This window comes from Pseudomonas sp. NPDC089758 (genome assembly GCF_044748705.1).
Lineage (GTDB): Bacteria > Pseudomonadota > Gammaproteobacteria > Pseudomonadales > Pseudomonadaceae > Aquipseudomonas > Aquipseudomonas putida_X.
In genome coordinates, this window is sequence record NZ_JBIVGN010000002.1 from 117,029 (window position 1) to 345,405 (window position 228,377).

General features: G+C 61.6%; 196 protein-coding genes, 10 tRNA genes and 5 pseudogenes (1 of these 211 cut by a window edge). 96 read left to right on the plus strand and 115 right to left on the minus strand.

Annotated features, from left to right (window positions below):
• The first annotated feature begins 363 nt into the window (after positions 1-363).
• The 5 genes from ACIPZH_RS03245 to ACIPZH_RS03265 all read left to right on the plus strand — a co-directional run bounded on the left by ACIPZH_RS03245 (position 364) and on the right by ACIPZH_RS03265 (position 11,608).
• Complete coding sequence (locus ACIPZH_RS03245; protein ID WP_400635103.1) at positions 364-1,347, plus strand: hypothetical protein; 984 nt, start codon at positions 364-366, stop codon at positions 1,345-1,347.
• Positions 1,348-1,666: 319 nt separating this feature from the next.
• Positions 1,667-2,659, plus strand: coding sequence for a hypothetical protein (locus ACIPZH_RS03250; protein ID WP_400635104.1), 993 nt, complete (start codon positions 1,667-1,669; stop codon positions 2,657-2,659).
• Positions 2,660-2,691: 32 nt separating this feature from the next.
• Positions 2,692-7,740: an RHS repeat-associated core domain-containing protein gene (locus ACIPZH_RS03255; RefSeq protein WP_400635106.1), complete on the plus strand. Its 5,049-nt coding sequence runs from the start codon at positions 2,692-2,694 to the stop codon at positions 7,738-7,740.
• 257 nt (positions 7,741-7,997) lie between these two features.
• On the plus strand, positions 7,998-10,517 hold the full coding sequence (locus ACIPZH_RS03260) for a fimbria/pilus outer membrane usher protein (protein WP_400635108.1): 2,520 nt from the start codon (positions 7,998-8,000) through the stop codon (positions 10,515-10,517).
• A 506-nt stretch (positions 10,518-11,023) separates the two neighbouring features.
• Entirely contained in the window at positions 11,024-11,608 is a 585-nt protein-coding gene (locus ACIPZH_RS03265; RefSeq protein ID WP_400635110.1) for a fimbrial protein, read from the plus strand.
• Positions 11,609-11,989: 381 nt separating this feature from the next.
• Here the strand turns inward: ACIPZH_RS03265 and ACIPZH_RS03270 are convergent.
• From ACIPZH_RS03270 to ACIPZH_RS03290, 5 genes are all read right to left on the minus strand, one after another.
• Positions 11,990-12,065: transfer RNA gene (locus ACIPZH_RS03270), tRNA-Gly, on the minus strand.
• A gap of 86 nt (positions 12,066-12,151) precedes the next feature.
• Positions 12,152-12,227 (minus strand) — tRNA-Gly (locus ACIPZH_RS03275).
• Between the two features lie 3 nt (positions 12,228-12,230).
• Positions 12,231-12,306, minus strand: a tRNA-Glu gene (locus ACIPZH_RS03280).
• 91 nt (positions 12,307-12,397) lie between these two features.
• Positions 12,398-12,473, minus strand: a tRNA-Gly gene (locus ACIPZH_RS03285).
• A gap of 2 nt (positions 12,474-12,475) precedes the next feature.
• Positions 12,476-12,551, minus strand: a tRNA-Glu gene (locus ACIPZH_RS03290).
• A 318-nt stretch (positions 12,552-12,869) separates the two neighbouring features.
• Here ACIPZH_RS03290 and ACIPZH_RS03295 point away from each other — a divergent pair.
• The gene (locus ACIPZH_RS03295) at positions 12,870-13,637 is read left to right on the plus strand and encodes a hypothetical protein (RefSeq protein ID WP_241802996.1); all 768 of its coding nucleotides are present in this window, start codon (positions 12,870-12,872) and stop codon (positions 13,635-13,637) included.
• A gap of 65 nt (positions 13,638-13,702) precedes the next feature.
• Here the strand turns inward: ACIPZH_RS03295 and ACIPZH_RS03300 are convergent, their stop codons facing one another.
• Both ACIPZH_RS03300 and ACIPZH_RS03305 read right to left on the minus strand, forming a co-directional pair.
• Complete coding sequence (locus ACIPZH_RS03300; RefSeq protein WP_400635112.1) at positions 13,703-14,185, minus strand: GAF domain-containing protein; 483 nt, start codon at positions 14,183-14,185, stop codon at positions 13,703-13,705.
• Positions 14,186-15,073 carry an ATP-binding protein gene (locus ACIPZH_RS03305; protein ID WP_400635114.1) on the minus strand — a complete coding sequence of 296 codons (888 nt, stop codon included), beginning with the start codon at positions 15,071-15,073 and terminating at the stop codon, positions 14,186-14,188. It abuts the gene before it with no gap.
• A gap of 76 nt (positions 15,074-15,149) precedes the next feature.
• Here ACIPZH_RS03305 and ACIPZH_RS03310 point away from each other — a divergent pair, with 76 nt between their 5' ends.
• Positions 15,150-17,507, plus strand: coding sequence for a response regulator (locus ACIPZH_RS03310; RefSeq protein WP_400635115.1), 2,358 nt, complete (start codon positions 15,150-15,152; stop codon positions 17,505-17,507).
• On the opposite strand, the gene ACIPZH_RS03315 is transcribed toward ACIPZH_RS03310, so the two are convergent.
• Together ACIPZH_RS03315 and msrB are read right to left on the minus strand one after the other, a co-directional pair.
• Positions 17,497-17,985: a glutathione peroxidase gene (locus ACIPZH_RS03315; RefSeq protein WP_241802992.1), complete on the minus strand. Its 489-nt coding sequence runs from the start codon at positions 17,983-17,985 to the stop codon at positions 17,497-17,499. The two genes, ACIPZH_RS03310 and ACIPZH_RS03315, sit on opposite strands and share 11 nt — an antisense overlap.
• Positions 17,986-17,987: 2 nt before the next feature.
• Positions 17,988-18,389 (minus strand): peptide-methionine (R)-S-oxide reductase MsrB, encoded by a 402-nt coding sequence (msrB, locus tag ACIPZH_RS03320; protein ID WP_267821998.1) that lies wholly within the window; start codon positions 18,387-18,389, stop codon positions 17,988-17,990.
• Positions 18,390-18,557: 168 nt separating this feature from the next.
• Between msrB and ACIPZH_RS03325 the strand changes: the two genes are divergently transcribed.
• Both ACIPZH_RS03325 and htpX read left to right on the plus strand, forming a co-directional pair.
• Positions 18,558-19,769 (plus strand): pyridoxal phosphate-dependent aminotransferase, encoded by a 1,212-nt coding sequence (locus tag ACIPZH_RS03325; RefSeq protein ID WP_085675507.1) that lies wholly within the window; start codon positions 18,558-18,560, stop codon positions 19,767-19,769.
• Positions 19,770-20,182: 413 nt separating this feature from the next.
• Complete coding sequence (gene htpX / locus ACIPZH_RS03330; protein WP_012313391.1) at positions 20,183-21,070, plus strand: protease HtpX; 888 nt, start codon at positions 20,183-20,185, stop codon at positions 21,068-21,070.
• Positions 21,071-21,214: 144 nt separating this feature from the next.
• On the opposite strand, the gene ACIPZH_RS03335 is transcribed toward htpX, so the two are convergent.
• Complete coding sequence (locus ACIPZH_RS03335) at positions 21,215-21,862, minus strand: thiopurine S-methyltransferase (RefSeq protein ID WP_400635117.1); 648 nt, start codon at positions 21,860-21,862, stop codon at positions 21,215-21,217.
• A 101-nt stretch (positions 21,863-21,963) separates the two neighbouring features.
• Here ACIPZH_RS03335 and ACIPZH_RS03340 point away from each other — a divergent pair, with 101 nt between their 5' ends.
• Positions 21,964-22,731 (plus strand): DODA-type extradiol aromatic ring-opening family dioxygenase, encoded by a 768-nt coding sequence (locus tag ACIPZH_RS03340; RefSeq protein ID WP_400635119.1) that lies wholly within the window; start codon positions 21,964-21,966, stop codon positions 22,729-22,731.
• A gap of 109 nt (positions 22,732-22,840) precedes the next feature.
• On the opposite strand, the pseudogene ACIPZH_RS03345 reads toward ACIPZH_RS03340, so the two are convergent.
• Positions 22,841-24,554 (minus strand): annotated as a pseudogene (locus ACIPZH_RS03345) (DEAD/DEAH box helicase).
• Positions 24,555-24,851: 297 nt separating this feature from the next.
• Positions 24,852-25,607, minus strand: a complete 756-nt coding sequence (locus tag ACIPZH_RS03350) for a spermidine synthase (RefSeq protein WP_400635121.1) — start codon at positions 25,605-25,607, stop codon at positions 24,852-24,854.
• Positions 25,608-25,725: 118 nt separating this feature from the next.
• Here ACIPZH_RS03350 and ACIPZH_RS03355 point away from each other — a divergent pair, with 118 nt between their 5' ends.
• Positions 25,726-27,072: a class II 3-deoxy-7-phosphoheptulonate synthase gene (locus ACIPZH_RS03355; protein WP_267821987.1), complete on the plus strand. Its 1,347-nt coding sequence runs from the start codon at positions 25,726-25,728 to the stop codon at positions 27,070-27,072.
• A gap of 69 nt (positions 27,073-27,141) precedes the next feature.
• Here ACIPZH_RS03355 and ACIPZH_RS03360 read toward each other — a convergent pair whose 3' ends face one another.
• Complete coding sequence (locus ACIPZH_RS03360; protein ID WP_241802986.1) at positions 27,142-27,360, minus strand: DUF1127 domain-containing protein; 219 nt, start codon at positions 27,358-27,360, stop codon at positions 27,142-27,144.
• Positions 27,361-27,456: 96 nt separating this feature from the next.
• Here ACIPZH_RS03360 and ACIPZH_RS03365 point away from each other — a divergent pair, with 96 nt between their 5' ends.
• On the plus strand, positions 27,457-28,308 hold the full coding sequence (locus ACIPZH_RS03365) for a LysR substrate-binding domain-containing protein (protein WP_400635123.1): 852 nt from the start codon (positions 27,457-27,459) through the stop codon (positions 28,306-28,308).
• Between the two features lie 22 nt (positions 28,309-28,330).
• On the opposite strand, the gene ACIPZH_RS03370 is transcribed toward ACIPZH_RS03365, so the two are convergent.
• Positions 28,331-29,080, minus strand: a complete 750-nt coding sequence (locus ACIPZH_RS03370) for a sulfite exporter TauE/SafE family protein (RefSeq protein ID WP_400635125.1) — start codon at positions 29,078-29,080, stop codon at positions 28,331-28,333.
• 113 nt (positions 29,081-29,193) lie between these two features.
• Here ACIPZH_RS03370 and ACIPZH_RS03375 point away from each other — a divergent pair, with 113 nt between their 5' ends.
• From ACIPZH_RS03375 to ACIPZH_RS03385, 3 genes are all read left to right on the plus strand, one after another.
• A complete protein-coding gene (locus ACIPZH_RS03375) occupies positions 29,194-30,150 on the plus strand; it encodes a LysR family transcriptional regulator (protein WP_400635127.1) in 957 nt (318 codons plus the stop codon).
• Positions 30,151-30,205: 55 nt separating this feature from the next.
• Positions 30,206-30,661: a MarR family winged helix-turn-helix transcriptional regulator gene (locus ACIPZH_RS03380; protein ID WP_012313381.1), complete on the plus strand. Its 456-nt coding sequence runs from the start codon at positions 30,206-30,208 to the stop codon at positions 30,659-30,661.
• 141 nt (positions 30,662-30,802) lie between these two features.
• Positions 30,803-31,231 (plus strand): organic hydroperoxide resistance protein, encoded by a 429-nt coding sequence (locus ACIPZH_RS03385; protein ID WP_241802981.1) that lies wholly within the window; start codon positions 30,803-30,805, stop codon positions 31,229-31,231.
• Between the two features lie 58 nt (positions 31,232-31,289).
• On the opposite strand, the gene efp is transcribed toward ACIPZH_RS03385, so the two are convergent.
• Together efp and earP are read right to left on the minus strand one after the other, a co-directional pair.
• Complete coding sequence (gene efp, locus ACIPZH_RS03390) at positions 31,290-31,859, minus strand: elongation factor P (RefSeq protein ID WP_012271109.1); 570 nt, start codon at positions 31,857-31,859, stop codon at positions 31,290-31,292.
• Positions 31,860-31,907: 48 nt separating this feature from the next.
• Positions 31,908-33,041 (minus strand): elongation factor P maturation arginine rhamnosyltransferase EarP, encoded by a 1,134-nt coding sequence (gene earP / locus ACIPZH_RS03395; RefSeq protein WP_400635130.1) that lies wholly within the window; start codon positions 33,039-33,041, stop codon positions 31,908-31,910.
• A gap of 130 nt (positions 33,042-33,171) precedes the next feature.
• Between earP and ACIPZH_RS03400 the strand changes: the two genes are divergently transcribed.
• Positions 33,172-33,564: a hypothetical protein gene (locus ACIPZH_RS03400; protein WP_241802979.1), complete on the plus strand. Its 393-nt coding sequence runs from the start codon at positions 33,172-33,174 to the stop codon at positions 33,562-33,564.
• Between the two features lie 2 nt (positions 33,565-33,566).
• A complete protein-coding gene (locus ACIPZH_RS03405; RefSeq protein WP_400630120.1) occupies positions 33,567-34,037 on the plus strand; it encodes a GreA/GreB family elongation factor in 471 nt (156 codons plus the stop codon).
• A 163-nt stretch (positions 34,038-34,200) separates the two neighbouring features.
• Here ACIPZH_RS03405 and ACIPZH_RS03410 read toward each other — a convergent pair whose 3' ends face one another.
• On the minus strand, positions 34,201-35,136 hold the full coding sequence (locus ACIPZH_RS03410; protein ID WP_400630122.1) for a LysR family transcriptional regulator: 936 nt from the start codon (positions 35,134-35,136) through the stop codon (positions 34,201-34,203).
• 117 nt (positions 35,137-35,253) lie between these two features.
• Between ACIPZH_RS03410 and ACIPZH_RS03415 the strand changes: the two genes are divergently transcribed.
• The 4 genes from ACIPZH_RS03415 (at position 35,254) to ACIPZH_RS03430 (ending at position 40,016) form a co-directional block, all read left to right on the plus strand.
• Positions 35,254-36,003 (plus strand): 3-oxoacyl-ACP reductase family protein, encoded by a 750-nt coding sequence (locus ACIPZH_RS03415; RefSeq protein ID WP_241802976.1) that lies wholly within the window; start codon positions 35,254-35,256, stop codon positions 36,001-36,003.
• 81 nt (positions 36,004-36,084) lie between these two features.
• On the plus strand, positions 36,085-37,278 hold the full coding sequence (locus ACIPZH_RS03420) for an MFS transporter (RefSeq protein WP_400635132.1): 1,194 nt from the start codon (positions 36,085-36,087) through the stop codon (positions 37,276-37,278).
• Between the two features lie 96 nt (positions 37,279-37,374).
• The gene (locus ACIPZH_RS03425; protein ID WP_241802974.1) at positions 37,375-37,755 is read left to right on the plus strand and encodes a hypothetical protein; all 381 of its coding nucleotides are present in this window, start codon (positions 37,375-37,377) and stop codon (positions 37,753-37,755) included.
• A 122-nt stretch (positions 37,756-37,877) separates the two neighbouring features.
• Entirely contained in the window at positions 37,878-40,016 is a 2,139-nt protein-coding gene (locus ACIPZH_RS03430) for a TonB-dependent siderophore receptor (RefSeq protein ID WP_400635133.1), read from the plus strand.
• Between the two features lie 122 nt (positions 40,017-40,138).
• On the opposite strand, the gene ACIPZH_RS03435 is transcribed toward ACIPZH_RS03430, so the two are convergent.
• A tRNA-Ser gene (locus tag ACIPZH_RS03435) sits at positions 40,139-40,228 on the minus strand.
• A 290-nt stretch (positions 40,229-40,518) separates the two neighbouring features.
• On the opposite strand from ACIPZH_RS03435, the gene ACIPZH_RS03440 reads away from it, so the two are divergent.
• The 3 genes from ACIPZH_RS03440 to ACIPZH_RS03450 all read left to right on the plus strand — a co-directional run bounded on the left by ACIPZH_RS03440 (position 40,519) and on the right by ACIPZH_RS03450 (position 43,079).
• Entirely contained in the window at positions 40,519-41,208 is a 690-nt protein-coding gene (locus ACIPZH_RS03440; RefSeq protein WP_400635134.1) for a crotonase/enoyl-CoA hydratase family protein, read from the plus strand.
• Between the two features lie 116 nt (positions 41,209-41,324).
• Positions 41,325-42,044 (plus strand): 1-acyl-sn-glycerol-3-phosphate acyltransferase, encoded by a 720-nt coding sequence (locus ACIPZH_RS03445; RefSeq protein WP_267821961.1) that lies wholly within the window; start codon positions 41,325-41,327, stop codon positions 42,042-42,044.
• A 63-nt stretch (positions 42,045-42,107) separates the two neighbouring features.
• Positions 42,108-43,079 (plus strand): magnesium and cobalt transport protein CorA, encoded by a 972-nt coding sequence (locus tag ACIPZH_RS03450; RefSeq protein WP_241802970.1) that lies wholly within the window; start codon positions 42,108-42,110, stop codon positions 43,077-43,079.
• Between the two features lie 32 nt (positions 43,080-43,111).
• On the opposite strand, the gene ACIPZH_RS03455 is transcribed toward ACIPZH_RS03450, so the two are convergent.
• Positions 43,112-43,846 (minus strand): amidotransferase, encoded by a 735-nt coding sequence (locus tag ACIPZH_RS03455; protein ID WP_400630129.1) that lies wholly within the window; start codon positions 43,844-43,846, stop codon positions 43,112-43,114.
• A 526-nt stretch (positions 43,847-44,372) separates the two neighbouring features.
• Between ACIPZH_RS03455 and ACIPZH_RS03460 the strand changes: the two genes are divergently transcribed.
• Positions 44,373-45,173: a c-type cytochrome gene (locus ACIPZH_RS03460; protein ID WP_400635136.1), complete on the plus strand. Its 801-nt coding sequence runs from the start codon at positions 44,373-44,375 to the stop codon at positions 45,171-45,173.
• A 58-nt stretch (positions 45,174-45,231) separates the two neighbouring features.
• On the opposite strand, the gene ACIPZH_RS03465 is transcribed toward ACIPZH_RS03460, so the two are convergent.
• From ACIPZH_RS03465 to ACIPZH_RS03480, 4 genes are all read right to left on the minus strand, one after another.
• Complete coding sequence (locus ACIPZH_RS03465; protein WP_241802967.1) at positions 45,232-45,564, minus strand: ribonuclease E inhibitor RraB; 333 nt, start codon at positions 45,562-45,564, stop codon at positions 45,232-45,234.
• A gap of 175 nt (positions 45,565-45,739) precedes the next feature.
• Positions 45,740-45,976: a hypothetical protein gene (locus ACIPZH_RS03470; protein WP_241802966.1), complete on the minus strand. Its 237-nt coding sequence runs from the start codon at positions 45,974-45,976 to the stop codon at positions 45,740-45,742.
• A gap of 384 nt (positions 45,977-46,360) precedes the next feature.
• Complete coding sequence (locus ACIPZH_RS03475; protein ID WP_400635138.1) at positions 46,361-48,433, minus strand: LTA synthase family protein; 2,073 nt, start codon at positions 48,431-48,433, stop codon at positions 46,361-46,363.
• Between the two features lie 148 nt (positions 48,434-48,581).
• Positions 48,582-48,776, minus strand: coding sequence for a PLDc N-terminal domain-containing protein (locus tag ACIPZH_RS03480; RefSeq protein ID WP_400635140.1), 195 nt, complete (start codon positions 48,774-48,776; stop codon positions 48,582-48,584).
• Positions 48,777-48,903: 127 nt separating this feature from the next.
• Here ACIPZH_RS03480 and ACIPZH_RS03485 point away from each other — a divergent pair, with 127 nt between their 5' ends.
• Complete coding sequence (locus ACIPZH_RS03485; protein WP_400635142.1) at positions 48,904-49,842, plus strand: ZIP family metal transporter; 939 nt, start codon at positions 48,904-48,906, stop codon at positions 49,840-49,842.
• Positions 49,843-50,029: 187 nt separating this feature from the next.
• Here the strand turns inward: ACIPZH_RS03485 and ACIPZH_RS03490 are convergent, their stop codons facing one another.
• Both ACIPZH_RS03490 and ACIPZH_RS03495 read right to left on the minus strand, forming a co-directional pair.
• On the minus strand, positions 50,030-50,560 hold the full coding sequence (locus ACIPZH_RS03490) for a hypothetical protein (RefSeq protein ID WP_400635143.1): 531 nt from the start codon (positions 50,558-50,560) through the stop codon (positions 50,030-50,032).
• Between the two features lie 59 nt (positions 50,561-50,619).
• The gene (locus ACIPZH_RS03495) at positions 50,620-51,144 is read right to left on the minus strand and encodes an ankyrin repeat domain-containing protein (RefSeq protein WP_400635145.1); all 525 of its coding nucleotides are present in this window, start codon (positions 51,142-51,144) and stop codon (positions 50,620-50,622) included.
• A gap of 268 nt (positions 51,145-51,412) precedes the next feature.
• On the opposite strand from ACIPZH_RS03495, the gene ACIPZH_RS03500 reads away from it, so the two are divergent.
• Positions 51,413-51,685: a DUF3509 domain-containing protein gene (locus tag ACIPZH_RS03500; RefSeq protein ID WP_349976092.1), complete on the plus strand. Its 273-nt coding sequence runs from the start codon at positions 51,413-51,415 to the stop codon at positions 51,683-51,685.
• Between the two features lie 116 nt (positions 51,686-51,801).
• Here the strand turns inward: ACIPZH_RS03500 and ACIPZH_RS03505 are convergent, their stop codons facing one another.
• The 3 genes from ACIPZH_RS03505 to aroC form a co-directional block, all read right to left on the minus strand.
• The gene (locus ACIPZH_RS03505; protein WP_400635147.1) at positions 51,802-52,338 is read right to left on the minus strand and encodes an oxidase; all 537 of its coding nucleotides are present in this window, start codon (positions 52,336-52,338) and stop codon (positions 51,802-51,804) included.
• 5 nt (positions 52,339-52,343) lie between these two features.
• Positions 52,344-53,495 (minus strand): MFS transporter, encoded by a 1,152-nt coding sequence (locus ACIPZH_RS03510; protein WP_241803395.1) that lies wholly within the window; start codon positions 53,493-53,495, stop codon positions 52,344-52,346.
• Positions 53,496-53,683: 188 nt separating this feature from the next.
• Positions 53,684-54,775: a chorismate synthase gene (gene aroC, locus ACIPZH_RS03515; RefSeq protein WP_241802959.1), complete on the minus strand. Its 1,092-nt coding sequence runs from the start codon at positions 54,773-54,775 to the stop codon at positions 53,684-53,686.
• A 172-nt stretch (positions 54,776-54,947) separates the two neighbouring features.
• Between aroC and ACIPZH_RS03520 the strand changes: the two genes are divergently transcribed.
• Together ACIPZH_RS03520 and ACIPZH_RS03525 are read left to right on the plus strand one after the other, a co-directional pair.
• Positions 54,948-55,910 carry an alpha/beta hydrolase gene (locus ACIPZH_RS03520; RefSeq protein ID WP_241802958.1) on the plus strand — a complete coding sequence of 321 codons (963 nt, stop codon included), beginning with the start codon at positions 54,948-54,950 and terminating at the stop codon, positions 55,908-55,910.
• Between the two features lie 81 nt (positions 55,911-55,991).
• Positions 55,992-56,780, plus strand: a complete 789-nt coding sequence (locus ACIPZH_RS03525) for a hypothetical protein (protein WP_400630146.1) — start codon at positions 55,992-55,994, stop codon at positions 56,778-56,780.
• A gap of 80 nt (positions 56,781-56,860) precedes the next feature.
• Here the strand turns inward: ACIPZH_RS03525 and prmB are convergent, their stop codons facing one another.
• A complete protein-coding gene (gene prmB, locus ACIPZH_RS03530; protein ID WP_241802956.1) occupies positions 56,861-57,769 on the minus strand; it encodes a 50S ribosomal protein L3 N(5)-glutamine methyltransferase in 909 nt (302 codons plus the stop codon).
• 179 nt (positions 57,770-57,948) lie between these two features.
• Between prmB and ACIPZH_RS03535 the strand changes: the two genes are divergently transcribed.
• The 5 genes from ACIPZH_RS03535 to ACIPZH_RS03555 all read left to right on the plus strand — a co-directional run bounded on the left by ACIPZH_RS03535 (position 57,949) and on the right by ACIPZH_RS03555 (position 60,651).
• Positions 57,949-58,539: a cysteine hydrolase family protein gene (locus ACIPZH_RS03535; RefSeq protein WP_400635149.1), complete on the plus strand. Its 591-nt coding sequence runs from the start codon at positions 57,949-57,951 to the stop codon at positions 58,537-58,539.
• Positions 58,540-58,628: 89 nt separating this feature from the next.
• Positions 58,629-58,949, plus strand: coding sequence for a hypothetical protein (locus tag ACIPZH_RS03540; protein ID WP_400630148.1), 321 nt, complete (start codon positions 58,629-58,631; stop codon positions 58,947-58,949).
• A gap of 96 nt (positions 58,950-59,045) precedes the next feature.
• A complete protein-coding gene (locus ACIPZH_RS03545) occupies positions 59,046-59,606 on the plus strand; it encodes a Smr/MutS family protein (protein WP_400635150.1) in 561 nt (186 codons plus the stop codon).
• A 70-nt stretch (positions 59,607-59,676) separates the two neighbouring features.
• The gene (folE, locus tag ACIPZH_RS03550; RefSeq protein WP_241802953.1) at positions 59,677-60,222 is read left to right on the plus strand and encodes a GTP cyclohydrolase I FolE; all 546 of its coding nucleotides are present in this window, start codon (positions 59,677-59,679) and stop codon (positions 60,220-60,222) included.
• A 57-nt stretch (positions 60,223-60,279) separates the two neighbouring features.
• Positions 60,280-60,651, plus strand: coding sequence for a glutaredoxin (locus tag ACIPZH_RS03555; protein ID WP_241802952.1), 372 nt, complete (start codon positions 60,280-60,282; stop codon positions 60,649-60,651).
• Between the two features lie 204 nt (positions 60,652-60,855).
• Here the strand turns inward: ACIPZH_RS03555 and ACIPZH_RS03560 are convergent, their stop codons facing one another.
• Positions 60,856-61,458 carry a glutathione S-transferase family protein gene (locus ACIPZH_RS03560; RefSeq protein WP_267821935.1) on the minus strand — a complete coding sequence of 201 codons (603 nt, stop codon included), beginning with the start codon at positions 61,456-61,458 and terminating at the stop codon, positions 60,856-60,858.
• A gap of 145 nt (positions 61,459-61,603) precedes the next feature.
• Here ACIPZH_RS03560 and ACIPZH_RS03565 point away from each other — a divergent pair, with 145 nt between their 5' ends.
• Positions 61,604-62,794 (plus strand): benzoate/H(+) symporter BenE family transporter, encoded by a 1,191-nt coding sequence (locus ACIPZH_RS03565; protein ID WP_400635152.1) that lies wholly within the window; start codon positions 61,604-61,606, stop codon positions 62,792-62,794.
• A gap of 60 nt (positions 62,795-62,854) precedes the next feature.
• Here ACIPZH_RS03565 and ACIPZH_RS03570 read toward each other — a convergent pair whose 3' ends face one another.
• The 4 genes and pseudogenes from ACIPZH_RS03570 to ACIPZH_RS03585 all read right to left on the minus strand — a co-directional run bounded on the left by ACIPZH_RS03570 (position 62,855) and on the right by ACIPZH_RS03585 (position 66,249).
• Entirely contained in the window at positions 62,855-63,736 is an 882-nt protein-coding gene (locus tag ACIPZH_RS03570) for a methyl-accepting chemotaxis protein (protein ID WP_400630164.1), read from the minus strand.
• Positions 63,716-64,795 (minus strand): annotated as a pseudogene (locus ACIPZH_RS03575) (HAMP domain-containing protein); the annotation flags it as partial. The pseudogene ACIPZH_RS03575 and the gene ACIPZH_RS03570, both read right to left, overlap by 21 nt.
• A gap of 290 nt (positions 64,796-65,085) precedes the next feature.
• On the minus strand, positions 65,086-65,367 hold the full coding sequence (locus ACIPZH_RS03580) for a hypothetical protein (RefSeq protein ID WP_241802948.1): 282 nt from the start codon (positions 65,365-65,367) through the stop codon (positions 65,086-65,088).
• 120 nt (positions 65,368-65,487) lie between these two features.
• A complete protein-coding gene (locus tag ACIPZH_RS03585) occupies positions 65,488-66,249 on the minus strand; it encodes an SDR family oxidoreductase (RefSeq protein WP_400635154.1) in 762 nt (253 codons plus the stop codon).
• 281 nt (positions 66,250-66,530) lie between these two features.
• On the opposite strand from ACIPZH_RS03585, the gene ACIPZH_RS03590 reads away from it, so the two are divergent.
• The 4 genes from ACIPZH_RS03590 to ACIPZH_RS03605 all read left to right on the plus strand — a co-directional run bounded on the left by ACIPZH_RS03590 (position 66,531) and on the right by ACIPZH_RS03605 (position 70,339).
• Positions 66,531-67,532, plus strand: coding sequence for an NADP-dependent oxidoreductase (locus ACIPZH_RS03590; protein ID WP_400635156.1), 1,002 nt, complete (start codon positions 66,531-66,533; stop codon positions 67,530-67,532).
• A 137-nt stretch (positions 67,533-67,669) separates the two neighbouring features.
• The gene (locus tag ACIPZH_RS03595; protein WP_400635158.1) at positions 67,670-68,512 is read left to right on the plus strand and encodes a lipopolysaccharide kinase InaA family protein; all 843 of its coding nucleotides are present in this window, start codon (positions 67,670-67,672) and stop codon (positions 68,510-68,512) included.
• 36 nt (positions 68,513-68,548) lie between these two features.
• Positions 68,549-69,391 carry a 3-deoxy-8-phosphooctulonate synthase gene (kdsA, locus tag ACIPZH_RS03600; protein ID WP_400635160.1) on the plus strand — a complete coding sequence of 281 codons (843 nt, stop codon included), beginning with the start codon at positions 68,549-68,551 and terminating at the stop codon, positions 69,389-69,391.
• A 294-nt stretch (positions 69,392-69,685) separates the two neighbouring features.
• Positions 69,686-70,339: a glycosyltransferase family 25 protein gene (locus ACIPZH_RS03605; RefSeq protein ID WP_400635333.1), complete on the plus strand. Its 654-nt coding sequence runs from the start codon at positions 69,686-69,688 to the stop codon at positions 70,337-70,339.
• Positions 70,340-70,719: 380 nt separating this feature from the next.
• On the opposite strand, the pseudogene ACIPZH_RS03610 reads toward ACIPZH_RS03605, so the two are convergent.
• Together ACIPZH_RS03610 and ACIPZH_RS03615 are read right to left on the minus strand one after the other, a co-directional pair.
• A pseudogene (locus ACIPZH_RS03610) lies at positions 70,720-70,982 on the minus strand (DUF3077 domain-containing protein).
• A 13-nt stretch (positions 70,983-70,995) separates the two neighbouring features.
• On the minus strand, positions 70,996-71,277 hold the full coding sequence (locus ACIPZH_RS03615; protein WP_400635162.1) for a hypothetical protein: 282 nt from the start codon (positions 71,275-71,277) through the stop codon (positions 70,996-70,998).
• Between the two features lie 498 nt (positions 71,278-71,775).
• On the opposite strand from ACIPZH_RS03615, the gene ACIPZH_RS03620 reads away from it, so the two are divergent.
• On the plus strand, positions 71,776-72,666 hold the full coding sequence (locus tag ACIPZH_RS03620) for a glycosyltransferase (protein WP_241802941.1): 891 nt from the start codon (positions 71,776-71,778) through the stop codon (positions 72,664-72,666).
• On the opposite strand, the gene ACIPZH_RS03625 is transcribed toward ACIPZH_RS03620, so the two are convergent.
• Complete coding sequence (locus ACIPZH_RS03625) at positions 72,663-73,856, minus strand: O-antigen ligase (RefSeq protein ID WP_267821919.1); 1,194 nt, start codon at positions 73,854-73,856, stop codon at positions 72,663-72,665. The genes ACIPZH_RS03620 and ACIPZH_RS03625 overlap by 4 nt on opposite strands.
• A 118-nt stretch (positions 73,857-73,974) precedes the next feature.
• The gene (gene pyrF / locus ACIPZH_RS03630) at positions 73,975-74,676 is read right to left on the minus strand and encodes an orotidine-5'-phosphate decarboxylase (protein ID WP_012313329.1); all 702 of its coding nucleotides are present in this window, start codon (positions 74,674-74,676) and stop codon (positions 73,975-73,977) included.
• A 183-nt stretch (positions 74,677-74,859) separates the two neighbouring features.
• On the opposite strand from pyrF, the gene ACIPZH_RS03635 reads away from it, so the two are divergent.
• Positions 74,860-75,027, plus strand: coding sequence for a DUF2897 family protein (locus ACIPZH_RS03635; protein ID WP_241802938.1), 168 nt, complete (start codon positions 74,860-74,862; stop codon positions 75,025-75,027).
• 125 nt (positions 75,028-75,152) lie between these two features.
• On the opposite strand, the gene ACIPZH_RS03640 is transcribed toward ACIPZH_RS03635, so the two are convergent.
• The 11 genes from ACIPZH_RS03640 to ACIPZH_RS03690 all read right to left on the minus strand — a co-directional run bounded on the left by ACIPZH_RS03640 (position 75,153) and on the right by ACIPZH_RS03690 (position 88,819).
• Positions 75,153-75,485 carry a ComEA family DNA-binding protein gene (locus tag ACIPZH_RS03640; protein WP_400635166.1) on the minus strand — a complete coding sequence of 111 codons (333 nt, stop codon included), beginning with the start codon at positions 75,483-75,485 and terminating at the stop codon, positions 75,153-75,155.
• A gap of 186 nt (positions 75,486-75,671) precedes the next feature.
• Positions 75,672-77,681 (minus strand): nucleoside-diphosphate sugar epimerase/dehydratase, encoded by a 2,010-nt coding sequence (locus ACIPZH_RS03645; protein ID WP_241802936.1) that lies wholly within the window; start codon positions 77,679-77,681, stop codon positions 75,672-75,674.
• Positions 77,682-77,725: 44 nt separating this feature from the next.
• Positions 77,726-78,730 carry a glycosyltransferase family 4 protein gene (locus ACIPZH_RS03650; RefSeq protein WP_267821914.1) on the minus strand — a complete coding sequence of 335 codons (1,005 nt, stop codon included), beginning with the start codon at positions 78,728-78,730 and terminating at the stop codon, positions 77,726-77,728.
• Positions 78,727-79,695 carry a UDP-glucose 4-epimerase family protein gene (locus tag ACIPZH_RS03655; RefSeq protein WP_400635169.1) on the minus strand — a complete coding sequence of 323 codons (969 nt, stop codon included), beginning with the start codon at positions 79,693-79,695 and terminating at the stop codon, positions 78,727-78,729. Before ACIPZH_RS03655 ends, ACIPZH_RS03650 begins: the two co-directional genes overlap by 4 nt.
• A 58-nt stretch (positions 79,696-79,753) precedes the next feature.
• A complete protein-coding gene (locus tag ACIPZH_RS03660) occupies positions 79,754-80,884 on the minus strand; it encodes a glycosyltransferase family 4 protein (protein WP_400635171.1) in 1,131 nt (376 codons plus the stop codon).
• Positions 80,881-82,026 (minus strand): glycosyltransferase family 1 protein, encoded by a 1,146-nt coding sequence (locus ACIPZH_RS03665; RefSeq protein ID WP_349976079.1) that lies wholly within the window; start codon positions 82,024-82,026, stop codon positions 80,881-80,883. The genes ACIPZH_RS03660 and ACIPZH_RS03665 overlap by 4 nt, the downstream gene beginning before the upstream one ends.
• Positions 82,023-82,919: a GDP-mannose 4,6-dehydratase gene (locus ACIPZH_RS03670; protein ID WP_267821909.1), complete on the minus strand. Its 897-nt coding sequence runs from the start codon at positions 82,917-82,919 to the stop codon at positions 82,023-82,025. The genes ACIPZH_RS03665 and ACIPZH_RS03670 overlap by 4 nt, the downstream gene beginning before the upstream one ends.
• Positions 82,919-83,950 carry a GDP-mannose 4,6-dehydratase gene (gmd, locus tag ACIPZH_RS03675; RefSeq protein WP_241802931.1) on the minus strand — a complete coding sequence of 344 codons (1,032 nt, stop codon included), beginning with the start codon at positions 83,948-83,950 and terminating at the stop codon, positions 82,919-82,921. The genes ACIPZH_RS03670 and gmd overlap by 1 nt, the downstream gene beginning before the upstream one ends.
• Positions 83,951-84,215: 265 nt before the next feature.
• Positions 84,216-85,673, minus strand: a complete 1,458-nt coding sequence (locus ACIPZH_RS03680; RefSeq protein ID WP_400635174.1) for a TolC family outer membrane protein — start codon at positions 85,671-85,673, stop codon at positions 84,216-84,218.
• Positions 85,670-86,995 carry an HlyD family type I secretion periplasmic adaptor subunit gene (locus ACIPZH_RS03685; protein ID WP_400635176.1) on the minus strand — a complete coding sequence of 442 codons (1,326 nt, stop codon included), beginning with the start codon at positions 86,993-86,995 and terminating at the stop codon, positions 85,670-85,672. Before ACIPZH_RS03685 ends, ACIPZH_RS03680 begins: the two co-directional genes overlap by 4 nt.
• Positions 86,996-87,007: 12 nt before the next feature.
• Positions 87,008-88,819 (minus strand): type I secretion system permease/ATPase, encoded by a 1,812-nt coding sequence (locus ACIPZH_RS03690; RefSeq protein WP_400635178.1) that lies wholly within the window; start codon positions 88,817-88,819, stop codon positions 87,008-87,010.
• A 565-nt stretch (positions 88,820-89,384) separates the two neighbouring features.
• On the opposite strand from ACIPZH_RS03690, the gene ACIPZH_RS03695 reads away from it, so the two are divergent.
• From ACIPZH_RS03695 to ACIPZH_RS03770, 16 genes are all read left to right on the plus strand, one after another.
• Positions 89,385-90,266 carry a hypothetical protein gene (locus tag ACIPZH_RS03695; protein WP_267823909.1) on the plus strand — a complete coding sequence of 294 codons (882 nt, stop codon included), beginning with the start codon at positions 89,385-89,387 and terminating at the stop codon, positions 90,264-90,266.
• A 17-nt stretch (positions 90,267-90,283) separates the two neighbouring features.
• Positions 90,284-91,732: a DUF4214 domain-containing protein gene (locus ACIPZH_RS03700; RefSeq protein WP_400635180.1), complete on the plus strand. Its 1,449-nt coding sequence runs from the start codon at positions 90,284-90,286 to the stop codon at positions 91,730-91,732.
• A 145-nt stretch (positions 91,733-91,877) separates the two neighbouring features.
• A complete protein-coding gene (locus tag ACIPZH_RS03705; protein ID WP_400635335.1) occupies positions 91,878-94,436 on the plus strand; it encodes a glycosyltransferase in 2,559 nt (852 codons plus the stop codon).
• On the plus strand, positions 94,436-96,829 hold the full coding sequence (locus ACIPZH_RS03710; protein WP_400635181.1) for a glycosyltransferase: 2,394 nt from the start codon (positions 94,436-94,438) through the stop codon (positions 96,827-96,829). The genes ACIPZH_RS03705 and ACIPZH_RS03710 overlap by 1 nt, the downstream gene beginning before the upstream one ends.
• Positions 96,830-96,932: 103 nt before the next feature.
• Positions 96,933-97,976 (plus strand): UDP-glucose 4-epimerase GalE, encoded by a 1,044-nt coding sequence (gene galE, locus ACIPZH_RS03715; RefSeq protein WP_400635183.1) that lies wholly within the window; start codon positions 96,933-96,935, stop codon positions 97,974-97,976.
• Between the two features lie 23 nt (positions 97,977-97,999).
• Complete coding sequence (locus ACIPZH_RS03720) at positions 98,000-99,781, plus strand: glycosyltransferase (protein ID WP_400635185.1); 1,782 nt, start codon at positions 98,000-98,002, stop codon at positions 99,779-99,781.
• Positions 99,782-99,785: 4 nt separating this feature from the next.
• Positions 99,786-101,066 carry a glycosyltransferase gene (locus ACIPZH_RS03725; protein WP_400635187.1) on the plus strand — a complete coding sequence of 427 codons (1,281 nt, stop codon included), beginning with the start codon at positions 99,786-99,788 and terminating at the stop codon, positions 101,064-101,066.
• Positions 101,067-101,172: 106 nt separating this feature from the next.
• On the plus strand, positions 101,173-102,291 hold the full coding sequence (locus ACIPZH_RS03730; RefSeq protein WP_400635188.1) for a polysaccharide pyruvyl transferase family protein: 1,119 nt from the start codon (positions 101,173-101,175) through the stop codon (positions 102,289-102,291).
• 143 nt (positions 102,292-102,434) lie between these two features.
• Positions 102,435-103,607, plus strand: a complete 1,173-nt coding sequence (locus ACIPZH_RS03735) for a hypothetical protein (RefSeq protein WP_400635190.1) — start codon at positions 102,435-102,437, stop codon at positions 103,605-103,607.
• A gap of 45 nt (positions 103,608-103,652) precedes the next feature.
• Entirely contained in the window at positions 103,653-104,753 is a 1,101-nt protein-coding gene (gene rfbB, locus ACIPZH_RS03740) for a dTDP-glucose 4,6-dehydratase (protein ID WP_400635192.1), read from the plus strand.
• The gene (gene rfbD / locus ACIPZH_RS03745; RefSeq protein ID WP_400635194.1) at positions 104,750-105,652 is read left to right on the plus strand and encodes a dTDP-4-dehydrorhamnose reductase; all 903 of its coding nucleotides are present in this window, start codon (positions 104,750-104,752) and stop codon (positions 105,650-105,652) included. Before rfbB ends, rfbD begins: the two co-directional genes overlap by 4 nt.
• Before the next feature lie 11 nt (positions 105,653-105,663).
• Positions 105,664-106,545, plus strand: a complete 882-nt coding sequence (rfbA, locus tag ACIPZH_RS03750) for a glucose-1-phosphate thymidylyltransferase RfbA (RefSeq protein ID WP_400635196.1) — start codon at positions 105,664-105,666, stop codon at positions 106,543-106,545.
• Positions 106,545-107,093, plus strand: a complete 549-nt coding sequence (gene rfbC / locus ACIPZH_RS03755; RefSeq protein ID WP_400635198.1) for a dTDP-4-dehydrorhamnose 3,5-epimerase — start codon at positions 106,545-106,547, stop codon at positions 107,091-107,093. Before rfbA ends, rfbC begins: the two co-directional genes overlap by 1 nt.
• 87 nt (positions 107,094-107,180) lie before the next feature.
• Entirely contained in the window at positions 107,181-108,113 is a 933-nt protein-coding gene (locus ACIPZH_RS03760; protein WP_400635200.1) for a GSCFA domain-containing protein, read from the plus strand.
• A gap of 401 nt (positions 108,114-108,514) precedes the next feature.
• A complete protein-coding gene (locus ACIPZH_RS03765) occupies positions 108,515-109,624 on the plus strand; it encodes an acyltransferase (protein WP_349976063.1) in 1,110 nt (369 codons plus the stop codon).
• A 52-nt stretch (positions 109,625-109,676) separates the two neighbouring features.
• Positions 109,677-110,621 carry an NAD-dependent epimerase/dehydratase family protein gene (locus ACIPZH_RS03770; RefSeq protein WP_400635202.1) on the plus strand — a complete coding sequence of 315 codons (945 nt, stop codon included), beginning with the start codon at positions 109,677-109,679 and terminating at the stop codon, positions 110,619-110,621.
• A 43-nt stretch (positions 110,622-110,664) separates the two neighbouring features.
• Here ACIPZH_RS03770 and ACIPZH_RS03775 read toward each other — a convergent pair whose 3' ends face one another.
• From ACIPZH_RS03775 to mtnA, 18 genes are all read right to left on the minus strand, one after another.
• On the minus strand, positions 110,665-112,284 hold the full coding sequence (locus tag ACIPZH_RS03775; RefSeq protein WP_400635204.1) for a glycosyltransferase family 4 protein: 1,620 nt from the start codon (positions 112,282-112,284) through the stop codon (positions 110,665-110,667).
• Positions 112,281-115,166 (minus strand): glycosyltransferase family 4 protein, encoded by a 2,886-nt coding sequence (locus tag ACIPZH_RS03780; RefSeq protein WP_400635206.1) that lies wholly within the window; start codon positions 115,164-115,166, stop codon positions 112,281-112,283. The genes ACIPZH_RS03775 and ACIPZH_RS03780 overlap by 4 nt, the downstream gene beginning before the upstream one ends.
• 18 nt (positions 115,167-115,184) lie before the next feature.
• Positions 115,185-116,570 carry a class I SAM-dependent methyltransferase gene (locus tag ACIPZH_RS03785; protein ID WP_241802916.1) on the minus strand — a complete coding sequence of 462 codons (1,386 nt, stop codon included), beginning with the start codon at positions 116,568-116,570 and terminating at the stop codon, positions 115,185-115,187.
• Positions 116,571-116,736: 166 nt separating this feature from the next.
• A complete protein-coding gene (locus ACIPZH_RS03790) occupies positions 116,737-117,945 on the minus strand; it encodes an ABC transporter ATP-binding protein (RefSeq protein ID WP_400635208.1) in 1,209 nt (402 codons plus the stop codon).
• A gap of 1 nt (position 117,946) precedes the next feature.
• The gene (locus tag ACIPZH_RS03795) at positions 117,947-118,747 is read right to left on the minus strand and encodes an ABC transporter permease (RefSeq protein WP_012313298.1); all 801 of its coding nucleotides are present in this window, start codon (positions 118,745-118,747) and stop codon (positions 117,947-117,949) included.
• 112 nt (positions 118,748-118,859) lie between these two features.
• Complete coding sequence (locus tag ACIPZH_RS03800) at positions 118,860-120,056, minus strand: glycosyltransferase family 1 protein (RefSeq protein ID WP_241802914.1); 1,197 nt, start codon at positions 120,054-120,056, stop codon at positions 118,860-118,862.
• Between the two features lie 125 nt (positions 120,057-120,181).
• Positions 120,182-121,543 carry a phosphomannomutase gene (locus tag ACIPZH_RS03805; protein ID WP_400635210.1) on the minus strand — a complete coding sequence of 454 codons (1,362 nt, stop codon included), beginning with the start codon at positions 121,541-121,543 and terminating at the stop codon, positions 120,182-120,184.
• Between the two features lie 130 nt (positions 121,544-121,673).
• Complete coding sequence (locus ACIPZH_RS03810; RefSeq protein ID WP_267821874.1) at positions 121,674-123,116, minus strand: mannose-1-phosphate guanylyltransferase/mannose-6-phosphate isomerase; 1,443 nt, start codon at positions 123,114-123,116, stop codon at positions 121,674-121,676.
• 310 nt (positions 123,117-123,426) lie between these two features.
• Complete coding sequence (locus ACIPZH_RS03815; RefSeq protein ID WP_241802911.1) at positions 123,427-124,875, minus strand: MBL fold metallo-hydrolase RNA specificity domain-containing protein; 1,449 nt, start codon at positions 124,873-124,875, stop codon at positions 123,427-123,429.
• A gap of 101 nt (positions 124,876-124,976) precedes the next feature.
• Positions 124,977-125,240, minus strand: a complete 264-nt coding sequence (locus tag ACIPZH_RS03820; RefSeq protein ID WP_241802910.1) for a lipopolysaccharide assembly protein LapA domain-containing protein — start codon at positions 125,238-125,240, stop codon at positions 124,977-124,979.
• 20 nt (positions 125,241-125,260) lie between these two features.
• Complete coding sequence (gene ihfB, locus ACIPZH_RS03825; protein ID WP_012313292.1) at positions 125,261-125,557, minus strand: integration host factor subunit beta; 297 nt, start codon at positions 125,555-125,557, stop codon at positions 125,261-125,263.
• A gap of 427 nt (positions 125,558-125,984) precedes the next feature.
• Positions 125,985-127,661: a 30S ribosomal protein S1 gene (gene rpsA, locus ACIPZH_RS03830; protein WP_012313291.1), complete on the minus strand. Its 1,677-nt coding sequence runs from the start codon at positions 127,659-127,661 to the stop codon at positions 125,985-125,987.
• Positions 127,662-127,784: 123 nt separating this feature from the next.
• Positions 127,785-128,471, minus strand: a complete 687-nt coding sequence (cmk, locus tag ACIPZH_RS03835) for a (d)CMP kinase (RefSeq protein ID WP_267821866.1) — start codon at positions 128,469-128,471, stop codon at positions 127,785-127,787.
• Positions 128,468-130,708, minus strand: coding sequence for a bifunctional prephenate dehydrogenase/3-phosphoshikimate 1-carboxyvinyltransferase (locus tag ACIPZH_RS03840; protein WP_400635213.1), 2,241 nt, complete (start codon positions 130,706-130,708; stop codon positions 128,468-128,470). Before ACIPZH_RS03840 ends, cmk begins: the two co-directional genes overlap by 4 nt.
• A 253-nt stretch (positions 130,709-130,961) precedes the next feature.
• Positions 130,962-132,056: a prephenate dehydratase gene (gene pheA / locus ACIPZH_RS03845; RefSeq protein ID WP_012313288.1), complete on the minus strand. Its 1,095-nt coding sequence runs from the start codon at positions 132,054-132,056 to the stop codon at positions 130,962-130,964.
• Positions 132,056-133,141 (minus strand): 3-phosphoserine/phosphohydroxythreonine transaminase, encoded by a 1,086-nt coding sequence (serC, locus tag ACIPZH_RS03850; protein WP_241802904.1) that lies wholly within the window; start codon positions 133,139-133,141, stop codon positions 132,056-132,058. The genes pheA and serC overlap by 1 nt, the downstream gene beginning before the upstream one ends.
• A 174-nt stretch (positions 133,142-133,315) precedes the next feature.
• Entirely contained in the window at positions 133,316-136,087 is a 2,772-nt protein-coding gene (gene gyrA, locus ACIPZH_RS03855) for a DNA gyrase subunit A (protein WP_241802903.1), read from the minus strand.
• A gap of 315 nt (positions 136,088-136,402) precedes the next feature.
• Entirely contained in the window at positions 136,403-137,479 is a 1,077-nt protein-coding gene (mtnA, locus tag ACIPZH_RS03860; RefSeq protein ID WP_400635215.1) for an S-methyl-5-thioribose-1-phosphate isomerase, read from the minus strand.
• A gap of 110 nt (positions 137,480-137,589) precedes the next feature.
• Here mtnA and ubiG point away from each other — a divergent pair, with 110 nt between their 5' ends.
• The 3 genes from ubiG (at position 137,590) to ACIPZH_RS03875 (ending at position 139,852) form a co-directional block, all read left to right on the plus strand.
• On the plus strand, positions 137,590-138,288 hold the full coding sequence (gene ubiG / locus ACIPZH_RS03865) for a bifunctional 2-polyprenyl-6-hydroxyphenol methylase/3-demethylubiquinol 3-O-methyltransferase UbiG (RefSeq protein WP_241802900.1): 699 nt from the start codon (positions 137,590-137,592) through the stop codon (positions 138,286-138,288).
• A gap of 2 nt (positions 138,289-138,290) precedes the next feature.
• Positions 138,291-138,962, plus strand: coding sequence for an N-acetylmuramic acid 6-phosphate phosphatase MupP (mupP, locus tag ACIPZH_RS03870; protein WP_241802891.1), 672 nt, complete (start codon positions 138,291-138,293; stop codon positions 138,960-138,962).
• Positions 138,963-139,111: 149 nt separating this feature from the next.
• Positions 139,112-139,852 carry a YciK family oxidoreductase gene (locus ACIPZH_RS03875; protein WP_241802887.1) on the plus strand — a complete coding sequence of 247 codons (741 nt, stop codon included), beginning with the start codon at positions 139,112-139,114 and terminating at the stop codon, positions 139,850-139,852.
• Between the two features lie 40 nt (positions 139,853-139,892).
• Here ACIPZH_RS03875 and ACIPZH_RS03880 read toward each other — a convergent pair whose 3' ends face one another.
• The 7 genes from ACIPZH_RS03880 to ACIPZH_RS03910 form a co-directional block, all read right to left on the minus strand.
• The gene (locus tag ACIPZH_RS03880; protein WP_241802884.1) at positions 139,893-140,678 is read right to left on the minus strand and encodes a TenA family transcriptional regulator; all 786 of its coding nucleotides are present in this window, start codon (positions 140,676-140,678) and stop codon (positions 139,893-139,895) included.
• Positions 140,679-140,717: 39 nt separating this feature from the next.
• The gene (locus ACIPZH_RS03885; RefSeq protein ID WP_400635217.1) at positions 140,718-143,174 is read right to left on the minus strand and encodes an EAL domain-containing protein; all 2,457 of its coding nucleotides are present in this window, start codon (positions 143,172-143,174) and stop codon (positions 140,718-140,720) included.
• A 310-nt stretch (positions 143,175-143,484) separates the two neighbouring features.
• Entirely contained in the window at positions 143,485-145,317 is a 1,833-nt protein-coding gene (locus ACIPZH_RS03890; protein WP_241802876.1) for an ABC transporter ATP-binding protein, read from the minus strand.
• Positions 145,310-145,942, minus strand: a complete 633-nt coding sequence (locus tag ACIPZH_RS03895) for a DsbA family protein (protein ID WP_400635219.1) — start codon at positions 145,940-145,942, stop codon at positions 145,310-145,312. The genes ACIPZH_RS03890 and ACIPZH_RS03895 overlap by 8 nt, the downstream gene beginning before the upstream one ends.
• A gap of 4 nt (positions 145,943-145,946) precedes the next feature.
• A complete protein-coding gene (locus ACIPZH_RS03900; RefSeq protein WP_267821850.1) occupies positions 145,947-146,879 on the minus strand; it encodes a rhodanese-related sulfurtransferase in 933 nt (310 codons plus the stop codon).
• Positions 146,880-147,280: 401 nt separating this feature from the next.
• On the minus strand, positions 147,281-147,580 hold the full coding sequence (locus ACIPZH_RS03905; RefSeq protein WP_241802871.1) for a BolA family transcriptional regulator: 300 nt from the start codon (positions 147,578-147,580) through the stop codon (positions 147,281-147,283).
• 10 nt (positions 147,581-147,590) lie between these two features.
• Entirely contained in the window at positions 147,591-148,115 is a 525-nt protein-coding gene (locus ACIPZH_RS03910) for a DUF2059 domain-containing protein (protein WP_241802870.1), read from the minus strand.
• 155 nt (positions 148,116-148,270) lie between these two features.
• On the opposite strand from ACIPZH_RS03910, the gene ACIPZH_RS03915 reads away from it, so the two are divergent.
• Positions 148,271-149,665, plus strand: a complete 1,395-nt coding sequence (locus ACIPZH_RS03915) for a class II fumarate hydratase (protein WP_400635221.1) — start codon at positions 148,271-148,273, stop codon at positions 149,663-149,665.
• Between the two features lie 168 nt (positions 149,666-149,833).
• Here the strand turns inward: ACIPZH_RS03915 and ACIPZH_RS03920 are convergent, their stop codons facing one another.
• Both ACIPZH_RS03920 and pap read right to left on the minus strand, forming a co-directional pair.
• Complete coding sequence (locus ACIPZH_RS03920) at positions 149,834-150,796, minus strand: DMT family transporter (RefSeq protein WP_400635223.1); 963 nt, start codon at positions 150,794-150,796, stop codon at positions 149,834-149,836.
• A gap of 119 nt (positions 150,797-150,915) precedes the next feature.
• Positions 150,916-152,409 carry a polyphosphate:AMP phosphotransferase gene (gene pap, locus ACIPZH_RS03925; RefSeq protein WP_400635225.1) on the minus strand — a complete coding sequence of 498 codons (1,494 nt, stop codon included), beginning with the start codon at positions 152,407-152,409 and terminating at the stop codon, positions 150,916-150,918.
• Between pap and ACIPZH_RS03930 the strand changes: the two genes are divergently transcribed.
• The 6 genes from ACIPZH_RS03930 (at position 152,408) to ACIPZH_RS03955 (ending at position 160,023) form a co-directional block, all read left to right on the plus strand.
• A complete protein-coding gene (locus ACIPZH_RS03930) occupies positions 152,408-152,692 on the plus strand; it encodes a hypothetical protein (protein WP_400635227.1) in 285 nt (94 codons plus the stop codon). The genes pap and ACIPZH_RS03930 overlap by 2 nt on opposite strands.
• Before the next feature lie 34 nt (positions 152,693-152,726).
• Positions 152,727-154,700 carry a bifunctional tRNA (5-methylaminomethyl-2-thiouridine)(34)-methyltransferase MnmD/FAD-dependent 5-carboxymethylaminomethyl-2-thiouridine(34) oxidoreductase MnmC gene (mnmC, locus tag ACIPZH_RS03935; RefSeq protein ID WP_400635229.1) on the plus strand — a complete coding sequence of 658 codons (1,974 nt, stop codon included), beginning with the start codon at positions 152,727-152,729 and terminating at the stop codon, positions 154,698-154,700.
• A gap of 168 nt (positions 154,701-154,868) precedes the next feature.
• The gene (locus ACIPZH_RS03940; protein WP_349976050.1) at positions 154,869-156,656 is read left to right on the plus strand and encodes an N-acetylglutaminylglutamine amidotransferase; all 1,788 of its coding nucleotides are present in this window, start codon (positions 154,869-154,871) and stop codon (positions 156,654-156,656) included.
• Positions 156,657-156,659: 3 nt separating this feature from the next.
• Positions 156,660-158,405: an N-acetylglutaminylglutamine synthetase gene (ngg, locus tag ACIPZH_RS03945; RefSeq protein ID WP_400635231.1), complete on the plus strand. Its 1,746-nt coding sequence runs from the start codon at positions 156,660-156,662 to the stop codon at positions 158,403-158,405.
• Positions 158,406-158,549: 144 nt separating this feature from the next.
• On the plus strand, positions 158,550-159,734 hold the full coding sequence (locus ACIPZH_RS03950; RefSeq protein ID WP_241802857.1) for an osmoprotectant NAGGN system M42 family peptidase: 1,185 nt from the start codon (positions 158,550-158,552) through the stop codon (positions 159,732-159,734).
• A 61-nt stretch (positions 159,735-159,795) separates the two neighbouring features.
• Positions 159,796-160,023 (plus strand): YheU family protein, encoded by a 228-nt coding sequence (locus ACIPZH_RS03955; protein WP_039603187.1) that lies wholly within the window; start codon positions 159,796-159,798, stop codon positions 160,021-160,023.
• Positions 160,024-160,077: 54 nt separating this feature from the next.
• Here the strand turns inward: ACIPZH_RS03955 and csrA are convergent, their stop codons facing one another.
• Together csrA and ACIPZH_RS03965 are read right to left on the minus strand one after the other, a co-directional pair.
• Positions 160,078-160,266 (minus strand): carbon storage regulator CsrA, encoded by a 189-nt coding sequence (csrA, locus tag ACIPZH_RS03960; RefSeq protein ID WP_241802856.1) that lies wholly within the window; start codon positions 160,264-160,266, stop codon positions 160,078-160,080.
• A gap of 120 nt (positions 160,267-160,386) precedes the next feature.
• A complete protein-coding gene (locus ACIPZH_RS03965; protein WP_349976048.1) occupies positions 160,387-161,202 on the minus strand; it encodes an SDR family oxidoreductase in 816 nt (271 codons plus the stop codon).
• Between the two features lie 205 nt (positions 161,203-161,407).
• On the opposite strand from ACIPZH_RS03965, the gene ACIPZH_RS03970 reads away from it, so the two are divergent.
• Positions 161,408-161,560 carry a DUF3309 family protein gene (locus tag ACIPZH_RS03970; protein ID WP_003252624.1) on the plus strand — a complete coding sequence of 51 codons (153 nt, stop codon included), beginning with the start codon at positions 161,408-161,410 and terminating at the stop codon, positions 161,558-161,560.
• Between the two features lie 72 nt (positions 161,561-161,632).
• Here the strand turns inward: ACIPZH_RS03970 and ACIPZH_RS03975 are convergent, their stop codons facing one another.
• From ACIPZH_RS03975 to ACIPZH_RS03985, 3 genes are all read right to left on the minus strand, one after another.
• Positions 161,633-163,297 (minus strand): cation acetate symporter, encoded by a 1,665-nt coding sequence (locus tag ACIPZH_RS03975; protein WP_241802854.1) that lies wholly within the window; start codon positions 163,295-163,297, stop codon positions 161,633-161,635.
• Entirely contained in the window at positions 163,294-163,605 is a 312-nt protein-coding gene (locus ACIPZH_RS03980) for a DUF485 domain-containing protein (protein ID WP_176517221.1), read from the minus strand. Before ACIPZH_RS03980 ends, ACIPZH_RS03975 begins: the two co-directional genes overlap by 4 nt.
• A gap of 164 nt (positions 163,606-163,769) precedes the next feature.
• On the minus strand, positions 163,770-164,630 hold the full coding sequence (locus ACIPZH_RS03985) for a glycine betaine ABC transporter substrate-binding protein (protein ID WP_400628605.1): 861 nt from the start codon (positions 164,628-164,630) through the stop codon (positions 163,770-163,772).
• A gap of 197 nt (positions 164,631-164,827) precedes the next feature.
• Here ACIPZH_RS03985 and ACIPZH_RS03990 point away from each other — a divergent pair, with 197 nt between their 5' ends.
• Entirely contained in the window at positions 164,828-166,393 is a 1,566-nt protein-coding gene (locus tag ACIPZH_RS03990; RefSeq protein WP_400635234.1) for a beta (1-6) glucans synthase, read from the plus strand.
• Between the two features lie 51 nt (positions 166,394-166,444).
• Here ACIPZH_RS03990 and ACIPZH_RS03995 read toward each other — a convergent pair whose 3' ends face one another.
• On the minus strand, positions 166,445-166,813 hold the full coding sequence (locus tag ACIPZH_RS03995; RefSeq protein WP_400635236.1) for a hypothetical protein: 369 nt from the start codon (positions 166,811-166,813) through the stop codon (positions 166,445-166,447).
• 195 nt (positions 166,814-167,008) lie between these two features.
• On the opposite strand from ACIPZH_RS03995, the gene ACIPZH_RS04000 reads away from it, so the two are divergent.
• On the plus strand, positions 167,009-168,307 hold the full coding sequence (locus tag ACIPZH_RS04000) for a serine/threonine protein kinase (RefSeq protein WP_241802847.1): 1,299 nt from the start codon (positions 167,009-167,011) through the stop codon (positions 168,305-168,307).
• On the plus strand, positions 168,300-169,124 hold the full coding sequence (locus ACIPZH_RS04005; RefSeq protein ID WP_267821821.1) for a VacJ family lipoprotein: 825 nt from the start codon (positions 168,300-168,302) through the stop codon (positions 169,122-169,124). The genes ACIPZH_RS04000 and ACIPZH_RS04005 overlap by 8 nt, the downstream gene beginning before the upstream one ends.
• A 56-nt stretch (positions 169,125-169,180) precedes the next feature.
• Here the strand turns inward: ACIPZH_RS04005 and ACIPZH_RS04010 are convergent, their stop codons facing one another.
• Both ACIPZH_RS04010 and ACIPZH_RS04015 read right to left on the minus strand, forming a co-directional pair.
• The gene (locus tag ACIPZH_RS04010; RefSeq protein ID WP_400635237.1) at positions 169,181-170,329 is read right to left on the minus strand and encodes a patatin-like phospholipase family protein; all 1,149 of its coding nucleotides are present in this window, start codon (positions 170,327-170,329) and stop codon (positions 169,181-169,183) included.
• A 66-nt stretch (positions 170,330-170,395) separates the two neighbouring features.
• On the minus strand, positions 170,396-171,331 hold the full coding sequence (locus ACIPZH_RS04015) for a lipid A biosynthesis lauroyl acyltransferase (RefSeq protein WP_241802836.1): 936 nt from the start codon (positions 171,329-171,331) through the stop codon (positions 170,396-170,398).
• A gap of 111 nt (positions 171,332-171,442) precedes the next feature.
• Here ACIPZH_RS04015 and minC point away from each other — a divergent pair, with 111 nt between their 5' ends.
• The 5 genes from minC to ACIPZH_RS04040 all read left to right on the plus strand — a co-directional run bounded on the left by minC (position 171,443) and on the right by ACIPZH_RS04040 (position 175,888).
• On the plus strand, positions 171,443-172,195 hold the full coding sequence (gene minC, locus ACIPZH_RS04020) for a septum site-determining protein MinC (RefSeq protein ID WP_349976044.1): 753 nt from the start codon (positions 171,443-171,445) through the stop codon (positions 172,193-172,195).
• Positions 172,196-172,295: 100 nt separating this feature from the next.
• Positions 172,296-173,108: a septum site-determining protein MinD gene (gene minD, locus ACIPZH_RS04025; protein WP_012313198.1), complete on the plus strand. Its 813-nt coding sequence runs from the start codon at positions 172,296-172,298 to the stop codon at positions 173,106-173,108.
• Positions 173,109-173,111: 3 nt separating this feature from the next.
• Complete coding sequence (minE, locus tag ACIPZH_RS04030) at positions 173,112-173,366, plus strand: cell division topological specificity factor MinE (RefSeq protein ID WP_241802832.1); 255 nt, start codon at positions 173,112-173,114, stop codon at positions 173,364-173,366.
• Positions 173,367-173,566: 200 nt separating this feature from the next.
• Entirely contained in the window at positions 173,567-174,202 is a 636-nt protein-coding gene (locus ACIPZH_RS04035) for an RluA family pseudouridine synthase (protein WP_400628595.1), read from the plus strand.
• Between the two features lie 396 nt (positions 174,203-174,598).
• On the plus strand, positions 174,599-175,888 hold the full coding sequence (locus ACIPZH_RS04040) for a M18 family aminopeptidase (protein WP_241802829.1): 1,290 nt from the start codon (positions 174,599-174,601) through the stop codon (positions 175,886-175,888).
• Here ACIPZH_RS04040 and ACIPZH_RS04045 read toward each other — a convergent pair.
• Together ACIPZH_RS04045 and ACIPZH_RS04050 are read right to left on the minus strand one after the other, a co-directional pair.
• Positions 175,864-176,652: a hypothetical protein gene (locus ACIPZH_RS04045; protein ID WP_400635239.1), complete on the minus strand. Its 789-nt coding sequence runs from the start codon at positions 176,650-176,652 to the stop codon at positions 175,864-175,866. The genes ACIPZH_RS04040 and ACIPZH_RS04045 overlap by 25 nt on opposite strands.
• A 287-nt stretch (positions 176,653-176,939) precedes the next feature.
• On the minus strand, positions 176,940-177,134 hold the full coding sequence (locus ACIPZH_RS04050; RefSeq protein WP_400635241.1) for a hypothetical protein: 195 nt from the start codon (positions 177,132-177,134) through the stop codon (positions 176,940-176,942).
• 216 nt (positions 177,135-177,350) lie between these two features.
• On the opposite strand from ACIPZH_RS04050, the gene ACIPZH_RS04055 reads away from it, so the two are divergent.
• A complete protein-coding gene (locus ACIPZH_RS04055) occupies positions 177,351-177,518 on the plus strand; it encodes a hypothetical protein (protein WP_012313193.1) in 168 nt (55 codons plus the stop codon).
• Between the two features lie 44 nt (positions 177,519-177,562).
• Positions 177,563-179,719, plus strand: a complete 2,157-nt coding sequence (locus ACIPZH_RS04060) for a mechanosensitive ion channel family protein (protein ID WP_400628589.1) — start codon at positions 177,563-177,565, stop codon at positions 179,717-179,719.
• Positions 179,720-179,746: 27 nt separating this feature from the next.
• Here the strand turns inward: ACIPZH_RS04060 and ACIPZH_RS04065 are convergent, their stop codons facing one another.
• Positions 179,747-180,460 (minus strand): UTRA domain-containing protein, encoded by a 714-nt coding sequence (locus tag ACIPZH_RS04065; protein ID WP_241802823.1) that lies wholly within the window; start codon positions 180,458-180,460, stop codon positions 179,747-179,749.
• 341 nt (positions 180,461-180,801) lie between these two features.
• On the opposite strand from ACIPZH_RS04065, the gene ACIPZH_RS04070 reads away from it, so the two are divergent.
• The 6 genes from ACIPZH_RS04070 (at position 180,802) to ACIPZH_RS04095 (ending at position 186,072) form a co-directional block, all read left to right on the plus strand.
• Positions 180,802-181,866, plus strand: a complete 1,065-nt coding sequence (locus ACIPZH_RS04070; protein WP_400635243.1) for an ABC transporter substrate-binding protein — start codon at positions 180,802-180,804, stop codon at positions 181,864-181,866.
• Positions 181,867-181,975: 109 nt separating this feature from the next.
• Entirely contained in the window at positions 181,976-182,782 is an 807-nt protein-coding gene (locus tag ACIPZH_RS04075) for an alkaline phosphatase family protein (protein ID WP_400628586.1), read from the plus strand.
• Positions 182,779-183,618 carry an ABC transporter permease subunit gene (locus tag ACIPZH_RS04080; protein ID WP_267821799.1) on the plus strand — a complete coding sequence of 280 codons (840 nt, stop codon included), beginning with the start codon at positions 182,779-182,781 and terminating at the stop codon, positions 183,616-183,618. The genes ACIPZH_RS04075 and ACIPZH_RS04080 overlap by 4 nt, the downstream gene beginning before the upstream one ends.
• Positions 183,608-184,414, plus strand: coding sequence for an ABC transporter permease (locus ACIPZH_RS04085; RefSeq protein WP_267821797.1), 807 nt, complete (start codon positions 183,608-183,610; stop codon positions 184,412-184,414). The genes ACIPZH_RS04080 and ACIPZH_RS04085 overlap by 11 nt, the downstream gene beginning before the upstream one ends.
• A gap of 1 nt (position 184,415) precedes the next feature.
• On the plus strand, positions 184,416-185,405 hold the full coding sequence (locus tag ACIPZH_RS04090; RefSeq protein ID WP_241802817.1) for an ABC transporter ATP-binding protein: 990 nt from the start codon (positions 184,416-184,418) through the stop codon (positions 185,403-185,405).
• A 13-nt stretch (positions 185,406-185,418) separates the two neighbouring features.
• Positions 185,419-186,072, plus strand: a complete 654-nt coding sequence (locus ACIPZH_RS04095; protein WP_400635245.1) for an HAD family hydrolase — start codon at positions 185,419-185,421, stop codon at positions 186,070-186,072.
• A 115-nt stretch (positions 186,073-186,187) separates the two neighbouring features.
• Here the strand turns inward: ACIPZH_RS04095 and ACIPZH_RS04100 are convergent, their stop codons facing one another.
• A complete protein-coding gene (locus tag ACIPZH_RS04100) occupies positions 186,188-187,150 on the minus strand; it encodes an NAD(P)H-quinone oxidoreductase (protein ID WP_241802815.1) in 963 nt (320 codons plus the stop codon).
• Positions 187,151-187,292: 142 nt separating this feature from the next.
• On the opposite strand from ACIPZH_RS04100, the gene ACIPZH_RS04105 reads away from it, so the two are divergent.
• Positions 187,293-189,374, plus strand: coding sequence for a carboxy terminal-processing peptidase (locus ACIPZH_RS04105; protein ID WP_267821788.1), 2,082 nt, complete (start codon positions 187,293-187,295; stop codon positions 189,372-189,374).
• A gap of 144 nt (positions 189,375-189,518) precedes the next feature.
• Here the strand turns inward: ACIPZH_RS04105 and ACIPZH_RS04110 are convergent, their stop codons facing one another.
• From ACIPZH_RS04110 to ACIPZH_RS04135, 6 genes are all read right to left on the minus strand, one after another.
• Positions 189,519-189,887, minus strand: a complete 369-nt coding sequence (locus ACIPZH_RS04110; RefSeq protein ID WP_012313182.1) for a hypothetical protein — start codon at positions 189,885-189,887, stop codon at positions 189,519-189,521.
• A complete protein-coding gene (locus ACIPZH_RS04115) occupies positions 189,884-190,222 on the minus strand; it encodes a helix-turn-helix transcriptional regulator (RefSeq protein ID WP_241802810.1) in 339 nt (112 codons plus the stop codon). The genes ACIPZH_RS04110 and ACIPZH_RS04115 overlap by 4 nt, the downstream gene beginning before the upstream one ends.
• Positions 190,223-190,466: 244 nt before the next feature.
• The gene (locus tag ACIPZH_RS04120; protein WP_400635248.1) at positions 190,467-191,075 is read right to left on the minus strand and encodes a Fic/DOC family protein; all 609 of its coding nucleotides are present in this window, start codon (positions 191,073-191,075) and stop codon (positions 190,467-190,469) included.
• Positions 191,072-191,242: a YhfG family protein gene (locus tag ACIPZH_RS04125; protein ID WP_241802805.1), complete on the minus strand. Its 171-nt coding sequence runs from the start codon at positions 191,240-191,242 to the stop codon at positions 191,072-191,074. The genes ACIPZH_RS04120 and ACIPZH_RS04125 overlap by 4 nt, the downstream gene beginning before the upstream one ends.
• Before the next feature lie 73 nt (positions 191,243-191,315).
• Positions 191,316-191,756, minus strand: coding sequence for a YkvA family protein (locus ACIPZH_RS04130; RefSeq protein ID WP_400635250.1), 441 nt, complete (start codon positions 191,754-191,756; stop codon positions 191,316-191,318).
• A gap of 280 nt (positions 191,757-192,036) precedes the next feature.
• On the minus strand, positions 192,037-192,789 hold the full coding sequence (locus ACIPZH_RS04135; RefSeq protein ID WP_241802803.1) for an FKBP-type peptidyl-prolyl cis-trans isomerase: 753 nt from the start codon (positions 192,787-192,789) through the stop codon (positions 192,037-192,039).
• A 345-nt stretch (positions 192,790-193,134) separates the two neighbouring features.
• Here ACIPZH_RS04135 and ACIPZH_RS04140 point away from each other — a divergent pair, with 345 nt between their 5' ends.
• Positions 193,135-194,439 carry a hypothetical protein gene (locus ACIPZH_RS04140; protein WP_400628574.1) on the plus strand — a complete coding sequence of 435 codons (1,305 nt, stop codon included), beginning with the start codon at positions 193,135-193,137 and terminating at the stop codon, positions 194,437-194,439.
• Between the two features lie 62 nt (positions 194,440-194,501).
• Here ACIPZH_RS04140 and pcaQ read toward each other — a convergent pair whose 3' ends face one another.
• The 4 genes from pcaQ to ACIPZH_RS04160 all read right to left on the minus strand — a co-directional run bounded on the left by pcaQ (position 194,502) and on the right by ACIPZH_RS04160 (position 202,766).
• Positions 194,502-195,434: a pca operon transcription factor PcaQ gene (gene pcaQ, locus ACIPZH_RS04145; RefSeq protein ID WP_241802801.1), complete on the minus strand. Its 933-nt coding sequence runs from the start codon at positions 195,432-195,434 to the stop codon at positions 194,502-194,504.
• A gap of 126 nt (positions 195,435-195,560) precedes the next feature.
• Positions 195,561-195,923: a nitrite reductase small subunit NirD gene (gene nirD / locus ACIPZH_RS04150; RefSeq protein ID WP_349976033.1), complete on the minus strand. Its 363-nt coding sequence runs from the start codon at positions 195,921-195,923 to the stop codon at positions 195,561-195,563.
• Positions 195,923-198,475, minus strand: coding sequence for a nitrite reductase large subunit NirB (gene nirB / locus ACIPZH_RS04155; protein WP_400635252.1), 2,553 nt, complete (start codon positions 198,473-198,475; stop codon positions 195,923-195,925). Before nirB ends, nirD begins: the two co-directional genes overlap by 1 nt.
• Before the next feature lie 301 nt (positions 198,476-198,776).
• Positions 198,777-202,766: a molybdopterin-dependent oxidoreductase gene (locus tag ACIPZH_RS04160; RefSeq protein WP_400635254.1), complete on the minus strand. Its 3,990-nt coding sequence runs from the start codon at positions 202,764-202,766 to the stop codon at positions 198,777-198,779.
• Between the two features lie 313 nt (positions 202,767-203,079).
• Here ACIPZH_RS04160 and map point away from each other — a divergent pair, with 313 nt between their 5' ends.
• Positions 203,080-203,856: a type I methionyl aminopeptidase gene (gene map / locus ACIPZH_RS04165; RefSeq protein WP_400628566.1), complete on the plus strand. Its 777-nt coding sequence runs from the start codon at positions 203,080-203,082 to the stop codon at positions 203,854-203,856.
• Between the two features lie 88 nt (positions 203,857-203,944).
• Here map and ACIPZH_RS04170 read toward each other — a convergent pair.
• The 4 genes from ACIPZH_RS04170 to ACIPZH_RS04185 all read right to left on the minus strand — a co-directional run bounded on the left by ACIPZH_RS04170 (position 203,945) and on the right by ACIPZH_RS04185 (position 204,445).
• A tRNA-Asp gene (locus ACIPZH_RS04170) sits at positions 203,945-204,021 on the minus strand.
• A 13-nt stretch (positions 204,022-204,034) separates the two neighbouring features.
• Positions 204,035-204,110, minus strand: a tRNA-Val gene (locus tag ACIPZH_RS04175).
• A 169-nt stretch (positions 204,111-204,279) separates the two neighbouring features.
• Positions 204,280-204,356: transfer RNA gene (locus ACIPZH_RS04180), tRNA-Asp, on the minus strand.
• Between the two features lie 13 nt (positions 204,357-204,369).
• Positions 204,370-204,445: transfer RNA gene (locus ACIPZH_RS04185), tRNA-Val, on the minus strand.
• A 216-nt stretch (positions 204,446-204,661) separates the two neighbouring features.
• On the opposite strand from ACIPZH_RS04185, the gene rdgC reads away from it, so the two are divergent.
• Positions 204,662-205,582, plus strand: coding sequence for a recombination-associated protein RdgC (gene rdgC, locus ACIPZH_RS04190; protein ID WP_008098477.1), 921 nt, complete (start codon positions 204,662-204,664; stop codon positions 205,580-205,582).
• Between the two features lie 222 nt (positions 205,583-205,804).
• Positions 205,805-206,122 (plus strand): quaternary ammonium compound efflux SMR transporter SugE, encoded by a 318-nt coding sequence (sugE, locus tag ACIPZH_RS04195; RefSeq protein ID WP_012313171.1) that lies wholly within the window; start codon positions 205,805-205,807, stop codon positions 206,120-206,122.
• 10 nt (positions 206,123-206,132) lie between these two features.
• Here sugE and ACIPZH_RS04200 read toward each other — a convergent pair whose 3' ends face one another.
• Positions 206,133-208,010, minus strand: a complete 1,878-nt coding sequence (locus ACIPZH_RS04200; RefSeq protein WP_400635256.1) for an MFS transporter — start codon at positions 208,008-208,010, stop codon at positions 206,133-206,135.
• Between the two features lie 372 nt (positions 208,011-208,382).
• On the opposite strand from ACIPZH_RS04200, the pseudogene ACIPZH_RS04205 reads away from it, so the two are divergent.
• Together ACIPZH_RS04205 and ACIPZH_RS04210 are read left to right on the plus strand one after the other, a co-directional pair.
• Positions 208,383-209,342 (plus strand): annotated as a pseudogene (locus ACIPZH_RS04205) (methyl-accepting chemotaxis protein); the annotation flags it as partial.
• Positions 209,343-209,483: 141 nt separating this feature from the next.
• Entirely contained in the window at positions 209,484-210,197 is a 714-nt protein-coding gene (locus tag ACIPZH_RS04210; RefSeq protein WP_400635337.1) for a methyl-accepting chemotaxis protein, read from the plus strand.
• Positions 210,198-210,262: 65 nt separating this feature from the next.
• Here the strand turns inward: ACIPZH_RS04210 and ACIPZH_RS04215 are convergent, their stop codons facing one another.
• Positions 210,263-211,564 carry an SLC13 family permease gene (locus tag ACIPZH_RS04215; RefSeq protein ID WP_241802794.1) on the minus strand — a complete coding sequence of 434 codons (1,302 nt, stop codon included), beginning with the start codon at positions 211,562-211,564 and terminating at the stop codon, positions 210,263-210,265.
• Positions 211,565-211,596: 32 nt separating this feature from the next.
• Entirely contained in the window at positions 211,597-212,430 is an 834-nt protein-coding gene (locus ACIPZH_RS04220) for an amidohydrolase family protein (protein WP_400635258.1), read from the minus strand.
• A gap of 167 nt (positions 212,431-212,597) precedes the next feature.
• On the opposite strand from ACIPZH_RS04220, the gene ACIPZH_RS04225 reads away from it, so the two are divergent.
• Together ACIPZH_RS04225 and ACIPZH_RS04230 are read left to right on the plus strand one after the other, a co-directional pair.
• Positions 212,598-213,335, plus strand: a complete 738-nt coding sequence (locus tag ACIPZH_RS04225) for a GntR family transcriptional regulator (RefSeq protein ID WP_267821758.1) — start codon at positions 212,598-212,600, stop codon at positions 213,333-213,335.
• 144 nt (positions 213,336-213,479) lie between these two features.
• Positions 213,480-216,956, plus strand: a complete 3,477-nt coding sequence (locus ACIPZH_RS04230; RefSeq protein WP_400635259.1) for a NahK/ErcS family hybrid sensor histidine kinase/response regulator — start codon at positions 213,480-213,482, stop codon at positions 216,954-216,956.
• Here ACIPZH_RS04230 and rmuC read toward each other — a convergent pair.
• Positions 216,928-218,301, minus strand: coding sequence for a DNA recombination protein RmuC (rmuC, locus tag ACIPZH_RS04235; RefSeq protein WP_241803389.1), 1,374 nt, complete (start codon positions 218,299-218,301; stop codon positions 216,928-216,930). The genes ACIPZH_RS04230 and rmuC overlap by 29 nt on opposite strands.
• 169 nt (positions 218,302-218,470) lie before the next feature.
• Positions 218,471-218,815 (minus strand): annotated as a pseudogene (locus tag ACIPZH_RS04240) (sel1 repeat family protein); the annotation flags it as partial.
• Positions 218,816-219,768: 953 nt separating this feature from the next.
• On the opposite strand from ACIPZH_RS04240, the gene ACIPZH_RS04245 reads away from it, so the two are divergent.
• The 3 genes from ACIPZH_RS04245 to ACIPZH_RS04255 all read left to right on the plus strand — a co-directional run bounded on the left by ACIPZH_RS04245 (position 219,769) and on the right by ACIPZH_RS04255 (position 222,133).
• Positions 219,769-219,990: a hypothetical protein gene (locus ACIPZH_RS04245; protein WP_241802790.1), complete on the plus strand. Its 222-nt coding sequence runs from the start codon at positions 219,769-219,771 to the stop codon at positions 219,988-219,990.
• A gap of 248 nt (positions 219,991-220,238) precedes the next feature.
• A complete protein-coding gene (locus ACIPZH_RS04250; RefSeq protein WP_349976565.1) occupies positions 220,239-220,721 on the plus strand; it encodes a hypothetical protein in 483 nt (160 codons plus the stop codon).
• Positions 220,722-220,867: 146 nt separating this feature from the next.
• A complete protein-coding gene (locus ACIPZH_RS04255) occupies positions 220,868-222,133 on the plus strand; it encodes an OmpP1/FadL family transporter (protein WP_400628558.1) in 1,266 nt (421 codons plus the stop codon).
• A 204-nt stretch (positions 222,134-222,337) separates the two neighbouring features.
• Here ACIPZH_RS04255 and ACIPZH_RS04260 read toward each other — a convergent pair whose 3' ends face one another.
• The 8 genes from ACIPZH_RS04260 to cobT all read right to left on the minus strand — a co-directional run.
• The gene (locus ACIPZH_RS04260) at positions 222,338-222,889 is read right to left on the minus strand and encodes a glutathione peroxidase (RefSeq protein ID WP_400635260.1); all 552 of its coding nucleotides are present in this window, start codon (positions 222,887-222,889) and stop codon (positions 222,338-222,340) included.
• Between the two features lie 46 nt (positions 222,890-222,935).
• Positions 222,936-223,058 (minus strand): hypothetical protein, encoded by a 123-nt coding sequence (locus ACIPZH_RS04265; RefSeq protein WP_267821751.1) that lies wholly within the window; start codon positions 223,056-223,058, stop codon positions 222,936-222,938.
• Positions 223,055-224,257 (minus strand): MFS transporter, encoded by a 1,203-nt coding sequence (locus tag ACIPZH_RS04270; protein ID WP_241802780.1) that lies wholly within the window; start codon positions 224,255-224,257, stop codon positions 223,055-223,057. The genes ACIPZH_RS04265 and ACIPZH_RS04270 overlap by 4 nt, the downstream gene beginning before the upstream one ends.
• A 63-nt stretch (positions 224,258-224,320) precedes the next feature.
• Positions 224,321-224,725, minus strand: a complete 405-nt coding sequence (locus ACIPZH_RS04275; protein WP_400628555.1) for a MarR family winged helix-turn-helix transcriptional regulator — start codon at positions 224,723-224,725, stop codon at positions 224,321-224,323.
• 42 nt (positions 224,726-224,767) lie between these two features.
• Complete coding sequence (locus ACIPZH_RS04280; RefSeq protein WP_400635262.1) at positions 224,768-225,955, minus strand: glycoside hydrolase family 5 protein; 1,188 nt, start codon at positions 225,953-225,955, stop codon at positions 224,768-224,770.
• A 97-nt stretch (positions 225,956-226,052) separates the two neighbouring features.
• Positions 226,053-226,787 carry an adenosylcobinamide-GDP ribazoletransferase gene (locus ACIPZH_RS04285; RefSeq protein ID WP_400628553.1) on the minus strand — a complete coding sequence of 245 codons (735 nt, stop codon included), beginning with the start codon at positions 226,785-226,787 and terminating at the stop codon, positions 226,053-226,055.
• Position 226,788: 1 nt separating this feature from the next.
• Positions 226,789-227,358, minus strand: a complete 570-nt coding sequence (gene cobC, locus ACIPZH_RS04290) for an alpha-ribazole phosphatase family protein (RefSeq protein WP_400635264.1) — start codon at positions 227,356-227,358, stop codon at positions 226,789-226,791.
• Positions 227,355-228,377, minus strand: the 3' portion of a protein-coding gene (cobT, locus tag ACIPZH_RS04295; RefSeq protein WP_400635266.1) for a nicotinate-nucleotide--dimethylbenzimidazole phosphoribosyltransferase. It continues 33 nt past the right edge of the window; the window shows 1,023 of its 1,056 coding nt (coding positions 34-1,056); its start codon lies beyond the right edge, outside the window; the stop codon is at positions 227,355-227,357. Before cobT ends, cobC begins: the two co-directional genes overlap by 4 nt.

A 228,377-nucleotide genomic window follows, 5' to 3' on the forward strand; every position in this document is an offset into this window, starting at 1 on the left:
ACCCCCCCCCCCCCCCCCCCCCCCCCCCCCCCCCCCCCCCCCCCCCCCCCCCCCCCGCCCCCCCCCCCCCCCCCCCCCCCCCCCCCCCCCCCCCCCCCCCCCCCCCGAACTTCTTTATAACTGAGCCCCCGCCATCCGCCTACTAGCAAAATTATCAGGTCCTCGGTATTCACCGGGGCTACGTAGCCTGAAACGCTACCAGACAATTTGGACCCCTCTATGCGCCCCGCCGGACCTGGCAGTTTTGCCAGGTGCCTCACCGGCGCCATTAGGTTAGCTTCTTTAACACTAACGAAAGCCGGGGCCTGTTAAGCACCGCTTCAACCATCGGCCTATTAATCGATCTGACGTGAGGCAGCCACCATGGCTAAACATAAGCTACTGTGCAGTTTATTGACTCTACTGCTGCTTTCAGTGAACCACGCCGCAGTTGCGCAAGGCGGCGGGACTATCACGCTGCTGGATCCGGATAAAGAAAAATGCATTTTTGATATTCCCGGCCCCGGTACAGGGGTGACCCAGCAATTCAACCTGACCGCCTATGGCTCGTCCCTGCAATGTAAGGACTGGAAGGTCAGAAGCCTCGTGTTGACGGATCTTCCCTCGTCCGCGACTATCTACATGACTGATGACCCTTGGTGTACCCCTGAAGAGGGCAAACACGAAATTACATTACGCACCTCAGTGGCCTCAACTTCTACAGACCCGCGGACCCCCTGGGAAATCGCCAACCTCTATACGTTTCTGCCTAAACAGATGATTACCCGCGGCGTACAACTGGAGACGGTGAGATTGAATCCTGGGGCTGACCCACGGGATTCGGTCAAGTGCGTTCAAGTTAAAACCTCCGCAGATATCGATACACCAAAGCTGAAACCCACGAGCGTTTACGATTTTGAAGAATTGTCAAAAGGCGAAAGTGATTCTGTGTTCGATTGCCCGCCAAACATGGTGATTACTGGTAGAGAACACGACCACGACGAGAACGGCCTTACCACTTATACGTGCGCACGCCTAAAGCAAGGCGACAGCCATGTCGTATTAAGTGAGCAAAGCCAATCCCGTCCCTTCAATGAGGAGGGCGGACACTTCTTTTCTTGCCCACCTAATCAGGTCATGACCGGCCGAGATCACGTCAAGGACGAAAATGGCGACACAGTCTATCGGTGCAAGACACCCAAGACAGAAAGCGGCCATAGACTTACCGTTACGCCTGGGCCGTGGAGCGAAGAGCAAAGCGAGGATGGGAGTAACTTCCAATGCGCGCCTGGCGAGGTCATGATTGGTCGCTGGCATGATGGCGACGAAAATGGCGATACCCGTGTGCGCTGCGCACTCGTGCAATGATTTTTATCCATTCGCGCTATAGGTCTCCCCGTCATGAGCAGTTCATCCATTGTCAGCGCCGAGGCTTTCAATTTCCGCAGGCCCACTCGCCAACTAGCGAGATTAACGGCACCCCATAGTCATCTTGGCAATAACTACATTTTTTTAGGCTACCCGTGGCGCTTGGACCAGCCTGTGCGCCCTTGAAGGACCTATCATTTTTGCCAGGTGCCTCACCGCCCCGATTGGATTAGTTTCTTTAAGAGTAACAACGGCTGGAGCACGTCAAGCACGGCTACAAACACCGGCCTATTAATCGACCCGACGCGAGGTAGCCACCATGGCTAAACATACCCTACTGTGCAGTTTGCTAGCCTTACTGCTCATCTCATTCAATCACGCCGCAAATGCACAGGTCGGCGGTACTATTACGCTGCTGGACAAAGAAGGAGACAAATGTGCTCTCAGTGTGCCAGGCCCCGGTACAGGGGTCACTCAACAATTCAACCTGACCGCCCATGGTTCAGTCACGAAATGCAAGGACTGGAAAGTCAGAAGCATCGTACTGACGGATCTCCCCTCAGCCGCGAGGATTTACATCACCGATGACCCTTGGTGCACCCCCGGTAAGGGCGAACACGCAATTACAGTACGCACTACAATAAATCCAACAACTTCTACAAACCCGTCAACACCCTGGGAAATTATTGACCTTTACGCGGTTGCGCCGGGACAAATTATTACGCCCGGCTTACAACTGATCAACAAAAGAATGGAACAAGGCGCCAACACAAGAGACTCGGTCAAATGCATTGAAGTTACTACATCAGGAAACATCGATACACCGGAGCTAACGCCCACAACACATGGCAGCATTAGCCAATATGAAGTAGCTACCGAATACGACTCGACGTTCAGTTGCGAGAAAGACGAGGTAATTATTGTAAGGATACGCAATGAACGGGATCACGGCGATAAGACTTTTTATTGGTGCGCCCCTCTTCGACGGGATGGCAACGCGGTCACGTTAAGCGACGAAATTGAATCGGCCTCATTCAGCGAATCGGGCGGGCACTACTTTTCTTGCCCACCTAATACGGTCATGACCGGTCGCGATCATGAAGGCCGCGCAGGTGGCAACACAAGCTATCGCTGTGCGACACCCAAGGTAAATGGCCATGCACTTACCGTAACGCCTTTGCCGTGGAGCGCCACACAACCAGAGAACCAAAGCGTGTTTACTTGCCAGCCTGGCGGCAGGGTCATGATCGGTCGCTGGCATGATGACGGCGAACGAGGACCTTCCCGTGTGCGCTGCGCCATCGTGCAGTGATTTCCACCCATCCTCACTACAGGTTTTCCGTCATGAGCAACTCATCCATCGCCAGCTCCAACGCCTTCAACTTCATGAGCTTCGTGCAAAACAGCGTGGACCCGCGCACCGGCCAGTACACCCTGGCCATCGAACTGCCCGAACTGGTCGGTAACGACCTCAGCGGCCCGTCATTGCCGCTGCGCCTGGCCTACAACCCACTCAACAACCAGGATTCGGGCTTCGGTGTCGGCTGGACGTTGAACCTTACCGAATACGTGCCGGCGAGCAACATGCTCACCTTGCACAGCGGCGAGCGCTACAAGGTCGTCGGCGACAGCGACGACTACGCCATTCCCGAACGCAAGCTGGAAAGCTTCCATTTCCATGTCGATGATGCCGAGCACTTTCGCGTGGTGCATAAAACCGGCCTGGTCGAATTCCTCGAGCTCCACGGCCCGCAAAGCAACCGCGTGGCCCTGCCGGTGCGGGTCGAAGCCGCCTCCGGCCATGCCATCACCCTTGAGCACACGCAAAACCCCTACGCCGAAAATGCCCCCTGCCTCAACCATATCAAGCAGGCCGGGCCGCCTCTGCTCAAGCTGACCTACGAGAGCGCCAGGGTACTGATCGACCTGCATCCGGGGGCCGGCCCGGGGGGCGCGCCCCTGGCGCGCTACGAACTCAAGCTCAGCAGCCAGGGCTCGCCGGCCAGGCGCCGTATCGACGCCGTGGTGCTGCCCACCGACGACAAGGCCAGCTGGCGCTTCGACTACCGTGATAAGCGTGGCCTGTTCCTCCTGAGCGAGGTAACCACCCCCAGCGGCGCCGTGGAGACCATCGCCTACGATGACGACGGCCATACCTTCCCCGGCGGTGGCCAGCTGCCCGACCCCCTGCCTCGGGTGACCCGCCACCAGATCGACCCCGGGGCCGACCAGCCACCGATGATCACCACCTACGACTACACCAGCAACAACTTCCTGGGCTATGGCAGCGGGATCCAGTGGAAGGACGATGGCGAGGATCATCTCTACGACTCCACCGACCAGTATTTCACCTACGGCTCCACCGCCACACAGTGGGTGCTCGACGCTGAGGGCGAGGAGCAGCCGCTGCGCACCATCACCCGTACATTCAACCGCTTCCACCTGCTGAGCAAGCAGGTCACCAACCAGGATGAACACATCCAGGAGATCGAGACCGCCTACCATGAGGTCCCGGGGCTGAACTTCGCCCGGCAACCGAACAACTTCCAGCTCCCTTACAGCACGACCCGTCGCTGGAAACGCGGCAACCAGCTGCGCGAAGAAGTGCTGATCACCCGCTACGACGAGCATGGCAACCTGACCCTCAAGTCCGAAGTGGCCGTGCCCCGCTACGATGCCCAGGGCAAACTGCTGGAAGCGCCAACCCTGGCCGGAACGATATACACCCGCCACAGTTACTACCCGGCCCAAGGCGATGGCGACGATTGCCCGCCCGACCCGTACGGTTTCGTGCGCACAACCAAGGAAGAGACCCGGTACCCGGCCACCGACGCCGAGGGCCAGGCGCAAACCTTGTCTAACCGCTACTACTACAGGAAGTTCGACACCCTTGGCGGCAGCCAGTCGGCCGAGTATTGGCTGCTGTCCAACCGCGAAGAACGCGTGCAACAGGGGGATGAGCCAATACGCCTGCAGCACAGCGAGCGTAAATACCTTCACCACCCCGACAACCCCTTGCTTCACGGGCGCCTCGACTACCAGGAGGACACACTCTACTGCGGCGAAACGCAAAAAACCTCGACCACCCGCTATTTCCATAGCCTGGTCAACGATGACCAAGGCGCCGCAAACCTGCTGCGCACCAAACGCACCTTCCAGGGGCATGACCGCCTCGAGCAAGTGACCGAAGTGGATGTATCCCGCCATACCGGCTCGGTCATGCGCCAGAAAAACCAACACAAGGTAGAAGTCCTTTTCCGCTACGATGCACTCGACCGTTTACTGAGCGAGACCCTCCCAGCCGATGGGACCACGCGCCAGTACAGCTATACCTCGCCGGGCGTCGCCGGGCAGGCCTGTAAATCTGTCACCGATGCACAGGGGGTGGTCACGCGAACCTGGTTCGATGGTGCTAACCGCACCTTGTGGGAAGAACTGGAAGTCGAGCATCCAACCCGTAACACCCGTGCCTGGCACAAGGTGTACGCATGCGACTATGACGGCGTAGGCAACCTACTGAAGGAAAGCCGCTTCGACCTGCTCGAAGACGACGAGCTTGGTGAGTTGCCACTCGCGCTGACCACGCATTTCGAGTATGACGCCTGGAATGACCGCAGCAAGACCATAGGCCCGGACGGTGTTGCATTTTGCCAGGAGCGCTCGCCGTTTGGCGCCACGGGTGACATCATCACCACCTGGCAAGAGCGCCAGAGCGCCCCGGGCGAGCGCCGTGGGGTGCAAGTCAGCGAGCTGAACGTGCACGGCAAGCCGATCAGCGACAGCCGCCTGGACAAGGACGGCAAAACGGTGGGCAAACAGACCTACCTGTATGACGGCCTGGCGCGAAGCGTGGAGCAGACCCAGACCCTGCGCGACCCCCTGGACGATGATAAGCAGCTTGCGCTTACCCAGCGTCATGAATACGACGCGTGGGATCGCATTTTCGCGACCGAGCGGCCCAACCGCTCGGTGCTGACGCGCACCTTCGCCAGCCACAGCCAGGCAGAGCTGACCGAAGCGTTGCATCTGCTGGAAAGACGCGACGCGCCGCCGCAGGCAATCTGCAAGCGTGTTTTCGATGGGCTGGAGCGCATGACGCAGTTCACCGTGGGCACCCGTGTCGAGAAATACCACTATCGCCCCGACCAGGTGCTGGTGCACAAGCACGAGCGCGCCAGCGGCAAGACCGCCACCTTCGCCTATCGCCCGGAGCTGACGCTTCAACCTACCGGCATCAGCACCGGTGAGGAGGCCCAGCCGTCCTACAATTTCGCCTACGATCGCAAGGACGCCGCCATTACCAAGGCCAACGCACCTACCGGCGAACGGGCATACAGCTACACCGACCAGGGTTTTTTGCTCAAGGAGAGCTGGGCCGGGCAGAACGAGGGCGAAAACTACGCGCTCGAGTACACCACTTCGTTGCAAGGCCTGCCGCTGCTGCGCAGTGGCGGCGGCGAGTTGCCGACCCGCAGCCGCTACGATGACAAAGGCCGGCTGAGGGAAACCCATCAAGGCCAGCTCAAGGCCACGTTCAGCTACGATGAAGACGGCCGCCTGCAAAAGACCGTCACCACCCATGAAGGCAACCAGCGTAGCGTCACCTGCGACGTGCTCTACGACGAGCATGGCCGGGAAAAGACGCGCACACTGACACTGGACGACGGCACGGTCGATACCCTCGAGTTGGTGTGGCGCGACGATGACAGTTTGCACCAGCGCATCCGCAAGCGTGGCGATGCCCTGCTGCTGCAAGAGACATTCAGCTACGACGCGCTCAGCCGGTTGACCATGGTCGAATACGACGGCAGCGATTTGCCTGCCAATAGCGTACGTCGGCGGATCAAGAAGCAGGTGTTTGGTTTTGACCAGCTGGACAACCTCACCCGCTGCCAGACACGTTTCGCTGACGGTAACACCGACAATGCCACGTTCGCCCTCGATGAGCTCAACCCCTTCCAGCTGAAGTCGGTGAGTCACACGCTGCAACCTGACTATCCGCAAACCCAGGCCTTCAGCTATGACGCTGATGGCAACCTGAACAACGACGAATGGGGCAACCTGCTCAGTTACGATGACCGCAGCCGCTTGTGCGAAGTGCGCAGCGCCGACGGTAAGCAGTCGCTGGCCAGCTACCGTTACGACGGCCACGACCACTTGGTGGGGGTGCGCCATGGCAGCGCCAGCGAAGTGATACGGCGCTTCCAAGGCTACCGGCTCAGCGGCACCGTGCAGGACGACGTGCTGGTGCAGTACCTGTGCAACGGCGAAACCTCACTTGGCCTGCAACACGCGCAAAGCGGCTCGGGACGCCTGTTGCTGAGCGACAACAGCGGCAGCGTGCTGGGCGAATACGCCGACGGCCAACTGCACGCTGCAAATCAAAGCGTTTACGGTGAGCGCGCCGAAGACGAGGAATTGCAAAGCCTGCTGGCGTTCAACGGCGAAGTGCGCGAGCCAGGCTTTGGCTGGTACCTGCTAGGGCGGGGCTACCGTGCCTACAACCCAGGGCTGATGCGCTTCCATAGCCCGGACGCTCTGGCACCGGAGGAAGCGGGCATCAACCCTTACCTGTACGCGTTGGGCAACCCCATATCCTGGCGCGACCCCACCGGCCATCGCGGCCAATCCGCGCTCGGGCGTGGCCCCATGCCAGGTTACGAGGACCCTTACGAGGCACCGGAGCAACCGGGGTCAGCCGCGATGGGGTGGATCTTTTTCGGCATCGCGGCGCTGGCATTGGTGGCATCGGTAGTGGTCCCCGTTGCCGGAGCGCTGGCTGCCGGCACGGCGATTGCTGCCGCCTTTTCGGCCACCACCATTGTCGGCATCGCCGTGCAGACGGCCGGGGTGATAATGATGGGGGTGTCACTGCTAGCGGACGTCGAAGACGGCGTAAGAGAGGGGTTGATGTGGGGCGGTTCTGCCGTCGCGGGCATTGGGTCGATGATGTCGATGTCGGCGTTGATGGGCGGCGTTCAACAGATAGCCAAGAAGGTGTCATCGAGCCTGGCCGGATTATGGGCAAATATCAAAGGGTTTTTCGGTGCCCCGGCGCGCGCGATACAGACCGTGGCTCCATTGACGACGGCAGATGGTGTCCCGCTGCGACCTACAAAACGCTATCAACTCCCTAGGGCAAGCCTCGACCGCCCTGATACGAGTGGTGTACGTACAACAACTTTGGCATCTCCATCAGCGGGCAATAACTCGGAACAACCGACGCCCGCGCGCCAACCACCTTCAGGAGAGCTGCCAGGTAACGGATCGTTGGCGCCACCCCACCCGCCTGTGCAACCTGTTCCGAGTACTTCTGCCGGGGACGGTGCAACATGGATGAACATGAATCGCCTTGTTGGGGGCTACGCCGGAGATAACGCGCCTATACCTTAGACTACGCACAACCGCTACCCGAGAGCCGATGGGTAGCCTGACTAATCTAATTGGGTCCCGCAGCAATGCGGGACCCGTTTCGTCCAGATATCAACATTTCCTTGCAGAATCCCCTTACATCCCCCGTCGACCCCGCCTCATAACCTGTTGCGTCATATATCGGCTTGCTTGGCTTTCTGCCTGGTCGCAAGTCGGATACGACCACGCCGGGCACTTCCATGCTTCAGGGAAGCCTGGCCTCGCACCAGGACCACCCAATGCTTCTCTCGATATTTTATCGGCGGCGAACAGCTACGCCTTCAGCCAGCCGGTTACTTGCCATTGCCTGTGGCACCCTGTTGCTTCCCACAGCGCGGGTGGCATGGTCAACCGCTGAGCCGCTGGGCTTCGACCCCGCCTTCATTCACCAAACCGACGGCCAGCTCGCCGGCACGGCTGCCCTGCACGGCCTGGCCAGCCAGACCCGCCTCGCCCCGGGGCGCTACCGCATCGACGTCAGCGTCAACTTCGACTACCTCGGCCCACGCGACCTGGAACTGCGCAATAGCGAAGACGGCAAGGGCTTGCAAGCCTGCATGACCGCCGCCCTGCTGCGCGAAGCAGGTTTGCGTGAAGAGGCACTGCCCACGCCACTCCCCGAAGCCGACCCTTGCCTGAACCTGGCGCACTGGGTGCCCGATGCCTCGGCCCAGCTCGACACGGCCAGCTTGAGCCTGGCCCTGACATTGCCGCAGTTGCTATTGCGCCGCGAGGTCACGGGGGCGATTGCCAGCGACCTCTGGGACGCCGGGATCCCGGCCGCATTCGCCAACTATCAGGTGGCCACCCAGGTGCGCAACCTGCGCAACGGGCGCAACGAAACCAACCACGACCTGCTGGTGCACAGCGGCCTCAACGTTGCCGGATGGCGCCTGCGCAGCAGCCAGTCGATGCGCGACGATGCACACGGCGGCCGGCAGTGGTCACACACCAACACCTATGCCCAGCACGACTTGCCAGATAGCCATGGCACCTTCACCCTGGGCCAGACCTTCAGCAACGGTGACATTTTCCGCGGCCTGCCGTTCAAGGGCATGCAGGTAGCATCAGACCCGGGCATGCTGCCGGATATCATGCAGCAGTATGCACCTGTCATCAGCGGCGTGGCGCAAACCCGCGCCAGGCTCGAAGTGCTGCAAAACGGTTACCCGATCTACACCACCTACGTTGCCCCTGGGCCTTACCTTATCGACGACCTGGGCGTGGGTGCCAGCAGTGGCGAGCTGGAGGTGGTCCTCACCGAAGCCGACGGCAGCGTACGGCGCTCCAGCGTGCCCTACTCCACCCTGAACAACCTGCTGCGCCAAGGGGTGTGGCGTTACAGCGCCACCCTTGGCCGGTATGCCGGCGCGGAGAAACTCGATAACCCGCTGCTCTGGCAAGCCACCCTGGCCAGGGGGGGCGCCTGGGGCACTACCGTTTACGGCGGCGTACAAGGTGGCGACTACTACCGCGCAGGCACCCTGGGCGTCGCACGGGACTGGGGGCAGTTCGGTGCAACGGCATTTGATGTCACCCAGGCGAACAGCGACCTAGGGAGCACGCTCGGTCAGGTCCAGGGCCACAGCTACGCCGCCCGGTATGGCAAGGCGTTCTCCAGCGGCACAAACCTGCGTTTTGCCGGCTACCGTTATTCCACCGAAGGCTATCGCGATTACGACGAAGCCGTGCGCGAACGCAACGCCTATTCCGCCTGGCTCGGCAACCGCCGCAGCCGCCTCGAAGCCTCCGCTTACCAGCGCCTGGGGCAGAGCAGCTCGCTGAACCTTTTGTTGACCCAGGATGATTACTGGAATACAGGCTTGCGGCGGCGCCAGTACGAAATTCAGTTCAATACCCTGCATCGCGGCGTCAGCTACAACCTGTTCGTCTCGCAGGCCTTGAATGAACGAAGCCGCAACACGCGGCTATTCGGCTTGACCCTCTCCATGCCGCTGGACTTCATGGGCCGCTCCAGCGCCAGTTTCGATGTGCAAACGAGCGATGGCCGACATAGCCAGCGCGCGAGCTTCTCCGGGAGCGCACTCGACAACCGCGTCAACTATACGGTCTCAGGCAGCCGTGACGAACAGAGCAGGCATTCGGCAGCCCTGTCAGGCAATTATCAGGGCAACGTCGCCAGCTACGGTGCGGGCATCACCCAAAGCAGCGGCTATCAATCGCTGTCGCTCAATGCCACAGGCAGCATGCTGCTGCATCAAGACGGGCTGACGTTCGGCCCCTATCTTGGCGACACCAATGCGTTGGTACGGGTTGCGCAAACCCCAGGGGTTGGCGTGCGCAATGCCCCCAGAGCGAACACCGATTCCAATGGCTTTGCCTTGGTGCCGAACCTGCGGCCTTATCGGCGCAATCAGGTGATTCTCGAAACCGACATGCTGGGGCCCGAAACCGTCATCGACAACGGCAGCCTGCAGGTGGTGCCCAGGCGTGGCGCCATCGTCAGGGCCGACTTCGCCGCACGCAAGGTTGCTCGCCTGGTGCTCACGCTGCTCCAAGCCGAAGGCCAGCCGCTGCCCTTCGGTGCACAGGTCAGCACCCAGGATGGTCAACAGATTGCGGTAGTAGGCCAGGCCGGCCAGGCCTTGGTCGCGGTCGATGCCAGCCCGCAGACCTTGCACGTGCGCTGGGGTGAGCAGCCACAACGGCATTGCGAGCTGCAGATAGACCCTGCACAGATGCCAGCCGAACAGGGATACCGAATGAAGACGCTGCACTGCCCTGACGTTAATTCTTGATGATACTTGGGAAAACTTGCATGAAATACGGGCTCATTTCTGGAGTCGGCACACTTTTGCTAGCGCTCTGCTACAGCAGCAGCGCCCATGCCGCTTGCTACTTCAGAAGCGGTGGTACCGGCGTGTTGGAGTACTCGCTGGATGTCGGCACGTTGTGGATCCCCCGGGATGCCCCGATAGGCACGCCCATTGGCGCGGTCGATCGAAACGTCCAACTGGCTAACGCAGCAAATTTGGAGTTGGCTTGCTACAGCGACGGAACATCAACCTTGGAGGTATCATTGAGACCGAGCGTACCGATATTCCCAGGGGCGCTGCCACCGGTGAACGGCGAAGACCTCACAGGGCGTGTACTGCAAATCGGTGTGCCCGGCGTAGGTATTCACGTACGGCTGGACCGCCCCTACGCCAATTCCACCGCGCCGAATTTTTGGCGGCCCAGGATCTGGACATCAGTGCCCTACGAGGGGTACTCCGACGGTCACACCGGGGGGGCGGGCATCATCATGAATATGATGCGCACCCACACCACCCTGGTTAAAACAGGAACGATCCCGTCCACACCCACCCCGTTCAGCGTACAGTTGTTCACCGGGCATTACAGCGATGTGGGCATGGCCTTGCGCTTCAGCCTCAGTGGCACGGTGAGGCAGGAACAATGCACCCTCCTGCCCGACCCATTCATCGCCGACCCGGTTCAACTGGGCGAATATCCCGTGCAGGACTTCACCGGCGTAGGCTACACCACGCCTGCAAAGCCGTTCCAGATTACCCTGAGCGACTGCGAAATTGACCCTGCCGCAAGCACCGCCCAAGCCTACCTGCGGTTCGAGGGCGTGCGCGGCTCGCTACCGATCGATGCAGACCAGGGCCTGTTCAGCCTGACGACGGACTCGACCGCGAGCGGCCTCGGCATACAGTTGCTGCATGATGACGGGCGCCCATTCGAGCTCAATGTGGATGTGCCAGTCAAACCCCTGCAGGTCGGCGTGACCCAGCTCGACTTCCGTGCACGCTACCTGCAAACCCATGCCGATGTGTCGCCTGGCCGGGCGGATGGCGCACTGAAGTTCACCGTCAGCTATCGGTAGCGGGCAGGCGCAAGGTTGAAACGAGTGGAAGGGTGGCCCTGTAGCCGCCTTTCCGGGCCCAGGGCGATGGGGGAACTGGAAGGCTGGTCCAAAGGTGCCATGGCCGGATCGCCGAGTTGCGCGGGACTGAGCCGGGGCGACAGCGCCTGACTGCCCATTGATAAACGTCGCGCCCCGGCGGCCAATGGCCCTGGTGGGCCCAAGGCCCAGCTCAGCCATCAATCCGCTACGCCAACTACCCGGAATCGCTGTACTTGAAAATGTACTTAAATTTCGTGGCTGCTGGTGGATTCAGGGAGACTGCGCTGAAACGAAAAAAGACGCCGAAGCGTCTATTTTCAAGGACTTACAGATTTCAATGGAACTCTGTAAACCAATATTTGGAGCGGGAAACGAGACTCGAACTCGCGACCCCGACCTTGGCAAGGTCGTGCTCTACCAACTGAGCTATTCCCGCATTTTGAAGCTGTTACCGCTATCGGCGTGAAGCGCCACTAAGACCTTCACCACCACTGCACCGCATAGACGCCACAGTATTTAAACTGGAGCGGGAAACGAGACTCGAACTCGCGACCCCGACCTTGGCAAGGTCGTGCTCTACCAACTGAGCTATTCCCGCAAATGGCGTCCCCTAGGGGACTCGAACCCCTGTTACCGCCGTGAAAGGGCGGTGTCCTAGGCCACTAGACGAAGGGGACACACAACACTTTTCAGTGCACCAGGTTTGAACCTCACGATTCAGCCTGGGTTTTCTTTTCCTGCCCCGCCTTTAAGCAGTGCCGGAGAAACTGGAGCGGGAAACGAGACTCGAACTCGCGACCCCGACCTTGGCAAGGTCGTGCTCTACCAACTGAGCTATTCCCGCATTGGCGTCCCCTAGGGGACTCGAACCCCTGTTACCGCCGTGAAAGGGCGGTGTCCTAGGCCACTAGACGAAGGGGACACGCTACAAGCATTGCTGCTTGCTTTCACTCCCTGCCGCGTTTCGCTGTGAGCTTTACGCTGCAAGTGGCGCGCATTCTATGGATGCCTTGAAAGGTCGTCAACCCTTTTCTATAAATTTATTTAAATCAATGACTTCGCTCTCTATATAGGCTGCTTGTGCAGGGTGCCCGAGGATTGGCGTTGATTTTCTGGCGGGCTGAACGCAAAGTGCCATCACTGGAGAAATCCGGCGACGAGCCGACACAGAGTCACGTGGCGCCCTGGCTGGCCTGTTCGCTACACTCTCAATGTAAAACTTCCTGATGAGGCGTTAACGGTGACACCACTTCTGATCACACTGCTCATCGTTGCGGGTATCGCGTTGCTGATCGTGATCGGCTACCTCAACAACGTGGTCGAGAACAGCAAACTGGAGCGCGCGCGGCTGAAGATCGAACTCGCCGACCGCGTACGCCGCTGTGGCGAAATCACCGAGACCTTCCCCGGCCAGTTCATGACCCCGGCGCTCAAACTGTTGCTCACGCGTCTGGAGCTCAATCTCACTCAGCGGCAATTGGCGCTGGACAAGAACAATGCCGAACTCAAGGCACGCATTGCCGAACTGGACGGCCTGGTTGCCCAAGGCGAGCGAATCCCGGTGAACAACCCGCCCAGCCCGATCCATACCGAGGCCAAGGCCAAGGATGTGCGCTTCTTGCTCGAGGCTTTGCACACACAGATCGTCAAGGCTACTCAGGAAAATGTCCTGCAAACCACCGAGGGCAAGCACTGGGTAAAGGAAATTCGCCACCTGCTGGTACTGCTGCACATCGAGTTCTTCAACAACCTGGGCCAGCAAGCGCTGCAACAGGAACAACCGGGCCAGGCTCGCCTGGCGTTCGAGCGCGGCGTGCAGTACCTGCGCAAGCAGCCTGAACCGAAGGTGTATGAAGAGCAACTGACCTATCTGGAGAAACTGCTGGCCCGGGCCAATGCCCAGGTGCTGGACCAGATGGAACCGGCGGAGAATGACGAAAACGCACTGACCCAGGGGCTCAAGACCGACCAGGAAGAAACCTGGAAAAAGCGGGTCATCTACGATTGATGTGAAAAACGAGCCCATCGCCGGCATGTCGGCGATGGGCTGCGCAGCAGCCCTGATAACGCTAATCAGCAGTCGGTCAACTCCAGAAAGACTGCCGCCAACCGCTCCAGCCCGCGCTGGTCCGCCTCACTGAAACGCGCCAGCTTCGGGCTGTCCAGGTCGAGCACACCAATCAGCCTGCCCTCCTTCACCAGCGGGATGACCAACTCGCTATTGGAGGCGCTGTCGCAGGCAATATGCCCCGGGAAGGCGTGCACGTCATCCACCCGCTGGGTCTGCCGGGTGGCCGCTGCTGCACCGCACACGCCGCGGCTGAACGGAATGCGCACACAGGCCACTTGCCCCTGGAACGGGCCCAGTACCAGCTCTTCATTACGGTTGAGGTAAAACCCGGCCCAGTTCAGGTCATCCACCTGGTGGTACAAGAACGCCGAAAACTGCGCGGCATTGGCGATGAAGTCACGCTCGTCAGCGAACAGTGCCTGCACTTGCGCAGCCAGCAGGTCGTAGCCGTCGAGGCCGGCGCCACTGGCATTGAGGTCGATCATTTATTTCTGCTCCAACAATTGCAGCCCTACCCAATAACGGGCGAACTGGTAGGCACAACGGCCATTACGGTTGCCGCGGCCGGTGGCCCAGCGCACGGCGAGTATGTCGAGCGCTTCGTCACGCTGCCAGGCCAAGCCGGCAGAGGCCGCCAGCTGGCCTACCCAGTGCTCGACCACATCGAGGAAATGCTCCTGGGTGAACGGGTAGAACGACAGCCACAGGCCAAAACGGTCGGACAAGGCGATCTTGTCCTCCACCGCCTCGCTGGGGTGCAGTTCGCCGTCGACGCGCTTCCAGTTTTCGTTGTCGCTCTCTTTCTCCGGCACCAGGTGACGACGGTTGGAAGTGGCGTACAACAGCACGTTGTCCGGCGCCTGCTCCAGCGAGCCGTCGAGCACGCTCTTGAGCACCCGGTAGTCGCCCTCCCCGGCTTCGAACGACAGGTCGTCGCAGAACAGGACGAAACGTTGCGGCAGTTTCTGCAGTTGCTCGACCACACGCGGCAAATCAGCCAGGTGGTCACGCTCGATCTCGATCAGGCGCAGGCCGGCAGCGGCGTGTTCGGCCAGCAGCGCGCGTACCAGCGACGACTTGCCGGTACCACGCGAGCCCCACAGCAGCGCGTGGTTGGCAGGCAGACCGTTGATGAACTGATGGGTATTGCGGCCCAGTTGGTCGCGTTGCTTGTCCACGCCGATCAGGTCGGTCAGGCGGATGTCCAGGCTGACGTGCAACGGCATCAAGTAGCCGGTACGGCCATCGCGCTGCCAGCGCGCAGCCAACGTGGTGTTCCAGTCGATGTCCGGACGCGGTGCCGGCAGCAGCGGCTCAAGGCGCGCCAGCACGGACTCTGCGCGTTCCAGAAAAGCATTCAAGCGGGCGTCCATGACGACTCCTAGCAAGACAGGTGAAGTTTGAAGCTGAATGTGCGACAGGCCCACCAGCAGCCGTGGCTGATCGGCTATGCTTGCGCAGCGCAAGGGACGTGAAACCGGCTCGGGACTCATGGATATCAAGTTCACCAATCGCCTGTCATACAAGCAAGCCCGGTTGACAGTCCTGGTGGGCTTCATCCTGGGAACATTGCTCAGTCTCATCCAGATCGGCATCGATTATGCCAGCGAAGACGCATCCATCAACCGAGAAGTGGAAGCGTTGCTGCAAATCAGCCACAACCCGGCCTCGCGCATCGCCTACAACATCGACTCGGAGCTGGCGCTCGAGCTGACCCGGGGCCTGCTGCAGTCACCGGCCGTGTTCCGCGCGCGCCTGATCGACAACAACGAAACCGTATTGGCTGATGTCGAACGCATCCGGCTGCAGGACAGCTACCGGCCGGTGAGCGATTTTCTGTTCGGTGAACAGCGCCAGTTCCAAGAGCGCCTGTTCCTCACCCATATGCCCGAAGAGTATCTCGGCACGTTGTACCTGGACGTCGACACCTTCGCCTTCGGCAGCCGTTTTTTGGACCGCGCCGGGGTCACCCTGCTCAATGGCTTCGCCCGCAGCCTGGTCCTCACCGGCATTCTCCTGGCCCTGTTCTACATGATGCTGACCAAACCGCTGGTCAAGGTGATCGGTGCACTCAGCGGCCGCGACCCCCGCCACCCCGGGCAAACCCGCCTCGATTGCCCTCCCGGGCATGAACTCGATGAGATCGGCGTGCTGGTGAAGGTCGCCAACCAGCAACTGGTCAGCATGGCCACCGAGATCCAGCAACGGCGCACTGCCGAAAACCGACTGACCCAGTACCTCAACGAGCTGGAAGACATCGTTTCGGCCCGCACCGAAGAGCTCAAGGCCAGCAACAGCCGCCTGAGCCAGTCCAACCAAGAGCTGGAGCATGCCCGCCAGCGCGCTCTGGACATGGCCCAGGCCCGTGCAGCGTTTCTGGCCAACATGAGCCACGAAATCCGCACCCCGCTCAATGGCATGCTCGGCATGATCGCCCTGGCCCTGGACAGCCCGCTGGAGAGTGAGCAGCGCCAGCAGCTGTCGATCGCCCACGACTCGGGCAAGGTGCTGGTGGAACTGCTCAACGATATCCTCGACCTGTCCAAGTTCGATGCAGGGCAGCTGGAACTCGAACGCATCCCCTTCGACCTGGGCGCGATGGTGGAGGACACGGCCAACCTTTTATCGCAGAACGTCGCGCAAAACGTCGAGCTGACCTGCCTGATCGCCAGTGACTTTCCAAGTTCGGTACTCGGCGATCCGACCCGGGTACGCCAGGTAGTGAGCAATTTGCTGTCCAATGCCCTGAAGTTCACACGCTTCGGCCGCGTCGACGTGTGCCTGAGCACCCTCGTCGGCGGCATACGCCTGGAGGTACGCGACACCGGCATCGGCATTCCCGAAGATGCGCAGGCACGCATCTTCCAGCCGTTCACCCAGGCCGGTGCCGGCATTACCCGGCAATATGGCGGCACGGGCCTGGGCCTGGCACTGACCCGCAACCTGTGCAAAGCCATGCACGGCCACCTGCACATACGCTCCGAGCCAGGGGTGGGTAGCTGCTTCAGCGCCGAATTACCCCTGCCCACCCACACCGAGGCCATCGCCCCTGCGCCGCTGCAGGGCCACGTCGTGGCGCTGAGCGATGCCGGCAGTGGCCTTGCCGAATTGCTGCAGGACGTGCTGCCGCGCTGGGGCCTGAGCTACGCGAGGCATGACAGTGCCCAGGCACTGGCGGGCGGTGCCATCGACCTGTTGATCACTGACGATTTGGACCATTTGTTCCAGCTACGCCCTGCGCTGAAAGCGCCGATCCTGCTGGTGACGGCCTACGGCAACTTCCTGTCGCCAGAACAGTCGGCGCAACTGGCCCCGCTGCACCAGCTGGCCCGCCCCCTGGCGCGCAATGCCTTGTATCAGACCCTGCGCCGCACCCTGCAGGGCCAGGCTCCGGAACACCCGCTGGCCATCCCGACGCTTACCGCTACCGACGGCCGGGCGCGCATTCTGCTGGTGGAGGACAACCCGGTTAACCAACTGGTGGCCAAGGGCATGCTGGCCAAGCTCGGCTGCCGGATACAGGTGGCCACCCAGGGCGTCGAGGCGCTGGAGTGGCTGGAGCAGGAAGACTTCGACCTGGTGCTGATGGACTGCAACATGCCGGTGATGGACGGCTATGAGGCCAGCCGACGCATCCGCCAGAGTGGCCGCTGGCCTGAGCTGCCGATCGTCGCCCTGACTGCCAACGCCATGCCCGAGGAGCGCGAACGCTGCCGGGCGGCGGGCATGAACGACTACCTGGCCAAGCCGTTCCGGCGTGAAGAGCTACTGGCGCTGATCGACCATTGGGTGCCCCTTAGCGGCTGAGCACACGTTCGATATCAGCCTCCAGTGCCTGCGGCTTGGTGGTGGGCGCATAACGCGTGACCTTGCCGCTGGCCGGCTCCAGCAGAAACTTGGTGAAGTTCCACTTGATCTTCTGCGACCCGAGCAGGCCGGGCGCACGCTGCTTGAGCTCGACGAACAGCGGGTGGGCACCAGGGCCGTTGACCTCCACCTTGCGAAACAGCGGGAAGCTCACGCCGAAATTACGCTCGCAGAACTGCGCGATTTCCCGCGCTTCCCCCGGCTCCTGCTTGCCGAACTGGTTACAGGGGAACCCCAGTACAACCAGGCCGCGCTCGCGGTAATGTTGCCAGAGTTGCTCCAGCCCCTTGTACTGCGGGGTGAAACCGCACTGGCTGGCGGTATTGACCACCAGCACCGCTTTGCCGGCAAAGTCGCCCAGCAGCTTGCGTTCACCGGCCAGGGTCACACAGGGGATGTCGAGTATCGATTCAGCCATGGTCAGGCTCCGTCACGCGGTTTGAAGTCCAGGCACACCGAATTGATGCAGTAACGCAGGCCGGTCGGTGGCGGCCCGTCGGGGAATACATGGCCCAGGTGAGCATCACATTGCGCGCAGGTCACCTCGGTGCGGATCATGCCGTGGGAGGTGTCGCGCGTCTCGATCATCGCGCTGTCTTCGATCGGCGCGTAAAAACTCGGCCAGCCACAGCCAGAGTCGAATTTGGTGGTCGAATCGAACAGCGCCAGGCCGCAGCAGATGCACTGGTAGGTACCCGCACGCTTTTCGCTGTTGTACTTGCCAGAGAACGGCCGTTCGGTGCCCTTCAGGCGGCACACCTGGTACTGCTCCGGGTCAAGCATCGCACGCCATTGTTCCAGGGTTTTGTCGATCTTTTGCATGTGTGGACCTCGGCAGGCTGAATTTCACCTCGCGCCGTCTTTTCCGTAGCGCGGGTGGCACGTATATTAGTTGGCTTCGTGTGCAAGGCCTCAAGTCTGGCACCCGCGCCCCGCCCTTTCAAACCTTTCGACGGCGGCGCACCGCGTATTCTCAATCGGGATCACATCATGCAGTTCAGCAAATCGAACAAGCTCGCCAATGTCTGCTACGACATTCGCGGCCCGGTGCTCAAGCACGCCAAACGTCTGGAAGAGGAAGGCCATCGCATCCTCAAGCTGAACATCGGCAACCCGGCGCCGTTTGGCTTCGAGGCGCCGGACGAAATTCTCCAGGATGTGATCCGCAACCTGCCCACTGCCCAGGGCTACAGCGACTCCAAAGGCCTGTTCAGCGCGCGCAAGGCGGTGATGCAGTACTGCCAGCAGAAGGAAATCGAAGGCGTCACCATCGAGGACATCTACCTGGGCAATGGTGTGTCCGAGCTGATCGTGATGTCGATGCAGGCGCTGCTCAACAACGGCGACGAAGTGCTGATCCCGGCGCCCGACTACCCGCTGTGGACTGCTGCAGTGAGCCTGGCTGGCGGCAAGCCGGTGCATTACCTGTGCGACGAGCAGGCCGACTGGTTCCCTGACCTTGAAGACATCAAGGCCAAGATCACCCCGAACACCAAGGCCCTGGTCATCATCAACCCGAACAACCCGACCGGCGCCGTCTATTCCAAAGAGTTGCTGCTGGGCATGCTGGAGCTGGCCCGCCAGCACAACCTGGTGGTGTTCTCTGACGAGATCTACGACAAGATCCTCTATGACGAAGCCGTGCACATCAGCACCGCGTCACTGGCCCCGGACTTGCTGTGCCTGACCTTCAACGGCCTGTCCAAGTCGTACCGGGTGGCGGGCTTCCGCTCCGGCTGGCTGATCATCTCCGGGCCCAAGCATCACGCCCAGAGCTACATCGAAGGCATCGACATGCTGGCCAACATGCGCCTGTGCGCCAACGTGCCGGCTCAGCACGCCATCCAGACTGCGCTGGGCGGTTACCAGAGCATCAATGACCTGGTGCTGCCGCCGGGCCGGCTGCTGGAGCAGCGCAACCGCACCTATGAATTGCTCAATGAGATCCCCGGGGTCAGCTGCGTCAAGCCGATGGGTGCGCTGTATGCCTTCCCGCGGATCGATCCGAAGGTTTGCCCGATCCTGAATGACGAGAAGTTCGCGCTGGACCTGCTGCTGTCGGAAAAGCTGCTGATCGTGCAGGGTACGGCGTTCAACTGGCCGTGGCCGGACCACTTCCGCGTGGTGACATTGCCGCGGGTGGATGATCTGGAAGCGGCGATTGGCCGGATTGGCAACTTCCTGCGCACTTATTCGCAGTAAGTACCGGCCTCATCGCCGGCAAGCCGGCTCCCACAAGTACAGCGCACGCCTTAAGAACTGCGGGGTATCTGTGGCAGCCAGCTTGGCCCTCACAGGCACAGCACCATTCTTCAGCATTGCGGGGTATCCGTGGGAGCCAGCTTGCTGGCCCTCACAGGCACAGCACAATTCTTCAGCATTACGGGGTACTTGTGGGAGCCGGCTTGCCGGCGATTGGGCTGCAAAGCAGCCCCCTACAACCCCCAAATACCTTTCTTACATCCTGCAACGCTCTAGCTCACAGCCCCAACCGGATCCTCTGCCATACTCCGCCGTACACAGTTTGAAATAGTCCCCCGATTGAATCGGCGCGCCCGGCCCCTTATATACCCCGCATACGCAACACACTCATCCGTCAGGAGAACGTAACAACCATGATGCGCATTCTGTTGTTTGTAGCCACCAACCTTGCGGTGGTGCTGGTTGCAAGCATTACCCTGAGCCTGTTCGGCTTCAACGGGTTCATGGCCGCCAACGGGGTTGACCTCAACCTCAGCAGCCTGCTGGTCTTCTGCGCCGTGTTCGGCTTCGCCGGCTCCCTCGTTTCGCTGTTCATCTCCAAGTGGATGGCGAAGATGAGCACCGGCACCCAGATCATCTCCCAGCCGCGTACCCGCCACGAGCAGTGGCTGCTGCAGACGGTCGAAGAGCTGTCCCGCGAAGCCGGCATCAAGATGCCCGAGGTGGGTATCTTCCCCGCCTACGAGGCCAACGCCTTCGCCACCGGCTGGAACCGCAACGACGCTTTGGTAGCCGTATCCCAAGGCCTGCTGGAACGCTTCTCGCCTGATGAAGTTCGCGCCGTGCTGGCCCACGAGATTGGCCACGTGGCCAACGGGGACATGGTCACCCTGGCGCTGGTACAAGGCGTGGTGAACACCTTCGTGATGTTCTTCGCCCGCATCATCGGCAACTTCGTCGACAAGGTGATATTCAAGAACGAAGAGGGCCAAGGCATTGCCTACTACGTGGCGACCATCGTCGCCGAGTTGGTCCTGGGCATCCTCGCCAGCATGATCGTCATGTGGTTCTCGCGCCGCCGTGAATACCGCGCCGACGAAGCCGGCGCACAACTGGCCGGCACCGCCGCGATGATCGGCGCCCTGCAGCGCCTGCGCGTAGAGCAGGGCCTGCCAGTGCACATGCCCGACACCATGAAGGCATTCGGCATCAATGGCGGCCTCAAGCATGGCCTGGCCGGCCTGCTGATGAGCCACCCGCCGCTGGAAGAGCGCATCGAGGCGCTGCGCCGCCGGGGTTGATTGTTCAGGCACCAATCAAGGGCGACTACGGTCGCCCTTTTTCATGCAGCCGGCCTGCATATTTGAGACGGTAATCTTCAGCGCTGTAGGGGTGGTGGGAGCAACTGGCTTGCCGACGATAGGGCCAGCACAGGCAAACCCACATCAGAACCGTACGCGATAGGCCCGCTCAACAAGGCACTTCACCCCCGCCTGCAAGAACTTAGGGCTTTCCCCGATCACGTCTTGCGCCTCCAGCTCCTCCACCTGCCACCCGGCAAACCCACGCCGCACTTCCTCGTCGGCGACCGAAAACGGCGGCCCCGCCAGCAGACGCTGCTCGTAATCCAAGGTCACCACAAGCCCACGGCCCGCAGGCAGCAGCCGCGAAAGCAAACCCATGTACCGCTCACGCATTGCCGGAGGCAGGGCAATCAACGCAGCTCGGTCATACAGCCCCACGCAATCGGCCACATCCTCGGCGCGCAAGGCGAAGAAATCACCACACCACAGCTCCACCTCACCACTGCTCCACACTTCGAACGCACCCTGTTGCCGAACCTGCGCCTGCAGCCCCTGCTCCTGGAAGAAGTCCTCCACGGCCCGGCGCGACAGCTCCACACCCCGCACGCGATAGCCCTGCCCCGCCAGCCAGGCCAGGTCCAGGCTCTTGCCGCACAACGGCACCAGCACCCGGCTGCCGGCAGCCAGGCCAAGCCCCGGCCAGTAGCGTTGCAGGTAGGGGTTTGCCTGGGCCTGGTGAAAACCGATCTGGTTATCGGCCCACTTTTGGTGCCAGAACGCCTGCTCCATAGTTCCTCCAGGTTTTTAGATTATTTGGGCAAAAATCTTATATTGGAAATCGATCGGTGACTGATCGAAGATGACTGCATCTTACCCCTCAGGACCCTACCATGCTGCCCAGCCTGTTCATTTCCCACGGCTCTCCGATGCTCGCCCTGCAACCCGGCGCCAGCGGGCCAGCGCTGGCCCAGCTGGCCAATGCCCTGCCACGCCCGAAGGCGATCGTGGTGGTGTCGGCGCACTGGGAAAGCCACGAACTGCTGGTGACCGCCAACCCACAGCCGCAGACCTGGCATGACTTCTACGGCTTTCCCGCAGCGCTTTATGCCGTTCAGTACCCTGCGCCTGGCCAACCGCAACTGGCGGCGAACGTCAGCGCGCGGCTCAACGCCGCTGGCCTGCCGGCTCGCCTGGATGTCCAGCGGCCCTTCGACCATGGGGCCTGGGTGCCGCTGTCGTTGATGTATCCCGATGCAAGCATTGCGCTGATTCAGGTGTCGCTCCCGAGCCACATGGGGCCGGCGCAGCAAATCAAGGTCGGCCGAGCGTTGGCCGGGCTGCGCAGCGAGGGTGTGTTGCTGGTCGGCTCTGGGAGCATCACCCATAACCTGGGCGAGCTGGACTGGCATGCAGGGCCGGACGTGATCGAGCCTTGGGCGCTGGCATTTCGCGATTGGGTGGTGGAAAAGCTGGGCGAAGACGACCAGGCCGCGCTGCTGGACTTCAAGCAACAAGCGCCGTTTGCGTCGCGTAACCATCCCAGTGATGAGCATTTCTTGCCGTTGTTCTTCGCCCTCGGGGCCGGTGGCAGGTTTGGCATCGTGCACCAAGGGTTTACCCTCGGCGCGCTGGGGATGGACATTTACCGCTTCGACTGAAAAGCGGCAGCGTTGTGCCGCAACAGGCCTGCATGCAATGGCAGCCCCAAAGAAGCACAAGCAAAAAAAATCCCCGACCTAAGCCGGGGATTTTTTCATTACGCCAGGATCAATCTTCGCGGTAGCGACGCAGCTTCAACTGCTTGCCAGCCACGCGGGTGTCCTTGAGCTTGGTCAGCAGGCGCTCGAGGCCGTCTTCCGGCAGCTCGATCAGGCTGAAGCTGTCACGCACCTGGATGCGACCGATCGCATCACGGGCCAGGCCACCTTCGTTGAGGATCGCACCCAGCAGGTTCTTGGCAGCGATACCATCACGGGCACCCAGCGCGGTACGGCAACGCACGCGACCTTCGGCCAGCGGCAGTGGCGCACGACGCTCGCGCTCACCACGGTCGCTACGCTCGGCACGGTCACCACGCTCCGAGCGCTCACCGCGCGGTGCGAAGCTTGGTACCAGCGGCTGTTCGCGTTCTACCGCTGCCAGGTCCAGCGCCTGGCCATTGGTGGCCTTGCGCAGCAGGGCTGCGGACAGGGCACGCGGGCTGCAACCCAGGGCTTCGGTCAGGCGGTCGAACAGCTCACCGTGGGTGGCTTCTGCTTCGGCCACCAGCGGCGCCAGGCTCGAGGTCAGCTTCTTGATACGCGCATCCAGCACGGCCTGAGCGTTCGGCAGGCGCGCCTCGGCAACCTTCTGCCCGGTAACGCGCTCGATGACCTGCAGCATGCGGCGTTCACGCGGGGTGACCAGCAGCAGTGCACGGCCTTCGCGACCGGCACGGCCGGTACGGCCGATACGGTGCACGTAGGACTCTGGGTCGTACGGCATGTCCACGTTGAACACGTGGGTGATGCGCGGTACGTCCAGACCACGGGCAGCGACGTCAGTGGCGACGACGATGTCCAGGCGGCCGTCCTTGAGCGAGTCGATAACGCGCTCACGCTGGTTCTGGGCGATGTCGCCGTTCAGCGCAGCAGCCTTGTAGCCTTTGGCTTCCAGCGCGGCGGCCAGGTCCAGGGTGGCTTGCTTGGTACGCACGAAGGCGATCAGTGCGTCGAACTCTTCCACTTCCAGCAAACGCAGAACAGCCGGGATCTTCTGGTCGGCGTGGACCATCAGGTGAGCCTGGTCGATCGCGGTGACGGTCTGGGTCTTGCTCTGGATCTTGACGTGCTTGGGCTCACGCAGGTGACGTTCGGCGATCGAGCGGATCGACGACGGCAGGGTCGCGGAGAACAAAACGGTCTGACGGCTGGCAGGGATGGCATCGAAGATCACTTCGAGGTCATCCATGAAGCCCAGCTTGAGCATTTCGTCGGCTTCGTCCAGTACCAGGTACTGCACGGTGGACAGGACTTTCTCGTCGCGACGCAGGTGGTCGCACAGACGGCCCGGGGTGGCCACGACGATTTGCGCGCCGTTGCGAATGGCACGCAGTTGTGGGCCCATCGGGGCACCACCGTATACAGCCACCACGTTAACGCCCGGCATCTGCTTGGCGTAGGTTTCGAAAGCGGTAGCTACTTGCAGCGCCAACTCACGGGTTGGCGCCAGGATCAGGGCTTGCGGTTCGCGCTTGCTCACGTCGATCTTGTTGAGGATCGGCAGGGCGAAGGCAGCGGTCTTGCCGGTGCCAGTCTGCGCCTGGCCGATCATGTCGTGACCGGCGAGGATGATCGGGATCGATTGATGCTGAATAGCCGAAGGCTCTTCGTAGCCAGTGGCTACAACAGCAGCGACGATATTCGGATTGAGATCGAGAGCGGCGAATCCGCCGGTTTCCTGGGTCATGGGTCTGCCTCTATGTGCATCCGCAAAGACCCATGCTCCAAAGCTGCACATGCCTTGAAAGACCAAATGGTCACCCAGGCAGCTCTGGCGGCGGGGATTTGCGAAAACGATTGAAAAAGAAATACTTGGGAAGGTCCGCCTAGCGGACGTGCAGCCGAAGCTGGACTCGGAGGATTTGCACCACCTGATTTTGAGGTCCGCTAAAAGACCGGCGCGTACTATACCCGAATTAATGGAGGGAAGTGTGGAAAATTTTCACGGGCAAGGGGCCAGTACCCGGCCATCAGCGACCAGCGGCTGAAACGTTTATCTCAACCCCCTGGCACGCCCTTCACGTGGCGGGGCGAATTTCCTTGATCAACCCCTCCAGGCTGTACCCCAGCTGTGGCGCCAAGGCTGCAGCCCGGCCCCTGAGGCCATCCAGGTCCAACGTTTGCTCCAGGTCCGCCGGCACCAGCAGGATCACATTGCCCTCCTTCACCGGCAGCTCCCAGTAATGCCGGTGGTACAAGCCGCGCAACAGCGCCGCGCCGAGCGGCCTGCCGTCATCACTGGCCCACTGGTTGATCACCAGCCAACCACCGGGGTTGAGCTGCTTCTGGCAATTTTCCAGAAAGGTCCAGGCCAGATGGCCGACACCCGGGCCGTGGTCGGTGTACAGGTCGACGAACAACAGGTCGGTTTTCTCTGCCGTGGGCAGCAGCTCCAGGGCATCGCCCACCCGCACATACAGGCGCGGGTCGTCGTCCAGGCCCAGGTACTCCATGGCCAGGCGCGGCACATCCGGGCGCAGCTCGATGGCCTCGATGTCTTCCAGCGGCAAGAACTTCATGCAGGCCTGGGTCAGGGTGCCGGCGCCCAGGCCAAGGAACAGTGCGCTTTCAGGCTGCTCGTGGCACAGCGCCCCCACCAGCATGGCGCGGGTGTAGTCGTACTCGAGCCAGCTGGGGTCAGCTGTGAACACGCAGCTTTGCTCGATGGCATCGCCAAATTCGAGGAAGCGGTAATCCTCCACCTCATACACACTGATGACCCCGAAGGCATCCTCGACCCGAGCCAACAGCCGCTCTTCCCGCTCCGTCGCCATGAACCTGCCACCCGCCCGCGCAAAAACGCGCATTGTCCGCCAACGTCCCGGATGCAACAAGCTCAGCGCCAACTGTTACCATGGCAGGCAGCCTATAACCGACAAGACCGAGCCTGTGATGAACCGACCGTGGAGCCCTGACAGCTGGCGTGCCCTGCCGATCCAGCAGCAACCGACCTACCCCGATGCCGCGCATCTGCTCAAGGTCGAGCAGACCTTGGCCAGCTACCCGCCGCTGGTGTTCGCCGGGGAGGCGCGCGAGCTGCGCCGGCAGTTCGCCGAGGTCACCGAAGGCCGTGCCTTCCTGCTGCAGGGCGGCGACTGTGCCGAGAGCTTCGCCGAGTTCTCTGCCGCGAAGATCCGTGACACCTTCAAGGTGTTGCTGCAGATGGCCATCGTCATGACCTTCGCCGCCGGCTGCCCGGTGGTCAAAGTCGGGCGCATGGCCGGGCAGTTCGCCAAGCCACGTTCATCGGGCGACGAAACCATCGGCAACCTGACCTTGCCGGCCTACCGCGGCGACATCGTCAACGGCATCGGCTTCGACGAAAAAAGCCGTGTACCCGACCCAGACCGCCTGCTGCAGGCCTACCACCAGGCCACCGCCAGCCTCAACCTGCTGCGCGCCTTCGCCCAAGGCGGTTTCGCCGACTTGCACCAGGTGCACAAGTGGAACCTGGACTTCATCGCCAACTCGGCGCTGGCCGACAAATACCACCAGTTGGCCAACCGCATCGACGAGACCCTGGCCTTCATGCGCGCCTGCGGCCTGGACAGCGCCCCGCAATTGCGCGAAACCAGCTTTTTCACCGCCCACGAGGCACTGCTGCTGAACTACGAAGAAGCCTTCGTGCGCCAGGACAGCCTGACCGGCGACTACTACGATTGCTCGGCGCACATGCTGTGGATCGGCGACCGCACCCGCCAGCTCGACGGCGCGCATGTGGAATTCCTGCGTGGGGTGCATAACCCTATCGGGGTCAAGGTTGGCCCGAGCATGAACCCCGAAGAGCTGATCCGCCTGATCGACACGCTCAACCCGGCCAACGACCCGGGGCGCCTCAACCTCATCGTGCGCATGGGCGCCGGCAAGGTCGGTGAGCACCTGCCCGGGCTGATCCGCACCGTCGAGCGCGAGGGGCGCAAGGTGCTGTGGAGTTCGGACCCGATGCACGGCAATACCATCAAGGCCAGCAGCGGCTACAAGACCCGTGACTTCGCGCAGATTCTCGATGAGGTGAAGCAGTTCTTCCAGGTGCACCAGGCCGAAGGCAGCCATGCCGGTGGCATCCACATCGAGATGACCGGGCAGAACGTCACCGAGTGCATCGGTGGCGCACGCCCGATCACCGAAGATGGGCTGTCGGATCGTTACCATACGCATTGCGACCCACGCATGAATGCCGACCAGTCGCTGGAGCTGGCGTTTCTGATTGCCGAAACCCTCAAGCAGGTGCGCCGTTGAGGCAGGTGCCGGCCAAAGCCTCTTCAGCACCCGCATGACCGAGCGCCGCATGTGCGGCGCATCGCCCCCTCACCTGCGCAGCGGATCATCCCAGAATGGCCGCTCTGCCTCCTGCTGGATATCGGCCCGGCTCAACCCCAGATCCTGCAACGTCGCATCGCTGAGACTGGCCAGTTCCCGGCGCTGGCGGTACAGCTCCAGCCAGCGAGCCGGACGCTGCAAGGCAGCATGCCACAGGTGCTTGAAGGAGAAGGCAGGGTGTTGAATGCTGCTGACATGACCTTTCATCGTGAAGCCCTCCGTGTTGATGGCTTCAGTCTCGCGCCAGGCTTAAGATCAATCCAACGAATGTTTCTTATGCAATGCATCTAGGAGATTGATGCAATGTCCCACTACCAGAGCCTCGATGCTGACGTGCTACGCACCTTCGTCGCCATTGCCGAGCAAGGGGGGTTCACCCGTGCTGGCGAAGTGGTCAACCGCACCCAGTCGGCCGTCAGCATGCAGATGAAACGCCTGGAGGAGGACGTGCTGCAGCGCCAGTTGTTCGAGCGCGACGGCCGCCAGGTGCGCCTGACCGCCGAGGGCCAGATACTGCTGGGCTACGCACGGCGTATCCTCAAGCTGCATGGCGAAGTGTTCAACACCCTACGTATGCCGCACATGGTCGGGCTGGTGCGCATCGGTACACCCGACGACTACGCCATGCGGTTCTTGCCAACCATCCTGTCGAGTTTCGCCCAGGCCTACCCGCTGGTGCAGGTAGAGGTGCATTGTGATTCGTCGAAACACCTGATGCTGCGCCAGGACCTGGACCTGACCATCGTCACCCGGGAGCCCGGCAACGAGGTTGGCCAGTTGCTGCGCCAGGAACGCCTGGTGTGGGCCGCCGCCGACAGCTTCTGCCCACAGGAGCAACGGCCCATACCGCTGGCGCTGTTCAACACCGACTGCTTCTGCCGCGCCTGGACCTGCAATGCCCTGGAGGCCCAGGGCATCGACTACCGTATTGCCTACACCAGCCCCAGCCTGGCGGCGATCTTCGCCATCGTCACGGCAGGGCTGGCAGTGACCGCGCAGTTGCAGAGCCTGATCGGCGGCAATATCCGCATCCTGGGCGAGCAGGACGGCTTGCCTGAGCTGCCCATGGCCAACGTGATGCTGCTGCGCAATGCACAAAACCAGTCACCGATCACCGATTGCATGGCTGACTACATCATCGAGGGCTTTCAGTGATGGCCAGTGCACACGCCAACCGCTAAAGCTCGAAGCCCAGCATCACCGCACACACCACCAAAAACGCACAAAACATCGCCCGCAGCACCTTCTCCGGCAACGCATGGGCCAGCCGCACTCCCCAGCTGATACTGAGCAGGCCGCCTACCGCCAACGGTAACCCCACGCCCCAGTCGACACTGTGATGCACGCCATAGGTAAGCAAGGTGACCATGGTGCTCGGCGCTGCCAGTGCCAGGGACAGCCCTTGCGCCACCACCTGTGTGGCGCCGAACACACTGGTCAGAATCGGCGTGGCCACCACCGCCCCGCCCACCCCGAACAAGCCGCCCATGGTGCCGCTGAAGCAGCCCAGCACACCCAGCCAGGGCCAGGGATGGCGCAGCTCGGCGCTTGCCGGAGCGGATTTGAGGAACATGCGCACCACGTTCCACAGGGCCAGCGCCACCAGAAAGCCGACAAAGCCCAAGCGCATGGCCTGCGCATCGATACCCACGGCCCAGATCGAGCCCAACCAGGCGAACACCAAGCTGCACACCGACAGCGGCACGGCATGGCGCAACTCGATGCGGTTACGCTGGTGATAGCGCCACAGCGCCAGCAGCACGTTCGGTACCACCATCACCAAGGCCGTGCCCTGGGCCAGTTGCTGATCGAGCCCGAACAGCACACCCAACGCCGGGATGGCGATCAACCCGCCGCCAATACCGAACAACCCACCCATGGTGCCCAAGGCTGCGCCCAGCACGATATACAACAACCACTCGATCATCAGGGCCTCATCCGCCTGCGTTGACAATACGGGCATGCTAACGATTGCGCTCTGGCGGGGAAACGCACAGCAACGCACAATGGCTGTGCGATTTATGCAAAAGCAAGGCAGCCATGAGCCCAGATATCCTTACCGACCAACTGAGCCTGTTTCTCGATGTGCTGGAGACCGGCAGCTTTTCCGCGGCCGCCCGGCGCCACCCACTCACCCCCTCCGCCGTCGCCCGGCGCATCGACAGCCTCGAGAGCGCGGTGGGCAGCCGCCTGTTCACCCGCAGCACCCATGCGGTGCGCGCCACGCCTGCTGGCAACGCCTTCGCCGAACGCGCCCGGCGCATCATCGAGGAGCTGCGCCTGGCGCGGGCCGAGGCCGTGTCACTGAGCAGCGCTCCGGAGGGGTTGATCCGTATCGACGCCCCTGCAGCTTTCGGCCGCCGCCACCTGGCGCCGGCCATTGCCGACTTCCTGGTGGCCTACCCCGGCCTGGATGTTCACCTGCGCCTGATCGACAGCTTCGTCGACCTGCACGGCAGCCACCTGGGCGAAGTCGACCTGGTGCTGCGTGCAGGCCCACTGGCCGATACCCGCCTGGTCGCCACACCGCTGGCCTACATGGTCCGCGTCGCCTGCGCCAGCCCCGCCTACCTGGCCAGCCGCGGCATACCCGCCTGCCCCAGCGCACTGCCCAATCACGATGGGCTGGACTGGGACGGCCTGGCCCCACCCTTCGCCTGGCGCTTCGAGGTCGATGGGCAATCACGGCTGTACCGGCCCGCGCGGATGCGCATGGCCGCCAACAATGCCGAAACGCTGCTGTTCGGCGCGCTTGCCGGGCTGGGCATTGCCCACCTGCCTACCTGGCTCATCAGCGACTACCTGCTACGTGGCGAACTGGTGCCCCTTTTTTGCGACAACGGCCTGCCTGCGGCAGAGACCAGCGGTATTTATGCGCTGCGCCTGGCACATGAAACGAACTCTCGCAGCCGCTTGCTGCTCGAATTCCTCAAGAGCCGCTTCAGCCCGATCCCCCCATGGGACCTTGCATTACGAAGCGAGCTGCGATGGCAATGAGCGCGCAAACCTTCAGCGTGCTAGATTTCTCCATTGATCACATTCAAGGACCTGCATGAACGCCGACACCCAAGCTTCTTGCGACGAGCTGCTGCTGGACAACCAGGTCTGCTTCGCCCTGCACTCCACCTCGTTGCTGATGACCAAAGTCTACAAGCCACTGCTGCAGGCCTTGGGCCTGACTTACCCGCAGTACCTGGCCATGCTGGTGCTGTGGGAACAGGACGGCCTGACCGTGGGCGAGATCAGCCAGCACCTGCTCACCGACCCCGGCTCGCTCACGCCATTGCTCAAGCGCCTGGAAAGCGAAGGCCTGCTCAAGCGGACCCGTAGCCGCGAGGATGAACGGGTGGTGCTGGTGCAACTGACCGACAAGGGGCGCGCGCTGCAGCAGCAGGCCAAAGAGGTGCCGCAATGCATTCTCAAGGCCAGCGGCCGCAGCCTGGAGCGCCTGCAACAACTGCAGGCCGACCTGCTGGAGTTGCGCGACAGCCTGCAAAAGAACCTCTGACGGCTATGCTGTGCAATGCCCGTTCGGACGAGCGGTGAAGATTTATCTTGCGCGCAAACTAATTGCGCGCTAACTTAAATCCCGTACCCACCCGATGCCCCCGCCTGATGCGGGGCGCACAGCACACTAGCGAGGCTCAAAATGCACAAGGTCACTCCGCTGTACATCGCAGAAGCCACCTCCACTGGCGGTCGCGACGGTAAATCCCGCTCCAGCGACGGCAAGCTGGAAGTCAAGCTGAGCACCCCCAAGGAACTGGGCGGCGCGGGCGGTGACGGCACCAACCCCGAGCAGATGTTCGCCGCCGGCTATTCGGCCTGCTTCATCGGCGCACTGAAGTTCGTCGCCGGCCAGGAGAAACAGCAACTACCTGGCGACGCTTCGATCACCGCCAAGGTGGGCATTGGCCAGATTCCTGGTGGCTTCGGCCTGGATATCGACCTGCACATCAACCTGCCAGGCCTGTCCCAGGCTGACGCAGAAGGCCTGGTGGAGAAGGCGCACCAGGTGTGCCCTTACTCCAATGCCACCCGCGGCAATGTGGATGTCAGGCTGCATGTAACGGTCTGAATACAGGTATAAAAAAACCCGGCCGAGGCCGGGTTTTTTGTGCACATCACAAGAAGGATTACTTCTTGGAACGGCCCTTGAAGCTGTTGTCGCGAGTGTCGATGTCGATCCACTCGTCGATCTGGATGAAGTCGGCAACCTGGATCTCGGTACCGTTCTTCAGCTTGGCAGGCTTCATGACCTTGCCCGAGGTATCGCCACGCGCAGCGTTCTCGGTGTAGACAACCTGACGGCTGATGGTGGTCGGCAGCTCTACCGACACCAGACGGCCTTCGAAGAACACGGCTTCGCAGATGTCTTCCATGCCTTCTTCGATGTACGGCAGAACGGCGTCGATGTCTTCGGCGTTCAGTTCGTACATGGTGTAGTCGGTGGTGTCCATGAAGGTGTACGAGTCACCGCTGATGAACGACAGGGTCGCTTCTTTGCGATCCAGGATCACGTCGTCCAGCTTGTCGTCCGCACCGTAAACGGTTTCGGTCTTGTAGCCGGTCAGCAGGTTTTTCAGTTTGGTCTTCATGATCGCGCTGTTGCGACCCGATTTGGTGAACTCGGCTTTCTGAACCAGCCACGGGTCGTTGTCGATCCGCAGTACGGTACCGGGTTTCAGTTCTTTACCAGTTTTCATTACGAAGTATCCGAATCTGGATGGATTTATAAAAATCGAGGCCGCATATCATAGCCAATTTCGGTAAAACTGTACCAGCGCCTTGGCGAGGTCCGGCCGAGCGGCTTGGCGTGCCGCCCATTCACGGGCATGCCGCTGCAGTTCCGCCCAGTGTTTACGGGCCCCTTGCCAGGCCTGGTGCATGTCGTAGTTCATGTTCCAGGCGCGCCACAAGGCCACCATCGCCTCGCCGGCAGCATCCGACAGGCCCTGTCGATAAAGCCCGAGGAACGCGTCGAGCTTTTCCCAGTGGGCGTTTTCCTCTTGCACGTAGATGTGCCATAGCATCGGCCGGCCGGCCCATTGCGCGCGCACGAACGAGTCCTCGCCACGCACGGCATTGAAGTCGCAGCACCACAGCAGGCGGTCATAGTCGTCCTGGCTGACGAACGGCAGGATCTGCACCGTCAGCGCCCCCCGCTGGAACACATCACCGACCTTGAGCCCCGACTCGCCCAGCCAATTGGCCAGGTCCGGAAGAATCCGGCCTTGCGGTACCAACAGATGGGTGGCACAGGTGTCCGTGGCCAATGCATCGAGCCAGCTGCCCAGTTGCGGGTTTTCATAGGCGAACAGCGAGGCCAGTTGCGCGCCGGCCTGCACGTCCACACCCAAGCCCTGCAGGAAGGCGGCTCGCGCCTGTGGCGATTGCTCGAAGGCCTGGCGCTGCGCCAGCAACGCAGCCTCGCGTAGCAGCCCGCCAGTTTTCTCGGTAAAGCCTGGGAAGAAAAACACCTTGCGCAGGCCATTGGGCTGCGGCGACGGCAAGCCGTGGCAGCCCTCCACCCAGTCCTCGGCACTGAGGTAATCGAGGTTAAGCCAAAGGATCGGCTTGGCACGTGCGCGCATCGCTTCGACGTACTGTACGGGCAACTGGCAGGCAAAGGCACCGATCACCACATCGGCGGGCGCTACCGGCTGCCACTCGCCAGGCCAGGCGCGCACCTCCACACCCTGCTGCCATTGCTGTGCGGCGCTGGCGTCGGCGCCTGGGCACAGGGGCACGAAAGCGCCCAGGTCGTCTACCCACAGCCGCACCGCCAGCCCATGCTCGGCCACCAGCTGCCGGGCCAGGCGCCAGGTCACGCCGATATCACCGTAGTTGTCCACGACACTGCAGAAAATGTCCCAGGTGACCTTCATGTGCCCTGCCCTCGCCCTGCGCAAAATCACGAATTCTGCGGTTAAATTGTCGCTGACAAAAGCACCAACGCTGAAAAAGCGCCCGACGCCATGCCACAATGCCCCTCATAACGCCTGCCAGGAGGCCGCCATGCCCCGCCATCGTGAACTGCAAATAACCCTCAAGCCTGTGCAACTGACCCTGTGCGTGGCGCTGGGCCTATGGCTTGGGGCCGTGGCCATCGCGCTGAGCCTGTGGCTGGCCGTGCACCTGTGGCCCGAGCAGGTGCAGCCGGTGGCACAGGCCGTCGCCCCGGCCCTGGCCCGGCCAGCGGCCCCACCTGCGCAACCGGCGGATGCGCAAAGCGAGATGTTCGAGCGTTACAAGGCCATCCTGCACAAGCAGGAACTGCAACAGGCGGCCGAGGCCGCACAAGGCAACCCGCGCAACCTCAACAGCCCCAAGTGCCAGTTCTGGCTGTCGCAAAACCGCACTGCGCCGACCGACAAGAGCCAGGCCAACGTGCTGGAGTTCTGTTACTGATCATGAACAAGGCCACCCTGCTCACGCGTATCGTTGCAGCCCTGGAAAGCGACATGGACGTATTGCGCCGCGCAGCGCAAACCGCCTACGAAACCGCCACTGCCGAAGAAAACATAGCTGAAAACAAATACGACACCCTTGGCCTTGAGGCCTCCTACCTGGCCACTGGCCAGGCGCGGCGCACGGCCGAGATTCGCCAGGCGCTGCTGATTTACCAGCAGTTGGTGCTGCGCGACTATGACCCGGCGCGGGGGGTACAGATCGGCAGCCTGGTGACCTTGGAAGATGAAGCGGGGGCTCAGCGGCAAGTGTTCCTGGGGCCGGAGGCGGCCGGGTTGAAGATTGGCGAGGGGGACGCCCTGGTGACGGTCATTACCCCCCGCTCACCGCTAGGCCAACAGTTAATCGGTAAAAAGGTCGATGACGAGGTTGGCCTTGGAGCGCAACTGTTCTTCATCGTCGAGGTTGCCTGAACCGGCCCCATCGCCGGCAAGCCGGCTCCCACAATGACCGCGCAGCCCGCGAGTTCCGGCGCTGTACCTGTGAGAGCAACTGTCCTGCTCAACGTCCAAATGCTGGCACGCTCCAGGTGGGAGCCGGCTTGCCGGCGATGGGGCCGGCCCTGCCAACGGCCACCTAACCGGCAAGGGCATCGAATGTGCGGGCCAACCCAGCATCAGCGAACTGCTCTTGCACAAATTCGATGAACGCCCGGGTCTTGCCGGGCAGTAGCTTGTGCTCGGCGTAATACAGGCTGATGTACCCATCATCCACATACCAATCCGGCAACACCCTCTGCAGCTGGCCCGCCTGCAGGTAAGGCACGGCGAACGGCAGGCTGACCAATGCAATACCCAAGCCCTGCTGGGCTACGGCGCACGCTGCATCAGAGTCACTCATGGTCATCGCCTGGCGCAACAGCAGCGGCTGCTGCGCTTGCCAACGGCTGGTCAGCGGCCACGATCGCACGCGGCCGGTCTGCGGTGAGCGAATCAAGATGCCGGCATGGCGCTCCAGCACCTGCGGGTCGTCAATAACCGGATGCTGGCTCAAGTACCCAGGGGCTGCCACCAACACACGATGGGCAGGGGTCAGCCGACGCGCCACGACCCCCAGCGGTAACTCGAAACCGCCACCAATCGCAGCGTCGAAACCTTGGCCGATCAGGTCTACCTGACGGTTGTCGAAATGCCAGTCCGGGGTGATCGCCGGGTAGCGCCGCAAGAATTCACCCAGCAGCGGCAATACATACAGCCTGCCGAATACCGTCCCCATGCTCACCCGCAACAGCCCCGCCGGCTGGCCTTCAGCGCTGGCCAGGTTGGCCACGGCGTACTGGATGGTACGAAAACTGTCACTGACTTCCCCTAAAAACCGCTGCCCGGCTTCGGTCAAGGTCAGCTTGCGGGTACTACGCTGGAACAGCCGCACACCGAGGCGTGCTTCCAGTTGGGCGACCTGCTTGCCCACCGCCGCGGGGGTGATGCTCAAACGGCGCGCCGCCTCGGCGAAGCTGCCCACCTCGGCGCTGCGGATGAAACACTCAAGGGCGTTGAACGACTCCAGTGCCATGATTACCAACCAAAGGTTTACTCTGACAATAGTGATTGCCATCTTATCAGCAGGTAATCATCGGTCGATACTGCACCCATCCAAGGCAATCGGCCTTGCTTCCAGCAGGAGATCAGCATGTCCAAGCAACTCACTCTCGAAGGCAAAGCAGCCCTGGTGCAGGGCGGCTCACGCGGTATCGGCGCTGCCATCGTCCGCCGCCTGGCCCGTGAAGGCGCGCAGGTCGCCTTCACGTACGCAAGCTCCGAAGGCCCGGCCAACGACCTGGTAGCCGAAGTCATAGCAGCAGGCGGCCAGGCACTGGCGCTGCGCGCAGACAGCGCAGACGCCGCCGCAGTGCAGCTGGCAGTGGACGACACGGTAAAAGCCTTCGGCCGCCTCGATATCCTGGTCAACAATGCAGGCGTACTGGCCGTGGCGCCGCTGACCGAATTCGACTTGGCAGACTTCGACCGCACGCTGGCCATCAACGTGCGCAGTGTGTTCGTCGCCAGCCAGGCCGCCGCCCGCTACATGGGCCAGGGCGGGCGCATCATCAACATTGGCAGCACCAATGCCGAACGCATGCCGTTCGCTGGCGGGGCACCCTATGCCATGAGCAAGTCGGCATTGGTCGGCCTTACCAAAGGCATGGCACGCGACCTGGGGCCACAGGGCATCACCGTGAACAACGTACAACCCGGGCCGGTGGATACCGACATGAACCCGGCCAGCGGCGAGTTTGCCGAAAGCCTGATCCCTTTGATGGCGATCGGCCGTTATGGGCAGGTGGATGAAATTGCCAGCTTCGTGGCCTACCTGGCGGGGCCTGAGGCGGGTTACATCACCGGAGCGAGCCTTACAGCCGATGGCGGCTTTGCGGCCTGATCGAATGCCTCGCCCGCTGGCGTCCAGCCTGAACCGCCCAGATACTGGACGCCACATACCCTTGTCCGCTCCGAGATTTTCATGCCCTCCCCAACCTTGAGCCGCGCCCTGATCCTGCTGATGGCCACCGCCACCGGCCTGGCCGTGGCCAGCAACTATTACGCGCAGCCGCTGCTGCACAGCATCGCCGAACAGTTCGGCCTGAGCACCGCCAGCGCCGGCAGCATCGTCATCGCCGCCCAACTCAGCTACGGTGCGGGCCTACTGCTGCTGGCGCCTTTGGGCGACCTATTCGAGCAGCGCCGCCTGATCGTGATCATGGCGGTGATTTCCACCCTGGGCCTGGTGATCAGCGCCTGCGCCCCCAACCTGCCCTGGCTGCTGCTGGGGACGGCGCTCACCGGGCTGTTCTCGGTGGTGGCGCAGATCCTCGTGCCCATGGCCGCAACCCTGAGCGAGCCGCATCAACGTGGGCGCGCGGTGGGCACGCTGATGAGCGGCCTGCTGCTGGGCATCCTGCTCGCGCGCACCGCTGCCGGCTTCATGGCCGAACTGGGTGGCTGGCGCAGCATCTATGTGCTGGCCGCAGTGCTGATGGCCGTCACTGCCTTTGCCCTGTACCGCAGCCTGCCGCAACACCACAGCCATGCAGGGCTTAAGTACCCGGCACTGATCGGCTCGGTATTCCGCCTGTTCATCGAGGAGCCGTTACTGCGCCTGCGCTCGCTGCTGGGGTTGCTGGCCTTCAGCCTGTTCGGGCTGTTCTGGACGCCGCTGGCGTTTCTGCTGGCGCGTGAGCCTTATCATTATTCCGATGCGGTGATCGGCCTGTTTGGCCTTGCCGGCGCGGCGGGTGCGCTTTCGGCCAACTGGGCCGGCCGCCTGGCTGACCGTGGCAAAGGCTCGCTGGGCACCACCGTGGGCCTGGTAGCGCTGTTGTTGGCGTGGATACCGCTGGGCTTCGCGCAAAGCTCGCTACTGGCCTTGCTGCTCGGCGTACTGCTGCTGGACCTGGCCGTGCAACTGGTGCATGTGAGCAACCAGAATGCGGTCATCGCCTTGCGTCCCGAAGCACGCACCCGGCTCAATGCCGGTTACATCACCTGTTATTTCATCGGTGGCGCGCTAGGCTCCTTGCTGGGCACACAGCTGTTCCAGTACCAGGGCTGGATGGGCATCGTGACGGCGGGGCTTGCGATCGGGGCACTGGCACTGCTGGTGTGGGGGTGGGCCGAACGCACGCGCAAGCGCGCCGCGAACGCCGGTGCGGCATGACACCGCAACCCTCCGTCGCCTGCCCGTTGACTTGCCCGCCGCCCCGGCGCTTCAGTAGGTGTTGATCAAAACCCCTTTCACTGACAGGACGACTCAATGACAAGACTCACGGTGCAATCCGGCGATTTCTTGCAAGGTGAAGGCGAGTATCGCAATGGATCGCTCACACTCAAGACACCGCGCAGCCCCTCGCCTGGCGAGCGGATTTCCCTTACCCGCATCAGCGACCTGCGCCTGGCCAGCCTGGAATCCAATCGCAACCTGGGGACCGCCCTCGGCTGGGGCATGGCCGGCGCCCTGGTGGCTGGCCCAGTGGGCCTGCTGGCCGGGCTATGGCTGGGCGGCAAGGAGGAAGAAGCCACCTTCCTGGCGACCTTCAAGGACGGCCGCAAGCTGATGGCCAGTACCGATGGCAAGACCTGGTCCAAGATCGACGACAGCTGGCGCCAGCATCGGCGCCCGCCCGCGGGGGATTGAACAACTTCAGGCGTACGGGCTGATACGCGCCTGATAACATGAGCGTTTTTTGACTGCACGGGCCCATTCGCGGGCTTACCCGCGAGTGGGCCTGTGCGTGCTCACCGCTCAAGGACCCCAGCATGCCCCTGCCCCACCCCCGCCTGCCCCTGAGCCTGCTCAGCCTGGGCCTGGCCCTGCACAGCCCCCAAGGCCTGGCCCAGGACAGTGTCACACTCGCCCCGGTGCAGGTATCCGACACCTACGGCAACGACGGCTATCAAGTAACCGACGCTGCGGTAGGCGGGTTTCAGGCAGCCCCCCTGCTCGACACCCCGGCATCGGTCAGTGTTTTCAGCCAGCAACTGATCGAAGACCGCCAGGTACGCACACTCAGCGAAGTGCTGCACAGCGATGCCTCGGTCGGCGAAAGCTACGCCCCGATCGGCTATTACGAAAACTTCAACGTGCGCGGCTTCGAGCTCAATGCCGCCAGCAGCTACCGCATCAATGGCCAGACCATCGCCGGCGAACAGAACGTGGCGCTGGAGAACAAGCAGCAAGTCGAACTGCTCAAGGGCCTGTCGGGCCTGCACAGTGGCGTGTCGGCGCCCGGCGGGCTGATCAATTACGTGACCAAGCGCGCCGAGGATGTGCGCAGCGTAACGGTATCGACCAACGAACAGGGCGAGCGCTACCTGGCCACCGACCTGGGCGGCTGGTTTGGCAGTGAGCGGCAGTTCGGGCTGCGCGCCAACCTCGCCCACGAAGACATCCGCTCCTACGTCGACCATGCCGACGGCAAGCGCGACTTTGCTTCGCTGGCGTTCGATTGGCAGATCAACCCTGATGCCACCTTGCAGCTCGATGCCGAGTACCAGCACCGCGAACAGCGCTCGGTACCGGGTTATCAACTGCTTGGCGGCAGCGAAGTCCCCCATGGGATCGACCCGGACGACCGCCTGGCCTACCAGCACTGGGCCAAGCCGGTACAGAACGACTCACTGAACCTGGGCGGGCGTTTCCAGTACCGTTTCAACGATACCTGGAGCGGCACACTGAGCGCCTCGCGCAGCAAAGTGGTCATCGATGACTACAGCGCGTTCGCCTGGGGCAGCGAAGACGGCTGGCAGTCGCACTTCAGCCCAGAGGGCGACTACGACATCTACGACTTCCGCAGCCCTGACGACACCCGCCGCACCGACGAAGCGCAAGCGATGCTCGACGGCCGCTTCGACGCGCTCGGCGTGAGTCATGAACTGACGGTGGGCGCCAGCGCTCAACGCCGCACGCTGGATCAACGCCCCTACTACAACCAGCTGGTCGGCAGCGGCAACATCTACACCGGCGCGCCCGCCGTAGCGCCCTCGGACCTGCCGGTCGGTGCCAGCGAGCGGCGCCTGGACAGCCGCCAGTACGGCCTGTTCATCAACGACCGCATCACCTTCAGCGAACAGTGGCAGGCCGTGCTCGGCGCCCGTGAAGTGCGCCTGGACGAAAAGACCTGGGACGAAACGGGCCTGGCCGGGCGCCATACCCGGCAATACCAGTTGCTGCCCAATGCCGCGCTGATCTACAAGCCGCGCCAGGACACCACCGTGTATGCCAGCTACTCCAAGGGCCTGTCCGCAGGGGGCACCGCGCCTTGGTATGCCAGCAATGCGGCAGAAATCCTTGCCCCTACCCTCTCGCATCAGCTTGAGCTGGGCATCAAGCGCGACTGGCAGGGCATGAGTTTCAACGCCGCGCTGTTCCAGATCCGCCAGGCCTATCAATACGCCCGCCCTGAAGGCGACGGCAGCTTCACCTACGTACAGCAGGGCCAGCAGAAGAACATCGGCCTGGAGCTGGGCGCCAGCGGCTGGGTGACCTCGAACCTGCAGGTCCAGGCCAGCGCCGCAGCGATTCGCGCCCGGGTGAAAAACAGCGGTACCGATGCCTACGAAGACCATCAGGCGATCAACGTGCCGCGCCTGCGTGCCGCCCTGCAAGCCGACTACAGCCTGCCGGTCCCGGGCCTGGCGCTGCTGGGCGGGGCGCGATACAGCGCCAGCAAGTATGCGAGCCAGGCGGGGAATGTACAGGTAGGGGGCTATACCGTGTTCGATGTGGGAAGCCGCTATCGCACGCGTATCGGGGGCTATGACACCGTGCTGCGCCTGACCGTGGACAACGTGTTCGACAAGCGCTACTGGCGGGATGTGGGGGACTACCTGGGGGACAACTACCTTTTCCAGGGCGCGCCCAGGACCGCACGCGTGTCGGCCGTGGTGAGCTTCTAGGGCAGCTGGTCGCAATGGGGTGCTGGCAGGGGCGCATATGCCCCTGCGCGCCCCGCTGAGGCAAAAACCCCAGCAAACAAAAAGCCCCCAGGCTTTTCAGCGTGGGGGCTCTTCGTAGAATGTGGCGGTGAAGAAGGGATTTGAACCCTTGATACGATTTCTCGTATACACACTTTCCAGGCGTGCTCCTTCGACCACTCGGACACTTCACCGTTTCTCTTCAAGCCATTCAGCCTGTCGAGGCGCGCTAATTTAGTAGAAGACCTTTTCTTTGGCAAGCATTTTTTTCAGTTTTTTCATGCATTTAAGCCAAACCACGGAAAACCCCAGCCTGCCAGGGCAAAGCTGCCAATCTCGCCAGCGCTTTTACCGCAACCGCACGCCCTGCCCTGATTGCGCAAGGCATCAAGGCCGGTCGCTGACTGGCTGGTCAGCCTTGCTGCTTTACCTGGCCCGCAGCGCTGGGTAACGTCGTCGCCACGCCCCCTAAAGGACTCTAGCCATGAGCGAGCTGATTACCTACCACGCCGAAGACGGCATCGCCACCCTGACCCTCAACAACGGCAAGGTCAACGCTATCTCGCCGGATGTCATCACGGCCTTCAACGCGGCCCTGGACCGGGCCAAGGAAGATCGCGCCGTGGTCATCATCACCGGCCAGCCGGGCATTCTGTCTGGCGGCTACGACCTTAAAGTGATGACCGCAGGCCCCAAGGAAGCCATCAGCCTGGTCACCGCCGGCTCCACCCTGGCCCGTCGCCTGCTCTCTCACCCGTTCCCGGTGATCGTCGCCTGCCCCGGCAACGCCGTGGCCAAGGGTGCCTTCCTGTTGTTGACCGCCGACTACCGCATCGGTGTCGAGGGGCCGTACAAGATCTGCCTGAACGAAGTGCAGATCGGCATGACCATGCACCACGCCGGCATCGAACTGGCCCGCGACCGCCTGAGCCGCGCAGCCTTCCAGCGCTCGGTGAACAATGCCGAAATCTTCGACCCGCATGGCGCGATGCAAGCAGGCTTTCTCGACAAGGTGGTGCCGGCCGAGCAGCTGCATGACACCGCGCTGGCCGCTGCGCGTGAATTGAAGAAGCTGAACATGCTGGCGCACAAGAACACCAAGCTGAAGGTGCGCAAGGGCCTGCTGGACGCCCTGGATGAGGCCATCCAGCTGGACCAGCAGCCAGTGGGTTGACCCTCAGGCCCTCTGGCCGACACGCCGCCCAGAGGGCCATTGGCGCGAACCCAAGGTTTGCCCAACCCAGTGCACAGCCGTACACTGCACCGCGACTGTCTGGTGTGAGCCAAACCATGCTTTATTGCCTTCGCATGCTCCTGCTGGCGCTGCACTTCCTGCTGGTCGGGGCCATTGGCCTGCTGATCGGCGTGCTGCGCCCCTTCAACCGCGACAACAGCCGCATTTTCGCCCGCCTTTACAGCCTGCCGGCCACCCGGCTGCTGGGCATCGAGGTCAAGGCCGAAGTCGGCCCGCTGGCTGACCAGCCACCCGGCTGTGTGATCATCGCCAACCACCAGTCCAACTTCGACCTGTTCATCCTCGGCCATGTGGTGCCCCGGCGCACGGTCGCCATCGGCAAGAAAAGCCTCGGCTGGATCCCACTGTTCGGGCAGTTGTTCTGGTTGGGCGGCAATGTGCTGGTGGACCGCAAGAATGCTTACCAGGCGCGCAAGGCCATGCAGGTGACCACGCGTATCCTGCGCGACGACACGTCGATCTGGATCTTCCCTGAGGGCACGCGCAACCCGTCAGACCAGTTGCTGGCGTTCAAGAAAGGCGCCTTCCACATGGCGCTCGAGGCGGGCGTACCGATCGTGCCGGTGTGCGTCAGCCGCTATGCGCGCCGTTTGGGGCTCAACAGCTGGCGACGCCGCACGGTGATCGTGCGCTCACTGCCGCCGATCGCTACTGAAGGGCTGACCCAGCAAGACCTCCCGGCCTTGATCGAGCAGTGCCGTGGGCAGATGCAGCAGTGCATCGACCACATGGAAGGCGAGTTGGCCAAGCGCTAGGTTGCCCTCAGCGCCCCTACGGCCCAAGCTGTACATCGTGTGCAACCAAACAAGTGGATAACCATGGGTCGAGTCGTGGCATCGGCGGTGTACAGCGCCGGCAGAAAAGTCACCAACATCAGCATCGACGAGGGCAGCGAGTGGGCACGCAAGCCCGGGCATTTCGTCTGGATCGGCCTGGAAGAGCCCAATGCCGAGGAACTGGCCAACCTGCAGTGCCAGTTCAACCTGCACGAACTGGCCATCGAGGACGCGCTGGAGAAACACAGCCGGCCCAAGCTCGAAACCTTCGGCGACGCGCTGTTCATCGTCACCTATTCGCCCGTGCGCCATGAGGGCAAGCTGGAGTTCATCGAAACCCACATCTTCGCCGGCAACGGCTACGTCATCACCTGCCGCAATGGCCACTCCAAATCCTATGCCCTGGTGCGCCAACGCTGCGAGGCGCGCCCCTTGCTGTTGGAGCACGGCGAAGATTTCGTGCTTTACGCACTGCTGGACTTCGTCACCGAAAACTACCAACCGGTCAGCGAAGCCATCCATGACGAGATCGAAGAGCTGGAGCAAAGCGTGCTCACCGGCTCGTTGCTCGAAGACGACATCCGCCGCCTGCACAGCCTGCGCCGCGACATCCTGCGCCTGCGCCGCTATGTGGCGCCCATGGTGGAGGTAAGCGAGGAACTGCAGCGCCTGAGCTTCCCGTTCATCGACAAGAACATGCGCCCCTACTTTCGCGACGTGCAGATCCACGTGACGCGGCAGATGGAAGATTTGGTCGGGATCCGCGACATCGCCAGCCAGACCATCGAGATCGGCATGCTGCTGGAGTCACGGCGGCAAAGCATCGTGCAGCGCAAATTCGCAGCGTGGGCGGCGATTCTGGCATTCCCCACGGCGATTGCCGGGATCTACGGGATGAACTTCCAGAACATGCCGGAGCTTGGCTGGCATTACGGGTATTTTGCGGTGCTGGGGGTGATCGGGCTGGGATGCGCCGGGCTGTTCGCCAGCTTCAAGCGCTCCGGCTGGCTGTAGCGTGTCGGGGCTGCGTTCGCAGCCCCTGTGCATCAGGCAGCGCTGTCGCTGGCCTTGGTTGGCTGCTGGATGAAGCGCATCATCCACTCACCGACCAGGTCGCCCTGGTGTTCAGTGGCCAGGCTAGCCACGGCCTTGTGGTAAACCTCATCCCCCAGGTATTCCTGACGCGCATCGAGCAAGGCCCGCGAATAGTCGTGGACGAACTCCGGATGCCCCTGGAAGCACAGCACCTGATCGCGGATGTGATACGCCGCGTTCGGGCAGAAATCGCTGGAGGCGATTACCGTAGCGCCTTCAGGCAGTTCGGTGACCTGGTCCTGGTGGCTGATCAGCAGGGTCAGCTCGGACACCTCAGGGTCCATCCACGGCGCATGTGCCGCCAGCGAATAGCGGTGGATGCCCACGCCCCAGCCCTTGTCAGCCCGCTCGGCCTTGCCACCCAGGGTCAACGCCAGCAGCTGATGGCCGAAGCACACACCCAGCAGCTTTTCGCCGCGCTGGTACAGCTTGAGCAGATACGCCTTGAGGGTCTGGATCCATGGATCTGAACCGAACGAGTCCGCCTTGCTGCCTGTCACAAGGTAGGCATCGAAACGTTCGTCGTCGGCGGGGTAGTCGCCGTTCATCACGTTGTACACACAAAACTCGGCTGCAATCGGCTGCCGCGAGAAGAGCTGCTCGAACATCCTGCCGTAGCCCTGGTACTGCGCGGTCAACTCCGGTCGCAGGACATCGGTCTCAAGGATGCAGATGCGTAACGACATAGGGATAGTCCTGAACGACATGGGTGGGAATCAGCTGTAGAGACTGCCGTGAAAGGCACGTACAAGCAAGTAGGCTGCACTGACGAACGGTCACATTTTGTCGGATAGGCGCCGGGTATTGCGCCCCTGTCTAGCCAGAGCGTGTCAGAGGGCTGGCTTTTTGCCTCATGCCATCCGGCAATCAGTATGCAAGGTCGATAGAACAAAGGGTTCTTAAACATGGATGACGTTCACCCTACTGTTGGTTGTATATCGATTCAAAGAGGTCAGTGGTAAAGCGTGCAGGCACGCTGCGGTGATCGACCCGAAACGCGACAGGGAAGCCAACGGGTATTCAGGAATAACAACAAGAAGGCGGTCCGCCATGTTCAGACAATCGAAAATTCGCCAAGCTGGGCTCATCTTATTCGCCACGACGTTGCTGTTGATCTTGCCGAACCTGACACGTTTGTTCGGATGACGATGGCTGTGGCCTCAAGGGGCAACGCACAGGTAACCTGCCGGCCATGACGGTCGGAGCCTCCCTATGCGCCTGTTTTTTGCCCTGCTAGCCCTTTTCCTCAGCCTGCCCCTGCAGGCGGCACAACTGCACCTGGAACTCGATGGCACATCGCGCACTCTGGACAGCGCCGAGTTGCTGCGCATGCCGCAAGCACGCGACATAAACATCGAACAGGACGTGTCCTACAAACGGCCCATGCGTTACCGCGCTGTGCCGCTGGCCACGCTGTTGCAAGGCGTCGAGGCAGATGATCACCTGCAAGCCGTGGCGCTGGACGGTTTCGCGGCCGAGATGCCGGCCGCGCCGTTGCTGCAGAAGGGCCCGGCACGCGCCTGGCTCGCCATCGAGGACCCCGCCGCGCCGTGGCCGGCACTGGGCAAGGGCAAACCCAGCGCCGGGCCATTCTACCTGGTGTGGACCGCACCACAGGCAAGCGGCATCCGCCCTGAGCAATGGCCGTTCCAGATTGCCACGATCCGCCGCCTGGCGACGGTGGAGCAACGCTTCCCGGCACTGCTGCCTGACCCCAAGCTGCCGGCCGAAGACCCGGTGCGCCAGGGCTTTGCCCTGTTCCAGCAAAACTGCCTGGCCTGCCATCGGCTCAATGGTGCGGGGGATGCCCAGTTCGGCCCGGACCTGAACGTGCCGCATAACCCGACCGAGTATTTCCAGCCGGGGTTCCTGCGCCAGTACATTCGCGACCCGCAAAGCCTGAGGCAGTGGCCCCAGGCGCGGATGCCGGGGTTTGCCGAAAGTGTGTTGAGTGAAAAGGAACTGGATGCCCTGCTGGCTTACCTGGGGCATATGGCCAAGCGCAGGCCTTGAAGGCCAATCGCCGGCAGGCCGGCGACTGGGTCGGGCTGCAAACGCAGCCCGGTGGGTTTCAGGCTATCGGCCGTTCTTGCTTGACGCCCCACCCCTCGACCTCGCCGCCGTAGGGTGACACGACCTGCTCGAAGGCCTCTTCGAAGTCGCCGATACCGCCATAGGTGGCATACATGATCTTGCTCAATTCCAGGTGCCACACACCATCATCCCGTTCTCGCACCTGAGCATTGAGCGACTCACCACGAAATTGCCCGGCCGCACGTCGCGCGCCGGCTTCATCTGGAAATACCGCGTAGAACTCGATGGGGTGGATACGGCTGAAGTCGAAACCGCCAGCTTTCATCTGACGCAGGACATTGCTGCTGATATCGTCGTTCTGGCTGCTCATGAATCGTCCTCCTGAATAAAGCAATGGATAGACTTTCCGTGCACTACGCACCTGCCGGCATTGCCGTGCAGTTCGAGCTGATGCAAGACGCGAATTGACAGGTGCAGCCCCGCAGAACAGGCCAACACCTCCCACTAGCGTAGTGCCTGGTGCGGCACCACGCCAACCGTGCGGGTCAGGAAGATTCCTGGATACGGGTGATGACCACGCCGTTCTGCTCCTTGAGCCAACGTGCGGTGGGGGATGGGGCACGGTCCTGGAAGTCGTTGAGGTCCAGCTCATCCATGACCGGGAAAAGATGCGAACGTATGGCACGGGCTGCCTCTTCCTCGCTGGGGCACTGTTCGCCGTGCATCAGCAATGTGGTTGGCTCGCCTTTCTGGTCGGCAAAGATGACTTCCCACTCTTTCATTGAATAGCCCTCTCAAGCAGAGAACATCGGGGGTGACGCCTGTTAATGCTTGACCATGGGCCCGGGGAATTGTTCAGTCATTTGCAGCTAGTGGTGGGCGCAGCCTGGCGGACCGGCAATGCAGATACAGCGGTGCATGGCACCGGCTTCGCCGATGATCGCCGGCAAGCCGGCACACACAGGGATCTGCGCCAGCTTTGGAAGTTGAGTAAGGCAGGTGCTTCACAGGTGAAGCGCAGGCCTGAAGGACTGCGCGGTCGCGCCAGCTTTTGGAAGGTGAGCTAGACAGTTGCTTTCACAGGTGAAGCGCAGACCTGAAGGACTGCGCGGTCGTGGTGGGAGCCGGCTTGCCGGCGATGGGCCGCAGAGCGGCCCCTTGGCAGGTTACTTCGGTGTGCCGTGCACCACACCAGCCGTGTTGTCGAGCAAGCTCTTGGTCGCGGTCTGGATAAACGCTTCGAGCTGCTTGAGCATCTGTGGCTGGTCCGGGCTTTCGATCAGCTCGGCCTTGAACTCGCTGCCCAGCTGGTAGCGGTACAGGCGCGGTGTCATGTCCTTGGACTCGATCAGGATGCGGTCACCCTGCACCAGGCCAACGATCTGCTCACTGCCCGACGGCTTGATCATGCCAATGCCCTGGTCGCCCTCAGGCAGGTTGAGCAGGTCGCGGCCCCAGCACTGGTGCCGTGCCTTGCCACCCAGGCGGCCCATGATGGTCGGCACGATGTCGACCTGGGTGCCCACGGTGTGGTTGACCGCACCGAACTTCTCCTGGATACCCGGCGCGATCAGCAGCAGCGGCACGTTGAAGCGGCCCAGGTCCAGCTCGGTGACCTGCTGGTGGTTGCCGAAACCATGGTCGCCAACGATGACGAACAGGGTGTCCTTGAAGTACGGCTCTTTGCGCGCCTTCTCGAAGAACTGGCCCAGCGCCCAGTCGGAGTAGCGCATGGCTGTCAGGTGCTCGTCCAGGCGGCCCTGGCCTGTGACCCTCTCCACCGGCAGGTCCTTGGGCAAGGCATACGGCGTGTGATTGGACAGCGTCTGCAGCAGCGCGTAGATCGGCTTGCTGCCATCACGCTTGGCCAGTTCTTCGTGGCCCCGGTCGAACATGTCCTGGTCGGAAACGCCCCAGGTCGGGTCGGAGAACACCGGGTCGACGAAGTCGTTGCGGCCGATGAAGGTGGTCATGCCCTGGTTGCCAAAGAAACCGGACTGGTTGTCCCAGGCGAAGTCACCGTTGTAGACGTACACATCGTCGTAGTCACGAGGGCTCAGCAGCGCCGGCAGGCCCGACAGCTTGTGCCCGCCTTCCGGAGTCTGCATCAGGTATTCGAAGCCCGGCAGGTTGGGGAAGCAGGCCATGGTCGCGAACATGCCCTGATGGGTATGGGTACCGTTGGAGAAGAAGCGGTCGAACAACAACCCCTCCTTGGCCAGCTTGTCGAAGTACGGGGTGATGTTGTTCGGGCTGCCCAGAGCGCCTACCGAATGGCCGGCGAAGCTCTCCATGAGGATCACCACCACGTTCTTGATCGGCAAGGTGCCTTCGGCCGGCGGCACGAAGTCCCGGCGCACGGGAGCCTCGTCGGTATCGACCAGCGTGTCGTAGGGGGTCAGCAGCTGTTCACGTACCGTCTGCGTAGCCAGGTCTTGCTCCAGCACCGGCTTCCAGATGTTGGCACGGTCTTCACCGAAACGGCTCTTGGCAGCGTCGATCAGGGTCAGGGTACCGTTGAGGCCCAACTGGTTGACGAAGTTGGAGTCGGTAGTGAAGGCATCGCCCCAGCGCATCGGCGGGCCCTGGCGCAGGGTGCCACGGGCGGCAGCCACTGCCACCAGCAGGATGACCATGAACACGGCCAGGCGGTGATACCACGGTGCAACACTGCGCTGCAGCGCAACACCATCACCACCGACACCACGGGTCAGGCGGTCGATACCCTTGAACACCAGGCTCAGCAGCCAGGTGCCCAACAGCCAGGCCAGCAGGTAGCGGACCACTGGGAAACCGTACCAGAGCATGCTCATGACGGTTTTCGGGTCTTCCTGGATGTACTGGAAGACCAGGCCGTTGAGGCGCTGGTGGAACTCGCGGTAGAAGTCCAGCTCCATCAGGCCGAGGAACATCACCACGCTCGCGGTGATGGTCAGCCAGAGGCGGAACAGGCCACGCCGGGCCATGGCCCATGGGCTCAGGATTGCCAGCAACAACGGGATGCTCAGGTACACCACCACGCGCAGGTCGAAGCGCAAACCGTTGAAGAAGCCTTCGGCAACGGTGGAGTAAGGGGTGTCGCCGATCATGTCACTGTTGTAGACCAGCAGCGCCAGGCGCACCAGGCTGAGCATCAGCATGATCACCAGGGCACACAACAGCGTATAGGCCAAGTGCGATTTCAAGGTCGGCGAAAAGGCTCGCGCGCCCTGTTGGTTCAAGGCATCCGTGTTAGCCATGAATGGGGAGATCCTAGGATTGCGTGTTTGCGGGATGGCGCCGGCGTTAGACCAACGCAGCATTGTGCGGGTGCGGATTCTCTTTAAACCAATGTGAAAATTTTGTCACGAGGCTGTTGCTGGTTTTGTCTGCGCCAGCAAAATGCCCCTATCCAAGGCGGACACTGCCCCTGGGGCCGGCAATGGCCCAGATCACCAGGCCGATCACCGGCAGCAAGGCGATGAGCAGGATCCACAGCAGTTTGACCCCCACCTTGGTGCCGCTCTTGATCACATTGAGGATTGCCCAGATATCCAGCGCCAGAATGATCAGGCCAACCAGCCCGTTGAACGTCGAACCCATGGCAAAAACTCCGTTGTAACGTCACTGTGGCCGAGCATAGTCAGCTATCAGGTCGATAGAAGGGAATCCTTGGCCTGCCCTGCCTGTCACTGGATAGACTGCAAGCATTCACAGATTCGAGGTTCGCATGCCCCCAGCACAGACCCAAACCCCCGCCTCGCACTCCTTGTTGAGTGCCTGGCGCCAGCAGGCAGCCAACACGCCGTGGCTCAGCGCGGGCCTGGGCGTGAGCTTGCTGGCGATCATCGTGCTGCTGGCGGCGAGTTTCTGGAACGCCGTCAACGGCGAACATGCCGACAACCTGCACCTGGCGCTGCTCGGCGGGCTGTCCGGCTTCGGTGCCACGGCGCTGGGCGCTGTACTGGCCGTGGTGCTGCGCGATGTCAGCGCACGCAGCCAGGACGTGATGCTCGGCTTTGCGGCGGGCATGATGCTGGCCGCCAGTTCGTTTTCACTGATTTTGCCGGGGTTAGAGGCTGCCCGCGAAATTACCGGCAACGGCCCGGCCGCTGCGTTTACCGTGGTGCTAGGCATGGGCCTGGGTGTGCTGCTGATGCTCGGGCTCGACCGCTTCACCCCACACGAACACGAAAGCACAGGCCCCTGCGGGCCCCAGGCTGAGCGCGTCAGCCGGGTGTGGTTATTCGTGCTGGCGATCACCCTGCACAACCTGCCCGAGGGCATGGCCATTGGCGTGAGCTTCACCAATGGCGACATGACGGTCGGCCTGCCACTGACCAGCGCCATCGCCATTCAGGACATCCCCGAGGGCCTGGCCGTGGCGCTTGCCTTGCGCGCGACCGGGTTGTCCAACTTCAAGGCCGCGCTGGTGGCGATTGGCTCGGGCCTGATGGAGCCCTTGGGCGCGGTGATCGGGCTGGGGATCTCCACCGGTTTCGCCCTCGCCTACCCCATCAGCATGGGGCTGGCGGCAGGGGCGATGCTGTTCGTGGTGTCTCACGAGGTGATACCCGAGACTCACCGCAATGGGCATCAGACGGCGGCCACGCTGGGGCTGATGGGCGGGTTTGCGGTGATGATGTTTCTGGATACTGCGCTGGGTTGAACCGCGCTGGATGGCACCGGCTTCGCCGGTGATCGCCGGCAAGCCGGCTCCCACATGGATTTGCGCTGGTTTTCAGGAATTGGGCAAGACGGTTGCATCCACAGGTGAAGCGCTGGCCGTAAGAACTGCGCGGTCGTGGTGGGAGCCGGCTTGCCGGCGATAGGGCCGGTGGCCACAGCCCTGAACGTCAGACGTGAACAGCGACCTTCAACGCCTCCAAGGCAGGCTCTACCTTGATCCCCAGCTCAGCCCCCAGTTCCAGCACCCGCGCCAGGTCATTCTGGCCAACCATCACCACCTGCAGCTCATCATCGAGCAACTGGCTGAAGTTGAGCAGCACATAACCACCAGCCTCTTTGTTCAACGCGGCCATCTGCACCTGGATGCGATTGAGCGCCGTCAACGGCTCGGTACGCGCAAGCTGCTTGGGCTTGAGGGTGAACGGTACGCTCTTGTCGAACGAACCACAGATGTGCTGGAACAGCTCCTGATAGCTGTCGGCCTGGAACACCACGGTGTCCGGCAGGCTGCCGAGCACTACCCACTCGCCCAGCGGGATCGGGAAGCTGTCGTCGTAATTGATGTCCGGGTTGGCGGCGAGGAAGGCAGCGGGGTCGGCGTAGGCCTGCGCGGCCTCGTCGGCGATGCGCTCGATGTCTTCATCGCGCATGCAGCCGGCGCCGATCAGGCTGATGAATTCGAGCAACTGGTTTTTCATGAAGGGGGCCTGCGACGGGTGAAAAGTCGCCAAGGATAGCCGCAAACGCCCCCAGGCCGTTAGCCGGCTAGCGCCTGCAAGCGCGCAGCGGTGTCGACTGCGCCCATGGTATTCGCCGCCATCAGCGCAGTGGCACCGCGCGCATCCTGGCGTGCCGGGTCGGCCCCCTGGGCCAGCAGGTGGTCAAGAATCTCTACACGGTTGAACATCGCCGCCAGCATCAGCGCGGTACGCCCATCCTGCGCAGCGGCGTCGACCGGCACGCCGTGCTCCAGCAAAAGCTGGATCATGGCCAGGTCACCCTTGAACGCAGCACCCGCGATCGGAAGCTGGCCGTTGTCGTTGGCAACCAGCGGGTCGGCGCCATGGCTCAGCAAAACACGAACCGCATCATGGTGGCCATGGTAGCTGGCCAACATCAGCAGCGTGTCGCCTTTATGGTTGCGCAGATTGGCCGGCAAGCCACTGGCCAGAAGACGCTCGAGCATCTCGGCATCCCCCTGGCGGGCACGCTCGAAGACCTGCTCGGCGAACGCTGCGGTCTCGTCATCGGTCATGGCGGCGGGTGCTTGTTGTTCAGACATCTGGAACCTCCTGGCAGAAAAGATTGCCCAAGTGTTTGTCAGGCAAGCCAAGCAGGTCAAAGGTTCAGAATCTATAGCGCCGATAGCCATCGACCACCTCGTGCAAAATGCACTGTGCAAAATGCACGACCATGCAGCCTGCACGGAACCGCCTCTCGGTAGATTACCCTAAGCCGCTGAAAATAAAGGATTTTTACGAAGCACGAGGTTTGGCACGGTCACTGCAATGATCAACTCACGTCTGCCCACACATCAGTCAGGAGTTGATATGGACCTCATTCAGGAAAAGTTCGTCTCGGTGTTCTCGGCCTACCAGGTCACCACCCAGCCTCGCCCCGATGGCGGCATCCTGCTGACGCTGCGCGCCACTGATGGCCGGGTTACCCGTCGCGTGCTGACCTACGCCCAACTGCACAGCGCCGAACAGCTGTCCTGGGCGATCAGCGCCATCCGCCGCGACCTGGCCGAGCAAGCCAGTGAATTGCCGGTGATCTCGATGCTGCAAAGCCAGCAGCGTTTCGCGCTGCCGACCTATCGTTGAGTTTTGTCTGCACCGGCCGCTCGCGGGTAAACCTGCGCCCTCAGAAACTGCATTGCCCATAGGGATGGCGGGGTTTCTGTAGGCACAGGCTTGCCCACGAGGGGCCGGAGCGGACACTAGAACTCGTCGATGCCTGCGTAGGCCCGCGCTGTTTCATCCCCGGTAAAGCGTGGCTGCAAGCCCTGCTCACTGGTGTACAAACGCAGTGCCAGGCAAAACGGATTGTCCCCCAGCTCCACCCAGCGCCGGCTCCCTGCCGGGATCACCAGCTGGTCGCCTTTCTCACACACCAGCGCATACACATAGTCACCCAGGCGCAGCCCGATTTGGGCGCGGCCTGTAATCAAGGCAAACACTTCGTCCACGTCATGCGCATGCTCATCGCGCAAGTCGACCTGCGCCGGGTCGGCACCGTCGCGGTTGAGCACACTGAAGGCTGTGCAGCCTTGGGCGGTCATCAGCCGGTCAAGGTGTTCGCGGCAGGTGCTCATCACCTCATCCTCGCTGCTGCCTGGCCGAATGCGCAGCGCCAGCGCAGCGTGGTCAAAACGCACGCCCTGCTCTGCCAACGTTGCAGCGATGTCGTCGTGGTGGGTCAATACCTTGTTCGGCAAGGCCGGGCTGGACGGGTGGAATACACAGAGGATGCTCATCAGCGTCAGGTCCTGGTCGATTTCGAACGAGTGGCAATGATAACGGCTGCCGCAAGCGCTGCGGCGCTGGCCATACCAAAGGTGAACGTGGGGCCCAGCAGCTTCCAGCTGTAGCCCGAATACAATGCCCCCAGCGCACCGCCGGTGCCCGACAGCGCCGCATACAATGCCTGGCCCTGGCCTTGCTGACGGGCGCCGAAGCTGGCCTGGACGAACGCGATGGAGGCGGCATGGAAGCAGCCGAACGTGGCCGCGTGCAGCACCTGGGCGAAAACCAACACACCCGGCTCGCCCGCCAGGTTACCCAGCAGCAGCCAGCGCAGGGCGGCCAACAGGAAGCTGGCCAGCAGCACTTGCTGCACACTGAAGCGCGTGAAGATGCGGCTCATGGCCATGAAGACAAGTACTTCAGCCACCACCCCCAGCGCCCAGAGCAGGCCGATGGCACTGCGGCTGTAGCCCAGGTGTTCCAGGTGCAACGTGAGGAAGGTGTAGTAAGGCCCATGGCTGAGCTGCATCAATGCCACGCACAGGTAGAAGGCAACCACACCAGGCGCCCGCAACTGGCGCAGAAAGCCGCCCGCGCCGCGCCGCTCGCCCTGCTCCACCGGCTGGGCATTGGGCACCCACAGGCTGGCCGCGACGATGCCCGCCATGATGGTCACCAGGGCGACCGGGTAGATATCGAGGCTCAGCCATTCGAACAATCGCCCAAGCCCGACCACGGTGAGGATGAAACCGATCGAACCCCACAGGCGCACCTGGCTGTAGCGCGCGGTCTGCCCGTGCAGATGGGCCAGGGTGATCACCTCGAACTGCGGCAGCACCGCATGCCAGAAGAACGCGTGCAGGGCCATGACCATCGCCAGCCAGGCGTAGCTTTTGCCGAAGAAGATCAGTGCAAAGGTGGCCAGGGTACACAGCGCGCCGAGGCGCACGATCAGCAGCCGCTGGCCGCTGCGATCACCCAACCAGCCCCACAGGTTGGGCGCGACGCAGCGCATCAGCATGGGGATGGCCACCAGCTCGCCGATACGTGCCGGGGGGAAGCCGAGGTGGTCGAAGTACAGGGCCAGGAATGGGGCCGTCGAACCCAGGAGAGCGAAGTAGAAGAGGTAGAAGCTGGACAGGCGCCAGTAGGGGATTGCAGTCATCAGGGCTCAGCCAGAAAGGGATATTGCCTGTACCGGCCCTATCGCCGGCAAGCCGGCTCCCACTGGGGCAGCACGTGAAATCAGAGCTGGCCCCGCTGGACATTGCGGGGCAGCTGTTTTGCTCAACACCTAAAAGCTGGCGCGATCCCGGTGGGAGCCGGCTTGCCGGCGATGAGGCCGGTACTGTCGAATCAGAGCTGGCGCAGAACCGGAGTAGCGACCTTCACTTCAGCATTCTGCGCCCGGTGACGCAGCAGGTGATCCATCAGCACGATGGCCATCATCGCCTCGGCGATCGGCGTTGCGCGAATGCCAACGCACGGGTCATGACGGCCTTTGGTGACGACATCGACCGGGTTGCCGTCCACGTCGATCGAGCGGCCCGGCACGGTGATGCTGGAGGTCGGCTTGAGCGCCAGGTGGGCGACGATCGGCTGGCCCGAGCTGATACCGCCCAGAATCCCCCCCGCATTATTGCTGAGGAAGCCTTCAGGGGTCAGCTCATCGCGGTGCTCGGTGCCGCGCTGGGCGATGCTGGCGAAGCCGGCACCGATTTCAACGCCCTTCACCGCGTTGATGCTCATCAGCGCATGGGCCAGCTCCGCGTCCAGGCGATCGAAAATCGGCTCACCCAGGCCCGGCATCACGCCTTCGGCCACCACGGTGATTTTCGCCCCGACCGAGTCCTGGTCGCGGCGCAGCTGGTCCATGTAAGCCTCCAGCTCTGGCACCTTGTCCGGGTCGGGGCTGAAGAATGCGTTGTCCTGCACCGAATCCCAGGTCTTGAAGGGGATTTCGATCGGCCCCAGCTGGCTCATGTAGCCGCGCACCTGAATGCCCTGGGTGGCCAGGTACTTCTTGGCGATGGCACCGGCCGCTACGCGCATGGCAGTTTCACGGGCCGAGCTGCGGCCACCGCCGCGGTAGTCGCGCAGGCCATACTTGTGGTGGTAGGTGTAGTCCGCGTGGGCCGGGCGGAACAGGTCCTTGATCGTCGAGTAGTCCTTGGACTTCTGATCGGTGTTGCGGATCAGCAGGCCGATCGAGCAACCGGTGGTACGGCCCTCGAACACGCCGGAGAGTATCTCCACTTCGTCCGGTTCCTGGCGCTGGGTGGTGTGCCGGCTGGTACCGGGCTTACGCCGGTCGAGGTCATGCTGCAGGTCGGCGAGGGAGAGTTCCAGGCCCGGAGGGCAGCCATCGACAATGGCGACCAACGCCGGGCCATGGCTTTCGCCAGCGGTGGTGACAGTGAACAGCTTGCCGTAGGTATTGCCGGACATGGACGCTCCGCGAGTCTGCCTGAAATTGACGAGAGCAGCAGTATACAGATGGAACGCCGCTCTGTGAGCGCCCTGTCACCAGCTGCCGGCGAGAAGCGATCATCGCCATGCCATCTGCCGAACCTTCCCACGAACATTGGGTCAAACGCCACATCTCCCCATGTAGTACCGCATGATGCCGCGCTTCGTCGCCCTGTTCCTCCTGCTGTGCACCGGCCTTGCCCAGGCAGCCTCACCCACCGTCCTGCAACGCCCTATCGACCTGGACACAGGCCAGGGCGTGCTGCATGGCAGCCTGCTGTTGCCGCAGCAGGCCACCCCACCCCCTGTGGTGTTGATCATCGCCGGCTCCGGCCCCACCGACCGCGACGGCAACAACCCGGCCTCGGGGCGTATCGACAACCTCAAGCGCCTGGCGCTGCTGCTGGCCAATGAGCACATTGCCAGCGTGCGTTACGACAAGCGCGGCGTCGCCGCCAGCCTGCCGGCCACCCCCGATGAGCGCAACCTCAGTGTCGAGCGTTACGTTGCCGACGTGGTGGCCTGGAGCCGCAAGCTCAAGGCTGACCCGCGCTTCGGCCCGCTGATACTGGTCGGCCACAGCGAAGGCGCACTGATCGCCAGCCTGGCCGCCGAGCAGGCCGGCGCCAGCGCGGTAATCACCCTGGCCGGCAGCGGCCGGCCCATTGCCGATGTGCTGCGCGAGCAACTGGCGCAGCGCATGCCACCCGCGCAACTGGCCCGCACCAGCGCCCTGCTCGACCGCCTGCAGGCCGGGCAGACCAGCCTGGATGTACCCGCGCCCCTGCGTCAGGTTTTCCGCCCCAGCGTGCAGCCCTACCTGATCTCACTGTTCCGGCAGGACCCGGCCAAGGCCTTCGCCCGCCTGCCGATGCCGGCGCTGATCATCCAGGGACGCAACGACGTGCAGGTCGATGTGGCCGATGCCGAACGCCTGAAGGCGGCCAAACCCGATGCCCAGCTGGTACTGATCGACGGCATGAACCACATGCTGCGCATCAGCCCCAAAGCCATGAGCGAACAGCGCGACAGCTATCTGAACCCTGAACTGCCGCTGGCCCGTGAGCTGGGTCAGCGGGTGGTGACGTTCATTCATCAGTTGCCCTCAGCCTGAGGAGATCGCTGCACAATGGCCTCAGGTCCTGGGCGATACGGCCGATAAGCTCGGTATTGGCTTGCATGTGAGAACGCCCTGATGACCGACGCCCCCGCCGCCGTAGAGCCGGCCGAAGAGCCGCAAGCCCCGGACAGCCCCGTGCTGCCCTGGGCTGACCTGGCAGTAGAACACTTTCAGCTGCTGCGCCTGGCGCCGCTGCCCACCGACCGCAACAGCGGCGCACGGCCGTTGCGTTTCGTCGAGTTCGGCCACGCCGAGCGCCACGACAAGGCGCACAGCCTGCTGCGTATGGAAATCCGCCTGCCCGGGCAGAAGGTGCGCAAGGAGCAGAACCAACTGGATGTGCGGGTCGACCACCTTGAGCGGCGGGTGAGCCTCGGCAGCGACAGCGGCCTGCAGCTGGAGCCACTGAACCGCGGCCTGGGGCGCTTCATGCTGGCCCAGGCGGTGCAGTGGTTGCAGCGCAAGTGGCCGCATTACCACATTGAAGGCGTGGCGCTGCCGAACAAGGACGCGCTGAACGAGGACACACGCCTGCGCCGCGACCGCTTCCTGACCGCGACCGGCCTTGAGGTCGAGTACACCGACGGGCAGCACCTCAAAGGCCGCACGGTGGAGGCCACGGTGGGCCAACTCAAGGGCGGCTGGAACAGTGAGAAAGTGCAGCGGGTGACCATGCTCGAAGCGGCCGGGATGCTGCAGCAGGCCGAGCAGAACCTTTTGGAAAAGGAAGCGCAACTGCGCGAGCGTGATGAGCGGGTGGCCAAGTACCGCCGCGAGGATAGCGGGCTGCGCTTTACCATTACCTGCCTGGTGGCGTTCGCGGTGTTCCAGGCAGGGTTGCTGATCTGGATTGCCACCCGCTAGCGCGGGCGGGTGCATGCCACGGGTGCTGCAGCGGTTGAGACCGTGCAACCTGGGCATGCCCCTATCCCGTCAAGCCCCGATCAGAGGCGGGCCTTGAACAGTTCCTGATGCTGCCGGCACTGCTCTGCCGTCAGCATGAACACCCCATGCCCACCGCGCTCGAAGTCCAGCCAGGCGAAGTCGACCTCCGGGTACAGTTGCTCGACATGCACCTGGCTATTGCCCACCTCGACAATCAGCAGGCCCTTCTCAGTCAGGTGCTCGGCCGCCTCGGCCAGCATGCGCCGCACCAGGTCCAGGCCATCGTTGCCGCAGGCCAGGCCCATCTTCGGCTCGTGGTGATACTCGGCCGGCATGTCGCCGAAGTCCTCGGCATCGACATACGGCGGGTTGGACAGGATCAGGTCGAAGCGCTGCCCCGGCAGGCCCGCAAAGCCGTCGCCCTGCACCGTGTACACACGCTCGTCCAGGCCGTGGCGTTCGATGTTCTGGTTGGCCACTTCAAGCGCTTCGAAGGACAGGTCGGCCAACACCACCTCGGCCTCGGGGAACACTTCGGCCGCCACGATACCGATGCAACCCGAGCCGGTGCACAGGTCGAGAATGCGCGCAGGCTCGCTGGCCAGCCACGGCTCGAAGCGATTTTCGATCAGCTCGCCGATCGGCGAACGCGGTACCAGCACACGCTCGTCCACGATGAATGACATACCGCAGAACCACGCCTCACCCAACAGGTATGCCGTGGGTACACGGTCTTCGATACGGCGCTTGAGCAGGTGCTGCAGGCGTACACGCTCGTCGTCCTCAAGCTGGCAATCCAGGTAGCTGTCGGCGATTTCCCACGGCAGGTGCACGGCGCCCAGCACCAGCAGGCGGGCTTCATCCCAGGCGTTGTCGGCACCATGGCCGAAAAACAGCTCGTGCTCGTGGAAGCGGCTGACTGCCCAGCGGATATGGTCGCGCAAGGTGCGCAGACGAGATGTGATCACGGGGTACTCCTATTGATATCTGGATAAAAGTCTAACAGCCCGCACCGCACAAATGTTCCTGCGGATCGCCCAGTGGGTAGCCACAGGCCAGTAACTGCGCAGGTTTGGTTGTCAACCATTCCCATTGGCGCCAAGGCAAGGGAGAATAGCGATACAAAAGCCCTTCCAAGGAGCCCTTGATGTCCGTTCCAACCACGATGTTCCGCCTCACTGGTCGCGATTACCCGCCGGCCAAGCTGAGCCAAGCCAGCCTGATCGTCATCGATGCGCAAAAAGAGTACCTCAGTGGTCCGCTCGCGCTGTCGGGCATGGACGAGGCCGTGGCCAACATCGCCAGGTTGCTCGACGCCGCCCGCAAGGCTGGCCGTCCGATCATCCACGTCCGCCACCTCGGTACCGTCGGCGGTCGCTTCGACCCACAAGGCCCTGCCGGTGAATTCATCCCGGGGCTGGAGCCACGCGACGGTGAAATAATCATCGAAAAGCGCATGCCAAATGCCTTCAAGAACACCAAGCTGCACGAAACCCTGCAGGAGCTGGGGCACCTGGACCTGATCGTCTGCGGCTTCATGAGCCATTCCAGCGTCAGCACCACCGTACGCCGGGCCAAGGACTATGGTTATCGTTGCACCCTGGTGCAAGACGCTTCGGCGACCCGCGACCTGGCCTTGAAAGACCACGTGATTCCCGCTGCGCAGATTCACGAGTGCGAAATGGCCGTCATGGCCGACAACTTCGCCTGCGTCGCCCCCACCGCCAGCCTGATCTGAGCCCGGCGAGCTGACCACCGCCCGGCAGCCGGGCGGAACCAGGGGGCCGGTTGCGGGTCGAATTCCGGATATCCACAGAGGAAATCGGAATGAAACTCAAAGGCAGTTTCGACGCCAAACGCCTGCGCCAGCGCCAACCAAGCAACTGGGGCGCCCGCCTGGCCGCCGGCCTGTCGGCGCTGCTAGCCACCTTCGGTGTGCTGCTGGCCATGGCCGGCATCGCTGGGCTGCTGGGTAATTACCCAGCCTTTGCCGAGTTCAATGCCAACCGCCCGCTTTCGATTACCCTGAGCGTGGCCGGGCTGTTGCTGCTGTACCTGGGCGTGCGCTTCTGGCGGCGCAGCCGCATTCGCCTGCGCCGCGGGCGGGAGCTGAACATGTCGCCGCACCTGATGAAGAAGCACGACTGAACGCTTTGCCCAAGCGCCCCTGCCCGGCCGAGGGCAGGGGCATTGCTGACGCCACAGGGTTGATCGCGTAAACTACGCCGCCCACGTGGAGGCACCATGCAAGACGACGATTTTTCCCTGTTCAGCGCCGAGGTGCGCGGCGTCAAGCCGATCAAGCACGACCGTGCCGAGGTCGGCAAACCCAAGGCTGACCGCAAGCAGCTGGCTGGCCTGCGCCAGGCGGCGACCGTGCGCAGTGACCAGCCGTTGGTGATCGACGGGCTGTCCGACCAGTTTGTGATCGACGTGGGTGCCGAAGACGAGTTGATGTGGCGCCGCGACGGCGTGCAGGAAACCCAGCTGCGCAAGCTCAAACTCGGCCAGATCGCCTTCGAGGGTAGCCTCGACCTGCACGGCATGACGGTCGAGAAGGCCCGCGAAACCCTGTGGGCGTTCATTGCCGAGGCTACCAAGCTGGAAGTACGCTGCGTGCGCGTGACCCACGGCAAGGCCGCACGCCTGGATGGCAAGCGCCCAATGATCAAGAGCCACGTCAACACCTGGCTGCGCCAGCACCCGCAGGTGCTCGGTTTCACCTCCTGCCAGGCTCGCCATGGCGGCACCGGTGCCGTGTACGTAATGCTCAAACGAACCATGATGGAAGGCCGCGACGAGTAACGCCGCGCTTGCAGCGCAGGCTTTGCCGCCGTAACCTTCGTTTTTGCGATTTTTTCCCACAGGTAGATACATGTCCCTGGAACAGAACTACACCGAGATCCTCAGCCAGATCGGCGAGGACGTCTCCCGTGAGGGCCTGCTCGACACGCCCAAGCGGGCTGCAAAGGCCATGAAGTACCTTTGCCGCGGTTATGAGCAGACGCTGGAAGAAGTGACCAACGGCGCACTGTTCACCTCCGACAACAGCGAAATGGTGCTGGTCCGGGACATCGAGCTGTATTCGATGTGCGAACACCACATGCTGCCGTTCATTGGCAAGGCGCACGTGGCCTACCTGCCCAAGGGCAAGGTACTGGGCCTGTCCAAGGTCGCGCGGATCGTCGACATGTACGCCCGGCGCCTGCAGATCCAGGAAAACCTCAGCCGTCAGATCGCCGATGCCGTGCAGCAGGTGACCGGCGCTGCGGGTGTGGCGGTGGTTATCGAAGCCAAGCATATGTGCATGATGATGCGCGGTGTGGAGAAGCAGAACTCGACCATGCTCACTTCGGTGATGCTTGGCGAATTCCGCGACAACCCGGCCACGCGCATGGAGTTCCTCGGCCTGATCAAATGATCGGCGCGTGACCCGAGCCGGCCCTGTGGGTCGGCTTTTTCTTTTCAGGAGTTGCAGATGATCGTCAAAGCCTTGCGGGTCGGCCTCGGCCAGCTCATCGTGTTCGGCGACCTGATCAGCCGCCCGGCCAAGCGCAAGCGTGATGCCGCGGCCCAGGCGCAGGTCGAGCAACAGGCCAAGGGCCTTGCGCTGTACCAGTTCCATGCGTGCCCGTTCTGCGTGAAAACCCGCCGCACCCTGCACCGCCTGAATGTGCCAGTGGCGTTGCGCGATGCCAAGAACGACCCGGAGCACCGCCAGGCGCTGCTCGAAGGTGGCGGCCGGGTGAAAGTGCCGTGCTTGCGCATCGAAGAGCAAGGCAATGTGACCTGGATGTATGAGTCCAAGGCAATCATTGCCTACCTGGACAAGCGCTTCGCGTCGGCCTGATACACCGTATTGGCCCGATCGCCGGCAAGCCGGCTCCCACAAGGATGGTGTTGGCTTCCAGGATAAGGTAAGACGTTGCTCGCACCGCTGCCGCGCAGTGCTCAAGGCCTGCGCTTTACCTGTGCAAGCAACCGTCTTGTCCACTCTCTAAAAGCCGGCGCAAATCCATGTGGCCGGCTTGCCGGCGATAGGGCCGGTAATGCCTCAACCTACCATCGGCACATGCCGAGGATGCGCTGCCACCCGGTCCAACCAGGCCCGCACCCCCGGGTACTCTGCCAGGTCAAACCCACCCTGATGCGCCACATGGGTGTAGGCATACAACGCCACATCGGCAATCGAATACTGCTCGCCCACCAGATACGGCGTCATCTGCAACTGCCGCTCCATCACCTTCAATGCCTTGTAGCCGCCCTTGTGCAGCTTGCGGTATTCGTCCACGCGCTCATCAGGCAACCCCAGGTAGAACTGGATGAACCGCGCCACGGCTATGTACGGCTCATGGCTGTACTGCTCGAAAAACTGCCACTGCAGTACCTGGGTACGCAAGCGCGGCTCGCTGGGCAGGTACTCGCTGCCATCTGCCAGGAAATTGAGAATGGCGTTGGACTCCCACAGGCAGGTGCCGTCCTCCAGCTGCAGCACCGGCACCTTGCCATTGGGGTTCATCGCCAGAAATTCAGGCGTTTGGGTCTCGCCCTTGAGGATATCCACCGGATGCCATTCATAAGGGCTGTCCAGCAGGCTGAGCATCAGCTTGACCTTGTAACAGTTGCCCGACTGGTAGTCGCCATAGACCTTGTACATCGCCCCTTCCCTCCCATGCAGTTGCGCAATCGTGCCCAATAGTTGGCGACTGTACGGCTAAAAGCAATGCCCGCTGTATCGCAAGGATCAATCCAGCGCGCGTTAGTCTGCAAAAACTGCTTACACATGGACAAGGACTCACCCCATGACCGATGCCACCTCCGCACGCCTGCGGCCCCTGGCAGACAGCTCACCGTCGGCCGTCGTCGCCGGCTTCATCGCCATGCTCACCGGCTACACCAGCTCGCTGGTGCTGATGTTCCAGGCTGGCCAGGCCGCGGACCTTTCGACGGCGCAGATCTCGTCGTGGATCTGGGCCCTGTCCATCGGCATGGCGGTCTGCAGCATCGGCCTGTCACTGCGCTACCGCACCCCGATCACCGTAGCCTGGTCGACGCCCGGCGCTGCGCTGTTGATCACCAGTCTGGGCGGGGTCAGCTACGGTGAAGCCATCGGTGCCTACATCACCTGTGCCGTGCTGGTGCTCGTCTGCGGCCTGACCGGCAGCTTCGAACGCCTGGTCAAACGTATCCCGGCATCACTGGCCTCGGCCTTACTGGCCGGCATCCTGTTCAAGATCGGCAGTGAAATCTTCGTCGCCGCGCAGCACCGCACGCTGCTGGTGCTGGGCATGTTCTTCAGTTACCTGCTGGTCAAACGCCTGTCGCCCCGCTACTGCGTGCTGGCAGCGTTACTGGTGGGCACGGCGCTGTCCGGCGCACTGGGCTTGCTGGACTTCAGCGGCTTCCAGCTGGAAGTGGCCACCCCGGTGTGGACCACACCCAGCTTCTCGCTGGCCGCGACCATCAGCATCGGCATCCCACTGTTCGTGGTGGCCATGACCTCGCAAAACATGCCGGGCGTTGCCGTGTTGCGTGCCGATGGTTATCAGGTACCGGCCTCGCCATTGATCTCAGCCACGGGCTTGGCCTCACTGCTGCTGGCGCCGTTCGGCTCGCACGGGGTCAACCTGGCGGCCATCAGCGCGGCGATCTGCACTGGGCCGCATGCTCATGAAGACCCTGCCAAGCGCTATACAGCAGCAGTGTGGTGCGGGATTTTCTACGGCATTGCCGGGGTGTTCGGCGCCACCCTGGCGGCGTTGTTCGCTGCATTGCCGAAGGAGCTGGTGCTGTCCATTGCGGCATTGGCGCTGTTCGGCTCGATCATGAACGGCCTGACGGTGGCGATGGGTGAGGCGCGCGAGCGAGAGGCCGCGCTGATCACCTTCATGGTCACGGCTTCGGGGTTGACCCTGTTTTCGATTGGCTCGGCATTCTGGGGGATTGTGGCGGGGGTGCTGACCCTGCTGATTCTCAGCCCGCGCAGGGGGTGATCGAAGGGGGCTGTGCCAGCCCCATCGCCGGCTTGCTGGCGATAGGGCCGGTACAGACGATCACAAACGGAAATGCCCCACCATCCCCTTCAGGTCACTGCCCAACTGCGCCAACTCGATACTTGACCGGGCGTTGCCCTGCATGGCCAACGCCGCCTGATCGGCACTCCCACGGATCTGGGTAACGCTGCGACTGATCTCTTCAGCCACCGAGCTCTGCTGCTCTGCCGCCGCAGCAATCTGCTGGTTCATCTGCTGAATCAAAGACACCGCCGCCGCAATACTGCCCAAGGCGCTTTCGGTTTGCAGCGCATCGGCCACCGCCAGGCGTACCAGGTCGGTACTGCCACGGATCTGCGCCACCGACTGCTGGGCATTGCCGCGCAGGCTGGCAACCAACCGCTCGATCTCCTCGGTGGACTGCCGGGTACGCCGCGCCAGCGCCCGCACCTCATCGGCCACCACAGCAAAACCACGCCCCTGCTCGCCCGCCCGCGCCGCTTCGATGGCGGCATTGAGCGCCAGCAGGTTGGTCTGCTCGGCGACACTCTTGATCACTTCCAGCACATCGCCAATGGTGTGGATCTCGGCGCTCAGGCTGTCGATACCAGCGCTGGCCGCCTCCGCCGCCGCCGCCAGTTGCTCGATCCGCTGCATGCTCTGGCGCACCACCACCTGGCCCGAATCAACCTTCTCGTCAGCAGCCTGCGCCGCCAGTGCTGCCTCTTCAGCATTGCGCGCCACATCGTGCACGGTGGCGGTCATCTGCTGCATGGCGGTAGCCACTTGCTCGGTCTCTTCCTTCTGGCTGCCCACTTCGCGATTGGTCTGCTCCGTCACCGCAGACAGCGCCTGGGCACTGCCAGCCAGTTGCTCGATGCCTTGCTGCAAGCCGCTGACGATGCCCGACAGCCCGGCAGCCATCTGCTGCATCGCCTGCATCAACTGGCCCACTTCATCGTTGCGCGCAGCTTCCGCGTCCAGGCTCAACTCCCCGGCAGCGATGCGCTGGGCACGGCCAATCACCCGTTTGAGCGGGCCGACCACCGCCCGCGTGATCAACCACCCCGCCAGTACACCCACCAGCAGCGCCAGCCCGGTAGCCAAGGCAATGGCCACAGCATTGCGCGTCAGCTCACCCTGCATCGCTTGCTCGTCCGCCGCATAAGCCCGGTCGACCCGCTGCGTGGCCTGCTCGGCACTCGCCTGCAGTTGCGCCTTGATACCCTGCTCTTTAGCGAGCAGGTCGGTGTATTCATTGAGTTTGTCCGAGAAGCCGGCGATGTGCCCCTGCACCTCGCCCAGCACACTCTGGTAGCCCGCATCGCCAACTGCCGCCTTGAGCTGCTCGACCAGCCCTGCCGCTTCAACGGTCTGGGCGATGCGCCCTGCGCCTGCACCTTCCTCGCCCTTGCGGCTCTGGTCCAGGCGCACGCGCGCCTCGTCCATGGCCTGCAGCATCAAGCGAGATACCTGGGCCACCTGCGCGGCCTGCTCCAGAAACTCCCCGCCTTGCTGGCCTTGTGATTGTTTGAGCGTGTAGGTGCCGTCATCGGCCAGGCCGGCCTGCAATACATCAAGGTTGTTGGCCACGCTGGAGACCGACCAACTGGCCGTGTCCAGCGCCAGCTCCTTGGCCTGCACCGCTTCGACAAAGGCTTCGAAAGCCTGGCCATACGCCGCCAGGTCCGCTTCGGCCGCCGCCAGTGCCGGCAGGCTGCGGGCACGTTCGCTGAGGTTGTGCAGGCCGCTGCGCAAAGCCTCTGCCTCCTTGATATCGGAGCGCAGGGCAAAGGCCTGTTCATGCTGGCGCAACTTGAGCAGGTCGGTATTGAACTGGCCCAGCTGGCGCAGGCCGCCGAAATGCTGGCCGACGCTGTACAGCGCGGCAATGCCGATAGCCGCCACCGCCAACGTCAGCAGCAGTACCAAGGCAAAGCCCAGGCCCAGCTTGCGGGCCATACCCAGGTTGGCCAGAAAACCCCGCCTGCTCGTCTCCATATGCCGCCCCCTGCTCTGAGGATTAGCCAAAGGCCAAGCGTGGCAATGATTGCGCTGGACTCACAAGGGCTGAAGTGGCCAATAGTGTCAAATAGCTATGAGCGTGTCGCAATCAGCGTGCTGAGGGTCGCCACAGATGCGAAAACAAGGCACCAGCGCGGGAACCCTGCCCATGAGCGACATCGATGCGCAGACCAGTTGCGCCCTGACAAATATGTTTGTAGACAGAACGCACTGCCGCACGATCAGCCTGGGGTGAGCACGACATCGTAAAGTGACTTAAAAGGGCATCATTTGCAGATGACAATCATGCTACGGCTGGTATAACCCGCAGGGTTGATGCCGAACAGGAAATCACCTTCCTCTTCGTCGTCACTGGTCGAGCGAGCGACAACTTTGTAACCCCGCGCCCCACAGGACTGCGCCGCCTTGCTATAGCACTTGTCCCACGATGACGATAAGCCTGAGCAATTGATATGCAAGCCCTTACGACCTTTTCTAACCTCGGTCTTAGCAGTTGCCACGCACCCTGCAATCGCGAGAATGGCCAAGAACAAAACTACGTGTTTCATTGCTGTCCTTAGATGATGTGACGTCATCGTAAGACCGATCACCTACGATCCAGTTCTTGCCTCTACCCTATCACAGAGAATCAAACTCAGTACCATCGCCCTGTCGGCGCAGCTGCCTTTTCAAATAGCCGTAGCCCCGCCATCCACCGTCAGGCTGTGCCCGGTCGTGAACGCCGCCCCATCACTGCACAGGTACAACACGGCACTGGCGATTTCCTCGACCTTGCCGATGCGCCCCACCGGGTGCATTGCGGCCGCGAACTCGGCCTTGCGCGGGCCCGCCTCGTAGGCGCGGCGGAACATGTCGGTATCGATCACCGCCGGGCACACCGCATTCACCCGGATGCCCTTCTTGGCATATTCGATGGCGGCCGATTTGGTCAGGCCGATCACCGCATGCTTGGACGCGCTATAGATACTCATCTTAGGCGCCGCACCCAAGCCTGCCACCGAGGCGGTGTTGACGATCGCCCCGCCACCCTGGGCCAGCAACAGCGGCAGCTGGTACTTCATGCACAGCCACACCCCCTTGACGTTGACGCCCATGATTGCATCGAACTCTGCCTCGCTGCCCTCGGCCAGGCGCCCATGCTCGATCTCGATACCGGCATTGTTGTAGGCGTAGTCCAGCCGACCGTAGGCCTGAATGACCTGCTCATGCAGCCGGCGCACATCGGCGTCACGGGTCACGTCACAGGCCACGAACATGGCCTGCCCACCGGCCTCGTTGATCAACGCCACGGTGCCCTCACCACCGACCGGGTCGAGGTCGGCCACCACCACCTTGAGGCCCTCCCCTGCAAATGCCAGCGCCGTCGCCCGGCCGATACCCGCCGCACCGCCAGTGACCAGTGCTACCTGGCCGGAAAAGGTCATGCTCATCGAGTGCTCCAATAATGGGTGCGATTTTCAATGTGATGTGAGGTAGATGTGGGAGCCGCGCTTGCCGGCGATCGAGCGCGCAGCGCTCGCCAGCAAAGCCCCCACAAGGCCCTGCAACAGCCCCACACTTCTGCAGTCGAAGTCTAGTCAGCCTTCTCCCTCACTGGGCAGCATCATCAAGCCAGCGGTTGAGCTACCATGCTTACCAGTGATTTTGCAGACCTGTTGACATCACCACGTTAAATTGACCCCTCTGCTTCCTGCCCACAAGGACCCCCGCCATGACCCAGACCAACCGCCGTTTCCTGCTGGCCAAACGCCCCACTGGCGCCGTGCGCCGTGACGATTTCACCTTCGAGACGGCCCCTGCCGATGCACCCGGCGAAGGTCAAATCCAGGTACGCAACCTGTATCTGTCGCTGGACCCGGCCATGCGCGGCTGGATGAATGAAGGTAAATCGTACATCCCGCCCGTGGCACTCGGCCAGGTCATGCGCGCCCTGGGCGTAGGCGAAGTGGTGGCCTCCAACCACCCCGACTTCAAACCCGGCGACCATGTCAGCGGCGCCCTCGGCGTGCAGGACTACTTCACCGGCGAGCCCCAGGGCCTGCACAAGATCGACCCCAACCTTGCCCCCCTGCCCCGCTACCTCTCAGCCCTGGGCATGACCGGCATGACCGCCTACTTCGCCCTGCTCGACGTCGGCCAGCCCAAGACCGGTGACACCGTGGTCATCTCCGGTGCCGCCGGCGCCGTAGGCAGCATCGTCGGCCAGATAGCCAAGATCAAAGGCTGCCGCGTGGTGGGCATTGCCGGCGGCGCGCAGAAATGCCAGTACCTCAAGGATGAACTGGGGTTCGACGGCGTCATCGACTACAAGGCCGAAGACGTGCTGGCCGGCCTGAAGCGCGAATGCCCCAAGGGCGTTGACGTGTACTTCGACAACGTCGGCGGCGAGATCCTCGACGCTGTGCTTACCCGCATCAACTTCAAGGCGCGCATCGTGATCTGCGGCGCGATCAGCCAATACAACAACAAAGAAGCCGTCAAAGGCCCGGCCAACTACCTGGCGCTGCTGGTGAACCGTGCGCGCATGGAGGGGTTCGTGGTGATGGACCATGCCAAGGAGTACGGCAAGGCCGCCCAGGAAATCGCCGGCTGGCTGGCCACGGGCAAGCTCAAGAGCAAGGAGGATGTGGTCGAGGGGCTGGAGACCTTCCCAGAAACCCTGCTCAAGCTGTTCAGCGGCGAAAACTTCGGCAAGCTGGTGTTGAAGGTTTGAACTACAAGGGGCCGCTCACGCGGCCCCTTAGCACAGTTCCAGTTTAAGTATCGTTAAGAACCTGTACGAAAAATGTGAAAAAACTGTAGTATTGGATCCACTATCCATGGCTATTTGATACTACGAGGAATGAAGGTGTGGTTGGCGATTCACAGATCTGGCAACATGAATACCCTCACACTCTGCGCCATCGCGACACCACGTTGCACCTTCAGGCCCCTATTGCCCCGCATACCCGGCAAGCCTTCGAACGCCTGATCGACCAGAGCGCCAGTGCCAAGCGAGTCAGCGCCCCTCTTGACTGCTCCCGAAGCATGTTGTTCACCAAGCGTGAAAAGCTCGATTCGCTGAAAAAAAAGCTGCGTATGCAGCGTGGCCGGCCCAAGCGCAACGGCATGTATGACTGGTCCCTCGAAGAACTGATCAACACCCGCGAAGCGGCTCGGCGCGGTGCGCGGGTGCCAAAGCTGGTCGGGTATGGCTACAGCCGCTCCCGCTTCGGCGTGATGCAGGATTTTTTCCTCATCACAGAATTACTGAGCGGGCACCAAGATGGCCTGGCAAAAGTGCGCCAAAGGCCGGAAGCAGTCCAGCAGATGATCGAGGCAGCCTTCGAACTGCTGCATGCCCTGCACTGCCAGGGTGTCACGCACATGGACCTGTGGGCGGCCAATGTCATGCTTCCTCCGGATGAAGGCAAAGCGCTGGCTATCGACCTGGAGAACAGCTTTTCCGTGCCCACGGCCTACATGAGCGAAACCTTGGGCTTTCAGTTCGGCTTTTTCTACTACCGAGAAATTTACCGCTATATAACCGAAGCGGACTATGATGCTGCGGTAGAATGCGCACTGGCCGAGTACTTCCCTGATGTGCAACGCGCAGCCTTCAACCGGGTGTACGCGCTTGCCAAGCATGAGGAAATCGGGCGCCTGAAGCGCCGCGAAATCTTCACCAGTGGTGTACTCGAAAGTCGTTGGTAGAGCGCCATGGCTACCCCAGACTTCATAGAGTAGAAAATGATCAAGATCACCCAGAACATCGAATGTTCCAATACCGCCCCGTTCGTGCTGTTCGGCGGTATCAACGTCCTTGAGTCCGAGGACCTGGCCCTTACCGCCTGCGCCGAATACGTGCGGGTTACCGAAAAGCTGGGCATTCCTTACGTGTTCAAGGCCAGCTTCGACAAGGCCAACCGTTCCTCGATCCACTCCTACCGTGGCCCGGGCATGGAAGAAGGCCTGCGCATCTTCGAGAAGGTCAAGGCCGAGTTCGGCGTACCGATCATCACCGACGTGCATGAAATCTACCAGTGCGCGCCAGTGGCCGAAGTGGTCGACGTGCTGCAGCTGCCTGCCTTCCTGGCCCGCCAGACCGACCTGGTGGTGGCGCTGGCCAAGACCGGCAAGCCGGTGAACATCAAGAAGCCACAGTTCCTGAGCCCTTCGCAGATGCAGAACATCGTGCAGAAGTTCAAGGAAGCGGGTAACGACCAGTTGATCCTGTGCGACCGCGGTACCTGCATGGGCTACGACAACCTGGTTGTGGACATGCTGGGCTTTGGTGTGATGAAGCGCACCTGCGATGACCTGCCAATCATTTTCGACGTGACCCACGCCCTGCAGAACCGCGACCCTTCGGGTGCTGCTTCGGGTGGCCGCCGCGAACAGGTGGTTGACCTGGCCCGTGCCGGCATGGGCATTGGCCTGGCTGGCCTGTTCCTGGAAGCCCACCCGAACCCGGACCAAGCCAAGTGCGACGGCCCGAGCGCATTGCCGCTGGATAAGCTGGAGCCGTTCCTGGCGCAGATCAAGGCGCTGGATGACCTGGTGAAGTCGTTCCCGCCGCTGGTTATTGGTTGAGTCGCTTTGGCGTGATGTGAAAGGGCCGGTACGCGCGTACCGGCCTTTTTTATTAGACTTAGTGGTTTGCCTCGGGTATTGCGGCGTTGCGCAAGCCGAGCGCCGCCAGCGGGGCGCATCGCGAAGCGCTTTCCCCAACGTAGCCGCCAAGATATCTAACAATTACAGAGATTGACATCACCCCGCCATCATGGACAATTAATACCATGTTGCCGAGCAGTAATGGCGCGTAACCGGGACGCTGGCAGGTAGCCGTCCCATCAGTGAAAATAGCATACCGGACCGATGAGTTACTTGAAAAGAATAACTTTTGATGTAGATGAGGTGCTGTGCATTTCCATCGACACACGCGAAGACCGCCGCAAGCTATTTAGTGAAAGCATTGGCCGGATGTTGGGCAATACAATTTCATTTCATGTCGTTGAGAAAAACAGTGACCCTAAGCGCGGGTGTTATGAGTCTCATCAACAACTTGCCCAACGTGCGCTAGACCTTGGCTACGAGCGCATAATGATCTTCGAGGATGATGCGAAGTCGTATCAAATCAAGGCGTCCCATGTCCGCTGGGTCAACCGCTTCATGCGTAATCAACGCTTCGAAGCCTTGCACTTGGGTTACTCGATGGGCCGAACCTGGCTGACCTGGTTCCCCTTCATTGCCCGAGGGCGCGTCGTTGCTCTGCACGCTTATGTGCTCTCGCGCGAAGGCTGCAAAATTTTGGCGCAAACGCCCTACGACGGGACACCTGTCGATGTCATGTTCAAGCACAAAATTCGACAGCATTGCGTATTTCCCATGATGTTCCGTCAACACGCCGCCGCCGTGACAGGCAGCGATTTGGAGCACACCGTTCAGAATGAAGACGAGTGGTGGTCACGCAATTGGCGTAAGCACTGGAAGTCTCCACTGAAGAATTTTTGGCGCACGGCCCTGCGCCTGGACTTTTAAATCACAGGGATTGTTGATGAAAGAACATCACGCGTCTAATACACGCCATAAACTCAAGCGCATTGTGTGCCTAATACTAAAACATAAACCCCTAGAGTATGAGCGCACTTTTACCGGGGAAATTGTGGTATCCAAAAGACGGTGCAGCCGTTGCGGCGAACGACTTCGAGATTATGCTGAATATCAGTGACACCCCGCTCAGTGACTACTTGTGGGGTGGGCAATCCTAGCAAAGGTTAAAGGCTATAACTGCAGCCTTTAACCTTTGTGCCTATCCCGAAGAAGCGCCATATCCACCCGGTGCTCAGTGCATCAGTCCGGGCTTATCATCAGCGTTTCATACACCAACAGAACGCACGAAACGCTCGCCCAAGCCAACTTCATCCTTTCATCCCCAACTCGGCATCATCCATTAGGGCCTTGGCCATGGCGCTCAGGTAATGCGAAGCCCAGACCATCATCGGCTTTTCATCCATCAGCCCGATGATGGTCAACACCCGCACATACCCCATCAGCTCCGAAGCCTGCTCACGGGCATCCTGGCAAGGTATTCCCGGCTCGATCCGGAACAAGGATGAGTCTGGTGTTCACCCTGGAAGAACGTGGTCACACCTGCTGTGACATGGGTCAAGTCTTTAGTCATTGCTCTACCCCCCTCAATGCAGGCTGCTGGTACGTTCCAAGGCCAGCGACAGCGCATCCGACTGACCCCAGGCAATCTGCATGGCCCGCAGGCCGTTTACCATCAACTCCCGGGTGGCTTCGTCTTCTACCGCGTAAAGGACCATGTGGCAGTGGTTGTAGGCAAGCATCAAATAGTGGGTGACGTTCATGACTACGTGATCGATCGGCACGATGCGCTCGCTAATGGCGCTGGAGAGGGTTTTGTCGGAAGGAAGATCGAAATGATGGGGTGGATCGGGGACGATTTTTTTCATAGCAATTCCTTGAAGATTAAAGGAGTTGCCACCGACGTTTCCACACGAAGGGCGACAACTGTACACGGGGTGGAAAACCGAGTCTTCAAGGAACCCCGGCAGGCCTGACGGCCTCCCGTATACAGCTGTCATTACGACAGGCACTTGAAGATTGTCCGGGTTTCCACGCCCGCATCGCTGAAAATCGGCGACCCAAGAAGCCTAAAGTGCAGTGTTTCCAGGAACAATCAGACGCGTGTCGACAGAACGTGTAGGGTATTTCCTCAGGCTAAGCATCACCAGTCCTGATACGTAGGAAATTTCTCAATCAACGAGTGGATAGATGCCTCACCGCCTCCATCGCGCCCCGCTCAAGCATGGCTGACGTATCCCTAGCATTCCCCATGCTTTAGAATGACGAAGACCTACATAAGATGCTGAATTGGCACCATTTTGGAAAACGAGCAGCTAGTCTGCATAGAAGCGTCACACGACATGGATCAAAGCTAGGGGTTTGCAATGGTTTCTCAGAATCACGACGTTACTGACACACCGTTGGTGACAGTGATCATCGCGTCCTATAACCACGCGCGTTACATCGAAGCCAGCATCAACAGCGTCGTCAACCAGACGTACAAGAACATCGAGCTTCTAGTGGTGGACGATGGCTCCAAGGACGACAGCCCTGAGGTACTCAAGCGGCTGCAGGCGCAACACGGCTTCGACCTGCGCTTCCAGGCCAACCAAGGCCTGGCGCGAACCCTCAACGACGCCATTGCGCGCGCCAAGGGCGACCTGATCGTGCCTTTCGGCTCCGACGACATCATGCTGCCGCACCGTATCGCCACCCAGGTGGAGTACATGCATGGCAAGCCTGAAGTGGGCATCTGCTCGGCCAACATCGAAACCATCGACCATAACGGCCAGGTGATGGGCGCGCGCGAACAGCGCAAACGCAACCTGCCCTTCCGCCGCCTGGACTTTGACGACCTGTGGCTGGACCGCAAGCCAGGCCCCATGGCTGCCACGTTGATGCTGCGCCGCGAAGCCCTGGAGAAGGTCGGCGGCTTCAGTGCCGATATCCGCCTGGAAGACGTATACATCGAACTGTCGATCGCGCGGGCCGGTTATTACATCGACGTGCTGGGCGAGGTGCTGGCGCAGTACCGCGACCACCCGACCAACACCTTCAAGAACGGCCGCTTCATGGTCGATAACGTGCTCAAGACATACGCACACTTCAAAGACCACCCGCAGTACGAGCAGGTGTGCATGAAGTTCCGCAACTCCATGGTGCTCAAGTACGCCAACCGCGACAAGCAACTGACGCGGGAAATCCTGGCTGATATCCCGCTCAAGTACTGGAACAGAAAGACTTTGCGTGGCCTGTGGCGCCTGCTCTGGTCTTAAGCGAGCTTTTTACCGCCCCGGTGTATCAGCCACTGGGCGTAGACCACAGCCATTGGCATCCAGATCAGAAACCAATGCTCTTTCGGGCGTGACATGAACGCACTGCCTTCTGTCAGCCCTGAAGCAAAGCCGAATATCAGCCAGGTCGCCGCAAGCGTAACCCCGGGGTGCTTGCGGTAAGCCCAGCAAAAGCGCATGGCCAGGCCGTAGAGCACCAACCAGAGCACCAAGCCCACGACCCCACCGGCATACAGCACGCCCAGCTCGATGTTGTGCGGGTCGGCCAGCGTCTGTTCAAGGCCTGGAATGATCACGGTCATCGGGGCATCGTAACCATGGCCAAGCCAGGGGTGCTCACCGATTTGGCGCAGCGATTCCATCCAGATTTCGGGGCGGTAGGACACGCCACGTTGAGTGATCGCTTCAGGGTAGAACACCGCAACCCCAACCAAAGCCAGGGCCACGGCCGCCATTGCGATCAAGCCGTGGCGCCGGTCACCCACGATCAGCAACCAACCCAGTGCAGCCGCCAACCCGATCAACGGCGTACGCGAGCCCGTCGCAAGAATGGCCATGCCCAGTACCGCCAGGCAGGCCAGAGCCAGAATGTTGAGCGCGCCGCGCGTCTGGAACCAGGTTGCCAACCAGATAGCAGCGAAAGCGCCGAACACATGGGCAGTCAGCAAGGGGTTGTAGAGCGCGCCGTAGCCGTCGAGGCGCCCGCCCTCACCCGCCGCCAGACCCAAGAAGTAGATCAGCGAAACACCAGCGGCGACTGCGGCAAACAGGGCAGCCAGGCGCACACACTGATGCAGCTGTGCCGGTGACTGCAAGCTGATGAGGCCGGCCGACAGCAACACCATGGCAATGTACAAGGGCCGCTTGAGCAAACTGCCTACCGAGTTCTCGGTATCGGACCAGGCAATGCTCAGCAGGGTGTAGGCAGAGAACACCAGGAAGGCAATGAACAGCGGGTTGCCAAACAACGCCTTGGCCTGCCGTGGCTGCAGGATCAAGACGATCAACGTGGGCGCGGCAAGCAGCAGGTAAAAGAGCTTGTGGTACAGCGAGCGGTCCCACGCCCAGAACATCCCCGTCAGCAGGGCCAGCCAGCCCAGCGGCAACACGTAGCGCGTCACCATGCCTGCCCAGCGTTGAGCCGGCGACTGTATCGACACATCAATTGACATCTAGCATCCTCTGGCAAACGGGAATGTTCAGTGTGAGCCCTGCATTCCAATGTAAGGATCGAAGGGCTCGCTGAACGCCACCCATGTTGAAAAGGTTGCTGTGAAACGCCTGCAGGTGTCAGCTACGGATCTCGGCGACCACCGCTGCCAAGGCCTGGGCCGGGTCTGCCGCCTGGCTGATCGGGCGGCCGATCACCAGGTAATCCGAGCCGGCATCCAACGCCTGGCGCGGGGTCAGAATGCGGCGCTGATCATCTTGCGCGCTGCCAGCAGGGCGAATGCCCGGTGTTACCAACTGCAGGGACGGGTGCGCAGCCTTGAGCGCCGGCGCTTCAAGTGCCGAGCACACCAGCCCGTCCATGCCGGCTTTCTCGGCCAGTGCCGCCAGGCGCAGCACCTGCTCTTGCGGTTCGATGTCCAGACCGATGCCGGCCAGGTCTTCACGTTCCATGCTGGTCAGCACGGTCACGCCGATGAGCAGTGGCTGCGGGCCGCTGCGCTTGGCCAGCACTTCGCGGCAGGCCGACATCATGCGCAGGCCGCCGGAGCAGTGCACGTTTACCATCCACACGCCCATTTCGGCGGCAGCCTTCACGGCCATGGCGGTGGTGTTGGGGATGTCATGAAACTTGAGGTCCAGGAACACCTCGAAGCCCTTCGCGCACAGCGACTCGACAATGCCGGACGCGCTGCTGGTGAACAGCTCCTTGCCAACTTTCACCCGGCACAGGGCAGGGTCGAGCTGGTCGGCCAGTTTCAGGGCGGCGTCACGGGTGGGGAAATCCAGGGCGACGATCAGGGGCGTCTGGCAGGCGGACATGGTCGGGGTCTCTTGGCAAGTCGTAAACGGCGCGCATTGTAAACGAAGTGGCCCAGGCTTTGGGGGCCGCGGATCACCAGATTTGGCCAGGCCGTGCCCGGCTCCTATAATTGAACCAATGAATACGGCCATTGCTCAACATGCATACACGCCACGTTGTGTGCGATCACAGGAGATAACCCCATGCCTTGGTATGCCTGGCTGATACTGATCTTAGCCCTTGGCTCGATCGTGGGCGGGTTGATGATGTTGCGCGATACGGCGAAGAAACTGCCCTTGACCGACGAGCAGTTGAAGAAGGTACACGAGCGCAATGCCGAGGCGGATGCCAAGGATGCGCGGGATCGGTAGGCCTAGGGTACGGTGTTTTGAATGCCCTGCGTATTTGGGGTTGCGTAGCTCGAGTGCCGCGCGGGCGGCGCTCGAACTCAAGGGCGCTAGTACAAGCAAGACGGGCTAGCGGATGACAGTGCCCCCTACTCCACCGTCAACTTGTCACGATTGCGTTCGAGCAGCGCCTTGCCGATGCCCTTGATCTCCAGTAACTCGTCCACCGACGCAAATGGCCCGTGCGCCTCCCGGTATGCGACGATCGCTTCAGCCTTGGCCTTGCCGATGCCGTTGAGGCCCTGCTGTAACGTGATTGCATCTGCACTGTTCAAGTTCAGCCGGCCAGCCGAGGCAGCCGCTTGAGCCACCACAGGTGCCGGCTCGGCCATCATTGCGCTGGCTGCCGGCGCGGCGCTGGTCGCCATGGACAGGCCAGCGAACAGTGGCAGGAACAGGTAGGAAAGAACGATATTACGCATTGTGGACACTCCTTCGAGAAAGTTTACGAGGCAGCGTTTCCTTGGCTGCCCGGTAAAACTAACGGCTCGAAGGCCCCTGAGAAAGCCCGCGGATCAAGGGATTGGTTACCAAATTCAACAGCTGACAGCACACAATGGCGTCAGCTGTAGGAAGGTGCCCAGCGCATTGAAAGAGCAAGGGCAGTGCTAACGGTCCCGGCGCTGCTGCTGGTAAACCCAGTCGACGATGTCACCCTCTGGCGAGTAGCCGCTGACCAGTTCGCGCAGCAGTTGCCGCACGCGGGTAAAGTCATCTTCGGCCACTGCCTTGAACAGCACGGCCAAGCGCTCGCGCAATACTTCCCAGGCGATGAAGTCTTCGTTGGCCGCCATGATCATCGGGTGGGCCGTAGGGGAAACGTCATCGCCAATCAGCAGCTCTTCATAAAGCTTCTCGCCGGGCCGTAGCCCACTGAACTCGATGGCGATGTCACCGTGCGGGTTATCCGGGCTGCGCACACTGAAGCCCGACAGGTGGACCATCTTTTCTGCCAGTTCGACGATTTTCACCGGCTCGCCCATGTCCAGCACGAACACATCGCCCCCCTGCCCCATCGCGCCCGCCTGCACCACCAGCTGCGCAGCCTCGGGAATGGTCATGAAATAGCGGGTTATCTTCGGGTGGGTCACCGTCAGCGGCCCCCCGGCTTTGATCTGCTGGTGGAACAACGGAATCACAGAACCGGAAGAACCCAGCACATTGCCGAAGCGCACCATGGTGAAGCGGGTTTTGTTCACCCGGGAAATCTTGCTGCTGTCGCCGTACATCACCGGCGCCGCTTCGCGGCTCAGCGCCTGCAGGATCAGCTCGGCCAGCCGCTTGGAGCTGCCCATCACGTTGGTCGGGCGCACGGCCTTGTCGGTGGAGATCAGCACAAAGTTGGCCACGCCCGTCTGCAGCGCGGCCTGCGCCGTGCACAACGTGCCAAACACATTGTTGAGAATGCCTTCGGCCACGTTGTGCTCGACCATGGGTACGTGCTTGTAGGCCGCAGCGTGATACACGGTGTCCACCCGCCAGGTGCTCATCACATCGGCCAGGTGCTGCTGGTTACGCACCGAGCCCAGGATCGGCAGCAACTGCACCGCCAGAGACTCGCGCGTAATGCGCTGCTCAAGCTCGGTGAGGATGCTGTACAGGTTGAATTCGCTGTGGTCGAACAGCAGCAGGGTCTTGGGTTCCAGCCCGATGATCTGCCGGCACAGCTCGGAGCCGATCGAGCCGCCCGCGCCAGTCACCAGCACGGTACGCTTCTTGTTGCACCGCCAAAGCAGTTCATCCTGCGCCGGCACCGGGTCGCGCCCCAGCAGGTCGGCAATGTCGACGTCCTGGATGTCATCGACTTTTACCCGGCCACTGGCCAGGTCGGCAAACGCCGGCACACTGCGCACATGCAAGGGGTAAGGCTCGAGGAAGGCGAGAATCTCTTTACGCCGCGCGCGTGAAGCGGTTGGCAGCGCCAGGAGTATTTCCTGGGCGCCGGTTTCTTTGATCATCTGGTCAAGGTGCTTGGGCTTGTACACCTGCAGGCCGGAGATGACCCGGTTGGCCAGGTCGCCGTCATCGTCGATGAAGGCCACAGGACGCATCACACGCCCCATGCGCAATGCCGCCAGCAACTGGTTGCCGGCCGTGCCAGCGCCGTAAATGGCGACTTTGACCTGGCCATCGTCACGGTTGGTAAAAGGGATTTGATGAGCACCGCTGAACCAGTCGCCGAGGAAATACTGGCGCATGATCAGGCGCAAGCCGCCCATGATGACCAGGCTCAGCCACCAGTAATTGAAAATGATCGAACGCGGCACGATGACCTGATGGTTGCTGTACCAGTAGACCACCACAGCGAGTATCAAGGAGGACAAGGTGACCGCCTTGATGATGGCAACCAGCGCATCATTGCCAAAGTAGCGCATCACCGCGCGGTACATGCCAAAGCGGATGAACAGCGGAATAGCCACGATCGGCGCAGCCAGGAACAGCCAGGTGTGTTCGATGATGGGGTTGTACATTTCATCGATGCCCAGGCGCACGATGAACGACAGCCACAGGGCAAACCAGATAAGCACGACGTCGGTGCACACCTGTATCAGGCGCTTCTGACGCCGGGACAGGTTCACCAGGTACTGGCGCACCCTGTCTTTATTCGCGTCACTCATCCGGTTCTCCTAAGCCACATATGCCCCAGCCCACTCTGGCCATGTTATTCGCGTTCGCCTGCGCGATACTTGATCGCCAGCAGTGTAAGAGGCGCGTAGGCAATCAAGGTTCCCGCTGCGCCATCAAGCTTGAACAGCAGCACGGCTGCAGCCACGGGCAGCAACCAGCCGATATTGATGGCCGCCACCGCCAGGCTGACGGGTAGATGGCTGCCGTACTGCCGTGACGCATATTGGTAGGCATGGCTGCGATGGGCTTCATAGACTTTTTCGCCCCGCAACAGGCGCCGCCCCAATGTGAACGTGGCATCGACCACGAACACACCCATAAGTATTAACCACCCCCAGAATAATAGCGGGTTTATCCAGGCTGCCTGCAGTGCCAGAAGGCCCAGTACGATACCCAGGAAACCACTGCCGGCATCGCCCATGAATATCCGCGCCGGGGGGAAGTTCCAGGCCAGGAAACCCGCCACCGTCGCCGCCAGCAGCAAGGGCAACCCGATCGCCTGTGGGTGACCGGTAATCGCGTAGAGCAGGCAACCGCCGAGGCACACGCAAATGGCCTCGATACTGGCGATACCGTCGATGCCATCCATGAAGTTATAGAGGTTCAACAGCCAGACCAGGTACAACGCGGCGAGGATAGCGCTCAGCCAGGCAATGTCCAGCGGTAGGCCGAACAGCGTAATCGCAGGCATGCCCCCCAACCAGTACAACCCCCAGGCGGCCGCTACAAAGTGGCCGAGCAAGCGCCAGCGTGCGGCGATATGCCCGTGGTCATCCATGAAGCCGATCAGCGCCACCAGCCCCCCGGCCCCGAGCAGGCCGACCAGCAATCGGAACGGGACCACCCCGCTCCACCCCAGCACCAGCAGGGCGGCCAGGAATGTAATGACGAACGCCAGGCCGCCACCGCGTGGCGTGGGCAAGGTGTGCGAACTGCGCGCATTGGGGATGTCCAGCAAGCTGCGCGCCAGCGCGTAACGCCGAAGCCCTGCGGTCAGGGCAAGTGAAATGAGGCCAGCAGCGATAATCAGCCATATCATGGGCGGTGGCCTTCCAGAAAAGCGCGGGCGGTGGCGTCAAGCCCCTGCTGCAAGGTGAACGGGGGGCGCCAGCCCAGCAGCAGCTGATTCTTGGCAATATCCACCTGCAAAGACCCTAGCAAACGCTGGGCCAGGTCGTGCCGGCCAACCAGATTGGCAGCGCTCTGGAGCAGGGCCGGGGGCACCGGCAACAGCCGCGCCGGGCGGCCGAGCGCACGCCCCAAGGCCCGCAAGAGCTCGCTCAAGGACACATCCTCGCCATCGCTGGCCATGAAAGTCTGGTTACGGGCCTGCGGGTGATCGATGCAGGTAACCACAAGATCTACGAGGTTTTGCACCGAGACCAGGCTGCGACGGTTATCGACAGCCCCCAATGGCAACGGCACCCCGCGCTGCACCCAGCGCATCATGCTGTGGAAGTTGGCTTTGACCCCTGGGCCATAGACCAATACCGGCCGAATAATCACGATCTCCATACCGGTGGCCACGGCTACCTGGCATAACCCCTGCTCCGCTTCATGTTTGGAAATGCCGTAGGCATCCAGCGGCATGGCTGCATCATCGGCACGCAAGGGCTGGCCCGGAATACTGGTCTCGCCGTTGACCTTGACCGAGCTGATGAACACGAAGCGCCGTACCCCCGCCGCTGCTGCTTGCCGGGCGAGGTTGAGCGTGCCCTCGACATTGACCCGGCGGAACGCGGCCAGGCTGTCGGCGGCGGTTTCTTTCATGACGTGCACGCGCGCGGCGGCATGCACCACGGCGTCCACCCCGGCCAAGGCTTCAGCCCAATCCGTCGTGGCGGCCAGGTCGCCTACGTTGACCGCCGGTATGTCCGCCGGCCCCGTCCCAGCACGGCGCAAAGCCGCCCGAGGGGCGTACACGCCGATTGAAGCCAGCCTGTGGCAGAGCGCGCTGCCGACAAAACCGCTGGCGCCGGTGACGAGAATGGTTTGTCTATCCATGAGTGAACATCCAGCCCGCAGGCGTAACAATAGTGCAAGTGCAAACGGCCCCTGGGAATCAGGCGGGGCCTTGCCTGCCTTGTAACAGGCTACGGTAAAGCTCAGCGTATGAGGCGGCCATCAAAGGTGCGGTAAAGACCTCTTCATAGCGCTGCAACGCTTTGGCCCCCATGGCCTGGGCCATGGCTGGGGTGTCCCACAGGCGCTGCATGGCCTGTGCCAACGCCGTGGCATCCCGTGGCGGCACTACCAGCCCGGTCTGATCGGCCAGGTTGATGAACGTGGTACCCGAACCCATTTCACAAGAAATCAGCGGCTTGCCGTACATGGCCGCCTCCAGCAGCGAAATGCCGAACGACTCGGAGCGCAGGTGCGACGGGAACACGAAGCCGTAGCACAGCTCCAGCAGCGCGGCTTTGTCTTCATCGGGCAGGCCGCCGAGAAAGTGCACATTGTCCAACCCCAGTTCGGCGGCCTGCTGCTTGAGCTGCCCTTCGAGGAAGCCGCCGCCCATGATCGCCACTGGCAAGCCATTGAGTTGCGCGGCCTGCAGCAAGTAGTCCAGGCCCTTGTAGTAGCGCAACGCGCCGACGAACAGGAAAAACCGCTCACCCAACCGCGCGCGCCAGTACGCCAGCTTTTGCGCGGATGCCTTGGGGTAGGTCGACCGGTCCAGGCCATAGGGGATGATCGAGACCTTGTCTTTGAAGCGCGTCAGCACCGGGCTATGCGCGGCATAGTTGGGCGAGGATGCGACAACCCGGTCCACGCTCTGGAAAAAGCGGGCCATCAACGGCTGATAGAGTTTGAGCAACCACTTCTGCTTGACGATATCCGAGTGGTAGCTCACCACGGACGGCTTGTTCACCCGTGCCATGAAATGCACAAGGTCCATGTAGGGCCAGGGGAAATGGTAATGGACGATATCCGCCTCCCTGGCCAGCTCGGTGAAGTCCTTGAGGGCCGACAGCGAGAAGCCGGTAGAGGCCACGTGCAGGTCAAGCTTGGCGCGGTGGGCCAGGTGGTTGGCCACCGGCTGGTTGCGCGCCGCCCCACGGTTGCTGAGGTAGAGCACTTGCGAATCGATACCCTCGGCTCGGCAACCTTCGGCGATCTGGAAAATGACCTGCTCGATACCGCCCATGGAGTCGGGGTAGTAGGTCTTGAAAAAATGCAGAACCTTGATCATTGCCCTTCCCTGACTTTGCGGTAAACCTCGAGGGTGGCTTGTGTGCAGCGCTCCCAAGAAAACCCGCCGGCATGGCGCAGCCCCTGCTCTACCGCGGCCGCGCGCCAGGCTTGATCCTCAAGCCCGCGCTGCAACAACGCCGTGAGCCCGTCCACGTCGTCGGGCGCGCACATCAAGGCGGCCTGGCCTGCCACTTCAGGCAGTGAAGAGCTGTTGGAACACACCACCGGCACCCCGGAGCTCATGGCTTCGAGCACGGGCAAGCCGAACCCTTCGTAATGCGACGGGAAGGTGAACAGCCGGGCCCCGGCAAACAGCAAGGGCAGGTCTTGGGCGGCAGCGAACCCCAGGTAACGGGCCCAGCCCTGCTGTTGCGCCTGAGCGATACGGGCGTGGATCGCTTCGCTGCGCCAGCCGTGGTAGCCGGTAAGCATCAGCGGCCAGCGCTGGCGTAGCGCCAGCGGCAACCTGCCGTAAGCGTCCAGCAAGGTTTCGATATTCTTGCGCGGCTCGATGGTGCCCACGAACAGGCTGTAACCGCCCGGTTCCAGGCCGTGCCGGGCAAGGGTTTCGCGCAGCATGTCGGGGCTACGCGGGTAGAACTCTGGCGAACTGGCCAGCGGCACCGCGTGGATCCGCTCAATGGGCCAGGCAAAGTAATCGGCCAGCTCCTGACGGGTGTAGTGCGAATCGGTGATCAACGCATCGGCGCGTTCCAGGGTAAGCGTGAGCTCTTTTTGCAGGTAACGCGCTATCTGCGGCGCATGGCAGTGCGCCCAGGTGAATGGCGACAAGTCGTGGAAGGTCGCCACACTGCGGCCGGCGAAGGGCGGCAGGTAGTAGTTGGGGCTGTGGTAGATGAATTGCTCATAGCCCTGCAAGGCCCGCTTGCGCAAAAAGGGCATCAGCCGGCGATACGCTTCGACCGCCAAGGCGTTCTTCTGCACGAAACGCTTTAGGCCATGCACGGCATCGGACTGGTCCGACGGCTGGGGCAAGCCTGGCAGGAAGCGCCGACCGGCAAACAGCTGCAGGTCGGTGATCTCGCTACTGTTCTGCAGCCGCGACGCCAGTTCGTAGGTATAGCGTCCAATGCCGGTCAGCGGGAAGCGGATCGGCTCGACGGAAAGGATGAGCTTCATTTACCCGCAAGCATCCAACCCAGGGTTTCATCCAGTGTCGGGGTTTGCCAGCCGGGTACCAGGCTGCGCAGCAGGCTGTTGTCGCCGCACAAGGTCTTGACCTCGTTGGCGCGGACAAAAGCCGGGTTCACCTGTACGTCGATCTGATGCCCGGTAATGGCCGAGCACTTGGCGATGACTTCGCGCAGCGAATGGGTTTGCCCGGAGCTGACGTTCACCGTCTGCCCCAGCGGGCGCGCTTCGATCAGCCCGCGGTAAGCCTGCACAACCGCACGCACGTCGCTGAAATCGCGCCATACGTCGAGGTTGCCCAGTTCGATGGTGCTTGCCTTGCGGCTGAAGTGCGAAACGATCTTGGGCAGCAGGAAGTTTTCTGCCTGCCCAACACCGGTGTAATTGAAGGGGCGCGTGATGACGATTGGCAAACGGTCGAACCACAACCGCGCCATGTATTCCATGGCCAGCTTGCTGACCGCGTAATCATTGGCGGGCGCCGGCGGCGTCTGCTCGCCCAGCATCCCTTCGGAAACATTGCCGTATACGTTGGCACTGCTGGCAATCAGCACACAATCCGGTGCTTTGCCGCAGGCTGCGATGGCTTCGAGCAGGTTGCGCGTGCCGACCAGGTTGACCTGGTAGAACGCATCGGCTGCGCCGTGCCCGACAAACGCAATGGCAGCCAGATGCACGATGACATCCGGCTGCACTTCGGCCAGCAACGCGCGCAAGGCCGGGCCGTCGGTGAGATCGACCTGGTGGTAGTCCGGGGCATCCAGCACTTGGCTGCCCGTACCGACTACTTCATAGCCACTGGCTCGCAACTCGGCCGCCATGTAGCGGCCCGTGAACCCCTGAACCCCTGTGATAAGCGCGCGTTTACTGGCCATTTGCATCAGAACGAGAACCCTTTTTCGTTACGACGCAGGTCGGCTTCGACCATCATGCGGCACAGCTCTTCCAGGCTGGTTTTTGGCTCCCAACCCAGCACTTCCTTGGCCTTGGCCGGGTTGCCGATCAGCAGCTCCACTTCGGCAGGGCGGTAGAATTTCGGGTTGATCACGACCAGTACCTTGCCGGAGGCGGCGCAGGTGCCCTGCTCTGCCTCGTCCTTGCCGCTCCAGTTGATTTCGATACCGGCTGCCTTGAAGGCCATGGTCACGAAGTCACGAACGGTTTCGGTACGGTTGGTGGCCAGCACGAAGGTGTCTGGCTCGTCAGCCTGCAGCATGCGCCACATGCCTTCGACGTATTCCTTGGCAAAGCCCCAGTCGCGCTTGGCGTCGAGGTTGCCCAGCTCCAACTTGTCGAGCAGGCCGAGTTTGATCTTGGCTACCGAGTCGGTGATCTTGCGGGTCACGAACTCACGGCCGCGCAGAGGCGACTCATGGTTGAACAGGATGCCGCTGGTGGCGAAGATGTTGTACGACTCACGGTAGTTGATGGTCATCCAGTGAGCGTACAGCTTGGCCACGCCGTAGGGGCTGCGCGGGTAGAACGGGGTGGTTTCTACCTGCGGGATTTCCTGCACCTTGCCGAACATTTCGGAGGTGGAGGCCTGGTAGAAGCGCACTTTCGGGTTGACGATACGGATGGCTTCGAGCAGGTTGACCGCGCCCAGGCCGGTGATTTCGGCGGTGGTCAGCGGCTGTTCGAACGACACGCCAACGAAGCTCTGCGCGGCGAGGTTGTACACCTCGGTGGCTTCGGTGGTTTGCAGCAGGCGGATGCTGGCCGACAGGTCGGTGAGGTCGTACTCGACCAGGTGCAGGTTGGGGTTGGTGTGGATCCCCAGTTCCTCAATGCGCCAGAAGTTGACCGAGCTGGTGCGACGGTAGGTGCCGTAGACCGTGTAGCCCTTTTCCAGCAGCAGTTCCGCCAGGTAGGCGCCGTCTTGACCAGTGATCCCAGTGACGATTGCTTTCATGCGACTTAACCAACTCCGATAGTGCCGTGCGGGCATGTGTGATTATTAGACCGGCGCGGGCTGTTCCTGCCGCGCGCACGTTAAGGTTCGGTGACGGAGTATACATCTGTTGGGCGATGTGCTCGACTCAGAAAAAGCTTGTGTTGGGCAGCCGGTAGTTTTTCCCCGGCGATAGGTGTGGTGGGTGGGGCAGGTACCTGGCGAGGGATTTTGCAGGGCCTACGAGATCGAGCGCCGCGCGGGCGGCGCTCACCCACTCCTGCGCTCAATTCAGCGCAGTTGCACCCTGCACCGCCTTACCAGCCACGGGCCGCGCAGCAGCCGCGCCATCAACACGGGCCACATCGCCACCAGGCAAGCTGGTCTCGGGCACCGGGCTCAACCACACGTTCACGTTGTCCACGCTTTCCTGATTCAACTCCCCTGCCCAGCGATTGAGCAGGAACAGGTTGGTAATGAAATCATATTGCGATCTCAACAGATCACGCCGCGCCTTGAACTCGTTCTGTACGGCCGTCAGCACATCCACGGCGTTGACCACGCCGTAGGTGAACGCCTTTTGCGCGGCAACGCTGGACTTCTGCGCTGAGGACAACGCATTACGGTTGGCGCGGATCTTCTCGACACTGGACTGGGCAGTGAGATACGCCGTGGTGGTTTCTTTGACCACTTGGCGGCGAACGCCTTCCATCTGCTCTTCGGCCGCCAGTTGCTCGTCATACAGCCCCCGCACCCGGGCAGAAGTGGAACCGCCGCTATAGATTGGGATTTTCACCCCGAGCGTGGCCACATAACTGTCGCTGCGCGGCGCCTGGGTGTTGTCGTACCCTTGGTCACTTTGCTGTGCACTCAAACTCAAAGACAGCTGAGGATAATGCTCGCCCTTGCCCTCACGCACCGCGGCATTGGCCGCCTCGGCGCCGCTTTGCGAGGCCTTGAGCATCGGGTTGGTTTCAACCGCCTGGGTAATCCAGCTTTGCAGCGGGCGCGTCGGCGCCTGCAGTGCCACATCATTTCGCACCCGGCTCAGCGGTTCATTGATTGGCCGCCCGACAATCTCGGCCAATGCCTCACGGCTGACCTGCACCTGGTTGCGTGCGTCGACCTCTTGCGCCGCCAGCGAATCGACACGCGCCTGCATGTCGAGCTTGTCGGTGATCTTGGCCATCTGCCGGTCGAACATCATGCTGACGCGGTCAAGGTTCTTTTGCGTGGCGCGGCGCTCGGCCTGCACCAGCGCCAGCTCATCGTCTGCCGCCAGGGCAACGAAGTAGCGCTTGGCCAGGTCGACGGTCGCTTCGGCCAAGGTATCCTCGGCCTGCTGGCCTTTCTGGGCCTTGACGCTCTTGGACTTCTGGTAACGCTCCCAGGCCGGCTTGTTGTACAGGTACTGGGTCAGGCTGAGGGAGTAGGTTTCGTTGTTATAAATGTCGCGCGACAGTTCGTTCTTGCGCAACACACGGCTGGAGTTGGCGTTGGCCGACACCTGCGGCAGCAAGCCACCCAAGGCTTCACGCTGCTGCTCGGCCGCCGAACGCGCCCGGGCGTAGGCAGCCAGCACGCGAGGGTCTTCCAGACGGGCTTCGCGGTAGAGCCCTGCGAGGTCCAGGGCGTAGGTCGATGCGGCAACACCTCTTGGCATTCCGCCCTGGGACTCCACCGCCATCGCCTGCCAGGCAGTCATGCAAATCAAAACACCAGGTAGCAAACGCAGCACAATCATTCCTCGATCAGCGATTCAGCGAACATGTTGCGCGCCGGTTTCAGCAGGTACTGCAGCATCGTGCGGTCGCCTGCGTTGATCAGGACATCAGCTGGCATGCCTGGTTGCAGCTTGCGGTTGCCGAGTTTTTTCATGCCGTCTTCAGTAACCTTCACCCGGACCAGGTAGTACGGGTCCCCGGTACGTTCCTCAGTCAGGCTATCCGCGGAGATACGGATCAGCGTGCCTTCGATAACCGGGGTTGTCGCTTGGTTGAAGGCACTGAAGCGGATATCCGCCGTCTTGCCCAGTTCGAGGCGGTCGATGTCTTTCGTCGCAACCTTGGCTTCGACCACCAGTTCCGAAGAAGCAGGGACAATATCGAGCAGTGGCGTAGCCGCACTGACCACACCGCCGATGGTGTGCACCTTCATGTCCAGCACCATGCCGCTTTCCGGCGCGCGGATCACCACCCGCGATAGGCGGTCCCGCAGCGCAGCTTCTTGCTCCTGTAAGTCGAACACCTGCGCCTGCACTTCGGAAAGCTCGTTGGCCACATCCGAATCGAATTTCTTTTTCAATTGCACGATCTGCAGCTCGGTTTCGCCGATCTGCAGCTTGGTCTTGGTGATGGTCGACTCATGGTCGGCCACTTCGGTCTTGAGCATGTCGAGTTTGCGCTCCTGCTCGAGCAGGCGCTGGTTATCGACGAAGCCTTCGGCCAGCAGTTCTTTGAGCTGCTTGATTTCACCGGTGTAGGACTTTTCCAGGTTGCGCTTGGTGCGAATCATGTCATTGAGGCCAGCGATCTGCTGCTTCATCTGCTCGATGCGCTCGCGGTTGACCGATATCTCGCCTTGCAACGCATCGTGCCGCGCCTTGAACACCTGCTGCTCACCTGCCAGGGCTTCCATGGCACGGTCCGAATCGGTGCCCTCCATGGTTACAGCCGCAATAGCCTGTAACCCATCGCGCTCGGCGCGCAGACGCGCTTCTTTATAGCGAGCCACGATCAGCTGGTTACGGGTGGACTCATACTCGGAACTTAGTTGAGCTTCATCCAGCACGATCAGCGGGTCGCCCTGTTTGACCAGGTCACCGTCACGGGCCAGCAGTTCCTTGACGATACCGCCTTCCAAGTGCTGAACGGTCTTGCGGTAGTTCTGCACGGTGACAACGCCAGAGCCGTGGACGGCATTGCTCAAAGGGGCGACCGCTGCCCAGGTGCCAAAAATGCCGAAGGTAACAAAAACGATGGTGAGGCCGATGCGGCGAATACCGCGATCGGAGGTGGGCATGTCATCGAAATTGTGGTCGAACGTGGTGATTGCTTTGCTGCTCATCAAAAAATCCTTTTATGCGCCAGTGCTGGTCGAGGTGACGGGCGCAGCGGCAGGAGCCGCAGGGGGAGCGGGGCGAGGCGCGGTGGGTGCGACTGCGGGAGGTTGCGGCGCAGCCGGTTGAGCAACGCGCTGCTGGCCCTTGGCCTGCTGCGCGGCCAGCTCGGCGATGACACGATCACGCTCGCCATACATCGAGATGGTGCCGCCGGCCATGACCAGGATGCGGTCCAGGCGCGTGAGGATGTTGGGGCGGTGCGACACGATGAACACCGTGGCGCCGGTTTCCTTGAGCTTTTGCAGGGCTACGCCCAGTGCGCGCTCGCCCACATCGTCCAGGTTGGAGTTGGGCTCGTCGAGCACGATCAGGCGCGGGCTGCCATAAACGGCACGGGCAAGGCCGATGCGCTGGCGCTGGCCACCAGAAAGGTTGATGCCGTCCTTGCCAATCACAGTGTCGTAGCCGTCCGGAAGCATCAGGATCATTTCGTGCACACCGGCCATCTGCGCCGCCTGCACCACCTTCTCCGGGTCGACTTTGTCGAAGCGGGCGATGTTTTCGCTGATACTGCCTTCGAACAACTCAATGTCCTGCGGCAGGTAGCCGACGTACGGGCCAAGGGCCTGCTTGTCCCAGGTCGAGATGTCGGCGCCATCCAGGCGCACTACGCCGTGCTGGGGCGGCCAGATGCCCATCAGCGCACGCACCAAGGTGGACTTGCCCGCAGCGCTCGGGCCAACGATGCCGACGACCGAGCCGGCTGGCGCCACGAAGCTGATGCTGCGAAGTACCGGAGCCTTGGCCCCTGGGGGTGCGACAATCAGGTTTTCCACCTGAATGTGGCCTTCCGGGGCAGGCAGTGGCATGCGCTCTGGCTCACTGCCTAGATCATCCATAATCTTGTTTAGGCGATCGTACTGGACCTTAGCTCCGACGAAACCTTTCCAGCTTCCGATCATCTGATCGATCGGGGCTAGCGCTCGACCCAGTAAGATTGATCCAGCCATCAGCAGGCCTGGATTGATTTCATGAGTTACAACCAGATAGGCACCGATGCCAAGCATGATTGATTGAGACCAGGTGCGAAAAGTCTTAGAACTGGAGCTAACAATTCCGCCTTTATCGCTCGCATCCGACTGGAGAAGCATGATGTGCCGTTGGCGCTTGGCCCAACGGTTCATCAGAGTCTCCAGCATACCCATCGACTCAATGACCTCCGCATTTCGTAAGCTCATGGTGGTTACCACGTTGGATGCTACGTTCTCCTTGTTGGCAGCTGCCAACGCCTTCCCCGTGAGTCGATGGTTGACCACTGCCAACACGGTCAAGACTGCTCCGCACGCTAGCGTCGTCCAGCCGAACCAAGGATGGAACAGAAACATGACAACGGTGTAAATCGGGAACCAAGGAGCGTCAAAAAAGGCGAAGAGCCCTGGTCCTGTCAGAAACTGTCGCAGGGACGTTAGATCATTGAGCGACTGAGCTGTTGCATCCGCCCCACCACTGTTCAAAGCACGCTTGAAGCTGGCCCTGTACACATCTCGACTCAGCATCACGTCTAAACGGTTGCTGATCCGCACCATGATGCGGGACCGCACCCACTCTAACGCGCCCATCGTGATCAGCAGCATCGTCATGATTAAGACCAGCATGAATAAGGTAGAAGTGCTACTGGATGGCACTACCCGGCCCGACACCTGGATCATGAAGAAAGTGGGCACCAGCATCAGCGCATTGACGAAGAAGCTGAAGAAACCGACCGAAATGAAGCTGCTTTTACAGGCTTTGAGTGCGGTTTGCAGGTTATTTTCGGATTGTGAACTCATGGTATCCATACTGAGAATGACAAAAGCGGCGGGCAGTGTAACACCCACCGAGAAGAACGCAGCCTGCCCTATCAAGAGGCCAGGTGCAGACAAAGCCGACGAAACGCCTTGTTTATGAAAAAACCCTGATGCAAGTCAACAAAAAGGCATAAAAAAGCTGCGTCACTGCTTACTTACGCGGCAGAAGGCCATGCCTTTCTTTAAAAACGACCAACGGCAACACAGGCTGCGGCAGCCTGCCGCACCAAAGTCAGAGTAAATTAAAAATTGACTCCAGAAACAACAGATCCATCAAGTCATTGATTTTAACGAAAAAAAACCGCATTGATCACAGACCCATCAGTCACTTCAGCCTGCGCCCTGCGTGGCCTGCGAGCGCTAACCCGAGGATTTAGTTCAGTTTTTCAGTGAAATTTTTTTTACCTTTGCGAGTTGACAACATTATCCCATCCCTTCATCTTCGCTCCTCGCAGGGAGCCTTTACCGGCCGTTTTGGTGTACGCACGGGTTTGAGCAAGTTAGCTACCGGTGTTTCGTTTAAAAGGAGCTTAACAACGCCATGTCTATGCCTTCCCAGCCTCTCGATGGCTTGAAGATCAGCTCCCGCGTAACGTTGCTGGAGCCGGGCATGTACATCTTCCGTTATGCCTCGCAGCCACCGGCCGATAAACCCGTGTGCATTGCGCTGCAACAGGCACCGCTTGGCAAAGGCTCGATCGATTTCTTCCCCGCCGAGGGCGTCAGCAAGAACATGCTGACCAAACTGGGCGACACCATCGTGGCCCGGGTCAAAGGTGGCGTGACCACCGTACTGATCACCGAATACCACATGTTCGACGACGTGATCGACCCGGTCGATCTGCGCATCGACCGCATCGACACCTCGCCCGCCATCATGCGCACTTTTGCCGTGGTGGCCAGCAGCGAGCCTGCCCCCAGCCTTACCGCAACCGCTAGCCCCACCGCCTTCGAGCTCACCGCGCACCTGCAAAAATCAGGCGAAGTGGTTTCGAGCGAAGGCCGCATCGGCACGCCCGGCAGCGACGAATTCATCGAGAGCTTCGCTATCAACTGGCCGAACAAGCCGGATGGCGTCGACCTGCTCTACACCTGCATGGTGGCCGGCTCCGGCCCCAGCCGTAATGTGTCCACCGGCACCTTCGTTGGCGCGCGAGGCGAAGGCCTGCCGCTGATCTGCGTGGGCTTCAGCCTGGTTGGGCCGCTGCGCAAACACTACGAATTGACAGGCCTTATCGTGTTCGGCAATGCCGAGCCACAACGCCTGCTCGCCAATCAGATGATGCATGGCCCCACCGGCAACGAGCCGTTGGTGGCGCTGCATATCGCCGTTACTCCCGTTACGAAGATGAACGCTGCCCGCTCTAAGTCTCCGTGGGAAAACTCTGCGCAACCGCAGAACCTCAGTGCAACAAGCCAATTGGCTTGAAGTAACAGGAATACACCATGCAATACGATAGCCCCGTCTCGTCCACCGAGTTCCAGACCTTCCTGGCCGCTACCACCCTGTCCGACAGCACTGTTGACGCGATCAGCTCCCTGCTGGGCCTGGAAGCCGAAGGCGCAAGCGTTAACGTTGCAAGCTTCGACGGCGTGAACCTGGAGCTGCCAGCTGGCGGCGCCGTTGACGTTGTTACCGGCGAAATCGCCGGTGTTGCCACCGACCTGGTCACTCTGGACCTGTCCGCAGCTGAAGCTGCCGGCGCTCGCGCTTACATCCTGGAAAGCGATGCCAGCCTGAACGTCACCCTGCAAGGCCAGTCGGGCAACGTTGCCCCAGCCGCCTTCGCTGCCCTGGCAGCCGACGTAGCTGTAGCCGCTGACGCCAACGCCGAAATCGGCCTGGTTGTCACCACTGGCAACGGCAACGACGTAATCACCGTCAATGGCGACCAGAACACCTTCATCGACGGCGGTGACGGTAACGACACCATCGTGACCGGCAACGGCAACAACACCGTTATCGCTGGCGCTGGCAACAACAACGTCAAAACTGGCTCGGGCAACGACACTGTCGTGCTGAGCGGTGAAGACCACACCGACATCGTCGACACCGGCGCTGGCTACGACGTGGTTCAGCTGGACGGCTCGCGTGAAGACTACGCGTTCGCCACCAACGCCAACTTCAACGTTACCCTGACCGGCAACCAGACTGCCTCGATCTCGAACGCCGAGTTCCTGACCTTCGTCAACGGCGAAGAAGTCGAGACCGTTGCTCTGGCCTACAGCGATGCTGAAGCCGCTGCACTGCGCCTGTTCCAAGGCGTACTGGACCGTGACGCAGACCTGGAAGGCGCCAAGTCCTTCGTTGGCCAAGTCAACAACGGCACTTCGCTGACCGACATCGCCAACGAGTTCCTGAACTCGAACGAATACGCCGGCGCTAACAACGCTACCGACGTGAACGAGCTGTATCAGGCGCTGCTGGGCCGTGCTGCTGACGATTCGGGTGCAAGCACCTGGACCGACATGCTGGCCAACGGTGGTTCGCTGGCTGACGTGGCTGCTGCTATCGCTGTTTCCAGCGAAGCTCAGACCCTGGACGCTTCGAACGGCGACTTCATCCGTGACCTGTACACCAACGTACTGGGCCGCGAAGCTGAGCAACAGGACCTGGACTTCTGGGTATCCTCGCTGTTCAACGGCGCAAGCCGTGCCGATGTTGCCAAAGACATCGTCACCTCGGACGAAGCTGGCGTTAAAGCCAACAACGACTTCATCGAGTCGCTGTACCAGTCCGCTCTGGACCGTGCTTCGGAAGAAGGCGAGAAGGACTACTGGTCTGCCCAGATCGCCCAAGGCGCTTCGCACGCCGACGTGGCCATCGGCATCGTTGGTTCCAACGAAGCTGTTGCAAACATCGACAACGTCGTTGTACTGCACGGCCAGGTGTAACTAGCCCTGCTGTAGCCAGGCATTCACTCCGCCGCAAGGCGGGGTGCATGCAAAAGGGGGCGACTTTCGGGTCGCCCCTCTTTTTATTTTTTGTAGCCAAGCCAAGCTTATGTCCAGACACCTCGACCATGGGCGAGAAACGCTCATGGACATGTTCCACCGCCATCGCCAAGCCAACGAGCAGGGCCTAGCGGCTGCTGCACTCGAGCGTGCCATGCAAACCGCCGAGTACCGGCCGGAAGCATTGGTGTGGAAAGGCATCGCGGCATTGCCGCAAACGCCTGAGCTGGCCTTTTTATTCTTTGCCAATGCCGCCAAGGCACTACCCGACCGGGCGGACATCCACGCCCTGATCGGCCGCAGCCTGCTGGCGCAAAAGCACTTCCAACTCGCCACCCGCTACCTGACCACGGCCTGGAAAACCCAGCCCAACGACCTCGCCCTGCGCATGACGCTGTGGCAAGCACGCAGCCAATCGGAAACTCCCGCCGAACTGCGCCGCATGGTGCTTGCCCACCTGCCTGACATTCACACCGGCCAGGAACTGGCACAGGTGCTTAAGCTGCTGGCCGCGCAACCTGACGCGCCCGGCACGGTCGGCGTGGTGCGCTACCTGCCCGAACAGCGGGAGATACAAGGTTGGGCCATAGACCTGGCCAACCTGCAGGCACCGGCAGCACTGAAAATCGAAGCCAACGGCAAGCAGTTCGACACCCAGGCCACTGCCCAGCACCCATTGCTGAGCGCCGCCGGGCTGCCTGCCACCCATGGCGGCTTGCGGGTGAGCGTGCCGAACGTGACTGCGGCAGTACACCTGCGCTTCGCCAACGGCACTGCACTGCTCGGCAGCCCCGTCTTCGCGATGCCGGCATTCGTGCCGCCCGCCAGCGTGAACGGCGGCGGCGAACAGCAGCCAGTCGACGTGCTGATCCCCGTGTATGACGGCCTCAACGAAACCCTGGAATGCATCAACAGCGCACTGGAGGCGCGCAAGCTCAACCGCACCGCGCACCGGCTGGTGGTGATCGAAGACCAGACCCCCGTGCCCGGCCTGGCCAAGGCACTCAAAGTGCTGGCCGCCAAAGGTAAGATCACCCTGGTGCACAATGCCGTGAACCTTGGGTTCATCCGCAGCATGAACCGCGCCATGGCCCTGAGCCCGAACAAGGACGTGGTGTGGCTGAACGCCGATACCCGCGTGCATGGCGCCTGGCTCGACCGCCTGCGCCAGGTGGCCTACAGCGATGCCAGCATCGCCTCGGTCACCCCGTTCACCAACAATGGCGAGTTGATGAGCTTCCCGCAGAGCCGGGTGAGCCACGCCATGCCCTGCCCCAAAGCGCAAGCCGAACTGGATGACCTGGCCCGCCAAACCGACAGCCCGCCAATGGAAATAGAAACCGGCTGTGGCTTTTGCCTGTACATCAAGCGCGAGGCATTGGACCAGGTGGGCTACCTGGACGAAGTCCACCTTGCGCGTGGCTATGGCGAAGAAACCGACTGGTGCCTGCGCGCCCGCGAGCACGGCTGGCGGCACATGGGCGCGCCCAATGTGTTCGTGGCGCACCAGGGCGGCATCTCGTTCGGCGCCGAAAAGGCCCTGCGCGTGGCCCACAACAACGCTATTCTGCGCAAACGCTACCCAGACGCCTCCGCCCGCTACAACACCTTCTGCCTGCGCGACCCGATCAAACCGGCCCGCCAAGCATTACAAAAAGCGCGCCTAGCCAAGCTGACCAGCCTGCCCCCCGATACCCGCCAAGCCCACTGGCCAACCCAAACCGGCGAGCCCACTGTAGGCGCCGGCTTGCCGGCGATGAGGCCCTCAGCCGCCCCATCCCCCCTCAAGCAATGCGCAACATCCAGCCCCGGCGAAACGCTGCACATCCACAACGGCTCACACAGCGACGCGGCATTCAACCTCGCCTGGCGCCATGAGCACCATCGCACCTGGGCGACCCTGCAAGCCCCACTGCAGCCACTGCCCTTGACCCTCGACTTCGAACTGCCGGGCGAATACCCCCAGTTGGTCGAGGCACTGCGCCTGCTGCCGCTGAACGGTATCGCTTACCAGCAACTGGCGCGCTGCCCCGTCACCCTGTGCGAGCTGCCTGCCCTTCTGGGCATGCCCTACAGCATCATTTGCCGCGATAGCCGGCTGCTGAGCCAGGATGAAGCGTTCGACTGGCAGCACTTCGCTCACAATGCCACAAGCGTACAGCTGCCATGGCAAGCCTTGCACCGCGACTACGCCAGGGCCCTACCCAAGGCGAACCTCGTATTGCCAGGCCCTACCGAAGACCCACCAGTCTCGGCAGATACGCCACGCGTGCTGCTGATTGGTGACAGCCTGAGCAACCCGGCAATTGCCCAACGCTGGCTGGCCCTGGCACGGCAGATCATCAGCGACCAGTTGCCGCTCGTACTACTGGCCAAAGACGACAGCCCTTGGCTTAAGGCACTCCAGGCTACGGGCGCCGTCTACCGGCTGCCGGCCCTGCACGGTTTCAGCCTGGCCGAACGCGCCGTAGCTGCAGGCTGTGGCGGCGTGCTAAGCCTGGATGACGCCCCCGGCGCCGACTGGCAGGCAGCGCTGCTGGCCGACGAACTGGCCGCCCCGCTGTTTGCGAGCCCAAGCCCGCTGGCCGCCGAAGCCGGCGCGAGCCCAACCACTTCCCTACCCTTTTCACTGAGCCAAGCCTGATGACTCAAGACCTCTTGGAAAAGCCCCAGGCGGGCCAGCAACCCGTCCAACTTAACGGTTACACCGGGGCCATCATTGGCCTGCAGGGGGATGTGCTGCAAGGCTGGGCAATCGATACCGCCCAGCCGGAACTGCGCCCGGTGGTGGAAGTATTCATCGACGGCGCGACCGTCGCCTTGGCGCGTGCAGACCAATACGAACCACTCGCCCCAGTGGGTGATCAGTTCCATGGGTTCACCGTTCAGCTGCGCAGAAGCTGGCTGGACGAAGCGCGAGTGATTACGGCACGCATCGCCAACCAGGCATTCGAGCTGGAAGGCCAGGTACATTTGCCTGCTGCTCCCAGCCAGCAAGCTTGGGCCATTACCTCGCAGGTGTGGCACACCGGTGGTCTACGCGTAGGTGGCTGGTCATGGGACCCGCAATCACCACGCCGTCATGTTGAAGTGACTGTGCGCGAAGGGAATCAGGTCATCTGCACTGCGACTTGCAATGTGCATAACCAGGCACTGGCGTATCGCGATACCAGCGATCACGGCTTTGCCATTGACCTGCCGTGGGAGTTGGCCGATGGCAAGGTGCATGTGCTGGATGTAGTCGATGATCGCGGGCAACCGCTTGCCGGCAGCCCGATTCGCCTGTGCTGCTGGCCGGAAGGCGTAGAGGGTTTGATTCGGCAGCTGGATGCGAAGCAGGATCCGGCAACCATCGCCCTGCTCACTGAAGTGGCCAAAGAGCAGTCAATGCGCTTGCCCAAAAGCGCAGGGTGGCATCTCTACCCGCAATGGTTCGAGGCGTTTCAGCGCATGGAGGGCCTGGAAAAGCCTGCCATGCAAGGCAAGGTCGGCTTGCTGATCATCAGCGCAGGGGATTGCGAGCAGGAAAAGGCCAGCCTTGAAAGCCTGGGTACTGACCGTGCAAACGTACATCAAGTCGACATCGCCTCCCCTACCGATTTGGCACCCGCCGTGCAGCAACTGTTGGCAGAGGGTTGTGATCGAATTCTACCTTTGGCGGCAGGTGATCGCTTGGCCCCGTTGGCCCTCGCGCACCTTAGTGCGTTGCTGGACGATGGCAGTGCCTGGGCATTTGCAGACTGCGATCGTGACGGCCCACAAGGTGAGCGCAGCCTCCCTTGGCTGAAGCCAGTGTGGGACATTGACCTGTTCATCGGTGCGGATATCTTCACTCCAGGAGCAATATTCGGCGCAGACATCATCAAGCAGGCATTGAATCTGTTGACAGCGCGTGCCGAACAATCTGCGGTAGGCTGGCATGACTTGGTTGCCGCGATTGCATTGGCCACCCAAGAGAGCAACGCGAGTGTGGTGCACTTGCCCCGAGTGCTTTACCACCGTACCAACAATGCGCCAGCCAGCCCCGAGCAGGCAGAGCCATCGTCCGAACGACTGCGTGCCATCGAGTGGCTCTGCCAAGAATTGGCCCCTGGTACGACAGTGAGCCGTGTGGAGGACTACCCCGCACTGCTCAGGGCGCATTGGCCTCTGCCAGAGCAACTGCCGCGGGTGAGCTTGATCGTACCTACCCGGGACCAATTCAAGCTGTTGCACGCGTGTGTTGAAGGGTTGTTAAACGACACAGATTATCCAAACCTCGAAATCATTGTTGTCGACAATGAGTCGAGCGACCCCGACACCTTGTCTTATTTCGAGGATATGAAGGCACGCGGCGTGACCGTACTGGCACACCCCTACCCGTTTAACTACTCGACCATTAATAATCGTGCGGCGAGCATTGCTACGGGTGAAGTTATCGGCCTCGTGAACAATGACATCGAGGTTATTGACAGCAAGTGGCTTAAGGAAATGATCGCTCAACTGTTCCGACCAGGGGTTGGCGCGGTGGGAGCGAAACTATTGTGGCCTAACCGCATGGTGCAACACGGCGGCGTGGTAGTAGGCGTAAATGGCCTTGCGGCGCATACTGGCAATAATCTGGAGCAGCGGGACGCTGGCTATCTGGGGATGAACCAGATCGTACGTCGACAGAGCGCAGTTACCGCGGCATGTCTTTTGCTCAAGAAATCGGTGTTTGACTCGGTATGCGGGCTGGACGAGCTCGCTTTTCCTGTTGCTTTCAACGATGTAGATCTTTGTTTACGCATTCAGCAGCAGGGCTTGCATCTGCTGTGGAGCGCATTTGCGCAGCTCATTCATGCCGAATCAGCTAGCCGAGGGAAAGATCAAACGCCGGAAAAACGCGCGCGAGCACAACGGGAACAGAATCGATTCATTGAAAGGTGGTATTGGCTCTGGCCATGCGATACCTATTATCACCCAGCACTTAGCATGGATTATCTCAGCGGCCCTTACGGTGGATTGGCATTGCCCCCCGCGGGAGGCAGGCGCACCATACAGTCTAAAGGTGAGTGACGTAAACGCTGGCCGCGAAACCTAATAACACTCTTGACGAACAGATAATGTGAAGACACGTCATGACCACTACGGAGTAAGGGCTCTTCCAAGGACTTAAATTATGAAAAAAACAATTTTGGTGACCGGAGGAGCAGGTTACATAGGTTCCCATACTGTGCTAGCGCTTCTGGAAAGCGGGCACGCGGTCGTTGTACTTGATAACCTTGATAACAGCATGCCTGCCGCCTTAGATCATGTAGAAATGATTTGTGGGGAGAGCCCAGACTTTGTGAAAGGCGACATCCAGGATAGTTTTATCCTCGCTCAAATCTTCAAAGAGTACAACATTGATTCGGTATTTCACTTTGCAGGCTTAAAAGCGGTCGGAGAGAGTGTAAAGGAACCATTGAAGTACTACGAAAACAATGTGAACGGGACCGTAAACCTGCTCAAATGCATGGCGAAGCATAATGTTTTCAATTTCGTATTCAGCTCTTCGGCCACTGTTTATGGTGAGCCGTCGACTATGCCTATCAACGAAAAAACAAAGTTAGCGCGCCCAACAAATCCCTATGGGCGCACAAAGCTGATTATCGAGGATATGCTCAAGGACCTGAGCGAGTCAGATGAGCGCTGGAATATTGCACTGCTGCGTTACTTTAACCCCATCGGTGCACATGAGAGCGGTCAGCTGGGAGAGCACCCACAAGGCGTTCCGAATAACTTACTGCCCTACATTAGCCAGGTAGCCATCGGCATCCTGAAGGAACTCAAAGTTTTCGGCAACGATCATGCCACACCAGACGGCACAGGAGTCAGGGACTATATCCATGTTGTCGACCTCGCAGATGGTCATCTGAAAGCGTTGAACTACATATGCCTCAACAAAGGCCTTCACGTATGGAACCTCGGAACAGGCGTGGGTTACAGCGTAATCGATATTATAAAAACCTTTGAGAAAGTAACGGGTAAAGCCATCCCTCATTGTTTTGTAGGTCGACGCGCAGGTGACGTAGCGGAATCTTGGTCCGACCCGAGTAAGGCAAAGAGAGAGTTAAACTGGGTGGCCACGCGAAATCTAGAAGACATGATCCGCGATACATGGCGCTGGCAAGCTAATTATCCAGCCGGCTACGCCCAAAAACCAGCCGCCAGAATCCTATAAATATTGACCTTAGGGAAAAACCAGTGAACAGTGAAACCGTGGCCCCTGAGCCTAAGCAGTCAAAAGCATTACCCAGCGCACCTGTTGTGCTCCCAGATATTCGGACGCAACCAGTCACCCTGACCAGTAAAAGTAGTTCGAAGAGCCTAATCATCAAACTTGATGAGGTCGTGCAATCGGGTTCCGATATTCGCTTGACCCTGTGGGCATCAAAGCCTGGACTGCAGTTCTGCCTGGCAACTGCCGATACAGCTATCCCATGTAAAGTCAGTGAAGTCTCTCGCCCGGACGTAACAGCATCATTTGGGAGCAAGTCAGACATTGTAGCTTCGGGATATACTGTGAGAGCAGCGTTAACGAAGCAAAATACAAAAGATGTCTACCTGACGTTTAGCCTCGATGGCACCCTCTACGTTTACAAGCTCCAACTGAGAAAAAGTTTTGCGGAGTCGTGGAATATCGCCGATCTTGGACAAGAAGCGCCAAAAAAGTCTAAGGCGCACATTGACCTAAGCGGTGCGATTCCAGGCAAAGTTGGTGCACTGGCTGGTTGGAGCATAGCTAAACCTGGCATTAAACTCTGGCTAGTAGATACAAAGGGCAATAAAAAAGAACTTTCAACCTGCCTGCGGTATCACCGTAATGATGTCGCGAAACTATTCCGAAATGAATTCTCCGCTCCGGTCTATGCGGGGTTCGTTACTGACTGGCCTTATCCTCAGGAACCCGGCGACCAAATCGCAGTTGTAGAAGAAGACGATGACCAGTTCACGATGGCGACTATCAGCCCTTGGACTGTAGTTGCAGATGATCCTGTAAGCTACGCTGAATTTTCTTTCCAACTGGCTACACCGGCACAAGACTTCGACGCCCGCCTGAACAACTGGGAGGGCGATGTTGTCAATTCCCTCATTTTTGAAAAAAACCTTGAGAACCAGCGTAACGATCAGCCAGCAAGCATCTGGCGGTTTGGCGGTTTGGTGCGCGAAAACGTCAAGACAAGCCTCATTATCCCGCTTTACGGCCGCTGGGATTTTGTGGAGCATCAATTGAGTGCATTCGCTAAAGACCCAGTTTTCAAAAAAGAAGCTGAGATTGTCTATGTCATTGACGACCCTGCGCTGATCAACGCTTTCGTTAACGAGGCCGAGTCGCTCTTCAAGCTCTACCAAGTCCCATTCAGTATTGTTTGGGGCCACCGTAACAGAGGCTTCTCTGGCGCTAACAACCTAGGCGTGAAGCACTCGCTAGGCAATACCCTGATCCTTTTAAACAGTGATGTATTCCCACGACACACAGGGTGGGTCGAAAGCCTTACGCAAACTCTTGATAGTAATCCCGATTACGGAATGATAGGTCCCAAACTCCTGTTCCCGGACGGCAGCATTCAGCACTGTGGGATGCAGTTTATTTTTTCAGAAAGTTGGAACGTTTGGCTAAACAAACATCCATTGGCAGGCCTTGATCCAATACTTGATCAAGCTGTGGGACTTACTGAAAAACCGGCAATTACTGGCGCATGTGTAGCTATTAAGCGAAGCACCTACGAGCAGATTGACGGGCTTGACGAGGGCTATTTGATTGGCGATTTTGAAGACTCAGACCTGTGCCTGAAGGTCCATGCGGAGGGCTTAAAAGTTGGCTATGTGCCTTCAGTAACACTCACCCATCTCGAGCGTCAATCTTTTACCTTGCTTGGAGATGTATCCTACAGAACTCTTGTAGTCAGATTCAATGCTTGGCGCCACACGAAAAAATGGGGCAACCAAATTGAACAGATCATGAATAAGTTTAAGTCGGAGTAACACAATGAGCAAAGAACGCGTTTTAGTGCTAGCACATGGTCACCCCGACTTTAATTTAGGCGGAGGAGAAATTGCCGCCTATAACTTATTCAAAGCATTTAAGAAAGATAGTAACGTTGAGAAGGCCTGGTTCATAGGGCGGGTGGATCGTGGCAACGGCCCCACCGGAAGCTTCAGCCTACGACGGGAGGATGAATATCTGTGGGAGCAATCTCTGGGTAACTCCTTCCTTATAAAAGCTGCAAATGCACATGCGGTTTGGAACAATTTTCGTGCAATGATTGTGGCACTCAAGCCCACAAAAATTTTCGCTCATCACTACTTCCACTTGGGTCTCGAGTACTTCAGGGTCATCAAGCAAGAACTGCCTGCCGCGCGATTGATTGTCACGCTCCATGAATACATGGCAATATGCCACCAACAGGGCCAGATGGTAAAATCCGGTAGCAAAAAACTTTGCTACGAATCTTCCCTAGATGATTGCCACCGGTGCATCCCTGCGTTCAGTAGAGAGCAGTTCTGGCTACGCGAAATGTTCATCAAGGAACACTTTGAGTTCGTTGACCACTTTGTTTCCCCCTCGGAGTTCCTACGCCAGCGCTATATAGCTTGGGGCATTGCCCCTGAGAAGATTACCGTTATTGAAAACGGGCAAGAAGAAGCAGAGCCGCTGCCAGCCAGAGCAACGACATCGCTTCGAAACCGCTTTGGCTTCTTCGGGCAGATCAATGAGTTCAAAGGGGCTGATTTGTTGCTTGAGGCTATTACCAGGCTGACGCCTAAACAGAGAAAGAAAATTGTGGTTGAGTTCCACGGAGCCAACCTTGAGCACCAGTCCCAAGAGTTCCAGAAGAAGATTAATCACTTGATGCAACCTCTCATCGCGGAAGGTTGTGTGCGTTGGGCCGGCCCGTACCAGGCCTCACAACTGAAGAGCAGACTTTCTAAAGTCGATTGGGTGCTTGTTCCCTCAATCTGGTGGGAGAACTCTCCGATGGTCATTCAAGAAGCCTTTATCTACGGGCGACCGGTGATCTGTGCGAACATCGGCGGCATGGCCGAGAAGGTTACCCACGGCGTTAATGGACTGCATTTTGAGGCACGCAACTCAATAGACCTCGCTGATACATTGCTGGAAGCGGCGACTACGGAAGGGTTGTGGGGAAATTTGCAAGAAGGCATTGTGAGTCCCATCAGCTACACCCAATGTGCCAAAGAACATCTTGCTATCGTAGGCGACACCAACCATAGCACAGCCCTTGAGCAGCAGGCGATCTCTGCATAAGAATTACAGCCTGAAAGCGAAACGTCTTTTGTCGTTTCGCTAAATTCACGCGTCGCTTGGGGATTATTAACTTTAAATCCTTAGGCGCACCAGAATGGAGATTAGCATGCCAAGCATCTTTACTTTCGGCCTAAATGAGTCTGTGGCGGCATCTCACAGCATCGCCACCAAAGAACTTTACAACTTAGTAGGTCACAATACCGGTAACTTGGCCTTCCATTACGCCATCAACCGATTGATTGGGACAGTACCTCGCACAGCTTCTTGGAGTTCAAGTCCCGAACTCATAAATTCGCTGGGTGACATTGGTATCATGCCTTGTGCCAACCAGTTGGGGCCACACATGAACATGGGCGGCCTGGCCAATGTATTTAAGCAGTTGAAGCCCAACTTTATAGCGATTGGTTTGGGCGCACAAGGTGGTGTAGGCCACAATGATATCCCCGAACTTCCTGAAGGTACTCTCGCATGGCTGGACGCGCTGGTTGCGCGCGCCTCATCGAGTCACCCGAATATAACTGTAAGGGGAGATTACACTCTTCGAGTACTTGATCACTATGGCTTTGGAGACAAGGCAGTTTCACTGGGTTGCCCTTCGCTGTTGATCAACAAATCCAAAGACCACGGAGTAAAATTACAAGAGCGCTACAAGCTGAAGGTAAATAAAGTCGCGATCGCTGCCGGCCACCCAAACTGGAAGGGCCTGAGTGCCTTGGAAGCGTCACTAGTACGCATGATGGAAGACACAAACGGCACATATATCGTTCAAGCAACCGACGAAGCAGTCGCTCTATCCCGCAATGACTTTGAACTAGTTAGCCCGGACTACCTCAGCAAACTGAAGGCCTACCTGAAACTTAATCTGGACGACGCCCAATTCACTCAATGGATCCGTAATTATTTTATCTCCTTCTACAACATTCCAGCTTGGATGGAGTATTTGAGACGCTTCGACTTCGTTGTAGGCGCTCGGATTCATGGGGTAATGCTTGCCATTCAAGCGGGGATACCAGGCCTTTGTATTGCTCATGACTCTCGCATTCGTGAACTGTGTGAGAAATGTAAAATTCCTTTTGTAATGGCCGATGATGTCAAGAACGGCATTACAATCGCTGACCTTCCACACTTGGTTGAGTTCGACGGCAAGGCTTTTGACCAAAATAGAGAATTGATAGCCGAGCAGTACAGAATCTTCTTCCAAAATAACGGACTTGCAATACGCTAGCTTTGGAGGCAGATGACAAGGTGGCCTCAACCTTCGCGAAGAAAAACGAGCGCCACCTTAACGTTTGAATAAGTTAAAACTATGCTTCGAGGCAGAAAGCACCAGACCGCGGCTGGACTGCATTACCAGCAGGAAGATCGGATATGCTCAACACTGTAAAAGCCATGTTATGGATAGCCCTATTCATATCTACGCAAACCCAAAGCGCTTCTATCCCACTCCGCATTGATGCAAATGCAGCAGTGGTGCAAACAGTTTTTAGCTGGCGTAATGATCGGTGTTTCGATGAAAACATTCCAGACTCACCAGCGCGGGCATTTCGCTCCAATGGAGGAGTAGTATACCTCTATGCAACTCACTACAAAAACGTACCCTTAAAGGGTGCCTCGTTCGACAATCTTAAACCTGCATGCGCCACGCAATTCCAGGGCGCAAATAGTACCGACCCCAGTCATTACAATACTCGCATCTGGCTACAGACGTTCTTCAGCACAAATTCTGGTAAGGATATTTATAGTTTAGGCAGCTCCGACTATCACGGGAAATGGTTCAAGAATTGTAAACTGACGAAAAATCTGAGTAGCGACTGCTGGCTTAGCGCAATTGTACTGGCTCATTCCATTGACGGCGGCAAAACCTTTACGACGGCTGCGCCTCCGGATCATGTAGTCGCCAACTCCTCACAGCAGTACTCACCAACCCAAGAGGGAAGTATTGGCTTCCTGACGACGTCCAATATCGTTAAAATCGACGACTATTTTTACGCTTTGTTTTATGCCTCTGCCGACAAGCGCCAAGAGAACGGAAACTGTTTAGCTAGGACAAACAACCTAGCCGATGCTAGATCTTGGCGAGCTTGGGACGGGCGGGATTTCAACGTTTCTTTATATCAAACTCAGAAACTGAAGGATAGCAGCGTCACCTGCAAAACGCTGCCAAGCCTCCCCTACAAAATTCGCAGCCTACTGTGGCATGAGGCAAGCCAAGGTTACATTGCTACATTCGAAAAGACTAAATCAATCAAAACACCACAGAGAAGAACCGACGTCACCTTTAGCTACTCGTGGTCCAATGACCTGAAAGACTGGAGTCGTCCGAGAGAAATCGTGACCTTGGAGGGGCCCCTGCACTGCAACAGAGCTCAGGTAGCTGGAGCTTACCCTTCTTTGATTGATAGCTCATCCTTAGACGAGAATTTCGGCAGCGTAGGCGATAGCGCTTATCTCTACTACACGAAGTTTAACCTACAGTCTAAATGCCGCTTAACGCTCGACAGAGACTTGGTTAGAATACCGATTAAGATATACTCTGAATGAAACACCTAATTCAGGCTAAACCTAAAATTTCAAACGAGAGATCTCATGATCCTAGTGACAGGCGGAGCCGGCTTCATCGGCTCGAATTTCGTTCTGCAATGGTGTGCTCACAACCAAGAATCCGTTCTTAACCTCGATGCGCTTACCTATGCGGGCAACTTGGCCAACCTGCAAGCGCTGGAAGGCAATGAACAACACCACTTTGTCCATGGCGACATTTGTGATGCACAGCTGCTAGCCCAGTTGTTCGCCCAGCACCGTCCCAGAGCGGTAGTGCATTTTGCTGCCGAATCGCATGTAGACCGTTCCATCAGCGGCCCCGAAGCCTTCGTCGAGACCAACGTGGTTGGTACCTTCCGTCTACTAGAGGCGGCCCGATCACACTGGAACAGCCTCGAAGGCGCTGAGAAGGAAGCGTTCCGCTTCCTGCACGTCTCAACCGACGAGGTCTACGGCACCCTTGCGCCAAACGACCCTGCATTCACCGAAACTACCCCGTACGCACCTAACAGCCCCTACTCAGCGAGTAAAGCCGCCAGCGACCACCTGGTGCGCTCGTACTTCCACACCTACGGCATGCCGGTCCTCACCACCAACTGCTCCAACAACTACGGTCCTTTCCATTTCCCGGAAAAGCTGATCCCGCTGATGATCGTCAACGCCTTGGCCGGTAAAGCGTTACCGGTCTACGGCGATGGCCAACAGATCCGCGATTGGCTGTATGTCGAGGATCATTGCTCTGGCATCCGCCGCGTACTGGAGGCCGGAAGCTTCGGCGAGACGTATAACATCGGTGGCTGGAACGAAAAAGCCAACATTGATATCGTCAAAACGCTTTGTGCCCTGCTGGACGAAATGGCGCCCGCCGCTGCTCGCAAAGTCATCAATCAGCAAACCGGGAAACCGGTCGGAAACTATGCGGAACTGATTACCTACGTCACCGACCGTCCGGGCCACGATCGCCGTTACGCGATTGACGCCCGCAAAATCGAGCGCGAGCTTGGCTGGAAGCCAGCCGAGACATTCGACACCGGCATCCGTAAAACAGTCGCTTGGTACTTGGCAAATCAGGAGTGGGTCAAAGGTGTCATGGACGGCAGCTATCGCGACTGGGTAGCGCAACAATACGGGGCGAACAAAGCGTGAAAATCCTGCTGCTGGGCAAAAATGGCCAGGTAGGCTGGGAGCTGCAACGCGCCCTTGCCCCGCTCGGTGAAGTGGTTGCTCTGGATCGCCAGGGCGCCGATGGCCTATGCGGCGACCTTGCCGATCTTGACGGCCTTGCGGCGACCGTCCGCCAGTTGGCCCCTGAGTTAATCGTCAACGCAGCGGCCTACACTGCGGTGGACAAGGCAGAAAGCGAAGAGTCAGTGGCAGCCCGCATCAACGCCGAAGCACCGGGGGTGCTAGCACGTGAGGCGGCAGCGCTCGGCGCTTGGCTGATTCACTACTCTACCGATTATGTGTTCGATGGCAGCGGCCAATCGAAGTGGCAGGAAGATGCCCCTACTGGCCCCTTATCTGTATACGGTCGCAGCAAGCTTGACGGTGAACGAGCAATTGCGGCGAGCGGCGCGCGTGCCGTTGTACTGCGTACAAGCTGGGTATATGCCGCGCGAGGACATAACTTCGCTAAGACCATGCTGTGCCTGGCCGCGGAGCGCGATGTACTCAACGTTGTAGCCGATCAGTTTGGCGCCCCTACTGGAGCTGAACTGATTGCTGATGTAACCGCTCATATCATTCGGCAGGTCACAAACCAGCAGGATAGCCACTCGTTAGCCGGCACTTACCACCTCACGGCATCGGGTGAAACCAGCTGGCATGGCTTTGCCCAGTTTGTACTGGCCTATGCGAGCCAAAAAGGTATCGCGCTCAGGGTGGCCCCCGAACGGATTGGCGCGATCAGTACTGAGGCTTACCCAGTACCTGCACCGCGGCCGCACAATTCGCGACTGGATGTGAGTAAACTGGAAGGCACTTTCAAACTCAAGATGCCGCTTTGGCAGCAAGGCGTGCAACGTATGTTGGACGAAATTCTGTAATAGGGACTCTCATGGCTCGTAAGGGAATTATTCTGGCTGGGGGATCGGGCACACGCCTGCACCCCGCCACACTGTCGGTTTCGAAACAGCTGTTGCCGGTGTATGACAAACCGATGATCTACTACCCACTCAGCACGCTGCTGCTGGCTGGCATCCGCGACATTCTGATCATCTCCACACCCCAGGACACACCACGCTTCCAGCAGTTGCTCGGTGATGGTAGTCAGTGGGGCCTCAACCTTTCGTATTCTGTGCAACCAAGCCCGGACGGGCTTGCGCAAGCATTTACCATCGGTGCCAGCTTCATCGGTAACGACACATCCGCACTGGTACTGGGCGACAACATTTTCTACGGCCACGACTTCCAATCGCTGCTGCTAAGTGCCGGCGAGCGTGAAACGGGTGCATCGGTTTTCGCGTATCACGTTCAGGACCCAGAGCGTTATGGGGTTGCCGAGTTCGATGACAGCGGACGTGTGCTTTCGCTTGAAGAAAAACCGAAGGTGCCGAAGTCGAGCTACGCGGTCACCGGCTTGTACTTCTATGACAACCAGGTCGTCGACCTGGCACGCGGACTTAAACCGTCGGCCCGTGGAGAACTAGAGATCACCGATCTCAACAATCTCTATCTGCTACAAGGTCAACTGCAGGTCGAGATCATGGGACGCGGCTATGCATGGCTCGATACCGGCACCCACGACAGCCTGCTCGATGCCAGCCAGTACATTGCAACCATGGAGCGCCGCCAAGGGCTGAAGGTCGCCTGCCCTGAGGAGATTTGCTACCGGGCCGGCTGGATCAACGCCGAACAACTCGAACGGCTCGCTCAGCCATTGCTCAAAAACGGTTATGGTCAATACCTTAAAAACTTGCTTAAAGAAAAGGTCTTCTGATGCACGCTATTCCTTTGGCCATCCCGGATGTCTTTCTGTTCACCCCCAAGGTCTTCGGTGACGAGCGTGGCTTTTTCTTCGAAAGCTTCAACGCCAATGTTTTCAATGAAGTCACCGGCCTGCAACCAGACTTCGTTCAGGACAACCACTCCCGCTCTGTGAAGGGCGTGCTACGCGGCCTTCACTACCAGCTGCCGCCACATGCCCAGGGCAAATTGGTGCGTTTAGTACAAGGTGAAGTGTTCGACGTGGCGGTGGATATCCGCCGCTCCTCCCCTACTTTTGGCCAGTGGGTTGGTGCGGTGCTTTCCGCCGAGAACAAGAACCAGCTGTGGATTCCGCCGGGGTTTGCCCACGGTTTTGTTACCCTGAGCGAGACTGCCGAGTTTATTTATAAAACAACTGATTTTTATTGTTCTCAAAGCGAACGCTGCATTACGTGGGATGATGAGCAGATCGGAATTGAATGGCCGGTGAAGGTTGCCCCTCTGTTATCTCTGAAAGATCAGCAAGGTCTGAGACTTAGTAAAGCTGAGGTCTTTGATTAGTTTAATCTATAGGGGCGGGCGTCCGCCCCGTTGCCGACCTACAAGTTCACCTCTCGGCTTTCATAATACTGATCTAGGGTATAAATCATGAAATATAGTGGAAAAGAAGCTTTCGAAATAGCAAAAAGAAACCAACATCGCCTAATGCAGCAATGGACAGTCGATCGTAAAGACTACCCAACTATCCCCCACAAACCGAAATTCACACTACCGCGCGCGGGAAAATACTTTACTATCGGCTCATGCTTTGCTAGAAACGTCGAAAACTCCTTACGGGCTGCAGGCATCAATGTACTTAGCACTATTGAAAAACTGCCTGGAGATTATTTTGAGATAGGTGGCGAAGCGAGATCCGGCTATCAAAACGTATACACCCCAGGATCAATTCTAGAAACCATAAAACTCGCCACTACAGATAACCCCTATAACTCTATCGTAGGCAGTAGCGACAAGTCCATTGATTTACTTACCTCTGGACTCAAGCCTATGGATATCGAGACTGTCCAGCGAATCAGAGACAGCCTAATCTGCATGTATAAAAAGCTTCCAGAATCGGACGCACTTATCATTACACTTGGTTACAATGAATCTTGGTATCATACACCATCAGAGAGCTATATCAACCGCACCCCCTCACACGTATCGCTCCGAAGAAGCATAGAAGACTTTGAATTTGAAGTTCTCGATTACACTAAATCTCTTGAACTCATTAACCAAGCGATTAGCTGCATTAACAATCTCGCCCCAGATTGCAAGATCATATTAACAGTATCACCAGTCCCCCTTAGCGCAACATTTTCAGATACGGACATCGTTACAGCTAATCAACTTTCAAAATCCATTCTGCGCGCTATTGCCTCTACCATTTCCAACGACTACAGCTTTGTCGATTATTTCCCCAGCTACGAAATCATCATGAACTCTGAACGCTCTAAGACCTTCTTGGAAGACGGTATACATGTACGATCAGAAGCTGTTGACAATGTCATACGGCAATTCAAATCTATTTACCTTGCCTAAACCACAAGTACGACCACTAGTATGACTTAAGTACCATACGCCCTGCCATAGCTACATTAAAAATTAAGCCGCCACTTCAGTGGCGGCCATGCACCAATTCTCCAGCATTCCCGCATCCAACCCGCGCACCGGAGTGCGACACATGAATCCCACCTATCCAGGCCTTGAGTAGCCGGATACTGTGACATCTCTGGCGAACGGTCCACGGCACCAACTCTTGGTAGTCTTTTACTGAAGATGCATGTGAAAGCGACTCATGGGCGCTTGGTCGTTGATGTTGGCAGTCTCGACCAAGCTGTAGATTTGTGCACTGGCCATGGTGTTCTAGGGCGTATCACTGCATTGACAGGCCCCCGCGAGCAGTGCCAGCATTTCCTTTTTGCCCGCCAGTGACCTCTCGCATGTCTGCCGCCCCTCCTTCAGCCGAACGGCTGTACACCCTGGATACCCTCAGAGGTATCGCAGCGCTTTGTGTCGTGTTCTGGCATTGGCAACATTTCTTCTACGTCGGCGACAGCCCGGCGGGCTTCGAGGGCACACGCCAGCCTTTTTTCGCGGCACTGACACCGCTTTATCAATATGGCGGCCTGGCCGTGCAGCTTTTTTTCTCGATCTCGGGGTTTGTGTTCTTCTGGCTGTTCGCCCAAGGCATCGCCACGGGTAAAGTATCGCTGCGCAGTTTCGCTGTGGATCGCTTCAGCCGGCTCTACCCGCTACATTTGCTTACGTTTGCCGGGGTGGCGGCGCTTCAGTGGGCCTATTGGGCCAGTCACGCCAGCTATTTTGTCTACCCCTTCAACGACAGCTATCACGCCCTGCTCAACTTGCTGCTTGCGCCGGCATGGGGCTTGGAGAAGGGCTGGTCGTTCAATGCGCCGATCTGGTCGGTCTCGGTAGAAGTACTGCTATATGCGTCATTCTTCGCCATCTGCCTGGCGGGCCGTTGGCGCTGGTTGCTGGCCGCTGCGGCCTGTACTTTGGGCCTGCTGCTCTACCCCGGCAGCTACAAGATTGGTAGTGGTTTATTGTGCTTCTATATCGGTGGCATCGCCTACGCTATGCTTTGGCAATTGCGGCGTTGGGCCGGTAGCGGCGTCGCACTGTTGGTGTGTACCAGCGTGGCACTGGGAGCTTGGGCGTTGCTACTGCTCGCCAAATCGGTGAACACTTACCTAGTCATGTGCCTCTGCTTGCCTGCCACCTTGGCCATGCTGGCCGCCGCTGGCCTGCACTGGCCAGGATTGTTGCGCAGCACTGGGTGGGTGGGTGATATCAGCTATGCGTCCTATCTACTGCATTTCCCGCTGCAAATAGCCTTTGCCCTTACGTTCGACAGTCTGGGTTACTCCCGCGAAATTTTCTATCAGCCGTGGATGATGCTGCTGTTCTTCGCTTTGCTGATACCCATGAGCCTGGCCTGCCACCGGTGGTTCGAGCGGCCCGCTCAACGCTATTTGCGCGCCAGCCGGTTGTCAGGCACTGGACAATCGGGCATGCGCGCACCCGCCTGAGGCCGCGCCTGGCACCTATAACGCTTTCTCTCATTCGAGCCTGGAACCTAGTATGTCGACAACCTTGACGCCTGAAGCACCGATCCTGATCACGGGCGGTGCCGGTTTTATCGGCTCTCACCTGACCGATGAACTGCTTGCCAAAGGGTATGCAGTACGAGTGCTGGACAACCTGTCCACGGGCAAGCGCAGCAACCTGCCGCTGTCACACCCTAACCTGCAACTGATCGAAGGCGACGTGGCCGACGCCGCGCTGGTGGCCCACGCCGTAAAAGGCTGTGCGGGTGTCGTACACCTGGCGGCGGTCGCTTCAGTGCAGGCTTCTGTCGACGACCCGGTCCGTACTCATCAGAGCAACTTCATTGGCACCTTGAATGTGTGTGAAGCAATGCGCCTTTGCGGTGTGAAACGGGTGGTGTTCGCCTCCAGTGCCGCAGTGTATGGCAACAATGGTGAAGGGGCCTCCATCGATGAAGACACGCCCAAAGCGCCGTTGACGCCTTATGCCTCCGACAAGCTGGCCAGCGAGTACTACATGGACTTTTACCGCCGCGAGCACGGGCTGCTCCCTGTGGTATTCCGCTTCTTCAATATCTATGGCCCACGCCAGGACCCGTCCTCGCCTTACTCGGGCGTCATCAGCATTTTCGCCGAGCGCGCACAAAAAGGCCTGCCGATTACGGTATTCGGGGACGGCGAGCAGACCCGTGACTTCTTCTTCGTCAGCGATCTTGTGAAGCTGCTGGTACAAGGGCTGGAGTCGGGGCCGGTGGCCGACGGGGCCATCAATGTCGGCTTGAACCAGGCGACTTCTTTGAATCATATCCTGGCAGCATTGGCGCAGGTCCTGGGCAAGCTGCCAGAGGTCAGCTATCAGCCAGCACGCGCAGGCGACATTCGCCATTCAAGGGCCAATAATCAGCGTTTGCTCAGTGGGTTCGAAATGCCTCGGGCTACCGCCATCGAGGTGGGGCTGGCGCAACTGCTCAAAGGCTAGGCGGGGCCAGCGGAACGTGCCTGTTGGCACGTTCCGCATGGGGTCAGGCTTGGGTTGGGGCAGTTTGTGCCTCAGGATCCCTCGCGTACTCCAAGAGGTATTCCAAGCTTAACGCTACCTGCGCGCCGCCGCGCGCCAGCAAGGCTGACTCCGTGTTGCGCGCAACCAGCAGATGGCGCTCATCCACCACAACCTGTTTGCCCAAGGCGCGGTAAGCTTCGATGAGCTTCATCGCGGCGTCCGGGTCTTGGGCTGTTGGCCCCGCCACCCACAGTACATCTGCTTGCTCTGGCGCAATCCAGTTCGAGGGAATGCAGCAGGGCTGGCTGGCAGGCTGCGGCCGGTTGGCAGGAACCGGGCACAGCGCCTTGAGAACGCTCTGGAAGGTTTCAGCCGATGGAGCGCCATGGCATGCGATCAGTTGTGGGGCCTCGCTACGTTCGGCGCCAGGGCCGGCCAGCAAGGCTTCGATACGGTCGATCTGCAGCTCGAAGGCATAGGCCTGGATGCGCTCACGACCCGCCTTGCCATGGGCTTCCAACACCGCCGGCTCTTCGATGTAACGGAGCAAGCAGCGCGCCAGCGCTTGAGCGTCGCCGTGGTCGAACAACTGACCGGTGACGCCTTCATCCACCAGCTCGGGTATGCCGCCTATCCGTGAACCCACCACCGCCAGGCCACAGGACATCGCCTCGGTAATGGTCACAGGTTGGTTTTCCGGGCACACCGATGGCAGCACGAACACATGCGCCTGGGCGAAGCGCTCGGCGATACGCGCATTGGGCAGTCTGCCCCAGAACTTGGCAGAAACCTTCGGCGCATTGTTGCGCAGTTCGGCTTTGTAGGTTTCAAGCATATGGCCGTCACCGACCATGTCGACATGCACCCGCTCTGGCGGCAGCAATGCCAGCGCCTTGAGCAAGGTAGGTACGCCTTTATGGCCACCCATGTAGCCGGTGAACAGCACATTCAGGCGCGGCCCGGGCGGTGGCGGTGAGGTGTGGCTGAACCGCTCGAGTTCGATACCGTTGGCGATAACATTCATACGCGCGGCAGGCAGGCCGTTGGCGATGTAGGTGTCGGCCAGGTAACGGCTGGGTGAAATGAAATGATCAACAGCATCCAATTGCCAGCGCAGGTAATCCTGACGCATCCGTTGCGGCTGCAGCAGGTCACCGTTGTAGATGTGCGAATGACATTTGTGGCATTGGGTGCTGTCTTGGCACAAGGTGTCCTGGGTGGTGATGCGCGTGCTGTTCATGCAGAACCCCCAGTGGTCGTGCAAGGTCAGCGCAATGCGGATCCCATGCTCACGCGCCAACTGCAGGATGCCCAAGGACAACCCGGCCATGTGGTGCGCGTGGATCACATCGGGGCGCCATTGAGCGATCAGGCGCAGAAAGATACGTTCGACGCCGGGGTGCGCGACGTTGTTGCCGGTTGGGGCAAAGTCCAGATAGGTCAACGACACCCGGGTAACCGGCATGCCGTCGAAAACCTCCTGCTCCACTGGGTAGCCAGGCAGCCCACGGCTGTTGTCCCCTGCCAGCACGCGCACCTCATGGCCACGCGCAGCCAGCGCGCGGGCCTGGTGGTGAGCGATGATTTCTGCACCGCCGATCACATGGGGCGGGAAGAAATTGGATATGACAAGAACCTTCATTGAACAAACCCTGGCGCCGCAGGCGGGTAAGTATGGACATCGTAACCTGGTAGTTCAGTAGCAGGCTCTTCGGTCAGGCCCAGCGCTGTTAGCGTTGCGGCTGGGGCGCCCTGTTCAACCAACAGCAGGCCTTCGACACGGCCATTGATCAGTGAACGCAACGCATCGATTGACGCTGGGTCAGCTGCCTGTGCTGCCGACAGCACGATGAGGTCGACGGCGATTTCGTTATCACGCAGCTCTGCCTGGAGGACAGGCACTGCAACACCTACCGGCGCATCGATGCGGCTGAGGTTGGCGTGGCGGCTCACCTCACCAGTCAGCTCACCCTCCGCGATTTGCCAGGCACGCGTGGCTTCGTGGCCTATCAGGTCACGCAACCAAGGCGCGTGCTCCCCCAACAAAAGTGCGCACTGAGCCGGGCGTTCCGCCAGCAGACAAGCCAACGCAAGTTGGCCAGGCTCATCTACCAGCGCCACTTCGGGGTCGATAAGCAGGTGCTGCCACTGCCGCGGCAAGGGTTTGCCAGCATGGCAAGTGGTGTGGCTGGCCAACTGCCGCAACAAGGCACGGGCATAGCTGCGCCACGTCAGGATAGGACGAGCAACCGCTTCAGCAGCCAGTTGCAGATAGCCTTGTGGGTCACTCGCCAGTGCGTGGATTTGCGCAGCCAGTGCATCGGGGTTGGTCATGTCCACTGTGCGGCAGCCACCTTCGGCTGCCAGCTCCGCCATCACGCCGCCGGCATGGCACACGCAAGGACGGGCATGCCAGAGCGACTCGACAATAGGCATGCCATAGCCTTCTACCAACGAGGCGTAAACGCTGACGTGGGCCTTGGCGTAGTAGTCATTGAGGGTGGCGTCGTCTACCACACCATGCCAGGCAATGCGCGGGTCGGCCGCACTGGCCGCGCGCACGGCCTCAACGATGTAGTCAGCACCGGCGTAGCGATTGCCGATGAGGTCCAGCTGCCAGTCGAGGTCCGGATAATCACGGGCCAATCGGGCAACGGCTTCAAGTAGCACTTTATGGTTCTTGCGCGGTTCCAGGGTAGATACACAGAGGATACGCAGCGGCTCGCCCGCACGCGGCACCGAGGCCGGGGTGGTGGCGCGCGGGGAAGCAGTCAGCTCACCCGGGATCCAGCAGGTTTTCACCTGCGCGTGAGGCGTGATGCCTTCACGCGCCCAGAATGCCTGCAACTGGGTGCCCGCATCGGGGGAAATCGGCAGCACGCGGTCGGTTTCGGCCAAGCCTCGCATGTAGGCTGCGTGGTTGTCCCGGATGATGGTATCGGCAACCCACTCAGGATGGGTGACCGGGATGGCATCATAGAATATCGCCGCAACGTTCAGCCCCGCCTGGCGGGCAGCGGCGCGGCGCGCCGGGCCTTGGCGTTCGAAGACGATTTCAATTTGCAGCAGCCAGCCACCGCGCAAGGTGCGAGCGCCAAGACTGGCCAAGGTCTGCCGGCGGTGAGCAGGCGAGCGCGGCAGCTCGTAGTGTTCTGGATAGGGCTTGGGCCCGCCATACAACGCCAGATTGTTGTATTCACCTTCGGTGGGCAGCACGTACTCGCGCAGCGTCTCGTCCCAGGTCACGAACAGAGGTTCGCCAAAATCCTGCAGCTTGCGCGTCAAGCTGCGCACTACCCTAGCTACGCCGGTATTGGCGGTATCGCGCAGGCAGGCACTGGTGTCGATCACCAACCGGGGGGCAGGCAGGTCCCGGATCGGGCTCAACGTGCCGAGCAGGTCCTCGTAGGCCTTGATCGTACGTTGCCAAGTGAACGTCTGCTGGAAGGTGTCCAGGTGGCTTTCCCATTCGGGCCCTGCCAACGCTTCACCGGCCAGCACCTGCAGGGCCTTTTCGGCCATTTCCTGCTCGTCGACGCACAGTTGACGGGGGTCGGCGACCACTTCAGGGTGCGCACCGATGTTCAGCACCAGCACTGGCTTGCGAAGCTGTTGCATCTCGGCCAGGGGCAAGTTGAACCCTTCCCAGCGCGACACGCTAAGCCCCAACTGAGCGCTGGCCATCAACGCGGACAACTCGGCATCGCTGGGGTGGCCCAACGGCAGGATATGCTCAACCAGGTCTGCCGGCAGTTTCAGTTCGTCTGCGGTGGCCAAGACGCAGAAGCGCGCCTTGGGATGCTCAGCGATGATCTTCCGGGCGATGGGGTAAAGCCCTTCGCTGTTTTTATAATTGCCCGTTTCCCAGCGACCAAGGTTGATGATCACAGGGCCTTCAACCGCTTCGTCTGCGGTTTCAACACGCGCAACCTGGTGCCCCTGCTGCCAGAGGCTCTGGTTGACACCACCGGTCAGGTGATCTGCGCCCAGGTGAATCATGGCAATTTCCACATCCGGGCCGGCGTCGGGCAGGCTTTGGGTGCGGGACACGAAATGGCTGATCGGCGTGACCACCCGTGCTTCGGGCAGGTATTCGCGACGTTGGGCACGCAGCCGCTCTTGTACCAAGCGGGCCGGGCCAGTCATATCTTCATAAGGAACACCACCGCAATCGAGCGCCACCGTTGGCACGCCCCATTGGCGCAATACCGCGATGGATGCATAGAACGGCCAGCCGCCAATCAGGGCTACGGTCCCCGTCACGTCTCGCCCTGCGGGTGCGAACAGTTGGCGATTGTCGCGCATCCACTGGGCAGTTACTTGGTCGAGCTCTGTATACGGGCCCAGATGCTCAGGCGGCGTGTGGATGTCGTCGGTGATGCGGCGCAGCACGTCATGGTTGGCGCGCTGGGCCACGAAGGTAATGTGCCAGCCTGCGGCCTTGAGCCCTTGAGCCAGCAACAGCAATACACGGTCGACGCCGAACCGGAACAGCAGGCGCTCGTTACAAATAATCAGATGCATGGGAGCACTCCAGCCCTATCAAGGCGCATAACCAATGGCTGCGTAATCCTGCGGCCCGAACAGCAAGCCGTTGAGCGGGCCTGTGATGGCTTCGTCACTACCCTTGAGCAGGAGCGAGGGGTCAGCTGGGTGTCGACGGTCGATTTCAACACGCTCAAAACCACGGGCCTTCAGCAGAAACGCCACCAGCGCCGGCGGCAGCGGGTTGCGGTGCGTTGGGTCGACATAGAAGTTGCAGGCCCCGGTGATCAGGTTTTCTGGGTTCGGGGTTTCGAACAGTACCGCGCCACCGGGGCGCACAACCCGAAGCGCTTCGTCGATCAGGCGGATGAAAACGTCAAGAGGCAGGTGCTCGATGATGTGGAAAGCTGTCAGCCCCGACAAACTGTGGGCAGGCATGGCAGCCAGATACTCCAAGGCATCACCCATGTAAACTTCAAGGCCGGCCTGCTTGCAACTGTCGATCATGGCGCTGTTGGAATCGACGCCGATCGCAGGGATGCCCTGCTCTTTGAGCAGTTGCAGCCACTCACCGCGCCCGCAACCGAGGTCCAGCACAGGGTGCGTGAGCCATTGCGGGTCGACCGGGAAGTAAGTGAGGTTGTGTTTGAGCCGTTCGCGGATCATTTCCGGCGAGCCGCGGAAATTGGCTTCGAACTCCAGATAGAGCTCAGCCGGCATGCCCGGCGCTTCAGCCACCGCAGGCAACGCTGCACCGCTGGCACTGGCCTGTGGCCTCGCCTGCAGTTCAGCGATGGTCATGGTCTGCTGGCGCACCAGTTGTTCCAGGCGCCGCATGCGTTCGATCAGGTACTGCTCGTTCTGCTGAATGGCCAGGCCGTAGGTGTAAAGGCTCTGGTTGGTCTGGTCCTGTACCTGTACGCCGACATTGCGCAGGCGGGTATTACCGTCGGCAATGTGCCACTCCAGAGCATTCAGTCGCTCGGGCAGATGACGGGTGACGGCCAGCACATGCATGACGCGAAGCGCCCCGGGGATACGCACGACCACTGCGCGCGCCAGGGTGATGAAGAGGTTTTTCAAGGTAGCCCCACCCGGGCGCTGACGCGCACGGGTAAGGAAATTCATGACCCGCGGATGGCCGAAGTATCTGCCCACCACCGGTAAGGCGCGCAATTTGCGGTACAGGCTAGGAGGTGGCGTCTGGGCTTGCGGGGCCTCGTCATTGGCGGGAGCGGTGGCCGCGACTTCCGGCTCCACGGGCGCCTGGGGGCGAGCCGGCAGCACGCCTTCGAGGTCGATCAGTTCGAAGCTGCGCACGATGTCGGTGGGCACGTCACTGGGCAGATTGGCACTGCCGGCACTGGCCGTGACACGCTCGTACTCCCGACGGTTGACTTCAGCTTGGATCGTTTTCTGCAGTTTTTTAAGATCGATAGTCATTATGCATACGTGTTCAAACGGGTGGAGTGGCCAGCACCAGCGGTTCACCGCCCGGCACTGGCTGCGTACGTTACGGGAACACCAGAGGCGGGCATTCTACGCAGGTCATCTTGCCACCGTCGACGGCGGCCAGTTCCTGACAGCGACGCGGCTGCCCTCTACTCGGTCAGTCAAGCTTGAACTCTGCCTGCATGGCACACACGCCGGCGAAGTGCTTGTAACTGCTGTTGGCGATCACATTGAATACCACCGCCTTGTCCCACCAGTCGAAGTTATCCTCGATATGGTCGGCGCCACCGTGCAGGGCCAACGTCAGGCTGTAGCTGCCAGGCCCTACGTTGAACGCCGGAATGGTAACGGTCAGGTGCTGCTCCTTACCGGCCTCGACGCCCAGGTCACGCAGCTCGCCACGCAGCCAAGTGTTGGTCCCGAAGATGTCGTAACCCGTGCGGTCTTTGAACATGAAGCCCAGCGACAAGTCGTAAATCGGCTCGTTAGCGCGGATTTTCAGGCTCAACGTCAACGGCGCACCCACTTCAAGCATGGTGGCTGCCCGGCCATTGCTGCTGAGGGTAAGCTCTTCGATACGCGCCTTTCCGTTGCCTGATCGCCCTGCGTAAGGCGCATTGACAGCTTGGGCCTGTAAGGAACCCTCTTCTTTTTTGGCAATCAGCGCGTTGTAGTAGTCCAGCACTTCGTCCGGGCGGCCATCCATCAACATTTTGTGATCACCCAGCAGGATGGCACGGTCACACAGGCTCTTGATGGCGCCGGGGTCGTGGGAAACGAACAACAAGGTCGTACCCTGCTCGCGGAAGTCCCGGATACGGGCAAAAGACTTGTGTTGGAAGTAGGCATCGCCCACTGCCAAGGCCTCGTCCACGATCAACACTTCCGGGCGCACTGCAGTCGCCACACTGAACGCCAGGCGCACAAACATACCGGAGGAATACGTGCGCACGGGCATGTCGAAGTAATGTCCGATCTCCGCGAAGGCTTCGATCTCGGGCATCAACGCGACAATTTCGGCCCGCTCCAGCCCCTGCATGCGCCCGGCCAGCGCGACGTTCTGGCGGCCAGTGAATTCGGGGTGAAAGCCCATACCCAACTCCAGCAACGCGGCTATGCGCCCTGTGGTGGTAATGGTGCCTTCCGTCGGCATGGCGGTACCGGTAATCATCTTCAGCAGCGTACTCTTGCCTGCGCCGTTAACCCCGATGATACCGACCGACTCACCCTGCCCTACCTGGAAACTGACGTTGCGGATGATCCAGTTCTGATCGCGCTTGCACAGCCCAAGCCAAGTACCCAGTGCGTGCCAGCGACCTTTGAGTTTTGGATAGGCCTTGCCTACCTGTTCTACGAGAATAGTCATATCAGATCTGATCAAGCAGGTCGTTGTAGCTGCGCTGATAAAGCACCACAGCCAGAAGGAAAACGATGACGGCAAAGCCAAATGGATAGGCCAGTTGCGACAAGCCTACCGGCTCGCCCAGCAACGCCTTCTGCGCCGTCAGCACCAGAGGGAAGATCGGGTTCCACGAAAGCATTGCCTGTACGTGTTCGGACAGAATACTGAGTGGATAGACGATGGGCGTTGCCCAGAACAGCGCCTGGAAGATCACGTCACTCAGCTGACCGATATCACGGAAAAACACGTTCAGGGTGGCTAGAAAAGCACCCAGCGCGATTCCCAGCAGCACAGTGGTAAGCAATACCGGTATCAAAACCAAGGCAGTGGTCATCAGCGGGAAACCTGATATGACCATGAACAGCACTACCAATATCAGCAGGATCAGGCTGTTGAGCGCTGCCGTGGCGATGACTGGAATGAACAGGATGAACTTGGGGAAGCTTGATTTCTTGATCAGGTTGGCATGTTCTAGGAAAACCCCCTTGCCACGCTGCACCAGCTCCAACAGCAGGTTCCAGGTGATCAAGCCTGCGCACAGATAAATGCTGTAGGCGTACTGGTGTTCGATACCGGGCATACGAGCCTGCATCAGGCGCGAGAAGATTACGGTATAGATGAACACCATGAAAATAGGGGGCACCACCAGCCACAAGGCGCCGAAGGTCGACCCGGCATAGCGGCTTTTGATCTCCCTCAGGGTGATCGCGAATATCAGACCGCGGTAACGCAGTACATCTTTCATTAGCGACAGCGGCGTATTCATTGTTCTGGACTCACCATGTACATAAGGCTTCCTGGTTGAAACACCCTCGCGGTGCGTAAGCAATGCAGGGCATGGGACATAAGGGCTTGAGAAGGCATGTCTAACGCTCCTCTCACGGGCTGACGGCCCGATAGACTGCTAGTGTTTCCTGCGCGCAGCGCTTCCATGAAAACGCTGTGGCGCGAAGCTGGCCGGCATTGGCCACCTTGCTGCGTAATGGCTCATCATTCAGAAGCGCAGCCAGTTGCCCAGCCAACTGGTCAGCATTCCCACGTTCCACCAACAACGCACTACCTTGGCAAAACTCTGCCATGGACGTATCCGCGGTACATATCACCGGTACCCCGCACTGCATCGCCTCAAGCACCGGCAGGCCAAACCCTTCGTACAGCGATGGGTAGGAGAAAACCGCGGCACCAGCGTACAGCGTCGGCAGGTCATCGCCAGGGACAAAGGATAACTGACGCAGGCCATGAGTGACTGTCAATGTCTTGATACGTTCATTCAGCTCATGGTTATGCCACCCAGGCGCACCCGCCAAGACCAACGGATACTCTTCGCGTAACCCCTGCGGCAGCTGGCACCAGGCATCGATCAGGGTATCCACACCTTTGCGTGGCTCCAGGGTGCCGACAAACAACACATAACGACCGTGCTGCAAACCATGACGCTGCAGCGTTGCACTGGTCTGCTCGGGTGTCTGCGGGTAATAGCGCGCCGATGCACCGAGATAAACGGTTCGTACCTTGTCTGCACTGACGCCGAAATCACCAATCAGCTCATCGCGAATCAAATCCGAATCAGTGATCAGGAAATCAGCGCGTTTGAGGGTGTGCGGTAACTGCGCCGTCAGCCATTCGACACGTTTGCGTGGATGAAACTGCGGGTAGTGAAGGAACGATAAGTCATGAATCGTCGCGATGCTGGGGCCTGAGTGCGGTTTGAGGATGAAGTTGGGCTCGTGGTAAAGGTAATGTCGGCGCTCACCGGCATGATAGCGGCGCCTGGCATCGACCAAGGCTTCACGGGCTCGATAAGTGAACGTCCAGCGCTTCAACACCTCTCGCAATTGCAACGTCATCTGCTGGCCAGCACCTGGTTTAACGTCACCGTCATCTTTCTGCGAGTAGCGGGCACTGGCCTCGATGCAGTTGGCCAGCGCCTGCTCGGCGCTGTAAAAACGTGCACCCAGGAAGCAATCGATAACCTCGATATCCTCAAGCAGCAGCTGCTCAAGCAAATTGAACGTGTAATTACCAATTCCGGTAAGTGGCGGTAAAAGCGATTGGGTGTTGAACAGGAGCTTCATCGAGTCGGAGTTACCTGGCTGCGCGGGTCGGCGCGCACGTTTTCGAGAGTGCCGTCAGAGCGCTGAAGTGCTCTGACGGGGGTGACCGCCGACAAAATGCCGGCTACAGGCTGATCAGTACGAAATCAGCCTGTGATCAACCCGGCAATTTCCGCCACGCGCTTATCCACCAGCGCGGTATCGCCACGAGATTCCACATTCAGGCGCAGCAGCGGCTCAGTGTTAGAGCCCCGCAAGCTGAAACGCCAATCGGCGAATTCGACACTGATGCCGTCGGTACGGTCCACGTTCGGCTTGTGCGGCAGGTAGAACGCCAGGATCTTTTCGATGGAGCCCTTGACATCGGCCACTTCGTAGTTGATCTCGCCACTGCACGGGAATGCAGCAATACGCTCGTCCACCAGTTGGGCCAGGCTCTTGCCAGTGACGCTCATCAGCTCGGCAACCAGCAGCCATGGGATATTGCCGCTGTCGCAGTAGGCGAAATCGCGGAAATAGTGGTGCGCGCTCATCTCGCCGCCATACACGGCGTCTTCGGCACGCATGCGCTCCTTGATGAAGGCATGGCCGGTCTTGCTCTGGATGGCGATGCCGCCCGCCGCTTCGACTTGCTCGATGGTGTTCCAGGTCAGGCGCGGGTCGTGGATGATCTTGCTGCCGGGGTGCTTGGCCAGCAGCATTTCAGCCAGCAGGCCGACAACATAGTAGCCCTCGATGAAACGGCCCTGGTTGTCGAAGAAGAAGCAGCGGTCGAAGTCGCCGTCGAAAGCGATACCCATATCGGCGCCGGTGTCGAGCACGGCCTGACGGGTCAGCTCGCGGTTTTCTGGCAGCAGTGGGTTGGGAATGCCATTGGGGAAGTTGCCATCCGGCTCACCGTTGATGATGGTGATGTCCAGCGGCAGGCGGGCTTTGAGCAGCTCCAGTACCGGGCCAACGGCGCCATTGCCCGGGTCGGCCAGCACCTTGAGCGGCTTGAGGGCCGACAGGTTGACGTAGGTCAGCAGGTGGTCGATGTAAGCGGTCTTGTCGAACGCTTCGCGCACGCTGCCAGGTGTGGCGGCCAGGGAGCCGAGGTCGCCGGCTTCCACACGCTGGCGGATGTCGTTCAGGCCGGTGTCGCCGCTGATCGGGCGCGACTGCTCGCGCACCAGTTTCATGCCGTTGTAACCCTTGGGGTTGTGGCTGGCGGTGACCATGATGCCGCCATCAGCCTGGTAATGGCTGGTGGCGAAGTAGACTTCTTCGGTCCCGCACAGGCCGATGTCGATCACGTCGGCGCCGCCTTCGGTCAGGCCCTTCATCAGGGCACGGGACAGGCCGGGGCTTTCCAGGCGCATGTCGCGGCCGACCACGTAGCTGCGCCCGCCCAGCTGTGCCACCAGGGCGCGGCCAATGCGGTAGGCAATGTCGTCGTTGAGGTCGGTCGGCACTTGGCCGCGGATGTCATAGGCTTTGAAACAGCGGGTCTGGATAGGTGCGTACATACATCTCTCTCGATGCGGCGCCGCCTGGGCAGCCACCGTCTGGAAGGGGATGGTCGGCGATTGAATTGCCGCATGAAAATCGGCCCGTGGCCTCGGCGAGGCGCTCACGGGCCGACGGGAAGGCCTGATATCAGGCGTTGCAACGACCGTATTTGTCCTCGAAGCGGACGATGTCGTCTTCGCCGAGGTAGTCACCGCTTTGCACTTCGATCAGGACCAGGTCTATGACACCTGGGTTTTCCAAACGGTGCTTGTGGCCGGCACGAATGAAGGTGGACTCATTGGTGTTGAGCATCAGCTCCTGGTCATCGTTGACCACTACCGCCATGCCGCTGACCACGATCCAGTGTTCGCTGCGGTGATGGTGCATCTGCAGCGAAAGCGACGCCTTAGGCTTGACCACGATGCGCTTGATCTTGAAGCGCTCGCCGTCTTCGAGCGTGGTGTAGGTGCCCCACGGGCGATGCACGGTCTGGTGCAGCAAGTGGGCAGCGTGGCCGTCGCTTTTCAGGCGCTTGACGATGTGTTTGACGTCCTGGGCGTGGTCCTTGTGCGCAATCAGCAGCGCATCGGGGGTATCGACCACCAGCAGGTCCTGAACGCCGACCAGGGCAGCCAGGCGGTCTTCGGTGCTGACGTAGTTGTTGCTTGCGCCATAGGCCATCACTTCGCCTTCGAAGCGATTGCCGTGCTCGTCCGGGGGGGTCAGTTCGCTGACCGCGTTCCACGAGCCGATGTCGCTCCAGCCGATGTCGCACGGAATGGTTGCGACCTTCTGCGAGCGCTCCATCAGGGCATAGTCGATGGAGATGTCGGGCACATTGGCAAAGCTGTCGGCATCCAGAGCCAGGCAGCTGTAGCCCTTGGAGGTCGAGCGGCGGGAGGCTTCGAGGGTTTGCGCAACAGCGTCGAGCACGTCCGGGGCGTGAGCCTTGAACTCCTCGATGACAGCACCGACCTGGAAGCAGAACATGCCCGCATTCCAGAAATAGTTGCCGGCCTTTACATAGGACTCTGCGGTTTTCAGGTCAGGCTTCTCAACGAAGCGCTCGACCTTCAGGCCACCTTCCAGCGAGCCACCAGCGGCCGCCTCGATGTAGCCGAAGCCGGTCTCCGGATACTGAGGTTTGATACCGAACGTCACCAGCCAGCCTTGCGAAGAAAGGTTGATCGCCTTGGCTACCGCTTCGGCGAAGGCTTCTTCGTTCTGGATCAGGTGGTCGGCAGCCAGGACCAGCATGTGGGCCTGCGGCCCATGACTCTGGTGCAACTGCAACGCTGCGGCAGCTACCGCAGCAGCAGTATTGCGGCCGAAAGGCTCAAGGATATAGCCTTGTGCAAGGGCTTGGGTATTGATGGTCCGGTATTCGTCTTCAGTTTTGAACAGCAGTTCACGATTGGTAACGGTGAGCACTTCAACCACGCCGTCTAGACGGGCGGCACGCAGAAAAGTCTTCTGAATAAGATTTTGCCCGTCGGGCAGCGTCATGAACGGCTTGGGGTGAGCCTCACGGGATACTGGCCACAGACGGCTGCCAACGCCACCGGATAAAATTACCGGGATCAATTCCATATTCGAGTCCTTAACGGCCACTTGAAGTTGTCAACCTCAGGCAACCTGCATGTGTCTTATTTCTGACCGCCGTCACGAATGAGCGCAACGGCGCTAAAATGTACGCCTAGCGTGTTAATTTCCTGGCCATCCATAGGCTCAAGACGCAAGCATTGGCCTGTAGAATACCAGAGATTTTTCTTTGTAGCTCCCCTTGGATCTTACGGGCCATCGGCTCTCGGAGCACATTGCCAGCACCTGCAAAGGCAAAGAAACACGCTGCGCTGCGGCATGAGACAACACATCCCGTCAATGTTTCGTGAAGGCCCGTTCATTCGGGGATAACCATATCGGGACAATGTATAAGGTTACTGAAATGGCGCTTTAATGCATAAGCCAGTGCATTTTTTGCGCGACTTTCTCCATGTACTAATACAATTCTTTGTGGGGCATCAGGTATGCCGGCAGCATATTGAATCAAACCTGCCTGATCCGCATGCCCTGAATACCCCCCAAGACTGAATACTTTTGCTCTGATATCGTACATGCTCCCATCCAGATCAACCTGAACAAACCCTTCAGCCCCTTCAGTGGCTTGCAATACCGCCCCAGGCGTACCCTTGGCCTGATACCCCACAAACACCACCTCATGCCGCGGATCACCGAGCATCGCCTTTAGGTAGTTGACGATCCGCCCGCCAGAACACATACCATTCCCTGCAATGACAATGGCTGGCCGCCCTGTGCTCTTGAGGTAGTTGACCACCTGCTGATGCTTGGCATGGGTATCGACACACAGCAGCTGACCGAAGCCGAGGGGGTCCCTGCCCTCCCCGAGCCGCTGCCTGGCTTCGGCATTCCAGTATGCATGCAACTCCGAATAGGCTTTGGTTATGCGCTGCGCCAGTGGCGAATCGAGAATGATCGGTAAGCGGGACCAGTTCACCCCCAGCTCTGGCACACCCGCCTCGCTCATCTTGCTTTCATTGAGCAGGGACTTGCGATGGAGGATGTCTTCGATCTCGTAAAGCAGCTCTTGGGTGCGCCCCAGGCTGAATGCGGGGATGAGGATGGTGCCGTTGTCCGCCAGCGCGCGGTCGATAACCGCCTCCAGCCGCTGCTGCCTGTCGTCGCGGGGCGCATGCAACCTGTCGCCATAGGTGCTCTCCAGCACAAGCACGTCAGCGCGCTCTGGCGGTTGAACGGCGCGCAACAACGGATTGCAAGGGGCACCAAGGTCACCCGAGAACACCACCCGCGTGCTGGGCTCTACCCCGGGATAACGCACATCACATTCAACATACGCTGAACCGAGCAGGTGCCCAGCACGCTGAAGGCGCACGTAACAGGCTACGCCCTGGCCTTCGACCACGGGGTGCCACTGCTCGAAAGGCAAAGCAACCACAAGCCGCTGCAACAGGGCAAGGTAGCGGTCCACTTGAACCGGGTCCGAGCTGATACCGAGCTTGTAGGCATCCTCGAGCACCAGGGGCAGCAGCTTGGCCGAGGGTTCACTGCACAGAATTGGGCCGCGAAAGCCTGCGGCCAGTAAGGCGGGGATCCGACCGACATGGTCGAGATGGACATGGGTGATGATCAGTGCCTGGATACCGCCGATATCGAAACCGATTGGTGCCAGTTCGGAGCCTGGTGCCGCATTTGCGCCTTGCTCTAAACCACAATCGACCAGGAGGCTTTGCGTTTGATCAAGGTGAAGCTGGTGACAAGAACCTGTTACACCGCGGGTGCCACCATGATGGGAAAGGGAAGGATATTCCATGCTGCACGCTCGCCTGGTCCGAGAAAATGAAGCAGCTATTACTTCATTTCCAAAGGCCCGCGCACAGGTGATGAAATCCTAGATAAGAGTAGGAATTTTCCTCACTTCCCTTCCAGCGCTGCCTGTCGGGCCGAGGCGCGAATCTTGCGCTTGCTGCGCTGTACGCCGTAGGCACCCAACAGGGGGCCAACTGCAAGGCCCACTACCAGGGCGGCCAGCACCGGTACCGCAACCGGCAACTCGGGCGCCGACCAGCCGAACAGCACGAGTGCCACGGTTTGCTGGTTTTCCAGCACGAAGAACAACACCACCGCCGCCAATAGCAGTACGAACAACGCCGCCAAGGCGCGCTTGAGGTTACGCATCAAACTGGCTCCTTCATCAGTCAAGGGTGCTCGTGCTCTTCTTCATTGACGCGGTCACGCAGCTCTTTGCCGGGTTTGAAGTGCGGAACGAACTTGCCTTCCAGTTCGACCGACTGGCCGGTCTTGGGGTTGCGCCCTACGCGTGGCGCGCGATAGTGCAGGGAGAAACTGCCAAAACCGCGGATCTCGATACGATCTCCGGTGGCCAGGCATTGGGACATCTGTTCAAGCATGGTCTTGATGGCCAGCTCCACATCCTTGGACGAGAGTAGCCCTTGATGGGTGACAATACGTTCGATCAGCTCCGACTTCGTCATATTTTTCCCTTCGTTATCAAGCAGCTAGATCATTGCTTAATCAGGTTGTAGCACGCTCGGAGGGATTTGAACAGGGTGGTTCTTGACTTAATAAAAAAATTCAAGATTGGAGTGTTCGGAAATAAGGCTGGGGGGAGCTTTGTGGGGGAGCGTGGGCGGGCCGGGATCTACAGGGGATGGAGTTAGGCTGGGGGGATTTCAGGATTGGAATGGGCGGGCTGGAGGGTAGGCTTTTTACGCTGGGCATACAGAGCTTGGCTGTGCACTGGGCGATGCTTTGCGCGGAGGTGTCGACGCGGTTGGGCCTGCTTTGCAGGGCACTGCCGGCAAGCTGGGTCCTACCGGGGGAGTGGCGTTGGGGTGGGGAATTTTGGGTATAAAAAAAGGTGGCCCGAAGGCCACCTTTTTTACACCGATCAAACAGAACTTAGTTCTGCTTGGCCATTGCTTCGCGCAGCAGCGCAGCCATGGTGGTATCGGCAGCCGCTTCCGGAGCGTTTTTCAGGCTCTGGATGGCTTCACGCTCTTCAGCGTCGTCTTTCGACTTGATCGACAGGCTGATGACGCGCGATTTGCGGTCAACGCTGATGATCTTGGCTTCGATCTCTTCGCCTTCCTTCAGAACGTTACGCGCGTCTTCAACGCGGTCACGGCTGATTTCGGAAGCTTTCAGAGTGGCTTCGATGTCGTCGGCCAGGGTGACGATGGCGCCTTTGGCGTCAACTTCTTTCACGATGCCCTTGACGATAGCGCCCTTGTCGTTGACAGCAACGAAGTTGGAGAACGGATCGTCTTCCAGCTGCTTGATGCCCAGGGAGATGCGCTCGCGCTCTGGGTCAACCGACAGGATGACGGTTTCCAGCTCGTCGCCCTTCTTGAAACGACGTACGGCTTCTTCGCCGGTTTCGTTCCAGGAGATGTCGGACAGGTGAACCAGGCCGTCGATGCCGCCGTCCAGGCCGATGAAGATACCGAAGTCGGTGATCGACTTGATGGTACCGGTGATCTTGTCACCCTTGTTGAACTGGCCGGAGAAGTCTTCCCATGGGTTGGACTTGCACTGCTTGATGCCCAGGGAGATACGACGACGCTCTTCGTCGATGTCCAGAACCATGACTTCCACTTCGTCGCCAACCTGAACGACTTTCGACGGGTGGATGTTCTTGTTGGTCCAGTCCATTTCGGAAACGTGTACCAGACCTTCAACGCCTTCTTCCAGCTCAGCGAAGCAGCCGTAGTCGGTCAGGTTGGTAACGCGAGCCTGTACGCGGGTACCTTCTGGGTAACGCGCAGTGATAGCAACCCACGGATCTTCGCCCATCTGCTTCAGACCCAGCGAAACGCGGTTACGCTCACGGTCGAACTTCAGAACGCGTACGTCGACTTCGTCGCCAACGTTAACGATTTCCGATGGGTGCTTGATGCGCTTCCAAGCCATGTCGGTGATGTGCAGCAGGCCGTCGATGCCGCCCAGGTCCACGAATGCGCCGTAGTCGGTGAGGTTCTTGACGATACCTTTGACTTGCTGGCCTTCCTGCAGGGTTTCCAGCAGGGCTTCGCGCTCGGCGGAGTTCTCGGCTTCCAGCACGCTGCGACGGGAAACGACAACGTTGTTGCGCTTCTGGTCCAGCTTGATGACCTTGAATTCCAGCTCTTTGCCTTCCAGGTGGGTGGTGTCGCGCACAGGGCGGACATCAACCAGGGAGCCCGGCAGGAACGCACGGATGCCGTTAACGTCGACAGTGAAGCCGCCCTTAACCTTACCGTTGATAACGCCCTTGACCACTTCTTCGGCGGCGAAAGCTGCTTCCAGAACAATCCAGCACTCGGCGCGCTTGGCTTTTTCACGGGACAGTTTGGTTTCGCCAAAGCCGTCTTCGACCGCGTCCAGCGCAACGTGAACTTCGTCACCGACCTTGATGGTCAGCTCGCCAGCTTCGTTGTAGAACTGCTCGAGCGGGATGACGCCCTCGGACTTCAGGCCAGCGTGTACGGTAACCCAGTCGCCGTCGATGTCGACAACGATACCGGAGATGATCGCACCCGGCTGAAGATTGAGGGTTTTCAGGCTTTCTTCAAAGAGTTCTGCAAAGCTTTCGCTCATTTTAATTCCTGTAGATTCGGGCGAAACAGACGCCCATCGCCACACTCCAGACAATGTGGGTTTCGTTAAGTAAAGGAAAACGGGCAGGACGTTGACTGGTGCCCCTGCCTGCTTTCCTGACGATCAGACCAAGTCGCGCTGGGCGAGCTCGCTCCTGATACGGTGCAGCACCTGCTCGATGGACAGCTCCGTGGAATCCAGCTGTATGGCATCGGCCGCCGGCTTGAGCGGGGCCACTGCGCGCTGGGTGTCGCGCTCATCACGCGCACGAATCTCATCTAGCAGACTCGACAGACTAACATCTTCGCCTTTGCCCTTCAACTGCAGGTAGCGGCGGCGGGCACGCTCCTCGGCACTGGCGGTCAAAAACACCTTCAGTGGCGCGTCGGGGAACACCACGGTACCCATGTCGCGGCCATCGGCGATCAGGCCCGGCGCTTCGCGGAAAGCGCGCTGGCGCTGCAGCAGCGCTTCACGCACTGCCGGCAGGGAGGCGACCATCGACGCCCCGGCACCCACCGTCTCGGTGCGGATGACATTGCTGACGTCCTCACCTTCGAGAATGATTTTTTGCAGCTTACCCGGCTCGGCGGCGATGAATTGCACATCCAGATGGGCGGCCAGTTTTTTGAGCAGCTCTTCGTTGGTCAGGTCGACACCGTGGTTGCTGGCGTTGAACGCCAGCAGACGGTAAAGCGCGCCGGAATCCAGCAGCCGCCAGCCCAGTTCGCGCGCCAACAGGCCTGCGACCGTACCCTTGCCCGAGCCGCTCGGGCCATCGATGGTGATGACCGGCGCTTGGGAATTCACGACTTGCCCTCTTCTGCCACGCGAATACCCACTTCGGCGCACAGCGCGAGGAAGTTGGGGAACGAGGTGGCGACGTTGGCGCAATCATGGATGCGGATGGGTGCGCTGGCGCGCAGCGAGGCAACGCTGAAGGCCATGGCGATGCGGTGGTCGCCGTGGCCATGCACTTCGCCACCGCCAATCTGGCCACCGTCGATGATGATGCCGTCGGGGGTCGGCTCGCACTTCACGCCCAGGGCGATCAGGCCGTCGGCCATCACCTGAATGCGGTCAGACTCCTTCACCCGCAGCTCTTCGGCGCCACGCAGCACGGTGCGCCCTTCGGCGCAGGCGGCGGCCACGAACAGCACCGGGAATTCGTCGATGGCCAGCGGCACCAGGTGCTCAGGGATATCGATACCCTTGAGCTTGGCACCGCGCACCCGCAGGTCGGCCACCGGCTCACCGCCGACTTCGCGCTGGTTTTCCAGGGTGATGTCGCCGCCCATCAGGCGCAGGATGTCGATGACACCGGTGCGGGTCGGGTTGATGCCGACATGTTCGAGCACCAGCTCCGAGCCTTCGGCGATGGAGGCTGCCACCAGGAAGAACGCGGCCGACGAGATGTCTGCTGGCACTTCGATGCGGGTGGCAGTGAGTTTGCCGCCGGACTGCAGCGAAGCTACCGGGCCGTTGGACTCTACCGCATAGCCGAAGCCGCGCAGCATGCGCTCGGTGTGGTCACGGGTGGGTGCAGGCTCGGTAACGGTGGTTTTGCCCTCGGCGTACAGGCCAGCCAGCAGCAAGCAGGATTTGACCTGGGCACTGGCCATCGGCAGCGTGTAGGTCAGCGCTTTGAGCGCGTGGCCACCGCGGATGGTCAGCGGTGGGCGGCCGTCCGGGCCGGTCTCGACCACAGCACCCATCTCGCGCAGCGGGTTGGCCACGCGGTTCATCGGGCGCTTGGACAGCGACGCGTCGCCGGTCATGGTCACGTCGAACGACTGGCCGGCCAGCAGGCCCGAGAGCAGGCGCATGGAGGTGCCGGAATTGCCCACGTAGATCGGGCCGGGCGGTGGCTTGAGGCCGTGCAGGCCCACACCGTGAATGGTCACGCGGCCGTGGTTCGGGCCTTCGATGACCACCCCCATGTCACGGAAAGCCTGAAGGGTCGCCAGGGCGTCCTCACCTTCGAGGAAACCTTCGACTTCGGTCGTGCCTTCGGCCAGGGAGCCGAGCATGATCGAACGGTGGGAAATCGACTTGTCGCCCGGTACGCGGATTCGCCCGGTCAGGCGGCCACCCGGTTGGGCCAGGAAAATCAGATCGTTGGCGTTCATAGCGTCCACATAGGCCCGGCGGGCCAAGATTTTACTGAAATGCTCGCGGGCAACCCGAGCGCGGGTGAATACACCCAGCAACTGGTGCCCGTCCCCTGCATCGACCGCGTCGCGCAAGGCGTCGAGGTCGCTGCGAAAAGTGTCCAGGGTGCGTAAGACAGCCTCGCGGTTGGCGAGGAATATGTCATGCCACATGGTCGGATCGCTGCCGGCGATTCTGGTGAAATCGCGGAAACCACCGGCAGCGTACCGGAAGATCTCAAGGTTTTCATTGCGCTTGGCCAACGAATCGACCAGGCCGAACGCCAGCAGGTGTGGCAAGTGGCTGGTGGCGGCCAGCACTTCGTCGTGGCGCTCGACCGGCATGTGCTCCACGTCGGCATCCAGCGCACGCCACAGGCGGTCGACCAGGGCCAGGGCGGCGGGGTCGGTTTCGGGCAGGGGCGTGAGGATGACCTTGTGGCGGCGGAACAGGGTGGCGTTGGAGGCCTCCACCCCGCTTTGTTCGGAGCCGGCGATGGGGTGGCCGGGCACGAAGTGGCGCAGGCGCTCGCCGAACACTTCACGCGCAGCACGCACCACGTTGCCTTTGGCGCTGCCGACGTCGGTGATGACGGCGTTGCCCAGGTCCAGTTGTGCCAGGCGGGCGAGGAGCTTTTCCATGGCCAGGATCGGCACCGCCAGCTGGATGACGTCGGCGCCGACACAGGCGGCGGCGAGGTCTTCTTCGCAGCGGTCGACCACACCCAGGGCCACAGCCTGCTTGCGTGAAGGGGCGTCCAGGTCGACGCCGACCACTTCGCGGCACAGGCCGCTTTCACGCAGGCCTTTGGCGAAGGAGCCGCCGATCAGACCCAGGCCTACGACGACGAGGCGGCCGATGAGTGGTGCGGGTTTGTTGTTTGCTGCAATTACCACTGGTGCGAACCCTGTTCAGAAATCAGGACAGTCTGTGAGACCGCAGGGGGCTGCTGTGCAGCCCATCGCCGGCAAGCCGGCTCCCACAGGTACGGCGCAAGTTTTACGGTTTGGGCTGTGCCTGTGGGCTGCTTTGCTGGCCATCGCCGGCAAGCTGGGCCCTACAGGTACGGCGCGAATTTTGGGCCTGCGCTGTACCGGTGGGAGCCGGCTTGCTAGCGATGGGCCGCATAGCGGCCCCGGCGAGCTTGAATCAAAGCACCGCCTTTGGATACGAACCCAACACCTTCAGCGCCACAGCCTCTTGGCTGATCTTCTCCAACACCGCCTTGATCAGCGGGTCGCGGTGGTGGCCAACGAAGTCGATGAAGAACACATAGGTCCACTTGCCACTGCGCGACGGGCGGGTCTCGATGCGGGTCAGGTCGATGCCATTGTCATGGAACGGCACCAGCAATTCGTGCAAGGCACCTGGCTTGTTGCTCATCGAAACGATGATCGACGTCTTGTCGTCGCCAGTCGGCGGCACTTCCTGGTTGCCGATCATCAAGAAGCGCGTGGAGTTGTCCGGGCGGTCTTCGATCTTCTCGGCCAGGCGGGTCAACCCGTACAGGTTGGCCGCCATATCGCCGGCGATCGCCGCCGAATTCCACTCGCCCTTGACCCGCTTCGCCGCCTCGGCATTGCTCGACACCGCCACGCGCTCCACATTCGGGTAGTGCGCGTCCAGCCATTTGCGGCACTGGGCCAACGACTGGGCATGGGAGTAGATGCGGGTGATGCTGTCGGTCTTGGTGTTTTCGCCCACCAACAGGTGATGGTGGATGCGCAGCTCCACTTCGCCGCAGATCACCATGTCGTGCTCAAGGAAGCTGTCCAGGGTGTGGCTGACCGCACCCTCCGTGGAGTTTTCCACCGGCACCACGCCGAAATTGACGGCGCCAGCAGCCACTTCACGGAACACTTCGTCGATGGCAGCCATCGGCCGGCTGATCACAGCGTGGCCGAAGTGCTTCATCGCCGCAGCCTGGGTGAAGGTGCCTTCAGGCCCCAGGTAGGCGATTTTCAGCGGTTCTTCCAGGGCCAGGCAGGACGACATGATCTCGCGGAACAACCGCGCCATCTCTTCGTTGCCCAGCGGCCCCTTGTTGCGCTCCATCACACGCTTGAGCACGGCAGCTTCACGCTCAGGGCGGTAGAACACCGGCTGCTCGCCCTCGGCCAGCGAGGCGGTCTTGACCTTGGCCACTTCCTGGGCGCAACGGGCGCGGTCGCTGATCAGCTCGAGGATTTTCTCGTCAAGGCTGTCGATGCGCACGCGCAGCGCCTTGAGCTCATGTTCGGACATCAGCCGTGCTCCTTCTCGAATTCGGCCATGTAGGCCACTAGCGCCTCGACAGCGTCCAGGCCCAGGGCGTTGTAGATGGAAGCGCGCATGCCGCCCACCGAGCGGTGGCCCTTGAGGTTGAGCAGGCCACGGGCGTCGGCGCCTGCCAGGAAGGCCTTGTCCAGGCGCTCATCGGCCAGGCGGAACGGCACGTTCATCCACGAACGGGCGTTGTGGCTGATCGGGTTGGTGTAGAACTCGCTGGCGTCGATGAACCCGTACAGGCGGTCTTTCTTGGCGCGGTTGCGTTGCTCCATGGCGTCGACGCCACCCTGCTCCTTGAGCCACTCGAAAACCAAGCCCGAGAGGTACCAGGAATAGGTGGCCGGGGTGTTGTACATCGAACCGTTGTCGGCCGAGACCTTGTAGTCGAGCATGGTCGGGCAGCTGCTGCGGGCGTGGCCCAGCAGGTCTTCACGGACGATCACCACCACCAGGCCGCTCGGGCCGATGTTCTTTTGCGCGCCGGCGTAGATCAGGCCGTACTGCGACACGTCGATCGGGCGCGAGAGGATGTCGGAGGACATGTCCACCACCAGCGGGACGTCACCGGTTTGCGGTACCCAGTCGAACTGCAGGCCGCCGATGGTCTCGTTGGATGCGTAGTGAACGTATGCTGCGTTCTTGGTCAACTGCCACTCGTTCTGCCCAGGGATGGCCAGGTAGTCGTAAGGCTTGGCGCTGGCGGCGACGTTGACGTTGCCGAAACGGCGCGCTTCTTCGATGGCCTTTTTCGACCAGATACCGGTTTCGACGTAGTCGGCAGTCCCGTTCTCCGGCAGCAGGTTCAGCGGGATCTCGGCGAACTGCTGGCTGGCGCCGCCCTGAAGGAACAGGACCTTGTAGTTGGAGGGGACGGACAGCAGGTCACGCAGGTCCTGCTCGGCCTTTTCGGCGATGGCCACGTAATCGTCGCTGCGATGGCTCATTTCCATCACCGACAAGCCCTTGCCACCCCAGTCCAGCATTTCGGCCTGGGCGCGCTGCAGGACAGCTTCAGGAAGCGCGGCAGGGCCTGCGCAGAAGTTAAAGGCTCGTTTGCTCACATCCACTCTCGCTCTGCCAAATAGAACAAAATCGTAACTTGCAGCCCTGGCCCTGCAGGGAGGCCCGGTGGTATCGCGGCGCTTCGCCGCCTATCGCCGGCAAGCCGCCCCCACAGGCCCGTAATCAGTCAAACGGGGCGACCTTGGTCGCCCCGTCAGGGTTGTTGCACTTGCTTACTCTTGCGGTGCCTCTTCGGCGCCAGCATTGTCATCGTCCGCCGCTTCCGGCGCCTCGACCTCAACGCCCTCCTCGTCCGTCCCGAGCAGTTCGTCGAGCTCTTCCTCGGAAGGCTCCTGGATTCGCTCCAGGCCTACCAGCGTTTCGTCTGCAGCCAGCTTGATCAGGGTTACGCCCTGGGTGTTCCGGCTGAGGCTGGATACCTCGCCAACCCGTGTGCGCACCAAGGTGCCCTGGTCGGAGATCAGCATGATCTCTTCACCTTCCTGCACCTGGATAGCGCCGATCAGCAGGCCGTTGCGCCCCTTGGTACCCATGGCGATCACGCCCTGGCCACCACGGCCGCGGCGCGGGAACTTGGACAGCGGGGTACGCTTGCCGAAGCCACGCTCGGATGCAGTGAGGATCTGCGCGCCAGACTCCGGGATCAGCATCGAGATGATCTGCTGGCCCTTGCCCAGCTTCATGCCGCGCACACCACGGGCGGTACGGCCCATTTCGCGCACCACGCTCTCGGCGAAGCGGATCACCTTGCCGGCGTCGGAGAACATCATGACTTCCTTGGCGCCATCGGTGATGGCCGCGGCAATCAGGGTGTCACCTTCTTTGAGCTTCAAGGCGATCAGGCCATTGGAGCGCGGACGGGCGAACTGCACCAGCGGGGTTTTCTTGACGGTACCGGAAGCAGTGGCCATGAAGATGTACGCGCCGGTCGGCTCAGCCACCCACTCAGGCGTGTCGCCGTCTTCTTCGTCGACTTCTTCAACCTCGACCACTTCACCTTCGATCACGCCCTCGTCGCCGTCCTCCAGCTCTTCGTCCGGGTCGGCGCTCTGCTGCAGGGCCTCGAGGTCGATCTGCAGCATGGCGGTGATGCGCTCACCCTCCTCCAGCGGCAGCAGGTTGACCAGCGGGCGGCCACGCGCGGCGCGGGATGCCTCAGGGATCTCGTAGGTCTTCTTCCAGTACACCTTGCCCTTGCTGGAGAACAGCAGCAGGGTGGCGTGGCTGTTGGCGACCAACAGGTGTTCGATGTAGTCCTCGTCCTTCACGCCGGTCGCCGACTTGCCTTTACCGCCACGGCGCTGGGCCTGGTAAGCGGACAACGGCTGGGTCTTGGCATAGCCACCGTGGGAGATGGTCACCACGCGCTCTTCTTCCGGGATCATGTCGCCGTAGTTGAGGTCGTGGCTGGCGTTGAGGATTTCGGTGCGGCGCGCATCGCCGTATTCGGCGCGGATCGCTTCGAGTTCTTCGCGGATCACTTCCATCAGGCGCTCGGCGCTGCTGAGGATGCGGATCAGTTCGCCGATCTGCTCGAGGATTTCCTGGTACTCGGCCAGCAGCTTCTCGTGCTCCAGGCCGGTCAGGCGGTGCAGGCGCAGGTCGAGGATCGCCTGGGCCTGTTCCGGCGACAGGTAATACTTGCCTTCGCGCAGGCCGTATTGTTCCGGCAGGTCTTCCGGGCGGCAGGAATCGGCGCCGGCGCGCTCGACCATGACCTGCACGGCGCTGGATTCCCAGGCAGTGGAAATCAGTGCTTCCTTGGCCTCGGACGGCGTCGGCGAGGCCTTGATCAGGGCGATGACCGGGTCGATGTTGGACAGCGCGACCGCTTGGCCTTCAAGGATGTGGCCACGTTCACGGGCCTTGCGCAGCTCGAACACGGTACGGCGCGTGACCACCTCACGGCGGTGGCGGACGAACGCTTCGAGCAGGTCCTTGAGGTTGAGCACGCGTGGGCGGCCGTCGATCAGTGCCACCACGTTGATGCCGAACACGCTCTGCAGCTGGGTTTGCTGATAGAGGTTGTTGAGCACCACCTCCGGCACCTCGCCGCGGCGCAGCTCGATGACGATGCGCATACCGTCCTTGTCGGACTCGTCGCGCAGCTCGGTGATGCCTTCGATCTTCTTCTCTTTGACCAGCTCGGCGATCTTTTCGATCAGACGCGCCTTGTTCAGCTGGTACGGCAGCTCGGTGACGACGATCTGCTGGCGACCACCGACCTTGTCGATGTCTTCGATCTCGGAGCGCGCGCGCATGTAGATGCGGCCACGGCCGGTACGGTACGCCTCGATGATGCCCTGGCGGCCGTTGATGATGCCGGCAGTCGGGAAGTCGGGGCCGGGGATGAACTGCATCAGCTCGTCGACGGTGACTTCCGGGTTGTCGATCAGCGCCAGGCAGCCGTCGATGACTTCACCGAGGTTGTGCGGCGGAATGTTGGTCGCCATGCCCACGGCAATACCGCTGGAACCGTTGACCAGCAGGTTGGGGATGCGGGTAGGCATGACCGCCGGGATCTGCTCGGTGCCGTCGTAGTTGGGCACCCAGTCGACGGTTTCTTTGTGCAGGTCGGCCAGCAGCTCGTGGGCCAGCTTGGCCATGCGCACTTCGGTGTATCGCATCGCCGCGGCGTTGTCGCCGTCGACCGAACCGAAGTTGCCCTGGCCGTCGACCAGCAGGTAGCGCAGCGAGAAGGGCTGGGCCATACGCACGATGGTGTCGTAGACCGCAGTGTCGCCGTGCGGGTGGTACTTACCGATCACGTCACCGACCACGCGGGCGGATTTCTTGTACGGCTTGTTCCAGTCGTTGCCCAGTTCGCTCATCGCATAGAGAACGCGACGATGCACGGGCTTCAAGCCGTCACGTGCATCGGGCAGCGCTCGCCCGACAATCACGCTCATCGCGTAGTCGAGGTAAGACTGTCTCAGTTCGTCTTCGATATTGACCGGGAGGATTTCTTTGGCCAGTTCGCCCATGAGAAGCCTGATTCCTTTTTCTGGTGAAACTTCGCAGCTCCATCAAGGGCCGAACGAAGCTCGCCGCCGCAGCGCATAAGGGTGCGACGACTTACGACAAATCAATGAGTTGTGCCATGGATCTGCGCAATGAAGGCCGCCGTCATGGGCGGTCTTGGAAACTGCCGGATGTTATCACAAAGGCAGTAGCGGTGGGGAGATATGGCGCAGGGGGTACAGGGGGTTTTGTGGGGGATTGTTGGCGCGATCGCCGCCGATACCGCATTGCCGGCGCCCGGCCATGCGCCCCCCCTCTCCTGCCCCCACCCCAAACGCTCAATGCAGGCGCTTGCGACACATCAATTGCGCCAGTTTGGCGGTATCCGGGCGCTCGACGACGCCTTTCTCGGTCACGATCACATCGATCAGGTCAGCCGGGGTCACATCGAACACCGGATTGAACACCTCCACCTGCGGTGCTACGCGGTTACCGGCGTAATCCAGCAATTCGTCGGCATCACGCTCTTCCAGCGGGATGTCTTCACCCGTGGCCAGGTTGAGGTCGATGTTGGTGCTGGGCGCCACCACCATGAACCGCACACCGTGGTGCATGGCGTTGACCGCCAGCTGGTAGGTGCCGATCTTGCTCGCCACGTCACCGTTGGCGGCAATGCAGTCGGCGCCGACCACCACCCAGGTGATGCCCTTGCTCTTCATCAGGTGGGCCAGCGCCGAATCGGCGCACAGGGTCACCGGGATGCCTTCGTTGGCAAGCTCCCAGGCGGTCAGGCGCGAACCCTGCAGCCAGGGCCGGGTTTCGCCGGCATACACGCGCTCGACCATGCCTTCGAGAAAGCCCGCGCGGATCACCCCCAACGCCGTACCGAAACCGCCACTGGCCAGGGCACCGGAGTTGCCATAGGTCAGCAGGGCCTGCTCGCTGCCCTGGTGGCGGCGGATCAGCTCGATGCCCTGCTGGGCCATGGTGAGGTTGGCCTCACGGTCGCTTTCATGAATGGCCACGGCCTCGGCCTCCAGCGCGGCCAGCACATCCTCGCCCGGGCGCAGGCGCTGCAGGCGTTCACGCATGCGGTTGAGCGCCCAGAACAGGTTGGCGGCCGTAGGGCGCGCCTCGGCCAGGCTGAGGAAATCCTCTTCCAGGTCCATTTCCCAGTCGCCACCCTCGGCCAGGCGCTCTTCCAGGGCCAGCACCAGGCCATAGGCCGCCGCAATGCCGATGGCCGCCGCACCACGCACAGCCATGTCGCGGATCGCCGCCGCCACCTGCGCGACAGTGTCGCAGGCCAGCCAGCGTTCTTGCGAAGGCAGCAGGCGCTGGTCGAGCAGGTGCAAGGCGCCGTGGTGCCACCGGATACCGGTCACCTTCTCCGCCGCCATAAGTCGCTCGCGCATCACCTCTCCCTGACTTTCGCATATCAAAAGCGGACGATTATAGCGACCAACAGCCTCGGGCGCTCGGGTATACTCCGGCGCAATTCGTAGAAGTTTCAGAGGACTGTTCAATGAGCAACGTCGACCACGCCGAAATCGCCAAGTTTGAAGCCTTGGCGCACCGTTGGTGGGACCGCGAGAGCGAGTTCAAGCCGCTGCACGACATCAATCCGCTGCGCGTCAACTGGATCGACGAGCGCGTCAGCCTGGCGGGCAAGAAGGTACTGGACGTCGGCTGCGGCGGCGGCATCCTCAGTGAAGCCATGGCCCTGCGTGGCGCTACCGTCACCGGCATCGACATGGGCGAGGCGCCCCTGGCTGTGGCCCAGCTGCACCAGCTGGAGTCCGGCGTGCAGGTGGAGTACCGGCAGATCACCGCCGAGGCCCTGGCTGAAGAAATGCCCGAGCAGTTCGATGTGGTCACCTGCCTTGAAATGCTCGAGCACGTGCCCGACCCGTCCTCGGTCATCCGCGCCTGCTACCGCATGGTCAAGCCCGGTGGCCAAGTGTTCTTCTCGACCATCAACCGCAACCCCAAGGCCTACCTGCTGGCCATCATCGGCGCCGAGTACATCCTCAAGATGCTGCCGCGCGGTACCCATGACTTCAAGAAGTTCATCCGCCCCTCCGAGCTGGGTGCCTGGAGCCGCGTCGCGGGCCTTGAAGTCAAGGACATCATCGGCCTGACCTACAACCCGCTGACCAAGCACTACAAGCTCAGCAGCGATGTGGACGTCAACTACATGATCCAGACCCTGCGCGAGGAATGAGCATGCGTTTGCGAGCGGTACTCTTTGACATGGACGGCACCCTGCTCGACACGGCGCCGGACTTCATCGCCATTTGCCAAGCCATGCTCGCCGAGCGTGGCCTGCCGGCCATCGACGACAAGCTGATCCGTGACGTGATTTCTGGCGGCGCGCGGGCGATGGTCGCCGCGACCTTCGCCATGAGCCCGGAGGACGAGGGCTTCGAGGCCCTGCGCCTGGAGTTCCTCGAACGCTACCAGCGCGACTGCGCGGTGCACAGCAAGCTGTTCGACGGTATGGGCGAATTGCTGGCCGATATCGAGAGAGGCAACCTGCTGTGGGGGGTGGTGACCAACAAGCCGGTCCGCTTCGCCGAGCCGATCATGCAGCGCCTGGGCCTGGCCGAGCGTTCGGCACTGCTGATCTGCCCGGATCACGTGAAAAACAGCAAGCCCGACCCTGAGCCGTTGATCCTGGCCTGCAAGACCCTGAACCTGGACCCGGCCAGCGTGCTGTTCGTCGGCGACGACCTGCGCGACATCGAGTCGGGCCGCGATGCCGGCACCCGCACGGCGGCTGTGCGCTACGGCTATATTCATCCAGAAGACAACCCGAACAACTGGGGCGCCGACGTGGTGGTGGACCACCCACTGGAACTGCGCAAGGTGCTCGACGCCGCACTCTGCGGGTGCTGAAAACCAGCGGCAAGCTTCGAGCTGCAAGCTGCAAGAAAAAGCAGTCCGCGCGCTGCTCGCTTTCTCTTGCAGCTTGAAGCTTGCGGCTTGAAGCTTGAAGCTTGAAGCTTGAAGCTTGCAGCTTGCCGCTTCAAACCAAGGACAAACGCATGTTCGACTACACTGCCCGCCCCGACCTGCTTCAGGGTCGCGTCATCATGGTCACCGGCGCTGGCCGCGGCATCGGTGCAGCCGCCGCCAAGGCTTATGCCGCCTTGGGCGCCACTGTATTGCTGCTGGGCAAGACCGAAGCCAACCTGAACGAGGTCTACGATGAAATCGAGGCCGCCGGCCACCCACAGCCGGTGGTGATCCCGTTCAACCTGGAAACCGCCCTGCCCCACCAGTACGACGAACTGGCGGCGATGGTCGAGGACCAGTTCGGCCGCCTGGACGGCCTGCTCAACAACGCCTCGATCATCGGCCCACGCACCCCACTGGAACAGCTTTCGGGCGACAACTTCATGCGGGTGATGCACATCAACGTCAATGCCACGTTCATGCTCACCAGCACCCTGCTACCGCTGCTCAAGCTGTCGGAAGACGCCTCCGTGGTGTTCACCTCCAGCAGCGTCGGGCGCAAGGGCCGGGCTTACTGGGGCGCTTATGGTGTGTCCAAATTCGCGACCGAAGGCCTGATGCAGACCTTGGCGGACGAACTGGAAGGTGTGGCACCGGTGCGCTCCAACAGCATCAACCCCGGGGCTACCCGCACGGCGATGCGGGCCCAGGCCTACCCGAGCGAAAACCCGCAGAACAACCCGCTGCCTGAAGAGATCATGCCGGTGTACCTGTACCTGATGGGGCCAGACAGTACAGGGGTGAACGGGCAAGCCTTCAACGCCCAGTAAGGCTTTATGCCTAGGGGGCCGCCGCGCGGCCCCAGGCATTTCAGCCAGCTGCCAGGCTCGGGCGCATGCGCCCTTGCTGGCGGCCCTCCAGTTGCATGCACCGCTCCAGGAACAGGTACATGCAGTCATAACTTTTGCAGACTGCCTTGCGCAGCTCATTGCGCAGCCCCAGGGTCGGGTTTTCACCAGCCAGCGTACAGATGATCTCCAGCGCCTCCCACGGGTGGGCGTCGTCATACTGCGCATGCATCTTCAACCACTTCATGGCGCGCTTGCGCTGGTCCTCCGGGAAGCCCATGGCGTAGGTGTCTTCAGCACAGACCACTGCCGACCACTCCCCCGTCGCCCCTTCGATCGCGTAGTTGGTGGCCGCCATGGCAATGGCCAGCGACTCGGTGGTACACACACGCCAGCACCAGTCGTTCAGCCCATTGAGCTCGGCGGGCACTTCCTGCGACTGCAGTTCGTGCAGGTGAATGCCATGGGCGTGGCACCAATGCACCCAGTAATCGGCATGGTTGAGCTCCACGCGGATGTTGCGCATCAGCCAGCGCCGCGCCATGTCTTCGCCCGGGTGGCGGGCATAGCGGGTCTTGGTCAGGTTGTGGGCCATGTACAAGGAAAACTGCTCAACCACCGGCCAGCCACCGATCAGGTACTGGCGAATGGTCGCTTGCCGCAACTGGCCATCGCGCAGGCGCTGGTAGAACTCATGTTCCACTACCCGGCGCTTGCTCTCGCGGCAGTCTTCGATCAGTTGCTGGGCCCATTGGGGGTAACTGGCCGGGTCCATCAAAGGCCCGATACGGACGAATGCATCGATCACTTTTCAGCTCCTTGATCCCTGTGATTTACCAACGCTACTTCAGCGAAAGGTTCCAGGCGCCCGATGCAGCAGGGGCCGTGCAGCAATCCGTTGGCGCTGCAGACTGTCGCAAGTGAAGACCTGCGGTCGTTCGATCAGATAGCCCTGGGCGTAGTCCACGCCGATCTCCTGCAAGGCCTGCTCGATCAACGGAGTTTCGACGAACTCGGCAATGGTGCGCTTACCCATGACGTGGCCGATGTGATTGATGACTTCGACCATGGCCCGATTGACCGGATCATCCAGCATATCTTTGACAAAACTTCCGTCGATCTTCAAGAAGTCGACAGGTAAATGTTTTAAATAAGCGAAGGACGACATTCCGGCACAAAAATCATCCAGCGAGAACTTGCAACCCAGCCCTTTCAATTCATTGATGAATCGGATGGCACTGCCAAGGTTGGCAATGGCACTGGTCTCGGTGATTTCGAAGCAAATCAGCCGTGGCGGAATCGAATATTCGACGAACAGCCGCTGCAAGTACTCCAGGAACTTGTCGTCACCGATACTCGACCCCGACAGGTTGATGGCACACATCGACAGCGGGCCCTCGCGCTCCTCGTCCAGGCAACGGCGAATGACCTGGAACACATTGCGCACCACCCAGCGGTCGATAGCGGTCATCAGGCCATAGCGCTCGGCCGCCGGGATGAAGCTGTCAGGCAGGATGGTGCGGCCGCTTTCGTCTTGCAGGCGCAACAGGATCTCGACATGCCCCGGCCCTTCGAGGGGCGTGAGCGCAGCGATTTCCTGAGCATATAAACAGAAGCGGTTTTCCTCCAGGGCAACGTGCAGGCGCTGTATCCAGGCCATTTCGCCAAACCGCATCGACAGTTCGCTGTCATCGGCATGGTAGACCTGAATGCGGTTACGGCCCTTCTCCTTGGCCATGTAGCACGCCATGTCCGCTGCCCGCAGGGAGGCTTCCAGCGTGGCCGGGGCCTGGGCCATGTGCACCAGGCCGATACTCACGGTGGTGACGAACGGCCTGCCTTTCCACACGAAGTGCAGGCTTTGCACTGCCTGGCGCAGGCTTTCGGCAATCCGCTCGGCCTGTTCGCCCGGGCAGTTTTCCAGCAGCACGCCAAATTCATCGCCGCCCAGCCGCGCCAGGGTATCGCCTTCGCGCAGCACCGATTGCAGCACGGCGCAGATGTGGCGCAGCAATTCGTCACCAGCGGCATGGCCACAGGTATCGTTCACCAGCTTGAACTGGTCCAGGTCCAGGAACATCAGCGAATGCCGCCCGCCCTGGCGCACCAGGTCGTTCAGGGCCTGCTCCAGGCGGTACTCGAATTCACGGCGGTTGGCCAGGCCGGTCAGGGCGTCATGGGTAGCCTGCCAGGACAGGTTGGCGATGTACTGGCGCTCCTGGGTCATGTCATGCAGCACCAGGACAATGCCAGCCACCTGCCCGTCACTGATGATGGGCGAACCTACCAGGTTGATCGAAACCGTGCTGCCGTCCAGGCGCTGGATCAGCCGTGCATGTTCGGCGCCGCCCTTGAGGCTGCCGCTGAGCACCTGTTCGAACAGGGTGCTGCTGTCGCTCTGGGCCTGCTCATCCACCAGGCTGAACAGCGCTGTCAATGGCAGGCCCAGGGCCTGGCCTGCCTGCCAATGGGTCAGCTGCTCGGCAGCGGGGTTCATGTAGCCGATGCTGCCATCGACATCGGTGGTGATCACCGCATCGCCGATCGCCTGCAGGGTAATCTGCGCGCGTTCCTTTTCTTCCTGCAGGGCGCTGGCGAAGGCCTGGCGCTGGGCCAGCAGCTTGCTCGACCGGCGCCAGGCGAAGCCAATGAGAAACAGCGCGGTGAGCAGGTTGGTGACCAGCAGCACCCGCAACAGCATGCGCGACCCCTCACCCAGGGCATCGCTGAAGGCTTTGGAGGCTGGAGTCACGCCATCGTTGATAGCGACGATGCGAGCGCGCCATTGGCTGACCTGGCCCGGCCCCACCTGGCCTTTGGCGAAACCTTCACGTATCTCGTTGCCCAGCACATCCAGTTGTTTAAGGTAATCGTCACCGACATTCCAGTAGTCGATCGCCGCCTGCACGTAGCTGATCCGGCTGAAATTGCGGTAGAACCAGATGATGCGGTCGACGTCGTCGGGGTGGTTGCCGCCTTGCAGCACGGCCTGGCGCGCGACATCGAGGTCTGGGTTTGGCTGGTCGAGCACCTCGCGCATCTGCCGGTCACCGTGGGGCACAGTGATGACTTGGCGATAGCGCTGGTAATTGCGCTCATCGCCAGTTTCGGCATACAGGTTCAGGTAATAGATAGCGTCTTTCTGGGCCTTGGACCACAGGCTTTCGCCGGCGACGTAGGCACGCACCGCCGACAGCGCGTAAAGGCTGAGGCTGCCCAGCAGGACCTGGAAGACTACAACGGCGATGAAGGGCCAGATGATACCCAGCAGCCTTGGCGCCTCTAGTGTGCGATGTCCCTTCATGAAGTCCCTGTCACAGAGCAGATAAGGCTCGAACCAACCTAGACAAGCTCAGAGTAGGCCATCTGCCATCTATTTGGAGGGAAATTTGAGCGGCAAGCTGTAAGCTGCAAGCTGCAAGCTGCAAGAAAAAGCAGATCCGCGCACGGGCCGCTTGTAGCTGCAAGCCGCAAGCTTCAAGCCGCATGAAAAAGCAGAGCCGCGCACGGCCCCCTTATAGCTGCAAGCTGCAAGCTTCAAGCCGCAAGAAAAAGCAGAGCCGCACACGGTCCGCTTGCAGCTTGTAGCTTGAAGCTTGAAGCTTGCAGCTTGCTCAGGTCTGCTGGAGGTGGCCGTACAGTTTGGCGTACAGGCCGCCTTCGGCGATCAACTGCTGGTGGCCGCCATCCTCGGCTACATGGCCGCCATCGAACACCAGCACACGGTCGGCCTGCTTCACCGCGGAAAGGCGGTGGGCGATGATCAGGGTGGTGCGGCCACTCAGGAAACGCGCCAGCGCTTGGTGCAGGTTGTACTCAGTGGCCGCGTCCAGCGCCGAAGTGGCCTCGTCGAGGATCACCACCTTCGGCTCGGCCAGGACCATACGGGCAATCGCCAGGCGCTGACGCTGGCCGCCAGACAGGCGCACACCAGAGCGGCCGACCACGCTGTCCAGCCCTTGCGGCAAGGCAGCGATGGTGGCGTCCAGCTGAGCGATGCGCAGCGCCTGCCAACAGGCCTCGTCCGTGCAGTCACGGCCCATGGTCAGGTTGGCGCGTACCGTGTCGTTGAACAGTGACGGGTGCTGCAGCACCACCGCCACATTTTCACGCAAGGTCTCCAGGCCGATTTCCTGCAGGCTGGCACCCCCAAAACGGATGGTCCCGGCCTGGGCGCTGTAAAGGCCCAGCAGCAATTGCACCAGGGTACTCTTGCCGCCGCCACTGGCACCGACAATGGCGACCTTTTCGCCTGCGGCGATGGTCAGGTCCAGGTGCTCCAGCACCGGCTCGTCGGCATAGGCGAAACGCAGGTCGCGCACCTCGATGCCAACCGTTTCACGGCCGGCGAACGGGTCGCGGGCAGCCGGGTATTGTGGCTCGTCATCACGCGCCAGCAATTCGTTGAGCCGGCTCAGGGCACCGCCGGCGGCGTAGTAGGCATATTGCAGATTCAGCAACTGCTCGACCGGGCCGATCATGAACCACAGGTAGCTGAACACGGCCAGCATCTGCCCGATCGACAGGTCGGAGAACAGCACCGTGAGCATGGCCGCCGCACGGAAAATATCGATACCGAACTGGAACAGCAGGCCACTGGCACGGCCACTGGCGTCGCTTTTCCATTGCGAATCCACGGCATAATCGCGCACTTCACGGGCGCGCAGGCCCAGGCGCCCGAGGAAGTAGCCTTGGCGGTTGCTGGCGCGGATTTCCTGGATGGCGTCCAGAGTTTCGGCCAGCGCCTGAGTGAACCGCGAGGTGCTGTCGTTTTCGAGCTTTTTGAGGTGTTTGACGCGCTTGCCCAACTGCACGGTGAAGTAGATCACCAGCGGGTTGAACAACAGGATCAGCAAGGCCAGCTGCCAGTGCATCCAGATCAGGATCGCCGCTGTGCCGGTCAGGGTCAGCATCGCCACCAGGAAACGGCTCAGGGTTTCGCCGACGAACTTGTCGAGGGTCTCCAGGTCGGTGACCAGGTGTGTGGTCACGGTGCCGCTACCCAGGCTTTCGTATTCCTTGAGCGAAATACGCTTGAGCCGATCGATCAGGCGGATGCGCAGGCGATAGACGATGTCTTTGGCAAGGCCGGCGAACAGCTTGGCCTGCACCACGTTGAACCCCAGGGCGGCCACGCGCAGGCACAGGGTGGCGACCAGCATCAGGCCGATATACCCGGCCGCCACCTGCCAACCGCTGGGCAGCAGGTGGTTCATGAACTTCAGCGCGCCATCGCCGTGGCCCAGCAGCACCTCGTCCACCAGCAAGGGCAGCAGCAATGGGATCGGCACGCTGCAGCAGGCCGCCAGCACGGCCACCAGGTTGGCGGCCCAGAGGTGTTTCTTGTGGTGCAGCGCCAAACGGCGGATTTGCGCCCAGCTCAGCCGGTCAGGCACAGGGGCGGGCTTCCCGGGCACCGGGTCGGGCGAGCCGGGCAGGTCAAGCACAGGCAGCCTGCTGTAGCCAGCGGGCAAGCAAGGGCTGCAGGCTTTGCAGCGGCTGGTAGCCATTGGTCAACAGGGCGAGCTGGCCGTTGCGCTCAGCCAGCAGCGTCGGAAAGCCAGCAATACCCAGGTCTTGCACCCAGCTGAAATCGGCTGCGGTGGCGGCGCGAACGTCCGCACCCTGCAGGGCCTCGGCGAAGGTTGTGCGATCGAACCCGGCCTGCTCGGCCAGCTCGACCAGCTGCGGCGCTCTGGTGACATCCAGGCCCTGCTGGTAGAACCCCCGCTGGATCAGCGCCAGCAGCGGCCAGACCCGCTCGGCATCCAGTTCGCGGGCGGCCACCAGGGCACGGCAGGCCGGTTCGGTGTCGTAGACGAAACCGTCGGGCATGGCATTGTCGAACGCGAACGGCTGCCCGGTAGCTTCGGCCACCGCCTGCCAATGCTCGAGGATGTACTTGCGGGTGGAGGCGTCCAGCGGGCTGGCGCCGCGGCGCAACCCGCCCGGCACCACTCGGGTGGCCACGCCCGCTTCACGCGCCTGGGCGATCAGGGCCTGGGCCACCGGTGCAAAACCCCAGCACCAGGAGCACATCGGGTCCATCACATAGAGCAGGCGGGCAGTCATGCAATCAGGCCTCGGCTTTGTAGTTGTAACCGATCGGGTGCGGCAGGTTGCGGGCCTTGGCCAGCTCGATCTGCTTTTGCCGGTCGATGGCGCTGCGCCGGGTCTTTTCGCTCAGGCTGTCCCAGCAGTGCGGGCAGCTCACGCCTGGCGAATAGTGCTCGGACGCGCGGTCCTGGGCGTCGATCGGGTGGCGGCAGGCATGGCACTGGTCGTACTCGCCCTCGCTCAGGTCATGGCGCACCGTGACGCGGTTGTCGAAGACAAAGCAGTCACCGTCCCACAGGCTTTCTTCCTGGGGTACTTCCTCGAAGTATTTCAGGATGCCGCCCTTAAGATGATAGACCGCCTCGAAGCCTTCACCGAGCATGTAGCTGGAGGCTTTTTCACAACGGATGCCGCCGGTGCAGAACATGGCGACCTTCTTGTGCTTGCTGGGGTCGAAGTTGGCCTTGATGTACTCGGGGAACTCGCGGAAGGTCTCGGTCTTGGGGTCGATTGCGCCCTTGAAGGTGCCGATGGCCACTTCGTAATCGTTGCGGGTGTCGATCAGCAGTACTTCCGGGTCGCTGATCAGGGCGTTCCAGTCTTTGGGCTCGACATAGGTGCCAACGGCGTTGTTCGGGTCCACGCCGGGTACGCCGAGGGTGACGATCTCTTTCTTGAGCTTGACCTTGGTGCGGTAGAACGGCTGCTCGTCGCAGTAGGACTCCTTGTGGTCGACATCGACCAGGCGCGGGTCGCTGCGCAGCCAGGCGAGCAGGCCATCGATGCCTTCGCGGGTGGCCGAAACGGTGCCGTTGATGCCCTCGTTGGCCAGCAGCAGAGTGCCTTTGACGCCATTGTCGAGCATGGCCTTCAGCAGGGGCTCGCGCAGTTCTACGTAGTCTTCGAGGGTGACGAACTTGTACAGCGCCGCCACGACGATCGGGTGGGTCATTGCGTTGAATCTCCAGGTGGTTGCCCTCGTAAGGGGCGGACCGGGTTTGGCAAAAAGCTGGGGGCTGCCCTGCAGCCCATCGCCGGCAAGCCGGCTCCCACAGGGCCGGCGCATGCTCAAGGGCTGCGCTGTACCTGTGAGAGCCGGCAAGCCAGCTCCCATAAGGCCGGCGCAATGCTCAAGGGCTGCGCTGTACCAGTGAGAGCCGGCAAGCCGGCCCACAAGGCCGGCGCAATGCTCAAGGGCTGCGCTGTGCCAGTGAGAGCCGGCAAGCCGGCTCCCATAAGGCCGGCGCAATGCTCTAGGGCTGCGCTGTACCTGTGAGAGCCGGCTTGCCGGCGATGGGCCGCCAAGCGGCCCCCTAGGAATGGTGCGGAGTGTACCAGAACGACAGAAAGGATTCAGTGCTTGCCGCCACCTGCACACACCGGCGACGCAGGCGCGACGCCCACCTTCGCCCACTCCTCGTCGGTGTAGGTGTGGATGGCCAGGGCATGGATCTGGCCCATCAGCTCACCCATGGTGGCGTAGACCTTCTGGTGGCGCTTGACGCTGTTGAGCCCGGCAAACTGCTCGCTGACGATCACCGCCTTGTAGTGGGTTTCCTGGCCACGGCTGTGCATGTGGCTTTCGTTGAGCACTTCAAGGTGCTGCGGCGCCAGGGCGGCAAGCTGCTGCTCAATGCGTTGCTGCATGGTCATCGCGCGTCACTCACTTCTTGGCCGGGGCGGCGGCCTTGCCGGCATTGGGGTCAAGCTCTTTGGTCATGTCTTCGAGCAGCTTGTTCACCACCGGCACTGCCGGCTCCAGGCTCTGCTGGGTCAGCTGGGCCGACTGCTGAGTGACCTTGGGCATCTGGGTAAGGACTTTCTTGCCCAGTGGCGACTGGTAGAACTTGACCAGGTCCTTGAGCTCTTGCTCGGTGAAGGTCTGGGTGTACAGGTCGACCATCTTCGGCTTGAGCTTGTTCCAGCCGATGGCGCTGTCCAGCGCGGCGTTGGCCTTGGCCTGGTAGCTCTCCAGCACCGACTGCTTGCTGGCCGGGGCCTTGGTCTGGGCGAAGCGCTGGGCGAACATCTGCTGGACTTGCATGTACACCGGGGTGCCCAGCTTGTCAGCGTTGGCCAGGGTCAGGAATTTCTCGGCGGCAGCGTTGTGGCTGGCAGTGGCAGCGAGCACCTGGCCGCTGGCACAGGCCAGGGCGACGGCAGCACAGAGGGCACGGAGACGGGTCATTGCATATCCTTCAAGGAGGGGGAGGCGTTACCTCAGAGATGAGCATTCTGCTCCCGCCAGGGGGCAGCGCTCAAGTGGCACGAAGTGCGATTGAACCGCACGATCGCATGGGGGCCTAAACTGCTGATTCTGACTGACAGGGGAGTGAACGCAGCATGAGCCGTATCGAAACAGACAGCCTGGGCCCAGTCGAAGTTCCGGAGCACGCCTACTGGGGCGCACAGACCCAACGTTCGCTGATCAACTTTGCCATTGGCAAGGAACGCATGCCGCTACCGGTGCTGCACGCCCTGGCGCTGATCAAGAAGGCCGCGGCAAGGGTCAACGACCGCAATGGCGCCCTGCCCGCGGACATCGCCCGGCTGATCGAGCAGGCGGCCGACGAAGTGTTGGGCGGCGAGCACGACGACCAGTTCCCGCTGGTGGTGTGGCAGACCGGCAGCGGCACCCAGAGCAACATGAACGTCAACGAAGTGATCGCCGGGAGGGCCAACGAGCTTGCCGGCAAAGGCCGCGGCGGCAAGGCGCCGGTGCACCCTAACGACCACGTCAACCGTTCGCAGAGTTCCAACGACTGCTTCCCCACCGCCATGCATATCGCCGCAGCACAGGCGGTGCACGAGCAACTGCTACCGGCGATCGCCGAGCTGTCTTCGGGGCTGGCGGAGCTGGCGGCGCGCCACCACAAACTGGTCAAGACTGGCCGCACGCACATGATGGACGCCACGCCCATCACCTTCGGCCAGGAGGTGTCGGCCTTCGTTGCCCAGCTGGACTACGCCCAGCGCGCCATCCGCGCCACCTTGCCGGCGGTGTGCGAGCTGGCCCAGGGCGGTACTGCCGTGGGTACCGGGCTCAATGCCCCGCAGGGGTTCGCCGAAGCCATTGCTGCGGAACTGGCCGCCCTCTCCGGCCTGCCGTTCGTCACCGCGCCGAACAAGTTCGCCGCCTTGGCCGGCCACGAGCCGCTGACCAGCCTGGCCGGGGCACTGAAGACCTTGGCGGTCGCCTTGATGAAAATCGCCAACGACCTGCGTTTGCTCGGTTCCGGCCCCCGCGCCGGCTTGGCCGAGGTGCGCCTGCCGGCCAACGAGCCGGGCAGCTCGATCATGCCGGGCAAGGTCAACCCGACCCAATGCGAGGCGCTGTCGATGCTGGCCTGCCAGGTGCTGGGCAATGACGCGGCCATCGGTTTCGCCGCCAGCCAGGGCCACCTGCAGTTGAATGTGTTCAAGCCGGTGATCATCCATAACCTGCTGCAGTCGATCGAACTGCTGGCCGATGGCTGCCGCAACTTCCAGCAGCATTGCGTGGCGGGGATCGAGCCGGATGCCGAGCAGATGGCGGCACACCTGGAGCGTGGGCTGATGCTGGTGACCGCACTCAACCCGCATATCGGCTACGACAAAGCGGCGGAAATTGCCAAGAAGGCCTACAGCGAGGGCAAGACCCTGCGCGAGGCGGCGCTGGAGTTGAAATACCTGACCAACGAGCAGTTCGATGAGTGGGTAAGGCCGGAGAACATGCTGGCGCCGGGTGGCAAGGGCTGATTGATTGGCGGGTACTTAGGGCCCTATCGCCGGCAAGCCGGCTCCCACCGGTACCCCACAGTCTTCAGGCTTGGTGGGGACCTGTGGGGCAACTGTCTTGCTCAACATCTAACAGCTGGCGCCACCCCGTGGGAGGCGGCTTGCCGGCGATGGGGCCGGAACAGGCGCTCAACCAACCTGCGCCAAACGCGCCCTTCTCGCCCGCCACCCAGCCACCAGCGAAGGCCCCAGGGCCACCAGTGTCGACCCCAGCACCACGGTCACCGCGCCAACATAGCCCAAGGCATTGATGTCCTCGGCCTGCACATAGTCCGGCCACAGCCAGGCCGCAATCGCCACCGCCACAAAGGTCACCAGTGGCGTCAGCGCCAGTGTGGCGCTGACCCGGGATGCCTCCCAGTGCGCCAGGGCCTCGGCAAAAGCCCCATACGCCACCAGTGTGTTCAGGCAGCACGCCAGCAGCAACCAGCCTTGCAGGGGGGTCAGCTGCAGCGCCTCCAGCGGGTGCACCCAAGGTGTCAGCAGCGCGGCGCAGCTCAGGTAGATCACCATCATCACCTGCTGCGAATGCCACACCGTCAGCAGCTGTTTCTGGCTCAGGGCATAGAACACCCAGATGCTAGTGGCCAGCAGGATGGTCAGCACGCCCGTGGTGTACGCGCCCAGCGAGGTCAGCAGCTCTTCCAGGCGCTGGTTGAAGAACAGGCCGAAGCCGGCCAGCAGCACCACAAGCCCCAGGCCTTGGCCCAGGCTGAAGCGTTCCTTGAACACGAACACACTGGCCACCAGCAGCAGCACCGGGCCGATCTGCACCACCAATTGCGCCGTGCCGGGGCTCAGCAGATTGAGGCCCATCAGGTACAGCACGTAGTTGCCCATCAGCCCGCATACGGCCACCACCACCAAGCCTTTGCCCTTGGCGCCGAGCTTGGCGAAAGAAGGCAAGCGGCGCTTGGCCGCCAGCCAGGCGCACAGCAGGCCGCCGGACACCAGCAGGCGGAACCAGGTAACGGTAATGGGGTCGACCACCTGCAACACCTGCTTGAGTTTGATCGGCAGGATGCCCCAGAGCAGTGCAGTCAAAAGCGCCAGAGCCAGTCCATAGCTCCGGCGCCCGGATGTGATGTGCATAAAGTCCTCGGTCGAGCCCGTTGTGGGGTGCCTCGATTCTAAAGGCTTGCCGCCTGCCAACGGGGAAAAAAGGCGGGAAAAGAATTCATCAGGTCATTCCCCCGCGGCATGCCGGCGGGCTATTTCTTGTGTTTGGCAAACGCCGCTTCCAGGGCCTCATTGATGGTGCGCAACACCTTCACCCGCGCCCAGCGCTTGTCATTGGCCTCGACCAGGGTCCATGGCGCGATCTCGGTGCTGGTGCGGTCGACCATGTCGCCCACGGCATCCACGTACAGGTCCCACTTCTCGCGGTTGCGCCAATCGTCCTCGGTGATCTTGTAGCGCTTGAACGGGATCTGCTCGCGCTCTTCAAAACGCTCCAGCTGGGTTTGCTGGTCGATCGCCAGCCAGAACTTGACGACCACCACGCCGGCGTTTACCAGCTGCTCCTCGAAATCATTGATCTCGCCATACGCGCGCATCCAGTCGGCCGGGGTGCAAAAACCCTCGATACGCTCGACCAGCACCCGGCCATACCAGGACCGGTCGAAGATGGTGAACTTGCCGCGCGCCGGGATATGCCGCCAGAACCGCCACAGGTACGGCTGAGCACGCTCATCTTCGGTGGGGGCGGCGATTGGCACGATACGGTACTGGCGCGGGTCCAGCGCAGCGGCCACGCGGCGGATCGCGCCCCCTTTGCCCGCCGCATCATTACCCTCGAAGACTGCCACCAGGGCATGCCGACGCATGTGTTTGTGGCGCAGCAGGCCGGCCAGGCGTGCCTGCTCGGTCACCAATTGCTCCTGGTAGTCCTGCTTGTCCAGGCGCAGGGTCATGTCCAGCGCGCCCAGCAGGCTGCGCTGGTCGATGCTGCGGCCCAGCGGCGCAATGTTGCCCTGGTGCTTGCCTTTGGGGTTGACGGCCAGTGCGGCCTGCAGGCTTTCCAGCAGGATGCGTCCGACGGCCAGGCTGCGGTAGTTGGGGTCGACGCCTTCGACTACGTGCCAGGGTGCATAGTCACGGCTGGTACGGCGCAATACCCGCTCGCCAAAACGCACGAAACGGTCGTAGGTCCGGGACTGTTGCCAGTCCAGCGGGCTGATGCGCCAGCTGTGCAAGGGGTCGTCCTTGAGCGACTTGAGCCGCGCTTTCATCTGTTTCTTGGACAGGTGGAACCAGAACTTGATGATCAGCGCACCTTCGTCGCAAAGCATCTGCTCCAACCGCTCGGCGCCGGTGATGGCCTGGTCGAGCACGGCATCCTTGAACTGCCCGTGCACCCTGCCCTGCAGCATCTGGCTGTACCAATTGCCGAAAAACACGCCCATGCGCCCCTTAGGCGGCAGCGCCCGCCAGTAGCGCCAGGCGGGCGGGCGGGCCAGTTCTTCGTCGGTTTGCTGGTCGAAGGTGAGCACGTCGATCATGCGCGGGTCCATCCACTCGTTGAGCAGTTTGACCGTCTCGCCCTTGCCAGCGCCTTCGATGCCATTGATCAGCACGATGACCGGGAAGCGTGCCTGCTGTTTGAGTTCGTACTGGGCTTCGAGCAAAGCCTCGCGCAGCGCGGGCACTTCTGCCTCGAAGGTATCGTCGTCGATGCTGTGACCAATTTCCGCGGATTCAAACATGCACTCGCTCCTTCAATGGATAAGCAAGACTAGCGGAATCCTGGGGGGGAGCTGCAAGCTGCAAGCTGCAAGCTGCAAGCTGCAAGCTGCAAGCCGCAAGCCGCAAGCCGCAAGCCGCAAGCCGCAAGCCGCAAGCTTCAAGCCGCAAGCTTCAAGCTTCAAGCTTCAAGCTTCAAGCTTCAAGCTTCAAGCTTCAAGCTTCAAGCTGCAAGCTGCAAGCTTCAAGCTGCAAGAAAAGCCAGGGCGTGCCACCATCTGCTTTTTCTTGCAGCTTGTAGCTTGAAGCTTGCAGCTCACCAATCCCAGCGAAACCAGCCATGCCCGCACCCACCCTCCTTCAGCATGCCCAGATCGACTGGGACGACCAGGGCCGCCCACATTCGCGGCAATACGGCGATGTCTACTTCGCCATCAATGAGGGCATTGCCGAAACCCAGCATGTGTTCCTCGAACAAACCCGCCTGCGCCAGCGCTTCGCCGACCTGGCGCCCCACGACTGCCTGGTGATCGGCGAAACCGGCTTTGGCACTGGCATGAATTTTTTCTGTGCCTGGCAGCTGTTCGCCGAAACAGCCCACGCAGATGCCCGCTTGCACTTCATCAGCGTCGAGAAGTATCCCCTGGGCCATGCCGACATGGCCCGTGCGATGCGCCTGTGGCCGGAGCTGGCCGGGTTCACCGAACCCTTTCTGCAGCAGTACGTCGCGGTGCATCAAGGCTTCCAACAGTTCACCTTCGACCAGCGCCGAATCACCCTCACCCTGCTGATCGGCGATGTGCTGGAGCAGCTGCCGCAACTGGACGCGCGTATCGACGTGTGGTTTCTCGACGGCTTCGCCCCGGCGAAAAACCCCGACATGTGGACACCCGAGCTGTTCAGGCAACTGGCCAGGTTGTCCCATGCCGGCACCGCACTGGGCACCTTCACCACTACCGGCTGGGTGCGTCGCAGCTTGATCGAAGCCGGCTTCACCATGAAAAAGGTGCCTGGCATCGGCAAGAAGTGGGAGGTGATGAGTGGTGAGTACACCGGCCCGCCCCACGCCCCCCTGTCGGCGCCCTGGTACGCGCGGCCACGTGCGCCCGAAGGCCCGCGCGAGGCCCTGGTGATCGGCGCAGGGCTCGCCGGCACTGCCAGCGCTGCCAGCCTGGCCGCACGGGGCTGGCAGGTAACGGTACTGGAGCGTCACGACGCCGCCGCCCGCGAAGCCTCCGGCAACCCCCAGGGTGTGCTGTACCTCAAGCTGTCCGCGCACGGCACGGCTTTGTCGCAGATGATCCTGTCTGGGTTCGGCTACACCCGGCGCCAGCTTCAACGCCTGCAGCGCGGCCAGGACTGGGATGCGTGCGGGGTTTTGCAACTGGCATTCGACCACAAGGAAGCCGAACGCCAGGGCAAGCTCGCCGACGCCTTCGAGGGCAGCTTGCTGCGGGCAGTGCAGCGCAGTGAAGCCGAAACGATTGCCGGGGTCGCGCTGCCGGCCGGCGGGTTGTACTACCCCGAAGGCGGCTGGGTGCATCCACCGGCACTGTGCCAGGCACAACTGCAGCACCCCAACATTCGCCTGCTGGCCCATCACGATGTACTCGCACTGCGCAAGGCCGATGGCCTGTGGCAAGCCTGGGCCGGCGACCGGCTACTGGCCAGCGCCCCTGTGGTGGTGCTGGCTGGGGCGGCTGATGTGAAGCGTTTCGAGCCTTGTGCCCAGCTACCGCTCAAGCGCATCCGCGGGCAGGTCACCCGCCTGCCGGCGACCGACGCCAGCCGGGCGCTGGCTACTGTGGTCTGCGCCGAGGGCTATGTCGCACCGCCCAGGGGTGAAGAGCACACGCTGGGCGCCAGCTTTGACTTCCATAGCGATGACCTGACGCCGACCGTGGCCGAACACCAGGGCAACCTGGCCATGCTCGATGAAATCTCTACCGACCTGGCCCGGCGGCTGGGTGCTGCGGCGCTTGACCCTGAGCAGTTGCAGGGGCGCGCGGCATTTCGATGCACCAGCCCGGATTACTTGCCGATCGTGGGGCCGGTTGCCGACCCTGCAGCCTTTGCCGAGGCCTACGCCGTATTGGCCAAGGATGCGCGGCAGGTGCCCGAAGTGCCCTGCCCTTGGCTGGAGGGGCTTTATGTGAATAGTGGGCATGGGTCGCGGGGGCTGATCACGGCACCGCTGTCGGGCGAGCTGATTGCGGCGTGGGTCAGTGGCGAGCCGTTGCCGCTGCCGCGGGCGGTGGCAGAGGCGTGCCACCCGAACCGGTTTGGCTTGCGCAGGTTGATTCGGGGGAAGTGAATGGGGCCGCTGTGCAGCCCAATCGCCGGCTTGCCGGCGATTGGCCGTAACGCAGGGCACTACTTATAACAGATCGATCTAAAACTCTCACAAATCCCCCAGGTCAGTTCCTTACAGGTGCCCTAAACTGGGGCGCTGATTCCCCAACGGAAAAACCGGTAAGGACCTATGTGCGGATTAGCAGGAGAGTTGCGTTTCACCCCCATCGACCAAGCCCCTCGCCCGGCGGACCTCGCCGCGGTAGAGCGCATGACCCATCACCTGGCGCCCCGTGGCCCCGACGCCTGGGGCTTCCATAGCCTGGGCCCGATCGCCCTTGGCCATCGCCGGCTGAAAATCATGGACCTGTCCGACGGCTCGGCTCAGCCCATGGTCGACAACACCTTGGGCCTGTCTCTGGCCTTCAACGGTGCCATCTACAACTTCCCCGAACTACGCCAAGAGCTACAGGACCTGGGCTACACCTTCTGGTCCGACGGCGATACCGAGGTGCTGCTCAAGGGCTACCACGCCTGGGGCGCGGCCCTGTTGCCCAAGCTCAACGGCATGTTCGCCCTGGCCATCTGGGAGCGCGACAACCAGCGCCTGTTCCTGGCCCGTGACCGCCTGGGCGTCAAGCCTTTGTACCTGTCGCGCAACGGCGAACGCCTGCGCTTTGCCTCGACCCTGCCAGCGCTGCTCAAAGGTGGCGACATCGATCCGATGATCGACCCGGTAGCGCTCAACCACTACCTCAACTTCCACGCGGTGGTGCCGGCGCCACGCACCTTGCTGGCCAATGTGCAAAAGCTCGAACCCGGCACCTGGATGCGCATCGACCGCCACGGTGAAGTCGAGCGCCAGACCTGGTGGCAGCTGCACTACGGCCCCAACCCGGACGAGCGCGACCTGGACCTGGAAGGCTGGACCACCCGTGTGCTCGATGCTACCCGTGATGCCGTCGGCATCCGCCAGCGCGCCGCGGTAGACGTGGGTGTACTGCTGTCCGGCGGCGTCGACTCCAGCCTGTTGGTCGGCTTGCTGCGGGAAGTGGGCGTAGATGACCTGTCGACGTTCTCCATCGGCTTCGAAGATGCCGGCGGCGAGCGCGGTGACGAGTTCCAGTACTCCGACCTGATCGCCAAGCACTACGGCACCCGCCACCACCAGCTGCGCATCGCCGAAAGCGAAATCATCGAGCAATTGCCGGCCGCGTTCCGCGCCATGAGCGAGCCGATGGTCAGCCACGACTGCATCGCCTTCTACCTGCTGTCACGCGAGGTGGCCAAGCATTGCAAGGGCGTGCAGAGCGGCCAGGGTGCCGACGAGCTGTTCGCCGGCTACCACTGGTACCCGCAGGTGGACGGCGCCGATGACGCCTTTGGCGCCTACCGCGATGCGTTCTTCGACCGCAGCCATGCCGAGTACCGCGATACCGTGCAAGCCCCTTGGCTGCTGGAGACCGATGTTGCCGGCGACTTCGTGCGTGAACACTTCGCCCGCCCGGGCGCGCCTGACGCGGTGGACAAGGCGCTGCGCCTGGACAGCACGGTGATGCTGGTCGACGACCCGGTCAAGCGGGTCGACAACATGACCATGGCCTGGGGCCTGGAAGCCCGTACGCCGTTCCTGGATTACCGCCTGGTCGAGTTGTCGGCACGCATCCCGGCGCGCTTCAAACTGCCCGATGGCGGCAAGCACGTGCTCAAGCAAGCCGCACGCCGGGTGATCCCCCATGAGGTGATCGACCGCAAGAAAGGCTACTTCCCGGTACCCGGCCTCAAGCACCTGCAAGGCGCCACCCTGGACTGGGTACGCGAGCTGCTCACCGACCCCAGCCAGGACCGCGGGCTGTTCAACCCGACCATGATCGACCGCCTGCTGAGCAACCCGCATGGCCAACTCACCCCGCTGCGCGGCTCCAAGCTGTGGCAGCTGGCGGCGCTGAACCTGTGGCTCAGCGAACAAGGAATCTGACCGATGAAAGCCCATGAAACTGCCTACGGTCAGCGCCTGTTGCGTGGCCAGACGCCGTCTTACGAGCGCCTGCAGGCGCGCCTGGCCGGCGATGGCAGCGAACCCCACGACCAGCCGCGTGCGCTGCACTGCGGCTGGGGCCGGCTGCTGATAGGTCACACCTACCCCGACCCGGCCAGCCTGGCCGAGGCACTGCAGCAGGAACGCCCCGGCGAGCGTGACATCGCGCTGTATGTGGCGGCCCCTCAACAGCTGCTGGCGCAGGCACCGCAGCAGCTGTTTCTGGACCCGTCCGACACGCTGCGGCTGTGGTTCACCGACTACCGCCAGGCGCAACGCGTGTTTCGCGGTTTCCGCATCCGCCGTGCACAAAGCAGCAGTGACTGGCAGGCGATCAACACCCTGTACCAGGCACGCGGCATGCTGCCGGTGCAGCCGGAACTGCTGACGCCGCGCCACCAGGGCGGGCCGGTGTACTGGCTGGCCGAGGATGAAGACAGCGGCGCGGTGATCGGCAGCGTCATGGGCCTGAACCACAGCAAGGCGTTCGATGACCCCGAACACGGCAGCAGCCTGTGGTGCCTGGCCGTGGACCCGCATTGCACCCGCCCTGGCGTGGGTGAGGTGCTGGTGCGCCACCTGGTCGAGCACTTCATGAGCCGCGGCCTGGCCTACCTGGACTTGTCGGTGCTGCACGACAACCGTCAGGCCAAGCGGCTGTATGAGAAGCTCGGTTTCCGCAACCTGCCGACCTTCGCCGTCAAGCGCAAGAACGGCATCAACCAGCAATTGTTTCTTGGCCCCGGCCCTGAGGCGGGGTTGAACCCGTATGCACGGATCATCGTCGATGAGGCCTACCGCCGTGGCATCGAGGTGCAGGTGGACGACGCCGCAGGCGGGCTGTTCACCCTTAGCCTCGGCGGGCGCCGCGTGCGTTGCCGCGAGTCGCTCAGCGACCTGACCAGTGCGGTCAGCATGACCCTCTGCCAGGACAAGCGCCTGACCCAGCAAACCTTGCACAATGCAGGCTTGCTGGTGCCGGTGCAGCAACTGGCCGGTAACGCCGACGAAAACCTGGCATTTCTCGAAGAGCACGGCGCGGTGGTGGTCAAACCGGTCGATGGTGAGCAGGGCCAAGGGGTGGCGGTGAACCTGACGACCTACGAGGAAGTCAGCCAGGCCATCGAACACGCTCGCCGCTTCGACAGCCGCGTGCTGCTGGAGAGCTTCCATCCGGGGCATGACCTGCGCATCGTGGTGATCGGTTTCGAAGTGGTTGCAGCGGCGGTTCGGCATCCGGCCCAGGTGGTCGGTGACGGCAAGCACAGCATCCATCAGTTGATCGAAGCCCAAAGCCGCCGCCGTCAGGCCGCTACCGGTGGTGAAAGCCGCATTCCGCTAGACGACGAGACTGAGCGCACCTTGCGCGACGCCGGTTTCGACTACACCAGCGTACTGCCCGCAGGCCAGCGCCTGGCTGTGCGCCGCACCGCCAACCTGCACACCGGCGGCACCCTGGAGGACGTTACCGAGCGCCTGCACCCGGTGCTGGCCGATGCCGCCGTGCGCGCTGCGCGGGCGCTGGAGATTCCAGTGGTGGGCCTGGACCTGATGGTGCGTGATACCGAACAGCCGGACTACGTGATCATCGAGGCCAACGAGCGCGCCGGCTTGGCCAACCATGAGCCGCAGCCAACTGCAGAGCGCTTTGTCGACCTGCTGTTCCCGCACAGCCGGGCGTTGGCGTGAATCAATGACGGCCCTCTCGCCGGCAAGCCGGCTCCCACTGGTCTCTCGCGCAGCTTCCTGAACCTGTGCATTACCCCCTACCTGTGGGAGCCGGCTTGCCGGCGAGAGGGCCTGCAAGAGCAAAGCAATACCTGAGGAGTACCCATGTCTGAACGATACCCCGAGCCGGACCTTGACTACCTCAAGCGCGTCTTGCTGGAGATGCTTGCCATCCCCAGCCCGACCGGCTTCACCGACACCATCGTGCGCTATGTCGCCGAACGCCTGGACGAACTGGGCATTCCCTTCGAACTGACCCGCCGCGGCACCATCCGTGCCACCCTCAAAGGCCGGCAAAGCTCCCCGGACCGCGCCGTCTCGGCCCACCTGGACACCATCGGCGCCAGCGTGCGCCAGCTGCAGGACAACGGCCGCCTGGCCCTGGCCCCGGTGGGGTGCTGGTCGAGCCGCTTCGCCGAGGGCAGCCGGGTCAGCGTCTTCACCGACACCGGCGTGTTCCGCGGCAGCGTATTGCCGCTGATGGCCAGCGGGCACGCCTTCAATACCGCCATCGACCAGATGCCCGTCAGCTGGGAACATGTCGAAGTGCGCCTGGACGCCTACTGCGCCACCCGCGCCGACTGCGAGTCCTTGGGGATTGCCATCGGCGACTTCGTGGCATTCGATCCGCTGCCGGAGTTCACCGAGAGCGGCCATATCAGTGCCCGCCATCTGGACGACAAAGCCGGCGTGGCAGCGCTGCTGGCGGCCCTCAAGGCAGTGGTGGAAAGTGGCCGCCAGCCGATGATCGACTGCCACCCGCTGTTCACCATTACCGAAGAAACCGGCTCAGGCTCTGCCGCTGCCCTGCCCTGGGACGTCAGCGAGTTCGTCGGCATCGACATCGCCCCGGTAGCACCCGGCCAGGCATCGAGCGAGCACGCGGTCAGTGTGGCCATGCAGGACTCGTCGGGGCCCTACGATTACCACCTGTCACGCCACCTGCTGAAACTGGCCGGCGACCAGGATGTGCCGGTGCGCCGTGACGTGTTCCGCTATTACTTCAGCGATGCCCATTCGGCGGTCACCGCCGGGCACGACATCCGCACCGCGCTGGTGGCGTTCGGTTGCGATGCCACCCACGGTTACGAGCGCACCCATATCGACAGCCTGGCCGCGCTCAGCCGCCTGTTGTCGGGTTACCTGCTCAGCCCGCCGGTGTTCGCAAGCGATTCCAACCCGACCAATGCGTCCCTGGAGCGCTTCAGCCACCAGCTGGAGCACGATGCGCAGATGGAGAGCGACACCCGGGTGCCTGCAGTCGACAGCCTGGTGGGGAACAAGGAGTGAGCCGCAGCGGCCCGGTTTGGCGTAGCATGGGCGCATTCCGTTACCAAGCTGATTGCCGCCCATGCTGATCCCCTACGAACACCTGCAAGCCGAAACCCTGACGCGCCTGATCGAGGACTTCGTCACCCGTGACGGCACCGACAATGGCGACGACACGCCACTGGAAACCCGTGTGCTGCGGGTGCGCCAGGCGCTAGCCAAGGGCCAGGCGTTCATCCTGTTCGACCCGGAAAGCCAGCAGTGCCAGCTGCTGGCCAAGCACGATGTGCCGCGCGAACTGCTCGACTGATCGATACCCACCGCTTCGCGGCACTCGCCCGCGAAGCGGTGGGTAACGTCGACATCAAGCCGATTTGCCCTTGCGCTTCTCCCCTGCCTTTATCCGCTTGTACACCTCTGCCCGGTGCACCGACACTTCACGCGGCGCGCTCACGCCAAAACGCACCATGCCATTGCGTGTTTCCACCACCTTGATCTGAATGTCGTCACCAATGTTGATGACTTCGCCGACTTCACGTCCAATGACCAACATGTTCCGGCCCTCCGGCAACAGGAAAAACCGGAGATTGCATGGGGAAATCCGCTGACTCAACGCCCCGGGAGCAATTCAGAGCAAGCCTACACTGGCTGGTAATTCGCCCTACAGACGGTACTACAATCCGCGCGCCTGGGCCTTGCTACGCATCTTCACCGCCATCTCTGCCATCTCGTCATACAGCCGCTGCGGCGCCTGCTGCTTGAGCTGCCAGGCCTGGCGCCCGGCCTCGTGGGGCAGGATCAGGAATTCACCGGCCTCGACCTGCTGGTGGATGTAGTCGGCGATGTCCGCTGCACTGATCGGCGAGCCCTCCAGCAGTTTGCCCACCTGGGCCTTCATGGCCGGGTTCGGGCCACGGAAGGAGTCCAGCAGGTTGGTCTGGAAGAACGACGGGCACACCACGTGCACCGCCACTTCCAGCTGGCGCAGCTCTACCAGCAGGCTCTCCGACAGCGCCAGCACACCGGCCTTGGCAACGTTGTAATTGCTCATGCCCGGCCCCTGCATCAGGGCCGCCATCGACGCCACATTGATGATGCGCCCCTTGCTGCGCTCGAGCAGTGGCAGGAAGGCCTTGCAGCCCTTGACCACGCCCATCAGGTTGACCGCGATCTGCCAGTCCCAGTCTTCCAGCGACAGCTCGGCGAAGAAGCCGCCCGACGCTACACCGGCGTTGTTGACGATCACGTCGATACCGTCGAACTTCTCTTCGCAGGCCTGGGCCAGGGCGGTCAGCTGGCTGTAGTCGCGCACGTCGCAGCGCTGAATGAAACCCTCGCCACCGGCACCCCGCACCTGCTCAAGGGTTTCGCGCAGCCCTGGCTCGTTGACATCGGCCAGCGCCAGGCGCCAGCCCTCGCGCGCCCAGCGCAGGGCAATCTCGCGGCCGAGGCCGGAACCGGCGCCAGTGATCATGATGCGTTTGTGCATGGTGGCAGGCCTTGTACTGATGGGTGATGAGCCCAGTCTAATCAAGGCGTTGCCGTCAGGGAGGGTCCATCAGGGTAGTGAATGGGTGGGCATGACCCTACGGTCGTGCCAAGCAAATGGAATCTTTGCCAAGCGGCGCCGGTCCGAATTAACAAGAGGCCAGCTACTCGAGGCCCTTGACCCCTAACCACGCAAGGACTCCGTCATGACCACGATCCTCATCATCATCCTCATCCTGCTGTTGATTGGTGGCTTACCGGTCTTCCCGCACTCGCGCAGCTGGGGCTATGGCCCGTCCGGCATCATTGGCGTGGTGCTGGTGATACTGCTGGTGTTGTTGTTGCTTGGGATGATCTAGCGCTGTCAGGCGCTGCAAAAAAAAAACCGCGCTACGGCATCAGCCGCAGCGCGGTTTTTCATTGGGCGTCAATCAGTGCGACACGGCGCCCGAAGCCCCCAGGCCAGTCTGCGAGCGGACGAACTGCGGGAAGAACAGTGCACGTTCGCTTTCAGCTGCCTTGGACTTGTCGGTGACCGAGAAGAACCAGATACCGACGAAGGCAATCAGCATCGAGAACAGCGCCGGGTACTCGTACGGGTAGATAGGCTTCTCGTGGCCGAGGATCTGCACCCAGATGGTCGGGCCAAGGATCATCAGCGTCACTGCACTCACCAGGCCCAGCCAGCCGCCGATCATGGCGCCGCGGGTGGTCAGCTTTTTCCAGTACATCGAAAGCAGCAGGACTGGGAAGTTGCAGCTGGCGGCAATGGAGAACGCCAGGCCGACCATGAAGGCGATGTTCTGCTTCTCGAACAGAATGCCCAGGCCGATCGCCAGCACGCCAAGGGCGATGGTGGTGATCTTCGACACACGGATCTCGTCCTTGTCGTTGGCCTTGCCCTTGCGCCATACGCTGGCGTACAGGTCATGGGACACCGCCGAGGCACCGGCCAGGGTCAGGCCGGCAACCACCGCCAGGATGGTGGCGAACGCTACCGCCGAGATGAAGCCCAGGAAGATACTGCCACCCACGGCATCGGCCAGGTGCACCGCCGCCATGTTGTTGCCGCCCAGCAGGGCGCCGGCGGCGTCCTTGAAGTCCGGGTTGGTGCTGACCAACAGGATCGCGCCAAAGCCGATGATGAAGGTCAGGATGTAGAAGTAGCCGATGAAGCCGGTGGCGTAGAGCACGCTCTTGCGGGCTTCCTTGGCGTCACTGACGGTGAAGAAGCGCATCAGGATATGCGGCAGGCCGGCAGTACCGAACATCAGCGCCAGGCCCAGCGAGAACGCCGAGATCGGGTCCTTGACCAGGCCGCCCGGGCTCATGATCGCCTCACCCTTGCTGTGCACCTTGATCGCTTCGGAGAACAGGGTGTTGAAGTCGAAGCCTACGTGCTTCATCACCATCAGTGCCATGAAGCTGGCACCGGACAGCAGCAGGACGGCCTTGATGATCTGTACCCAGGTGGTGGCCAGCATGCCGCCGAACAGTACGTACAGGCACATCAGGATGCCCACCAGGATCACCGCGACATGGTAGTCCAGGCCGAACAGCAGCTCGATGAGCTTGCCGGCGCCGACCATCTGCGCGATCAGGTAGAAGGCCACCACCACCAGTGAACCGGAGGCCGACAGGGTACGGATTTCCTTTTGCCCCAGGCGGTAGGACGCTACGTCGGCAAAGGTGTATTTGCCCAGGTTGCGCAGGCGCTCGGCGATCAGGAACAGAATGATCGGCCAGCCGACCAGGAAGCCGATCGAGTAGATCAGGCCGTCGTAGCCGGAGGTGAACACCAGCGCGGAAATACCCAGGAATGACGCTGCCGACATGTAGTCGCCGGCAATCGCCAGACCGTTCTGAAAGCCGGTGATCTTGCCGCCGGCAGCGTAGTAGTCGGCTGCCGACTTGTTACGCTTGGAGGCCCAGTAGGTGATGCCCAAGGTAAAGGCGACGAAGGCCACGAACATGGCGATCGCTGCGACGTTCAGCGGCTGTTTCTGCACCTCGCCGGTCAGGGCATCGGCTGCCCACACGGCGGGTGCGAAAACGCCGCAGGCCAGTACGGCCAAGGCTTTGGTGTGGCGAATCATTGTTGCGCCTCCTTGAGGATGGCCTTGTTCAGCTCATCGAATTCGCCGTTGGCGCGGCGCACGTAGATGGCGGTCAGGACGAATGCCGAAACGATCAGGCCGACGCCCAGGGGGATGCCCCAGGTAATCGACGACTCAGGGCTGAGCTTGGCGCCCAGCAGATGAGGACCGTAGGCGATCAGGAGGATGAAGGCGCAGTACAGGCCGAGCATGATCGCCGAGAGAACCCAGGCGAACCGTTCGCGCTTGCTGACCAGCTCCTTGAAACGGGGGCTGTTTTGTATCGAGAGGTAAATGCTGTCGTTCATTGTTTTTGTCCTAGCAGCACAGATAGGGGATGGAACCCACACCGTCACTTTATGCTGCCTTTGAACGCCAACCAGACGACCTTAGTCTTAGATGCAATGCTGTTTTGCAGAATCAGTAACAAAGCGGGGCCACTGTGTGGCCCCGTTCTGGAGAATCTGATCGGTTATTTGCCCGTCCACTCCTGGACACGATCGGGGTGCTTGGCTACCCAATCTTTCGCCGCAGCTTCAGGCTTGGCACCTTCCTGAATCGCCAGCATCACCTCGCCAATCTCATCCTTGGAATTCCAGCTGAACTTCTTCAGGAACTCGGCCACTTCCGGCGCTTTGGTCGCCAACTCTTTGCTGCCGATGCTGTTGACCGTCTCGGCCGCACCATAGACGCCCTTGGGGTCTTCAAGGAACTTCAGCTTCCATTTGGCGAACATCCAGTGCGGCACCCAGCCGGTCACGGCGATGGACTGCTGCTTGGCGTAGGCACGGCCCAGTTCTGCGGTCATCGCCGCGCCGGAGCTTGCCTGCAGCTTGTAGCCGGTAAGGTCGTAGTCCTTGATGGCCTGGTCGGTCTTGAGCATGACCCCGGAGCCTGCGTCGATGCCGACGATCTTCTGCTTGAAGCTTTCATCGGTCTTGAGGTCTGTGATGCTGTTGGCCTTGACGTACTCCGGCACGATCAGGCCGATCTTGGCATCCTTGAAGTTGGCGCCGTAATCGACCACGTTGTCCTTGTTCTTGGTCCAGTACTCACCATGGGTTACCGGCAGCCAGGCCGAGAGCATGGCGTCGAGTTTGCCGGTGGCTACACCCTGCCACATGATGCCGGTGGCCACGGCCTGCAGCTTCACGTCGTAGCCGAGCTTCTGCTTGATCACTTCGGCGGCCACGTTGGTGGTCGCCACGCTGTCGGCCCAGCCATCCACGTAACCGATGCTCACTTCTTTGGCCATGGCCTGTGCACCGCTCATGGCCAATACCAGGGCGGTGCCCGCCCCCAGGAGTCGTCGCATTTTTTTCAAAGTTGCCATCAAAGCATCCCCTCGTCAGGTCTCGGAGATTGCATCATGGTCCTGCTAGGGCGCCCAACCTGCTCCAGCTGCGACCTGCACCCGAACCCTTTGCGACAGCACTGTGCCATTAGCGGCATCTGCCTGCGCCATTCTGCGCGATCCTTGCATGCCAAAGGTTTGGCGCCGGGCTACTATCTAACGCTTTGCGCCTGACGATGGACCGCCTGATGCCCAGCCCTGCCCGCCTGCTGCTCCCGCTGTACCTGTTCGCCTGCCTGCTTGCCCTCTCAGGGCTTGGGGCGCTCTGGTACACGCTCGGCAAGCCGATCCTGCTACCGGACGCGGCCAGCCCCACGCACAAATTGCAGTGCGCCTCCTACACCCCGTTCGACAAGGACCAGTCGCCGTTCGACCAGCCTTTTCGCTTGCGCCCGGCGCGCATGGACGCTGACCTGGCGCTGTTGGCTGAACGATTTCAGTGCATCCGCACCTATTCCATGACCGGACTGGAAGCGATCCCGGCACTGGCGCGCAAGCATGGCCTGAAGGTGATGCTCGGGGCCTGGGTCAATGCCAACCCGGTGGATACCGACAAGGAAGTGGATCTGCTGATTGCCGCCGCCAACGCCAATCCGGATGTGGTCAGTGCGGTGATCGTGGGCAACGAGGCGTTGCTGCGCAAGGAAGTGACCGGCGAGCGCCTGGCCGCGCTGATCGGCAACGTGAAGCGCCAGGTCAAGGTACCGGTGACCTATGCCGATGTCTGGGAGTTCTGGCTGCAGCACCCGCAGGTGGCGCCAGCGGTGGACTTTTTGACGATTCACCTGTTGCCCTACTGGGAGGACGACCCGCGTGGTATCGAAGATGCCCTGGCGCATGTCGCCGATGTGCGTCGGGTGTTCGGTACGCGCTTTGCGCCCAAGGATATCTTCATCGGCGAAACCGGCTGGCCCAGCGAAGGCCGCCAGCGCGAGACGGCCGTGCCCAGCCGGGCCAACGAGGCACGCTTCATCCGCGGTTTCGTCGCCATGGCCGAGGCCAATGGCTGGCACTACAACCTGATCGAAGCCTTCGACCAGCCGTGGAAGCGCGCCAGTGAAGGCGCGGTGGGCGGCTACTGGGGGCTGTACGATGCCGACCGGCAGGACAAAGGGGTACTCGAGGGCCCGGTGAGCAACCTGCACCACTGGCCGCAATGGTTGCTGGCAAGCGTGGTGTTTATGGCAACGATGCTGCTGTTCGCCGGGCGTCCTGGCACCGCGGCTGGGGCTTTGCTGTTGCCCTTGCTGGCGGCGTTTGGAGCTGGCTGCCTGGGGCTGTGGGGCGAGTTGATGCGCACCCACGCACGGTTCGCCGGGGAATGGCTGTGGGCGGCGTTGCTGGCGGGGCTGAACCTGCTGGTGTTGGCCCATGCGGTGCTGGCGCTGGCGCGCCGGGCTGGCTGGCGGGAACGTTGGTTCGCCTGGTTCGAGGCGCGCGCAGGGTGGCTATTGCTGGCGGCGGGCTTTGCGGCGGCAGTGAGCATGCTGGCGATGGTGTTCGACCCGCGTTATCGCAGTTTCCCCACGGCGGCGCTGGCGTTGCCGGCTGTGGTTTACCTGTTGCGCCCGGTGGCGGCGGCACGGGCAGAGGTGGCGCTGCTGGCATTCATCGTCGGGGCCGGGGTGATGCCTCAGCTGTACCGGGAAGGGCTGGAGAATCAGCAGGCCTGGGGTTGGGCGGTGGTCAGTGTGCTGATGACAGCGGCGTTGTGGCGGAGTTTGCGCGTGCGCAAGGCGTGATCCTCCATCGCCGACAAGCCGGTGAGACAGTTGCCAACACAGCAATTGCAGTCAGCCGCGCCGCGCTTGCCGGACCAGCCGTAACCCCGCCAGCACCACAGCAAACACCGCAATGCTAGCGGTATACAGCACCAGCGCCGGGATGCCGAACACCAGCGCCAATACCGCCAGCCACCAACCGTTGCGCCCGCCAACCACCTGCGCCAGCAACGCCAGCGCAAGCCCGGCCCAGGCCATCACCTGAAAGTGAATCCCCAACCCCAGCACCGAGCGCACCTGGCACTGCCAGTGCTCACCGGGCACGGCGCAAAGGCCGACCCACTGCGCATCCTCCATCAACTCGTAACGCACGCCGTAACTGGCAGCCAGCCACAAGGCGAGAAACAGCAACAGCAGCGCAGCCGGCAAGGTACGAGACATCCTGTTCTCCAATAGCAGTAATCGAAACGGTGCATGATCGCCTAAGGCCGGTTGTAAGGCAAAATCACAATCCTGCAGCTATGTTGCAGATAACAAGCACACCAAAGGCCACCGCACTTGGCAACTTTGCCAAGGCACTTGTGGTCCTAGCCTGCGTAGCGCAGTACCTTGCTCGCGTTCTTTCTGGGGGATTACATGCTTCGATATTGGCGCCTAGCCGCCCTTCTTGGCGGCCTGCTCATGGCTGTGGCCGCTTCTGCGCGCGACATCGACGCCGCGACCTACGGCTTCCCCTTGACCAACCCGTTCGAGGCGACGATCGCCACGACGCCGCCCGATCAGCGACCAACGCTGCCCAGCGACGACGAAATCGACCAGAGCGACTACAGCCTGAATTTGCGCCCGGAGCGTGAGTTCACCCTGCCCGACAACTTCTGGGCAGTGAAAAAGCTCAAGTACCGACTGGCTCGCCAGGACCATGAAGCGCCGCTGATCTTCATCATCGCCGGCACCGGCGCACCGTATTCGAGCACCATCAACGAATACCTGAAAAAGCTGTTCTACCAGGCCGGTTACCACGTGGTTCAGCTGTCGTCGCCGACCAGCTACGACTTCATGAGCGCCGCCTCGCGCTTCGCCACCCCGGGCATCAGCCGGGAAGACGCCGAAGACATGTACCGGGTGATGCAAGCCGTACGTGCCCAGCACCCACGCCTGCCGATCAGCGAGTACTACCTCACCGGTTACAGCCTGGGCGCACTGGACGCAGCGTTCGTCAGCCACCTGGATGAAACCCGTCGCAGCTTCAACTTCAAGCGTGTGCTGCTGCTCAACCCGCCGGTCAACCTGTACACCTCGATCAACAACCTCGACAAACTGGTACAGACCCAGGTCAAAGGCATCGACCGCAGCACCACGTTCTATGAGCTGATGCTGGAAAAGCTCACCCGCTATTTCCAGGACAAGGGCTACATCGACCTCAACGAAGCCCTGCTGTATGACTTCCAGCAGTCGCGTCAGCACCTGTCCAACGAACAGATGGCGATGCTGATCGGCACCTCGTTCCGCTTCTCGGCGGCCGATATCGCCTTCACTTCGGACCTGATCAACCGGCGCGGCCTGATCATCCCGCCCAAGTACCCAATCACCGAAGGCAGCAGCCTTACGCCGTTCTTCAAGCGTGCCCTGCAATGCGACTTCGACTGCTACATGACTGAGCAGGTGATCCCGATGTGGCGCGCCCGTACCGACGGCAACAGCATCCTGCAACTGGTCAACCAGGTGAGCCTGTACGCGCTGGAGGACTACCTGCGCAACAGCCCGAAAATCGCCGTGATGCACAATGCCGACGATGTCATCCTCGGCCCGGGCGATATCGGTTTCCTGCGCAAGGTGTTTGGTGATCGCCTGACCCTTTACCCCCATGGCGGCCATTGCGGCAACCTCAACTACCGCGTCAACAGCGACGCCATGCTGGAGTTCTTCCGTGGTTAACAAATTCCTCTTCGCCACCGCCCTGCTGTTTGCCGGCAATGCCCTGGCCGCGGAAACCGCGCCGCGCACCAGCGTGATCGAGTCCGACCCTCAGGTAACCGCCCAACCTTTGGCCCCCGAAGCGGACGGGTTCATCGACCCGCTGCGCGAACTGAAATTCAACCCAGGCCTGGACCAGCGCGAGTTCGAACGCTCCACCTTGGCGGCGCTCAACGTATACGACCCGCTGGAGTCGCTGAACCGGCGCATCTACCACTTCAACTACCGCCTGGACCAGTGGGTGCTGCTGCCGCTGGTGGACGGCTACCAGTACGTCACGCCCCGGTTCGTGCGCACCGGGGTGAGCAATTTCTTCAACAACCTGGGCGATGTGCCGAACCTGTTCAACAGCGTGCTGCAGCTCAAGGCCAAGCGTTCGGCAGAGATCACCGCACGGCTGATGTTCAATACCATCATCGGTGTGGGTGGCCTCTGGGACCCGGCGACCAAGATGGGCCTGCCGCGCCAGAGCGAGGATTTTGGCCAGACGTTGGGCTTCTATGGCGTGCCTGATGGCCCGTACATCATGCTGCCGGTACTGGGGCCGTCGAACCTGCGCGATACCACCGGGGTGGTGGTGGATTACGCCGGCGAACAGGCGATCAATTACCTGAACATGGCCGAGGTGAGCACCGATCATCCGGAAATCTTCCTGCTGCGCGCGGTGGACAAGCGCTACACCACCAAATTCCGCTATGGCCAGCTCAACTCGCCCTTCGAGTATGAGAAGGTCCGGTATGTGTATACCCAGTCGCGCAAGCTGCAGATTGCCGAGTAACGCGCTGCCGTAAAGGCGGCTTGGTGTCGCGATGGGCCGCACGGCGGCCCCATCGATTACAGCCCCAGAAACTGCACCAGCTCCCGCCGCTTGGTCAGCGCATCCCGCCGCCCCAGCTCGATCAGCTCACTGCAATAGCTGGCCTCGAACAGCAGGTAGCTCAACACCCCCGCCCCGCTGGTCCGCGTCGCCCCCGGGCCGCGCAGGAACACCCGTAGCGCCGCCGGCAGCTCACGCCGATGCCGCGCGGCGATTTCGTCCAGCGGCTGGCTGGGCGCCACCACCAGCACCTCGATCGGCGCCAGCCCCAGGCGTCGCGCATCCAGGTGGGCCGGCAGCAGGCGGCTCAGGTGGTTCAAGCGCTGCAACAGCTCGATATCGCCTTCCAGGCTGTCGATGAACGTGCTGTTGAGCATATGCCCTGCGATCTGCGCCAGGCTTGGCTGGTGCCCACTGAACACGCGCTGGGGCGGCAACGGCGGTGCTGGCCGTTGCGGGTTGCCGCTGACGCCGACCACCAGCACGCGGCTGGCCCCCAGGTGCAGCGCCGGGCTGATCGGCGCCGACTGGCGTACCGCGCCGTCGCCGTAGTACTCGTCACCGAGCCGAACCGGGGCGAACAGCAGCGGGATAGCCGCGCTGGCCAGCAAGTGGTCAACGGTCAATGGCGTGGGCACGCCGAGGCGGCGGTGGCGTAGCCAGGCGTCGATGGTGCCGCGGCCTTGGTAGAAGGTCACCGCCTGGCCAGACTCGTAACCGAATGCGGTGACCGCAACCGCGCGCAGCTGCTCGCTGGCCAGGGCATGGGTGATGCCATCCAGGTCGATGTGCGCCTGCAACAGGCCGCGCAGCGGGCTGCTGTCGAGCAGCGCAACCGGTGCTTGGCCGCCCAGCCCTAGCAGGCTGTGGCCGACGAAGCGGCTGGCCTGGCGGATCACACCCGGCCAGTCGCTGCGCACCACCAGGTGGCTGCCCAGGTTCTGCCAGAAGGCGGTGAGCCTGTGTACCGCCTCGTTGAAGCGCATGGCGCCACTGGCCAGGGTCACGGCATTGATGGCGCCAGCCGAGGTGCCGACGATCACCGGGAAGGGGTTGGCTGCGCCGGCAGGCAGCAGCTCGGCGATGCCGGCCAGAACACCGACCTGGTAGGCGGCGCGGGCGCCGCCGCCAGAGAGGATCAGGCCGGTGGTGGGGGGTGGGGCCATGTCTTGCTCCCAGGATCTTTGACTGCCAGCGCTGGCCTCATCGCCGGCAAGCCGGCTGCCACATGGTCAGCGCTTTTTCTTGTCATACAGCCGCGGCGCACCTTCAGGCCGCGACTTGAAGCGCCGGTGCGCCCACAGGTATTGCTCGGGGCACTCGCGCAACACGCCTTCGATCCACTGGTTGATGCGCAGGCAATCGGCCTCTTCGCTTTCACCGGGGAAGCCTTCCAGCGGCGGGTGGATCACCAGGCGATAGCCACTGCCATCCTCCAGGCGCTTCTGGGTGAAGGGAATGACCTGCGCCTTGCCCAGGCGGGCGAACTTGGTGGTGGCGGTGACCGTTGCCGCCTGGATGCCGAACAACGGCACGAACAGGCTCTGCTTGGCGCCGTAGTCCTGGTCGGGCGCATACCAGATGGCGCGCCCGGCACGCAGCAGTTTGAGCATGCCGCGCACGTCTTCACGCTCTACGGCCAGCGAATCGAGGTTGTGGCGCTCACGGCCGCTGCGCTGGATGAAGTCGAACAGCGCATTGCCATGCTCGCGGTACATGCCGTCGATGGTGTGCACCTGGCCGAGCAAGGCGGCACCGATCTCCAGGGTGGTGAAATGCACGGCCATGAGGATCGCGCCCTGCCCGGCCTGTTGCGCGGCTTGCAGGTGCTCGAGGCCCTCGATGTGCGCCAGGCGCGCCAGCCTGGCCTTGGGCCACCACCAGCTCATGGCCATTTCGAAGAAGGCGATGCCGGTGGAGGCGAAATTCGCCTTCAACAAACGGCGCCGTTCGTCGACGGACATCTCGGGGAAACACAGTTCCAGGTTGCGTGCAGCGATGCGTCGGCGCTCACCGGCCACCCGGTACATCAGCGCGCCCAGGGCAGCGCCAAGCCACAGCAGGGCGCGGTAGGGCAACTGCACCACCAGCCACAGCAGGCCCAGGCCCAGCCACAGGCCCCAGAACCTGGGGTGAAGGAAATAGGGACGAAAACGCGGGCGTTCCATTGAAGCTTCCGGTAAGTCAAAGGCCGAGCATTCTACATCGGATCGGCGCCGGTTGCGGCCAACCGGTCTTATCGTTATAAGTCAGGGCACTTTTTCCGCAACAAGCCGTCTATGCAGACCATGAGCCCAAACCACACACCCGACACCGCCTCCGTGTTCCAGCTCAAGGGCAGCATGCTCGCCATCACTGTGCTGGAGCTGGGGCGCAACGACCTTGAAGCCCTCGACCGCCAGTTGGCGGCGAAAGTGGCCCAGGCCCCCAATTTCTTCAGCAACACGCCGTTGGTGCTGGCGCTGGACAAGCTGCCAGCCGACGAAGGGGCGATCGACCTGCCCGGGCTGATGCGCATCTGCCGTCACCACGGCCTGCGGACCTTGGCGATCCGTGCCAGCCGCATCGAGGACATCGCTGCGGCGATCGCCATCGACCTGCCGGTACTGCCGCCCTCCGGCGCCCGTGAGCGTCCGCTGGAGCCCGAGCCGGAAGTGAAAAAGCCCGAGCCGGCACCGGCGCCCGCTGCAGAGCCGGAAATCCGCCCGACGCGGATCATCACTTCGCCTGTACGTGGCGGCCAGCAGATCTATGCTCAGGGTGGCGACCTGGTGGTCACAGGGTCGGTAAGCCCGGGTGCGGAACTTCTCGCCGATGGCAACATCCATGTGTACGGCGCCATGCGCGGCCGTGCCCTGGCCGGCATCAAAGGCAACACCAAGGCCCGTATCTTCTGCCAGCAGATGACCGCCGAAATGGTCTCCATCGCTGGCCAGTACAAGGTCTGCGAGGACCTGCGCCGCGACCCGCTGTGGGGCGGCGGCGTGCAAGTCAGCCTGTCTGGTGACGTGTTGAACATCACCCGTCTTTAACGGATACTTGCCGTCATTTTTAGAGCAACTTTTTTACCTGTTGCCGTTTTTTTGCATTTTGCTGGGACGCCTGTCCCGACTTATTTAGGGGTGAAACACCTTGGCCAAGATTCTCGTCGTTACTTCCGGCAAGGGGGGTGTGGGCAAGACCACCACCAGCGCCGCCATCGGCACCGGCCTCGCACTGCGCGGCCACAAGACGGTCATCGTCGACTTCGACGTGGGCCTGCGTAACCTCGACCTGATCATGGGCTGCGAGCGCCGCGTGGTTTACGACTTCGTCAACGTGGTCAACGGCGAAGCCAACCTGCAGCAGGCCCTGATCAAGGACAAGCGCCTGGAGAACCTGTACGTACTGGCCGCCAGCCAGACTCGCGACAAGGACGCGCTGACCCAGGAAGGCGTTGAAAAGGTTCTGATGGACCTCAAAGAACAGTTCGAGTACGTGATCTGCGACTCGCCGGCGGGTATCGAGAAAGGCGCGCACCTGGCCATGTACTTCGCCGACGAAGCCATCGTCGTGACCAACCCGGAAGTATCTTCGGTACGTGACTCCGACCGTATGCTGGGCATCCTGTCGAGCAAGTCGCGCCGCTCCGAAAACGGGGAAGAGCCGATCAAGGAACACCTGCTGATCACGCGTTACCACCCGGAGCGTGTCGTCAAGGGCGAAATGCTGAGCGTGGCCGACGTGGAAGAGATTCTGTCGATCAAGCTCAAGGGCGTGATCCCGGAGTCGCAGGCGGTACTCAAGGCGTCCAACCAAGGTATCCCGGTCATTCTCGATGATCAGAGCGATGCCGGCCAGGCCTACAGCGATGCGGTCGACCGCCTGCTGGGCAAAGAGAAGCCGATGCGCTTCATCGATGTACAGAAGAAGGGATTCTTCGAGCGCATTTTCGGGAGCAAATAAACCATGAACCTTTTTGACTTCTTTCGTGGCAGACAGAAACAGACCAGTGCGTCGGTGGCGAAAGAGCGTCTACAGATCATCGTGGCGCATGAGCGCGGCCAGCGCAGCGAACCGGACTACCTGCCGGCGCTGCAAAAAGAGCTGCTCGAGGTGATCCGCAAGTATGTGAACATCGGCAGCGATGATGTGCACATCGAACTGGAAAACCAGGGTAGTTGCTCGATTCTGGAGCTGAACATCACGTTGCCTGAGCGCTGATACAGCGAACTGGCTCGATCATTGGGGCTGCGTTGCAGCCCATCGCCGGCAAGCCGGCTCCCACAGGGTCTGCGTTGTACCTCTGGAACCCGGTTTGCCGGCGTCTACGGGGCCTGCGCGGTACGTGTGGGAGCCGGCTTGCCGGCGATGGGCCGCAACGTGGCCCCAATGGTTTTCCCCGATTTGACCGAGAACCCGTAATGCCGCTGTCGAACGTCCAGATCCTTCATGAAGACGCCGCCATCCTGGTGGTCAACAAGCCGACCCTGCTGCTGTCGGTGCCAGGCCGCGCCGATGACAACAAGGATTGCCTGATCACTCGCCTGCAGGAAAACGGCTACCCGGATGCGCTGATCGTCCACCGCCTGGACTGGGAAACCTCCGGCATCATCCTGCTGGCCCGCGATGCCGACAGCCACCGCGAGCTGTCGCGCCAGTTCCACGACCGCGAGACCGAGAAGGCCTACACCGCGCTGTGCTGGGGCCAGCCGGTGCTGGACAGCGGCAGCATCGACCTGCCCCTGCGCTACGACCCGCCCACCAAGCCACGTCATGTGGTGGACCATGAGCAAGGCAAACACGCCCTGACCTTCTGGCGCATCCTTGAGCGTTGCGGCGACCACTGCCGGGTGGAGTTGACGCCAATCACTGGCCGTTCGCACCAGTTGAGGGTGCACATGCTGTCGATCGGGCACCCGCTGCTCGGTGACCGTTTGTATGCCAACCCCGAAGCCTTGGCGGCGCATGATCGCTTGTGCCTGCATGCAGCAATGCTGAGCTTCACCCACCCCGTTTCCGGCGAACGACTGAAGTTCGAATGTCCTGCGCCTTTTTGAGCGGCAAGCTGCAAGCTACAAGCTGCAAGTAAAAGCAGATCGCGTTGGAGCTTACTCCGTGGTTTGCTCTTGCTTGCGGCTTGTGGCTTGCGGCTTGAAGCCCAAGTGCCCTGCGCTGTTTAAGCGGTAAGCTTCAAGCTTCAAGCTTCAAGCGAAAGCAGATCGCGTTGGAGCTTACACCGCGGTCTGCTCTTGCTTGCGGCTTGCAGCTTGAAGCTTGAAGCTGCAAGCGAAAGCAGATCGCGTTGGAGCTTACACCGCGGTCTGCTCTTGCTTGCAGCTTGCAGCTTGCAGCTTGAGGCTTGAGGCTTGAGGCTTGAGGCTTGAGGCTTGAGGCTTGAGGCTTGCAGCTTGCGGCTTGAAGCTTCAAGCTTGCAGCTCGAATTGGAGTGAGTTATGCGTGAAGCACTGAACACCGGTCTGATTGATTTTCTCAAGGCCTCCCCTACGCCCTTTCACGCCACCGCCAGCCTGGCCCTGCGCCTGGAAGCGGCCGGCTACCAGCGCCTGGACGAGCGTGACAGTTGGGCCACGGTGCCTGGCGGCCGCTATTACGTCACCCGTAACGATTCTTCGATAATCGCCATCAACCTCGGCAAACAAGCACCGCTGCTCGGGGGCATTCGCATGGTCGGTGCGCACACCGACAGCCCGTGCCTGCGGGTCAAGCCGCAGCCAGAGCTGCAGCGCCAAGGTTTTCTGCAGCTGGGTGTGGAAGTGTACGGCGGCGCCCTGCTGGCGCCGTGGTTCGACCGTGACCTGTCGCTGGCCGGGCGCGTGACCTTCCGGCGTGATGGCAAGGTCGAAAGCCAGCTGATCGACTTCAAGCTGCCGATCGCCATCATTCCCAACCTGGCAATCCACCTCAACCGCACGGCCAACGAAGGCTGGCAGATCAACCCACAGAACGAACTGCCGCCGATCCTCGCCCAAGTGGCCGGTGACGAGCGCATCGACTTCCGCGCCCTGCTCACCGAGCAACTGGCCCGTGAGCACCAGCTCAATGCCGATGTGGTACTGGACTACGAGCTGAGCTTCTACGACACCCAGGACGCCGCATTGATCGGCCTGAACGGTGACTTCATCGCCGGGGCACGCCTGGACAACCTGCTGTCGTGCTACGCCGGCCTGCAGGCGCTGCTGGCCGCTGACAGTGACGAAACCTGCGTGTTGGTGTGCAACGACCACGAAGAAGTCGGCAGTTGCTCGGCCTGCGGCGCCGACGGCCCGATGCTCGAGCAAACCCTGCAGCGCCTGCTGCCGGACGGCGACACCTACGTGCGCACCATCCAGCGCTCGCTCATGGTCTCGGCCGACAATGCCCACGGGGTGCACCCCAACTACGCCGACAAGCATGACGGCAACCACGGGCCCAAGCTCAACGCAGGGCCGGTGATCAAGGTCAACAACAACCAGCGCTATGCCACCAACAGCGAGACCGCCGGGTTCTTCCGCCACCTGTGCATGGCCGAAGAAGTACCGGTGCAAAGCTTCGTGGTGCGCAGCGACATGGGTTGCGGCTCGACCATCGGCCCGATCACCGCCAGCCACCTTGGCGTGCGCACGGTCGACATCGGCCTGCCGACCTTTGCCATGCACTCGATCCGTGAACTGTGCGGCAGCCATGACCTCGCGCACCTGGTGAAGGTGTTGACCGCGTTCTACCGCAGCCGCGAACTGCCCTGACCTCCTGCATCGCCCGCCCCTTCAGTGGCGGCGGGCGGTGCCGACGAAGACGCGGGGTTCAGCAGCGCGTCGAGGTCGAGGCGGCCTTCAGGGGCCCAGTTCATGTATTGCCAGAGGGAGAAGCCTTCGGGGAGGCTGCCAAGTTCCTCCTCCAGGCGAGCCAGCCGCCCGGCGACTTTATCGCCCTCATTGCTCGGGTAATTGAGCCGTTCCACTGGCGTTAAGTTGTTCAGGTACTCCAAGTAACCTTTCATCAGTGGGCGGGAGTCCCCTGTCGTGTCGGAGTACTGGATCAGCCGTGAAAAGAAGGCTTCGTCCAGATCAGACTTCGCTAGTTCTGCCGCGTACCGCTCTTCCTCAGAGTAGGACCGCTCGTCCTGAATAATCGCCACCAGCGCATCTCTGCCCAGGCTTGCAAATGGATTCTGCGCGTCAGTCTTCGCACCGTGCCGGTGGTTGAGATAGTCCAGCGCACGTTGAAAGCGCTCCGCTTCCTGACCGGAATAGCCCTGCGGCGGCTCGGTCTGGCTGAATTTTTGGTACCCCGCATTCTGAAGTTTTGTCTGTACCCGTACGCCCAAACTTGGATCCCCATAGATTCGCTTGTGCAGGGCACTGACCTCGGCATCCTTTGCCGCTAAGGCTTTGCTTTGCGCTGACAAGGTGACGGTTTCATCCTGGGGGGGCGCAGCCGCGGGCTTGGCAGCCGATGAGGCAGGCATATCACGAACAACAGGCACATAGGGCGTTGTAGTAATTTTCATCGTGGTTCTCAGGTCGCTTGGAAATAAGTGGAGCGCCCGCCAAGGAGCGCTCTTCATGTTTTACTGAAGGGTGAACCTGACGGAATAATTGTAGGGCATCCGACTTTCAATTCGCTCCATCTTCACGGTACAACTGGCTCGCGTCGAGCCAATGGAGCCTCTTTTTTCCAGGATGGCAAATAACCAGGCGGCGTCGCTGTGTGAGAAACAGAGAAGCGACACTTCTTGCTGCCGGCTGTGTACACAAAGCGCATTCCTGATACCGAATCCGCGTAACTGGTAACCCTTTAAGTCGCGACAGAATTAGGATTGACAGCTGACATGAGCGGACTGGAGGTCCCGGTCATGTGTTCATGCGTATAGCTAGCAATCGCATTGGTTTTATTATCTATCAACACCGTCGCTTCATTGTTTGCCGCATACAACGACATACTGTGTATCGCGACCAACGCGAGCGAAAGTCCCTTAATCAACATTTTCATTACTAATCCTCTACAGGGGAAAGGCAGACTTTTTGCGGGCCCTATACTGTTATCGACACAGCGAAGCTATTCTTTGTAGGAAAGAGATCTGATAAACATGTAGGAAAAATAACCAGAATATAAACGCCATAAACATAAGCTGACGCACATCAAGCTGTTCCACCGTTTGCGCACTATGCTTAAAGCATCCCCTCACGTGCAGAAGGATCGCCCGTCATGTCCCCTTTCCTGTCCCTGTTCGTCCCCGTGTTCGGTTTCCTGATGCTGCTGACCATCGGCTTCAGCCTGCGCGAGCGCGACGTCGGTGTGCTGATGATGTGGATCGGCACCTTGGGCATCTTCGGCCTCACCTGCTGGAAGATCCTGGAGAAACTCCCCACATAAACCTCTACACTCGGCCAATCGTTTGACCTGAGGTAGATTTCCCGGTGCCAGCCCTTCTGCGTTGCCTTGCCCTGCTGCTGTTTCTGTTCATCGCCCCGGTACAAGCGGCCGGCCTGCCCGGCCTGCTTGGTTCCAGTGCGCCGGCCCAGCCGGAAGCCACCGAGCCGTTGGGCAAATCGCTGGACGAGGTGATCAAGAACCTGGAGAACGACCAGCAACGCGCCAAGCTGCTGGCCGACCTGAAAAAGCTGCGTGACGCCACCAAGCAGTCGCAACCTACTGTCGAACAGGGCGTGCTGGGGTTGATAGGCGGTGCGCTGCATGATTTCGAAAAGCAGTTCAGCGGCGACGCCAGCCCGTTCCACCGCTGGACGCTGGAAATCGACCAGGCCCAGGCGGAGCTGGCGGCACTGGTGGTGCCCGTACACCAATGGCCGGCGATCCTGTTCGGCTTTGCCGCGATCATCGCCGTGTGGAGCCTGCTGGCCTATGCGTTCAACTGGATCAGCCACCGTGTGCGAGTGCGCTTCGGGCTGACCGAGGAATTGCCACAGCACCCGCGCCCCTGGGACCTGGTGCGCTTCGCCCTGCGCAAGCTCGGGCCTTGGCTGGTGGCGCTGGTGTTCACGGTGTACCTGAGCTTTGCCCTGCCCTCCTCGCTCGGCAAGTCCATGGCCATGGTGCTGGCCTATGCGCTGGTGGTGGGCACCTGCTTCTCGGCCATCTGCGTGATCGCCTTCTCGTTGCTCGACGGCCCGCACCGCCACCGCGCATTGCACATCCTGCGCCACCAGGCCTTCAGGCCGCTGTGGCTGATTGGCAGCTTCGCCGCCTTTGGCGAAGCGATGAGCGACCCACGCCTGACCGTCGCCCTTGGCACGCACCTGGCGCACACCCTGGCCACCCTGGCCAATGTGATTGCCGCGCTGTGCACCGGGCTGTTCATCCTGCGCTTCCGCCGCCCGATCGCCCACCTGATCCGTAACCAGCCACTGTCGCGGCGCCTGACCCGGCGCACCCTGAGCGACACCATCGAAATCCTCGGCAGCTTCTGGTACATACCGGCGATGATCCTGGTGGCGATCTCGCTGTTCGCCACCTTCGTGTCGGCCGGCGACACCAGCACCGCGCTGCGCCAGTCACTGATGTGCACGGTACTGGTGGTGCTGTGCATGGTGCTCAACGGCCTGGTACGCCGCCACGCGGCCAACCCCAAGCGCGCCAGCAAGCGTCAGGCGGTGTACACCGAGCGCCTGCGCAACTTCGCTTATGTGCTGGTGCACCTGTTCATCTGGCTGGTGTTCATCGAGCTGGGGCTGCGCGTGTGGGGCCAGTCGATGATCAGCTTTGCCGAAGGTGAGGGGCATGAAGTCAGCCTGCGCCTGCTTGGCCTGGCCGGCACGCTGATTGTCGCCTGGCTGGTGTGGATCCTGGCCGACACGGCCGTGCACCACGCGCTGGTGGGTTCGCGTCGTGGCCTGGCCAATGCCCGCGCGCAAACCATGATGCCGCTGATCCGCAACGTGATGTTCGTGGTGATCTTCATCATTGCGCTGATCGTCGCCCTGGCCAACATGGGCATGAACGTCACGCCGCTGCTGGCCGGTGCCGGTGTGATCGGTCTGGCGATCGGTTTCGGCGCGCAGTCGCTGGTGGCCGACCTGATCACCGGGCTGTTCATCATCATCGAAGACTCCCTGGCCATCGACGACTATGTCGATGTGGGCGGCCACCTGGGCACCGTCGAAGGCCTGACCATCCGCACCGTACGCCTGCGTGACATCGATGGCATCGTGCACACCATCCCGTTCAGCGAGATCAAGAGCATCAAGAACTACTCGCGCGAGTTCGGTTATGCGATCTTCCGGGTGGCCATCCCGCACAGCATGAATATCGACCAGGCCATCACGCTGATCCGCGAAGTGGGGCAGAAACTGCGCAACGATCCACTGATGCGCCGCAATATCTGGTCACCCCTTGAGCTGCAAGGGGTGGAAAGTTTCGAGTCGGGGTCGGCGATTCTCCGGGCACGCTTCAAGACCGCGCCCATCAAGCAATGGGAAGTGTCGCGGGCGTTCAACCTGGCCTTGAAGCGCCAGCTGGATGCCGCAGGGCTGGACCTGGCGACGCCACGTTTGTCGGTGCAGGTAGTGACGGCGGGCGGCGGCGCGATGGCAGAGGCCGGCGGCGCTGCCAGTTAGCCCCTGCGCGGGCCTGCAGAGCAGCCACTAGCCCGCCTGGGCGCGGATGCAGATCGCATCATGCCGCCAGTACTCCAGGTCACAGTCGATCAGGTGCCCATGCTGGTCACTGTTGACCCGGGTGATATGCAGCCCCGGGCTGCCGGTGGACACCTTCAAGGCCGCCGCCGCCGCCACGGGTAACGCCGTGGGCAGGATTTCAAAGCACACCTGCCCATAGCGGATGCCATAGACCCGCCCATAGATCTCGGTCAGCGACTGCGCCAGGTCATGTTCGAGGATTTCGGGAAAGTAGCGCGGGTTGAGGTAATGCTCGGCATACAGCACCGCCCGCCCATCGATACGCCGCAAGCGGCAGATGCGGATCACGCTGGACAGCGCCGGCAGGTGCAGCCGCGCGCAAATGGCCGCCGATGCCGGTTGCAACCGGGCCGAAAGCAGTTCGGTACTGGCCACCCGCCCCTGGCTGCGCACCATCGCATGAAAATGGCTACGCTCGATCAGGTCGTAGGTCAGCCGCTCGGGGGCGACGAACCAGCCGCGCCGCTCTTCGCGGTAGATCAGCCCTTGGGCTTCCAGTTGCACCAGGGCCTCGCGCAGGGTGATACGGGTGGTATCGAACACCTCGCTGAGCTTGCGCTCGGACGGCAGCTTGCCGCCCGGCGCCAGCAGGCCGTGCTCGATCTGCTCCTGCAAGGCATGGCAGATGGCTGTTACCGCACGCGGTGGCGTCGACTGCATCAAGGGTTACCTATCTGGACTAGTCCAGCCCCAGAACAGGGCACTTGGAGAATAGTGCAAGCCTAGGCAGGGCTGATGAACATGCTGTGACAAAGCGCCGTTGCACGCTTGATCAGGGCACTGCCAGATTCGGGCCAAGCCTTGTGAATCGGGGCTTGCGATCTGGTCTACGCTGTATTCGCAGGAAGCGGCAGCACCGGGGTTCACCCCTTCCCTTACATCAAATTGTCACGCAACCGGCCTACCTTGGCGCAAGGTTTGCTGACCTAGACCAAAGGTTTGCCAAGCAAGGCTTCACTCATAACAACGATCGCGCAAGGCACCCACCAAAGGAGCTTCGGATGAAAAAGTTGTTCATGGCGTCACTGCTGGGCTCGGCCATGGCCCTGTGTACCTCGGCCATGGCCGCCAGCACCGACCTCAAGGCCCTGGAAGACGCCGCCCGAAAGGAAGGCACGATCAATAGCGTGGGCATGCCCGATGCCTGGGCCAACTGGAAAGGCACCTGGGAAGACCTGGCCAGCAAGTACGGCCTCAAGCACACCGACACCGACATGAGCTCGGCCCAGGAAATCGCCAAGTTCGATGCCGAGAAGGACAACGCCAGCGCCGACATCGGTGACGTCGGGGCCGCCTTCGGCCCGATTGCGGTGGCCAAGGGTGTGAGCCAGCCGTACAAGCCAAGCACCTGGGACCAGGTGCCGGCGTGGGCCAAGGACAAGGATGGGCACTGGGCGCTGGCGTATACCGGCACCATCGCCTTCATCATCAACAAGGACCTGGTGAAGGAAGAAGAACGCCCTAAAACCTGGCACGACCTGGAAAAAGGCAAGTACAAGGTCGCCATCGGTGATGTCAGCACTGCCGCCCAGGCCGCCAATGGTGTGCTGGCCGCAGCCATCGCCTACAAGGGCGATGAGGGCAACGTCGCCCCGGGCCTTCAGCTGTTCACCAAGCTTGCCCAGCAGAAGCGACTGTCGCTGGCCAACCCAACCATCCAGACCCTGGAGAAAGGCGAGGTCGAGGTGGGCGTGGTATGGGACTTCAACGGCCTGAGCTACCGCGACCAGATCGACCCGAAACGCTTCGAAGTGCTGATCCCGTCGGACGGCTCGGTCATTTCCGGCTACACCACCATCATCAACAAGTACGCCAAGAACCCCAATGCGGCCAAGCTTGCGCGTGAGTACATCTTCAGCGATGCCGGGCAGATCAACCTGGCCAAGGGGCATGCCCGGCCGATCCGCGCCGAGCACCTGAAACTGCCGGCGGACGTGCAGGCCAAGCTGCTGCCTAACGAGCAGTACGGCGCTGCGCAGCCGATCAAGAACCCCGAGGTATGGGAAACGACCTCGAAGAAGCTGCCGCAGATGTGGCAGGAGCAAGTCATCATCGAGATGGAATGAAGAAGCTTCAGGCTTCAAGCCGCGAGCTGCAAGTACAAGCCGGTGATCGACATGCCGGCGTGTGCTTGCAGCTTGTAGCTTGAAGCTTGCAGCTCCACTGGGAGCCACCATGCAACACAACGTCATCCTGGTCTTGCTCGACGGCCTCAACCACCAGGTCGCGCACCACGCCATGGGCCACCTGCACGCTTACGTCGAAGCCGACCGTGCCGCGCTGTACCGGGTGGAATGCGAGCTGCCCTCGCTGTCCCGGCCACTGTACGAGTGCATCCTCACCGGCGTGGCGCCGATCGATAGCGGCATCGTGCACAACAACGTCAACCGCCTGTCCAACCAGCGCAGCGTGTTCCACTACGCCCGCGAGGCCAACCTGGGCACCGCGGCGGCGGCCTATCACTGGATGAGCGAACTGTATAACCGCTCGCCTTTCGACCCGCAGCGCGACCGCCATACCCACGCGCCAAAGCTGCCGATCCAGCATGGCCTGTTCTATTGGGACGACCGTTACCCCGACTCGCACCTGCTGGCCGACGCCGAGTACCTGCGCCGCCGGCATGCGCCGAATTTTTTGCTGGTGCACCCGATGAGCATCGACGACACCGGCCACCGCCACGGCCTGGACAGCAGCCAGTACCGCAACGCTGCGCGCAGCGCCGACATCCTGCTGGCCGACTACCTGCCGCACTGGCTCGAAGAGGGCTACCAGGTATTGGTCACCGCCGACCACGGCATGAACAACGACCGTTCGCACAACGGCCTGCTGGCCGAAGAGCGTGAAGTACCGCTATTCGTGTTTGGCGACGCCTTCAGCCTCGACCCGGCCGCCAAGCCGCTGCAGACCGAGCTGTGCGGCACCATCTGCGAGTTGCTTGACGTTGCCCACGACAAGACGGTCTGCCGGGAGCTGCTCAAGTGAGTGGCGGCGCCCGCGGGCGCTACCTGGCCTTGCTCTGCCTGCTGCCGTTTGCCGTGTTCTTCGTCATCTTCCAGATCGCCCCGCTGGCCTGGGTGGCCATCAACAGCGTGCAGTCGGAGGCGGGCTGGGGGCTGGCCAACTTCAGCAAAGTGTTCGCTTCGAAGTTCTACCTGCAGGCACTGCAACGCAGCCTGGAAATCAGCTTCTGGTCGAGCCTGTTCGGCATCATCATCGCCACCCTCGGTGCTTACTCGCTGCGCCAGGTCGATTCGCGCCTGCGCGACTTCGTCAGCGCCTTCGCGAACATGACCAGCAACTTCGCCGGCGTGCCGCTGGCCTTCGCGTTCATCATCCTGCTGGGTTTCAATGGGGCGCTGACCCTGCTGCTCAAGCAGATTGGCCTGCTGGAAGACTTCAGCATCTACTCCAGCAACGGCCTGATCCTGGTCTACACCTACTTCCAGATCCCCCTGGGCGTGCTGCTGCTCTACCCGGCCTTCGATGCCCTGCGCGAAGACTGGCGCGAATCGGCCGCGTTGCTGGGCGCCAGCCACTGGCAATACTGGCGGCACATCGGCCTGCCGGTGCTGACACCGGCCCTGCTCGGCACCTTCGTCATCCTGCTGGCCAACGCATTGGGCGCGTATGCCACGGTGTATGCGCTGACCACCGGCAATTTCAACGTGCTGCCGATCCGCATCGCCGGCCTGGTGGCCGGTGACATCAGCCTGGACCCCAACCTGGCCAGCGCGCTGGCCATGGTGCTGGTGGGCTTGATGACGGTGGTCACGCTCGTTCATCAATGGCTGCTGAAACGGAGCTACCATGCACGCTAACCGCTCAACCAGGCCGAGCGCCGGCAGCCTCTACCACCGCGTCGTGGTGTACCTGCTGTTTCTCATTTTGCTGCTGCCACTGGCCGGCACCCTGCTCTACTCGCTGGCCACCAGCTGGTCAGCCAGCCTGCTGCCCAGCGGCCTGACCCTGAAGTGGTACGTGGCGCTGTGGGGCGAGCCGCGCTTTCTCGCGGCCTTCGGCCAGTCGCTGCTGGTGTGCCTGGGCGCGCTGCTACTGTCGGTGGTGCTGATCCTGCCGCTGCTGTTCGTGGTGCACTACCACTTCCCCAGGCTCGATGCACTGATGAACATCCTCATCCTGCTGCCCTTCGCGGTGCCGCCGGTGGTGTCCTCGGTGGGCCTGCTGCAGTTGTACGGCAGCGGGCCGATGGCCATGGTCGGCACGCCGTGGATCCTGATCGGCTGCTACTTCACCATCGCCCTGCCGTTCATGTACCGGGCGATCACCAACAACCTGCAGGCGATCAACCTGCGCGACCTGATGGACGCCGCCCAGTTGCTCGGCGCCAGCACCTGGCAGGCGGCGTTCCTGGTGGTGCTGCCCAACCTGCGCAAAGGCCTGATGGTGGCGCTGCTGCTGTCGTTCTCGTTCCTGTTCGGCGAATTCGTGTTCGCCAACCTGCTGGTCGGCACGCGCTACGAAACCCTGCAGGTGTACCTGAACAACATGCGCAACAGCAGCGGCCACTTCAACAGCGCGCTGGTGATCTCGTACTTCGCCTTCGTGCTGGTACTCACCTGGGTCGCCAACCGCCTGAACAAGGACAAGACCTGACATGAGCTTCGTCAGCGTACAGAAACTGCACAAACGCTATGCCGGGACCCCGGTGTTCGAGAATATCGACTGCCACATCGAACGCGGCGAATTCGTCACCCTGCTCGGCCCTTCAGGCTGCGGCAAGTCCACCCTGCTGCGCTGCATCGCCGGGCTGACCCCGGTAGACGGCGGGCAGATCCTGCTCGATGGCCAGGATATCGTGCCGCTGAGCCCGCAAAAGCGCGGCATCGGCATGGTGTTCCAGAGCTATGCGCTGTTCCCCAACATGACCGTGGAGCAGAATGTCGCCTTTGGCCTGCGCATGCAGAAGGTCAAGGCCAGTGACACGCAGGTACGGGTGCGCGAGGCGTTGGACCTGGTGGAGCTGGGCAGCTTTGCCGGGCGCTACCCGCACCAGCTGTCCGGCGGCCAGTGCCAGCGTGTGGCCCTGGCCCGCTCGCTGGTCACCCGCCCACGCCTGCTGCTGCTCGACGAGCCGCTGTCGGCGCTGGATGCACGTATTCGCAAGCACCTGCGCGAGCAGATCCGCGCCATTCAGCGCGAGTTGGGGCTGACCACCATCTTCGTTACCCATGACCAGGAAGAAGCGCTGACCATGTCTGATCGCATCTTCCTGATGAACCAAGGGCGTATCGTCCAGAGCGGCGATGCCGAAACCCTTTACACGGCACCGGTGGACCTGTTCGCCGCCGGCTTTATCGGCAACTACAACCTGCTCGACCCGCAAAGCGCCAGCCGCCTGCTGCAGCGCCCGGTGACCAGCCGCCTGGCGATTCGCCCCGAGTCGATCACCTTGAGCCTGGAGGGCGAACGGGACGGCGAAGTGCGCAGCCACAGCCTGCTCGGCAATGTGATCCGCTACCGGGTACGGGTGCGTGACGTGGAACTGGTGGTGGATGTGCTCAATCGCTCATCGGCCGATCTGCACGCGGACGGCCAACGGGTATCCTTGTCGATCGACCCCACGGCGCTACGGGAAGTGGCCTAAGGAGACTCAACGCATGGCACTGGCAATTTTCGATCTGGACGAAACCCTGATCCACGGCGACTGCGCGTCGCTATGGAGCGAGCAGATGGCGCGGCTGGGCTGGGTCGACGGCAAGGAGTTCCTGCGCCGCGACCATGCCCTGATGGAGGCCTACGGCAAAGGCCACCTGCAGATGGAGGAGTACATGGCCTTCAGCCTGGAGCCGATTGCCGGGCGCACCCTGGAAGAAGTCGAGCACCTGGTTGAACCCTGGGTGGAGGATATCATCGAGCCGATCATTTTCGGTGATGCGTGCCGCTGCATCGCCGAGCACCGCAAGCGTGGCGACCGCATCCTGATCATTTCTGCTTCCGGCACCCACCTGGTCGGGCCGATTGCGGCGCGGTTGGGCGTGGACGAGTACCTGGCGATCGAGCTGGAGGCTGTGAACGGGGTGTATACCGGCAAGACCCACGGCGTGCTGACTTACCGTGAGGGCAAGATCACCCGCCTGCTGGAGTGGCTGGACCAGGAGCAGGAAAACCTGGAGGGGGCGAGCTTCTATTCCGATTCGCGCAATGATCTGCCGTTGTTGCTGAAGGTTGATCACCCGCATGCAGTTAACCCTGATGCGGTGCTGCGCGAGCATGCCGAGAAGAATGGCTGGCCAATCTTGAGCTGGTCTTGAGGGCCGCGGGGGCGCCTTGCGCCCCAATCGCGACCCACGGCGGCTGCAGGAGCTTGCACGCCCCTGCAGCAGCGGGCTGGTGTCGCGGCGGGGCCGTAAAGCAGCCCCGGCAATCTCACGCCAGGCTAGGGTCGATCACCATCACCAGCTTGCCCGACACCTGATTGCTCTCGAGTTCGGCATAGGCTGCCTGGGCGAACTCGACCGGGTAGGTGTCCACCAGCTGCGGCGACAAACGCTTTTCGCTGAACAACGGCCACACCTGCTGTTGCAACTCGCGCAGCAGCTCGGCCTTGAACCCGTCGTCACGGTTGCGCAACGTGGAGCCGGTGATTTCCAGGCGCTTGCCCAGCACCTGCGCCAGGTCCAGTTCAACCGTGCGCCCGCCCATCAGGCCGATGATCACCCAGCGTCCATCGCGGGCCAGCAGCTTGAGGTTGAGCTGCCCGTAGCTGGCGCCCACCGGGTCGAGAATCACGTCGAACGGGCCCATGCCCTCCAGCGCGTCCAGGTTTTCATTGCGCACCACCCCGCCCGTCGCGCCCAGTGCCTGGCAGTACGCCAGGCGGTCCTGCGAGCCAACGCTGACGTACACCGGGTTGCCGAACGCCTTGCACAACTGGATGGCGGCCGAGCCGACGCCACTGGCACCGGCGTGTACCAACACCTTCTCGCCAGCCTTCACTGCGCCCAACTGGAAAATGTTCAGCCACGCGGTGGCGTAGACCTCGGGTAGCGCTGCGGCCTCGTGCAGGGTCAGGCCCTCGGGTACTGGCAGCACATGGCGGGCATCGACCACCACTTCTTCGGCCATGGCCCCGCTGGCCAGCAGCGCGCACACTCGGTCGCCTACCCGCCAGTCGGCACCCGCGCCCACCTCTTCCACCACCCCGGCGCATTCCAGGCCCATGTAAGGGCTGGCGCCGGGCGGTGGCGGATAAAGCCCCTTCATTTGCAGCAGATCGGCCCGATTCAGGCCCGCCGCAGCCACGCGAATGCGTACCTGGCCGGCATCCAGGGCCGGGCGCTCGGCCTCGACCCACTCCACATGTCCGTCTTCGCCTTGCAATGCCTTCACAGTGCCTCCATAGTTGATTGACATGACTGAGCCTGGGGTACCCACGCCCCTGGCTTTTTGCAGTATTTGCCCGGCTCCATGGAACCGGCAACGGAAAAGACGGCCTACTATGCGTGATCAATTGCCTCCACGTCGAATCAGCATGAAGCATTTCCTTCCAAGCACCGCCCTGGCCCTGATGATCGGGCTGGGTAGCCTCACGCTCGGCGGCAATGCGTCGGCCGCCAACAAATGGGACAGCCTGCAGCCGGACCGTGACGAAATCGTCGCCAGTCTCAATGTGGTTGAGTTGCTCAAACGTCACCATTACAGCAAGCCGCCGCTCGATGACGCCCGCTCGGTGATCATCTACGACAGCTACATCAAGCTGCTCGACCCTGCGCGCAGCTACTTCACTGCGGCTGACATCGCCGAGTTCGACAAGTGGAAGCGCCAGTTCGACGACTTCCTCAAAAGCGGCAACCTCGACCCTGGCTTCACCATCTACAAGCGCTACCTGGACCGCGTCAAGCAACGCCTGGACTTCGCCCTGGCCGAGCTGAACAAGGGCGTCGACAAGATGGACTTCACCACCAAGGAAACCTTGCTGATCGACCGCAAGGATGCGCCGTGGCTGAAGAACCAGGCCGAGCTGGACGACCTGTGGCGCAAACGCGTCAAGGACGAGGTGCTGCGCCAGAAGATCGCCGGCAAAGAGCCCAAGCAGATTCAGGAAACCCTGACCAAGCGTTACAAGAACCAGCTGTCGCGCCTGGATCAGACCCGTGCCGAAGACATCTTCCAGGCCTACATCAATACGTTCGCCCAGTCCTACGACCCGCACACCAACTACCTGTCGCCGGACAACGCCGAGAACTTCGACATCAACATGAGCTTGTCGCTCGAAGGCATCGGCGCGGTGCTGCAAAGCGACAATGACCAGGTCAAGATCGTGCGCCTGGTCCCTGCAGGCCCTGCGGCCAAGACCAAGCAAGTGGCCCCGGCCGACAAGATCATCGGCGTTGCCCAGGGCAACAAGGAAATGGTCGACGTGGTCGGCTGGCGCCTGGACGAAGTGGTCAAGTTGATCCGTGGCCCGAAAGGCTCGGTCGTGCGCCTGGAAATCATCCCGGCCAGCAATGCCCCGAGCGACCAGACCAGCAAAGTGGTGTCGATCACCCGCGAGGCGGTCAAGCTTGAAGAGCAGGCGGCGAAGAAGTCGGTGCTCAAGCTCAAGCAGGCTGGCCGTGACTACAAGCTGGGGATCATTGAAATTCCGGCCTTCTACCTGGACTTCAAGGCGTATCGCGCCGGGGACCCGGAGTACAAGAGCACCACGCGTGACGTGAAGAAGCTGCTCACCGAACTGCAGAAGGAAAAAGTCGACGGCGTGGTCATCGACCTGCGCAACAACGGCGGCGGCTCCCTGCAAGAAGCCACCGAGCTGACCAGCCTGTTCATCGAGAAGGGCCCTACGGTGCTGGTTCGCAACAGCGATGGCCGGGTGGACGTGCTGGAAGACGAAAACCCTGGCGCCTTCTACAAAGGCCCGCTGGCGCTGCTGGTCAACCGCCTCTCGGCCTCGGCCTCGGAAATCTTCGCCGGCGCCATGCAGGATTATCACCGCGCGCTGATCATCGGCGGCCAGACCTTCGGTAAAGGCACCGTGCAGACCATTCAGCCGCTCAACCATGGCGAGCTGAAACTGACCCTGGCGAAGTTCTACCGGGTTTCCGGGCAGAGCACCCAGCATCAGGGCGTGCTGCCGGACATCGATTACCCGTCGATCATCGACACCAAGGAAATCGGTGAAAGCGCCCTGCCCGAGGCCATGCCGTGGGACACCATCCGCCCGGTGGTCAAGCCAGCGGCCGACCCGTTCAAGCCCTTCCTGGCGCAGCTCAAGGCGCAGCATGAAGCGCGCAGCGACAAGGACGCGGAGTTCACTTATATCCGTGACCGCCTGGCCCTGACCCAGAAGCTGATGAATGAGAAGACCGTCAGCCTCAACGAGCAGGACCGCCGCGCCCGCCACGATGAAATCGAAGCCAAGCAGCTCGCGCTGGAAAACATCCGCCGCAAGGCCAAGGGTGAAGAGCCGCTCAAGGAACTGAAGAAAGAGGACGAGGACGCCCTGCCGACCGAGGATGAAAACACCAAGCCCGAAGACGACGCTTACCTGTCCGAGACGGGTCGCATCCTGATCGATTACCTCAGTGCCAGCACCAAGGTAGCCAAGCAGTAATCAGTCATCGCGCTGATGTGACACAAAAGGGGCCGAGCATGTAAGTGCTCGGCCCCTTTTGTTTTCGGTGTGTACCATGGGTGGCAACAGTGCGGCGCACGTCTATCGGCCTACGACCGCAATCACAGCGCCACCCTCAACCTGTCAGGCAATCTCCGGGTAGGCATACTCGAAGACCCGCACAACTTCCGAAGCATGCCACGACGCGGCCTCCATGCCGTCGACCGGCCCGGAGAAGCGCCCAAGGCGCTCAACGCATTCGAAAAAACCGGTGCGCGGCAAGCGGCTGGCGCCCTGGCTGATCACCAGTGAGCTGCGCAGCGGCTGCTCGGCACGGGCATCGAGCACCGCCAGGTACTCGAGCGCCGCAGTCAGCGTCTGCATGGCAGGGCTGGGCAATTGCAAACGCTCGATCAGTGCGCGGTAAGTCAGTAAATGGCGTTGGCGGCGGGCCAGGTCAAGCTCGTCCAGCAAGCTCTGCCAATGCTGACGGCTGATCCTGACCTGGCTCATGACGGCTCGCTCCAGCCCGCCACCCCCAGGTGCCAGGCCAGGGCACGGCGGATCGCTGCATCCGGCTGGCGTTCACCTGACTCGATCATCGCCAGGTAGGCGGGGCTTACCCCCACATTGCGCGCCAATTGCTCGGGCGCAATGCCTTTGGCCTGACGCAACTGCCCTACCTCGCTGAACGCGGGCAAACTGGCACTTGGCTCAGTATGATCGCGGGTTTCGCCAACCGCCTCGGCAGGCGCCTGGCCGGCCGCCTTGAGCAGCGCCTGATACTGCTCCCAGGGAACGACGGCGTACTCGGGCTGACCGTCCCGGCTAATGACCTGAATACCCATAACAACCCCCTTACGTAGGATTACCGCATGTAATCCGCTCAGCAGCCCCAGGCTTGCATCTCTCACAGGCCTGCCTTAACTGCGCGTGCTTGCCGATGCATAGAGCCGTCGTCGACCAATAGCGAAAGGCAATCGGGCTGCTCTTCTTCTGTTATATCTCATTGTAAGGGATTTCCACCTGCCGCGCGCTCTCGACAGTCAAGGAGGACAATCTCGCGAATGCGCTGGCGCCTATAGGCAGCGTTTAGTCATTTTCCAGGATTGGCTGACCGATACACCGAGCGAATATCTGGGCTAAATATCCGTCGTCGCCATGGTAAGAAAGGATGTTGGCGTGAATCCACTCGTCACGCTGGACAGCCTCCCACGTAATAGAAAAGCCCGCATTGATGATGATCCACTCAAACAGAATGCGCTGCGTACGGCCATTGCCTTCCCTGAAGGGGTGCGCGACATTCAATGTACCGTAAGCTTCAGCTACTGCGGTGATCAGATGGTCACGCGAATACCCTTCAAACCACCCTGCCGCAGCGATCCTTGAAAACTCCTTCCTGGTTTCAGGTTCTATGAATTCTGGGCTACAAAACCGCGTACTTCCCTTACTGATCGCACTGCTGCGAACTCGCCCTGCCCAGCTGTAGATGCGGGAAAACAGGGCACTGTGGATTTGCTTCAGCGAATCCAGGCTGTAAGGAGGCGGTAAGAACTCCAAACGGGAAGCCGCGAGCGCGCTGAGGTAGCGTTCGGCATCTTCGAGATCGTCAGGGTCGTGCAACTCGAGCAGGTTAATCAGAACGTCAGTACCCGGATAGCAGTCCGAGTCTTGTTCGGAACCGTACTTGTCCGAACTCAAGCCTTGATCAGCCGCACTGCTTTGAGGGCTGCGGCACGCGTTGGCAGCTTGATCTCACCCTCGCCATTCGACACCCATACACCTTCAAGGCGCAGGCTGGCCGCATAGTTGGCTTTGCGGTGCTTGGCGAACCAGGCTTTCTTGGCTTCCAAACTGAGCTTTTCCATCTCTATGACCCTTGGTTAGCAGGCAGTGTGTGTATTGTAGCCGAACCCTCTGCACCAGTGGAAAACGGTGCTTTTAGGGCGTTTTACGCTCCAGGCGCAACGCTTCAGGGGTGTCAGGCAAGCGCTCGACCACGCGCAAGCGCTCGGGGGCCTGGCTGTCGCGCCAAGCCTTGAACCGCGCCAGCTCATCGGAGACGGTTTTCAGCACCCAGCCGAGCACGGCGATGTCATCGAGAAAACCTACGCCCAGCAGCCAGTCGGGGATCGCATCGATGGGGCTGACGAAATACAGCAGGCCGGCGACGATGGTCACCAGTGCCTTGGGGCTGATCGCGCGGTACTCGCCACGCCACCAGGCCAGGCACAGCGACTGCAACAGCTTGATGTCTTCACGCAACTGGCCCAGGCGCGGGCCCTTGCGGGCCACCGCGAACAGCAAAGCCGGCAAGCGGCCACGGCTTAGCAGGCGCTCGGCCAAGGGCAGGAAGCGGGCGAAATTCCAGGGTGCGCTCATGTAGCCTCCAGCAGGGAGAGGTTATCCACATTTATTGTGGATAACCTTGTGAACAGGGCGAAGTTTCTGACGGCAGGTGCCTGTAAAGCAAGGGCCTCGGTCAGATCGGGCGTTTTTTACACAGTCGTTTCAAAACCGCAAACGATTTGCGTCAGAAGCCTCCTGCTTCTTCACGCTGCCCTTTCTCGGACAGCCTGCTGCCCCGGAGGTTCGGCCTGAGGCCTGCTACACAAACGACAACGCCCCGTCGAAACGGGGCGTTGTGCACTACCAGCCGGTATTACTTGGCGGGTGCTTCAGCCGGAGCTTCAGCTTCAGGCGCGTCGCCTTGCAGCTGGGCCGGGTCCTTGATGGCGATCAGTTCCAGGTCGAACACCAGCACCGAGTTGGCCGGGATCAGCGGGCTTGGGCTCTGTGCGCCATAGGCCAGTTCAGCCGGGATGAACAGCTTGTACTTCTCGCCAACGTGCATCAGCTGCAGGCCTTCGACCCAGCCTGGAATGACACCACTGACCGGAAGGTCGATCGGGCTGCCACGCTCTACCGAGCTGTCGAACACCTTGCCATCGATCAGCTTGCCTTCGTAGTGGACAGTCACCACGTCGGTCGGCTTGGGCTGTGGGCCGTCGGCCTTCTTGACCACTTCGTACTGCAGGCCCGAGGCGGTAGTGACCACACCTGGCTTCTTGGCATTTTCTTCGAGGAACTTCTTGCCGGCGGAGGCGGCTTCTTCGCTGGCCTTGGCCAGGCGCTCCTCGGCGCGCTTCTGCAGCGCGGTGAAGGCTTCTACCAGCTCTTCGTCCTTGATGCGCTGTTCTTTCTTGCCAACGGCGTCTTCGATGCCGAGGGCGACGGCTTTGGAATCAAGGTCTTCCATGCCTTCCTGAGCCAGGCTCTTGCCCATGTTCAGGCCGATACCGTAGGAGGCTTTCTGTGCCGGAGTTTTCAGCTCGGGGCTGCTGGCTTGTTGATCACAGCCAGCCAGTACCAGGCCTACCAGGGCAACCGCAGCCGCCAAACGATGCTGTTTCATGCTATTTCCTTGTTCATGCGCCATGTGGGCAATCAGGGTAAAGCCGCGAGCTTATCAGGCGGCCATTACCAATGGCTACCGGCATAAGAGCGGGTTTCATGGAGTAAGTTCACTCGGTAGCGCGCTTGCACTCAACCTTAAGGGCCTTTGGCCAGTATTGACCATAAGCCCAGCAAACGCCCCTGCAAACTTGGCCCTTCCAGCGGCCGGCCCCAAGCTGGCATTTCTGCCAGTAGCGCCCTACTTGAGCCTGGTTTCCAATGAGCCTGCAACGCACCTGACGCGCAATGGCTGATCACCCCCTAAGCCGCACGGCCCGCGTTCACTCATTACCGAGGAAGAGCCATGAACATTTCGCCAAAGCCCAACCGCTCAACCCGTAAGCCCCGCACATCCATCGAGCTGCCGCAGGCCCCTATCGATTGTGATTACGGCATCCATGGGCTCGCCTACATCTTTGAAAAAATCGCCGGGTCACGGGCTAACACCAATGCAATCATCAACAGTACGGTGAGCGCTGGTCGCAGTTATGTAATCGGTGAAAGTTACAATCCCCAAACGAGTGAAGCGAAGGTTTTCGTGGCTTGCCTGAAGGATCTAGGCACCCTGGACAACAGTTTCGGTGACGGTGGAATCTTCGATTTCAACAAGGCAGCCAGCACCGACTACATGGACCCCAAAAGCATCGTGGAGGATGCTGCGGGCAATATACTCATCGCTCTCAAGGTGGTGGGGCAATCAGCCAGCCACCTTTGGAAACTGAGTGCCGGTGGACAACCGGACCCGAATTTTGGGGACCGCAAGGGGTACGTGGATACCCGCCACTTGATCGGCGAAGAGTTGGTGCTGGAACACTTGGCAGTGACGAAGGGCCACATTTTCGCCACCGGTGGCAAGTCAGAGAACTTCGAACCGGTGGTGCTGGGGCTGGACAATGACGGCGCATTGCGCGCAGATTTTGGTGATGATGGCCTGGTTGATGTCAGCAAGCTAATACCCGATACCGACTCACACATTGTCGACGGCATTGCCAGTTTCACGTCCCCCTCGAATGCGCAGCAGCTGGTATTGACCTGGTACCTGATACGGGGGGAAGACCCCTACAGCGTTACCACAGCCATGACCCCTGACGGCAAAGTGGATGATAACTTTGGCACCAAGGGTTTCCACTGGTCAGCCCCCTGGATCATCAATAATGGTTTTTCCGTAGACCCCGTCGCCAAGCGAATCACCTTTTACGGGGAACTGTACGACGTCGATGAAGATATCAGCCACCCGACCGTTTACCGCATCGACTATTCGGGGGCGCCGGCCAGGGAGTTCAACGGCGGCGAAGCGTTGGTATTTGACAAGCCGGGCGGTTGGTACGCCGGCGTAGAAACAGCCGGTGGCCTGGTGGGTTACGGGCATTTCTACACTTATTCGCTTGCCTTCAGCTTGACCTCCGAGGGCACGTTCGACACCCGCTTCGTCCCGCCCTTCGGCTACGGCCAGTTCGGCGCACAAATACCAGAGGACGGCTTCTATGCCTCTGGATCGACGGTCTCGCTCGATGCAGGCAACCAGCGCTTGTTGATCAATGGCCGTGACGAAGAGGTCCGCGGCTCGACTGTTCCCTGTGTGGCCGCGGTGGCCTTGCCAAGCGCTTGACAGCAGTTGAGCATCAAGCCCACGAGCGTTCCTCGGCCAGGAACGCTCGGCTACGACGAAGCTTACGGGTACGACCGCTCGCGATATTGCCCCGCCACTTCCCGCAATACATCGCACACCCACTGCCCGGGCAGGCTCAGCGCCAAGGCGGCATTGCGGCAGATACCCACCGACCCACCCGGTTCCCGCACCCCTAGGTCGAGCTCGGCCAGTTCGCCGCGGCGCAGGTCGAGCAGCACCGCATCACGCGGCGCCACCCACACGGCGTCACTGCCTAGCAGGTACCGGCGGCTCAAGGCCAGTGAGAGGGTCTCCAGGCGCTGGGCCGGCAGTTGAATGCCGCATTGCACGAACAGGCTGTCGGCGTGCTGGCGTATGGTCGTGCCCGGTGGCGGCAGCACCAGCGGGTATCGGCCGACGCGGGCTCGGTCTACTTGCGTGCTGGCCAGCAATGGGTGGCCGGGGCGCACGACCAAAGCCATCGACTCGCTGTACAGGTGTTCGAACGACAAACCCTGGATCTGCGGGCTGTCGGTCATGCGCCCCACCACCAATTCCAGTTCCCCCAGGCGCAACTGCCCGAGCAACTGTGCACTGGCCCCGGTCACCACACTGATCAGCAACGCCTCGTGGCGTTGGTGCAGCCGGCACAGCACTTCGGGCATCAGCAGGCCTTCGACCGTGGACAGCACGCCGATGCGCACCTGCGACGGTGCCCGCGCTTCACCGCGCAAGCTGCTCACGCCGTCGCGCAGGGCCTGCACGCTGGGCCCGGCGTAATGCATGAAACGGGTGCCGGCCGGGGTCAGCTCGACCCCTTGGCGGCTGCGCTCGAACAGACGCGTTTCGAGCAGGTCCTCAAGCTCCTTGAGGGTCTTGGAAATCGCAGGCTGGCTGATCGCCAGAATGTCAGCGGCCCTGGCCAGGCTGCCCTGCCGGGCAATCTCCAGAAAGCACAGCAGGTGGCGGTACTTGATGCGGGTGTCGAGGTTCATGCGCCAAGCTTACCGCATCGCCACCTGTGGCGTACCCAGGGTTCCTCGCCCCGGTCTTTAGAAGTCGCAATCGGCGGCGCCCGCGCTATCGCTTGTTCAGAAGCACACGCAGAACCCGAGCCGGGATCAGGCCAGCGCCACTTCCACTGCCTCCCCGTTCAGCCGTACCGGCCACACACGTAAGTGCTGGCTGGCATCTTCCAGGCAGGCCCCGCTGTGCAGGCTGAAGTGCTGCTTGTACAGCGGGGCTGCCACCACCAGCTCACCCTGCAGGCTGCCCACCAGCCCGCGGCCAATGATGTTGGCCCCCGAGCGTGGGTCGCGGTTGTCCACCGCGTACAGGCTCTGCGCCTGCCCCGGCAGGTAGAACAGGGCGACCTGGATACCATCGAGCCAGACCACCACACCGGAGTCGGCGACCAGGTCAGCGGTGTGGCACACCGCTTGCCAGTTGGGTTGCTTTGCCACAGCAGCATTGGACAGGTTCATCAGACAGCCTCCTCGACGGTAGGGATCAGGTGCAGGGGTGCAGCGGGGCGACGTTGTTCACGCTCGCGGACGAAGTGCACGTCCGGGTCGGCGCGCCGATCGTTGACGAAGGTACGGAAGCGCTTGAGCTTTTCCGGATCGTTGAGGGCATTGGCCCATTCGCATTCGTACTGCTCGACCACATGCTGCATCTGCGCTTCCAGCTCGGCAGCCAGGCCCAGGCTGTCTTCGAGGATCACCTGCTTGAGGTAATCCAGGCCGCCGTCCAGGCTTTCGCGCCACACCGACGTGCGCTGCAGCTTGTCGGCGGTGCGGATGTAGAACATCAGCACGCGGTCGATCAGGCGTACCAGGGTCTCGTCATCCAGGTCGGTAGCGAACAGCTCGGCATGGCGTGGGCGCATGCCGCCATTGCCGCAGATGTAGAGGTTCCAGCCTTTGTCGGTGGCGATCACGCCGATGTCCTTGCTTTGCGCCTCGGCGCATTCGCGGGTGCAGCCAGAGACCGCGAACTTGAGCTTGTGCGGGCTGCGCAGGCCCTTGTAGCGGTCCTCCAGGCGCAGCGCCATGGCGACGCTATCCTGCACACCGTAGCGGCACCAGGTGCTGCCTACGCAGGACTTCACCGTGCGGGTCGACTTGCCGTAGGCGTGGCCAGTCTCGAAGCCGGCCTCGATCAGCTCGCCCCAGATCAGCGGCAGCTCGTGCAACTGGGCACCGAACAGGTCGATGCGTTGGCCGCCGGTGATCTTGGTGTAAAGGTCGTACTTCTTGGCCACCTGACCGATCACGATCAGTTTGTCCGGGGTGATTTCGCCGCCGGGAATGCGCGGCACCACCGAATAGGTACCGTTTTTCTGCATGTTGGCCATGAAGGTGTCGTTGGTGTCCTGCAGCGGCACCAGCGCAGGGTCCATGATCGGTTGGTTCCAGCACGAAGCGAGGATGTTGCCCACCGCCGGCTTGCAGATGTCGCAGCCGACATGGCCCTGGCCATGGCGCGCCAGCAAATCATTGAAGGTGCGTATGCCACCCACCCGCACCAGCCCGTACAGCTCCTGCCGGGTATAGGCGAAGTGTTCGCACAGGCGCTTGTCCACGGCCACGCCACGGGCGGTGAGTTCATGCTCGAACACTTGCTTGAGCAGCGCCGCGCAGCCGCCACAGCCGGTGGCAGCCTTGGTGCAGCCCTTTACCGCAGCCAGGTCGGCGCAACCACTGTCAATCGCTGCGCACACGGCGCCCTTGCTGACGTTGTGGCACGAGCAGATGGTCGCGCTGTCAGGCAGCGCATCGGCGCCCAGGGCTGGTACGCCGCCGCTTTGCGGCAGGATCAAGGCCGCCGGGTCGGCAGGCAGGGCGATGCCGTTCTGGGCGTACTGCAGCAATGTATCGTAGTAGCTGTTGTCGCCCACCAGCACGGCGCCAAGCACGTGCTTGCCGCTGGCATCGACCACCAGCCGGCGATAGGCGGCATTGGCCTCGTCGATGAAGCGGTAGCTGCGCGACCCGGGCGTGGCGCCATGGGCATCGCCGATGGAGCCGACATCGACGCCCAGCAGCTTGAGCTTGGTCGACATGTCGGCCCCGGTGAATTCCCCAGCCGCCTCGCCCAACAACAGCGCCGCGACGTTGCGCGCCATGCTGTAGCCCGGCGCAACCAGGCCGAACACGCTGCCGTTCCACGAGGCGCATTCACCGATGGCGAAGATCCGGGGGTCGCTGGAGCGGCAGTGGTTGTCGACCACCACCCCGCCGCGCGCGGCGATCTCCAGGCCGCAGGCACGGCCCAGGGCATCCTGAGGGCGGATGCCGGCAGAGAACACCACCAGGTCGGTTTCCAGGTGTTCGCCACCGTCGAAATTCATCCGATAGCGGTAGGCCTCGCCGTCGCTGATCGACTGGGTGGCGCGCGACAGGTGCACGCCTACGCCCAGGGCTTGGATCTGCGCCTTGAGCGCGGCGCCGCCTTCAGCATCCAGTTGCACCGGCATCAGCCGTGGCGCGAACTCCACCACGTGCGCTTCCAGGCCCAGGGACTTGAGGGCATTGGCCGCCTCAAGGCCCAGCAGACCGCCGCCCACCACTACGCCACGGGTGGCATCGACGGCTGCGGCGCGTATCGCGTCGAGATCGTCGAGGGTGCGATAGACCAGGCGGGCGTTGCCGCTGGAGCCCTCGATTGGGGGCACGAAGGGGTATGAGCCGGTGGCCAGGACCAGATGGTCGTACCCGTAGCGGCCTTCGGCGGTCACCACTTCACAGCGCTCGCGGTCGATCTGCAGCACCGCTTCACCCAGGTGCAGGTGCACCCCGTTGGCGCCATAGAAACCCTGCTCGCACAGGGCCAGGGTTTCGGCACAGCTGCCGCTGAAGTATTCAGACAGGTGCACGCGGTCGTAGGCGCGCTGGCGCTCCTCGCCGAACACGCGCAACTCGAAGCGCGCCAGCGCGCCGCGTTCGACCAGTTGCTCGACGCAATGGTGGCCCACCATGCCGTTGCCGACGATGACCAGTCGCTCTCGTTGCCCGCTGCTCGCTGTTGCCTTCATAAGCCGATCCTCGATCAAAAAAAAAGCGCCTGGAGCCGAAGCTCCAGGCGCCTTTGCCTGTATTCATCACGGAGTGCCCCCGGTTGATCGCCGTTGATCAGTGGGGCTTGTTGTGCTGGAGATAAAGCAGGGAATGTGCCAGTTACCTCGCCTGTCGCGGCCCTATCACCGGCAACCCGGCGCATGCAGGGCTTCGCTGTCATTTGGCCCTGTGCTGCAGGAGTGAAAGCCGGCTTACCGACGATAGAGCCAACCCGAACCACGCACATTCACGGTGCATTGCTCCCCATCCTGGAGCACTTCAATACACATCCCGGCGATAACGCCTGGCCTTGCTCAAGGCCTGCATGTAGGCATCGGCATCCACACCACCGTGCTCGGCAATGATCTCGCGCAGCACCGCATCCACATCCTTGGCCATGCGCTGAGCATCACCGCACACATAGAAGTAGGCCCCCGCCTCCAGCCACTGCCACACCTGCGCACCCTGCTCACGCATCCGCTGCTGCACATAGATCTTTTCTGCCTGATCGCGGGAGAACGCGGTATCCAGGCGCAGGTGGCCGCTGGCCTGCCAGGCCTGCAACTGCGTCTGGTAGTAAAAATCGGTGGCTGCACATTGCTCGCCGAAGAACAGCCAGTTTCGCCCTTTTGCCCCCCGCGCCTCGCGCTCTTCGAGAAACGCACGAAACGGCGCAATGCCTGTACCGGGGCCCACCATGATCAGCGGCACGTCATCGTCTTCAGGCAGGTGGAAATGCCGGGATGCCTGGGGAAAGATCGCCACTTTCACAGCCTGCCCCCGGTCAGCGAGGAAGCTCGAACTCACCCCTTTTCGCTGGCCATAACGCACGGTAGAGACGGTCAGATGCACCTGGCCGGGGTGGGCCAATGGGCTGGAACTGATCGAGTACAGGCGCGGTTGCAAGGGTTTGAGCAACTCGAGCCAGGTTGCCAACGGCAGGTCTTGTGGAAACGCGCGCAGCACGTCGGCCAACTGCCGGCCCCATAGCCAATCCTGCAGGGCTGCCGTGCGCTCAGGCTGCAACAGGTGCCGGAGGTCTTCAGCCTGCTGGCTGAAAACCTGCAGTTGCTGAGGGGTGACCCTGGCAATTTCCAGGTGCGACGCCAAGGCCTGGGCCAACGGCATGGGCGGCTGGCCCTTGAGTTCGACCAGGGCCTGGCCGTCCTGCTGCATGAGCGCCAACAACTCCTCCACCAGCGCCGGGCAGTTGCGGGGCCACACGCCCAGCGCATCGCCCACCGCGTAGGTGAAGCCGCTGCCGGGAAGCTCGAACACCAGCTGGCGGGTTTCCTTGCTTGAACCGGGGCCACTGAGCAGGGTGTTTTCCAGCAGCGTCGCCGCCCACGGCCGTTGCTTGCTGTACGGCGCAGCGGCGGCGGCGTGGTTGACCGGGCGCGCCACGGCAGCGCTGCCCAGCTGGGGCAACAGCGCGTCGAGCCAAGTGGCAAAGGCCTCATCGAAATCCGGTTCACAGTCGACCCGCGGCAGCAGGCGACGCCCCCCAAGTTCGGCCAGGCGCTGATCAAGCTTGCGACCAAAGCCGCAGAACTGGGCGTAACTGGAGTCGCCAAGGGCCAGCACCGCATAAGGCAGCTCAGCGCAGTGGGCGCCCTCCTCGCTCTGCAGCGCCCGCCAGAACGCGGTGGCGCTGTCGGGCGCATCACCATCGCCAAAGGTGCTGGCAATCAGCAGCACACTCGCCGCGCCTTGCAACTGGCTTGGGCTGATCGCCTCCATGCAACTGAGCTGCACCTGCAGCCCTGCGCCGCGCAAACGCTCTGCGCAGCGCTCGGCCAGCGCCTCGCCGTTGCCGGTTTGCGAGGCCCACAGCACCTGATGCCGGGCCGTGGCGGGGAGCAGCGCCGCTGCTGCCGGCTGCTGGGCGTACAGGCCGGCCAGCAGCCCGTCCACGAACGACCGCCGCGAGGCCGCCAAGGGGGCACTGGCCGGCAAACGGGGAACACCGTCGGCTCGCGCCTGGTCCAGGCCGAGCAGAAAGCCCTGCAGGTAATGGCGTTCGTCTTCGGCCAGCACGGGAGCTGGGAGGGTGTCCAGACCAAGCAGGCGAGAGAGGATCGCAGTCGGCATACGGGCAGGCTCCGGTGCATGGGTGGTGGTGCCAAGGTCCAGGGCATCGATGCGTTCTCCAGCAACCCGCTCGAGGGCCACGGCGCAGTGCTTGAGGGCAGGCTGCAGCGACAGCGGATCGACCGCATCGCAGGTCACGGCATTGATTGCCAGTTGCTCGCCGATCACATCGTTCCAATGGAACGGCGCGAAGCAATTGCCCGGCATGACCCGGTCGCTGATCCGCGCCGGCAGCACGGCCTGGCCCCGGCGCGAGCGGATCGCCACCTGGTCCCGGCCCTGGATGCCCAGCCGGGCGGCATCCTCGGGATGCAGCTCGACGAAAGGGCCTGGCTCCAGCCTGTTCAAGGCCGGCACCTTGCCGGTCTTGGTCAGGGTGTGCCATTGGTGTTGCACGCGCCCGGTATTGAGCACCAGTGGGTAGTCGGCGTCGGGCAGCTCCGGCGCGGGCAGCCAGGGCCGGGCGAAGAAGCGGGCCTTGCCACTGGCGGTGGGGAACACCGGGGCAGCGCATGCGCCGTCGTCGATGTAACGCACCGGGCTGCGGTCGTCCACGCGGCCGGGCGGGCAAGGCCACTGGTGCGGCTTGTCGCGCAGTTGCGGGTAGCCCACGCCACGCAGGTCGTAACCGGTGCGCGGGTTGTAGAAGCGACGAATTTCGTCGTACACCGCTTCGGCGTCGGCGTAGTCGAAGGCTTCGGCGTACCCCATGGCACAGGCGACCCGGGCGATGATCTGCCAGTCCGGCAAGCTCTGGCCCGGTGCCGGCACGGCGCGAGGCATCAGTGTGAGGTTGCGTTCGCTATTGATCATCACACCCTCGCCTTCAGCCCAGAGTGCGGCGGGCAGAAGAATGTCGGCGTATGGGTTGGTTTCGGTGTCGAGAAAGGCATCCTGGGTGATCACAAGCTGCGCCTGGCGCAGGCCATCGATCACCTGCTGGCGGTTGGCGACGCTGGCCACCGGGTTGCTGCAGATGATCCAGCAGGCTTTCACTTCGCCGGTTTTCATCTGCTCGAACAGGGCTACCGTGCCCTCGCCGCTTTCTGCCCGCAGGCTGCCCGGTGCCAGGCCCCATTGCGCTTCGACAAAACTACGGTCGGTGTCGACCAGCGCCGAGCGTTGGCCCGGCAGCCCCGGCCCCATATACCCCATCTCGCGGCCACCCATGGCATTGGGCTGGCCGGTCAGCGAGAACGGCCCGCTGCCGGGGCGGCAGATGGCGCCGGTGGCCAGGTGCAGGTTGCAGATTGCGTTGGTATGCCAGGTGCCGTGCACGCTCTGGTTCAGCCCCATGGTCCAGCAGCTCATCCACTCCCCTGCGCTGCCGATCCATGCGGCAGCCTGGCGGATGTCATCTTCTGCAAGGCCGGTGATGGCGGCGACGCGCTCAGGCGTGTAGTCGTCGAGGAAGGCCGGCAGCGCCTCCCAGCCCTCGGTGTGGCGAGCGATGAAGTCGGGGTTGGTCTGGCCATTGCGGTGCAGCAGATGCAACAGGCCATTGAGCAGTGCCAGGTCGCTACCGGGGCGCACTTGCAGGAACAGGTCGGCCTTGTCGGCGGTGGCAGTGCGGCGTGGGTCGACCACAATCAGCTTCGCCCCCGCCTTGACCCGGTCGAGCAGGCGCAGGAAGAGGATCGGGTGGCAGTCGGCCATGTTGGCACCCAGCACCAGGAACACCTCGGCACGCTCGAAGTCCTGGTAGCTCCCGGGCGGGCCATCGGCTCCCAGCGAGAGTTTGTAGCCGCTGCCGGCGCTGGCCATGCACAGGCGTGAATTGGACTCGATATGGCGCGTGCGGATAAAGCCCTTGGCCAGTTTGTTGGCCAGGTACTGGGCTTCCAGTGACATCTGCCCGGAAACGTAAAGCGCTACGGCGTCCGGGCCGTGCTGGTCGATGATGCCGCGCAGGCGCTCGGCAGCCTGGGCGATGGCCTGGTCCATGCTGCTGCGCGCCGGTTCATGGTCGCGTTGCTGGCGCACAAAGGCACTGTCCATGCGCCCGGCGGCGGTCAGGGGCAGGTGCGCGGTAAGGCCTTTGGTGCACAGACGGCCGAAGTTGCTCGGGTGCTGCTTGTCACCGCTGATCTTGCTGACCTTGCCATCGGCCACGCTCATGACGATGCCGCAGCCTACGCCGCAATAGGGGCAGACGCTGCGTACTTCGGTGCTGGCCATGGGGCGGGTCTCCTGGTGCAAACGCAAAAGGCGCCGGCTGCCCCGGCTTGCTTGGCAAGCGAGGGCAACACGGCGCCTTTGTCGTGAAGGGTTGAAGGCTGTCGACGTTGACGGCCTTGATGGGGGTCTTTCAGCAATTGTCGGGCCAGCCCCACCGCCCTGTCGCCAGCAAGCCGGCCGCTGCAGGATCACCGGTATTTCAACGCGGGTGGAGCGGGCAAGGCCTGCAGGGCAACGCACCATGCGGTGGCACCCCAACGCCCCGTGGCGCTATGCTGGGGCACATTCCAGCATGAGTTACTGCGCCTCCCACATGTCCCAAGTGATTCTCAAGACCTCCGCCCAACTCGACCTGATGCGCAACGCCGGCCGTTTACTGGCCCAGGTGTTCGCCGACCTCGACACCTTCATTCGCCCCGGTGTGACCACGATGCAGATCAACGACCGCGCTGAGGCCTTCATCGTCAACACCCTCAAGGCACGCCCGGCGAGCAAGGGCCAGTACGGCTTCCCCTACGCGCTCAATACCTCGGTGGACCATGTGGTCTGCCACGGTATGCCCAAGGCCGATGAGGTATTGCGTGAAGGGTCGATCATCAACGTGGATATCACGCTGGAACAAGGCGGCTACATAGCCGATTCGTCGAAGATGTATTGCCTGGGCCCGATCAGCGATGAGGCTCGGCGCCTGGTCGACACCACCTATGAGGCCCTGTGGAAGGGGATCGAGCAGGTGCGCCCGGGGGCGACGCTTGGCGACATCGGCCACGCCATCCAGGCCCATGCCGAAGCGGCGGGCTACAGCGTGGTGCGCGAGTACTGCGGCCATGGCATTGGCCAGCAGATGCACGAAGCGCCAGAGGTGCTGCATTACGGCCAGCGCGGCATGGGCATGAAGCTCAAGCCGGGCATGGTGTTTACCATCGAGCCGATGATCAACCAGGGCGGGCGTGGCACACGGACCTTGAAGGATGGGTGGACGGTGATTACCCGCGACCATACGCTGTCGGCGCAGTGGGAGCATACCGTGGCGGTGACCGAGGATGGGGTCGAGGTACTGACGCTACGCAAGGAAGAACGCGTGGGTTGAAAGCACGGGATACAGACACAAAAAAAGCGACCCTAAGGTCGCTTTTTTTGTGACTTCCGGGTGTTCAGTGGGCCCTGGAAGTGGAATATGGCGCAGCGGACGGGACTCGAACCCGCGACCCCCGGCGTGACAGGCCGGTATTCTAACCGACTGAACTACCGCTGCGCTATTCAACGAGTGGTGGGTGATGACGGGATCGAACCGCCGACCCTCTGCTTGTAAGGCAGATGCTCTCCCGGCTGAGCTAATCACCCTTCGTCTCGGTGAGGCGCGCATTCTACGGAGCAAGCGCAAGCCTGGCAAGCCGTAGGGCTGTTTTTTTTGAAAAAAATCGAAACCCCAAACAGCAGGCACAAAAAAAGCGACCCTAAGGTCGCTTTCTTCGTTACTTCCGGGTGTTCAGTGGGCCCTGGAAGTGGAATATGGCGCAGCGGACGGGACTCGAACCCGCGACCCCCGGCGTGACAGGCCGGTATTCTAACCGACTGAACTACCGCTGCGCTATACATCGAGTGGTGGGTGATGACGGGATCGAACCGCCGACCCTCTGCTTGTAAGGCAGATGCTCTCCCGGCTGAGCTAATCACCCTTCGTCTCGGTGTGGCGCGCATTCTACGGATGGGCCGCCACCCTGGCAAGCACATTTTTCAACTTTTCTAAAAAAAATGTTCAGGCCTTTCAAAGACCTAGCGCGGTCCAGGGTTTCTTTCTTCCTATATAGCTGCTGGCCCAATGACAGGGCTGGCCTGGAACGGCTGCACGGAGAATAATGCCCCCCTTATGCATTAAGGAGAGACTCACCCTCATGTGGTTCAAGAACCTGCTGACCTACCGCCTGACCCAGGATGTCCCATTCGAGGCTGAAGCACTGGAGGCCGCCCTGGCCAGCAAGCCGGCCCGCCCCTGCGCTAGCCAGGAGCTGACCACTTACGGTTTCGTCGCTCCGTTCGGCAAGGGCGAAGACGCCCCACTGGTGCACGTCAGCGGCGAGTTCCTGCTGATTGCCGCGCGCAAGGAAGAACGCATTCTGCCAAGCAGCGTGGTAAACGATGCTGTGAAGGAGAAGGTCGAAGAGATCGAGACCGAGCAGATGCGCAAGGTCTATAAAAAGGAGCGCGACCAGATCAAGGACGAGATCATCCAGGCGTTCCTGCCGCGGGCGTTCATCCGCCGCTCGATGATCTTCGCCGCCATCGCCCCGCGCCTGGGCATGATCCTGGTTAACTCGGCGAGCGCCAAGCGCGCCGAAGACCTGCTGTCGACGCTGCGTGAGGTGATGGGTTCGTTGCCGGTGCGCCCGGCGACGGTGAAAATCGCACCGACCGCGACCATGACCGACTGGGTCAAGTCGCAGCAGGCTGCCGAAGGTTTCTATGTGCTGGATGAATGCGAGCTGCGCGACACGGCCGAAGATGGCGGCATCGTGCGTTGCAAACGCCAGGACCTGACTGGCGAGGAAATCCAGCTGCACCTGAGCACTGGCAAGGTGGTCACGCAACTGGCTCTGGCCTGGCAGGACAAGCTGTCGTTCGTGCTGGACGACAAGATGGTGATCAAGCGCCTGAAGTTCGAGGAGCTGCTGCAAGAGCAGGCCGAGCAGGATGGCGGCGATGAAGCGGCCCAGCAGTTCGATGCCAGCTTCCTGCTGATGATGATGACCTTCAGCGAATTCCTGCCGGTGCTGTTCGAAGCCCTCGGCGGCGAAGAGATCCCCCAAGGGGTCTGACAGCAGCTGCAAGCTGTGAGCTGCAAGCTACAAGAAAGATCAAAAGCGGTAGTGCGGTGCTCAATACACCGCCGTACTGCTTGTAGCTTGTAGCTTGTAGCTTGCAGCTTGCAGCTTCAAGCTTGAAGCTGCATTATCAGGGCCACTGTGAGGACGACCTCACGACGCACTGCGTGACCATTACGGGGACGGCCCCATCAGTCAAACGATGGAGACTTACTCATGTCCTGGATCATCCTGTTCTTCGCCGGCCTGTTCGAAGTCGGCTGGGCTGTCGGCCTCAAATACACCGACGGCTTCACCCGCCCGCTTCCCACCGTGCTTACCGTCGGCGCAATGGTCATCAGCCTCGGCCTGCTGGGCCTGGCCATGAAAGAGCTACCGCTGGGCACCGCCTATGCCATCTGGACCGGCGTGGGTGCCGTCGGCACCGTCATCGCCGGCATCATCCTGTTCGGTGAGTCCATGGCCCTGGTGCGGCTGGTCAGTGTGGCGCTGATCGTTACCGGCCTGATCGGCCTGAAAGTCAGCGCCAGCTGACCGCCTACGCCTAACGCAGGTCGCCGCGCAAGCGGCTGACCTGCTCACGCAGCAACTCAGGCTGCGCCACCTCCACCGGGATGGAAGCGCCAGCGACGATGGTCACCCGCGACCACAAGCGCTTGAAGAACCCCTTGCCCGGGTCGCGGCTGAAGAAGCTGCCCCACAGCCCCTGCAGCGCCAAAGGAATCACCGGCACCGGGGTTTCTTGCAGAATGCGGCTGACACCGCCGCGGAACACATCGATCTCGCCATCGCCGGTCAGCTTGCCTTCCGGGAAAATGCACACCACCTCCCCCGCCGACAGGTACTCGGCGATTCGGGCGAATGCGCGCTCGTAAATGGCCGGGTCCTCATTGCGCCCGGCAATCGGGATGGCACCGGCGGTGCGGAACACGAAATTGAGCACCGGCAGGTTGTAGATCCTGTAGTACATCACGAACCGGATCGGGCGGCGGATGGCACCGCCGAGCAGCAGCGCGTCAACGAAGGACACATGGTTGCACACCAGCAGCGCTGCGCCTTCGTCTGGAATGCGCTCGAGGCCGCGGTGCTCCACCCGGTACATCGAGTGGCTCAACAGCCAGATCAAGAAGCGCATGGTGAACTCGGGCACGATCTTGAAGATATAAGCGTTGACCAGGATGTTGAGCAGCGACACCACCAGGAACAGCTGCGGGATGCTCAGGTCCGCAAGGCCCAGCAGGACGATGGTGAGGATGGCCGACACCACCATGAACAAGGCATTGAGAATATTGTTGGCGGCGATCACGCGCGCGCGCTGGTCCTCGGCGGTACGCGCCTGGATCAGCGCGTACAGCGGCACTATATAGAAGCCACCGAATACCCCAAGCCCGACGATCGACAGCAGGATCCACCAGGCCTGGCTCAAGCCCAGCAGTTCCAGCCAATCGTGGGGGGCTGCGCCGGCCGGCACATCACCGGAATGCCACCACCAAAGCAGCCCGAACAGCGTCAGGCCGAAAGAGCCGAAGGGCACCAGGCCGATCTCGACCTTGCGCCCACTGAGCCGCTCACACAATAACGAGCCCAGGGCGATCCCCACCGAGAACAGTGTCAGTACCAGGGTCACCACCGTGCCGTCACCGTGCAGCCAGTCCTTGGCATAGGCCGGGATCTGGGTCAGGTAGATGGCGCCGACGAACCAGAACCACGAGTTGCCGACGATGGAGCGCGACACCGCCGGCGGTTGCCCCAGCCCCATGCGCAGGATCACCCACGACTGCTTGAAGATGTTCCAGTCCAGCGCCATTTGCGGTGATATGGCCGCCGCGCGCGGGATCCAGCGGCTGGCCAGGTAGCCCAGCACTGCGGTACCCACTACCCCGCCCGCCACCACGGTGGCGTAGCTGTCACTGGCCATCATCACCCCGGCGCCGATGGTGCCGGCGAGAATGGCGAGAAAGGTGCCCATTTCCACCAGGCCGTTGCCGCCCACCAACTCTTCTTCACGCAGGGCCTGGGGCAGGATCGAGTACTTCACCGGGCCGAACAGCGCCGAATGGGTGCCCATGCCGAACAGCGCCACCAGCATCAGCAGCAGGCTGTCGCTGACGAAGCCGAGGGCCCCGATGGCCATGATGGCGATTTCGGCCAGCTTGATCGCACGGATCAACGCGTCCTTGGCGAACTTCTCGCCAAACTGCCCGCCCAGCGCCGAAAACAGAAAGAACGGCAGGATGAACAGCAACGCGCACAGGTTGACCCAGATCGAGCGGTCCCCGTCGCCAAGGCTGAGCTTGAACAGAATGGCCAGGATCAGCGATTGCTTGAACAGGTTGTCGTTGAAGGCACCCAGCGACTGGGTGATGAAAAACGGCAGGAAGCGCCGCTTGCCGAGCAAGGTGAATTGCGAGGAATGACTCATCGTCCTTGTTCCCTGAGGGGCTTTTGTCATTTGAGGCACGCAGGCCGCAATAAGCCACAAATCTGCACGTTAAAGCCTGTTGCTGGCAAGCCAGGCACGTCGCGCAGACCACCTGCCATACCAGATGATGGCATTTTGACGTCAATCTTCTTGCTATCGGTGTTCAGATTTTGTTACATCTGCCGATTAAACATATAGATGACTGTATCTAACAGAAGGAACGGACCTCCGGTCTCCTCCAACGCACAAGAAAAGGAGCTCAGCAGCATGCTTACCTGGATAGGCGACCTCAGGATCGCCCACAAACTCTTCCTCGGTTTCGGCCTGGTGCTGAGCCTGACCTTGCTCCAGTCGCTGATCAGCTGGGAAGGCATGGGCAGCCTGGTGCGCCGCAGCGAGGTGGTCAGTGCGGTGTCGCGCCTCAACGATGCCTTGGGCGACCTGCGTGAGGCGCGCCTGCGCCACGCCATGGCCAATGGCGCCGAAAACCAGGCCAAAGCGTTGCAGGATGCGCTTGAAGCGTTCAAGACGCCGCTGGCGAAACTGCGTGAGACATTGGTCAAGCCCCAAAGCCTGGCGCTGCTCGACAAGGCCGAGCAGACCCTTGCAGGGTATGCCGCCAACCAGGCACAGAGCTTCCAGTCGTACCAGAAAATGCGGGCGGCACAAAAGGAAATGGGTGCCCTCGCCACCCGTTCGTTCGCCAGCATCGAAACGATCCGCACCCAGGTACGCGCCCTGCCCGACGCCGAGCAACGCGTTGTCCGCGGCGAAGCGATCAATCAGATCCGCGAGAACCTGATCCTGCTCCGCTACCACGTACGCGGCTACACCGGTAACACCAACGCCGACACCGAAAAACTGATGAACGCACAGATCGCCACCACGGTGAACGACCTGCCTGGCCTGGTGGCGCGTTTCAATGGCGATTTCGACGCACAGTTCAGCACCCTGAACCAACAGGTTCGTGCCTATGCCGACGCGGTCGAAGCGTTCCGGGGTGAAGTGAGCACGCTGATCGAGCGCCGCAACGCCATGGCCAGTGACATCGAGACGCTCACAGGCCTGATCGGTGATTTGCTCGACGCCCAGGCAGTGTCGGTGGTCAACGACAGCCAGTTCGCCAAGAACCTGCAGATCTTCACCACGCTGCTGGCGCTGCTCATGGGCATCTTCGCCGCGCTCATCATCGCCCGCCAGATCAGTGCTCCACTGCAGCAGGCCTTGCGCGCCATGCAGCAAGTTGCAGCCGGTGACCTCAGCGAGCAACCGCCCAGCCGCCGCCGCGACGAAGTCGGCCAGTTGCAGAATGCCTTGCAGGGCATGACCGGCAACTTGCGCGACCTGATCGCGCAGGTGCGCGACGGTATTTCGCAGATTGCCAGTGCCACCGAAGAACTGTCGGCGATCACCGAGCAGACCAGTGCTGGCGCCAGCAGCCAGAAAGTTGAAACGGATCAGGTTGCCACGGCCATGCAGGAAATGGCCGCCACCGTACACGAAGTGGCGCGCAACGCCGGTGAGGCCTCGCAGGCTGCCAGTGCCACGGACGAAGAAGCGCGCGAAGGCGACCGCGTGGTCAACCGCGCCGTCGAGCAGATCGGCCGGCTGGCCAACCAGGTAGACGCCACTGGCCAAGCCATGGGCGCACTACGCAACGAGAGCCAGCGCATCGGCAAGGTGATGGACGTCATCAAGGCAGTGGCCGAGCAGACCAACCTGCTGGCGCTCAATGCCGCGATCGAAGCGGCCCGCGCTGGCGAGGCTGGCCGTGGCTTTGCCGTAGTGGCCGATGAAGTGCGCAGCCTGGCGCAGCGTACCCAGGCATCCACCCTGGAGATCGAGTCGGCCATCGGTAGCCTGGAGGAAGGCACCCGTTCAGTGAGCGAACTGATGGACGAAAGCCAGAGCCTGACCCAGAGCAGCGTGGCGCTGGTGCGTGAAGCAGGGGTGGCGCTGGAAGGCATAACCCAGCGCGTTTCGGGAATCCAATCGATGAACCAGCAGATTGCCGCGGCTTCCGAGCAGCAGAGCGCGGTGGCCGAAGAGATCAGCCGTAGCGTGGTGACGGTAAGGGATATTTCCGAACAGACGGCGCAAGCCAGCCACCAGACGTCCGCCTCCAGTGTCGAGCTGGCGCGGCTGGGTGGGCAGTTGCAGCAGATGATCAGCCGGTTCCGGTTCTAGTCACTGCAACCGCAGGCACAAAAAAACCGCAGCCAGGCTGCGGTTTTTTTTCATGCATTGGAACGTCAGAGCACGAAGGTCAGCAGCACATTGAACGCCAGCGCCGCCACGAAACCGATCGGCGCCGCCTTGAACAGCAACTGCGGGAATAGCGACATGCGGCTCTTCTCGTTGCTGCAGGAGCCCAGAATCAGGCTGCCGCCGGAGGAGAACGGCGAGATGGAGGTGGCTTGAGCACCCGCGACAATGGCAATGAACAGGATCATGGGCTCGATACCCATGTTCTGCGCAATTGGCAGCACCATGGGGAACAAGGCTGGCGTCACGACGCCCAGGGTGCTGGAGAAAATGGACATGAATGCCGCCACCGCACCGAATACGACCGGCACCATGATTGGCGGGATGCTGGTGCCGATCCAAGAGGCGAGGATGTCGATGGTGCCGGCCTTGATCGCCACGGAAATCAGCATGCCCACACCGCAGATCATGATCAGGGTGCCCCAAGGCACGGTCGCCATGGCCTTGCGCTCGTCACCGAGTTTCAGCAACAGGGCAATCACCGAGAACAGGCTGGCGATCAGGCCGATATCCACCTTGGCGTTGATGAAAGCCACCGTGGCATTGCCCGGCAGGGCGATGCTGGCCACAGGCGCAGCCAGCACCATCAGCATCATCGCCAGGGTCAGCCACAACGTGGTTCGCTGCTGGCTGTTGAGCGGCGCTGGCGCCTCGACAGCAACGACAGAGGCCTTCAACGCGCGCCCATGGCTGGTAAGGAAGACGAATACTCCGATCACCAGCAGTGGAATGACGAAGGTGCTGACGAAGATACCGGCAGCATTGATGAAGGCCTGGTTGTCACTCACGCCGGCATTGGTCATCAGCCCACGGAAGATGATGCCGCTCTGGCTGGACATGAAGTTGGCCCCGCTGAGCGCGCCATAGTTCACGGCCATGCCGCCGACGATCAGGCTCATGCGGGTACGCTCGCACAGCAGCAGGGTGATAGGCGCCATGAACGCCAGTACGGTGTAATATCCGGCCCCCATCGCGGCGATCACGGTGGCGGCGAAGAACACCGCGAACGGCAGCAACTGCGGCACGGCACGGCAGCGGTAGATAAGGTGCTCGGCCAGCTTCTCCAGGGTGCCATTGACGGTGGCGAAGCTATAGAACAGGCAGACCGAGAAGATCACGAAGAAGATCTTCAGAGGCCACAGGCCGATGACCTCCGAGGGGCTCAGGCCCATGCCGAAACAACCGATCAGATAGGCAAAGGCGATGGCGAAAAGGCCGATGTTGATCTTGGTCTTGTAGCCGAGGGCCACGGCGGCGACGATGGCCGCGACGACTAGCATGCTCATCATGTTGAAAGTGTCCTGTTGTTATTGTGTAAGTATCAGCGCGAACGGTCGAAGCCGAACAGCTTCACCGGGTTGAGCCTCAGCACCTGGGCACGCTCGCCCGCATCGGGGAGCAGCGCTTCGAAGAAGGCATACTGGTCGGCGTAGCGGGTCTGGCGCTCGAACTGGGTGTTGGGCCAGTCGCTTCCCCACAGCAACCGATCCAGGCCACCCGCTGCCTGCCGTATCTGGGCCAGCAGCACCTGCGCTTTGGCCGGGTCGGTCTGGCTGCGATAACCGGCGGACAGCTTCAACCACAACTTCGGTTCGCTGAGCAGGTGAAGGAAGGTACGGTGGCTGTCCTTTTGCGGGTCGATCCCCTCGGCAGGCAGGCCAAAATGATCGACCACCACCTCCACGCCGCAGGCGAGGATCGCTGGCACGATCAAGGCCAAGTCATCGAAACAGCGCTGGATTTCCACTTGCCAGCCGCGCGCAGCCAAGCGTTTGAACAAGGCGGTCCACTCGGGCCCGGCATAGTCTGCCAGGTGCTTGCCGACCAGGTTCAGGCGGATGCCCACCACGCCGGCGTCACCCAGCGCATCGAGCTGCTGATCGCTGACCGTGGCATCGACGACCGCCACAGCACGCAAGCGCTCAGGAAAACGGCGCAGAGCCTGGACCATGAAGCTGTTGTCGGTGCCCAGGAAACTGGGCTGGATGAGCACGCCATGGGACAGGCCATGCTGATCCAGATGATCGAGGTATTGCTCGATCAGCGCATCGTAGTCTGGGCTGTAGCGACGGTTGGGCACCATCGGCAGGTCTTGGCGAAAGATATGGGCATGGGTATCGACGCCGGTGATGGCGGGCAGATAGGGGTTGGTCATGAAGCGAACCCTGGTCGATTGTTATTGGCAGCTGAAGCGCTGCGTTGTTATACAAACATGCAGTCATATATATGAATATATGACCATATCTTCAGTCGACCGACTCTGTCAATCAAGCCCCGGGTGGTAAAGTAGTGCCAACTCGTCAGCCATGGACCCTTCGCACAATGAGTAACGGGATTCTCGGACAAGACCCGCGCCTACCGCTTTATCAGCAAGTACGGGAAGAAATCCTCGCCAGGATCGCCGCCGGGCAATGGCTACCCGGGGGAACGATCCCCACTGAAACGGAGCTCACCCGCCTCTACGGTGTCGCCATCGGCACAGTGCGCAAGGCGGTCGACACCTTGGTCAATGAAGGCCTGCTGTTGCGCAGCCAGGGCCGCGGCACCTTCGTCCGGCGCCCTGACTTCGAGGGTTCACTGGTGCGGTTTTTCCGACAGGTGGATTCGACCGGCCAGCGGCTGGTGCCGATCAGCCGCATACTGGACAAGCAGCTGCGCGAGCCACCGGAGCAAGTCAGCGCAGCCCTTGGCCTGGGCGATGCAGAACAGGTCATCTGGCTAGAGCGCCTGCGCCTGGTGGACGGCCGCCCGCTGTTCCATGAGCAGATCTGGCTACCGGCCAAGCGTTTCATGGCCCTGCTGGATATTGACACAGAGGCCTTCGGCGACCTGCTCTACCCCTTTTACGAGTCCAGCTGCGGCCAGTGCGTCGCCTCGGCCAAGGAAACACTGACCGTGGGTACAGCCGATGCAGCCAGTGCCGGCCACCTGGCAATCAAGGAAGGTGCGCCCGTGGTGGTCATCCAGCGCACGGCACTGGGTTACGATCGCAGCCCGCTGGAGTACCGCGTGTCCCAGGCAGCAGCCGAAGGCTTCCGCTACCAGATCGATATTTCCTGAAGCGATGGCGGGCACTGGCGCAGCTCGATGTGCCAGTGCCTGCGACGACGCGCCACTGCGACCATCGTCGGCGCTGACGAACCCCCGCCTGCGTGCCAGACTGACTGATCGGGATCGCGTTACTTTTTTTGCTCCGGAGTCTTCATGTCGTTGTCCAGCGGGCTGATCGCTCTGGTCGCCCTGGCCTACATGGCCGTCATGTTCGCCATCGCCTTCTACGGCGACCGCCGCAGCACACCATTGCCGCCGCGGCTGCGCGCCTGGGTGTACAGCCTGTCACTGGCGGTGTACTGCACCAGCTGGACCTTCTTCGGTGCGGTCGGCCAGGCGGCCGAGCAACTGTGGGCCTTCCTGCCAATCTACCTGGGCCCGATCCTGCTGCTGATCTTCGCGCCCTGGGTGCTGCAGAAGATGGTGCTGATCAGCAAGCAGCAGAACATCACCTCGATCGCCGACTTCATCGCGGCCCGCTACGGCAAGTCGCAGACCCTGGCCGTGGTGGTGGCGCTGATCTGCCTGGTCGGGGTGCTGCCCTACATCGCCTTGCAGCTCAAGGGCATCGTGCTCGGTGTCAACCTGCTGATCGGCGCGAATGCCGACGCCACCGGCACCCGTGTGCAGGACACCGCGCTGGTGGTGTCGCTGGTATTGGCGTTGTTCGCCATCGTCTTTGGCACGCGCAGCCTCGACGTCACCGAACACCACCGCGGCATGGTCCTGGCCATCGCGTTCGAGTCCCTGATCAAGCTGCTGGCCTTCCTCGCCGTGGGCGTGTTCGTGGTGTTCAACCTGTACGACGGGTTTGACGACCTGTTCACCCAGGCGCGCCAGTCGGTGCTGCTGGACAGCTACTGGCAGGAGACGATCAACTGGCCCTCGATGGTGGTGCAGACCGCCGTGGCGATGATGGCGATCATCTGCCTGCCCCGGCAGTTCCACGTCACCGTGGTGGAGAACATCGAGCCGCAGGACATGCGCCTGGCGCGCTGGGTGTTCCCGATGTACCTGGCCTTGGCCGCGTTGTTCGTGGTGCCCATTGCCCTGGCCGGGCAAATGCTGCTGCCAGGTACGGTGATTTCCGACTCCTTCGTGATCAGCCTGCCGTTGGCCGAAGCGCACCCGAGCCTGGCTCTGCTGGCCTTCATCGGCGGTGCCTCGGCCGCCACCGGCATGGTCATCGTCGAGGCCGTGGCGTTGTCGACCATGGTGTCCAATGACATGCTGCTGCCGTGGCTGTTGCGCCGCAACAACGCCGAACGGCCCTTCGAGGTGTTCCGCCACTGGATGCTGTCGGTGCGCCGGGTGACCATCGTGGTCATCCTGCTGCTGGCCTATGTCAGCTACCGCCTGCTTGGCTCTACGGCAAGCCTTGCAACCATCGGCCAGATCGCCTTCGCCGCCGTGACCCAACTCACCCCGGCCATGCTCGGTGCGCTGTACTGGAAGCAAGCCAACCGCCGTGGCGTGTTCGCCGGCCTCGCTGCAGGTATCTTCCTGTGGTTCTACACCCTGGTGCTGCCAATCACCGCCCACAGCCTGGGCTGGTCGCTGCAGCTGTTCCCGGGCCTGGCGTGGCTGCACGGCAACCCGCTGGGCCTGCCGATCACGACGCTCACACAGGGGGTAGTGCTGTCACTGGCGGGCAACTTCACGTTGTTCGCCTGGGTCTCGATGCTGTCGCGCACGCGCGTGTCGGAGCATTGGCAGGCCGGGCGCTTCATCGGCCAGCAGACCAGTGCCCGCCCCAACGGCAAACCGCTGCTGGCGGTGCAGATCGATGACCTGCTGACGCTGGCCTCACGCTTTGTCGGTGAGGAGCGTGCCCGGCAAAGCTTCATCCGCTTTGCTTATCGCCAGGGCAAAGGCTTCAATCCCAACCAGAACGCTGACGGCGACTGGATCGAACACACCGAGCGCCTGCTCGCCGGGGTGCTTGGCAGCTCCTCGACCCGCGCCGTGGTCAAGGCGGCCATCGAAGGCCGCGACATGCAGCTTGAAGACGTGGTGCGCATCGCCGATGAAGCCAGCGAAGTGCTGCAGTTCAACCGCGCCCTGCTGCAAGGCGCCATCGAGAACATCAACCAGGGCATCAGTGTGGTCGACCAGAACCTGCACCTGGTGGCCTGGAACCGCCGCTACCTGGAGCTGTTCAACTACCCCGACGGGTTGATCAGCGTCGGCCGGCCGATCGCCGACATCATCCGCTACAACGCCGAACGCGGCCTGTGCGGCCCGGGAGAGGCGCAGGTGCATGTGGCCCGGCGCCTTCACTGGATGCGCCAAGGCCGCGCGCATTCGTCCGAGCGGCTGTTCCCCAATGGCCGGGTGATCGAACTGATCGGCAACCCGATGCCCGGGGGCGGCTTCGTCATGAGCTTCACCGATATCACCCCGTTCCGCGAGGCCGAACAGGCGTTGCGCGACGCCAACGAGCGCCTTGAACAGCGGGTGGCCGAACGCACCCACGAGCTGTCGCAACTCAACCAGGCGCTGTCGGAGGCCAAAAGCCAGGCCGAAGCGGTCAGCAAGTCCAAGACCCGCTTCCTGGCGGCGGTCAGCCATGACCTGATGCAGCCGCTCAACGCCGCGCGGCTGTTCTCCGCCGCCTTGTCGCAGCAGGCCGGGGGCATGAACGAGGAAGCCCAACAGTTGGTGCAGCACATGGACAGTTCGCTGCGTTCGGCGGAAGAGCTGATCAGCGACCTGCTGGATATCTCGCGCCTGGAAAACGGCAAGATCACCCCAGACGCCAAGCCTTTTGCCCTGAATGAGCTGTTCGATACGCTGGGTGCCGAGTTCAAGGTCCTGGCCGCCGAAAAAGGGCTGGAGTTCCGCCTGCGCGGTAGCCGCCTGCGGATCGACAGTGACATGAAACTGCTGCGCCGGGTGCTGCAGAACTTCCTGACCAATGCCCTGCGTTACGGCAAGAGCCCGATCCTGCTGGGCGCCCGGCGCCAGGGCGAGCGGCTGTGGCTGGAGGTCTGGGACCGCGGCCCGGGCATTGCCGACGACAAGCTGCAGGTGATCTTCCAGGAGTTCAAGCGCCTGGACAGTCACCAGACCCGCGCCGAAAAGGGCCTGGGGCTGGGGCTGGCGATTGCCGATGGCCTGTGCCGGGTGCTCGGCCACACGCTGCAGGTGCGTTCCTGGCCTGGCAAAGGCACGGTGTTCCGCGTCAATGTCCCGATCGCCCGCCAGGCAGCGGCCGCGCCGAGCGCGCCGGTGGAGCAAGCCAGCCAACCCCTGGCCGGGCTGCAGGTGCTGTGCATCGACAACGAAGACAGCATTCTGATCGGCATGAACAGCCTGCTCAGCCGCTGGGGCTGCCAGGTATGGACGGCGCGTAACCGCGCCGATTGCGAGGCGTTGCTGGCGCAGGGCATGCGCCCGCACCTGGCGCTGGTGGACTATCACCTGGATGACGGCGAAACCGGAACCGGGCTGATGGGCTGGCTACGCGCGCGCCTGGGCGAGCCGGTGCCTGGGGTGGTGATCAGCGCCGACGGCAGCAAGGAAACCTTGGCCACGGTGCATGCCGCAGGCCTTGATTACCTGGCCAAGCCGGTCAAGCCTGCGGCCTTGCGCGCGCTGCTCAATCGCCATCTGAGCCTGGTTCAGTAACCGCCTGGTCCGCCAGCGTTTCATCCGTCAGTGCCCGCTCCAGCAAGTCGGCCGGCAGGCTTTTGCTGGCACGGGCGCCGAGCAGCTTGAGCTGCTCGCTGCGGCTGACCAGGTTGCCACGCCCTTCACAGAGTTTGTTGCGCGCAGCGGCATAGGCCTTGTCGACCTGCTGCAGGCGATTGCCCAGCTCGTCCAGGTCCTGGATGAACAGCACGAACTTGTCATACAGCCAACCGGCGCGTTCGGCGATCTCGCGGGCGTTCTGCCCTTGGCGTTCTTGCTTCCACAGGCTGTCGATGACCCGCAGAGTGGCGAGCAAGGTGGTCGGGCTGACGATCACGATCTGCCGGTCGAAGGCCTCCTGGAACAGGTTCGGCTCGGCCTGCAGGGCTGCCGAAAACGCGGCCTCGATGGGCACGAACAACAACACGAAATCCAGGCTGTGCAAGCCGTCCAGGCGGCTGTAGTCCTTGCTCGACAGCCCTTTGACGTGGCTGCGCAGCGACTGTACGTGCTGTTTGAGCGCGCTTTCATCATTGCTGCTGACAAACTGCTGGTAGGCCGTGAGGCTGACCTTGGCATCGACCACCACCTGCTTGTCACCGGGCAGCATGATCAGTACGTCTGGCTGGAAGCGCTCACCGTCGGCGCTCTTGAGGCTGACCTGGGTCTGGTACTCGCGGCCCTTTTCCAGGCCGGCATGCTCGAGCACGCGCTCGAGAATCAGCTCACCCCAGTTGCCTTGGGTTTTCTGGCCCTTGAGCGCCTGGGTGAGGTTGGTGGCTTCGTCGGACAGGCGCAGGTTGAGTTGCTGCAGGCGCTCCAGTTCCTTGCCCAGGGAAAAGCGTTCACGGGCTTCTTGCTGGTAGCTCTCCTCGACACGCTTTTCGAAGGCCTGGATGCGCTCCTTGAGCGGGTCAAGCAACTGGCCCAAGTGCTGCTGGCTGGTCTGCGCGAAACGCTGCTCGCGCTCGTCGAAGATTTTCGTGGCCAGGTCGGCGAACTGCGCGCGAAGGGTATCGCGGGCTTCCTGCAGGTCTTCCAGGCGCTGCTGATGGCTGTCCTGCTGCTCACGCAGCTCCGCTTCCAGGCGCGCTGCCTGGGCCTCCAGGCGACGCAGTTCGGCTTCCCGGTTGGCGCGCTCCAGGTGCCAGGCGTGGGCAGCGTCACGGGCATTGTCGCGGTCAATCTGCAGCAGCTCGAGTTCACGGCCCTGGGCGGCCAGTTGGGCCTGCTTGAGCGTGTTGGCTTCGCTGAGGTCGCTCACCTCGTCACGGCTGGCATCCAGTTGTGCTTGCAGGCCTGCCTGGGCCAGCAGGGCCCCATTGAGGCGTTCTTCGAGCAAGGCCCGCTCGCCTTGGCCGGCAGCCTGACGGCGCTGCACCTGCATGACCCACACCAGGCAAGGCAAGGCGCCTGCCACCAAGCCCAGCACGATGCTGGTCAGATCCACTGCCATGCTTACCCCGAACAGTCTGTCGCAAATGAGCTGCAGCTTAACAGTCAGTCCGTTTCTGCGCCTGCTCTGGCGCGTTGGCCTGGCACAGCCGCGCATATTCCAGTTGCGCCCGGCGGTCACCGGCGCGCGCCGCCTGGCGCAGCAGTTCGTGCCCGATACGCCTGTCACGCGCGTTGCCGCAGTCGCGGCAAAGCATCTGCCCCAATCGGCTCTGGGCCACCACCACGCCCTCCCGAGCCGGTTGCTTGAGCAGGCGCCCGGCCAGATGCTTGACCTGAGGTTTTTCGCCCAGGCGCGGGTTGTCCAACAGCCAGAGGGCCACTTTCAGGGAAAAACGTCTGGACGAAGGGGCTGATGGCGTAACAGCGGGTTCGGTGGAGGATCTACCGCGAAATTTCATGACGAACAGAGAAGGCAATTTGAAAAGCGCGCCACTCTACCCTTTTTTTCTTGCCGTGGCCCGACGATTTTCAACGCCTGGAAAAAATTCTCGATGATCGTTTCTTGACGTTCCCAAGTAGATGACCGGCGGATCTGCAGCTGACTGATAACTGTCGGACAGTTCTGTAATTTGCTGGCACTCCCGTCCTAGAGCAAGCGCTCGGGACAATCCACAGTTCCTGTGGATAACTCGGTGGACAACCCCCCAAACCACCCCGCAAACCCGCGTGAACCGGGGCTTTCAGTCAAACTGACGATTTTTTCACCAGTAAAAAATAGTGTTTTTTTTCATTGACTTAAGGCATCAGTCAAGGCATTGGCAGGGTCGATGGGGGGTGTTGCCAAGCTGTTACAAGTCACGCCCGGAATGTGAACAAGTGCACCGAAAACCTGCATTTGAATGCACGAAATTGGTACATCCGGCCGGTTATGGGCCATTTGCCCCCTCTTCACACAACGCAAAAGAAGCGCCATACTGCCCGGCTTACCCGAAGAAACGTGGCAATGCTTGCAATGATTCTGAGCTTGCGGTAAGGTGCGCCTCGTTAGTACCAAGCTGAAAGTCAATTCTGGCCAGAAGCGTCCTTGCAGGCCTGCTCCCCCCAAGAGCACCACTGCTGAAACCAGGACCGGCCCTTTCGATGATTCACTCTCCAGCCTTGCGCTGTTCAGCACGAATCACGTGACAGATTGATCAGGATTCCATACCGATGGCCTTGAACCTTGGCCCCGGCATGCTGCCTGCCCTCTGAAGTACCTACCAGTCAGCCCAAGCGCCCACCTTATGATTGCGCCCCCTCTGGCTGCCCTGTTCCAGTCAGGTTCGTTCGTCCCTTAATAAAGGCGTCACTGGAACGTTTCTATCATGCACGGATCATAATCCCCGTGTTTAAAGCAGGAACATCCAACAATATGCAAACTCAACAAATTCAGGCTGCCATTGGCACCCTCTCCCAGGCCTTCTCGCCGTTGAAGTGCCTTATCACCGCCCCACGCAAGGGCAACTTCAGCTTCACCCTGGTGGACGAGCACGGCGTTGCCTGCCACACCGAACGCCTGTACCCCGAACAGTACAGCCGCTCGGAACCGCTGCAAGCCGTCATTGCCCGGACGCGCCAGTCGCTCACTGCGTGAGCGGCGAATACCGTGGCATTCAGTCGCTGAATGACGCACACGGTAAGCTACCTGATCGTTCTTGGCCTAATTGCCGCAAGGCATATAGCGCCGAACGACAGGCAGCAATCGATTTAAAAACAGCCCTTTACACCACGATTATCACACTACACTTCAACTCGAGCGGTCCTTGCCGCTTCCGGCGGGCCTGATCATTCACCAGCTGCCAAGCTCCCACGCCCGTCGGCCCCTTACTGCTCGAGGGCATCATGGGTATTGCGGCGAATGAATTGTGTCAGTATGTGATTCGACCAACCTTGGTCTATCTCAATCGTCATTGTGCCAGTGCCGAAGCCCTTTTGCTGGGCATCGCGGCCAGCCAGTCGGCACTCGGGTCGGCGCTGCATGATCGCCGTGGCCACGGGCTTTACCGTATCGGCGAGCATCGCCATCGCGCGGTCTGGGACGATTTTCTCGCCCGTGACCCTGAGCTGGCCAGCCTGGTCCGCGGCCTGGCGAGCCAACATGCGTTTCTGGGTGGCCCGCACCTGGAGCTTGCAGTCAACCTGCGCTACTCCACCGCCATCGCCTGGATGCTCATCGAAGCGCAAGCCACGCCCCTGCCTGCCGTCGACGACCTGCTAGGCCAGGCGCGAATCTGGCGTCAGATCTTTAACCCCCAAGGCCGTCTGCGCGACTTCACGCAGGCCTGGCATCTGTGTATTACTCAGAAATTGCCACAGGCATCTTAGGAAACGCCCTACAGCACTACCGGAAAAAATGGAATTTTGGTCGGATTGTCCTACAAAACCGCTCTATCTCCTGCGATACAGGCTATGGCGCGGCGCGTGAATTGTTGGTAGCTTTTCGCCCCGGAGATCCCAAGGAGTTTCTAATAATGAAAAAAGTAATGCTCAAAACCTCCCTCGGCTTGGCCGTGGCTTTCGCCTCCAGCCATCTGTTCGCTGCCGGCTTTGCCCTCAACGAACAGAGCATCAGCAGCATGGGGACAGGTTTCGCGGGACGTTCTTCTTCTGCCGAAGATGCCAGTACTGTGTTTGGCAACCCGGCAGGCATGTCACGCCTCAAGCGCGAACAATTCACCGTGGGCGGCGCTGCCGTCATTGCCAAAACCGATATCTCGGGCCCTGGAAGCAACCTCGGGGGGGAAACCGACGGTGACATGGTGCCTGTGGTCGGCGTACCGATGGGCTACTACGTCAAACCCCTCGACGATCACTGGAGCGTCGGTTTCGGCGTCTATGTACCGTTTGGTCTGGTCACCGACTACGGCAGCGACGATGCCGCGCGCTACTGGGGTAAAAAGAGCCACGTCGAAGTCATCACCTTCCAGCCAACCGTCAGCTACGCCTTCAACGATAAGGTGTCGATCGGTTTCGGCCCGACCATCAACCGCATCAAGGGCGAGTTGGGCTCAAGCCTGATCAACCCGTTCACCCCGGGCAGCAATGACGGTGAAGTGAAGATCAAGGGCGACGATACCGCTGTCGGTTACAACATCGGTATCCTGGTGCAGGCCACCGACCGTACTCGTGTCGGCCTGACCTACCACTCCATGGTCGACTACAAGCTCGAAGGCAAGACCCGTGTGAGCACCCCGCTGATCGGGCCTTTCAATGGCGACAAGTTCGACGCCAGCCTCAAGATCAAGACACCGGAATCGGTGGATCTTTCGGTCACCCACGAACTCGACGACCAATGGACCCTCTACGCGGGCAGCACCTGGACCCGCTGGAGCCGCCTCAAAGACATCACCGTGCAGAACGATGTGCCGGCACCGCTTGCAGGTTCGGCGTTCGAGACCATCAGCGAAGAGCAGAACTGGCACGACACCTGGGCCCACGCCATTGGCGCGTCCTACAAGGTGAACAAGGAGTGGGTGCTGCGTACCGGCTTTACCGTCGACCAATCGCCAACCAACAACCACGACCGTTCACCGCGCATCCCGACTGGCGACCGCAAGGTGTTCAGCCTGGGTGCGGGCTGGAGCCCGAACGACGACATGACCATCGACGTGGCCTACTCCTACCTGTGGGAAGAGGACACCAAGGTCAACCAGGTCAGCGCCACCAAAGGCAGCTACCAGGCCAAGTACGAGAACAGCGCTCACGGTATAGGTGCCTCCCTCACCTACCGTTTCTGATCCGCACGGCTGTGTAAAAGCAGCCCGTGGGGCTGACGCCAGTCAGTCAGCGATTTCAGGGCTGCTACGCAGCCCATCGCGGGCACGCTGGCGCTCACAGGGACCGCGCAGCTCTTTAGGTTCTGTGTTGTACCTGTAAGGGCCAGCTTGCCAGCGATGGGCTGCAACCCCCAAGCGATAGCAAGGCAAAACAAGAGCGCGGGGTTATGGCTGCGATGCAATCGCCTTCTCGATCGCCGCCGTGAACTCAGCATCATCCGGTTTGGTCAGGCTGGAGAAGTTGGCAATCACCTTGCCCCTGCGATCAATCACGTACTTGTAGAAATTCCACTTCGGAGCACTGCTCTGCTCCGCCAGCCCCACGAACAGCGGGATCGCATCCTTGCCACGCACCGCCTGGGTCTTGGTCATGGTGAACGTCACGCCATAGTTGGCATAACAGACCTTGGCGGTCTTCTCGCTGTCGACGTCTTCCTGCTTGAAATCGTTGGACGGCACGCCGAGCATCTCCAACCCTTGCTCGTGATATTTCTTGTAGACACTCTCAAGCCCCTCGAACTGCGGCGCAAACCCGCAATAACTGGCCGTGTTGATCACCACCAGAGGCTTACCGGCAAAACGCTGGCAAAGGTCGACCTCACCCTTGCCACGCAACTCCGGCAAGCTGCCCTGCAACAATGCCGGGCAATCCGCCGCCCAGGCAGAACCGGCAGCGAACATGACCAGCAACGGCATCATCAACCCATATGCACGCATCAAAACACTCCTCTGCAAGACGACCCTCGAACTTGCAGGGTAGCGCTTAACACACACCTACGCCCAGTTGCATGAGGGCCATGCCGCCCCGATGCCAGCCCCACCACGCCAGCACCAGCAGCAGTGCCGCCCCCACGGCGAGCAACGCGCGGGCCAGGTAGCGGTTCATGCCGCCTGAGCCTGCAGGCGGGCGACCGGGCGCTCACTCACCGGCCAGTTGAGCGCGGCAGCCAGCAGGCTGAGCAGAATGGAGATCTGCCAGACCAGGTCGTAATTACCGGTACGGTCATACACCACACCCCCCAGCCAGCCACCGAGGAAGGCACCCAACTGATGGAACAGGAAGACGATGCCGCCCAGCATCGACAGGTTACGCACGCCGAATACCGTGGCAACGGTGCCGTTGGTCAAGGGCACGGTCGAAAGCCACAGCAAGCCCATGGCAATGCCGAACAGGTAGGCGCTGAACTGGGTCACGGGTGCCCAGAGGAACAGCACGATCACCACCGCGCGCAACAGGTACAACGCCGTGAGCAGGCGCGGCTTGGACATGCGCCCACCCAACCAGCCCGCCGTGTAGGTGCCGACGATGTTGAACAGCCCGACCAGCGCCAGCACGGTGGTACCGGTGGTTGCCGCCAGGTGCTGGTCAACCAGATAGGCCGGCAAGTGCACGCCAATGAATACCACCTGGAAGCCGCAGACAAAAAAGCCCAGCGCCAGCAGCCAGAAACCCGAATGCGAGCAGGCTTCACGCAACGCCTGGCCCAGCGTTTGTTCGCCACCGAGGGCAGGCAACGGGCGGTCACGCAGCAGCCCGACAAAGGGCACGATCAATGCCACCAGCAGGCCGAGCACCAGCAGCGCTGCCGACCAGCCCAGCCATTCGATAAGGCCCAGCGTACCGGGCAGCATGGCAAACTGGCCGAACGAGCCTGCCGCGCTGGCAATGCCCATGGCCATGCTGCGCTTCTCAGCCGGCACCGCCCGGCCAACCACGCCAAGAATGACCGAGAACGAGGTGCCGGACAGGCCGATACCAATCAGCAGGCCGGCACTGAGTGACAGCGACCAGGCCGAGTCGGCCGTACTCATCAGCAGCAGGCCCGCGGTATACAAGATGCCGCCGATGATGACCACCCGCGCTGCGCCCAGGCGGTCTGCCAACGCACCGGCAAACGGCTGCGCCAAACCCCAGATCAGGTTCTGCAGGGCAATGGCGAACGCGAAAACTTCACGGCCCCAGCCAAAATCTGCGCTCATCGGCGCCAGGAACAAGCCGAAGCCGTGCCGCACACCCAGGGACAATGCCAGGATCAACGCAGCCCCCACCAGTACCCACCCGCTGGTTCGCCAAACCGAAGTCATTGTCGTTATCTCCAGCACATCACAAGGTTATGCGGGTATATACCCGCTTTAAGTCAAATTGGCTCAAGCCAGTTGTGCCAGCAAACGCACCAACTGGTCGCGCTGCCCCTCACCCAATCGCTGCACCAGTACTTGCTGCGCCAGCTCCCATGCTGGGTAGGCCGCTTGCAAGCGGCTCGCCCCCGCGTCAGTCAACAGCACGACACGGTTGCGCTGGTCATCCCCCTCAGCCAAAGCTACCAAGCCTTCGGCTTCCAGCACCCTCAGGTTGCGGCCAAGGGTGCTGCGCTCCAGGCCCATGGCTTCAGCCAGGGTGGTGATACTCGGCCGGTCGAGCCGCTGCAGGTGGCGCAATAGGGAAAATTGGGCGACGTTGATGCCGAAACCTTCGAGGGCTTCGTCGTAATGCCGGCTCACCCCACGGGCGGCACGACGCAGGTGGGTGCAGATGCATTCACTGGTCAACATGGTTACGTGTATATACCCGCGTTTGGCATGTTGCAAGAAGTTTCAGCGCTGCTGCGGGCTCAAACGTCGGCGGATCGGCTCGAATGCTGCGGTAGCGCTGCGCGCCAGCGGGTCCGGTGCCCCGTTATCGATGGCTTGCCAATAGCGCCAGGGCACCTTGGCCGAACCCAGCTCATAGTCCATGCCATCCCAGCTGTCCTCACGGAAGCTGTAGAAGGCCCAGTGCAACTGGTTGCGATCAAGCACGCTGAGCACGTCTTCAAGGTACTGCCTGCAACCCGGCAAGCGGCGCATGCAACCGAACTCGCCAACGACCAGGCGCTCACGCGGCACGTTGTGGGCCGCCATCCACGCCAGCGGCTGCTCAAGGTACTGCTCTACCCGTTTGCCATCCCAGTGCCAGGTTTGCCCGGCAAAGGGCACCGGCCCCGGATAGGCATACGGTTTTTTGCGCGCCATGTTTGGCGCGCTGGTGGCGGCATAGGGCTCGTACATGTGAATGCTGTACAGCACCCGCTGATCCTTGAGCGGCTCGGGCCAGTAGCTCAAAGCATCGGCTGCTGCATACCAACCAGCGTCGAGCATGACTGGCGTGAGCGTATCCACCTCACGGATCGCCAGCAGCAGTTGCCGGTAAAAGCCGGGCAGGTCACGTGCTCCGCCCTTTTCGCGCGCATACCACTGCTGCATGTGCCGCGCGGGCGCATGCTCGGCGAGGCCGCCCTCACGCTCCGGTGCAGGTTCGTTGATCAGGTTGTAGGCAGCGATGGCCGGGTGGCCCTTGAGCTCGCGCGCCAGGTCACGCCAGAAATCGGCCGCCTGGGCCCAGTACTGCTTGTCTTGCCACAAGCGGTCATCGAACTGGCCCTGGTTGTTTTGCGACCAGCGCATGCCCGGCAGCGAAAGTGGGGCAATCACGACCTTCAGGCCAGCCTCATGCGCACGATCAAGTGTTTCGCGCAGTGTTTTGAGGTCCGTTTCGGCCAAGCCCCGGTAATGGTCGGCGCTACCCAACAGAAAGTCGCGCTGCGCAGGTTGCCATTTGTCATAGGACAACCGCACCCAGGTTGCGCCATAACCGCGCAAAGCGTCGAAGTAAGCCTGATCGGGTGGCAGGCGGTTGAAGCTGTTACCGCCGTGGCGCGGGGTGTTCCAGAAGCCAATGAGGTCGGCGGCAAGGGCTGGTGGCAGGGCAAAGATGAGCAAGCTGGCAAGGATCCAATGCCACATGAGGCCTCCTTGGCCAATGCAAAAAACCGAGGATACCCTTTCCGACCCACGAAGCATTTGCTGATGTATTGCCGGGCATTGCACCTGGCAGGTGCAGCTACATCCCCAAAGCGAGCCCCAGCACCACGGCCAGCTCCAGCAACTCCAGCACTGCCCCCGCGGTATCGCCAGTGGTCCCGCCCAAGCGCTGGCACATCAGCTGTCGTAACCAGCAGAACACCGCGAACGCCAGCAGGCCCGCCCACAGCGCACTCCAGCCCCCCAGCAGCAGGCAGAACAGCAAACTGCCCAACAGCACCCAGCGCGCCGTGCGACGCGGCAGGTGCTCGGCCAGCGCCTGCCCAAGCCCGCCAGGGCGCACGTATGGCGTGCCCAGGAACAGCCCCAGCATCGCTGCCCGCCCAATCACAGGTGCCAGCACCAGCAGTGCACCCGCGCCGCGCTCGACAAGCACCCACAGCGCACAGAACTTCAGCAACAACACCAGCACCAGGGTGACCACGGCAATCGGCCCGCTGCGCGGGTCCTTCATGATCTTGAGCGTGCGCTCGCGATCGCCGAACCCACCCAGCCACGCATCAGCGCTGTCTGCCAGGCCGTCCAGGTGCAGCGCACCACTGAGCAATACCCATAGGGCCAGCAGCAACGCCGCGTGCAAAGGTGCCGGCGCGCCTTGCAACAGATGGCTGGCAAGCCACAGCAACAGCCCGAACAGCAAGCCGACCAGCGGATAGCACAGCAGCGAGCGCCCCACCTCCCGCGGTTCAGGCATACCGGGCAAGCGTACCGGCAGGCTGCTGAGAAACTGCAGGGCAATCCAAAAAGGCAGCATTTCAGTGCACCTCGGTCAATTGGCCGTCTCCGCCCAGGCCCAGACGTACAAGCGCGCCGTGGCCCACTTCGACCTGCAGCAACTGCTCCTTGGGCAAACCGCGCGCACGCGCCAGCAGCAGGCGCATGACGCCACCGTGGGTGACCAGCAACACCTGCTTGCCGGCATGCTGCTGATGCAAGCGGGCGACAGCCCCCAGCACCCGCTGGGCGAACGCACTGACGGCCTCACCGCCGGGCGGCGTATAGCTGTAAGGATCGGCCCAGAAACGCCCCAGCTCATCCGCTTGCGTCTGCATGATCTGCAGGGCGCTGCGCCCTTCCCACTCACCGAAGTGCAGCTCTTGCAGATCGGCTTCGCGCTGCACCGTCAAACCCAGCCGTTCACCCAGCTCATCGGCAAACCGCGCACAACGCTGCAAGGGTGAGCTGACCACTACTTGCCAAGGGGCGCGATCCTCCACGGCACTGCGCATCTGCGCCCAGCCCAGTTCGGTGAGGGCATCGTCCAGGCTGCCACGCAAACCGCCACCCTGTTCGGTTTCACCGTGGCGCAACAAGTGCAGCATCATGCCGGCCGGTCCGCCACGGCCGCTTCGGCAAAGGTCGCCATCTGCCCATGCAGCACGCAGGCCATGCGCAACAGTGGCACCGCCAGCGCCGCACCGCTGCCCTCGCCCAGGCGCAGCCCCAGGGCCAGCAGCGGCTCGGCCTGCAGGGCCTCGAGCAACGCCTTGTGCCCAGGCTCGGCACCTTGGTGGGCAAACAGCAGCCAGGCCCGACAGTGTGGGTTCAGGCGCACGGCTACCAGCGCGGCGACGCTGCAGATGAAGCCGTCCACCAACACCGCGATGCCCTGCTGTGCACAGGCCAGGTAGGCGCCGGCCAGGGCGGCGATCTCAAAACCACCCACACAGGCCAGCGCCTGCAGCGGGTCGTCGGCACGCAGGCCGTGCAGCACCAAAGCGCGCTCGATCACCTCAGCCTTGTGGCGGACCCCTGCGCTGTCCAGGCCAGTGCCTGGGCCACTGAGTTCGCGCGCCGGGCAGCCCAGCAGGGTGCTGGCCAGCGCTGCAGCAGCCGTGGTATTGCCGATGCCCATCTCGCCGCCGATGAACAGCTGCGCGCCGTTCTGGGCTGCGCGCAGGGCGCTGTCACGGCCGGCTTGCAGGGCCGCCCGCAGTTGCACCTCGGTCATCGCCGGCTGGCGGGCGAAGTTGGCGGTGCCGGCACCCAGGCACAGGTGGCGAACACCAGTCAATTGCAGGTTCGGGTCGATGGTACCGAGGTCGACCACGTCCAGGCTTGCCTGCAGTTGGCGCGCCAGCACGCTGATCGCTGCGCCGCCGCCGACGAAGTTGCGCAACATCTGCCCGGTGACCGCCTGCGGATAGGCCGAAATCCCCTCCTCGACCACGCCATGGTCACCGGCAAAGAGCGTGATGGCGACCTGAACCAGGCTCGGTCGCTCAACCCCCTGCAGCCCGGCCAGATGCACAGCCAGGTGTTCCAGCTGGCCGAGCGACCCGGCAGGTTTGGTCAGCTGCTGCTGACGGGCGCGGGCCTGATCCATGGCGGCGGTGTCCAGAGG

Excerpts from the sequence above, each read along its gene's own strand:
- ACIPZH_RS03245 (WP_400635103.1), top strand. The coding sequence starts at position 364 with ATGGCTAAACATAAGCTACTGTGCAGTTTATTGACTCTACTGCTGCTT.
- ACIPZH_RS03250 (WP_400635104.1), top strand. The coding sequence starts at position 1,667 with ATGGCTAAACATACCCTACTGTGCAGTTTGCTAGCCTTACTGCTCATC.
- ACIPZH_RS03255 (WP_400635106.1), top strand. The coding sequence starts at position 2,692 with ATGAGCAACTCATCCATCGCCAGCTCCAACGCCTTCAACTTCATGAGC.
- ACIPZH_RS03260 (WP_400635108.1), top strand. The coding sequence starts at position 7,998 with ATGCTTCTCTCGATATTTTATCGGCGGCGAACAGCTACGCCTTCAGCC.
- ACIPZH_RS03265 (WP_400635110.1), top strand. The coding sequence starts at position 11,024 with ATGAATATGATGCGCACCCACACCACCCTGGTTAAAACAGGAACGATC.
- ACIPZH_RS03300 (WP_400635112.1), bottom strand. The coding sequence starts at position 14,185 with ATGATCGACCTCAATGCCAGTGGCGCCGGCCTCGACGGCTACGACCTG.
- ACIPZH_RS03305 (WP_400635114.1), bottom strand. The coding sequence starts at position 15,073 with ATGGACGCCCGCTTGAATGCTTTTCTGGAACGCGCAGAGTCCGTGCTG.
- ACIPZH_RS03310 (WP_400635115.1), top strand. The coding sequence starts at position 15,150 with ATGCTTGCGCAGCGCAAGGGACGTGAAACCGGCTCGGGACTCATGGAT.
- ACIPZH_RS03315 (WP_241802992.1), bottom strand. The coding sequence starts at position 17,985 with ATGGCTGAATCGATACTCGACATCCCCTGTGTGACCCTGGCCGGTGAA.
- msrB (WP_267821998.1), bottom strand. The coding sequence starts at position 18,389 with ATGCAAAAGATCGACAAAACCCTGGAACAATGGCGTGCGATGCTTGAC.
- ACIPZH_RS03325 (WP_085675507.1), top strand. The coding sequence starts at position 18,558 with ATGCAGTTCAGCAAATCGAACAAGCTCGCCAATGTCTGCTACGACATT.
- htpX (WP_012313391.1), top strand. The coding sequence starts at position 20,183 with ATGATGCGCATTCTGTTGTTTGTAGCCACCAACCTTGCGGTGGTGCTG.
- ACIPZH_RS03335 (WP_400635117.1), bottom strand. The coding sequence starts at position 21,862 with ATGGAGCAGGCGTTCTGGCACCAAAAGTGGGCCGATAACCAGATCGGT.
- ACIPZH_RS03340 (WP_400635119.1), top strand. The coding sequence starts at position 21,964 with ATGCTGCCCAGCCTGTTCATTTCCCACGGCTCTCCGATGCTCGCCCTG.
- ACIPZH_RS03350 (WP_400635121.1), bottom strand. The coding sequence starts at position 25,607 with ATGGCGACGGAGCGGGAAGAGCGGCTGTTGGCTCGGGTCGAGGATGCC.
- ACIPZH_RS03355 (WP_267821987.1), top strand. The coding sequence starts at position 25,726 with ATGAACCGACCGTGGAGCCCTGACAGCTGGCGTGCCCTGCCGATCCAG.
- ACIPZH_RS03360 (WP_241802986.1), bottom strand. The coding sequence starts at position 27,360 with ATGAAAGGTCATGTCAGCAGCATTCAACACCCTGCCTTCTCCTTCAAG.
- ACIPZH_RS03365 (WP_400635123.1), top strand. The coding sequence starts at position 27,457 with ATGTCCCACTACCAGAGCCTCGATGCTGACGTGCTACGCACCTTCGTC.
- ACIPZH_RS03370 (WP_400635125.1), bottom strand. The coding sequence starts at position 29,080 with ATGATCGAGTGGTTGTTGTATATCGTGCTGGGCGCAGCCTTGGGCACC.
- ACIPZH_RS03375 (WP_400635127.1), top strand. The coding sequence starts at position 29,194 with ATGAGCCCAGATATCCTTACCGACCAACTGAGCCTGTTTCTCGATGTG.
- ACIPZH_RS03380 (WP_012313381.1), top strand. The coding sequence starts at position 30,206 with ATGAACGCCGACACCCAAGCTTCTTGCGACGAGCTGCTGCTGGACAAC.
- ACIPZH_RS03385 (WP_241802981.1), top strand. The coding sequence starts at position 30,803 with ATGCACAAGGTCACTCCGCTGTACATCGCAGAAGCCACCTCCACTGGC.
- efp (WP_012271109.1), bottom strand. The coding sequence starts at position 31,859 with ATGAAAACTGGTAAAGAACTGAAACCCGGTACCGTACTGCGGATCGAC.
- earP (WP_400635130.1), bottom strand. The coding sequence starts at position 33,041 with ATGAAGGTCACCTGGGACATTTTCTGCAGTGTCGTGGACAACTACGGT.
- ACIPZH_RS03400 (WP_241802979.1), top strand. The coding sequence starts at position 33,172 with ATGCCCCGCCATCGTGAACTGCAAATAACCCTCAAGCCTGTGCAACTG.
- ACIPZH_RS03405 (WP_400630120.1), top strand. The coding sequence starts at position 33,567 with ATGAACAAGGCCACCCTGCTCACGCGTATCGTTGCAGCCCTGGAAAGC.
- ACIPZH_RS03410 (WP_400630122.1), bottom strand. The coding sequence starts at position 35,136 with ATGGCACTGGAGTCGTTCAACGCCCTTGAGTGTTTCATCCGCAGCGCC.
- ACIPZH_RS03415 (WP_241802976.1), top strand. The coding sequence starts at position 35,254 with ATGTCCAAGCAACTCACTCTCGAAGGCAAAGCAGCCCTGGTGCAGGGC.
- ACIPZH_RS03420 (WP_400635132.1), top strand. The coding sequence starts at position 36,085 with ATGCCCTCCCCAACCTTGAGCCGCGCCCTGATCCTGCTGATGGCCACC.
- ACIPZH_RS03425 (WP_241802974.1), top strand. The coding sequence starts at position 37,375 with ATGACAAGACTCACGGTGCAATCCGGCGATTTCTTGCAAGGTGAAGGC.
- ACIPZH_RS03430 (WP_400635133.1), top strand. The coding sequence starts at position 37,878 with ATGCCCCTGCCCCACCCCCGCCTGCCCCTGAGCCTGCTCAGCCTGGGC.
- ACIPZH_RS03440 (WP_400635134.1), top strand. The coding sequence starts at position 40,519 with ATGAGCGAGCTGATTACCTACCACGCCGAAGACGGCATCGCCACCCTG.
- ACIPZH_RS03445 (WP_267821961.1), top strand. The coding sequence starts at position 41,325 with ATGCTTTATTGCCTTCGCATGCTCCTGCTGGCGCTGCACTTCCTGCTG.
- ACIPZH_RS03450 (WP_241802970.1), top strand. The coding sequence starts at position 42,108 with ATGGGTCGAGTCGTGGCATCGGCGGTGTACAGCGCCGGCAGAAAAGTC.
- ACIPZH_RS03455 (WP_400630129.1), bottom strand. The coding sequence starts at position 43,846 with ATGTCGTTACGCATCTGCATCCTTGAGACCGATGTCCTGCGACCGGAG.
- ACIPZH_RS03460 (WP_400635136.1), top strand. The coding sequence starts at position 44,373 with ATGCGCCTGTTTTTTGCCCTGCTAGCCCTTTTCCTCAGCCTGCCCCTG.
- ACIPZH_RS03465 (WP_241802967.1), bottom strand. The coding sequence starts at position 45,564 with ATGAGCAGCCAGAACGACGATATCAGCAGCAATGTCCTGCGTCAGATG.
- ACIPZH_RS03470 (WP_241802966.1), bottom strand. The coding sequence starts at position 45,976 with ATGAAAGAGTGGGAAGTCATCTTTGCCGACCAGAAAGGCGAGCCAACC.
- ACIPZH_RS03475 (WP_400635138.1), bottom strand. The coding sequence starts at position 48,433 with ATGGCTAACACGGATGCCTTGAACCAACAGGGCGCGCGAGCCTTTTCG.
- ACIPZH_RS03480 (WP_400635140.1), bottom strand. The coding sequence starts at position 48,776 with ATGGGTTCGACGTTCAACGGGCTGGTTGGCCTGATCATTCTGGCGCTG.
- ACIPZH_RS03485 (WP_400635142.1), top strand. The coding sequence starts at position 48,904 with ATGCCCCCAGCACAGACCCAAACCCCCGCCTCGCACTCCTTGTTGAGT.
- ACIPZH_RS03490 (WP_400635143.1), bottom strand. The coding sequence starts at position 50,560 with ATGAAAAACCAGTTGCTCGAATTCATCAGCCTGATCGGCGCCGGCTGC.
- ACIPZH_RS03495 (WP_400635145.1), bottom strand. The coding sequence starts at position 51,144 with ATGTCTGAACAACAAGCACCCGCCGCCATGACCGATGACGAGACCGCA.
- ACIPZH_RS03500 (WP_349976092.1), top strand. The coding sequence starts at position 51,413 with ATGGACCTCATTCAGGAAAAGTTCGTCTCGGTGTTCTCGGCCTACCAG.
- ACIPZH_RS03505 (WP_400635147.1), bottom strand. The coding sequence starts at position 52,338 with ATGAGCATCCTCTGTGTATTCCACCCGTCCAGCCCGGCCTTGCCGAAC.
- aroC (WP_241802959.1), bottom strand. The coding sequence starts at position 54,775 with ATGTCCGGCAATACCTACGGCAAGCTGTTCACTGTCACCACCGCTGGC.
- ACIPZH_RS03520 (WP_241802958.1), top strand. The coding sequence starts at position 54,948 with ATGATGCCGCGCTTCGTCGCCCTGTTCCTCCTGCTGTGCACCGGCCTT.
- ACIPZH_RS03525 (WP_400630146.1), top strand. The coding sequence starts at position 55,992 with ATGACCGACGCCCCCGCCGCCGTAGAGCCGGCCGAAGAGCCGCAAGCC.
- ACIPZH_RS03535 (WP_400635149.1), top strand. The coding sequence starts at position 57,949 with ATGTCCGTTCCAACCACGATGTTCCGCCTCACTGGTCGCGATTACCCG.
- ACIPZH_RS03540 (WP_400630148.1), top strand. The coding sequence starts at position 58,629 with ATGAAACTCAAAGGCAGTTTCGACGCCAAACGCCTGCGCCAGCGCCAA.
- ACIPZH_RS03545 (WP_400635150.1), top strand. The coding sequence starts at position 59,046 with ATGCAAGACGACGATTTTTCCCTGTTCAGCGCCGAGGTGCGCGGCGTC.
- folE (WP_241802953.1), top strand. The coding sequence starts at position 59,677 with ATGTCCCTGGAACAGAACTACACCGAGATCCTCAGCCAGATCGGCGAG.
- ACIPZH_RS03555 (WP_241802952.1), top strand. The coding sequence starts at position 60,280 with ATGATCGTCAAAGCCTTGCGGGTCGGCCTCGGCCAGCTCATCGTGTTC.
- ACIPZH_RS03560 (WP_267821935.1), bottom strand. The coding sequence starts at position 61,458 with ATGTACAAGGTCTATGGCGACTACCAGTCGGGCAACTGTTACAAGGTC.
- ACIPZH_RS03565 (WP_400635152.1), top strand. The coding sequence starts at position 61,604 with ATGACCGATGCCACCTCCGCACGCCTGCGGCCCCTGGCAGACAGCTCA.
- ACIPZH_RS03570 (WP_400630164.1), bottom strand. The coding sequence starts at position 63,736 with ATGCAGGCGATGCAGCAGATGGCTGCCGGGCTGTCGGGCATCGTCAGC.
- ACIPZH_RS03580 (WP_241802948.1), bottom strand. The coding sequence starts at position 65,367 with ATGAAACACGTAGTTTTGTTCTTGGCCATTCTCGCGATTGCAGGGTGC.
- ACIPZH_RS03585 (WP_400635154.1), bottom strand. The coding sequence starts at position 66,249 with ATGAGCATGACCTTTTCCGGCCAGGTAGCACTGGTCACTGGCGGTGCG.
- ACIPZH_RS03590 (WP_400635156.1), top strand. The coding sequence starts at position 66,531 with ATGACCCAGACCAACCGCCGTTTCCTGCTGGCCAAACGCCCCACTGGC.
- kdsA (WP_400635160.1), top strand. The coding sequence starts at position 68,549 with ATGATCAAGATCACCCAGAACATCGAATGTTCCAATACCGCCCCGTTC.
- ACIPZH_RS03615 (WP_400635162.1), bottom strand. The coding sequence starts at position 71,277 with ATGAAAAAAATCGTCCCCGATCCACCCCATCATTTCGATCTTCCTTCC.
- ACIPZH_RS03620 (WP_241802941.1), top strand. The coding sequence starts at position 71,776 with ATGGTTTCTCAGAATCACGACGTTACTGACACACCGTTGGTGACAGTG.
- ACIPZH_RS03625 (WP_267821919.1), bottom strand. The coding sequence starts at position 73,856 with ATGTCAATTGATGTGTCGATACAGTCGCCGGCTCAACGCTGGGCAGGC.
- pyrF (WP_012313329.1), bottom strand. The coding sequence starts at position 74,676 with ATGTCCGCCTGCCAGACGCCCCTGATCGTCGCCCTGGATTTCCCCACC.
- ACIPZH_RS03635 (WP_241802938.1), top strand. The coding sequence starts at position 74,860 with ATGCCTTGGTATGCCTGGCTGATACTGATCTTAGCCCTTGGCTCGATC.
- ACIPZH_RS03640 (WP_400635166.1), bottom strand. The coding sequence starts at position 75,485 with ATGCGTAATATCGTTCTTTCCTACCTGTTCCTGCCACTGTTCGCTGGC.
- ACIPZH_RS03645 (WP_241802936.1), bottom strand. The coding sequence starts at position 77,681 with ATGAGTGACGCGAATAAAGACAGGGTGCGCCAGTACCTGGTGAACCTG.
- ACIPZH_RS03650 (WP_267821914.1), bottom strand. The coding sequence starts at position 78,730 with ATGATATGGCTGATTATCGCTGCTGGCCTCATTTCACTTGCCCTGACC.
- ACIPZH_RS03655 (WP_400635169.1), bottom strand. The coding sequence starts at position 79,695 with ATGGATAGACAAACCATTCTCGTCACCGGCGCCAGCGGTTTTGTCGGC.
- ACIPZH_RS03660 (WP_400635171.1), bottom strand. The coding sequence starts at position 80,884 with ATGATCAAGGTTCTGCATTTTTTCAAGACCTACTACCCCGACTCCATG.
- ACIPZH_RS03665 (WP_349976079.1), bottom strand. The coding sequence starts at position 82,026 with ATGAAGCTCATCCTTTCCGTCGAGCCGATCCGCTTCCCGCTGACCGGC.
- ACIPZH_RS03670 (WP_267821909.1), bottom strand. The coding sequence starts at position 82,919 with ATGCAAATGGCCAGTAAACGCGCGCTTATCACAGGGGTTCAGGGGTTC.
- gmd (WP_241802931.1), bottom strand. The coding sequence starts at position 83,950 with ATGAAAGCAATCGTCACTGGGATCACTGGTCAAGACGGCGCCTACCTG.
- ACIPZH_RS03680 (WP_400635174.1), bottom strand. The coding sequence starts at position 85,673 with ATGATTGTGCTGCGTTTGCTACCTGGTGTTTTGATTTGCATGACTGCC.
- ACIPZH_RS03685 (WP_400635176.1), bottom strand. The coding sequence starts at position 86,995 with ATGAGCAGCAAAGCAATCACCACGTTCGACCACAATTTCGATGACATG.
- ACIPZH_RS03690 (WP_400635178.1), bottom strand. The coding sequence starts at position 88,819 with ATGAGTTCACAATCCGAAAATAACCTGCAAACCGCACTCAAAGCCTGT.
- ACIPZH_RS03695 (WP_267823909.1), top strand. The coding sequence starts at position 89,385 with ATGCCTTCCCAGCCTCTCGATGGCTTGAAGATCAGCTCCCGCGTAACG.
- ACIPZH_RS03700 (WP_400635180.1), top strand. The coding sequence starts at position 90,284 with ATGCAATACGATAGCCCCGTCTCGTCCACCGAGTTCCAGACCTTCCTG.
- ACIPZH_RS03705 (WP_400635335.1), top strand. The coding sequence starts at position 91,878 with ATGGACATGTTCCACCGCCATCGCCAAGCCAACGAGCAGGGCCTAGCG.
- ACIPZH_RS03710 (WP_400635181.1), top strand. The coding sequence starts at position 94,436 with ATGACTCAAGACCTCTTGGAAAAGCCCCAGGCGGGCCAGCAACCCGTC.
- galE (WP_400635183.1), top strand. The coding sequence starts at position 96,933 with ATGAAAAAAACAATTTTGGTGACCGGAGGAGCAGGTTACATAGGTTCC.
- ACIPZH_RS03725 (WP_400635187.1), top strand. The coding sequence starts at position 99,786 with ATGAGCAAAGAACGCGTTTTAGTGCTAGCACATGGTCACCCCGACTTT.
- ACIPZH_RS03730 (WP_400635188.1), top strand. The coding sequence starts at position 101,173 with ATGCCAAGCATCTTTACTTTCGGCCTAAATGAGTCTGTGGCGGCATCT.
- ACIPZH_RS03735 (WP_400635190.1), top strand. The coding sequence starts at position 102,435 with ATGCTCAACACTGTAAAAGCCATGTTATGGATAGCCCTATTCATATCT.
- rfbB (WP_400635192.1), top strand. The coding sequence starts at position 103,653 with ATGATCCTAGTGACAGGCGGAGCCGGCTTCATCGGCTCGAATTTCGTT.
- rfbA (WP_400635196.1), top strand. The coding sequence starts at position 105,664 with ATGGCTCGTAAGGGAATTATTCTGGCTGGGGGATCGGGCACACGCCTG.
- rfbC (WP_400635198.1), top strand. The coding sequence starts at position 106,545 with ATGCACGCTATTCCTTTGGCCATCCCGGATGTCTTTCTGTTCACCCCC.
- ACIPZH_RS03760 (WP_400635200.1), top strand. The coding sequence starts at position 107,181 with ATGAAATATAGTGGAAAAGAAGCTTTCGAAATAGCAAAAAGAAACCAA.
- ACIPZH_RS03765 (WP_349976063.1), top strand. The coding sequence starts at position 108,515 with ATGTCTGCCGCCCCTCCTTCAGCCGAACGGCTGTACACCCTGGATACC.
- ACIPZH_RS03770 (WP_400635202.1), top strand. The coding sequence starts at position 109,677 with ATGTCGACAACCTTGACGCCTGAAGCACCGATCCTGATCACGGGCGGT.
- ACIPZH_RS03775 (WP_400635204.1), bottom strand. The coding sequence starts at position 112,284 with ATGAAGGTTCTTGTCATATCCAATTTCTTCCCGCCCCATGTGATCGGC.
- ACIPZH_RS03780 (WP_400635206.1), bottom strand. The coding sequence starts at position 115,166 with ATGCATCTGATTATTTGTAACGAGCGCCTGCTGTTCCGGTTCGGCGTC.
- ACIPZH_RS03785 (WP_241802916.1), bottom strand. The coding sequence starts at position 116,570 with ATGACTATCGATCTTAAAAAACTGCAGAAAACGATCCAAGCTGAAGTC.
- ACIPZH_RS03790 (WP_400635208.1), bottom strand. The coding sequence starts at position 117,945 with ATGACTATTCTCGTAGAACAGGTAGGCAAGGCCTATCCAAAACTCAAA.
- ACIPZH_RS03795 (WP_012313298.1), bottom strand. The coding sequence starts at position 118,747 with ATGAATACGCCGCTGTCGCTAATGAAAGATGTACTGCGTTACCGCGGT.
- ACIPZH_RS03800 (WP_241802914.1), bottom strand. The coding sequence starts at position 120,056 with ATGAAGCTCCTGTTCAACACCCAATCGCTTTTACCGCCACTTACCGGA.
- ACIPZH_RS03805 (WP_400635210.1), bottom strand. The coding sequence starts at position 121,543 with ATGTACGCACCTATCCAGACCCGCTGTTTCAAAGCCTATGACATCCGC.
- ACIPZH_RS03810 (WP_267821874.1), bottom strand. The coding sequence starts at position 123,116 with ATGGAATTGATCCCGGTAATTTTATCCGGTGGCGTTGGCAGCCGTCTG.
- ACIPZH_RS03815 (WP_241802911.1), bottom strand. The coding sequence starts at position 124,875 with ATGGAATATCCTTCCCTTTCCCATCATGGTGGCACCCGCGGTGTAACA.
- ACIPZH_RS03820 (WP_241802910.1), bottom strand. The coding sequence starts at position 125,240 with ATGCGTAACCTCAAGCGCGCCTTGGCGGCGTTGTTCGTACTGCTATTG.
- ihfB (WP_012313292.1), bottom strand. The coding sequence starts at position 125,557 with ATGACGAAGTCGGAGCTGATCGAACGTATTGTCACCCATCAAGGGCTA.
- rpsA (WP_012313291.1), bottom strand. The coding sequence starts at position 127,661 with ATGAGCGAAAGCTTTGCAGAACTCTTTGAAGAAAGCCTGAAAACCCTC.
- pheA (WP_012313288.1), bottom strand. The coding sequence starts at position 132,056 with ATGTCCGAACATGAGCTCAAGGCGCTGCGCGTGCGCATCGACAGCCTT.
- gyrA (WP_241802903.1), bottom strand. The coding sequence starts at position 136,087 with ATGGGCGAACTGGCCAAAGAAATCCTCCCGGTCAATATCGAAGACGAA.
- mtnA (WP_400635215.1), bottom strand. The coding sequence starts at position 137,479 with ATGCGCGAGCGACTTATGGCGGCGGAGAAGGTGACCGGTATCCGGTGG.
- ubiG (WP_241802900.1), top strand. The coding sequence starts at position 137,590 with ATGAGCAACGTCGACCACGCCGAAATCGCCAAGTTTGAAGCCTTGGCG.
- mupP (WP_241802891.1), top strand. The coding sequence starts at position 138,291 with ATGCGTTTGCGAGCGGTACTCTTTGACATGGACGGCACCCTGCTCGAC.
- ACIPZH_RS03875 (WP_241802887.1), top strand. The coding sequence starts at position 139,112 with ATGTTCGACTACACTGCCCGCCCCGACCTGCTTCAGGGTCGCGTCATC.
- ACIPZH_RS03885 (WP_400635217.1), bottom strand. The coding sequence starts at position 143,174 with ATGAAGGGACATCGCACACTAGAGGCGCCAAGGCTGCTGGGTATCATC.
- ACIPZH_RS03895 (WP_400635219.1), bottom strand. The coding sequence starts at position 145,942 with ATGACTGCCCGCCTGCTCTATGTGATGGACCCGATGTGCTCCTGGTGC.
- ACIPZH_RS03900 (WP_267821850.1), bottom strand. The coding sequence starts at position 146,879 with ATGACCCACCCGATCGTCGTGGCGGCGCTGTACAAGTTCGTCACCCTC.
- ACIPZH_RS03905 (WP_241802871.1), bottom strand. The coding sequence starts at position 147,580 with ATGACCATGCAGCAACGCATTGAGCAGCAGCTTGCCGCCCTGGCGCCG.
- ACIPZH_RS03910 (WP_241802870.1), bottom strand. The coding sequence starts at position 148,115 with ATGACCCGTCTCCGTGCCCTCTGTGCTGCCGTCGCCCTGGCCTGTGCC.
- ACIPZH_RS03915 (WP_400635221.1), top strand. The coding sequence starts at position 148,271 with ATGAGCCGTATCGAAACAGACAGCCTGGGCCCAGTCGAAGTTCCGGAG.
- ACIPZH_RS03920 (WP_400635223.1), bottom strand. The coding sequence starts at position 150,796 with ATGCACATCACATCCGGGCGCCGGAGCTATGGACTGGCTCTGGCGCTT.
- ACIPZH_RS03930 (WP_400635227.1), top strand. The coding sequence starts at position 152,408 with ATGCACTCGCTCCTTCAATGGATAAGCAAGACTAGCGGAATCCTGGGG.
- pap (WP_400635225.1), bottom strand. The coding sequence starts at position 152,409 with ATGTTTGAATCCGCGGAAATTGGTCACAGCATCGACGACGATACCTTC.
- mnmC (WP_400635229.1), top strand. The coding sequence starts at position 152,727 with ATGCCCGCACCCACCCTCCTTCAGCATGCCCAGATCGACTGGGACGAC.
- ACIPZH_RS03940 (WP_349976050.1), top strand. The coding sequence starts at position 154,869 with ATGTGCGGATTAGCAGGAGAGTTGCGTTTCACCCCCATCGACCAAGCC.
- ngg (WP_400635231.1), top strand. The coding sequence starts at position 156,660 with ATGAAAGCCCATGAAACTGCCTACGGTCAGCGCCTGTTGCGTGGCCAG.
- ACIPZH_RS03950 (WP_241802857.1), top strand. The coding sequence starts at position 158,550 with ATGTCTGAACGATACCCCGAGCCGGACCTTGACTACCTCAAGCGCGTC.
- ACIPZH_RS03955 (WP_039603187.1), top strand. The coding sequence starts at position 159,796 with ATGCTGATCCCCTACGAACACCTGCAAGCCGAAACCCTGACGCGCCTG.
- csrA (WP_241802856.1), bottom strand. The coding sequence starts at position 160,266 with ATGTTGGTCATTGGACGTGAAGTCGGCGAAGTCATCAACATTGGTGAC.
- ACIPZH_RS03965 (WP_349976048.1), bottom strand. The coding sequence starts at position 161,202 with ATGCACAAACGCATCATGATCACTGGCGCCGGTTCCGGCCTCGGCCGC.
- ACIPZH_RS03970 (WP_003252624.1), top strand. The coding sequence starts at position 161,408 with ATGACCACGATCCTCATCATCATCCTCATCCTGCTGTTGATTGGTGGC.
- ACIPZH_RS03975 (WP_241802854.1), bottom strand. The coding sequence starts at position 163,297 with ATGATTCGCCACACCAAAGCCTTGGCCGTACTGGCCTGCGGCGTTTTC.
- ACIPZH_RS03980 (WP_176517221.1), bottom strand. The coding sequence starts at position 163,605 with ATGAACGACAGCATTTACCTCTCGATACAAAACAGCCCCCGTTTCAAG.
- ACIPZH_RS03985 (WP_400628605.1), bottom strand. The coding sequence starts at position 164,630 with ATGGCAACTTTGAAAAAAATGCGACGACTCCTGGGGGCGGGCACCGCC.
- ACIPZH_RS03990 (WP_400635234.1), top strand. The coding sequence starts at position 164,828 with ATGGACCGCCTGATGCCCAGCCCTGCCCGCCTGCTGCTCCCGCTGTAC.
- ACIPZH_RS03995 (WP_400635236.1), bottom strand. The coding sequence starts at position 166,813 with ATGTCTCGTACCTTGCCGGCTGCGCTGCTGTTGCTGTTTCTCGCCTTG.
- ACIPZH_RS04000 (WP_241802847.1), top strand. The coding sequence starts at position 167,009 with ATGCTTCGATATTGGCGCCTAGCCGCCCTTCTTGGCGGCCTGCTCATG.
- ACIPZH_RS04010 (WP_400635237.1), bottom strand. The coding sequence starts at position 170,329 with ATGGCCCCACCCCCCACCACCGGCCTGATCCTCTCTGGCGGCGGCGCC.
- ACIPZH_RS04015 (WP_241802836.1), bottom strand. The coding sequence starts at position 171,331 with ATGGAACGCCCGCGTTTTCGTCCCTATTTCCTTCACCCCAGGTTCTGG.
- minC (WP_349976044.1), top strand. The coding sequence starts at position 171,443 with ATGCAGACCATGAGCCCAAACCACACACCCGACACCGCCTCCGTGTTC.
- minE (WP_241802832.1), top strand. The coding sequence starts at position 173,112 with ATGAACCTTTTTGACTTCTTTCGTGGCAGACAGAAACAGACCAGTGCG.
- ACIPZH_RS04035 (WP_400628595.1), top strand. The coding sequence starts at position 173,567 with ATGCCGCTGTCGAACGTCCAGATCCTTCATGAAGACGCCGCCATCCTG.
- ACIPZH_RS04040 (WP_241802829.1), top strand. The coding sequence starts at position 174,599 with ATGCGTGAAGCACTGAACACCGGTCTGATTGATTTTCTCAAGGCCTCC.
- ACIPZH_RS04045 (WP_400635239.1), bottom strand. The coding sequence starts at position 176,652 with ATGAAAATTACTACAACGCCCTATGTGCCTGTTGTTCGTGATATGCCT.
- ACIPZH_RS04050 (WP_400635241.1), bottom strand. The coding sequence starts at position 177,134 with ATGAAAATGTTGATTAAGGGACTTTCGCTCGCGTTGGTCGCGATACAC.
- ACIPZH_RS04055 (WP_012313193.1), top strand. The coding sequence starts at position 177,351 with ATGTCCCCTTTCCTGTCCCTGTTCGTCCCCGTGTTCGGTTTCCTGATG.
- ACIPZH_RS04065 (WP_241802823.1), bottom strand. The coding sequence starts at position 180,460 with ATGCAGTCGACGCCACCGCGTGCGGTAACAGCCATCTGCCATGCCTTG.
- ACIPZH_RS04070 (WP_400635243.1), top strand. The coding sequence starts at position 180,802 with ATGAAAAAGTTGTTCATGGCGTCACTGCTGGGCTCGGCCATGGCCCTG.
- ACIPZH_RS04075 (WP_400628586.1), top strand. The coding sequence starts at position 181,976 with ATGCAACACAACGTCATCCTGGTCTTGCTCGACGGCCTCAACCACCAG.
- ACIPZH_RS04085 (WP_267821797.1), top strand. The coding sequence starts at position 183,608 with ATGCACGCTAACCGCTCAACCAGGCCGAGCGCCGGCAGCCTCTACCAC.
- ACIPZH_RS04090 (WP_241802817.1), top strand. The coding sequence starts at position 184,416 with ATGAGCTTCGTCAGCGTACAGAAACTGCACAAACGCTATGCCGGGACC.
- ACIPZH_RS04095 (WP_400635245.1), top strand. The coding sequence starts at position 185,419 with ATGGCACTGGCAATTTTCGATCTGGACGAAACCCTGATCCACGGCGAC.
- ACIPZH_RS04105 (WP_267821788.1), top strand. The coding sequence starts at position 187,293 with ATGAAGCATTTCCTTCCAAGCACCGCCCTGGCCCTGATGATCGGGCTG.
- ACIPZH_RS04110 (WP_012313182.1), bottom strand. The coding sequence starts at position 189,887 with ATGAGCCAGGTCAGGATCAGCCGTCAGCATTGGCAGAGCTTGCTGGAC.
- ACIPZH_RS04115 (WP_241802810.1), bottom strand. The coding sequence starts at position 190,222 with ATGGGTATTCAGGTCATTAGCCGGGACGGTCAGCCCGAGTACGCCGTC.
- ACIPZH_RS04125 (WP_241802805.1), bottom strand. The coding sequence starts at position 191,242 with ATGGAAAAGCTCAGTTTGGAAGCCAAGAAAGCCTGGTTCGCCAAGCAC.
- ACIPZH_RS04130 (WP_400635250.1), bottom strand. The coding sequence starts at position 191,756 with ATGAGCGCACCCTGGAATTTCGCCCGCTTCCTGCCCTTGGCCGAGCGC.
- ACIPZH_RS04135 (WP_241802803.1), bottom strand. The coding sequence starts at position 192,789 with ATGAAACAGCATCGTTTGGCGGCTGCGGTTGCCCTGGTAGGCCTGGTA.
- ACIPZH_RS04140 (WP_400628574.1), top strand. The coding sequence starts at position 193,135 with ATGAACATTTCGCCAAAGCCCAACCGCTCAACCCGTAAGCCCCGCACA.
- pcaQ (WP_241802801.1), bottom strand. The coding sequence starts at position 195,434 with ATGAACCTCGACACCCGCATCAAGTACCGCCACCTGCTGTGCTTTCTG.
- nirD (WP_349976033.1), bottom strand. The coding sequence starts at position 195,923 with ATGAACCTGTCCAATGCTGCTGTGGCAAAGCAACCCAACTGGCAAGCG.
- nirB (WP_400635252.1), bottom strand. The coding sequence starts at position 198,475 with ATGAAGGCAACAGCGAGCAGCGGGCAACGAGAGCGACTGGTCATCGTC.
- ACIPZH_RS04160 (WP_400635254.1), bottom strand. The coding sequence starts at position 202,766 with ATGGCCAGCACCGAAGTACGCAGCGTCTGCCCCTATTGCGGCGTAGGC.
- map (WP_400628566.1), top strand. The coding sequence starts at position 203,080 with ATGTCCCAAGTGATTCTCAAGACCTCCGCCCAACTCGACCTGATGCGC.
- rdgC (WP_008098477.1), top strand. The coding sequence starts at position 204,662 with ATGTGGTTCAAGAACCTGCTGACCTACCGCCTGACCCAGGATGTCCCA.
- sugE (WP_012313171.1), top strand. The coding sequence starts at position 205,805 with ATGTCCTGGATCATCCTGTTCTTCGCCGGCCTGTTCGAAGTCGGCTGG.
- ACIPZH_RS04200 (WP_400635256.1), bottom strand. The coding sequence starts at position 208,010 with ATGAGTCATTCCTCGCAATTCACCTTGCTCGGCAAGCGGCGCTTCCTG.
- ACIPZH_RS04210 (WP_400635337.1), top strand. The coding sequence starts at position 209,484 with ATGCAGGAAATGGCCGCCACCGTACACGAAGTGGCGCGCAACGCCGGT.
- ACIPZH_RS04215 (WP_241802794.1), bottom strand. The coding sequence starts at position 211,564 with ATGATGAGCATGCTAGTCGTCGCGGCCATCGTCGCCGCCGTGGCCCTC.
- ACIPZH_RS04220 (WP_400635258.1), bottom strand. The coding sequence starts at position 212,430 with ATGACCAACCCCTATCTGCCCGCCATCACCGGCGTCGATACCCATGCC.
- ACIPZH_RS04225 (WP_267821758.1), top strand. The coding sequence starts at position 212,598 with ATGAGTAACGGGATTCTCGGACAAGACCCGCGCCTACCGCTTTATCAG.
- ACIPZH_RS04230 (WP_400635259.1), top strand. The coding sequence starts at position 213,480 with ATGTCGTTGTCCAGCGGGCTGATCGCTCTGGTCGCCCTGGCCTACATG.
- ACIPZH_RS04245 (WP_241802790.1), top strand. The coding sequence starts at position 219,769 with ATGCAAACTCAACAAATTCAGGCTGCCATTGGCACCCTCTCCCAGGCC.
- ACIPZH_RS04250 (WP_349976565.1), top strand. The coding sequence starts at position 220,239 with ATGGGTATTGCGGCGAATGAATTGTGTCAGTATGTGATTCGACCAACC.
- ACIPZH_RS04255 (WP_400628558.1), top strand. The coding sequence starts at position 220,868 with ATGAAAAAAGTAATGCTCAAAACCTCCCTCGGCTTGGCCGTGGCTTTC.
- ACIPZH_RS04260 (WP_400635260.1), bottom strand. The coding sequence starts at position 222,889 with ATGCGTGCATATGGGTTGATGATGCCGTTGCTGGTCATGTTCGCTGCC.
- ACIPZH_RS04265 (WP_267821751.1), bottom strand. The coding sequence starts at position 223,058 with ATGAACCGCTACCTGGCCCGCGCGTTGCTCGCCGTGGGGGCGGCACTG.
- ACIPZH_RS04270 (WP_241802780.1), bottom strand. The coding sequence starts at position 224,257 with ATGACTTCGGTTTGGCGAACCAGCGGGTGGGTACTGGTGGGGGCTGCG.
- ACIPZH_RS04275 (WP_400628555.1), bottom strand. The coding sequence starts at position 224,725 with ATGTTGACCAGTGAATGCATCTGCACCCACCTGCGTCGTGCCGCCCGT.
- ACIPZH_RS04280 (WP_400635262.1), bottom strand. The coding sequence starts at position 225,955 with ATGTGGCATTGGATCCTTGCCAGCTTGCTCATCTTTGCCCTGCCACCA.
- ACIPZH_RS04285 (WP_400628553.1), bottom strand. The coding sequence starts at position 226,787 with ATGCTGCCTTTTTGGATTGCCCTGCAGTTTCTCAGCAGCCTGCCGGTA.
- cobC (WP_400635264.1), bottom strand. The coding sequence starts at position 227,358 with ATGATGCTGCACTTGTTGCGCCACGGTGAAACCGAACAGGGTGGCGGT.